Genomic DNA, 228,151 nt, shown 5'->3' with positions numbered 1-228,151 from the left:
AACACTCTGCAGACGCTCGACTGGCTCACGCAGCGGCCCGGCAGGCAGGCAGCGGCCGTTACCCAGGCCTCTGGCGTTGTCGATCAGCACCAGCTCCAGATCGCGAGCCAAACGGTAGTGCTGCAAGCCGTCGTCGGACAGGATCAGGTCCAGCGGTTCGCTGTCCAGCAGGGCCTTGACCGCCCGGCTGCGATCCGGGTCGATCATCAGGGGCACACCGCTGCGCTGCACAATCAGCAATGGCTCATCACCCGCTTGCGCGGCACTTTGCCCGGCACTCACCCGCCACGGCAATTGCGGGGGGCTGGCGCCATAGCCCCGACTCACCACACCGACCTTCAGGCCCTTACGCTGGCAATGGTCGATCAGCCACAGGATCAGAGGTGTCTTGCCGGTGCCCCCGACCGTGATGTTGCCGACGACGACCAATGGCACCGGTGCCCGATAGATATCCCCCTCGCCTGCCACAAAGCGCGCACGCTTGCGTTCGACAACACGGCGATAAAGCGACTCCAGAGGTCGTAACAACGTGAGCAACGGATGCCCGGCGTACCAGGCGCGCAACAAGCGATCGGACATGGCCATCAGGGGGTCGTCTGCGCCTCGACGGTAGTCATGCGCAAGTGGCTGAAGCCGAGTTTGCCGGCTGCATCCATTGCCGTGATGACCGCCTGGTGTGGGGTCTTGCCATCAGCCGAGATCGACAGCGCAAGCGTCGTATCGCCGCCGGACTCTTTTTGCAGCGCCTCGATCAGGCTCGCCAGATCGTTCTTCGGCAAGACCTGGTTGTTTACCGAAAACACGCCATCTGCACTGATGGCGATATCGACTTGCCTGGCATTTTGATCCTCGCTGGGAGAACCGCTGACAGCTTCAGGCAAATCGACCTGCAACTGGGTTTCACGGGTGAAGGTAGTGGTCACGACAAAAAACAGCAGCAGAATGAACACCACATCGATCAACGACGCGAGGTTGATATCGACCGTTTCCCGGGGCTTGCGGCGAAACTTCACGCTTTGCTCCCGACCATGTCGACTTCACGGTCGCCCTGCACCACTTCGACCAGCTTGATCGCTTCCTGCTCCATGCCGACTACCAGCTCATCGACACGACGTTGCAGGAAACGATGGAAAAACACCGCCGGAATACCGACCATCAGACCGGCAGCAGTCGTAATCAGCGCCTTGGAGATCCCGCCCGCGAGGACCGCTGCGTTGCTGGTCATGCCCGCGCCCATGAACGAGCTAAAGATATCGATCATGCCCAGCACCGTACCGAGCAGGCCCAGCAATGGCGCCATCGCGGCAATCGTACCCAGTGCATTGAGGTAGCGCTCCAGCTCGTGAATCACACGTGCGGCGGCTTCTTCGATGCACTCTTTCATGATCTCGCGGCCATGCCGGGAATTGGCCAGGCCGGCGGCCAGGATTTCCCCCAGCGGAGAGTCGGCGCGCAACTGCTGGAGCTTGTCCTTGTCCAGTTGTTTGTCCTTTATCCAGACCCAAACCTGACCGAGCAGGTGCGCCGGCGTCACGCGACTGGCACGCAGGGTCCACAAACGCTCGACAATAATGCCCAGCGCGGCAACAGAGCTCAGAATGATCGGCAGCATCATCCAGCCGCCGGATTTGACCAGTTCCCACACAGTGACAGTCCCCTCGAAAAAGTGCGCCACTCTACCACAGGATTGACCCTGCCCCAGAAAGCCAGTGCCTTCAGCTCCGCCAGAAACGACGCTGCTCACGCAACCCGCGGGCACCGCCGAAGGCTCCCAGACGAAACCACACCGCGCCCTGCTCGGCACTGTCCAGAACCTGCATGCCCAACGCCCGATAGCGCGCCATCACTTGTGGATGCGGGTGTCCAAAGGTATTCCCGTGACCGCGGGAGATCAACACGGTATCGGCAGACAGCGCCTTGAGAAACACCATGGACGAAGATGTACGACTGCCGTGATGCGGTGCCTGCAGCCACTGAGTGGGAACACTTAAAGGACTTTGCAGCAAGGCCCGCTCGGCCTGCACGTCGATGTCACCGGTCAACAATAACCGCTCGTCATTGGCTTCAACCTGCAGCACACACGATTTTTGATTGCTGTCCCGGGCCCCGTCCCATTGCCAGAGTGAAAACTTCACACCTTCCCACTCCCAACTTTCGCCGCTGATGCATGGATGTGCCTGCAGGGCGGCAGGCAAGCCAGCGGCGTCACCACTGAGCACTCGCGCCACGCTGAACGCTCGCTGCACGGCCAATGCCCCCCCCGCATGATCCGCGTCAGCATGGCTCAGCAGCATCAGATCCAGATCTTGAACGCCCAGGGAGCGCAGCACCGGCACCACGACCCGCTCGCCCTGATCAAGGTTTCTGACCTTGGGACCGGCGTCATACAGCAACGTGTGGTGCCGGGTGCGCAATACAAACGCCAGGCCCTGCCCGACATCCAGCTGCATCACTTCGACCTGCCCCAGGGGAACGGACTCACGAGGCATGAACACCGCCAGCAGCACCAGCGGCCAGCCCAAGGGCCGGAGCACAACACCGGCAGGCAACAACACTATAAGGGCGCCCACCGCACTCAGCGCCCAGACACTGATGGGGACCGAGCCCGGCAACCAGGGCGAAAAATACCCGGCCAATGCCGTGAGGCCGAGTATCAGCCAGTCAAGCAAGCCACCGGATACCCACAACAGGCCATCGCCCAGCCAGGGGACCGGCAGCAACGCAGCGCCCAGCAGCGCTGCAGGCAATACCAGCAGGCTGATCCAGGGTACGGCGACCAGGTTCGCCAGCGGCCCGCTCAGGCTGATGGGCAACGCGAGTATCCACAGAACGGGGAATAACCCTACGGCAATCAGGACTTGAGGACGTACCCACGCAGCTTGCCAGCTCCAGGGCCCCAAACGTGCGCCAAAGGTGAAGATCAATACCGCCACGGCAGCAAACGATAACCAGAACCCCGGCCTCAAACTCGCCAGCGGCTCAATGATCAAGACTGCGTTCAGCGCCAGCAGAAACGGCAACCACAGGCCCAAATGACGAAACCGCAGGCGCCATATCATCACCAGCCCAAGCATGACGCACGCCCGCTGAACCGGCACCTCGAACCCTGCAAGCACCCCATAGCCCAAGGCCCCCGCAAACGCCAGGCCACATGCCCACGGCAGCCAGGGCAATGCACGCGGCCATGCGCCGTACCGCGCCAGCAAGGCGATCAGCCCGTAGATCAACCCGGCAAACAACCCGATGTGCTGCCCCGAAATCACCAGCAAATGCACGGTCCCGGTCGCTTGCAGGACTTTCCAGTCCTCAGGGCTCAGACCTGAACCATCCCCCATGACCAAGGCCGCCAACCAGGGCGCCCTGCCATTGGCGTCGCTGCGTAACAGACGCTGGCGCAAACGATCACGCCAGGCATGACTCGCCGGAGTCAGTAACTGGCCATCCTTAACGGTTCCGGTAGCACCGATGCGCTGTGCCAACAACCAGGCTTCGTAATCGAAACCCTGCGGATTGAGCAACCCTCTGGGCCGCTTGAACGTGACTGCCAGCCGCCAGTGCTCGCCAGTGTTGACCCGCGGCCCGCCGTACCAGCTCAGTCGAAGGGTTTTAGGCAATGTTGCGTGGCGCGATCTGGCGCCCTGCAATTCAAAACGCACAACAGCATCAGCGTGCTGTGCCAGCCCGACCACGCGCCCTTCCACCCACAGCGTTCGACCATCCAGCGCCGCGGGCAAGCGGTCATCAAGTGCTCGCTGCCCCTGAAAACAGGCCCATGCCAACCCCAGCAGAAAAAATCCGAAGGCAAACCTGCGCCAGAACAACAGCAATAACCCCGCGCACAGCATTGGCAGTAACCAACCGACCGGTGGCAATACCGGTAAATAACGCAAGGCAATCATGCCAGACGCCAGCGCCAACATCCCTGTATGCATGCACAGCCCCAAAAAATCCTTTACCTTCGGATTAGTCGGGATCTTTTGCGTGCGCTTAAATAATTGTCACAAAGTCTGAATAGGCAATTGGCCGATTTTGGGCATACTCCGCTCTTGATTCCAGGGAGAGGCCTATGCCACGGCGTTTGTTCAGACGTTACATGCCAGACCCGGCCAGTATCAGGGAACATAAGTCCTTACGATTTCTCGGCACCCTGCTGCATGATCCCAATCTCTGGCATTTGAATCGCCACTCGGTCGCCCGCGCGATGGCGGTGGGCATCTTTGCGGCGTTTATCCCCATGCCGTTCCAGATGCTGTTGGCCGCATTCCTGGCCATTACCGTGCGCAGCAACATGCCCATCTCGGTCAGCCTGGTGTGGTTGACCAATCCGTTCACCATGCCACCGGTTTTCTACTGCACCTACCAGATGGGCGCGTGGTTGATGAATGTCCCTCCCAGGCATCTGCCCGACGAACTGACCTGGGAATGGATCAGCAGCCAGCTCTCAACCCTGTGGCAGCCTTTCTTGCTGGGTTCAGTCGTGTGCGGCGTGGTCCTGAGTGCGCTGGCGTACTGCCTGACCATGCTTTACTGGCGCTGGTGGGTCAGCCGCCAATGGAAGCGCCGACAAAAAAGACGTCCATAAAAAAACGGCCCCAATAGGGCCGTTTTTTATCACCGAGAGTCGGCTACTGGCGCATGCCTCGCCCGCTGACCAGCAAGCGTGCGCAGGCGAAATACAGCACCAGGGTCGCGACCACCATAAAGGTCAGCGCCACACTGATCTTGATGTCCGAGACACCCAGAATCCCGTAGCGGAAAGCGTTAACCATGTGCAACACCGGGTTGGCCAGCGACACGCTCTGCCAAAAAGGCGGCAACAGGGTAATGGAATAGAACACCCCGCCCAGGTAAGTCAGCGGCGTCAGGACGAATGTCGGAATAATCGAAATGTCGTCGAAGTTGCGCGCAAAAACAGCATTGATGAAACCGAGCAGCGAGAAAATCGTCGCGGTCAGAACCACCACCACGATGGTCAAGCCCAGGTGATGCACCTGCAAATGGGTAAAGAACAGTGACAACAGGGTCACGATTGCACCCACCATCAGGCCGCGCAAAATACCGCCCACAGTGAAACCGATCAGGATCGTGTGGGGCGAAACCGGCGAAACCATCAGCTCTTCAATCGAGCGCTGGAATTTGCTGCCGAAGAAACTCGACACCACGTTGCCGTAGGAGTTGGTGATCACCGACATCATGATCAGGCCCGGCACGATGTACTCCATATAGGTGAAACCACCCATATCACCGATTTGCCGACCGATCAGGTTCCCGAAGATGACGAAGTACAACACCATGGTGATCGCGGGCGGCAGCAGGGTTTGTGGCCAGATGCGCATGAAGCGGCGGAATTCGCGATAGACAATGGTGTTCAGGGCAACCAGGTTGGGGCGTAGCTCCGAGCTCATACCGCCACCTTTGCCAGATTTTTTTCGACCAGCGACACGAACAACTCCTCAAGACGATTGGTTTTGTTACGCAGGCTCACCACTTCAATGTTTTGCGTGGCCAGTTGAGTGAACAGCCCGGTAATACCCACGGCCTTGTCCACTTGTACTTCCAGGGTGTGATTGTCGAGCAACTGACTCGGGTAGCCCACCAGCTGTACCGGGGCGCTCCGGGTGTTTTTCAGATCGAGCAAGAACGTCTCGACGTGCAGTTGGCCAAGCAGTTGACGCATGCTGGTGTTTTCAACAATGGTGCCGTGATCGATGATCCCGATATTGCGGCACAGCTGCTCGGCCTCTTCCAGGTAATGCGTCGTGAGGATGATGGTCGTGCCTTGCTCATTAAGCTCGGTGAGAAACGTCCACATCGAGCGACGCAATTCAATGTCCACGCCGGCAGTCGGCTCATCGAGAATCAGCAGACGCGGCTCGTGTACAAGCGCACGGGCAATCATCAACCGGCGCTTCATGCCCCCGGACAGTGAGCGCGATGGCGTATCGCGCTTGTCCCAAAGCCCCAACTGAGTCAGGTATTTTTCAGCGCGTTCCTTGGCGATTTTCGCCGGAATGCCGTAATAACCCGCCTGGGTCACAACAATATCGAAGGTCTTTTCAAACTGGTTGAAGTTGAACTCCTGCGGCACGACGCCAATGCAGCGCTTCAGTGCAGCGGGTTCACGATCCAGGTCATGGCCAAAGACATTCACTGTGCCGCCGGTTTTATTGACCAGGGTCGAGAGAATGCCGATGGTGGTGGATTTACCGGCACCGTTGGGGCCAAGCAGGGCGAAAAAGTCACCTTCAGCAACATCCAGATCGATACCACTCAGGGCCTGGAAACCGTTGCCGTAGGTTTTGGTTAGCTGCCGTATGGACAGAGCGGAACTCATATCTGATTACGCACCAAGATGGAGGAATGGGAGATGTAGATGTGGGCAAGCCGTCCGTCATACAAGTCCAACGTGGCCTTTTCACACACAGCATGGTGCTTGGCCGCGCCGGACAAGTACAGTCGCCCGTATTAATAGTAGGTATTAAGTCAACGCGGTCATAACGCCTTTACGGTAGGCCGGACGCAGTTTCAGTCGCTCATACCAGGCACTGAGATGGGGTGCGGGCGGGCGTTCGATGGGCATTTCAAACCAGGCATACATGAACGATCCAAGCGGGATGTCGCCCATGCCGATTTCATCACCTGACAGATAAGGCTTTTCAGACAAGGCCTGATCCACGAGGACGAGCAACTCGGCACACGCTTTGATGCCGGCATTGATCTTGCCCCAGTCCTGCTCCACTACAGGCGTGCGCAAAACACCCCAGAACACATCCCTAAAGGGACCTGCGAAAGAAGCCGTGGTCCAGTCCATCCACTTGTCCGCCTGGGCGCGCACCTTGGCATCGGCTGAATACATAGAGGTATCTGAGCCGTATTGAGCCGCGAGATAACGCACGATGGCATTCGACTCCCAGAGCACGAAGCCATCATCTTCGATCATCGGCACCCGGCCATTGGGGTTCAACGCCCGGTATTCAGGGCTATCGACCACACCAAAAGCGCCGCCGGCTTCGATGCGGCTGTACGGCACTGCCAGTTCTTCGACACACCACAAGACCTTTCTTACATTCGACGAATTATTGCGACCCCACACTTTCAGCATGATCTGGCTCCTGATTGATAGACGCCGATGCAGTCTACGCCGTGAATCCGAACTCCGCCTCCGACGCGGGGTCACTATCCTTACCCCTTGATCGATAGTTGCGACTAAGCTCACACGGGGCCTGCCCTTGGGTTCATGGAGGATTGAATATGCTGTTGTTGTGGATACTGGTTCTGATTATTGGCATCGCCTGGATGGCCCATCGGCGCGTCGCGCCCCTGCCGGCCATTGCAGGAGTAGCCGTTTACCTGCTGGCCATGGGGTTGTTCAGTCATGCGTCTGGCTGGTTACTGGCCATTTTCTGGATAATGCTGGCTGCCCCGGCCGCCCTGCTGCTGTTGCCTGACCTGCGGCGCAAAATCTTTACCACTCCGCTCTTCAGCTGGTTTCAAAAAACCCTGCCTCCCATGTCGCAAACCGAACGCGATGCCATCGATGCCGGAACCGTATGGTGGGACGGCGAGCTGTTCAGCGGCCGCCCCGACTGGAACCAGCTTCTGGCCTACCCCAAGGCACAGTTGACGGAAGAGGAGCAGGCGTTCCTCGATGGACCTGCCGAAGAATTGTGCGCGATGGTCAGCGACTGGGAAATCGGCCAGGCGATGGATTTGCCGCCGCAGGCCTGGGCGCACATCAAGGAGCATGGTTTCTTCGCTCTGATCATTCCCAAGGAGTTCGGCGGCAAAGGATTCTCGGCCTATGCCCATTCGCAGGTGGCAATGAAGCTGGCGACCCGCAGTGGCGACCTGGCATCCACGGTGATGGTGCCCAACTCCCTGGGCCCGGCAGAATTGCTGCTGCATTACGGCACAGAAGCCCAACGCAACCATTACCTGCCACGCCTGGCCAGGGGTGATGACATTCCCTGCTTCGCCCTGACCGGCCCGCTGGCAGGTTCCGATGCCGGCGCCATGCCCGACACCGGAATCATCTGCAAAGGCCAATGGCAAGGCGAAGAAGTACTGGGCCTGCGACTGAACTGGGAAAAACGCTATATCACGCTCGGCCCGGTAGCGACCCTCCTTGGTTTGGCGTTCAAGGCACACGACCCCGACCACTTGCTGGGCGATAAAGAAGACCTGGGCATCAGCCTCGCCCTGATCCCCACAGAAACACCCGGCGTTGAAATCGGCCGTCGCCATCTGCCTCTGGGGGCGGCGTTCATGAATGGCCCGAACTCGGGTAAAGACGTATTCATCCCGCTGGATTACCTGATCGGCGGCCAGGAGATGCTGGGCAAGGGCTGGATGATGCTGATGAATTGCCTGTCTGTAGGGCGCTCAATTTCCCTTCCAGCTGTAGGCACCGGCGCCGCCAAGTTCACCAGCCTGGTGACCGGGCAGTACGCACAGGTGCGCGAGCAGTTCAATGTGCCACTGGCCGCCTTCGAGGGCATTCAGGAAGCCCTGGCGCGAATTGGCGGTAACGCCTGGCTGATGGACAGCGCACGCATCCTGACCGCCAACGCGGTGGATCTGGGAGAAAAACCTTCGGTGCTGTCGGCGATTCTCAAGTACCACCTCACCGAACGGGGGCGCGAGTGCATCAGTCACGCCATGGACGTCCACGGCGGCAAGGGCATCATCATGGGGCCCAATAACTACCTGGGTCGCAATTGGCAAGGTGCACCGATCTTCATCACCGTGGAAGGCGCAAATATTCTCTCGCGCAATCTGATGATCTTTGGCCAGGGCGCCATACGCTGCCACCCCTTTGTACTCAAGGAAATGGCCCTGGCTGGACGCGAAGACCGCGATCAGGCCCTGCTGGAGTTTGACGACCTGCTGCTCAGGCATATCGGGTTCGCCGTCAGCAATGCTGCCAGCACACTGGTATTGAACCTGGGCTTTGGCCGTCTTGAGAAATCCCCCGGCAATACCTTGAGCCAAGGCTATTTCCGCGCGCTGAACCGCCAGGCCGCAGCCTTTGCGATGCTGGCAGACCTGAGCATGATGCTTCTGGGGGGCACCCTTAAACGCCGCGAACGCTTGTCCGCCCGCCTGGGAGATGTACTGAGTCACATGTACCTGGCCTCGGCAGCGCTTAAGCGCTATCACGACCTCGACTCCCCCGAGCACCTCAACCCGTTGTTCAAATGGGCGATGGAAGAAAGCCTCGGTCATGCCGAGCGTGCGCTGGACGAGCTGCTGAAGAACTTCCCGAACCGTCTGCTGGGCATTTTGTTGCGGGGCGTGGTGTTTCCGTTTGGCCGTCGCCACACCGGCCCATCGGACGCACTGGATGCTGAAGTAGCAGCGGTATTGGGCCGCGCCAAGGGGGATCCAGCCCTGGAGGCCATCCTTGCCGGTTGCTACCGCCCGCAATCAGCGGAAGATGCCGTGGGAGCCCTGCAACATGCCTGCGACCTGCTGGATGCGGCGCAACCCGCCTACAAAAAACTCCATGAAGCCCTGAAAAGCGGTCAGGTAAAACCGGCTGCAGGCGAGCCGTCCATCGATTCAGCCCTGCAAGCAGGCGTGCTGCAACCTGCCGAGGCCGAGACATTACGAACCGCCGAAGCCGCGCGGCGCAAGGTGATCGACGTGGACGATTTCTCCAAGGAGGAACTCAGCCATAGCGAAGGCAAGATTCGCTAGCAGGACAGCGGGCGCTGAGAGCTTTATACTCTCGCGCCCGTTTTGCTCTAGAGGACACCCCGATGGCCACCAATGATCTCAACCATAATCTCGCCCTGCTCGATCTGCTGCGCAGCATCCTGGTTGCTGTCGGTGACGCCGAACAGATCCCCGAGGAAAGCCACGCCCTGTTTATTGAGCGCTTCGATGAAATGAAGAGCGCCCTGCCTGTCGACCCAATTGATAGTCAGTACCTGGGGCAGGACATCATGTGCCAGGTCATCGAACGCTACCCACAAATTGCCCATCTGGTCCCTCGCGACCTGCTGTGGTTCTTCGGCGGTGCGTGCTTCAACTTCCTGTCCGATGAAGAACTGGACATGTATGAGGCGCTGGAAGAGCGTCGCTACGAAGCTGAACAAAACGACGAACCGTTCGACTGGAACCAGGAAAAACAGCTGATCGCGCTGCCGACCACCCAGGACAGCACCCAGCACTGATTGCTCGCTGATTCTCAAGGCCCGCCCGGTTGAGCCCGGCGGGCCTTTTTTGTTTTGAACACCGACTGTTTTAAAGCCGTTAGGCCATGCGCACCAATAGCAACATGAGCCTCAATCCTGCGCCGACTCAATCAACTGGCGTACGGCGGCGCTGCACAAAACGGTCGACATACTCATCGGCCGGCGCCAGCAAAATTTCCTGGGGTGTACCCACCTGAATCAGTTGTCCGTCCTTGAGGATGGCAATCCGGTTGCCAATGCGCAGGGCTTCGTCCAGGTCATGGGTAATAAAGACGATGGTTTTTTTCAGCGTACGCTGCAGCTCCAGCAACTGGTCCTGCATTTCAGCCCGGATCAAGGGATCAAGCGCGCTGAAGGCTTCATCCATCAGGATGATATCGGTGTCGGTTGCCAAGGCCCGCGCCAGGCCGACACGCTGGCGCATGCCGCCGGACAGTTGATGAACGAACGCCTGTTCATAGCCCTGCAGCCCCACAACTGAAATCCAGTGCCGGGCGCGCTCATCACACTGCGACTTGCTCTCGCCACGGACTTTAAGACCGTAAGCCACGTTTTCCAGCACGTTCCGATGCGGCAGCAGACCAAAATTCTGGAACACCATACTGATTTTATGCCGGCGAAACTGGCGCAGAGCGCGCATGTCATAGCCAAGAATGTCCTCGCCATCCACCAGAATCTGGCCGCTGGTAGGATCGATCAGACGATTGAGATGGCGTACCAGCGTGGATTTTCCAGAGCCGGAAAGGCCCATGATTACAAAGACCTCACCCGGCTTGATTGTCAGGGAAAGGTCGTTGATCCCCACGACGCAGCCGGTTTCAGCCAGCACTTGCTCCTTGCTTTTACCCGCCCGGATCAACGCCAACACGTGTTTTTCATGACGGCCGAACACTTTGAATACGTGACGGACCTCAATCTTGCAGGCTGCCGCGTCACTCATGGGACTTCCTTATGCCGGGGCCGACCATACGCTTGAGTAATACGGTCGATGACGACTGCCAGGATCACGATGGCCAGTCCTGCTTCCAGCCCTTTGCCGACGTTAAGGGTCTGGATGCCCACCAGCACATCCTCGCCCAAGCCCCTGGCGCCGATCATTGAAGCTATGACCACCATCGACAACGCCATCATCGTGGTCTGATTGACTCCCGCCATGATGCTTGGCATCGCCAGCGGCAGTTGCACACCAAACAACTGCTGCCAAGGGTTGGCACCAAACGCATTGATGGCCTCCATCACTTCACGATCGACCTGACGCAGACCCAGATCGGTCAGACGGATCAACGGTGGCACGGCATAGATCACCGTGGCAAAAATCGCGGGCACTTTGCCCAGGCCGAACAGCATCAAGACCGGAATCAGATACACAAAGCTGGGCAGGGTTTGCATGATATCCAGCAAGGGCATCAACACCGTACGCAGGCGATTGCTGCGGGCCGCGAGAATCCCCAGCGGAATCCCCAGCAGGACTGAAATCACCGTCGCCACCATCATCAGCGCGAGGGTTTGCATCAGTTTGTCCCACAAGCCGACGGCACCCACTAAAAACAACAAACCCACTATCAACAGCGCGCTGAAGATCCTGCGAGTGGCATGCCAGGCAATCGCCCCCACAATCGCCAGCATTAACCACCATGGCGTCATGCGCAGCAGGCCTTCGAGGTGGATGATCACCCATAGCAGCGTGTCGGAAATGTGCCGGAACACATCCCCATAGTTGCTCACCAGCGCATCAACCCCGTCATTGACCCACGCTGCAATTGAAAATGTCAGGTTCTCAGGAAACATACCGCGCTCTTGTTCAGTGAGTCGGACGCCTTAAAGCGCCGCCTTGATCTTTTCCGCCGCTTGGGGGGTGACCCAGGCCTGCCAGACCTGCGGTTGCTCCCGCAAAAAGGCTTCTGCCGCCTTATCGGGTTCGGTGCGTTTTTCACTCATCTGAGCCAGGGCCCGGTTCAACAAATCGATAGGGAAATCGACCTTTTCAAAGAACTCAACCAACTGAGGGTGCTGCACCTTGAAAGGTGCCGAAACGCCAATTGCCAGTTTTGCCGGCAGCGATCGGGTGCCTTTTGGGTTTGGGTTCCCGGCGTCAGTCAGGGTTTTCCAGGCTTCAGCATCAAAGGGCGGCTCATCCAGCTTGATCAGTTTGTAACGACCAATCAGCGGGGTCGGCGACCAGTAGTAGAACAACACCGGTTTGCCGCGCTTGATCGAAGAACTGATTTCAGCATCCAGCGCGGCCCCGGAACCTGTGCGGAAGTTTACAAAATCGCTGTCCAGGCCATAGGCCTTGAGCTTTTGGCTATTTACGGTTTCGGATGTCCAGCCGGACGGGCTGTTCAAAAAACGCCCGCGTGTCGGGTCTTCCTGATCGCGGAACACCTCTTTGTAACGCGACAGATCCGTCACTGACTTCAAGTCCGGCGCCATCGCCTTGATCCCTTTGTCCGGATCCCCCTTGACCACATATTCAGGCACCCACCAGCCCTCACTGGCATTTTTGACAATATCGCCCAGACCAAACACCTTGCCCTCGGCCTCGGCCTGGTTCCAGACCGGGCTACGCCCTGCCCACTCCTCTGCAATCACCTGGATATCGTTTTTAGCCAGGGCGGCTTCCAGGCTGACGGTACTGCCGGGCAAAGTATCCGTTGCCACGCCATAACCCTTTTCGGTAATAAAACGCAGCACTTCGGTAATCAGACTGCCGCTTTCCCAGGTCAGGTTGCCGAAATACACCGGGGCCGGTGAGTCGTCCGCCCAAGCGGGATGGGACAAAAGTCCGAGTGTCAGCAGCAAGCTGCCGAGCCATTTTTTTAGATGTGTCATGCGGCTCTCGTGTCTAGAAGGAGATAGTCGATGCACCCATATTCCGGGCATGTCAGCAAATGTCACCTGCTAACCAGCCTAGCGCAGACTTGAGGCAACCGCAGAAACGAAAGATTCAACCCTGTTGATACGCGGCACGAACGCCATGGGCTGCAGACTATGTGTACTTCTGGAAGGGACGAAGACGCAGAAACGCAAAAAGCAGCCCTAAGGCTGCTTTTTGTGTGTTTTTTGAACGGTGCGTAGCTCCAAAAAACAAAATTTGGAGCGGGAAACGAGACTCGAACTCGCGACCCCGACCTTGGCAAGGTCGTGCTCTACCAACTGAGCTATTCCCGCAATAATGGCGTCCCCTAGGGGACTCGAACCCCTGTTACCGCCGTGAAAGGGCGGTGTCCTAGGCCACTAGACGAAGGGGACGTTGCCCGAAACATACACTGCATGTTTCAGTGCCAGCTGCATTAACCGAGGTTATCACGCTGGCTTTCACCCAACCCTGCCCTGAAGCAAAGTTGCTTGTGACACAAAAAAAATCAGCCATCGGCTGATCTTTTTCTGCTTTCTGGACTGTGCGTAGCTCCAAAAAACAAAATTTGGAGCGGGAAACGAGACTCGAACTCGCGACCCCGACCTTGGCAAGGTCGTGCTCTACCAACTGAGCTATTCCCGCAATAATGGCGTCCCCTAGGGGACTCGAACCCCTGTTACCGCCGTGAAAGGGCGGTGTCCTAGGCCACTAGACGAAGGGGACGTTGCCCGAAACATACGCTGTATGTTCCAGTGCCAACCGCATTGACCGAAGTCAGTGCCCTGGCTTTCACTCAGCCACGCCCGAAAGCGAAGCTGCTTAAAAATGGAGCGGGAAACGAGACTCGAACTCGCGACCCCGACCTTGGCAAGGTCGTGCTCTACCAACTGAGCTATTCCCGCAATGGCGTCCCCTAGGGGACTCGAACCCCTGTTACCGCCGTGAAAGGGCGGTGTCCTAGGCCACTAGACGAAGGGGACACGCTACAACTTCACTGGTTACTGCGTTTCGCTGTGTGCTTTACGCTGCAATTGGCGCGCATTCTAGGGATGGATTGGGAAGTCGTCAACCCCAATATGAAAATATATTGAAATCAATGACTTCCCTCCTCTTACAGCACTTTCATACACGGTATGAAGTCTAAACCGCTGCTTATGTATTCCAGCATCCTACAAGACGTTATGATTGACGCGCTTCAGTGATGGCAGTTTGCACCCCACTGTATTCCAGTCTCTTTTATAGAGCATGGCGCATCGACCATTCGAGGCAACCGACTCACGCCAGAGCAAGCCCTATTGGCAATCCTGCGCGCCACCGCAGGCAGACCACCCTGAAGAGGTTTTAACGTTGACTCCCTCCATGATCGCCCTGCTTGTCGTCGCCGGGATTGCACTGCTGATAGCCATCGGTTACCTGAACCATGTGGTGGAACGAAACAAACTGGAGAAATCGCGCCTCAAGGTCGAACTCAATGACCGTATACGTCGCTGCGGCGTAGTCAACGAGACCTTTCCGGGTCAGTTGATGTCATCCGCACTCAAACTTCTGCTGACCCGTCTTGAGCTCAACGCCACACAGCGCCTGTTGCTGGTGCAGAAAAACGACGCCTCGCTGAAGACACAGATAGCCGAACTAAGCGCGTTGATTGCCAAAGGAGAGTCGATCCCGGTCAACAACCCGCCGCGGCCGGTACTGACTGAAGCCATCGCTAAAGACGTGCGCTTCCAGCTCGAAACACTGCATGGGCAAATCACCCGGGCAACCAAAGATGGCTTCTTGCCAGGCAACGAAGCCAAGCAATGGCTCAAGGAAGTTCGCCACTTGCTGGTAGTGCTGCATATCGAATTTTTTAACCACCTGGGCAAAATTGCCTTGCAGCAGAACCAGCCCGGACAAGCGCGCCTGGCCTATGAAAGAGGTGTTCAATACTTGCGCTCACAACCCGTGCCAGCCATGTATGGAGCACAGTTGAAAGAGTTCGACGCCCAGCTGGCACGCGTCAACGCCCAAGTATTGGACGACCAGCAGCCCGCAACAGATGAAGTCAATGAATTGACAGAGGGCCTGAAAAGCGACGACAGCGATACCGACTGGAAGAAAAAGTCCATTTACGACTGAGCCCGGACAGGCACAGCGATTGCAGGCTTGTGCAGGCTTCGGCGCTTATCGCGGCCGATGCCCACAACCACAAACGAAACGGTTGCGAAACGCCCACGCAGTTTCATACCAGGCACCGGGTGCACAGTATTCAACTATTTAAAGGCTGTTAAGTACCCGGAACGGGTCAGAAGGGAAATACGCAAAACACATAAAGGCAGCCACACGGGCTGCCTTTATGTTTGACATCAGGCAACCGGATTGATTGGCTTTTCCGGGTACCATACGTCCATCAGCGGGCTAGCTTCAACGCTGGTCAGCTCTGGACGAGCCTTCAACCAGGCTTCAACAGCGGCACGCTGCTCTTCGCTGACCGAACCGCGCTTCTGCAGGCAAACCAGACCGTAGTCGTCGCCGCCAACATAGCCCAGACCGTTAGCTTCCATGGCTTCTTTCAAGAACGCTTCGAGGAAAGCGTCGATAGCCTCTTCCGACAGGTCTTCTTTGAAATCCAGGTTCAGCTCAAAACCCAGCTCCTGAAATTCATCAACGCACAGTTTTTTGCGCAGACGCTGGGAACGATTAGTAGCCATTGAACAATCCTCTTAAGTAATAACGGCGGCACTTTACCAGCTTCAGGCCTCGACTGCCCGGTTCCGTGTGAGCGGCTCATCGTTTTCTACGCTTAAATAAGTCATAACCGACGCCAGACCGATGCGCAACAGCAATGGCGTTGGGGCATAATGCCAACACTTTTATGACCATGAAGGCACTTTTCACCATGCCTTCTTATTTTTCCCCTCGCCTGCAGGGTTTTACTTCATATGATCAAATCTTTACGACCATTGCTCCTCGCCGGCTTTTTCCTGCCGCTCGCCTTCGGGGCCAACGCAGCCCCCATCAACACCACTCTTTCACCCAAGGTCCAGCAAGCCCTCAAGACCAATAAACTGCAGAACGAGGCGCTATCGCTGGTAATGCTGCCGCTCAACGGCCCTGGCATACCCACCGTATTCAATGCTGACGTCTCGGTGAATCCGGCATCTACCATGAAACTGGTGACCACCTTCGCGGCCCTGGAAATGCTCGGCCCTACCCACCAGTGGAAAACCGAGTTCTACACCGATGGCACCCTGAGCAATGGCATCCTGCAAGGCAACCTGTACCTCAAGGGCGGCGGCGACCCCAAGCTGAACATGGAAAAACTCTGGCTCTTGATGCGCGACCTGCGCGCCAATGGCGTACAGCAAGTCACGGGGGATCTGATCCTTGATCGCGGCTTCTTCGTACAACCGCAACTACCGACGTTTGATGACGACGGCAACGACAAAAACAAACCGTTCCTGGTCAAGCCCGACTCGCTGCTGGTCAACCTCAAAGCCCTACGCTTCATCGCACGCAATGATTCCGGCAAGGTGCTGATTTCGGTCGAACCACCGATTGCGAGCATTCGTATCGACAACCAGGTCAAGGCGGTCAACAGCAAGCAGTGCAACGGGAACGTTCGTTATAACCCGGTACCGCAGGCTGACGGCTCGGTACTGGTCACTGTAAACGGTCAATTGGGCGATGGCTGCAACTCGCAGACTTACCTGTCATTACTTGATCATGCGACCTACACCGCAGGTGCCGTGCGCGCCATCTGGAAAGAACTGGGCGGCAGCATTCAGGGCCGGGACCGCCTGGGCAGCGTGCCAAAAAGCGCCACGGTCCTGGCACGAGCCTTCTCGCCAGATCTGGCCGAAATCATTCGCGACATCAACAAATACAGCAACAACACCATGGCCCAGCAGCTGTTCCTGAGCCTCGGCGCGCAGTTCCGCAATAATGCCGATGGCGACGACGCCAAAGCCGCACAACGTGTCGTACGTCAGTGGCTGGCCAAAAAAGGCATCACAGCCCCGCACCTGGTCATGGAAAACGGCTCAGGCCTCTCACGTGCCGAACGCGTCAGTGCCCGGGAAATGGCGCAGATGCTGCAAGCTGCCTGGAAGAGCCCTTACGCCGCCGAGTTCATCAGCTCCATGCCGATTGCAGGCAAGGACGGCACCATGCGCAAACGCCTGAAGACTACTGCCATGAACGGTCAGGCACACATCAAGACAGGCACCCTGAACACCGTGCGCGCCATTGCCGGCTTTAGCCGCGACAGCAATGGCAACACATGGGCCGTGGTCGCCATTCTCAACGACCCACGTCCTTGGGGCGCCTCGGCAGTGCTCGATCAGGTTCTGCTGGACCTGTATCGCCAACCTCAATTGCCCAACAGCGCGGTGTCCATCGCACAGTAAGGGTTCTGGAACACAATAAAAAACGCCCCCGACCATAAGGCCGGGGGCGTTTTTTTATTGCCTGTCGTACATCGCGTTGATGGCGGCAGACAATTTACCGGGCGGTGATCTTCCAGGCACGGTGGATTTTGCCATTACGGGCAAAGTCCGGATCGATGGTGCTGGCAGTAATTTCCTCGACCGCATAACGGGCTTCCAGATGCTCATCGAGGATGAACTTGCGGAAGTTATTCGAGAAATACAGCACTCCGCCCGGCGCCAGACGCGCCATGGCCAAGTCCAGCAACTGCACGTGATCGCGCTGGACATCGAAAATGCCTTCCATGCGCTTGGAGTTGGAGAAAGTCGGCGGATCAATGAAGATCAGGTCGTACTCTTCTCGGCAGGCATCCAGCCACACCATCACATCGCCCTGCTCCAGACGGTTCTTGTCCGAGAAGCCGTTCAGGGACAGGTTGCGACGCGCCCAGTCCAGATACGTCTTGGACAAATCAACACTGGTAGTGCTGCGCGCGCCCCCTTTGGCAGCATGCACACTGGCGGTTGCGGTGTAGCAATACAGGTTGAGGAAGCGCTTGCCCGCGGCCTCTTTCTGGATACGCATGCGCATCGGCCGATGATCCAGGAACAGCCCGGTGTCCAGGTAGTCCGTGAGGTTGACCAGCAGCTTCACACCGCCTTCATTGACCTCAGTGAACTTGCCCTGTGCGCTCTGACGCTCGTACTGCTTGGTGCCGCTCTGGCGCTCACGACGCTTGACGATCACACGGCTCTTGTCGATGTTCAAGGCTTGGGGGATAGCCGCCAGCGCATCGAACATACGGGCCGAAGCCTTTTCTGGATCGATGGATTTTGGCGCAGCGTATTCCTGGACATGAACCCAATCGTGATACAGATCGATGGCCATGGAGTACTCAGGCATGTCCGCATCGTACACACGGTAGCAATCGATGCCTTCACGCTTGACCCACTTGCCCAGCGCCTTGAGATTCTTCTGCAGGCGGTTGGCAAACATCTGCCCGCCTTCGCTCAAGCGCGGCTGCTCGATCACTACCGGTGCCGGCTTGATCGGGTTACCGTTCTTGTTGAACTTCTCGTATTTGCCCGGAGCCTCAAGATTGGACGGCAGATCAGACTCAGCCTGTTCCCGCTCGATCTGACGCTGCTCAGGGGTGCGACGCTCGCCCGTCACGAACTGATCCGGCACAACCTTGATCAACAGCAGCTTGCACGGCAAGGCGCCGTTCCAGAACGAATACTGCTTGTGGCTGCGAATGCCCATGCGCTTGCCCAGATCCGGAGCCCCGGTAAATACCGCAGCCTCCCAATTCAAGCACGCCTGACGCAGACGCTCGCCAAGGTTCTGGTAGAGGTAGAGCAAGCTCGCCTCATCGCCCAGACGCTCACCGTACGGAGGGTTGCAGATCACCAGACCTTTCTGGTTCTGGTCTGGACGAGGCTCGAACGTCGCGACTTCACCCTGGTAAATCTTGATCCAGTGACTCAAGCCTGCCCGCTCAATGTTGTTACGCGCGGGCTGGATCAGGCGCGGGTCAGCTTCATAGCCACGAATCCACAACGGCGGCTTGGCCATGCCGACCTCTGCCCGTTCGGTTGCTTCTTCGTGAAGTTTCTTCCAGATGGCAGGCACGTGACCGAGCCAGGCATCGAAGCCCCAGTGGATACGATTCAGGTTGGGCGCCATGTCGGCAGCGATCATTGCGCCCTCGACCAGGAACGTGCCCACACCACACATCGGGTCAGCCAGGGCAGCGCCTTCAGCGGCCAGACGCGGCCAGCCGGCACGAATCAGGATCGCGGCGGCAAGGTTTTCTTTCAGCGGAGCCGCGCCTTGCTGCAGGCGATAGCCACGCTGGTGCAAGCTGCTGCCCGACAGATCGAGGGACAAAATGGCTTCGCCACGGTCCAGGCGCAAATGGATGCGCATGTCCGGGCTGATCTTGTCGATGGAAGGACGCTCGCCAGAGGGCGTGCGCAGCTTGTCGACAATGGCGTCCTTGACCTTCAAGGCACCAAAGTGAGTGTTATCGATGCCCGAGCCATGGCCGCTGAATTCAACAGCCAGCGTGCCGTCCGGGACCATATGATCCTGCCAGTCCACATCCAGAACGCCGTGGTACAGGTCTTCCGCATCTTTCATCGGGAAGCGCTTGAGTACCAGTAATACGCGGTTGGCAAGACGCGACCACAAGCACAAACGGTAGGCCGTTTCCATGCTCGCCATGCCACGGATGGCCGAAGTGTGCTCGCGGGCTTCCTCTAGACCAAGGCCGGTAGCCTCCTCAAGGAGCAGGCCTTCAAGGCCTTTGGGACAGGTAAGGAAGAGTTCGTAACGATCCGACATGGGATTCCTGAGCTTTTAGCTATCAGTGAGGAGGCAACGCATTGCCTGCTCCGTTTTCAATCAAGCGCTTTTCTTGAAGAGCGCTCGTGTGGCACGAAACTGTGCCGTTCCACCCCGACGATCATTCATGCCCGCAGGCACGAAGAGTTTAGACGCAGGGGCAGGTCATTCATCGAGAAATAAGATGTCACTCTCAGACCCTTCGTCGAATAGTCCCCGGACAAAACAGAGGGTATTCGCAGCGGAGAATGAAACGCATCAACGTTGCAAACTCTCACCCCATCAGGCTTTGGTCGAATCCGACCTTGAAGTGAGAGCCTTTCTTATGGCCTTAACACCAATATCGTTACGTCCTTATGACAAAACGATCATTCACACGCCATGACGCATTGGTTAGAACTGGACGCATGTTGTCGCCGCACAGGCGGCAACGAAAATGCTCGCCACGCCGGCAGCGAGCACCAACGGCAGAAGCATTCTGCCCCGACCTTTTTCAGGTCGACGCGATATACACAGTCAACAAGTGAGGGCAACACCCTATGAGAAGACTTAAGCGTGATCCGTTGGAAAGAGCTTTTTTACGCGGATACCAATATGGCGTTCATGGAAAATCCCGTGAGCTTTGCCCTTTTACTCTACCGTCGGTACGCCAAGCCTGGATTAACGGCTGGCGCGAAGGACGCGGCGACAACTGGGACGGTATGACAGGCACTGCGGGCATCCACAGACTCAACGAACTACGCGCCGTCGGCTAGGGCAACTCTGGGTAAACTCCGACATCATCTTGAATACGCAACGACTTAACCATGCTCGTCCCATCCGGACGGCGGGCTTCGGCCCAGGGGCTCCTTTAAGGAGCCCTTTTTTGTGCGCCGTTATCCGCGCGGTAATGCTGAAATGGCGTCAACCGACTCACGAATCAATGCCGGCCCTTTGTAGATGAAGCCTGAATAGAGCTGCACCAGACTGGCACCTGCAGTGATCTTCTCTGCCGCGTACTTGCCTTCAGTGATCCCGCCCGCTGCGATAATTGGCATGCGCCCGGCCAGTTCGGCTGCCAGCACTTTGACTGTATGGGTGCTTTTATCGCGTACCGGAGCACCGGACAGACCACCGGCCTCGTCACCATGCTCCATTCCCTCAACGCCCACACGACTTAACGTGGTGTTGGTCGCAATCACCGCATCCATACCGGTCTCAAGCAGCGCCTGAGCCACGAGAACGGTTTCCTCGTCGGTCATGTCGGGGGCAATCTTGATCGCCAGCGGTACGCGCTTACCGTGGCGCTGTGTCAGCTCGTTCTGACGCAACTGCAAGGCTTCGAGCAACTGCTTGAGCGAATCGCCGAACTGAAGAGTGCGAAGTCCGGGAGTATTCGGCGAGCTGACGTTCACGGTCACATAGCTGGCGTGGGTGTACACCTTGTCCAGGCAGATCAGGTAGTCATCCACCGCTCGCTCGACCGGGGTGTCGAAGTTCTTGCCGATATTGATTCCCAGGATGCCGCTATAGCTGGCTGCCTGAACCCGCGTCAGCAAATGATCAACGCCCAGGTTGTTAAATCCCATGCGATTGATGATGGCCTGCGCTTCTGGCAGTCGAAAAATACGTGGCTTTGGATTGCCTGGCTGAGGGCGCGGGGTCACCGTACCGATCTCAACAAAGCCGAAGCCCAACTGTGCAAAACCATCAATGGCTGCACCGTTCTTGTCCAGACCTGCGGCCAGCCCGACCGGGTTTGGAAAGTCGAGCCCCATTACCGTCACTGGCAGTTTTGCCGGTGTCTTGCACAACAAACCATTGAGCCCCAGACGGCCGCCCGCACCGATCAGGTCCAGGGACAGATCATGGGAGGTTTCAGGGGAGAGCTTGAAGAGCAACTGGCGGGCCAGGTTATACATGGGCTGAATGGACTCAAAGGGTTACTTGAAGAGGACGCGATTATAGCCGGCCATCCCCCGTGCAAGCGAGGGGCACCAGGCCAAATCGCAGACAAAGAAAAACCCGACCGAGGTCGGGTTTTTCTGAACAGCCTAGCTAAATATTACTTAGCTTCTGCTTGAACGGTCGCTTCTACACGACGGTTCAGTGCACGGCCATCAGCAGTTGCGTTGCTTGCAACTGGGTTAGCTTCGCCGTGACCGACTGCGTCTACACGGTTAGCTTCAACACCTTGGTTAACCAGGGCTGCACGAACAGCGTCAGCACGACGCTGCGACAGCTTTTGGTTGTAGGCGTCTGGACCTACGCTGTCAGTGTAACCAGCAACAGTAGTGTTGGTCGCAGGGTACTGCTTCATGAAATCAGCAACGTTGTTGATGTCAGGCATGTACTGCGATTTAACAACCGACTTGTCGAAGTCGAATTTCACGTCAAGTTCAACGCGAACTACTTCAGCGATCGGAGCTTCTGGCTCTGGCTCAGCAATCGGTGCTGGAGCAACTGGAGCAGGAGCTACTTGGCCGCCGTTGCCGCCGAAGTTCACACCCAGACCAACGGTAGGAGCGTAGTCCCACTTGCCGTTGTCCAGTTTGTAGTCAGCTTCAACGCCTGCACGAGCGAACAGGTTGTTAGTGATGTACCACTTAACACCAGCGCCTGCAGTCAGGAAAGTCGACTGATCGCGACCGTTGTGACCATTGGCCTCAACGCCGGTCATGCTCTTGTGAGCAACACCGCCGGAAACGTATGGACGCAGAGCGTCACCAACGGTGCCGAAGTGGTACTGAGCATTCAGACCAAAGTTGTCGCCTTTGATTTTCTGGTGGTCACCCTTGGAGGAACGGGTGTGGTGAGTTGCGTCGTAGGTCAGGTTCAACGAAACGTCGTCGGTCAGGAAGTAACCGATCGATGCGCCTGGGTTGTAACCGTCTTCTACGGACTTGACGCTGTCGTTGTACTGTTTTTTGTAGAACAGTTCACCCTCGACCGCGCCTTGGCCTTGTGCCAGGGCACCGAACGAAGTTGCGGCTACAAAGGAACCAATGGCAATGCCCAAGGTGTTTTTCAGTTTCATCCGTTAAATCCCCATCTGGTGATTGTAAAGCAGTCCCACATACCGGGGGACAACTCGGCGGCAAGTCTATCAGACCTTGCCTACACGTAGAGCGATTTGCGCTGAACTAAGTTTCAGCAATACCCGCAAATTTCTCACGCAATTTGTCAAGTGCACGCTTGTATCTCATTTTTGTTGCACTCAAACCCATATGCATTATGTCTGCGATTTCCTGAAATTCCAGTTCTGCGACAAAACGCAGCACTAAAATTTCCCGATCAATCGGATTCACATGCACCAGCCAGCGATCAAGTCCGCCCTTTTCCTCAGGTTTCGGCGCCTTTTCCTCAGACGCTTCCTCAAGGGGGTCAATACTCAATGCGTCCATCAAGCGACGCTTTCGCCGTTCCTTTCGATACTGTGTAATGCATTCGTTATAGGTGATGCTATATAGCCATGTCTTGAATTTCGATTTGCCCTCGAAATTTTTCAGACCGTACAAAACTTTGAGCATCACCTCCTGACAGACATCATCAGCATCACGATCGTTCCCTAAATACCTTGAACAAACGCTGAACAAAGTTCGTTGATAACGCCGCATCAACTCTTCATAAGCACGTGTGACGTGAAACAACTCATCATGCGCGCGCGCCACTAACTCCTCATCAGAGAGCTCGCGGGGGTCGTAGCGCATGGATAGCGGTTGGGCTTTATTCAAAACGAGTCGTGCCGACAGTCAGGTCAATATCCGCCACAGCCCAGGGAACAGACTTTTTTGCGGCGGCATACATTAGCAGGGTTTGCCGCATCAGCGGCTGGTCACGTGCTGCTCCAGCAAGATCCGATTTGAGATGGAGACTAGCTCACCCTCATCGGTCAGCAACGTCGTTTTAACCGTACCAATTTCTTCGATCTGCCCTTCGACCTCGCCCACACGCACTTCTTGCCCAACTTGATATAGCTCACGCACATAGATCCCGGCAAGGATCTGACCCGCAATTTCCCGACTTCCTAGCCCCATTGCCAAGGCAACGGCCAGACCAACGGTTATCAAAACAATCACGATCACATGGTTCAGCAGGTCGGTTTTGACCTCCAGCTGGCTGATCGCCACTGAAATACTGATGATGATTACCAGGCCCTGAGCGACACGTCCCAGGCCACTTGCGTAATCAAACCCGACACTCTCGCAGGCCCCACGAACCAGGCCATTCAGCAATTGTGCAACCAGCACACCCGCCAACAGCACCAGAATCGCGCCAAAGACCTTTGGCAAGTAAAGGGTGAAAATATCCAGAGTAGCCGAAACACGTTCCAGGCCAAGCGACTGAGCCGCCGAGACCAGGAAAATCAGGAGGATGAACCAATAGACAATTTTACCGATCAGGGTAGAGATCGGTACCTGGATCCCTGCGCGCCCCAGAATCTTGGTGAGGCCAGTGCCGGCCATCAGGCGATCAAGGCCCAGCTTGGCAAGCAACTTGGACAGCAGGGTATCAAGCAGTTTTGCAACCACGAAACCCAGCAGGACCACCACCAACGCACCGAAGAGGTTGGGGATGAAGTTGGCAATTTTAGTCCACAAGGCAGTCATTGCCGTGACCAGGCTCTGGGTCCAGAGATCAAGTTCCATGTTCAATCAGCCTTATCAGCAGGGCGAGCAACAGGTTTGCGTCGCGAAACGGGCGCAATATGAGCTGAACCGCTGTTCAAAGCAATCATCAGTGCTTGCATCCAGCGCCCCAGAAGACTGAAAAGATCACCCGCGCCGACCTGACGGTTCGCGGTTTTCAGTACTCTGCCCAGGCAGGCGTCGTCGTCACGATTGGACGGCGGCGCCTTGAGCATTTCACGTAACGACTGTTCAAACGGATCGTGCATAAGCACCTCTCGGTATGTCTGTTAAAGACGCGAACATCACTAGCCGGGTCACATTTCCCCAATTCAAAGCCACTGAAGCCTACGATAAAACCACCACTGCCCTACACCGATGACCAACATCAAACCGCAGGTCACCGCAAAGCCGTACGAATCATCGGCGAATGGCACGCCACCCACATTGATACCCAGCAAACCGGTAATAAACGTGATGGGCAGGAAGATTCCGGTGAGTACCCCGAAGCGATACATGATGCGGCTCATGCGTACGTTCAGGCGCCTGTCTTCAGCCTCAAGGACAAGCCCCACGCGCTCGCGGGTCAACTCAAGTTCTTCCAGGTAGCGGGTCAGGCTGTTGTTCAGCTCGTTCCAGTAATCGGCATCGTCTGTGCTGAACCAGGGTAATCGGATGCGCGTCAGTTGCCCGAAAATATCACGCTGAGGGGCCAGAAAACGACGCAGGGCAGCTGCTCGACGACGGATCTGCAGGATGGAGCCGTGCTCAGGAGTGTACCGTTCGTCGGCATCTATTTTATCTTCTTCGTTATCGACAATTTCTGACAGCTCGCCGATCAAATCCTGAACCTTTAGCGTCAGGTGCTGGGCCAGGTAGAGGATAAGTTCTGCCGGATTTTTAGGGCCTTCGCCCAGATCAAACTCGCCCAGCAGTTCATCGGTGGCGCGTAGCGGGCGCAGGCGCAAAGAAATAATGCGTTGCGCACTGCCGAATATACGCAGTGAGACCATGTCCTCAGGCTCTGCGCCGGGATTGAGATTGACCCCGCGCAAAAACAGCAGCAATTCATTGTTGGGCAAAGGCAACAAACGTGGGCGGGTATTTTCTTCAAGCAGCAAATCACAGCTGAAATCGCTCAAACCACTCGAGTGACGTAACCAGCCCTGGGTTTGCGGGTGGCTTCGATCCAGATGCATCCAGAGGCTTTCGTGGGGCTGCAGGTGCAGATCGTCCAGTTCGGCACGCGCGATTGACCGCGCACCGCCCTCACCGTCCAGCACCAATGCGTGTACCAGCCCCCACTGAGCGTTTTCTTCCTCGTACATCCGTGTTCCTTAGCGTTTAGGCGGTTATTGCGGCGGATTCAACGCAGATGGCGAAATAATCACGCCATTATTGTCGGCATAGATAAATTCGCCAGGACGGAAAGTGACACCCGCAAAAGTAACCGCCACGTTCAGCTCACCCACACCTCGTCGTGTGCTTTTCATTGGGTGGCTGGCCAGGGCCTGCACACCGAGATCGATTTGTGCAATGACATCCACATCGCGGATACAGCCGTAAACCACCAGGCCTTCCCAGCCATTTTTTGCCGCTTTCTCGGCCAGCATGTCACCCAGCAACGCACAGCGCAGGGACCCCCCGCCATCAACCACCAATACCTTGCCGTCACCTTTGAGCTCAACCTGCTGCTTGACCCACGAGTTGTCTTCAAAACACTTGATGGTCACGATCTCGCCACCAAAGGAATCGCGCCCGCCAAAATTGCTGAACATGGGCTCAACAACTTGCACCCGCTCAGGATAGGCATCGCACAGATCGGGAGTGATGTAGTGTTTCATGAATAACTCCAGTAATAGGTGGCAACTGCAGGAATGAAAGGCTCAACACTATGTTATAGACGCTCTGGCCGGGGCAGGTTTTAAACTTGCCGCGTCCATCGTGACAGGACTCACAAAAAGTGACCGCAACAGACAGAATCGTCACATAGTAGCCGTTGCCCCAGTGGCCCGATACCCCGTCTCCACATCCGTAATACTTCCCGCCTGCATGTTCGGCTAGCGGTGATCAACCAGCCACGCACAGACCTTTGGCCATACTTCCTGCTGAGCTGCCTGGCTGACGAGCATTTGCACATGGTCAAAATCAACGCTAAAGCCATGCTCGCGCCCTAAGCTCATAAAAGTGCGTTGCTGCGAACCCATCTGGTCATAAAGCTTGCGGCACGCCCACTCCGGTGTCACCCGATCACCTGCCGCAGCGACAGCCAAGAGAGGAACCTGTACCTCAGCGAGCCCGGCCCACCAATCGCGTTCGGTATCTTTGAAGCGCCCCATGAAGCCATTCCAGCGCAAGGCTTCGAGGGCAATACCGACGGGTTCGTCTTCCGGACCGCGCTTGAGCCGAGAACCTGACAGCCGAGGAAAGCGCTTCAATAACAGATAAGCCGCCCACTGTATGGGCGGAATCTTAAGTGGCCAGTAACGACGACCGACCTGACATCCAAAAAATGCCACCGACGCTACATCCCCTGCCCCCAGATACTGCCCGCCCAGCGCCGCCGCCAGGCTGATACCGCCTTGGGAGTGCCCCATCCAGTGCGGGACCTGCCCGCTCTGCTCCCGCACAAACGCAGCGATAGCCGGCAAATCATAACGGGCATAGTCCGCCACACAGTTGCTGGTCCAGCGCTGGTTACGCGAGGAAAGACCATGCCCGCGCATCTCGGGCAACCAGACATCAAAACCGGCGCGGGCCAAAAAGGCACCCAGCCCGACACCTTTGGGTGAATACCAGAAGCGTCGATTAGAAAAACTGCCATGCAATAAAATCACAGGCACACCCCTGACCTGGCTGGCACTTGCCATGCCCAGCCGGGTCACCACCAATTCCACGGAAATGTCCGGGCTATTGGCGGGTTTCAAGCGATAAACGTCTTCGCTCAGATCACCCCGACGCTCAGCGCTGATCAGGGCAACGGGAAAAAGCTGACTGCTGCTTTGCATAATGCTCTTGCACAAAAAAGGGCGAACCCTTGACGGAACTCGCCCTACCACTGCGTATAAAGAGAAGAGCCGCCGCCTGGCAGCTCCCCTCTTCTCTCAACGACTCAAGCCTGAGCTTGACCTTCAGCCAGGAAGAACCAGGTTTCCAGCACGGAGTCCGGGTTCAAGGACACACTTTCAATGCCCTGCTCCATCAGCCACAGCGCCAGGTCAGGGTGATCGGACGGGCCCTGACCACAAATACCGATGTATTTACCGGCCTTGTTGCACGCCTGAATGGCGTTGGACAGCAGCTTCTTGACCGCCGGGTTACGCTCGTCAAACAGGTGCGCGATCACACCGGAGTCACGGTCCAGGCCCAACGTCAGTTGAGTCAGGTCGTTGGAACCGATGGAGAAGCCGTCGAAGTACTCAAGGAACTCTTCCGCCAGAATCGCGTTGGACGGCAATTCGCACATCATGATGATGCGCAGGCCGTTTTCGCCACGCTTGAGGCCATTTTCAGCCAGCAGGTCAATCACCTGGCTCGCTTCGCCCAAGGTACGTACGAACGGCACCATGATCTCTACGTTGGTGAACCCCATGTCGTTGCGCACACGCTTGAGTGCACGGCATTCGAGTTCGAAGCAATCGCGGAAGTTTTCGCTGATGTAACGCGAAGCTCCACGGAAGCCCAGCATCGGGTTTTCCTCTTCAGGCTCGTAGAGCTTGCCGCCGATCAGGTTCGCGTATTCGTTGGACTTGAAGTCCGACAGGCGCACGATCACTTTCTTCGGCGTAAACGCGCCAGCCAGGGTGCTGATGCCCTCAACCAGTTTTTCAACATAGAAGCCTACTGGATCGTCATAGCCAGCGATGCGCTTGTCGACGCTGTCCTTGATTTCCTGTGGCAGGCCGTCGTAGTTCAACAGGGCCTTGGGGTGCACACCGATCATACGGTTGATGATGAACTCCAGGCGGGCGAGGCCCACGCCAGCGTTCGGCAATTGCGCAAAGTCAAAAGCGCGGTCGGGGTTGCCGACGTTCATCATGATCTTGAACGGCAGTTCCGGCATCGCATCTACCGAGTTCTTCTTGATGTCGAAGCCCAGTTCGCCTTCGAAGATAAAGCCGGTATCGCCTTCAGCACAGGAAACCGTCACGCCCTGGCCGTCTTTCAGCAGCTGGGTGGCATTGCCACAACCAACGACCGCCGGGATCCCGAGCTCACGAGCGATGATCGCCGCGTGACAGGTACGCCCGCCGCGGTTGGTCACGATGGCGCTTGCGCGCTTCATTACCGGCTCCCAGTCGGGGTCGGTCATGTCCGACACCAGCACGTCGCCCGGCTGGACCTTGTCCATCTCGGACACGTCCTTGATGATGCGAACCTTGCCTGCGCCGATGCGCTGACCAATGGCGCGACCTTCTACCAGCACGGTGCCGGTTTCTTTCAGCAGGTAGCGCTCCATGACATTGCCCGCCGAGCGGCTTTTCACGGTTTCAGGACGGGCCTGAACGATGTACAGCTTGCCGTCATCACCGTCTTTGGCCCACTCAATGTCCATCGGGCACTTGTAGTGCTTCTCGATGATCATTGCCTGTTTGGCCAGCTCGCTGACCTCGGCGTCGGTCAGGCAGAAACGGGCACGATCCGCTTGATCAACGTCGATCACCTTGACCGATTTACCGGCCTTGGCTTCGTCGCCGTAGATCATCTTGATTGCCTTGCTGCCCAGGTTGCGGCGCAGGATGGCAGGACGACCGGCTGCCAGGGTTTGTTTGTGAACGTAGAACTCGTCCGGGTTGACCGCGCCTTGTACGACGGTTTCGCCCAGGCCGTAGGCGCCGGTGATAAACACCACGTCACGGAAGCCGGATTCAGTGTCCAGGGTGAACATCACACCTGCGGTGCCGGTTTCGGAGCGCACCATGCGCTGCACGCCAGCAGACAGGGCGACCAGCTTGTGGTCGAAGCCCTGGTGCACACGGTAGGAAATCGCACGATCGTTGAACAGGGAGGCAAAAACCTCCTTGGCCGCACGAATGACGTTTTCTACACCACGGATGTTCAGGAAGGTTTCTTGCTGGCCGGCAAAAGAGGCGTCCGGCAAGTCTTCAGCGGTGGCCGAAGAGCGCACGGCCACGGCCATTTCCGGGTTGCCCTCGGACAATGTGGCGAATGCGGTGCGAATTTCAGCATTGAGCTTTTCCGGAAACTCGGCTTCCATGATCCATTGGCGGATCTGGGCACCGGTCTTGGCCAGCGCATTCACATCATCGACGTCCAGCGCATCGAGCGCCGCGTGAATCTGATCGTTCAGCCCGCTGAGTTCAAGAAAATCGCGGTAAGCCTGAGACGTCGTGGCAAAGCCACCGGGAACCGAAACACCAGCGCCTGCAAGATTACTGATCATCTCGCCGAGGGATGCGTTCTTGCCCCCCACATGCTCTACATCATGGACGCCGAGCTTATCGAGGGAAACTACGTACTCTACCAAGGTGATCTCTCCACTAACTGTGTTGGAAAAGCTCAGGGCACTGGACGCTCATCAGGTGGGCATCGCAGCGATTGTGGCCTGGACCTGGAAAATAAGTGACACTGCCTGCCATTCAGGGCGACAAAATCGCGCCTATCATATCCAAGATTTGTCACCAGCTTAAGGCCCAAGGCGCAAATGAAACGATCTGCTTTCTTTATCTCCGATGGCACCGGCATCACCGCCGAAACCCTTGGCCAAAGTCTGTTGGCACAATTCGAAAATGTGTCCTTCAGCAAATTCACACGCCCTTATATAGACAGCGCTGAAAAAGCCCGGGCAATGGTACAACAAATCAATAACGCCGCCGATAAAGACGGTTTCCGGCCAATTATCTTCGACACCATCGTCAATCAGGACATCCGCGAGATCCTCGCAACGTCCAATGGTTTCATGATTGACATCTTCTCAAGCTTCCTCGCACCGCTGGAGCAGGAGATAGGCGAACACTCTTCGTACTCGGTCGGCAAATCCCATTCGATCGGCCATAACTCCAACTATATGGAGCGTATCGAAGCCGTGAACTTCGCCCTCGACAACGACGATGGCGCCCGCACCCACAAATACGACAAGGCAGACCTGATTCTGGTCGGTGTATCGCGCTGTGGCAAAACCCCGACCTGCCTTTATATGGCCATGCAATTCGGTATCCGCGCAGCCAACTACCCGCTGACCGATGACGACATGGAAAGCCTCAAGTTGCCTGCAGCATTGCGCGAACACCGGCACAAGCTGTTCGGCCTGACGATCGACCCGGATCGCCTGACCGCCATTCGCAATGAGCGAAAACCCAACAGCCGCTACTCCAGTTATGCCCAGTGCGAGTTCGAAGTGCGTGAGGTCGAGCACCTGTTCCAGCGCGAAAACATCCCGAACATCAACTCTACGCATTTTTCGGTAGAGGAAATATCGGCCAAGATCCTGGTCGAAAAAGGCGTAGAGCGGCGATTCAAATAACCCTCACGTAACCAGGCCGTAGCCGCTGGCTACGGCTCAATCACGAACAAATCCACAAACCGGTTAACCGGTGTCGCTTCCAGTTTTGCCTGATCCTGATACAGCTCAAAAATTTCGCTGCAGCGCCGCGCCTCAAAGCGCGTTGCCAGGTTGGCCTTGAACTTCTCACCCAGCAACGGGATTCCCTCTGCACGGCGCCGACGATGGCCAATCGGGTACTCCACCTCGACTTTCCCGGTGCTCGAACCATCCTTGAAAAACACCTGAATCGCATTGGCGATCGAGCGTTTGTCGGCCTCCAGATATTCGCGGGTGTAACGCGGATCTTCAACGATCAGCATTTTTTCCCGCAGTTCATCAATGATCGGATGTTGCTCATGGAAGTCGTCTTCGTACTGCTCAGCGACCAGATTGCCAAAAGCCAGCGGTACGGCGGTCATGTATTGAATGCAGTGATCGCGATCCGCCGCATTGGCCAATTTGCCCTGTTTGGAAATGATCCGAATCGCCGATTCGTGGGTTGTTATCACGATTTTCTCAACGTCGTGCAATCGATCCTTGACCTGGGGGTGCAGGGTCACTGCGGCTTCACACGCGGTTTGGGCATGGAACTCGGCCGGAAAGCTGATTTTGAACAGCACGTTTTCCATAACGTAAGTGCCATAGGGCTGTGACAGCTTGAACTGACGCTGGTCCGCGGGCTTGAGCGCAAGGTCCTTGCTCGTGTGGCTGAACGAAACATCGTAGAACCCCCATTGCGGCGCGGTCAGCACGCCCGGGATACCCATTTCGCCCCGCAGTGCGATATCCGCCAGGCGTACACCGCGACTCGATGCATCGCCAGCCGCCCAAGATTTGCGTGACCCCGCGTTCGGCGCATGGCGATAGGTGCGCAGCGCCTGCCCATCGACAAAGGCATGGGACAACGCGGACAGTAGCTGCTCACGACTGGCCCCCATCAGCTTGGCGCAAACCGCCGTCGACGCGACTTTGACCAGCAACACATGATCAAGCCCGACGCGATTGAACGCGTTTTGCAGCGCAATCACGCCCTGAATCTCATGCGCCATGATCATGGCATCCAGCACGGTACGCACTGTCAATGGTGCTTCACCCTTGGCCACCCGTTTTTGTGACAGATGATCGGCTACCGCCAGAATCCCCCCCAGATTGTCCGAAGGATGCCCCCATTCGGCTGCCAGCCAGGTGTCGTTGTAATCCAGCCAGCGCACAATGCAGCCGATGTCCCACGCAGCCTTTACCGGATCGAGCCTGAAACCTGTGCCCGGCACCCGCGCACCAAAGGGCACCTCTGTGCCCTCGACTATCGGCCCCAGATGCTTGGCGCACTCTGCAAAGCCCAGCGCCAGCAGGCCGCAGCCCAGTGTATCGGCCAGGCAATGACGTGCAGTATTCAGGGCTTCGGGCGAGGTGATGGTGTAGGTCAGGACATAGTCGGCAATGTCCTGCAAAACCTGGTCGTAATCGGGACGGTTGTTGAGATCAACGTTGGCGCTCATGGGGCAGTCTCCAGCAGGAATTATTGAGAGTGGTCGTTCATCCTCAGGCTTATCGTTTTAATGCAGGTCTGGTGTGCCTGCTTGATGGAACCGAATCAACATTAACTGCCCTCACCCGGCCCCTTCCCGCAAGGAAGAGGACTGGAGTGAGGGCAAAGGGTTCAGGCAATCAGAAGCAATCCCCCGGCACACGCACCCAGCCTTCCATCAGCACGCGCGCACTGCGGCTCATGATGGCCTTGGTGACGGTCCACTCACCCTCGACCTGCCGCGCTTCGGCGCCCACGCGCAAAGTGCCCGATGGATGACCGAAGCGTACGGCACTGCGTTGCTCTCCGCCGGCAGCCAGGTTTACCAATGTGCCCGGGATCGCCGCCGCCGTACCGATGGCCACAGCCGCAGTGCCCATCATTGCATGGTGCAACTTACCCATCGACAATGCGCGCACCAGCAGGTCCACACCTTGCGCACTGACCGGCTTGCCGCTGGACGACAGGTAATCCGCCGGGCCGGCGACGAATGCCACTTTAGGGGTGTGCTGACGCTTGGCGGCGTCTTCGAGTTTTTCGATCAGCCCCATGCGCTGCGCGCCGTGGGCACGGATGGTTTCGAACATCGCCAGCGCTTTAGGGTCACTGTTGATGTCGTTCTGCAACTCTGTACCGGTGTAACCGATATCCCGCGCGTTAACAAAAATCGTCGGAATCCCGGCATTGATCATGGTCACCTTGAGCGTGCCGACACCCGGCACATCGAGGTCATCCACCAGGTTGCCCGTCGGAAACATCGACCCGCCAGCGCCCTCTTCGTCCGCTGCCGGGCTGAGGAACTCCAGCTGCACTTCGGCTGCCGGAAAGGTCACGCCATCCAGTTCAAAGTCACCGGTTTCCTGTACTGAACCCTCGGTAATCGGCACGTGGGCAATGATCGTCTTGCCAATATTGGCTTGCCAGATCCGCACGGTGGCGATGCCGTTGTGCGGAATACGCGCAGCATCCACCAGGCCGCTGCTGAGGGCGAACGACCCCACCGCTGCCGACAGGTTGCCGCAGTTACCGCTCCAGTCCACGAATGGCTTGTCGATGGCGACTTGACCGAACAGGTAGTCCACATCATGCCCGGCACGCTCGCTCTTGCTCACGATCACCGTCTTGCTGGTGCTGGACGTCGCCGCACCCATGCCGTCGATTTGTTTCTCGTAGGGATCCGGGCTGCCGATGACCCGCAACAACAAGGCATCGCGGGCTGCACCCGGCACCTGTGCGACCGCCGGCAGGTCGAGCAGGCTGAAAAAAACACCTTTACTGGTGCCGCCCCGCATATACGTGGCAGGGATTTTTATTTGAGCTGCATAGGCCATAAAACACAGTCCTGTTGTGGCCGGGGCACCAGGCCCCGGCGCTGTGATCAAGCGGTAGCCGATTCCAGGAAGTCCTGGGCAAAGCGCTGCAACACGCCACCCGCTTCGTAGATCGAGACTTCTTCAGCGGTGTCCAGACGGCAGGTGACCGGCACCTCAAGGCGCTCCCCGTTTTTGCGGGTAATCACCAGCGTCAGCGTGGCACGCGGTGTGCGCTCACCGATCACGTCGTAGGTTTCGCTACCATCGATCTGCAAAGTTTTACGGTCAGTACCCGGCATGAACTCCAATGGCAGTACACCCATGCCCACCAGGTTGGTGCGGTGGATCCGCTCAAAGCCTTCGGCGGCGATAGCCTCGACCCCGGCCAGACGCACGCCCTTGGCGGCCCAGTCACGAGACGAGCCCTGACCGTAGTCGGCACCGGCAATGATGATCAGCGGCTGCTTGCGATCCATGTAGGTTTCAATGGCTTCCCACATGCGCATCACTTGACCTTCAGGCTCCAGGCGGGTCAACGAACCCTGCTTGACCTTGCCATCCTCGATCACCATCTCGTTGAACAGCTTGGGGTTGGCGAACGTGGCGCGCTGAGCAGTCAAATGGTCGCCACGGTGAGTGGCGTAGGAGTTGAAATCGACTTCCGGCAGGCCCATTTTCGCCAGGTATTCACCGGCAGCGCTGTCGAGCATGATCGCGTTGGATGGCGACAGGTGATCGGTGGTGATGTTGTCCGGCAGTACCGCCAGCGGGCGCATGCCCTTGAGCGGACGAGCCCCCGCCAACGCACCTTCCCAATACGGCGGACGGCGGATGTACGTGCTCTGCGGGCGCCAGTCGTACAGCGGCTCGACTTTCGGGCCGGTGTCTTCGTGAATGGCGAACATGGGAATGTAAACCTGGCGGAACTGCTCCGGCTTGACCGAGGCTTTGACCACCGCGTCAATTTCTTCGTCGCTCGGCCAGATATCTTTCAGGCGGATTTCCTTGCCTTGGGCATCCAGGCCCAGCACGTCCTTTTCGATATCGAAACGGATGGTCCCGGCAATGGCGTAGGCGACCACCAGCGGCGGGGACGCCAGGAAGGCCTGTTTGGCGTAAGGGTGAATTCGCCCGTCAAAGTTGCGGTTGCCCGACAATACGGCGGTGGCGTAGAGGTCGCGGTCGATGATTTCCTGCTGAATGACCGGATCCAGTGCGCCCGACATGCCGTTGCAGGTGGTGCAGGCAAACGCCACTACGCCAAAACCCAACTGCTCAAGTTCATCGGTCAGTCCGGCTTCATCGAGGTACAGGGCCACGGTTTTCGAACCTGGCGCCAAGGACGACTTGACCCACGGTTTACGGCTAAGCCCCAGCTTGTTGGCATTGCGCGCCAGCAGGCCTGCGGCAATCACGTTGCGCGGGTTGCTGGTGTTGGTGCAACTGGTGATGGCGGCAATGATCACCGCCCCATCGGGCATCTGCCCCGGGACATCGTCCCATTGACCGGCAATACCTTTGCTCGCCAGATCGCTGGTGGCAACCCGGGCGTGCGGGTTACTCGGGCCCGCCATGTTGCGCACGACGGATGACAGGTCAAAGCTCAGGCTGCGCTCGTATTGCGCGCCTTTGAGGCTATCACCCCACAACCCCGTGACCTTGGCGTAGTTTTCCACCAGCTGTACTTGCTGGTCTTCACGGCCGGTCAATTTGAGGTAGTCGATGGTTTGCTGGTCGATGTAGAACATTGCCGCGGTGGCGCCGTATTCCGGGGCCATGTTGGAGATGGTGGCACGGTCGCCCAGGGTCAGCGCACCAGCGCCTTCACCGAAGAATTCGAGCCAGGCACCCACGACCTTTTGCTTGCGCAGGAATTCGGTCAACGCCAGCACCATGTCGGTGGCGGTGATGCCCGGCTGCAACTTGCCGGTCAGCTCGACGCCAACGATTTCCGGCAGGCGCATCCAGGAGGCCCGGCCGAGCATGACGCTTTCCGCTTCGAGGCCGCCAACACCAATGGCGATCACTCCCAGCGAATCGACGTGCGGGGTATGGCTGTCTGTACCGACGCAGGTGTCAGGGAAGGCAACACCGTCACGCACCTGGATCACCGGAGACATTTTCTCCAGGTTGATCTGGTGCATGATGCCGTTGCCCGGCGGGATCACATCGACGTTCTTGAAGGCCTTTTTGGTCCACTCAATAAAGTGAAAACGGTCTTCGTTGCGTCGGTCTTCGATGGCGCGGTTCTTTTCAAACGCCTCGGGGTCATTACCGCCACATTCCACGGCCAGCGAGTGGTCAACGATCAATTGGGTCGGCACCACCGGGTTCACCTGAGCCGGATCACCGCCTTGCAGGGCAATGGCATCACGCAGACCGGCGAGGTCGACCAGCGCGGTCTGACCCAGAATGTCGTGGCACACCACACGCGCCGGGAACCATGGGAAGTCCAGGTCACGCTTGCGTTCAATCAGTTGGCTCAGCGAAGCATTCAGGGTCGCCGGATCGCAACGACGCACCAGGTTCTCGGCCAGCACACGAGAGGTATACGGCAGCGTGTCGTAAGCACCGGGCTTGATCGCATCGACAGCCGCACGGGTGTCGAAATAATCCAGCCGGGTGCCCGGTAGGGTTTTACGAAATTCAGTATTCATGGCGTGGGACTCGATCACGGGATGTTCAGGGGGACAACGGCAGCCCGGACACGGGCCGCCGAGCCCCTGCTTGTCAGCGACGTTCGATTGGCACGAACTTGCGCTGTTCGACGCCGATGTACTCGGCACTTGGGCGGATGATGCGGTTATTGGCCCGCTGCTCGTAGACATGCGCGGCCCAGCCGGTCAGGCGCGAGCAGACAAAGATCGGCGTGAACAGCTTGGTCGGGATACCCATGAAGTGGTACGCCGAGGCATGGTAGAAGTCGGCATTGGGGAACAGCTTCTTTTGCTCCCACATGGTTTTGTCGATGGCTTCGGACACCGGGAACAGCACCGTGTCGCCCACTTCATCCGCCAGTTTTTTCGACCAGCCCTTGATCACCTCGTTGCGCGGATCGCTGTCTTTATAGATCGCGTGGCCAAAGCCCATGATCTTGTCTTTGCGCGCCAGCATCCCGAGGGTGCCTTCGACCGCTTCCTGTGCAGAGCCGAAACGTTCGATCATTTCCATCGCCGCTTCGTTGGCACCGCCATGCAGCGGGCCGCGCAGCGAACCAATGGCCGCGGTAATGCATGAATACAGGTCGGACAATGTCGATGCGCAGACCCGCGCTGTGAATGTCGAAGCGTTGAATTCGTGCTCGGCATACAGGATCAGCGACACGTTCATCACTTTGACGTGCAGCTCGCTCGGGGTCTTGTCATGCAGCAAGTGCAGGAAGTGACCACCAATTGACTCTTCATCGGTCACGCAGTCAATGCGCTTGCCATCGTGGCTGAAGCGATACCAGTAGCACATGATCGCCGGGAAGGCAGCCAGCAAACGGTCTGTGACATCGCGTTGACGGTCGAAGTCGAGCTCCGGTTCCAGATTACCCAGGAACGAGCATCCGGTACGCATCACGTCCATCGGGTGGGCGTCGGCCGGAATGCGCTCCAGCACCTCTTTCAATGCTTGCGGCAGGTCCCGCAGCTTTTGCAGCTTGCCCATATAGGCAGCCAGCTCGGTTTTGGTCGGCAGTTCGCCGTAAAGCAACAGATACGCCACTTCTTCAAAACGGGCTTCGGCAGCCAGCTCACGGACGTCATAACCACGATAAGTCAGACCGGCACCTTCCATGCCGACGGTCGATAGAGCCGTTTGACCGGCCACCTGGCCACGTAATCCGGCACCACTCAATACTTTTGCTTCGGCCATGGTTCTTCTCCAATTTTTGTATTTATGACTGTAAGAGCCAGCTTGCTCGTGAAGTACGCAAAGTCACCGCGTGTATCCAGGACTCCCGCGTTATCGTTGACGATTTTCGCGAGCAGGCTCGCTCCGGCAATTGAATGGATAGGGTTTATTTCTTGGCAGCAAACAATGCATCCAGCTTCTGTTCAAAGTCGTGATAGTTGATGGCGTCATACAGCTCCATACGGGTTTGCATGGTGTCGATCACGTTTTGCTGGGTGCCGTCACGACGAATGGCGGTGTAGACGTTTTCTGCCGCCTTGTTCATCGCACGGAATGCCGACAGCGGGTAGAGCACCAGCGACACGTCAGCACCGGCCAGTTGCTCGGTGGTGTACAGCGGCGTCGCGCCGAACTCGGTGATATTGGCCAGAATCGGCGCTTTCACCCGATTGGCGAACAGCTTGTACATGTCCAGCTCGGTGATGGCTTCAGGGAACACCATGTCGGCGCCCGCCTCGACACACGCCGCGGCACGTTCAAGGGCAGACTCAAGGCCTTCTACCGCCAGTGCATCGGTACGCGCCATGATCACAAAGCTGTCATCGGTACGGGCATCGACTGCCGCCTTGATGCGGTCAACCATCTCCTGCAGCGAAACGATTTCCTTGTTCGGGCGATGACCACAGCGCTTGGCTCCAACCTGGTCTTCGATGTGAATCGCCGCAGCGCCGAACTTGATCATCGATTTCACAGTGCGGGCTACGTTAAACGCCGACGAACCAAAACCGGTGTCCACGTCCACCAACAGCGGCAGATCGCACACGTCAGTGATGCGGCGCACGTCAGTCAGTACGTCGTCCAGGCCGGTAATACCCAGATCAGGAACGCCCAGGGAGCCCGCAGCGACACCTCCGCCCGACAGATAGATCGCCTTGAAGCCGGCACGCTTGGCCAGCAATGCGTGGTTGGCGTTGATCGCCCCCACGACTTGCAAAGGGTGCTCACTGGCGACTGCATCACGGAAACGCTGGCCTGGACTGTTTTTATTGCTCATGACTCACCTCGTGGAGTGGCTGTCTGCTGGGCGCTGTCTTGGTAGTGACGCGCAATATTGCGTTTCGACGCACCGATATGTCGGCGCATCAACAACTCGGCCAATTCGCCGTCGCGATCGGCAATGGCATCGAGAATCCGGTGGTGCTCGGCGAACGCCTGATGCGGGCGGTTGGGGGTCGCGGAAAACTGGATGCGGTACATGCGCACCAGTTGGTACAGCTCCCCGCAAAGCATCTGGGTCAGCGTGCGGTTGCCGCTGCCTTGAATGATTTTGTAATGAAAATCAAAGTCACCCTCTTGCTGGTAGTACCCGACACCCGCCTGAAACGCCTCATCACGCTCATGGGTTTCCAGTACGCGGCGCAGCTCGGCGATGTCTTCATCGCTCATGCGCTCGGCAGCCAACCGACAGGCCATGCCTTCGAGGGATTCGCGGATTTCATACAGCTCGATCAGTTCGGCATGACTCAACGAGACCACGCGCGCCCCCACATGGGGCACACGTACCAGCAGGCGCTGGCCTTCAAGACGGTGAATCGCTTCGCGCAAGGGGCCACGGCTGATGCCGTAAGTACGTGCCAGCTCAGGCTCGGAAATCTTGCTGCCCGGGGCAATATCGCCTTTGACAATAGCGGCCTGAATACGCCGGAAGACGTTCTCGGACAAGGTTTCCGAATCGTCCTGGGGGATCACGGCAGCTTCGAGTGCTTGCAGCATATTGTCGACACCTTGAAAATCAATAGCGCCAAAACTAGCCATTTAAGCGCTAACGGTCAAAGGATATTTAAACATTGTCGACAATCGTCTAATGAGGGCCCTTTTTAATTGATCTTTTCATATAGGCCACCGCAAACAGGTCTCAACGCTGGCGCCATAAAACCATCATGTTAGAATGCCGCCGCATCGCCCTGCCCCCTTTGTGGGCAGCCGCACGAGGAACTTGCGCTGTACTGCCAGTCGCCTTGAACTGAAGATTGCAAGAGACCGCGCTCTGATTTATGAAATTCATCCCCCTCTCTACCCTTCTTTGCCTGCTGACTTTGCCGGGCCTGAGCCATGGCAGTGAAAAAACCGTGTATGGCCTGAATGAGTACGCCGAACTGGCGGGCATTGACCTGCAAGTCGCTGCCAAACTCGACACCGGGGCCAAGACCGCCTCCCTCAGCGCGCGCGATATCAAGCGCTTCAAGCGCGATGGCGAGAGCTGGGTGCGCTTTTACCTGGCCATTGATGATGCTCACTCGCACCCTATCGAGCGCCCTCTGGCCCGTGTCAGCAAGATCAAACGCCGCTCGGGGGATTACAATCCCGAATCAGACAAGAATTACACTTCTCGCCCAGTGATTTCGCTCGAAATCTGTATGGGCAAAGCTTTACGCACAATAGAAGTGAACTTGACTGACCGAAGCGCGTTCCAATACCCGCTATTGATTGGCTCCGAAGCACTAAAACGCTTTGATGCGCTGGTCGACCCCAGTCTTAAATACGCTGCTGGCAAACCTGCCTGCGCCGCCAACGCTCAAACCGCAGAGTAATTGAAATGCGCGCTCTTACCCTTCACTTGAAAATATTGATCACCATCCTTGTGGTGCTGGGCATTTCGATCACGGCCTATCAGATTTTCGCCCTCGGCATCCCGGTGACCGAAGACGCTACCGACGATTTGTGGAACATCGACGCCAAGGTCGAATTCGTCGCCAGCTCGAAAGATCCGGTCAAGGTCCAGATGTTCGTACCCCCGCTCAACCGCGACTACGTCAGCCTGAACGAAAGCTTTATCTCCAATAACTATGGGGTGAGCGTTAACCGGGTTGACGGTAACCGCAAGGTCACGTGGTCGGCACGCCGGGTCAGCGGCAAACAAACCCTCTACTACCGCCTGGTATTGACCAAGCGTTACTCGGGCGACAAAACCAAGGTCAAAGGACCGGTATTCCGCGACAGCATCGCCGTCGAAGGCCCGGAAAAAATCGCTGCCGAAGCACTTCTGGCCCCCATTCGCCAGCACTCGGCTGACGTCGAAACCTTTATCAGCGAGACCATCAAGCGCGTCAGCAACCCGAACGATGACAACGTGAAACTGCTGCTGGCAGGCGACCCTTCGACGCCGCACAAAGCTCAGATCATCGAACTGCTGCTGTCGATTGCTCACGTACCGCTGGAAAAAGTCCACACCATCCGCCTGGTCGCCGATCAGCCGCAAAGCCCCGAACTGTGGTTGCGCAGCTTCAATGGTAATGACTGGCTGTACTTCAACCCGGAAACCGGCGAACAAGGCCTGCCTTCTGATCGCCTGCTGTGGTGGGTCGGTGATGAACCTATGGTCACCGTTGATGGCGGCAAAAAACCCGCGGTCACCTTCAGCCTGAACAACAGCGAAATGAACGCCATTCGCCTGGCCAAGCTGACGGATGAAAACACCGACGCCAGCTTCCTCGAATACTCGCTGTACGGCTTGCCACTGCAGACACAGCAAACCTTCATGATCATGGTCGTGATCCCGATTGGCGTACTGGTCATTCTGGTACTGCGCAACCTGATCGGGCTGCAGACCCTGGGGACGTTTACGCCGGTGCTGATCGCCCTGGCGTTCCGCGAAACCCAGCTGGGCTTCGGCATCATTCTGTTTACGGTGATTACCGCCCTCGGATTGACGTTACGCTCCTACCTTGAACACTTGAAACTGCAGATGCTGCCAAGGCTATCGGTCGTGCTGACATTCGTGGTGATGCTGATCGCAGCCATCAGCCTGTTCAGTCACAAGCTCGGCCTGGATCGCGGCCTGTCGGTAGCGCTGTTCCCGATGGTGATTCTGACCATGACCATCGAACGTCTGTCGATCACCTGGGAAGAACGCGGAGGTGGCCACGCGATGAAAGTCGCAGCCGGCACCCTGTTCGCCGCCTCCCTGGCGCACCTGATCATGAGCATCCCGGAACTGACCTACTTCGTGTTCACCTTCCCGGCGATTCTGCTGATCCTGGTAGGTTTCATGCTGGCCATGGGTCGCTACCGCGGCTACCGCCTGACCGAACTGGTGCGCTTCAAGGCTTTCGTGAAGGCTGATTCCTGATGTTTGGCCTGTGGAAGACCTGGAAAGCCCTGGAAGCCAGGGGCATCATGGGCATCAATCGGCGCAACGCGGATTACGTACTCAAGTACAACAAGCGCAGCTTGTACCCGATTGTGGATGACAAGATCATCACCAAGGAACGCGCCATCCAGGCCGGCATCCACGTGCCGGAAATGTATGGCGTGATTTCCACCGAGAAGGAAATCGACAAGCTCGACGAAATCATCGGTGGTCGCAGCGATTTCGTGATCAAGCCTGCGCAAGGCGCGGGCGGCGATGGCATTCTGGTGATCGCCGACCGTTTCGAAGACCGGTTCCGTACCGTCTCGGGCAAGATCATCAGCCATGAAGAAATCGAACATCAGATTTCGAGCATCCTGACCGGTCTGTACTCCCTGGGCGGTCACCGTGACCGGGCGCTGATCGAATACCGGGTAACCCCCGACCAGATCTTCAAAAGCATCAGCTACGAGGGCGTCCCGGACATCCGCATCATCGTCCTGATGGGTTACCCGGTGATGGCCATGCTGCGTCTGCCAACCCGCCAATCGGGCGGCAAGGCCAACCTGCACCAGGGCGCAATCGGTGTGGGCGTGGACCTGGCCACCGGCCTGACGCTGCGCGGCACCTGGCTGAACAACATCATCAGCAAGCACCCGGACACCACCAACGCGGTGGACGGCGTGCAACTGCCCAACTGGGACGGCTTCATGAAGCTGGCCGCCGGGTGCTATGAGCTGTGCGGCCTGGGCTATATCGGCGTAGACATGGTGCTCGACCAGGACAAGGGCCCCCTGATCCTGGAGCTGAACGCGCGTCCCGGCCTGAACATCCAGATTGCCAACGACTGCGGCCTCACACTGCGCACCCACGCCGTCGAAGCCCACATTGAAAAGCTGGCAGCCCAAGGCATCAAGGAAACAGCCGAAGAGCGCGTACGCTTTGCCCAGGAACTGTTTGGGCACATTCACACCAACGATTGACCTGTAGCCGCTGCCGCAGGCTGCGTCCGCACACGAAGCGGGCGCAGCCCCTGAGTACCGGGTTTAACCGGTACACCACAGAATCAGGCTTTACGACGACTTCGGCGCTGGATGTAGCCTGCGGCAACTGCGACGGGGACGCGATTGGCTTTGCCGCCCCCCACAAGACTACAATCAGCACCCCGCTCCCTTGGCTGATTTGCTTCGCATGTTGACCTGCACCGTTCACCCTCTGCCTTACCTACCCGATCCTGCCGGCTATTTTGCGGCGATTCGTCATGCTCCGGGCGCCGTGCTGCTGGACAGCGGCCGCCCCCGGGCAGAGCGTGGTCGTTATGACCTGATGAGCGCCTGGCCGCACACAGCGTTAAGCGTGCAACCCAACGAATCAGGGCGCGATTTCCTGCAGCGCCTGCGCGACAACCTCGATCAACTCGGTAACGCGCAATTACCCGCGCCCTACGAACTGCCATTTGCCGGCGGCCTGATCGGCTACCTGAGTTATGACTTCGGACGCCTGCTTGAGCAGCTTCCGGCTCAGTCACGGGATGATCTGCAACTGCCGGATGCGCAACTGGGTCTGTATGCCTGGGCATTGATCAGTGATCACCAGGCGGCCACTAGCCAGCTGGTATTTCACCCGAGCCTGGAAGCTGACGAACGCGAGCGCCTGATTGCGCTATTCAGCCAGCCGGCTCACTCACCCGTTGGCCGCTTCAGCCTCAAACAGCCGATGCAGCCCGACATCAGCGCCGGGCAATATCAGCAGGCACTCGAACAAATCCAGCGCTACATCCAGTCCGGCGACTGCTATCAAGTCAATTACACCCAGCGCTTCAGCGCCCGGTGCCAGGGCGATGCCTGGGCCGCCTACTGTGCATTGCGCCTGGCTTGCCCTACCCCGTTCTCGGGTTTTATGAGCCTCGCAACCGATAGCGCCATCTTGAGCCTGTCGCCTGAGCGCTTCGTGCGCGTCAGCCAGAACCAGGTCGAAACACGCCCAATCAAAGGCACCCGACCCCGAGGCAAAACTCCCGCCGAAGACGCCGCAAACGCGGCCGAGCTACTGGCCAGCCCCAAAGATCGGGCCGAAAACCTGATGATTGTCGACTTGCTGCGCAACGACCTCGGTCGCACTTGCCGCATCGGTTCCGTCACCGTCCCGCAGCTGTTCACTCTGGAAAGCTACCCCAACGTTCACCACTTGGTAAGCAGCGTGGTTGGTGAACTGGCTGCGGGTAAAGACGCGCTGGACCTGATTGGCGATAGCTTCCCCGGGGGCTCGATCACTGGAGCGCCCAAGATCCGCGCCATGCAAATCATCGATGAGCTGGAGCCTGCCCGACGCAGCATTTATTGCGGTTCGCTGCTGTATCTCGATGTACGCGGCGAAATGGACAGCTCAATCGCGATTCGCAGCCTGTTGATCAAAGATGGCGGTATCAGTTGTTGGGGCGGTGGCGGGATTGTGGCCGACTCGGACTGGCAGGCCGAATACGAAGAATCCATCACCAAAGTGAAGATTCTGCTCGATACGCTACAAACCCTGTAGCCCACGGTTTTTGCTAACATCGCGACACTAGAGAGCGCCCAGCGCCATTCACAGTAGGAAGCCGCCTGATGAGCCACCCGTTCAACGTCGCTGAACTCGCCGCGACATACGCCAGCAAATCCCCGCAAGACATCCTCAAACTCGCCTTTGAACACTTTGGCGATGAGCTATGGATCTCGTTCAGCGGCGCCGAAGACGTGGTGCTGGTGGACATGGCCTGGAAACTCAACAAAAACGTCAAAGTGTTCAGCCTCGATACCGGTCGCCTGCACCCTGAGACGTATCGTTTCATTGAGCAAGTGCGTGAGCATTACAAGATTCAGATCGAAGTGATATCGCCCGACCAGACTCGCCTTGAGCCTTTTGTTAAAGAAAAAGGCCTGTTCAGCTTTTACAAGGATGGTCACGGCGAGTGCTGCGGCATACGCAAGATCGAACCGCTGCGCCGCAAACTATCGACCGTAAAAGCCTGGGCCACTGGCCAGCGCCGCGATCAGAGCCCCGGCACCCGCAGCCAGGTCGCCGCCCTGGAAATCGACGGCGCCTTCTCCACCCCGGAACGCCCCCTGTACAAGTTCAACCCGCTGGCGCAAATGACCAGCGAAGAAGTCTGGGGCTACATCCGCATGCTCGAACTGCCTTACAACAGCCTGCATGAGCGTGGGTTTATCAGCATCGGCTGCGAGCCTTGCACCCGTCCGGTACTGCCTAACCAGCACGAGCGTGAAGGTCGCTGGTGGTGGGAAGAAGCCACACAAAAAGAATGCGGGCTACACGCCGGCAATCTGATCGCCAAAAACTGATCCCGAATCACCCTGTAGCCGCTGCCGCTGACTGCGACAGCGGCTACTCGTGCTTTAAAAAACACACGCGCACAAAAAAACCTGCACAAGGCAGGCTTTTTTGTTGATCACAAGCGTTCAAGGGGCTTGTGATCTGAATATGGCGCAGCGGACGGGACTCGAACCCGCGACCCCCGGCGTGACAGGCCGGTATTCTAACCGACTGAACTACCGCTGCGCGTAACACTGAAAGCGAATGGTGGGTGATGACGGGATCGAACCGCCGACCCTCTGCTTGTAAGGCAGATGCTCTCCCAGCTGAGCTAATCACCCTTTCACTTCACTCTCGTTGCGGGGCGCATTCTCTCACACTTTTCGTGTAAGTGGTTGTTTTTATTCAATTTTTTTCAAAATTTCTTAAAAACATCCGTTTCCGGCGCCCTGCTCTTTGATCTACCAGAAAACTGCTAGACCGAAGACAGGCAAGAAAAACCCCGCATTCTGCGGGGCTTCCCCGAACCACAAGCGTTCAAGGGGCTTGTGGTAAAAATATGGCGCAGCGGACGGGACTCGAACCCGCGACCCCCGGCGTGACAGGCCGGTATTCTAACCGACTGAACTACCGCTGCGCGTAACACTGTGAGCGAATGGTGGGTGATGACGGGATCGAACCGCCGACCCTCTGCTTGTAAGGCAGATGCTCTCCCAGCTGAGCTAATCACCCTTTCACTCTCGGTGTGGCGCGCATTCTACGGAGCGACCTGTGGTCTGGCAAGCACTTTTTAAAATAATTTTTCTAAGCCTGCCAAAGGCTTAGCGCAGGGTTGGCCTATGGCTTCATGAAGCGAATAATGCCGTCTTTGTATAAAGGAGTGATTCACCCCATGTGGTTCAAAAACCTGCTTATCTATCGCCTGACCCAAGATCTGCCTTTTGATGCGCAGGTGCTGGAAACTGCACTGGCCACCAAACCGGCCCGCTCGTGTTCAAGTCAGGAATTAGCCACCTACGGTTTCGTTGCCCCTTTCGGTAAAGGCGAAGACGCTCCTCTGGTTCACGCCAGCCAGGACTTCCTGTTGATCGCAGCCCGAAAAGAAGAACGCATCCTGCCTGGCAGCGTTGTACGCGATGCCTTGAAGGATAAAGTTGAAGAGATCGAAGCCGAGCAAATGCGCAAGGTCTACAAGAAGGAGCGTGATCAGCTCAAGGATGAAATCATCCAGACCTTCTTGCCTCGCGCCTTTATTCGTCGCTCGGCGACCTTTGCCGCCATCGCACCCAAGCAAGGCCTGATCCTGGTCAACGCTTCCAGCCCGAAGCGTGCCGAAGACTTGCTGTCTACCTTGCGAGAAGTGATCGGCTCACTGCCGGTTCGTCCGTTGGCAGTCAAGGTTGCCCCAAGCGCCACCATGACTGAATGGGTCAAGACCCAAAAAGCTGCTGACAACTTCTTCGTTCTCGACGAATGCGAGCTGCGTGATACCCATGAAGACGGCGGCATCATCCGTTGCAAACGTCAGGACCTGACCAGCGACGAAATCCAGCTGCATCTGAGCACCGGTAAAATCGTGACTCAGCTGTCGCTGGCCTGGCAAGACAAGCTGTCGTTCGTACTGGACGACAAACTGGTGGTCAAGCGCCTGAAGTTTGAGGACCTGCTGCAGGATCAGGCCGAACAGGACGGCGGTGATGATGACCTGGGCCAACAGGACGCCAGCTTCACCCTGATGATGCTGACCTTCGGCGAGTTCCTGCCTCAGTTGTTTGAAGCGTTGGGCGGTGAAGAGATTCCTCAGGGGATCTAAAGGTGCAGTATTTGTAGCCGCTGCAGCAGGCAGCGACCGGGCCGCAGGACCTTCGTCTCACAGCCGGGTCGCTGCGCCCACCCCCATCACAGCCTGCGGCAGCGGCGACAGTGTTTTGCCCGATACTCTAGATACTCTAATTACAATAAAGGACCGCCATGCGCGCACTCGCTGCTTTAAGCCGCTTCGTCGGCAACACCTTTGCTTACTGGGTACTGATTTTCGCCGTATTGGCGTTTTTCGAGCCTGGCTGGTTTGTCGGCCTTAAAGGCGCCATTGTGCCGCTTCTGGGCGTGGTGATGTTCGGCATGGGCCTGACCCTCAAGCTTGAAGACTTCGCCGAAGTCGCTCGCCACCCCTGGCGCGTGGCCTTGGGCGTAATTGCTCATTTCGTGATCATGCCCGGCGTGGCGTGGTTGCTGTGCCAAGTGTTTCACCTGCCGCCTGAAATCGCCGTTGGCGTGATTCTCGTCGGTTGCTGCCCTAGCGGCACATCATCCAATGTCATGACCTGGCTGGCACGAGGCGATCTGGCCCTGTCCGTAGCCATTGCCGCTGTCACCACCCTGCTCGCTCCGTTATTGACTCCCGCGCTTATCTGGCTGCTGGCCTCGGCCTGGCTTCCGGTATCGTTCATGGAGTTGTTCTGGTCGATTCTGCAAGTTGTGTTGCTGCCCATCGTGCTCGGCGTTCTGGCCCAGCGCCTGCTGGGCGCGCGGGTTCGCTTTGCGGTCGATGTCCTGCCGCTGGTCTCGGTGATCAGCATCGTGATCATCGTCGCTGCCGTAGTGGCTGCCAGCCAGGCACAGATTGCCGAGTCAGGCCTGCTGATCATGGCGGTGGTCATGCTGCATAACAGCTTCGGTTACTTGCTGGGCTACTTTACCGGCCGTCTGTTCAAGCTGCCGCTGGCTCAACGCAAATCCCTCGCGCTGGAGGTCGGCATGCAGAACTCCGGGCTGGGGGCCGCATTGGCCAGTGCCCACTTTTCACCGCTGGCCGCCGTACCCAGTGCGCTGTTTAGCGTGTGGCACAACATCTCGGGAGCACTGCTGTCGACGTATTTCCGCAGAATGAGCGAGAGAGAAGACCGCTTGAGCGCCACCAAACCCGCGACTGACTGAATTTTCAGGGGTTGCCTGTCAGATTAATCGTGGGCAATATACTGCGCACAGCGAGGACGACCTCGCGACTCATCGAGTGATTATTCTGGGGACGACCCCATCAATTGATGGAGGCAACCATGTCCTGGATTATTTTGTTTTTCGCTGGCCTGTTTGAAGTTGGCTGGGCCGTCGGCCTGAAATACACAGACGGCTTCACCCGCCCCCTGCCCACAGCCCTGACCATCGGCGCCATGGTGGTGAGCCTTGGCTTGCTGGGCCTGGCCATGAAAGAGCTGCCATTGGGCACGGCCTACGCGATCTGGACCGGCGTTGGCGCAGTGGGTACGGTTATCGCCGGGATCATTCTGTTTGGTGAATCCATGGCGCTGTTCCGTCTGGCCAGCGTTGCACTGATCATTGCCGGCCTGGTCGGGCTGAAGATGAGCACTTAAGCCACACGCTTGCACCCGCTGCCGCAGCCCTGAACCTAAAGGTCCTTCGGACCTTTTTGCAGCCTGCGGCAGCGGCTATTCAAAGCCCCCCTTACAGCACATCCCCTCTTAATTCCGTCACCCGCTCCCGCAATTTCTTTTGCGTAGCCTCATTGGCCGCCATTGCAGTGCCCGCTATCAATGTCACTCGCGACCATAACCGGCGAAAGACCCCCTTGTCCGGATCACGACTAAAGAAGCTTCCCCACAAACCTTGCAGCGCCATGGGAATCACCGGCACCGGCGTACACTCCAGAATCCGCGTCACCCCTGCCTTGAACTCGTTGATCTGTCCGTCGGTGGTGAGCTTGCCTTCAGGGAAGATGCACACCAATTCACCGTCATTCAGGTATTCGGCAATCCGCTTGAAAGCCTGCTCGTAAATCGCCTCATCTTCAGCGCGCCCGGCGATGGGAATCGTGCCCGCTGTGCGGAAGATAAAATTGAGCACCGGCAGGTTGTAGATTTTGTAATACATCACGAAGCGAATCGGACGACGCACTGCCCCGCCAATCAACAGCGCATCCACAAACGACACGTGATTGCACACCAGCAAGGCGGCACCCTCCTCGGGAATGGCCTCCAGCCCCTTGTGCTCAACCCGGTACATGGAATGGCCAAGCAGCCAGATCATGAAGCGCATGCTGAATTCAGGGACAATTTTGAAGATGTAAGCATTGACGGCAACGTTCATCAGCGACACCACAAGAAACAACTCGGGAATCGTCAGCTTGGCCACGCCCAGCAACACAATGGTGACGATGGCTGACACCACCATGAACAGAGCATTGAGGATGTTGTTGGCCGCAATCACCCGGGCCCGCTCGTGCTCGGCCGTACGCGACTGAATCAATGCGTACAGCGGCACAATATAAAAACCACCGAAGATGCCCAGCCCCAGAATATCCAGCAGCACCCACCATGCCTGACTGAACCCCAGCACCCCCAACCAGTCGTTGGCCTGGATGTTCTGCGGCATTTGTCCTGAATGCCACCACAGCAGCAGACCAAACAGCGTGAGTCCAAATGACCCGAACGGCACCAGGCCGATTTCGACCTTACGCCCGGACAGCTTTTCGCAAAGCATTGAGCCCAAGGCAATGCCAACCGAGAACACCGTGAGAATCAACGTGACGACCGTCTCATCGCCATAAAGCCAGTCTTTGGCGTAGGCCGGAATCTGTGTCAGGTAGATCGCGCCGACAAACCAGAACCACGAGTTACCCACGACAGAACGTGACACTGCAGGCGTCTGATTCAACCCCATGCGCAAGGTAGCCCATGATTCGCTGAAAATATTCCAGTTAAGCCGCAAGTCGGGTGTATCGGCGGGCGCCCGGGGAATTGCTCGACTGGTCAGATAACCAAGTACCGCTACTGAAACAATCACCACCGACACGACCGTCGTGTAATGACTGGTCGACAGCATGACGCCGGCGCCAATGGTGCCTGCCAGAATCGATAAAAAGGTGCCCATCTCGACCAGGCCGTTACCTCCAACCAGTTCATCCTCATGCAGGGTCTGCGGCAGGATTGAATACTTGACCGGACCAAACAGCGCCGAGTGTGTGCCCATCGCAAAGAGCGCCACCAGCATCAATGCCAGATGATCGAAGGCAAAACCCATAGCGCCCACCAGCATGATCGCGATTTCGCCCAGTTTGATCAGGCGGATCAAACGGTCCTTGGCGTACTTTTCACCGAACTGACCCGCCAGTGCCGAGAACAAAAAGAAAGGCAGGATAAAGAGCAATGCGCAGAGATTGACCCAGATCCCCCTGTCACCGTCGATGTTCAACTTATAAAGAATGGCGAGAATCAGCGACTGCTTGAACAGGTTGTCATTGAGCGCCCCCAAGGACTGGGTCACGAAAAACGGCAGGAAGCGGCGCTTCCTCAACAAACTGAACTGTGAAGGGTGGCTCATCTTCCATGTACTCACGTTGCGCCGAAGGGCTTTCTCATTGGAGTGCCGTTGTAACACTCGGGACACAACCTTACTCGGGTTCTGCACTCATTCGCGTTATGTTCAGCGATTTCATACAGAACCCAAGTACATCTCTTACCTCTTCAACCCGACGATGCAGGGTGAAACAAACAATTCGCCACGGTAGGCACCTTGCAGGGTCCGCTTGCCCACAATCAGCCACATCAGCGCGAGCCCGGCAACCAGTACGCACCCGAACACATCAAAGAATGTCAGGTTGAGAATATTCCCCAGGCGTAGCGTGGCCAGGGAATACACGCCGAGCGGAAAGGTAAAGCCCCACCAGCCCAGATTGAACGGAATGCCGGCACGCATGTAGCGAACAGTGATCAGTACCGCCATCAGCATCCACCACAAGCCAAAGCCCCACAGTGCGATCCCGCAGATCAGCCCCAACCCTTCAGCAACCTCGCCGATCCGGACAAAACCATTGGCAGCGAAGATAGCCGGCGAATCAGCCCCCAACAGTAATAACCCCAGGGCACCGGTACCAATCGGTCCCAGCGCCAGCCAGCTCGAGGCGGCCATGCTCTCGTGGGGCAATTTATGCAGCGCCATGCGCAGCATGAGAATGGTCAGGATGCTGAACGCCACCGGCACCGAGAACGCCCACAGCACATAACTGGTGATCAGTACGTGGAACTGCGCCACCGGATCAATGAGATGCGGCGCTAACAGCCCGCCACTGGCCGCAGCGACCTCTGCCGCCACCACCGGCAACAGCCAGACCGCGGTCATTTGGTCAATGCTGTGCTCCTGACGGGTAAACATCATGTAGGGAATCATCACCCCGAAGGTTAGAGACATCACCACATCCACCCACCACAACACATGTGCAACCTGCACCATATCGCTGCCCCAACGGGCGACACCGAATAGCAGAAAACCGTTGATGATGGTTGCCAGGCCCATGGGAATGGTGCCAAAGAACATCGACACGGTTGAATGCCCGAAAATACGCCGTGCCTCGTCGTAAAACATGACCCAACGTGCGCCATACAGCACGCTGAACAGGATGAACAACGCGATATTGAACAACCACAAACCTTCGGCAAAGGCATACAGGCCAGGAATCTTGACGGGCAACTGAGCCAGCGCCAGCGCCAGAACCCCCGTGCCCATGGTCGCGGCAAACCAGTTCGGGGTGAACTGGCGGATCACTTCTCGCGGATGCTGTAACTGGCTAAATGGCCGAAAACCGGCTTGAGCCTTATTTGAACAATTCATGGGTTCCTCCTGCTCCTCATATGAGGTCATATCAAGAATAGAACCAAATCGAATATCCATATAACGGGTATTTTCTCTAACTGTTATCGATTTTCTAGATAATCAACTGAATGGATGGAAGGTCAAGACCTGATCGACAAAGCCGGCAACCCCCCAAACCTGCGACACCAGGCCGCGCTCCGACCATGGTCGACACTGACGCCGCCCAAACATCGTGCGAGACTTACCCGCTGGCGCTGGATTGCTGCCGGTTAAAACACACTCAGGAGCCATCATGTCGCTGTCCAGCGGGCTTATCGCCGCCGTCGCCCTGGCCTATATGGCCATCATGTTCGCGATTGCCTTTTATGGTGATCGGCGCAGCACACCGCTGCCACCACGGGTGCGTGCATGGGTATATAGCTTGTCGCTGGCGGTGTACTGCACCAGCTGGACCTTCTTTGGCGCTGTGGGCCAGGCCGCAGAACAGCTCTGGGCGTTCTTGCCGATTTACCTGGGACCGGTCCTGCTGCTGGTGTGCGCGCCCTGGGTGCTGCAAAAAATGGTGATGATCAGCAAACAGGAAAACATCACCTCAATTGCCGACTTCATCGCGGCCCGTTATGGCAAATCCCAATCATTGGCCATTGTGGTGGCGCTGATCTGCCTGGTCGGCGTCTTGCCCTACATCGCCCTGCAACTCAAAGGCATTGTGCTCGGAGTCAATCTGCTGATCGGCGCCGGAGCAGATGCCACGGGCTCTCGGGTCCAGGACACTGCTCTGATTGTGACGTTGATTCTGGCGCTGTTTACCATTGTGTTCGGTACGCGCAACCTCGATGCCACCGAACACCACCGGGGCATGGTGCTGGCGATTGCCTTTGAATCCCTGGTCAAGCTGTTCGCCTTCCTCGCCGTCGGCGCCTTCGTCACGTATGGCCTGTATGACGGCTTCGAAGACCTGTTCAGCCAGGCAATGCTGGCCCCGCGACTTGAGGAATACTGGAAAGAAACCGTTAACTGGCCATCGATGATCGTTCAGACCGGCGTCGCGATGATGGCGATCATCTGCCTGCCCCGCCAGTTCCACGTAACGGTGGTGGAGAACATCGAGCCGCAAGACCTGCAACTGGCCAAATGGGTGTTTCCGGCCTATCTGATTCTGGCAGGCCTGTTTGTCGTGCCGATTGCACTGGCGGGGCAAATGTTGCTACCCAGTTCAGTATTGCCCGACTCGTTCGTCATCAGTTTGCCACTGGCCCAGGCGCACCCTGCCCTGGCGATGCTCGCCTTCATTGGCGGAGCCTCGGCCGCCACCGGGATGGTGATCGTCGCCAGTGTCGCGTTGTCGACCATGGTGTCCAACGACATGCTGCTGCCCTGGCTGCTGCGGCGTAAAAACGCCGAACGCCCGTTCGAGGTATTCCGCTACTGGATGCTTTCGGTGCGCCGCGTATCCATCGTGGTCATTTTGCTGCTGGCCTATGTCAGCTACCGCCTGCTGGGTTCGACCGCCAGTCTCGCCACTATTGGCCAGATTGCGTTCGCCGCCGTCACGCAACTGGCCCCGGCCATGCTGGGTGCGCTGTACTGGAAACAGGCCAACCGCCGCGGAGTATTCGCCGGCCTGGCTGCAGGTACCTTTATCTGGTTCTACACCCTGGTGCTGCCACTGATTGCCCACAGCCTGGGCTGGCACCTGAGCCACTTCCCCGGACTGGCCTGGCTGCACAGCAACCCGCTGGGGCTACCGATCACACCTCTGACCCAAGGCGTGGTGCTGTCGCTGGCAGGTAACTTCACACTGTTTGCCTGGGTCTCGGTACTGTCGCGCACCCGGGTGTCAGAGCACTGGCAAGCCGGACGCTTTATCGGCCAGGAACTCAGCAATCACCCCAGCGGGCGCTCAATGCTCGCGGTACAAATCAATGATTTGTTGACCCTCGCCGCGCGATTCGTCGGTGAAGAACGGGCCCACCAGAGCTTTATTCGCTTCGCTTACCGCCAGGGCAAGGGTTTCAACCCCAGTCAAAATGCCAATGGCGAGTGGATTGCCCATACCGAACGCCTGCTGGCAGGGGTACTGGGCGCCTCCTCGACTCGAGCGGTGGTCAAAGCCGCCATCGAAGGCCGGGAAATGCAACTTGAAGACGTCGTGCGCATTGCCGACGAAGCATCCGAGGTGCTGCAATTCAACCGTGCCCTGCTTCAAGGGGCGATTGAAAACATCACTCAAGGCATCAGCGTCGTCGACCAGTCGCTCAAACTGGTCGCCTGGAACCGACGTTATCTGGAGCTGTTCAACTACCCGGACGGGCTGATCAGTGTAGGACGTCCGATTGCCGACATCATTCGGCACAATGCAGAACGCGGCCTCTGCGGCCCCGGCGAAGCAGAAGTGCATGTCGCCCGTCGACTGCACTGGATGCGTCAAGGACGGGCTCATACCTCCGAACGCCTGTTCCCCAATGGCCGGGTGATTGAACTGATCGGCAACCCCATGCCAGGCGGCGGCTTTGTCATGAGTTTCACCGACATCACGGCATTCCGTGAAGCCGAGCAAGCACTGACCGAAGCCAATGAAGGGCTGGAGCAACGCGTAGCCGAGCGCACCTTTGAATTGTCACAGCTGAATCAGGCCCTGACCGAGGCCAAAGGTGTGGCCGAGACAGCCAACCAATCCAAAACCCGCTTTCTGGCGGCCGTCAGCCATGACCTGATGCAACCGATGAATGCCGCCCGACTGTTCTCGGCAGCCCTCTCCCATCAAGAGGACGGCCTGAGCCCTGAGGCACAAAAACTGGTGCAGCATTTAGACAGTTCCCTGCGCTCCGCTGAAGACTTGATCAGTGATCTGCTGGATATTTCCCGCCTGGAAAACGGAAAATTCACCCCTGATATCAAGCCGTTCGCAATTAGCGAGCTGTTCGACACTTTGGGCAATGAGTTCACCGCTCAGGCTCAGGAACAGGGATTAAGTTTCAGAGTGCGCGGCAGCCGCCTGCGAGTCAGCAGCGACATCAAACTGCTACGCCGGATTTTACAAAACTTCCTGACCAATGCCTTCCGCTACGCCAAGGGCCCCGTGCTACTGGGTGTACGCCGACGAGGGAGCGAGTTGTGCCTGGAGGTCTGGGATCGAGGCCCCGGCATTCCAGAAAATAAACTGCAGGTCATTTTTGAAGAGTTCAAGCGTCTGGACAGCCATCAGACCCGTGCAGAAAAAGGCCTTGGCCTTGGCCTGGCGATTGCCGATGGACTGTGTCGCGTACTAGGGCACACCTTGCAAGTCCGTTCATGGCCCGGCAAAGGCAGTGTGTTCAGCGTCAGCGTGCCACTGGCTCAAAGCCAGTCCGCGCCACGTCCCGTGGTGTCGGAACAGAACGGCCAGCCTGTCATAGGTGCTCAGGTGCTGTGCGTCGATAACGAAGACAGCATTCTGATCGGCATGCAGAGCTTGCTGACACGCTGGGGCTGCCGTGTCTGGACGGCCCGCAACCGCGAGGAATGCGCGGCCTTGCTGAATGAAGGCGTTCGTCCGCAACTGGTGCTGGTGGATTACCACCTGGATGATGGCGAGGTCGGGACAGAATTGATGGGCTGGCTGCGGGCGCAACTGGGCGAGCCCGTACCGGGCGTGGTCATCAGCGCCGATGGCCGCCCTGAAATGATCGCTGAAGTTCACGCGGCAGGCCTGGAGTACCTGCCAAAACCCGTCAAGCCGGCAGTGCTGAGAGCGCTGCTGAGCCGGCACGTGCCACTTTGATACCTCTGTAGCCGCTGCCGCTGGCTGCGATAAAAGCCAATACGCAGCCTGCGGCAGCGGCTATAAACAGCGCTCTTTTATTCCGCCGGATGCGCCACGCCATCGACGTCGGTCATGGCCCGCTCCAGCAGGTCGGGCGGCAGGCTTTTGCTGGCCCGCGCGCCCAGTAGCTTGAGTTGCTCGCTGCGACTGACCAGGTTACCGCGGCCATCGGTCAGCTTATTACGCGCCGCACTGTAAGCCTTGTCCAATTGCTGAAGGCGACTGCCCACCTCATCCAGATCCTGGATAAACAATACGAATTTGTCATACAGCCAGCCCGCCCGCTCTGCAATTTCCCGGGCATTCTGGCTCTGGCGCTCCTGCTTCCACAAGCTGTCGATCACCCGTAAGGTGGCGAGCAACGTGGTCGGGCTGACAATCACGATATTGCGATCAAACGCTTCCTGAAACAGATTGGGTTCCGCTTGCAGTGCTGCGGAAAACGCCGCCTCGATCGGGACAAACAGCAGCACAAAGTCCAGGCTGTGTAACCCTTCAAGACGCTTGTAGTCTTTGCCGGCAAGGCCCTTCACGTGGTTGCGCAACGACAGAACGTGCTGCTTCAAGGCGACTTGCCCGATGACATCGTCATCCGCTGCCACGTACTGCTGATACGCTGTCAGGCTGACCTTTGAGTCGACCACGACCTGCTTGTCTCCCGGCAACAGGATCAACACATCGGGCTGGAAGCGCTCACCGTCGGGGCCCTTGAGGCTGACCTGGGTCTGATATTCACGGCCTTTTTCAAGCCCGGCGTGCTCCAGAACCCGCTCAAGAATCAATTCCCCCCAGTTACCCTGGGTCTTCTGCCCTTTCAGGGCGCGAGTCAGATTGGTCGCCTCGTCACTCAAACGAAGGTTCAACTGCTGCAACCGCTCCAGCTCCTTGCCAAGAGAAAAGCGCTCACGGGCTTCTTGCTGATAGCTTTCTTCAACTCGCTTTTCGAAAGACTGGATGCGCTCTTTGAGGGGATCGAGCAATTGCCCGAGACGCTCATTACTGGTTTCAGCAAAACGCTGTTCACGCTCATCAAAAATCTTGCCTGCCAGCTCGGCGAACTGCGCACGCAGTTCATCACGCGAACCTTGCAAGTCGCTGAGTCGTTGCTGATGGCTATCTTGCTGCTCACGCAACTCTGCAGCCAGTGCGGCCGCATGAGCGTCCAGGCGCCGTAGCTCGGTTTCTTTCTGGCCGCGCTCAAGGCTCCAGGCGTGGGCAGCATCACGTGCGTTATCGCGCTCCACCTGCAACAGCTCGACCTCGCGGCGCAGAGCTGCAAGTTCGGCCTGTTTCGCCGCATTGGCCTGCCCAAGATCGCTGACTTCATCACGACAGGCATCAAGTTGAGCACTGAGCCCTTCCTGGGCCAACTGAGCCATATTCAGGCGCTCTTCGAGCAATGCCAAATCAGCCGGGTAAGCACTGGCGCGCCGCTGCAAATGCCATATAAATGCCAGCAACGGTACGCCGGCTAGCGCCAGGCCCAGCAAAATGCTGTTCAAGTCCAGGGCCATAGCCCCTCCGCACGAGGTAAAGGAGCAAGGTTAACCAAGCTATCCGTGTGAAGACAGCTCAGTCTTCGATCTTGCTCAGTTCTTGCTGGGCCAGACGGTCGCCCGCACGGGCAGCCTGGCGCAGGAGTTCATGACCGATTCGCTGGTCGCGGGCGCTGCCGCAGTCACGGCACATCAATTGACCCAAACGGCTTTGGGCCAGCACCACGCCTTGACGGGCAGGCTGTTTCAGCAAATGGCCGGCCACATGCTTGACGCTAGGCTTGGTGCTCAATCGAGGGTTGTCCAGCAGCCAGATCGCAACCCGCAAAGAAAAGCGCTTGGGGGCTTGAGGAGGCGTATCGGGACGAGCAACAGAGGAAGTAGGTGTGCGGAACTTCATACGACACTGTAGGGCAGAACGGAAGGCGCGCCACTCTACTCCTTTTTTCGCTCGGGTAAAGTCGAAAAAGGTCTACAAGCGCGTTCTAGAGCAAGTGCGCGGGACAATCCACAGATCCTGTGGATAACTCAGTGGACAACCCAAATTTAACCGTCGCAAACGCCCACCCTACGGGGCCTAAGGTCAAACTGACGATTTTTTCACCAATTAAAAAAAACGATGTTTTTCATTGACTTAAATTTGCCTAACAGGCTAGGAAGCGTTGTCACCTGTGCAGTTGCACTGCTTATACCGGCAATGCGCCCAGTGTGCACAAGCCCGCATTCAGTTCAAGGGGAAGAGCCAAAAAAAGAGCAAAATATGTAGGCAAGTCCCGCTGCACAACCTGCCTTTCCCGGTGATCTCCAGCGACATGCCTTGCGCCCTGCTCACTGGACTAAACGTCAGAATCGACTAGTACCAATCTTCGCGGCACGCACAGCAGAGCACCTTTACCCGCTTGCCACGGGCGAGGCACAGCCTCTTTTTTAGCTAGCATACTTGCGTTTAAATTTTCAACCGGTTAGTATCCGCAGCGTTAGTACCAAGCTGAAAGTCAATTCGGGCCGAACAAATCCCCCACAGCCAACTTCCCTTGATGAGAAGTCGCACTGAAAAACGGGATCGACCCCCTCGATGGTTTCCAGGTAAATCTTGTGTCGATACAGCCTTTGAACAAACACAAAGGGTATCGCGAAGCTCTTCTACTCTGACCGAACCAACCTGCAAATTGATCAGGATCTTCACCCGGAGCACGGAACCTTAGCTCTTGTTGTGATTGCCTGCCCTCCTAAGTACCTACCTGCCAGCCCAAGCGCTACCAATTTAATGCGCTCCAACTGGCGGCTTTGTTCCAGTCAGGTTCTTCGTCCAGCCAAAGATGGCTCGACGTCACTGGAACGTTTTAACGTTGCACGGATCAGAACCGTGTCATTTGTAGGAACACCTAATAACTATGTCTACTCAAATCCATACTCAGGATGCCATTCGCACCCTAACCAATGCCTTCGCCCCCATGAACTGCCTGATTATGGCCGCTCGCAAAGGCTGCTTTAGCTTTACCCTGGTCAACGAACATGGCATCGCACGTCACAGCGAGCGTCTGTACCCCGATCAATATTCCAGCGCAGAACCCCTGCAGGCTGTGATCGAGCGTACTCGTCAGGCACTTATTGCCTGATACTCGGTAAGCGTCCACACAAAAAGCCCTGCCTGATTAGCAGGGCTTTTTGTTGCCTGTTATTTGAGAAATATCTGGCATCGCTTAAGTACTTGCGGATATATCGCGAACAGCTCGAAGCTGTAAATGATTTAAAAACAGAACTTTACAGCAGAGATATGACACTACACTTCAACTCAAGCGGCCAAACCCGCTTCCGGCGAGCCCTCCCGACTCATTGCTGCCAAGCCCTTGGGTGTCGCCGGCCATTTTCAGGCTTCGAGGACTATATGGGTATCGCTGCCAGAGAGTTGAACCTTTATGTGATTCGCCCCACGCTTCTTTATCTGGGTCAGAACAACCCGAATGCAGAAGCATTGTTACTGGGCATTGCAGCCAGCCAGTCCAATCTGGGCTCGGCACTGCATGATCGACGCGGTCACGGTCTCTACTGCATTCGCGAACCTCGTCACGCAGCCTTGTGGGATGAATACCTTGCCCACGACCCCGATCTGGCGAGCCTGGTTCGCGGGCTGGCCAGTCAACATGCTTTTTTGTGCAGCCCGCATCTCGAACTCACCGTTAATTTGCGCTATGCCACCGCCATCGCCTGGCTGTTGATTGAAGAACAACACCTTGTCATTCCACCCGCCGACGATCTGCTGGGCATGGCCAGGATCTGGCGCCAAGCCTTTGAGCCACAAGGACGTTTGCGCGATTTCACCCACGCATGGCACACATGTGTCTCACCTCTCAACCAGGTTGCCTGAAATTCAATTGTCGGCAACACCCTGTAAAAGATCTAAAACCGGTCGGATTGTCCTACAAAACAACACTATCTTCTGCGATTTAGCCTATAGCGCTTACACAAAAATGTTGGTAGTTTTCGTCCGGTGATCAAAAGGAGTTCTAATAATGAAAAAAGTAATGCTCAAGACCACACTTAGCCTCGCCGTCACTTTGGCTTCCAGCCAGATTTTCGCAAGCGGCTTCGCCCTCAACGAACAAAGCGTAAGCGGTATGGGGACCGGTTTCGCAGGTCGTTCATCTTCTGCCGATGATGCAAGCACCGTTTTCGGTAACCCTGCCGGCATGGCCCGCCTGAAAGGCCAGCAAGTCACTGGCGGCGTCGCTGTCATCGATGCGTCCACCGACATCAAGGACGGCCAGGGCAAATACCCAGGATCCAACAAGGGTGACATGGTGCCGTTCACCGGCGTCCCGATGGGCTTCTACACCAACCAGCTAAACGACCAATGGTCTGTGGGCTTTGGTGTTTACGCGCCTTTCGGTCTGGTCACCGACTATGAAAGCGGCTTCCAGGGCCGTGCGTTTGGCAGCAAAAGCGAAGTCAAGGTTGTCACGCTGCAACCGACCGTCAGCTATGCATTCAACGATCGTGTTTCGATTGGTTTCGGTCCGACCATCAACCGTATTGCAGGTACCCTGGAATCTGACATCACGTTCAACCCGGCTTTGGGTGACAACAACGTGAAGATCGAGGGCGACGATACCGCACTGGGCTTCAACGCCGGCGTGCTGGTCCAGGCCACCGATACCACCCGTATCGGCCTGACTTACCACTCCAAGGTCAAATACAAGCTCAAAGGCCACACCGAAATCTCTGCCAGCGCCGGTTCCAGTGCTATGGGCCTGCTGAAAAACGGCCGCTATGACGCTTCGCTGAAAATCGAAACCCCAGAATCCTGGGACCTGTCGGTTACTCAGGACCTGAGTGATGCCTGGAAGCTCTACGCAGGGACTACCTGGACCCGCTGGAGCCGCCTGAAAGACATCACCGTCGAGAACGAAGGCGTTACTGGTGCCGGTGGTGCTTACGCGCCTGGCCTGTTCAGCACCATCAAGGAAGACCAGAACTGGCACGATACCTGGGCTTACGCCATCGGTACGTCGTATCAGGTGAACAAGCAGTGGGTACTGCGTACGGGCCTGACATTCGACCAGTCACCTACCAACAACGAAAATCGTTCGCCACGCATTCCTACCGGTGACCGTACGATCTTCAGCCTGGGTGCTGGCTATAACGTGACCGACGACCTGACTATCGACATGGCTTACTCCTACCTCAAGGAAGAAGCAGTCAAGGTTCACGACTCGAATGCACTTAACAACTACAGCGCCAAATACGAAAACAGTGCCAATGGTTACGCCTTGGGTGTGACATACCGCTTCTGATTCACTGCGAGGCCAACCCCCTCGCCTGCTGAATCAAAAAAGCCCCGCTCTCTTCACCGAGGCGGGGCTTTTCAATGAGTGCGATTCAAGGCCTGGAAGCAATCGCGGCCTCAATGGCTTCAATCAACTCAGGACTGTCCGGTTTGGTGAGGCTGGAGAAGCTGGCAACTACATTGCCCTTACGATCAACCACATATTTGTAGAAGTTCCACTTCGGCGCGCTGCTTTGCTGTGCCAGGACTTTAAACAAATTCGCCGCATCGGCGCCGCGAACCTTTTGCGGATCGATCATGGTGAAGGTCACGCCATAATTGACGTAACAGACTTTGGCTGTTTCCTCGCCATCCTTGGACTCTTGCTTGAAGTCATCCGACGGTACGCCAATCAGCTCCAGCCCTTGCCCCTTGTAGCGCTGATACAGCGCTTCAAGCCCCTTGAACTGTGGAGCAAAGCCGCAAAAACTGGCGGTATTGACGATTACCAGCGGCTTGCCGGCAAAGCGCTGGCACAAGTCGATCGACTCCTTGGCCCGCAACTTGGGCAGAGAGCCCTCCAGCAGCGGCGGGCAATCTGCCGCCCAGACAGAACCCGCTCCCGCGAGCAACAGTACAGGTATCGCAATCCAGCGCTTGAGCATCAGCCGTGTCCTGAGGTGATGAGAGGAATATACCGAACTTACTCGTCACAGTGCCGTGCTAGCAAGTCCCCATACCTAACTGCATCAGCGCCAGACCACCCTGATGCCAGCCCCACCAGGCCAGCGCCAGCAACAATAAACCACCGCTGGCGGCTCCCAGCCATGCCCAGGTTGTATTCATGCCATTCCCTCCTGCATCTGCAGTCGAGCGACCGGACGCTCACGTACCGGCCAGTTCAAGGCTGCCGCCAGCACACTCAATAGAATCGAAACCTGCCAGATCAGATCATAGTTGCCGGTTTGATCGTAGACCACGCCGCCAAGCCATCCGCCCAGGAATGCACCCAATTGATGGAACAGGAATACGATCCCGCCCAGCATCGACAGATTGCGAACACCAAACATTGTCGCAACCGTGCCATTAGTCAGCGGCACCGTCGACAGCCATAGAAAACCCATGGCCATGCCAAACAGGTAGGCACTGAATTGTGTCACCGGCGCCCACAGGAACAACACGATCACCACCGCACGCGCCAGGTACAAGCCCGTCAACAAACGGGGCTTGGACATGCGGCCGCCGAGCCATCCAGCAGTGTAAGTGCCAAAGATATTAAACAGGCCAATCAGCGCCAGCACCGTCGTGCCCACTGTTGCAGGCAAGTGCTGGTCCACCAGATAAGCCGGCAGATGGATGCCGATAAACACCACCTGAAACCCGCAGACAAAAAAGCCGAAGGCCAATAGCCAGAAACCGGAGTGCGTACAGGCTTCCCGTAGCGCTTCCTTGAGGCTTTGTTCGCCCCCCAGCTTGGGCAACGGGCGATCCTTGAGCATGCTCACCAGCGGTACGATCAGCGCCACCAGCAAGCCCAGCACCAACAGCGCTGCAGACCAGCCCAGCCAGCCGATCAGGCCAAGCGTGCCGGGCAGCATTGCGAATTGCCCAAAAGAGCCTGCCGCGCTGGCAATCCCCATCCCCATACTGCGCTGCTCAGGAGGCAAGGCGCGGCCCACCACGCCGAGAATGACGGAAAACGATGTACCGGACAGGCCGATGCCGATCAGCAGGCCGGCGCTGAGCGACAGTGACAACGGCGAGTCCGACAGCCCCATCAACAGCAAGCCCACGGCATAGAGCACGCCGCCGACGATCACCACTTTGGCTGCGCCGAAACGGTCGGCCAAAGCGCCGGTAAAGGGTTGAGCCAAGCCCCAGATCAGGTTCTGCAAAGCGATGGCGAAGGCAAACACTTCACGGCCCCAGCCAAACTGAGCGCTCATGGGCGGCAGAAACAGCCCGAATCCATGCCTCACCCCTAAAGACAGCGCCAAAATAAGCGCACTGCCAAGCAAGACCCAACCACTGTTTCGCCACACCGCTGTCATTGTTATTCTCCGGGAGCGGGTATATACCCATTTATAATCGAGCGACTGGCCTTCAGTCCGAACCCGCCAACTCATCCAATAATTGCAAAAGCTGCGTACGTTTCTCTTCACCCAAGCGATCCATCAAACGCTGCTGTGCAGCCTCCCAAGCGGGCAAGGCAGCCTTCAGACGCTCCACGCCCGCCGGGGTCAGGCACACCACACGATTGCGCTGATCCTCGCCTTCGGTCATTTTCACCAGACCCGCGCCCTCCAGCACCCGCAAATTGCGGCCTAACGTGCTGCGATCCAGCCCCATAGCCTCAGCCAGACTTGAAATGCTCGGCTGATCCATACGCTTGAGGTTACTGAGCAAAGAATACTGGGCAACGTTGATCCCGAAGCCATCAAGGGCGCCGTCGTAATGCCTGCTTACGCCACGTGCCGCGCGTCGCAGATTGGTGCATAAACACTGAGTCGGTAACATTTTGTATGTATATACCCGCAATAAAACACAATCAAGCATTAACTCGCTACTACGAGACACGTAACCGCTGGTCAGATAAGCGCCAGCCCTACCAGCATCCCGACTTCGAGTAATTCGAGCAACGCGCCGGCGGTGTCACCGGTAGTTCCGCCCAAGCGGCGCATCATTAACTGCCGCAGCCAGACAAACCCTGCTGCCGCCAGCCCCAGCGCCCACAACCCGGCCACACCCGCCAGCAGCACACACGCCACGGCACTGAGCCCCAACACCCACCACCCGGCCTTGCGCGGCAGGTGATCGGCCAATGCCTGGCCGAGCCCTCCGGCCCGCACGTAGGGCGTTGTCAGGAACACGCCCAGCAAGGCGCTGCGCCCTATCAGCGGTACGATCAGCAATGCCACGCTGTGCTGCTGCTCGATCAGCGCCAACAGCGCGCAAAACTTGAGGAGCAACACCAGCACCAGCGCGACCACCGCAATCGGCCCGCTGCGCGGGTCTTTCATGATGGTCAGGGTCCGTTCGCGATCACCAAAGCCGCCTAGCCAGGCGTCTGCGCTGTCGGCCAGACCATCGAGGTGCAGGCCACCACTGAGCAGCACCCAGGCGGTCAGCAACAACGCGGCATGCAACAGTGACGGCGTACCTGCCAGCAGCGCATTCAGCCCCCATAGCAGCACGCCAAACAGCAGGCCCACCAACGGGTAATACAACAGTGAGCGCCCCAGCGCCCGGGGTTGCGGCATGCCGGGCAGACTAATCGGCAAACTGCTCAAAAACTGCAGGGCGATCCAGAACGGCGATCTCACAACTCAGCCTCTTCGAGACGGCCATCCTCTGCCACCTGCAAGCCGAACAGCGCACCGTGTGCCACTGCGACCTGCAACAAGTGCTCACGGGGCAAGCCCCTGGCCTGTGCCAGCAACAGCTTGATGACCCCGCCATGACAGACCAGCAATACCCGTTCTCCCTCAAAGCGTTGCTGCAGCCGATTAACGGCCGAGAGCACGCGTGCCGAAAATGCATGCACCGGCTCACCGTCTGGCGGCGTGAACGCGTAGGGATCGTTCCAGAACAAGCCCAGTGCTTCGGCATCGGTCTCCATCAACGCCGCCGCGCTCTGCCCCTCCCATGCACCAAAGTGCAGTTCTTGCAGGTCTTTTTCGAACGACACCGGCAAATTGAGCTGCTCGCTCAGTTCGCGGGCAAACAAAGCGCAACGTTGCAGCGGCGAACTGACAATGCGGTCCCAGGGCCCTCGCCCTTGGACCGCCTCGCGCATCTGCTCCCAACCCAATGCCGTCAACGCATCATCCAGGCTACCGCGCAGGCCGCCGCCCAGTTCAGTTTCACCGTGACGCAGCAGCTCCAGATACACCGTCATACCGGACGATCTGCCACGGCGGCTTCGGCAAATGTCGCCATCTGACCATGGAGGTCGCATGCCAGACGCACCAGCGGCACTGCCAGCGCCGCGCCACTGCCTTCCCCCAGGCGCAAACCGAGGTCAAGCAACGGTTCAGCCTGCAAACTTTCCAGTACATGTTGATGGCCAAGCTCGGCACCGCGATGACTGTAGATCAGCCACTCGCTGCACGCCGGACTCAAGCGAACGGCGACCATGGCCGCGACGGTGCAGATAAACCCGTCGACCAGCGCTACGATGCCTTCCTGGGCACAGGCTACGTAAGCCCCGACCAAGGCAGCGACTTCAAAGCCACCCAAGCGAAACAGCGCCTGTAACGGGTCATCGAGATGCCCGGCATGCAACGCCAGGGCCCGCTCTATCACCCGGGCCTTGTGACTGACCTCGGTGGCGTTCAGCCCGGTGCCGGGGCCGGTCAGGCGGGATGCCGGGCAATTCAGCAACGCGCTGGCCACGGCACTGGCAGAGGCGGTGTTGCCAATGCCCATTTCGCCACCAAGAAACACTTCGCTGCCCTGCGCCTTCGCCCGCAGCACGCTGTCGCGCCCGGCCTGCAACGCTTGCAGGCCCTGCACATCAGTCATTGCCGGTCCCGTGGCAAAGTTCGCCGTGCCCGCGCCAAGCTGCAAATGGCGCACCCCTGCCAGGTTGAGCATGGGCGTGACCGTTCCAAGATCCACCACATCCAGTTGCGCGCCCAGTTGACGGGCCAAGACACTGATGGCCGCTCCGCCGCTGACAAAGTTGTGCAGCATTTGTCCAGTGACGGCTTGCGGATAGGCCGAAACCCCTTCCGCGACAATCCCGTGATCACCGGCAAAAATCGCAATCCACACGTGATCGGCCCGCGGTTTTAGCCGCCCCTGCAAGCCGGCCATCCGCACCGCAAGTCCTTCAAGCTGGCCCAGTGAGCCCGCAGGCTTGGTCAGTTGCTGCTGATGCCCGGCTGCCGCCGCCTGCATATCACGGTCCACCGGCTTGCACGGAGTCAGCCACCAAGGGGTTTTCATAGAGCAGGTCCTTTCAACGTCAGGGGCAGGCCCGCCACAGTCAACACTACCCGCTGACAGTGCGCGGCCAAGGCTTGATGCAACCAACCGGCTTCATCGACATAGCGGCGAGTCAATTCGCCCAGCGGCACGACACCCATTCCGGTTTCGTTGCTGACAAACACAATTTCACCCGGCAGTTCAGCCAGACATTCCAGCAGCGCATCGCGCTCGGCACCGAGCCGCTGGGGATCGTCCAACATCAGCAGATTGGTCATCCACAGCGTCAGGCAATCCACCAGCAGGCAGCTATCGGCACTCGCGTTGTCACGCAGCACCCGGGCCAGTTCGACCGGTTCTTCAATCAATCCCCAGTGCGCCGGACGACGTTCGCGATGATGACGCACGCGCTCGTTCATCTCGCCATCCAGCGGCTGGCTGGTCGCAATGTAGGTCACTGCGAGCCCGGATTCGCTCGCCAGTTTCTCGGCCAAGCGGCTTTTGCCAGAACGGGCACCGCCCAAAATCAGCTGCAACATGTCAGGGGTGCTCCCGGCTCAGACCACAAAGTGCTCGTAAATAAGCAGTGTCCAGGTGGTTTTCCACCAGATCGGCCAGACGCTCGATATCCCGCTCCCGCAGTGCGTGGTAATCCACCGCCTGCACGTCCTCCAGCCCGGCCCAGCGCAGCAGCGCGCTGCAAGCAGCAGGCGACTCGAACAAACCATGCAGATAGGTGCCCAGAACTTGTCCGTCCGCACTTTGCGCGCCGTCGCAACGACCGTCATCGAGGTGCACCATCGGCTGTTCAAGAGCAACGCCGGTGGTGACGCCCGCGTGAATTTCGTAACCGCTGACTTCAGCGTTTTCCAGCTGCAAATGCCCGCGCACGTTACGCAGCTGTTTTTCGGCCTCCAGCTCGGTACTGAATGCCAGCAAGCCCAGGCCGCTGCTTGAGCCCGGCGTACCTTCTAGCCCCAGCGGGTCATGGACCTGCTCGCCGAGCATCTGCAGGCCGCCGCAAATCCCCAGCACTTTTCCGCCATAGCGCAGGTGACGGTTGATTGCTGTGTCCCAGCCATTGGCCCGCAGATAGGCCAGATCGCTGCGCACGCTTTTGGAGCCCGGGAGAATGATCAGGTCGGCCGACGGAATCGCCTGCCCGGGGCCCACAAACTGCAAATCCACCTGCGGATGCAAACGTAATGGGTCGAAGTCAGTGTGATTGCTGATCCGCGGCAATACCGGCACCACGACCTTGAGCACGCGCTCGACCTTATCGGTCTGACGCTGATCGATGCCGTCTTCAGCCTCAAGGTGCAAGTCCATCACATAGGGCAGCACCCCGATCACGGGCTTGCCGGTCCTCTGTTCCAGCCAGTCAAGACCGGGCTGCAGCAACGCGATGTCACCGCGAAAACGGTTGATGATGAAACCCTTGACCCGTGCCTGTTCGGTGTCGGACAGCAGCTCGAGAGTGCCGACCAAATGAGCGAACACTCCGCCGCGATTGATATCGGCGATCAACACCACCGGGCAATCCACCGCCTCGGCAAAGCCCATATTGGCGATGTCTCCCGCCCGCAAATTGATTTCGGCCGGAGAACCCGCGCCTTCCACCATGACCACCGGATACCTGGCACTCAAACGTTGATGCGAGGCCAATACCGCCTGCATGGCGATGGCCTTGTAGTCGTGATAGGCGACAGCGTTCATGCTGGTGACGGCGCGCCCATGGATAATCACCTGGGCGCCGGTGTCGCTATTGGGCTTGAGCAGCACCGGATTCATATCGGTGTGCGGCGCCAGCCCCGCGGCTTGCGCCTGCACGGCCTGAGCCCGGCCAATCTCACCGCCCTCGGCGGTCACGGCACTGTTGAGCGCCATGTTCTGCGGTTTGAAAGGCACCACGGCCACGCCCTGGCGAGTCAACCAGCGGCACAGGGCCGTGACCAGCGTGCTTTTACCGGCATCGGACGTGGTGCCTTGCACCATTAACGTGCTCATGGGTTTTCCTTGGTACAGGCCTCGGTGTACGCGGACAAGGCCTGCTCCAGCCGCAACCAGTCAGCGTCGTCGGCAGGCAGGCCAAAACGCACGCTGCTGTTGTGGGCAAACAGGCGCAGCAGAATGCCGCGCTGCGCCATAAAGTCGTAAAGACGCTCGGCGTGGGGCGTGGCCAGCCACTGAAACAACGCGCAGCCTCCCTGGGGCGACAAGCCGTGCAGCGTCAACAGCGCCGCCAACCGTTCGCTGGCCAACTCGCTGCGTTCACGCTGGCGAGCATGGGCTTCAGTGTCGACCAGACACGCTTGGCCGACAATCCGCGTCGGCCCGCTCACTGCCCAGGGACCGACTTGCTCGGCCAACAATTTGAGCAGTTTGAGTTCAGCCAGCACAAAGCCCAATCGAACCCCCGCCAAACCAAAGAACTTGCCAAACGAACGCAACACGATCAGTCCGGCGCGGTGACTTTGCGCGGCCAGGCTCAACGCAGGTGTGTTGTCCATGAACGCTTCATCCACCACCAGCCAGCCACCCCGTTGTGCCAGCCGTGCATGCCAGGTCAGCAACTGCTCAGGCGTCAGACTCAGCCCTGTCGGGTTATTGGGATTGACGACCACCAGCACATCCAGGCTGTCGAGGTAGAAATCGACCTCTTGCTCCACCACCTCCCGCACGATGTGCCCGTTGCGACGCCAGGCTTCGGCATGCTCGGCATAACATGGCGACAACACGCCGACCTTACCGCCACGACGTAAACGGGGCAGCAACTGGATCGCGCACTGGGAGCCCGGCACCGGCAACACATTGGCGGCGCCGTAGTAGGTACAGGCCGCTTGTTCTAGCCCGTCATCGGTTTCCGGCAACCGCGCCCAGGCACGCTCGGGGATCACGGGAATCGCAAAAGGCCAAGGCGCCAGGCCGCTGGACAAGTCCAGCCATTGCGCCTCGGCGATGCCGTAGTGCAAGGACGCCTGGCGTAAACGTCCACCATGCTCAAGCATAGAATTCACTCCACATGCACAGGATCAAGAGCCACAGCCATACACCCCGCTGCACCAGTTGCCAGCCACGGCCAATCGAGTCGGCATCGGCGGGCACGCCTTCACCCAGTTGCGCACGCTCATGCAGTTCACCGTGATAAATCGCCGAACCGCCCAATTCGACGCCCAAGGCACCGGCACCGGCCGCCATGACCGGCCCCGCATTGGGGCTGTCCCACTGCGGGGCCTGTTTGCGCCAGCACTTCAAGGCCAGGCGGGTTTTACCCAGTACGGCATAAGTCAGCGCCACCAACCGTGCAGGAATGTAGTTGAGCACATCGTCGATCCGGGCGGCGGCCCAGCCAAACCGCTCAAAGCGCTCATTGCGGTACCCCCACATGGCGTCCAGCGTATTGCTCAGGCGATAGAGCACCACGCCCGGAGCACCGGCGACGACAAACCAGAAAATCGCGGCAAAGACCGCATCGCTGCCGTTTTCCAGTACGGACTCGGTCGCCGCGCGGGCGACTTCGGTGGAATCAAGCTCGCTGGTCTGACGGCTGACCAGATAACCGACCCGTGTACGTGCCTCCTCGAGATCATTGCTGCGCAAGGCTTCAGCCACGGGCTGCACATGTTCGCCCAGGCTGCGCATGCCGAGCGCGCAGTACAACGCCAGGATATCTACCAGCCAACCGATATAAGGCAGCCAGGACAGCGCGGTCGCCAAAATCGTCAGCGGAATGACCGTCAGCACCCAGGCGGTAACGCCATGACTGCGCCAGCCACGGCCACCGGAATTGAAACGCTGCTCAACGCGACTGGCCATGCGGCCGAACGCGACCAGCGGATGCCAGCGCTTGGGCTCACCGAACAGCGCATCCAGCGCCACCCCCGCCACGCACAGCAACGCCACACTCATGGACTCACTCCCCAATAATTCTCATACACCAGTTCACTTAGCGGACGCGCACGCGCCCACCCTTCCAGCACCAGCATCGGCGCCGGATAAAAGGCCTCGACCGGCCCCAGACACAATACCGCCAAGGGCTTGGCACCCGCAGGCAACCCCAGTAAATCAGCCAGCGCCCGCGGCTCGAACAATGACACCCAGCCCATGCCCAGCCCTTCGACGCGAGCGGCCAGCCACAGGTTCTGGATCGCGCAGGACAACGAGGCCATGTCCATTTCGGGCAGGGTACGGCGACCGAATATGTGTTTTTCCCGGTCATCCATCAACGCGGCCACCAAAACCTCGGCACAGTCGTTGATCCCTTCAACCTTCAGGGTCATGAACTCATCGGAACGCTCGCCCAGCGCTTCAGCAGTACGCACCCGCTCCTCCTCCACCAGGGCCTGGACCTTGTTGCGCAACTCACGGTCGGTGATGCGGATAAAGCGCCACGGCTGCATCAGCCCCACACTCGGGGCCTGATGCGCCGCCTCCAGCAGGCGCGCCAACAACTCAGGCGCTACCGTGCCACCGCTGAAGTGACGCATGTCACGCCGCTCGGCGATGGCCCGGTAAACCGCTGCACGCTCTTGGGGACTAAACGCGTTGTCGCTCATGGCACCTTCACGGCGCAGGGTGCGAACAGCGCAGCAATGGCCTGGGGGTTGGACGGAAAGTAAAAGTGCACGTAAGAAGCCGTCATCCGACCTTCGCGATAGACCGCTTCGGCCCCGCGCCCACCGTTGGGACTAAGCCCGCGGGCAATGGGTTGCAGCTGCGTCTCGGTCAGCGAGTGATGATAGGTATGACCGCGCAACAGCCCTTCGGGCATTTCCACGGCCTGCAAGGCCAACGCTGCCAGACGCTTTTGCATCGTTGCTTCGCCCGCCAGCAGCCCGACCAGCTCGGCACGCTGACCGTCGACATCGGTCAGGGCATCCAGCAGATACAGCATGCCACCGCACTCGGCCAGCAAGGGCTTGCCGGCGTCATGGTGTGCACGAATCGCGGCCAGCATCGAGCGGTTGCGTGACAGCTCAACGTGGTGCAGCTCGGGATAACCACCGGGCAAATACAGGCTGTCAGCTTCTGGCAACTGCGCGTCACGGATCGGTGAGAAAAATACCAGCTCAGCGCCCATATCCCGCAACAACGCCAGACTCGCACCGTAGGTGAAGGCAAAGGCTTCATCACGAGCCACGGCAATGCGCACGCCGGCCAGCAATGGCTCGACCACCACCGGCTCGGGGGCTGCAAACTCGACCGCAGGCGGCAGCGCTACCTCGCAGGTGCTGGCCAATGCATTGGCTGCCGCGTCGAGACGGGCATCCAGGTCATTCAACTCACTGGCCTGGACCAGCCCCAGATGCCGGCTCGGCAGCTCAATCCCGGTTTCGCGGGACAGCGCGCCGTACCAGCGCAAGCCTTCAGTCAGGCTGCCTTCCAGCAACTGCGCATGGCGCACGGTTCCCACCCGATTGGCCAGTACTCCGGCAAACGGCAGGTCCGGCTGATAACGCGCCAGGCCCAATGCCAGCGCGCCGAACGTCTGGGCCATAGCGGTGCCATCAATGACGCCCAGTACCGGAACCCCGAAATGCCGCGCCAGGTCGGCGCTGGAGGGCGTGCCATCAAACAAGCCCATCACACCTTCAATCAGAATCAGATCCGCCTCTGCGGCAGCTTCCCACAGCAAGCGACGACTTTCATCGGCACCCACCATCCACAAATCCACCTGATACACCGGGGCACCACTGGCGCGCTCCAGGATCATGGGGTCGAGAAAATCCGGGCCACATTTAAACACCCGCACCTTGCGCCCCTGATTGCGGTGCAATCGGGCCAAGGCGGCTGTAACGGTGGTCTTGCCCTGACCGGAAGCCGGCGCGGCGATCAATACCGCCGGGCAATGACGCGACTCTCTCATGCTGAAACACTCACAGTTCGATGCCTTTCTGAGCTTTGATGCCGGCCTGGAAGGCATGCTTGATCACACCCATTTCAGTCACGGTATCGGCCAGGTCAATCAATTCGGGTTTGGCGCCGCGCCCGGTGACCAGCACATGCTGCATCGGCGGACGGGCCTGCAGGTCAGCCAGCACCTGCTCAAGGTCGAGATAGCCATGCTTGAGGGCGATGTTCAGCTCATCCAGTACCACCAGGCCGATGGCGGGGTCTTGCAGCATCTCGCGGGACACTTCCCAGGCCGCTTCGGCAGCCGCGATGTCACGCTGGCGGTCCTGGGTTTCCCAGGTAAAACCTTCGCCCATCACGTGATAGCGCACCTGCTCCGGGAAACGGCGAAAGAACAGCTCTTCACCGGTGCTGTTGCGCCCCTTGATGAACTGCACCACACCACACTGCATGCCGTGGCCCATGGCCCGGGCCAACATGCCAAATGCGGAGCTGCTTTTGCCTTTGCCATTGCCGGTCAACACCAGCAGCAGCCCGCACTCGTTCGGCGAGCTGGCAATGCGCTCATCCATGACGGCTTTTTTGCGCAGCATGCGCGCCTGGTGACGTTCGTCGCGTTCGGGGGATTCGTTCATGGCAGCTCTCCGTTGGGGCTGAATTAAGCAAACGGGAGGCGGGGGGAATTCAACAACGACACACCATCGCCCGCCGCGAGTGTGCTGGATGGATCAGGCCGGTCTCCGGGCTCATAAGCGGACCATCCCCAGGGACAGCACCTGACCACGCGCCTTCCCATGTACAAGACACAGTGGCGTCCGGGGCTGGCCAGCCCATTGCGACGCGTAATGCGTGTCAATGAAATAGCGGCAGACCCTGGCGTGGCATTGACTCATTTACCGTTGCGGGGGCAGCGCCGGGATCGTGACGTTTGAACCGCTCAAACACGTCCTCACCGGCTTCCCTGTTTCACTCTGTCGACCGCTTGCCACAGAGCACCTGAAACAAGCGGCAAAGGTTAGAGGGTTGGGGGTGGAGCGTCAATTAAAGGTGCGCGGCAATACGCCTGAACACGCCCACAAACCTGAACCTTTGAGCCGCTATGCTTCTCTATAGATTTACCCCGCCCGAACCTTATGGAGATTCACATGTTCAAGTGCCAGCACGCTGTTGTCATCGCACTTGCGGCAGGATTGGCCGCCTGCGGTGAAACCTCGACCTTGCAAGTGAGCGATGGCACCGGACCTTCGCCGAAACTGCCCGAACCCAACAAGACCCTGATTCCCACCGTCAATATCGCGCCTGCGGTTGGCTGGGCGCCCGGAGCCACACCCACGGCCGCTCCCGGGACTAAAGTGGCAGCATTCGCCGAAGACCTTGACCATCCCCGCTGGCTCTATGTACTGCCCAATGGTGATGTACTGGTCGCCGAAACCAATGCCCCGCCCAAGCCGGACGACAGCAAGGGCGTTCGTGGCTGGGTCATGGAAAAGGTCATGGGCCGGGCCGGGGCTGGCGTACCCAGCGCGAATCGCATCACGCTGTTGCGAGATGCTGACCACGATGGCGTTGCGGAAACCCGCAGCGTGTTTATCCAGAATCTGCACTCCCCCTTCGGCATGACCCTGGTCGGCAATGACCTGTACGTGGCGGATGCCGACAAGTTGCTGCGTTTTCAATACCAGGCTGGCGATAACATCCTCAACACCCAACCCACCAAAGTGGTGGATTTACCGGGCGGCCCGCTTAACCACCACTGGACCAAAAACGTCATTGCCAGCCCGGATGGCAAAAAGCTGTATGTAACCGTCGGCTCGAACAGCAACGTGGGCGAAAACGGCATGGATCAAGAAGAGGGCCGTGCCGCCATCTGGGAAGTTGACCCGGCCACCGGTAGCCACCGCATTTTCGCCTCCGGCTTGCGCAATCCTAACGGCATGGCTTGGGAGCCAACGTCCGGCAAGCTCTGGACCGCTGTCAACGAACGCGACGAAATCGGCAGTGACCTGGTTCCCGACTACATCACCTCAGTGCAAGACGGTGGCTTCTATGGCTGGCCGTACAGCTATTACGGGCAGCACGTCGACGCTCGGGTCGAGCCGCAAAATCCGGCACTGGTGGCTAAAGCCATAGCGCCAGATTACGCCCTGGGCCCGCACACGGCTTCTTTGGGGTTGAGCTTCGCGCAAGGCAGCACATTGCCCAACCTTACCGAAGGCGCATTTGTGGGCCAGCACGGTTCCTGGAACCGCAAGCCGCACAGTGGCTACAAAGTGATTTTCGTGCCTTTTGCCGACGGCAAACCCACAGGCATGCCGGTTGACGTGCTGACCGGCTTTCTCAATGCCGATGAAAAAGCCATGGGCCGCCCGGTTGGCGTAGTGATCGATAAACAGGGGGACTTGCTGGTAGCCGACGATGTGGGCAACAAGATTTGGCGGGTGTCTGCACAATAAAACTGTAACCCTGTAGCCGCTGCCGCAGGCTGCGACATCGATCGCAGCTTCAGCGGCTACAGAGGTTCAGCGTTACGGCAAACGTGCCAGATGCTGCTCGTTCGGCAGTACGCGCTTGGCGTTGAGATAGGCTTTTTGCCAGTAGGCTTTGGACAGGCTGTCCAGTTTGACCGTGCCGCCCGTAGCGGGTGCATGCACGAAACGGCCTTCACCGACATAGATACCGGCATGGCTGACCTGCGACCCGCCGCTGGTGGCGAAGAACAACAGATCGCCGGTTTGCAGCTTGTCTTTGCCGACATTCGGCGCACTCATCACGATCATTTCACGTGTCGAGCGCGGCAACGAAATACCCGCCGCGTCGTTGTAGACGTACTTGATCAAACCGCTGCAGTCGAAACCCGAATCCGGTGTATTGCCGCCCCAACGATAAGGTGTACCGACCAGACCCAAGGCACGAAACAATACGTCGGCGGCAACGGGCGAGAACTGTTCTGAGGGCGGCGAATACACCCGGGGCTTTTGGGCCACTGGCGTCGGAGGGGTATGGCTTGCGCAAGCACTGAGCAGTGCTGCTAAGGTAAGAAGTGCGACTCGGGCCATGGTCGACATAAACAGAATGTTCCTGATTCTGGATACGGCAACATGGGCCGCGAACCCTGAAACCGCGCAGAGGGGATCTGCGCGGTTTCAAGAATTTAAGAATGCGACTGAATTCTAGCCCTTAGAGAGCAAACTTCAAGTAAGACTTTAACTTTACTTGCGGGTAACTACGTTTGTAGGTGCCATCGCCAAGGCCCGTTTGGCCTCCATAAAGGTCTTGCTCCAGTAGCTGTCACCCAACTTGTCAATTCGTACACCCCCGCTGCGACGGCTGCTGGAGTGAATGAACTGGTCATCGCCCAGGTAAATCCCGGCATGACTGACACGACCACGACCGTTGGTGCTGAAGAACAGCAAATCACCCGGTTTGAGGTTATTTCGTGCGACGAGCGGTGCATCAACGTTGATCATTTCCCGAGTGGATCGCGGCAATTTCATGCCGGCTTCCTCGCGGAACAGATAACCGATAAACCCGCTGCAATCGAAACCTGACTCGGAGGTGCCGCCATAACGGTAACGGGTACCGATCAAGGACATTCCGCGCTCAAGAATACTGTCAGCCAAGGCCGGCAGCGCGTAAGGCTTGCTGTTTTCGGAGAATTGAGCCAACTCTTTTTCAGTCGCCAGTTCTTCCTGATAAAGATCGGAAGCTTGGGATGGAGTCGACTTTTGCACCTGAGATTCGGTGACGTGCTGGGACACTGGAGTGTGTGCAGCGCAGCCAAACAACAGGGTAACGAGTGCGAGAGGCACGAGGGGTGCGAAGCGATTTAGCATGGGCACGACCGTGGCTTGTAGGAATAATTGCCGCGACTATGCCTTTTATGATCCTCATTTGCAAATTCAATCGATCTAAATGTGACTTGGCGGTTTCGCCGCGACATCTAAGGGCCTACACCCCTGACAATGGATTCTGCGCGCACAGCCCTCTGAGCGCGGGCTTTCTGGCGCCGAAAAATGGCCGAAACAGGTGAAAAGTCGCGCGATTTACCAGCCGAGGGTTTCTTTCAGGAAGGGGATGGTCAGCTTGCGCTGTGCCTGCAAAGACGCCTGATCGAGACGTTCAAGCAACTCGAACAACGCGCTCATGCTGCGGGTTCCGCGCGTAAGTATGAAATGCCCGACCTCGTCGGTCAGGTGCAGACCGCGACGGGATGCGCGCAACTGCAAAGCCCGCAGTTTGTCTTCGTCTGACAAGGGCCGCATCTGGAAAATCAGCGCCAGGGTCAGGCGGGACTTGAGGTCGGCCAACTTGATCGGCAACTCACGGGGCGAAGCCGAAGCGGCGATCAACAGTCGACGACCGCTGTCACGCAGGCGATTGAACAAATGGAACAGCGCCTCTTCCCAATCCGCACGCCCTGCCACCGCCTGAAGATCATCCAGGCAGACCAGTTCGTACTGCTCAAGGTTGTCGAGAATTTCGATGCCGCGATCCAGTAGCTCTGCCAGCGGCAAATAAACAGCAGGCTCGCCCATCTGTTCAAAACGCAGGCACGCCGCCTGTAGCAAGTGCGTGCGCCCGACCCCCTGTTTGCCCCAGAGGTAGATCAGGCTTTCTGTCCAGCCGGCATCGGCTTCGCACAGACGCTCGACGTAGCCGAGTGCAGCGGCATTGGCGCCTGGATAGTAATTTATGAAGGTAGCGTCATCACGCAGACGCACACCTAGGGGCAGCTGAATCGGTTTCATGCTGACTGAACAGTTCAAATGAACTGTTAGTGGCCTCTATGTGAAGTTTTAAAAGTTTATACCCGTGTAGCTGGGCGCACAATGTAACAGACCACGAGCAAAATCAAAGGTTTGCATTAATTGACCGCCTTATTTGGCGCGCGTACCGGATTCATTCTCTTGAAGCGGGCCGGGCAAGACGAAGATCCTGACCCGGCAGCCGCTCACATTCGAACCGGGGTCATCCTTACAATTCGGGCTCTTCACCTTTGTAGGCTTGTGAGTCCTTGTACAAATCATGAACGTGGCGCACCAGCACCATGATCACCGCCGCTACCGGCAACGCCAGCAATACACCGGTGAACCCGAACAGTTCGCCACCTGCCAGAATCGCAAAAATTACCGCCACCGGGTGCAGCCCGATGCGATCGCCCACCAGCAGCGGCGTCAGCACCATGCCTTCCAGCGCCTGCCCGACCATAAACACCGCCACAATGCCAATCATCGGATACAGATCACCGCCGAACTGGAACAGCCCGGCAATCAAGGCGGCGCCAATCCCGATGATGAACCCCATGTACGGCACGATGGCCGCGAGCCCGGCCATTAATCCAATCAACAACCCCAGCTCAAGCCCCAGCAACATCAGGCCAGCCGAATAGATCACCCCCAACGCCAGCATCACCAGCAGTTGCCCGCGAACGAAAGCGCCCAGCACGTCATGGCATTCTTTTGCCAGTGACACGACCTGCTCTTCATGCTCCCGCGGTAACAGGCTGCGAATCTTGGCCATCATGATGTCCCAGTCACGCAACAGGTAGAACGCCACAACCGGAATCAGTACCAGGTTGGCCAAAAAGCCGATCAGCGCCAGGCTTGAGGCCGTCGCCTGCGACAACACCACCCCGACGATGTCAGTGGTTTGCCCCATGTGCTCGGTAATGGCGGCCTTTATCTTGTCGAACTTCCAGAAACCATCGCTCAGTCCCAATTTGGCCTGAACCCATGGCATCGCCGTATGTTGCAACCAGTCCAGTATTTGCGGTGCCAACTCATAAAGCTTCAGCAACTGCTTGGCCAGCATCGGTACCAGTACCAGCAGTAACGTCATCAGGATGACGATGAACAGCGCAAATACCGTGATGACCCCCCAGGTCCTTGAGAAGCCAAACCTTTCCAGGCGGTCAACCACCGGGTCGAACATATAGGCCAGAACGATTGCGATCAGGAAAGGCGTGAGAATCGGATGCAAAAAATACACAAACAGGCATGCACCCAACGCCACGCCCCACCAAACCCATCGTCGCGAATCTGCCATGAACCATCCCATCCTTTATATAGAAAAGAAAAACCTACCAGCGAAACCGCAATTGCGGGGCCGGTGCTGCAACAACGCCAGGCGCTTGACCCACCACGGCCCCGGAAGGCGCCTCACCTGCCGGCACCTCTTGCAAGTGAGCCAGGCCCAACTGCGAACGCAACTGTTCGCTGCTACCGTTCACCTGATACACGATGCGATCACCGTCGACACGCTTGAGCTGGCCGCCAAATGGCTCCAGCAAGCGCCCCAACTGGGCATAACGCTCCAGCGTCATGCCCTGAACTTCAAGTAACTGTTCGGTTGAAACCCCGGGTTTGACCGCATAACGCGGCGCCAGTCGCTCGCTCACGGCCAGCATCACAGCATCAGCCAGCGCGGCCTGATCCGGCGCCTGAGCGCTGCCTTGCTCTTGCTGACTGTCTACCCACAAGCGCCACTGGGCACTCCACTGCCCCTCTTCTTCACGGGCATGCACCGCCAACAGGACATCCGCACCATAACGTTCGGAGGCCTCTTTCAACGGCGCGGGGTCACTGCCCTCAAGGTTCTCGGCCGTGCCGACCAGTTGTTCGCTCAAGTCTGCCAATGGCAAGCGTAGCGGCAACCCGCGATGTTGCGCCGCACGCCGCAAAGGCTCCGCAGCGGATTGGCCATCGCCTACCAGGCTCGACCCTTCTACAGAATCGCTCAACCACCAGCCCAGCAGCGCTGGCCGGTTGCTGCCCCACAGCGACAGACCGGCCTGAGACAAGGCCCGGTCAGTGCTTACCGGGTCAAAGTCCACGCGCAAGCTTTGCGGTGGACCGGCGTCATAACCGTATTGGCTGATGATTTGCTGTGGATCCTTGCGAATCGCCTCGAGCGCGGGACGCTGAATGGCCTTGGTATCGCCGGTGAGACGCAGCACCAGGGTTTCCAACGCCTTTTGCGTGGCCTGGGCGCGCTCCTCAGGCGCTTGACCGGTGACCGGTTCGTTAACCTGATACAGGCCCGTCAGGATTTCGGCGTGACTCGCCAGACTGAAAAAGGATAAGCAACCCACCGCTAACAATTGACTCAAACGCATGAAAGATTCCCGATAACAAAAACGCCTTGAAAGACTTCATAAAAGCAGGCGAGCAGAGGTTCTGACAGGACCCAGGCCAAATCATTCATACCCGTCGCGCAGTTTTCATTCAGTCATAAAAATTCAAAAGTGAACCGCTATACCTTATACAGGCCCACATGCAGACCCTAGCACGACTAAATAAGGTTTTTTTCACCGGATATAACCCTGCCCGTCGGCCCGAGGATGGCCGCTGCCTCACAAGCCTGATAAAATCGCGCGCCTTCGCAGACCGGCTATGGCCGGGCACTCTGTAAATGCTCTGTTTCACTCAATGAGCATTTGCCAGCGGGCCCCCTGAACTCGGTCGATACCCCCGAATCCCCCCTAAAGGCCTGGATTATGAGCAAGCAACCTTCCCTGAGCTACAAAGACGCCGGTGTAGACATCGACGCCGGTGAAGCATTGGTCGAACGCATCAAGAGCGTGGCCAAGCGCACTGCACGCCCGGAAGTGATGGGCGGCCTCGGCGGTTTTGGCGCCCTCTGCGAAATTCCGGCTGGCTACAAGCAGCCTGTCCTGGTGTCCGGCACCGACGGTGTAGGCACCAAACTGCGTCTGGCTCTGAACCTGAACAAGCACGACAGCATCGGCATCGACCTCGTCGCCATGTGTGTTAACGACCTGATCGTGTGCGGCGCCGAGCCACTGTTCTTCCTCGACTACTATGCCACCGGCAAGCTCAACGTAGAAACCGCGACCCAAGTGGTTACCGGTATCGGCGCTGGCTGCGAATTGTCCGGCTGCTCGCTGGTAGGCGGCGAAACAGCCGAAATGCCTGGTATGTACGAAGGCGAAGACTACGACCTGGCCGGCTTCTGCGTCGGCGTGGTTGAAAAGTCCGAAATCATCGACGGCTCCAAGGTTGCAGCCGGCGATGCCCTGCTCGCCCTGCCGTCTTCCGGCCCGCACTCCAACGGCTACTCGCTGATCCGCAAGATCATCGAAGTCTCCGGTGCCGACATCGAGAACATCGACCTCGACGGCAAGCCGCTGACCGATCTGCTGATGGCGCCGACCCGCATCTACGTCAAGCCGTTGCTCAAGCTGATCAAAGAGACCGGCGTTGTCAAAGCCATGGCCCACATCACCGGTGGTGGCCTGCTCGACAACATCCCGCGTGTGCTGCCTAAAGGCGCCCAGGCCGTGGTTGACGTGGCCAGCTGGCAGCGCCCTGCAGTCTTCGACTGGCTGCAAGAAAAAGGCAACGTGGCGGAAACCGAAATGCACCGTGTGCTGAACTGCGGCGTTGGCATGGTGATCTGCGTGGCTCAGGCCGACGTTGAAACCGCGCTGAACGTACTGCGTGAAGCCGGCGAGCAGCCATGGGTCATCGGCCAGATCGCCACGGCCGCCGAAGGCGCTCCACAAGTTGAGCTGCAAAACCTCAAGGCGCACTAATGCCTGATACCTGTGATGTAGTGGTGCTGCTTTCCGGCACCGGCAGCAACTTGCAGGCCTTGATCGACAGCAATGACGTCAAGGACAGTCCGGCCAGGATCCGCGCGGTAATCTCCAACCGCGCAGACGCCTTCGGCCTGCAACGCGCCAAAGACGCGGGTATCGATACCCGCGTGCTGGATCACAAAGCATTCGAGGGCCGCGAGGCCTTCGATGCTGCACTGATCGAAATCATCGACACCTTCAACCCGCAACTGGTGGTTCTGGCCGGATTCATGCGTATTCTCAGCGCAGACTTCGTACGCCACTATCAGGGTCGCCTGCTCAATATCCACCCTTCGCTGCTGCCTAAATACAAAGGCTTACACACGCATCAGCGCGCGCTGGAAGCAGGGGATCGCGAGCATGGCTGCAGCGTGCATTTCGTAACTGAGGAACTCGATGGCGGCCCACTGGTCGTACAGGCAGTGATACCGGTAGAGTCTGATGACTCAGCCAACAGCCTGGCGCAACGGGTTCATGCTCAGGAACACCGGATTTATCCGCTTGCAGTGCGCTGGTTTGCCGAAGGTCGCTTGTCTCTTGACGAGCAAGGCGCATTATTGGACGGTCAATTACTCGCGGCCAGCGGCCACTTGATACGAATCTAGGAGACATTATGCGTCGTGCCCTGCTCCTCGCCCTCAGCCTGCTGGCTATCCCAGCAGTGCAGGCGGCCGAACTCCATCCTTTCAAAGCCAGCTACACCGCCGACTGGAAACAGTTGCCGATGAGCGGCTCTGCAGAACGCAGCCTCAGCAAAAACGACAACGGCGTCTGGACCTTGAATTTCAAGGCCTCGATGATGATTGCCAGCCTGAACGAAGAAAGCACCCTCAAGCTGGAAAAAGATGCGCTGATCCCGCTGACCTACCACTTTGAGCGTGGCGGCCTGGGCAAGGCCAAGAAGGTTGATCTGGATTTCGACTGGTCAGCCAAGATGGTGACCGGCATCGACAACAAAGATCCGGTCAAAGTGCCACTCCTGACTGGCATGCTCGACAAGTCTACCTACCAGTTGGCGCTCCAGCGCGATGTGGCGGCAGGCAAAAAAAGCATGAGCTACCAAGTGGTCGACGGTGAAGACGTAGACACCTATGACTTCCGCGTTATCGGCCCGGAAGTGGTCGAGACCAAGGCCGGCAAAGTGGACGCCATCAAGGTCGAACGCGTGCGCGATCCGACCCAGAACAAGCGCATCACTGAAATGTGGTTCGCCAAGAACTGGGATTCATTGCTGGTCAAACTGCGTCAGGTAGAAAAAGACGGCAAGGAATACAACATCATGCTGCTGGACGGCACGGTGAATGGTCAGACGGTCAAAGGCAACTGAGTCAACGACAATCTTGACCAACAAAAAACCTCACTTCGGTGGGGTTTTTTTTGGCCTATTACCCGGCCAAAACATGAAACTTTTGTCATAAAACTATTGGTAAATTCGTCAACCTCCCCGTATTTAAAGGGCTGCAGGGGATTGCCGTTTTTAACAACATGACAGTGCGTCGACGGGGTGTTTACTTAGGAAGCTAACAGATTCTATAAAGAAGACCTGCGACGCCTTGCCGCAGGCCCTTACCAGAATTGGGAGCAAGCAGATGACTGTCAAAGTAACTGAACGCGACGATTCACATATGTCCCGCCAGCTCGTAGCCCACGGGGTGCATCTGTGGGACGTTCACCAACAGGATCTACTGGTCGGCATGTTCCACCGCGAAAGCGATGCTCAGCGCTACAAAGCCGAACTGGAAAGACTGGAAGCACAAAACAGCCAGGCCTGAACCACAGCAACTACAGTCTTGAAAAAAACAAACCCCGCCGAAGCGGGGTTTGTCACATCAGGCGTTACCACATCAGATCGTCAGGGATCTGATAAGCAGCATACGGATCGTCTTCTTCCGGTGTCTGAACCTCGCTCAGGATGTTGAGCTGAACGATTCGACGCGGGTCACGTTCCTGGATCTTGAGTGCCGCCTCACGCGGGATCACTTCGTAACCACCGGCATGCTGCACAATCGCCAGCGAACCGTTGGCCAGCTTGTTGCGCATCAGGGTATTGACCGACAGGCGCTTGACCTTCTTGTCATCAACGAAGTTGTAATAATCTTCGGTGGTCAGCTTGGGCAAACGCGAGACTTCGATCAATTGCTTGATCTGTGCGGCACGGGCCTTTTGTTCGACCTTTTCCTGCTGCTGACGGTTGAGCTCCTGATCGCGCTTGACCTTCTCGGCCTTGGCTTCAAGTGCCAGCCGCTGCTGGGTATCGTCCAGCTCGATCTGACCCTTGTGGGCCAGGCGCTGTTGCTTTTGCTTTTCTTTGCCGGCCTGCTTGGCCTGCTTCTCGTTAACCAGTCCCGCTTTGAGTAACTGGTCGCGTAGGGAAATGCTCATCTACTTACTCACTTAGGCAAACTCAGCCGCAGCTGGGCAAATTCTTTTCCTGGCGCTTGGCTTCGCCCCACAGGGCGTCCAGGTCTTCAAGGGTGCAATCTTCAATGGGACGCAGGGTATCGCGCAATGCCTGCTCGATAAACCGGAAACGTCTGTCAAATTTGCTATTGGCGCCGCGCAAGGCAGTCTCGGGGTCGACTTTGAGGTGACGCGCCAGGTTGACCACCGAAAACAGCAGGTCACCGATCTCGTCATGAATGGCTGCCGAGTCGTTGTCCGCCATGGCCTCCAGCACCTCATCCAGCTCTTCACGCACCTTGTCCAGCACCGGCAGCGCCGCAGGCCAGTCAAAGCCCACTTGGGCTGCACGCTTTTGCAACTTGGCGGCACGGGACAACGCCGGCAGCGCCACCGGCACATCATCGAGCAACGACAGCTGCTCGGGCGCACTGGATTTTTCGCTACGCTCTTCAGCCTTGATCTCATCCCAGCGGATTTTGACCTGTTCTTCACTCAAGCGCGGAATATCCACAGGTGCGTACAGATCGCCCGTGGGAAATACGTGGGGGTGGCGGCGAATCAGCTTGCGGGTGATGCTGTCGATCACCCCGGCAAATTCAAACCGGCCTTCTTCGCGAGCCAACTGGCTGTAATACACCACCTGAAACAGCAAATCGCCCAGTTCACCCTGCACATGCTCAAAGTCGCTGCGCTCAATGGCATCGGCAACTTCGTAAGCCTCTTCAAGGGTGTAGGGAACGATGGTGGCCCAGGTTTGCTTGATATCCCACGGGCATCCGTACTGCGGGTCTCGCAGACGGGCCATCAGGTTAAGCAGATCGTCGAGGTTGTACATCATTGCTCTCTTGGCAGAACGCGGTAGCCGCTGCCGCAGACTGCGATGGATTGCTGAGTGACCCTGCCCTTCAAGGTCCCTCGGCCCTTATCGCGACCTGCGGCAACGGCTACCGGTTAACGTGGCTCGCTACGCCCTATCCGGCGGGTTTCGATGATGTTCGGCAACTGCGAAATTCGCCCCAGCAAACGTCCCAATGCATCAAGACCCGGGATCTCGATGGTCAAGGTCATCAGCGCCGTGTTGTTCTCTTTGTTCGAGCGGGTGTTAACCGCCAGAACGTTGATGCGCTCGTTGAGCAGCACTTGTGAGACATCGCGTAGCAGGCCCGAACGATCATAGGCGCGGATCTCGATATCGACCGGGTAGGTCGACACCGGGATCGGCCCCCAGTTGACCTGAATCATCCGCTCGGGCTCACGGCTGCCCAATTGCAGGACCGAAGCACAGTCCTGGCGGTGAATGCTCACACCACGGCCCTGGGTGATGTAACCGACAATCGCATCGCCCGGCAACGGCTGGCAGCAGCCAGCCATTTGCGTCAACAGGTTGCCAACCCCTTCGATCTGGATATCCCCGCGCTTGCCCGGCTTGTAGCCCGTGGCCTTGCGCGGGATCAGCTCCATCTGCTCGTTGCCGCGTTCCGGCTCGACCTGTTGTTGCGCCAGGTTGATCAACTGCGCGAGACGCAGGTCGCCCGCACCGAGGGCCGCGTACATGTCCTCGGCGGTTCTCATGTTGGCCTTGTCGGCGAGCTTTTCGTAATCCACAGCAGGCAAGCCTAAACGGCTCAGCTCACGTTCAAGCAGGGTTTTACCGGCGGCAACGTTCTGGTCACGGGCCTGCAGCTTGAACCAGTGAACAATTTTGGCTCGTGCCCGCGACGTGGTGATGTAGCCCAGGTTAGGGTTCAGCCAGTCGCGACTCGGCGTGCCGTGCTTGCTGGTGATGATCTCGACTTGCTCACCGGTTTGCAGGCTGTAGTTGAGCGGCACAATGCGCCCGTTGATCTTGGCCCCACGGCAGTTATGACCGATTTCGGTGTGGACCCGGTACGCGAAGTCGAGCGGTGTCGCCCCCTTGGGCAGGTCAATTGCGTGACCGTCCGGGGTAAAGATGTAAACCCGGTCCGGCTCGATATCGACGCGCAACTGTTCAGCAAGTCCGCCGATATCACCCAGTTCTTCATGCCATTCCAGCACTTGGCGCAGCCACGAGATTTTCTCTTCGTACTGGTTGGAGCCGGCCTTGACGTCGGTGCCCTTGTAACGCCAGTGCGCGCACACGCCCAATTCGGCCTCTTCATGCATGGCGTGGGTGCGGATCTGCACCTCCAGAACCTTGCCTTCCGGGCCGATTACCGCCGTGTGCAGCGAACGGTAGCCGTTCTCCTTGGGGTTGGCGATGTAATCGTCGAACTCCTTGGGAATGTGCCGCCACAACGTATGAACGATCCCCAGCGCGGTGTAGCAATCGCGCATTTCAGGAACCAGCACGCGTACTGCGCGCACGTCATAAATCTGGCTGAAGGCCAGGCCTTTGCGCTGCATTTTGCGCCAGATGGAATAGATATGCTTGGCCCGGCCGCTGATGTCCGCGTCGACCCCGGTTGCCTCCAGCTCAGAGCGCAACTGGCCCATCACATCGCTGATGAAACGCTCACGGTCAAGACGGCGCTCATGCAGCAGGGTGGCAATCTGTTTGTACTGCTCGGGCTCAAGGTAACGGAAGGACAAGTCTTCCAGTTCCCATTTGATATGGCCGATGCCCAGACGGTGCGCCAGCGGCGCATAGATATCGAACACTTCGCGGGCGACACGGTTGCGCTTTTCATCCGGGGCATTTTTGACCGCACGAATGGCACATGTACGCTCAGCCAGCTTGATCAGTGCCACACGCACATCATCAACCATTGCCACGAGCATTTTGCGCAGGTTCTCAACCTGACCCTGAGTGCCCAGCACCAAGGACTGGCGAGGACTGAGGCTGGCGCTGATTGCCGCCATACGCAGCACGCCATCAATCAGCTTGGCCACCACCGTACCGAAACGCTGGCTGATCGCCGGAAGCTGAATCTGCCCCTCGCGTACGCCCCTGTACAGAATGGCAGCGACCAGCGAATCCTGATCCAGCTTGAGATCCGCAAGAATTTCAGCGATTTCAAGGCCGGTTCGAAAGCTCGACGTGCCCTCGGCCCACAGGTTTTTAGCCGCATTGGCTTGCTGTTCAGCCTCACGCGCGTACTCGCACGCTTCTTTCAAGGCTTCACGGTCCAGCGCCACATCGACACTCACCGCATGATCAAGCCATGCCTCGAGGTTGAGAGTGCCGTCGGTGTTGATCGGCTGGTGTGCTCTGACCTGTACCATCTTGCTTACCTTCCCTACAGCGCAGGTTAAGTGCGCTGAATACACTGACCCTAATCCCAACCCCGCACTACAGGGCCAAGTAGCGCGAAGTTGCGGGCCCGTCGAAATAAACAGACGTCCTAGTCTGCCTCAAATAACGCCATCGCCTCGACATGCGCGGTTTGCGGAAACATATCGAGGATCCCGGCACGTTTTAACCGATAACCCTGTTTCATCAACTCAACGGTGTCGCGCGCCAGCGTGGCCGGGTTGCACGACACGTACACCAAACGTTTGGCACCCAGGCCAGACAGCTTGCGCACGATTTCAAAGGCGCCATCGCGCGGCGGATCGAGGAGCACGGCACTAAAGCCTTCTTTGGCCCATGCGGCATCCACCAGCGGTTGCGACAGGTCAGCCTGTACAAACGATGCATTATGCAGCGAATTACTGACCGCGTTTTGCGCGGCGCGTTCGACCATCGTCGCAACCCCTTCGACCGCGACCACCTCGCGGACTTGCCGCGCCAGTGGCAATGCGAAGTTACCCAGCCCACAAAACAAGTCAAGAATCCGTTCGTCAGCTTGCGGCGCCAGCCACTCCAGCGCCTGCGCCACCATGGCTTCATTGACCCCGGCATTGACCTGGACAAAGTCGCCCGGGCGATACGCCAGCTCCAAATCCCACGATTGCAGACGGTAGCCCAGAGTCTGGCTCAAATCGACCGGTTGCGGCTCACTTTCACCATGCAGCCATAATTGGGCGCTATGTGTGAGGCAAAAATCCTGCAACACCTGCATGTCGGCATCGTTAAGCGGAGCCATGTGACGCAACAGCACTGCAATCGCCGAACCACTGAACAGCTCGACATGCCCCAGGGCCTGCGGCTTGCTCAACTGGCGCAGCATGGCGGGCAACCCGGTCATGATGGGTTGCAAGGCCTGTACCAGTACCAGGCAGTGGTCGATGGCCACGATGTCCTGGCTGCCGGCAGCGCGAAAGCCTACGTCCAGGCGTTTGGCCTTTGCATCCCAGCGCACCGCAATCCGCGCGCGGCGGCGGTAGCCGAACTCGGGGCCGCTCAGGGGCGCAGCCCAGGCTTCTGGCTCGACGCCAGCCACACGCATTAACTGCTCGGCCAGCATGCGCTGTTTCAAAGCAAGCTGTTCCTCGTGAGGCAAATGCTGCACGCTGCAGCCACCGCACTTTCCGGCATGGGCACAGGGTGCGGCACGGCGGATCTCACTGGCTTTGAATACGCGCTCGGCACGGGCTTCCACGATTTTGCCATGAGCGCCCAGTACCCGCGCTTCGACTTCTTCACCGGCCAATGCCCCCGAAACAAACCAGGTACGCCCTTCCAAAAAGGCAATACCCCGGCCGTCGTTGGCCAAACGCTCGATGTTCAAACGCTGTTTCTTGCCCGTAGGCACTTGCGGGGCACGCGTGCCGCCAGCGGGCTGGAAGCGCAGGCCTCTCTCTTGCTTAGCCATCAGTTGGGAGCATCGTAGATGCCGGTCGACAGATAACGGTCGCCCCGGTCACAAATGATCGCAACCATGACCGCGTTTTCGACTTCCTGCGACAGGCGCAACATGGCAGCCACTGCACCACCCGAGGACACGCCACAGAAAATGCCTTCTTCGCGAGCCAGGCGACGCATCACGTCTTCAGCCTCGGCCTGGGCCATGTCGACAATCCGGTCGACACGATCGGCTTGATAAATCTTCGGCAGGTACTCCTGCGGCCAGCGGCGGATGCCCGGAATCGCAGCACCTTCCATCGGCTGCAAACCGATGATCTGCACAGCCGGGTTTTGCTCCTTGAGGTAGCGCGAGACCCCCATGATGGTGCCGGTGGTGCCCATCGAACTGACAAAGTGGGTGATCGTGCCTTCAGTCTGGCGCCAGATTTCCGGGCCAGTGCTGGTGTAGTGCGCCTCAGGGTTGTCACCGTTGGCGAACTGATCGAGCACCTTGCCACGGCCTTCGGCCTGCAGCTTGTCGGCCAGGTCGCGAGCACCTTCCATGCCCTCTTCCTGGGTGACCAGAATCAACTCGGCGCCATAAGCGGTCATGGCCGCCTTGCGCTCGGCACTGGAGTTGTCGGGCATGATCAGGACCATCTTGTAGCCCTTGATCGCCGCAGCCATGGCCAGAGCGATACCGGTATTGCCCGAAGTCGCCTCGATCAGGGTATCGCCCGGCTGGATCTGGCCACGTGCTTCAGCACGGGCAATCATCGACAATGCCGGACGGTCCTTGACCGAGCCCGCAGGGTTATTCCCTTCGAGCTTGAGCAACAAGGTGTTGGTGGTGGCTCCGGGCAGGCGCTGCAAACGCACCAACGGAGTGTTGCCGACGCAATCGGCGATAGTGGGGTACTGCAATGTCATGGCGTATTCGCAATCCAGACTGCGGGGGCGCATATCATACCGACAAACGCAGGCAGCCCATATCACGCAAAGTACGAAGCTTATGGCTAAAGGGTATAAGGCCCTTGCTCACCCCCCGGCAGCGGCTTGTCTGGCGGGCAGGCACAGATGCACCTTCAACCCTTGCGCAGTGTTTTGTGCCCATAGCCTGCCCCCCTGCAATCGCAGCGCATTGCGGGCAATGCTCAGGCCCAGGCCGAAGCCCCCATCGCCGGGGCGAGAGCCGTCCAGCCGGGTAAACGGGGCGAAGATCCGTTCGAGTGCTTCAGGGGCCACACCACCGCCCTGATCTTCGAGCCACAAATGCCATTCGTCGCCTTCGCGCTGCCCACCGATACTGACAATGCCATCGGGCGGCGAGTGACGAATGGCGTTGCGCAAAATGTTTTCCAGCGCCTGTGCGAGGCTATTGAGGTGCCCCTGTACCCAGCAATCGGCCCCCACAAAACACGGCAAGCGCGCTTCAGGCCAGCCGCTTTCAAAACGGGCATTTTCAGTGAGCATCTCCCACAACGCCTGAATCTGTATGTCTTCCCGTGGCAAGGCCCCGCGTTCGGTGTCCAGCCATGCCAGCTGCAAGGTGTCTTCAACCAGCCGCTGCATGCCGTCGACTTCCCGGCTCAAGCGTTCCCGCAAGGCCTCGACACTCTGCTCGCTGTCGCAGGCCACGCGCAGACGACTCAAGGGGGTGCGCAGTTCGTGAGACAAGTCGCGCAACATTTGCTGCTGCAGGGAGATCGTGCTTTGCAGACGCTCGGACATCTGATCGAAGGCGCGCCCCAGCTCACCGAGTTCGTCCTGGCGGCTGGTGGTCAGGCTCGACAGGCGAACCCCCAACTGGTCGGCCCGCCATGCATTGGCCTGTTCGCGCAAATGATTCAGCGGCACGATCAGCAGGCGGTACAACCCCACGCACAACAGCAATGTGAACAGGCCGGGGATGAGGCCGTTGGTAATGACCCGCCATACCATCTGCGAACGACCCGGCATGTAGCGCTGGGGCAACTCAATCACCAGATAGCCGGCTGACAGGCCCTTGGGAAACGGCACCTTGATCCACGGCCGTGCCGTTTTGAGGTGGCTGATAGGCCAGTCCAGGCCGCGCAGAAAAGTCAGGCGCTGGCTTTCGGCGTCATTGAGCGGGTAGCTGCTCAATGCTTGCAGGTCCTGACCGATGACCCCTATCCAACCTGACTCCTTGCGCCCCATTGCCTGCAGCCAGCGATCCACTCCGGCCTGCTGCCCGGTCGCCCAGGCGTGCTCGGCCTCAGCGGCGTAGTTGAGCAGTGTGCTGCGGGCCTGTTCAGACAGATAGGCGGTGCGCTTGTCCATGTAGCGGCCCCAGGACCAGCTCAGCCAGATCATCAGCAAACAAAAGGCCACCAGCAAACACGCCAGCTTCCAGAAGACGGAGGATTTACCGGGCAGCTTATAGCGCATCGCTGGCACTCAAGACGTAACCCTTGCCCCACACCGTGCGCACTTCGCAGGCCTGGTAATCGATCGCCTTGAGTTTGCGCCGGATCTGGCTGACATGCATGTCCAGGCTACGGTCGTGGGCCGCATAGCCGCGCTGCAAGACATGCTGATAAAGAAACGGCTTGCTCAGCACTTCGTCGGCGTTGCGCCTCAACGTGTCCAGCAGGCGGTACTCGCTGCGGGTCAGGCCGGCCCAGAGCGGGCCAAAGCACACATCCGAGCGCTCATCATCGAACAACAGCTCGATCCCGGCTGACGCCTGATCCCCGGCGATGCTGACCGGCGGCAGGCGATCCAGGGCGACGCGACGCAAAATCGCCTGAATCCGCACCCGCAATTCGGCCACGCTGAAGGGTTTGGTCAAATAGTCATCGGCACCCAGATGAAAACCGCTGATGCGATCTTCTTCTGCGCCCAGTGCCGACATCAGGATGACCGGCAATGCGTGGGTCTGACGCAGTTGAGTGAGCACATGCAGGCCGTTCATGCCGGGCAGCAGAATATCCATCAGCACCACATCGAACGGCTCTGTGCGAGCACGCGACAACCCCTCCTGACCGTTCTGGCACCAAATGACGTCAAACCCGCAGCGCAGCAACTGCTCTTGCAGGTAAGCGCCCAATACAGGATCGTCTTCAATGGCCAAAAGCCGCGATGGGCTAACAGTTACGGGATTCATTAGCGTCTGCAAGTCATTCTCAATCGTCGATTATTAAAGATTGGGACGGGGGGAGCAACCGGCATGACGGGGGCTCTGCCAGACGGGATGACAAATTTTGAAAGATTTGCCCTGCCTCAAGTGGCTACACTGCGAGCTGATTCGGGTCTGAACACTCGTAGACTCATAAAAAGCTGGGCTGGAGAGTGGCGTGCTTAAAAATCTGGGTATCAAAGGCCGCGTATTGCTGCTGACGCTGTTGCCCGTGACCTTGATGGCAATGGTGCTGGGCGGCTACTTCACGTGGCTGCAACAGTCCGAGCTGCAATCGCAGCTGTTGCAGCGCGGCGAAATGATTGCCGAACAGCTGGCGCCGCTGGTAGCCCCCGCGATGGGCCGTCATGACAGCGCCTTGCTGGAACGCATCGCCACAGAGTCACTTGAGCAGCGAGACGTGCGGGCCGTGGCGTTCCTTGACGCCAATCACGAGCCCCTCGCTCATGCCGGGCCGATCATGCTCAATCAGGCGCCCTCGGGTAACAGCACACACCTGCTGCAACGGACCGATAACGATGCCACGCGCTACTTGCTGCCCGTGTTTGGTCGTCATCGCAATCTGGCCGGCGACATCATTCCCAGCGAAGCCCACCGCCTGCTGGGCTGGGTCGAGCTTGAGCTGTCCCATAACAGCATGTTGTTGCGCGGTTACCGCAGCTTGTTCGCCAGCTTGCTGCTGATTGTCACCGGGCTGATCTTGACCACCTTGCTGGCCTTGCGGTTGAGCCGCACGATCAATGCCCCTCTGGGGCACATCAAGCAAGCCGTGGCCCAGCTCAAGGACGGGCATTTGCAAACTCGCCTGCCGCCTCTGGGCAGCCATGAACTGGACGAGCTGGCCTCCGGCATCAATCGCATGGCTGAAACCTTGCAAAATGCCCAGGAAGAACTGCAGCACAGCGTCGACCAGGCCACCGAAGACGTACGGCAAAACCTCGAAACCATCGAAATCCAGAACCTGGAACTCGATCTGGCGCGCAAGGAAGCCCTGGAGGCCAGCCGCATAAAGTCAGAGTTTTTGGCCAACATGAGCCACGAAATCCGCACCCCGCTCAATGGCATTCTCGGCTTTACTCATTTGCTGCAAAAAAGCGAGCTCACGCCACGCCAGTTCGATTACCTGAATACCATCGAAAAATCGGCAGGCAACCTGCTCGGGATCATCAACGAAATTCTCGACTTTTCGAAGATCGAGGCCGGCAAACTGGTACTCGACAGCACGCCTTTCAACCTGCGCGACCTGTTGCAGGACACCCTGACCATTCTGGCGCCCTCCGCCCATGACAAAGGACTGGAACTGGTCAGCCTGGTCTATCGCGATACCCCGCTGTCACTGGTCGGCGACCCGCTGCGGCTTAAACAGATCCTGACCAATTTGGTCAACAATGCCATCAAGTTCACCCGCGAAGGCACCATCGCCGTGCGGGCCATGCTCGATGACGAGGATGAAAACAAGGTCGATGGCTGTGTGCAGTTGCGCATCAGCGTTCAGGACACCGGCATCGGCCTGACCAGCCAGGATGTCAGGGCACTGTTCCAGGCGTTCAGCCAGGCCGACAACTCATTGTCGCGCCAGCCCGGCGGTACCGGGCTGGGCCTGGTGATCTCCAAGCGCCTGATCGAGCAAATGGGCGGCGAAATCGGCGTCGAGAGCACCCCCGGCGAAGGCTCGGTTTTCTGGATCAGCGTCAGCCTGCCCAAAGCGCACGATGACGCCGAAGACTTGCCTGCTGCGCCGTTGCTGGACCGGCGCGTGGTTATTCTGGAAAAGCACGACCTTGCCCGCCAGGCCTTGCAGCATCAACTTGAAGACTGCGGGCTGGACGTCACCCCCTTCACCACCCTCGAAAATCTCACCAACTGCGTGACCAGCACCCACCAGACACCTCAGGCCATAGACCTTGCCGTGCTCGGTGTCACCGCCCTGGATACTCCCCCGGAACGCCTCAACCAGCATATCTGGGATCTCGAGCGCCTGGGTTGCAAGGTCCTGGTGCTGTGCCCGACCACCGAACTGGCACTGTTCAACACCTCGGTTCCCAACCCCCATAGCCAGCTCCAGGCCAAACCGGCCTGTACTCGCATGTTACGCCGGGCACTGACCGACTTTATCAACCCGCGACAGGTTCGCCCCGAGCCTGGCGAGTTGCTGGCCAGTCGAGCACCGCGGATTCTGTGCGTGGATGACAACCCGGCCAACCTGTTGCTGGTACAAACCCTGCTCGAGGACATGGGCGCCAAGGTCACGGCGGTCGACAGCGGCTATACAGCCATTGACGCGGTCAAGACCGTAACCTTCGACCTGGTGCTGATGGATGTACAAATGCCCGGCATGGACGGCCGTCAAACCACCGAAGCCCTGCGCCAATGGGAAAGTGGCCGCGCTTGCGCACCCTTGCCCATTGTCGCGTTGACCGCCCACGCTATGGCCAATGAAAAGCGTGCCCTGCTACAAAGCGGCATGGATGACTATCTGACCAAACCCATCAGCGAACGGCAGTTGGCCCAAGTGGTGTTGAAGTGGACCGGGCTGGCTTTGCGCAACCAGATCAGCGAAGCCCACCCGGAGCCGGCTCGCCAGCACGCCAGACTGCCAATACTCGATCATGATGAAGGCCTGCACCTGGCCGCCGGCAAAGCCGATCTGGCGGTCGATATGCTGGCCATGCTGCTGGCCTCACTGGACGCTGATCGCCAGGCGATCCTGCAAGCCCGTAATGACAATGACCATCACGCGCTGATAGAGCGCGTACATCGTTTGCACGGTGCAACACGCTACTGTGGCGTACCGCAACTGCGCGCAGCCTGCCAACGCAGCGAAACCCTGCTCAAGCAACAAAGCCCCCAAGCCAGCGAAGCTCTCGACGAGCTGGACCAGGCCATCTTTCGCCTGGCCAACGAGGCGCGCAGCATGGCCTAGTCATTTTATGCAGTCGCTGTCGCCATCACCCAAGGAAGAACCCATGCGCACTATTCTGTTCAGCAGCCAGGCTTATGACCGCGACAGCTTCACCGCGGCCCTGCAAAACGACGGTATTGAGCTGCACTTTCAGCCGGCACGGCTGAGCCTCGACACGGCCGCCCTGGCTCACGGTCACGAAGTGGTCTGCCCGTTTATCAATGACGATCTGAGCGCCCCCGTGCTGGAGCAACTGGCCGCCGGCGGCACGCGCCTGATTGCCCTGCGCTCGGCCGGCTACAACCACGTTGATTTGCCAGCCGCCAGGCAGTTGGGCTTAAGCGTCGTACGCGTGCCCGCGTACTCTCCCCATGCCGTGGCCGAACATGCCGTGGCCTTGATTCTTGCCCTGAACCGGCGCTTGCACAGGGCCTATAACCGCACCCGCGAAGGCGACTTCACCCTGCACGGGCTGACCGGCTTTGATCTGGTCGGCAAAACCGTCGGGGTGGTAGGCACGGGCCAGATTGGTTCAACCTTTGCCAAGATCATGGCCGGCTTCGGTTGCAAACTGCTGTGTTTCGATCCGTACCCGAATCCTGAACTTCAAGCCTTGGGCGCGCAGTATGTCGACCTGCCCGAGCTGCTGGCAGGCTCGCATATCATCAGCCTGCATTGCCCGCTGACCGCCCACAACAAGCACCTGATCAACAGCGCCAGCCTGGCGACCCTCAAACGCGGCGCCATGCTGATCAATACCGGGCGCGGCGCCCTGGTAGACACACCGGCACTGATCGACGCGCTTAAAAATGGTCAGTTGGGGTATCTGGGGCTGGATGTGTACGAAGAGGAAGCGCAGCTGTTCTTCGAGGATCGCTCGGATCTGCCCCTGCAGGATGATGTGCTGGCACGTTTACTGACGTTTCCCAATGTCATTATCACTGCGCATCAGGCGTTCCTCACCCATGAGGCGCTGAACGCCATTGCCAGCACCACGCTGGACAATATCGCGGCCTGGAAAAACGGCACGCCGCATAACCTGATCGACGGTTGATCACTCAAGCCTGGTGGGCTGCGTGCTAGCATAGCGGCCTATTTGGAGGACCCATGGTCGAACACGATTTCCGCTACAGCCTGCTCAACCCGCAGCACACCCTGATTGAATGCCGCGCCCTGATGCCGGGCCGCTATCAAGTCACCGGCAATGGTGGTTCGATTCAGAACGACGATGTGCTGATTGTCACCCTCAAGGGCAGCAAGGACTTGTCCATGCGCCTGACCGTCGAAAAGGTTCGTCATCTGATCAACCCGCGCGGCCAGTGGGTTGCCGTGGCCCGGGGACCGGTTTTCGGTGAGTTGGCGATTCATGAATGGCAGGTCAACTGCGATAGCTGTGCCAAAGAACTGAAATTCGAGTTCGCTGTCGACGCCAAGCTGGGCACCAAGGCGCAAAAACCTGCGGCCAGCGCGCGTATTGCCGAGTTGGGCTGGAGCACCGAAGGCAGCAAGCACCAGTGCCCGCAATGCCAGAAGGCCGCGCAATGAAACGCCTGACCCTCATGGCATTACTGGGCGCAAGCCTGGTGGGCTGTGCAGGTGATCCGGTGAAATTGCAGCAGAACCACACCTATGTACTGGAGTGGATCGGTGAACGACCGTTGATCGACAACAGTCATTTGACCGTCACCCTGGACGATGCCGGGCGGGCGTATGGCAGTGGCGGTTGCAACCATTGGTTCGCACCCTACACCCTTAACGGCCACACCCTGACCTTCGGCGGTGTGGGCAGCACTCGCAAAGCCTGCGCCCCGGCGTTGATGGAGCAAGAGCAACGGTTCTTCGAAGCGCTGCAAACCGTCGAACGCTGGGACATCTCCCCGATCGAACAAGTGCGCTTCTGGCCTGCTCAAGGCAAACCCCTGCGGTTGTGGCCTGAAGAGGGCTGACACCCTTTTGCAGGAGCGGGCGTGCTCGCTCCTGCAAGACACACGTTCTTAACCGCGCAATTCCTTAAGTTTGGCCAATACCCCTGCGGCGGTCTGCTCGCCGAGCATCTGTGCCCGTACCTTGCCTTTGTCGTCGATGATGTAGGTCACCGGCAATGCTTCACTGCGCGGCAACTCGAATTGCTCGGCCGGGTCCTGGGCCAATACGGTGAAGGTAATCCCCAGGGCCGTACTGGCGTCACTCAACTCCTTGCCCTGCAGACCATCGAAGTTCACCCCGAACACCTCGACCGATTGCCCCTGGAGTTGTTTATCCAGCGCATTGAGTTCCGGAATCTCAATCCGGCACGGTCCGCACCATTCAGCCCAGTAGTTGATGACTTTCCACTGTTTGTCCAGACGCTCGGAAGCGATCTTCTGGCCGTGCTGGTCGACCCCGTAGTCATTCCCGCAACCGGTCAGCAATAACGTGGCAGTGATGGCAGCCAGCGCCATGAGTCGCTTAAACATGTGTTGATCCTTCTCGATGAATGCATACAAAAACCATTGGACGGCGGCCATTTACCGCATTGGGTTCAGGCGCGCCCGTCAGGCAGGTAGAATAGCCGCCACCTTACGCAAGATGCGACCCGCACATGACCGATCTGACGCTTTATCACAACCCGCGCTGCTCGAAATCGCGCGGCGCACTTGAACTCCTCGAAGCCCGAGGCCTGACGCCCACCGTGGTGCGTTACCTCGACACTCCGCTGAATACCGCGCAACTGAAAACCCTGCTGGGCCAGCTGAACATCAGCGCCCGTCAGCTGCTGCGTACCGGCGAAGACGAGTACAAAGCCCTGAACCTGGCCGACAGCACCCTCAGCGACAGCCAACTGATCGAGGCCATGGCCGCGCATCCCAAGCTGATTGAGCGCCCGATTCTGGTGGCGGGCGACAAAGCCGTCATCGGCCGGCCGCCGGAAAAAATCCTGGAGATCCTGCCGTGAGCACACCCTACGTTCTGGTGCTGTATTACAGCCGCAATGGTTCGACCAGTGAAATGGCCCGTCAAATCGCTCGCGGCATCGAACAGGGCGGCCTTGAAGCCCGCCTGCGCACCGTGCCCGCTATCTCGACCGAATGCGAAGCCGTGGCCCCGGCCATTCCGGCCGAAGGTGCGATGTACGCCAGCCTTGATGACCTGAAGAACTGCTCGGGCCTCGCCCTGGGCAGCCCGACCCGTTTTGGCAACATGGCGGCGCCGCTCAAGTACTTCCTGGATGGCACCAGCAACCTGTGGCTGACCGGTGCACTGGTCGGCAAGCCCGCCGGCGTGTTCACCTCCACTGCCAGCCTGCATGGCGGCCAGGAGAGCACCTTGCTGTCGATGCTGCTGCCGTTGCTGCATCACGGCATGCTGATCACCGGCCTGCCCTACAGCGAGTCAGCCCTGCTGCACACCACCGCGGGTGGCACGCCCTATGGCCCTAGCCATCACGCCGGTGCCGACGGCAAACGCGGGCTGGACGAGCATGAAGTCAGCCTCTGCCGGGCCCTCGGTCAGCGCCTGGCCAGCATCGCCCTGAAACTGGAGAACACCCGTGGCTAAAAAGCCGAAGGTGCTGCCGTCCGTCGAATGGCTGGAGCCACGGGTGCGGCTGATGCGCATGCTGAGCCTGGTGTGCTTCTTCGGCCTGATCGGCTTGCTGTGCGTGTATTACCTGGGGTTTGCCGACCTGCACGGCGCACGTCCCTGGGTGATCCTGCTGATTGAACTGGTGCCTCTGATGTTGCTGGTGCCGGGGATGCTCAAAGGCAGCCCCCGCGGACACTCGTTCACCTGCTACGTGGTCAATCTGTATTTGCTCAAGGGCGCCCTGGCCGCCTTTGACCCCAACCGCCAGCTGTTTGGCATGCTGGAAATCGCAGCCAGCGTGGCCGTGTTCATCAGCGCCATGTTGTTCGTGCGCTGGCGTTACCAGCTGGATCGGCGGTTGGCGGGCGAAGGGACGTCGGGGGCGTCCGCTCAGTGATTGACGGTAAACGCCAGCATCTGTGACAACTGGCACATCGGCCGTCCGCTCTCGGCGTGCCATTGATTGAAAGCGTTTTGCACAATCGCCAAATCCCGCAGGCTGGTGGGCACCTTGTCCACCAGTTGCTGCGCATTCAATGCCGCGACCACGTCATAGCTCGGCACAAAAGTGTCCTTGCCGACCATGCGCAAAAAGCGCGGGGCCGACAGGCCGCCCAACTGATGACCGTGTTTGGCCAGGTACTTCCACAGCCCGACAATATCGGTGACCGGCCAATCCGCGATGAATGCCCCGAAACTGCCGTGTTCGTGAGCGATGTCGAGCACCAGTTGCGCATTGCGCGGAACGCTCTTGAGCTTGCCCAGATGGCGGATGATCCGCGCATCCTGCATCAGCCGCTCAAGGTGTTCGGCGCCCATCAGCACCACTTTCTCCGGGTCGAAGCCGAAAAACACCTCTTCAAATACCGGCCACTTGGCGTCCACCACGCTGTGTTTGAGCCCGGCACGAAAGACCCGCAAGGCCAACGTCGACAGATAGCGATCGTCGCTGATCTTGCGCAATTGCGCAGGCGTTCGCGGCACCGGCAGCTCAGCTTCCAGCGCGGCTGCCGAACCAAAGCGGTTCAAACAATATTCGTGCAGCCATTTGTAGTCGCGCATGCCCTCTCCTCTTGGCAAACATAATGTTACTTGCGGGTTCAGAGCCCTCGACAGGCCTAGAGGTTCAGCAGATTGACGAAACGCGGTGTCGCGCTTTCATCGATTTTCAGGCTGGAAAAGTCAAACAGGTTGCGGTCCGCCAACTGTGACGGGTGAACATTCTGCAGGCTGCGAAAGATACTCTCTGTGCGCCCTGGCGTCTTGCGGTCCCACTCCTGAAGCATGTCCTTGACCACCTGACGCTGCAGGTTCTCTTGTGAACCGCACAGGTTGCAGGGAATGATCGGGAACTGCTGCAGATCGGAATACGCCTGGATGTCCTTTTCGTTGCAGTACGCCAGCGGCCGGATCACCACATTGCGCCCGTCATCGGAACGCAGTTTGGGCGGCATGGCCTTGAGCGTGCCGTTGAAGAACATGTTGAGAAAGAAAGTTTCAACAATGTCATCGCGATGATGCCCCAAAGCCATCTTGGTCGCCCCGATCTCGTCGGCAAAGGTGTACAGCGTGCCACGGCGCAACCGTGAACACAGCGAGCAAGTGGTCTTGCCTTCCGGGATCAGTTCCTTGACCACCGAGTAGGTGTCTTTTTCAACGATGTGATACTCGACGCCCAGCCCCTTGAGATAGGCCGGCAAGATATCTTCAGGGAAGCCCGGCTGCTTCTGGTCCATGTTCACGGCAACGATCTCGAACTGGATCGGCGCAACCTTTTGCAGATGCAGCAACACGTCCAGCAACGTGTAGCTGTCCTTGCCACCCGACAGGCAGACCATCACCTTGTCGCCGTGCTCAATCATGTTGAAGTCGGCTACAGCCTCACCGGTCAGTCGGCGCAGGCGTTTCTGGAGTTTAATTTGAGAGACCGAGAGAGTGCCCATAACGCTTCAAATCCGTGAGTCAAAACCAAAAGCTGGCGATTTTACCGAAAAATGCTTGCTCGACGAAGCCCTTGGCCCGGCTAAAGACGCCAACGCGATTAAACCTGCGTCCATCAGCAGAAGATGCTCTAAAGCAGCAAGTACCTGGCACGCAAGGCTTCCTATACTGCGATAAAGGCCGCACATCCATCTGGCTGCTTATTGATTCTGGCTGCGCGACCTGCACGCGTCCCACTGGGGGGCGATGCGTCCATTACAGGAGCAACAGCCATGATCCATCACGTTGTGGGACTTTTCACCCACCCCGATCAAGAGTGGCGCGAGATCCGTGGCGATGCCGAAGAAAGCATCAGCCATATGTACCTGACTCACACATTGGTCCTGGCCGCGATTCCGGCCCTTTCGGCGTTTATTGGCACCACCCAGGTCGGGTGGGTGATTGGCAATCGAGCGCCGGTGATGCTGACGATGGAGAGCGCGTTGTGGATGACCCTGATGTCTTATGTGGCAATGCTGGTGGGGGTCGGTGTGATGGGCGCGTTCATCCACTGGATGGCGCGGACCTATGATGCCCAGCCGAGCATGTCCCGCTGTGTGGCTTTCGCCACTTATACCGCTACACCGCTTTTTATCGGCGGATTGGCGGCGCTCTACCCGCATATGTGGCTGGGCATGGTGGTGGGCACGGCAGCCATTTGCTACACGGTGTATTTGCTGTACGTCGGCCTCCCCACGTTCATGAGCATTGATCCGGACGAAGGCTTTCTCTTTTCAAGTTCGGTGCTTGCGGTAGGCCTTGTGGTACTGGTGGCGATCATGGCGTTTACCGTGATTGTCTGGGGCCTGGGGGTAGGCCCGATCTACACCAACTGAAAAACGCCCTTCCAGACGCTGCCGCAGACCGCGATGGCCTGCGCTGCAGCGCTTATCGCAGCCTTCGTCAGTGGCTACACCCTCTGCGCTGCAGATGACCGCTCAGCACCTTCAGGCTTCGGAACCCCTCCCGCTTGCGGCATAATTGTCCGCTCTGGAGAACCTGATCGCATGCCCGAGCAACTCAATACCCGCGTCGAAGACTGCTTCCAACAAGCCGAGGCTTTTTTCAAACGCCCCTTCAAACGCCCGGTCGTCAGCTTGAAACTGCGCGGACAAAAAGCCGGTGTCGCTCATCTGCACGAAAACCTGCTGCGTTTCAATCCACAGCTGTACCGCGAAAACAGCGACGACTTCCTCAAGCAAACCGTCGCCCATGAAGTCGCCCACCTGATTGCTCATCAATTGTTTGGCGACCGCATCACACCGCATGGCGAGGAATGGCAACTGATCATGCGCGGCGTGTACGAGTTGCCACCCAATCGCTGCCACACCTACGCCATTAACCGTCGCAGCGCCACCCGCTACATCTACCGCTGCCCTTGTCCCGACAGCGACTTCCCGTTCTCGGCCCAGCGCCACGGCCTGGTCAAGCAGGGTCGCGGCTATCTGTGCCGCCGTTGCCGCGAACCCCTGGTGTTTACCGGTCTGACCCGGGTCGAATGACACGCATAAAAAAACCCATCCGAAGATGGGTTTTTTGTGTGCCTGAACTTACTTCAGCAACGAAGGAGCCGGGCCTTCGGCTACACCCAGATCATCTTGGGGGCCAGTATTTTCCAGTGGGCGACCACCGGAGTTCAGCTCCACTTGCAGTTGGTCTTCGTCCAGTTCTTTAACCCACTTGGCAACCACCAGCGTGGCAACTGCGTTACCTATCAGGTTGGTCAGGGCACGGGCTTCAGACATGAAGCGATCGATACCCAGGATCAGCGCCAGACCGGCAACCGGCAAGTGGCCCACCGCCGACAGGGTCGCCGCCAGTACGATAAAGCCGCTGCCGGTCACGCCTGCAGCACCTTTGGAAGACAGCAGCAACACCAGCAACAGCGTGATCTGGTGCGTGATGTCCATGTGGGTATCGGTCGCTTGTGCGATGAACACGGCCGCCATGGTCAGGTAGATCGAGGTGCCGTCGAGGTTGAATGAGTAACCGGTCGGAATCACCAGCCCCACCACCGACTTCTTCGCGCCCAGACGCTCCATTTTCACCAGCATGCGTGGCAGCGCAGACTCCGAGGAGGAGGTGCCCAGTACGATCAGCAGCTCTTCACGGATGTAGCGGATCAGCTTGATCACGCTGAAACCATGGGCGCGGGCAATACCGCCCAGCACCAGCAGCACGAACAGCACGCACGTGATGTAGAAGCAGATCATCAACTGGCCCAACTGCACGAGCGAACCCACGCCGTAAGCACCGATGGTGAACGCCATGGCGCCCAGGGCACCCAATGGCGCCAGCTTCATGATCATGTTGATGATGTTGAACATCACATGGGCAAAACGATCGATGAAGTCCAGAACCGGCTTGCCGTAGGCCCCCAGGCGATGCAGGGCGAAGCCGAACATGACCGAGAACATCAGCACCTGCAGGATGTCGCCATTGGCGAACGCCCCCACGATGGTCGACGGGATCACATTGAGGATAAAGCCAACGATGCTCTGATCGGCACCGGCAGTGACGTAGGCCGCGACTTTGGAAGCGTCGAGCGTGGTCACGTCAATGTGCATGCCGGCACCCGGCTGAACCACGTTGACAACGATCAGGCCGATCAGCAGCGCGATCGTCGATACGACTTCAAAGTAGAGCAAGGCATAACCGCCGGTCTTGCCAACCGATTTCATGCTCTGCATACCGGCGATGCCGCTTACCACCGTACAGAAAATGATGGGTGCGATGACCATTTTGATCAGTTTGATGAAGCCATCGCCCAACGGTTTAAGGGCAACCCCGGTTTCCGGGTAGTAATGGCCGAGCAAAATACCGAAAGCGATCGCTACGATCACCTGTACGTACAGGGATTTGTACAGTGGCTGACGAGTCGTCATTGTCAATTTCCTCAAGTGCGTCACTGCGTCGTCATTCCATCTGAGACCGGTGACACCTAAAGCGCGAACCCTCCTGTACTTGGAGGGATTTGTTGTGTCGGGCTGCTCTGGTGGCAGACCTCTCGCACTTATTGCAAGGCACGGGCCACATTGGGCAAATGCTGCTCAATGGCCTGTAGCGCCTAACCTTGTAAGAAATTACAGATGCTTTTTGTAAGAGACATGTTGGCGGATTCCCGCCCATTCAGTGGAATGAGGGGAATGATATGGCGGATATCCGCCCCCTCAAGGCGTTTTAATCCGCCAGAAAGTGAATCCGGAACACCGCCCCGCCCAGAGGTGAATCATCCAGGGTCAGTTGCGCGTCATAGCTTTCGATAATGTCATTGACCACCGCCAGGCCAATGCCCTGCCCCGGGTGCTGGCGATCCAGACGCTCGCCGCGGCGCAGTATCCGGGCCCGCTGGTCCGGAGGAACGCCCGGGCCGTCGTCTTCGACGCAGACGTCAATCCCTTGGGGACGATGCTGCAGGCTGATGCGAACTTCCCCCAGACACAGGCGATAAGCGTTTTCGAGCAGATTGCCGAGCAGTTCGAGCAAGGCGTTTTGCTCGATAGGCACATAACTCTGGGGAGGGATGTCGTAGCTGACTTTGACCCGTTTGTCGCGATAGACCTTGTCCAGTGTGTTGCACAGGCTTTCCACAACCGGCAGCAACTCCACCTGATGACGTACCAAGCCGCTTTTACGCAGGCTGGCGCGTTGCAACTGATAGCTGATCTGCTGGTTCATGCGTTCGATCTGGGTTTGCAGCACCCAGGCCTGCTCACGCTCAGCCGGACGCTGAGCCATGCTTTCGCTGACACCCTGCAACACTGCCAGCGGTGTTTTCAGGCTGTGGGCAAGGTCGTCGAGTGAATCACGATAGCGCGCACGCTGCTCACGCTCGCTTTGCAGCAAACGGTTCAGCGAGCCGGTCAGGCGCAGTAATTCGCGGGGATGCTGTTCGCTGAGGCTCTGGCGCGCACCGGTTTCAATCTGGTCCAGTTCCTGACTCAAACGGCGCAGTGCACGCAGGCCCCAGGTCAGGCCGATCCACAGCAGGGCCAGCAATACGAACAGGGCGGCGCCAAATCCCAGGTAAAGATTCTCGCGAAGCCCGGCGAGGGTCATGTTGTATTCACGCATGGGTTGCAGCGCGACAAAGCTGAAAGCCGCACTTTTACCGCCCAGCAGTTTGACCTCCACGTCGTAGACAAAAAACTCTTCGCCGTCACTTTCGCGAATGCTCGCAAATTCGTTGCCACGTCCGTCGTAGCGCGGTTTATAGCTGATGGGCTTGTCTTGCGTGGCCCGCGAGCGCCAGACCAAATGGCCCTCGCGGTCATAGATATAGCCCAACAAACGACTGTCAGGCAGGTCGAACTGCTCATCCGGCAGCAGGACCGGCATTTTGAGATGACCTCTCTCGACCTTGGCCGCCGAAATCAGGGTGGTCACATCAGATGCCAAGCGCTGCTCAATGGCATCCTTGAGGGCCAGACTAAAGGCCCCCTGCATGGCGGGTAACAGCGCCAGCATAAACAGCACGGCCAATAGCGTGGCCGCCAGCATCAACCGAACGCGAAGCGAACGGATCATTGGCAGCGCTCAGTAAACAGATACCCCAAACCGCGTACCGTATCGATTGGCTTAAAGCCGTTTGCCCCCTCAAGCTTGCGTCGCAGGCGCCCTACCAGCACCTCGATCACATTCGGATCACGCTCCTCGTCATCCGTGTACAGCTGTTCCATCAGGCGGTCCTTGGCCACCACTTGCTGATGATGGCGCATCAGGTATTCCAGTATCCGGTACTCATAAGCGGTCAGCGCCAGCGGCTCCCCCTCCAGTACCGCTTGCTTGCGATTGATGTCCAGTACCAGCTCGCCGGCCACGATGGTCGATTGGGTGAAGCCGCTGGAGCGACGCAACAGCGCATTCAGGCGGGCCTCCAGCTCTTCGAACTGGAACGGCTTGACCACATAATCGTCGGCCCCCGCCGCCAGCCCTTCGACTTTGTCCTGCCAGTTACCCCGAGCGGTGAGGATCAGGATCGGGAAGGTCTTGCCCCGTGCGCGCAGTTGACGAATCAGCTCCAGCCCGCCCATCCCCGGTAAACCGAGGTCGATCATGGCCAGGTCATGGTTGAATTGTTCGGTCTGGTACAGCGCGTCTTGCGCATTGGCCACGGCCTCGACCACATGACCGCTTTCCCGTAGACGGGTTTGCAGGTGATGGCGCAATAAGGCTTCATCTTCAACCACCAGCAGTTTCATCACACTCTCCCCTGCCAAATCCGCGCCCTGAAGGACGTATGCCCCCTGTCGCGCCTGCACTTCTACAGCTTAGCCAGCTTAACCGGTTGGCCCTGAACACTCTCTGAACGCCTTTTTAACACCCCGGCCAATCATGACAGGCCTACTACCCAGCGTGGTTCAGAACCGGCAAAATGCCCGGCATGAATTCTCTCCCCGCCTTGCCTGCCTGCTGCACGCCACTTTGCGCCGACTGGCCGCTGCCCCATGCGTTGCCCGGCAGCGTGTGGCTCAGTACCTGTTTCAACCCGGACCACCTCGCTGCAGATGACTTTGCCCGCAGTGCAATTGACAAGCCTGCGAGTATTCAACGCTCCGTCGCCAAACGCCAGGCGGAATTCCTCGCCGGCCGCCTCTGTGCCCGGGCCGCCTTGCTGCAACTGGACGGCACCCGCGCTACCCCCGGCATCGGTGATGACCGCGCTCCCGTGTGGCCTGCGCATATCTGCGGGGCCATCACCCATAGCAACGGCCGTGCTGCCGCCCTGGTGGCTCACAAGGATCAATGGCAAGGACTGGGCATCGACCTCGAGAACCTGCTCAGCACCGAGCGTGCCCAGCGCCTGGCCGGCGAAATCCTCACCGGCCCCGAACTGCAGCGCATGAACGCCGGGCCTGCTGCCGATATCGCGCTGCTGGTGACCTTGACCTTTTCGGTCAAGGAAAGCCTGTTCAAAGCCCTGTTCCCGCGGGTGCAAAAACGCTTCTACTTCGAGCATGCCGAAGTCCTGAACTGGACTCCCCAAGGCCACGTTCGCCTGCGATTGCTGACCGATCTGTCTCCTGAATGGCATCACGGCCGAGAGCTGGACGCACAGTTTTGCCTGTTCGAAGGGCAGTTGCTGAGCCTGGTCGCGATCAGGGCTGCATCTGCGGCAGACTGAAGTCACTTCCTGAGCAGATGCGCCTGCGGTGCCGTGCTATCGTTTGCGCCCCCTACCCCCTAATCGAGCGGTTGCCCCCTATGCCCGTGACGTCTCGCTATCTGCGTGTAGCGCTCTACAGCCTGCTTATCCTGGCCGGGGCAGCTATTGCGGGAAGCTGGGCAATGCGTCAGGCCGAACAGCACGCGCTGGAAGAAAGCGCCCGCCGCGGCCCCGAGCAACTGAGTCTGTACGCCAATTCGCTGCACACCTTGATTGAACGCTACCGTGCGCTGCCTGCCGTCCTGGCGCTGGACGCAGAGCTGATCAATGCATTGAGCCAGCCCGTCACACCTGAGATACAGGCCGGGCTCAACCAAAAGCTGAAGCGGATCAATGGGGCTGCACAGTCCTCGACCCTGGAGCTGCTCGACAGCACCGGGCTGGCCGTGGCGGCCAGCAACTGGGACACACCCACCAGTTATGTGGGACATAACTATGGCTTTCGCCCCTATTTCAGCCAGACCCGCAGCCAGGGCACCGGACGCTTTTACGCGGTAGGTGTGATCAGCGGCATCCCCGGTTACTTTTTGTCCAGCGCGGTGCTCAATGCCAAGGGCCGGTTCCTGGGGGCCATGGTGGTCAAACTGGAGTTCCCGCAGCTGGAACGCGAATGGAGCCAGAGCAACGACACGCTCCTGGTCAGCGATGCGCGAGGCATCGTGTTTATTGCCAATGACCCCGCCTGGCGCTACCGCTATCTGCGTGAGTTGAGCGATAACGATCGCAGCGAAATTTCCAGCACGCGCCAATACCACAAGCAACCGCTAACCCCTATGGCTACCCGCACCTTGCGCAGCTTTGGCGACAACAGTTACCTGATGCGCGTCAGTGGCCCTCAAGGTTCCGAAGATTACGTATGGAACTCGCTGCCGCTCACGGCCGAAGGCTGGACCCTGCACCTGCTGCGTCGTCCCGTGGTGACGCCCGAAGACAGCCGCAATGCAGCGCTGGCGGCCATCGGCCTATGGCTGACGCTGGTGTTTCTGGGGCTGTTTTTGCTGCAACGCTGGCGCCTGGCGCGGATGCGCCAGCGCAATCGCGAAGAACTGGAACAACTGGTCGAAGCCCGCACCCGGGATTTGCGCACCGCCCAGGATGGGCTTGTGCAGTCGGCCAAACTCGCCGCGCTGGGTCAGATGTCAGCCGCGCTGGCCCATGAAATCAATCAACCGCTAACCGCCCAGCGCATGCAACTGGCCACCCTGCGCCTGTTGCTCGATCATGGTCGCATCGAAGAGGCGTATAAAGCGCTCACGCCGCTGGAGCAGATGCTCACGCGCATGGCCGCCCTCACCGGTCACCTCAAGACCTATGCACGACAGAGCCCCAGCGGCTTGCGTGAACGACTTGATCTGGCGCTGGTGGTCGACCAGTCCTTGCAACTGCTTGAGCCTCGACTACAGGAAGAACATATCGACCTGCACGTGAACCTGATACGTCCGGCATGGGTCCGCGGCGATGCGATCCGCCTGGAGCAAGTACTGATCAACCTGCTGCGTAATGCCCTTGATGCGCTGCACGATAAACCCCGCAAACGTCTGGAGATTCGTATCGAGGCCCGGCAACAGCACTGGAACCTGAGCGTCAGCGACAGTGGAGGCGGGATTAGCGAGGCGCATTTGGGTAAAGTGTTTGACCCGTTCTTCACCACCAAGCCCGTGGGTGACGGGCTGGGCCTTGGGCTGGCGGTGTCTTACGCCATTGTTCACGAACTCGGCGGTCGCCTGACCGTCTGCAACCATGCTGATGGGGCGCAATTCACCTTGACGCTGCCGACCGCAGAGGACCTTTGAAAACATGCTCAACTCGGTGATCGTGGTCGATGATGAGGCCAGCATTCGCAATGCGGTGGAGCAATGGCTTAGCCTCAGCGGCTTTGACGTGCAATTGCACAGCTGCGCCGAAGACTGCCTGAGCCGGCTGCCCTCGCATTTTGCCGGGGTGATCGTCAGCGACGTACGCATGCCGGGCATGGGCGGCATGGCCCTGCTCAACCGCTTGCAGCAACTGGACCCGGACCTGCCGGTCATTTTGCTGACCGGACACGGCGATGTACCAATGGCCGTCGAGGCCATGCGCGATGGCGCCTACGATTTTCTCGAAAAGCCCTTCAGCCCCGAAGCGCTGCTGAGCAGCCTGCGGCGGGCCCTGGAAAAGCGCCAACTGGTGCTGGAAAACCGCCGCTTGCATGAACAGGCCGGCCTGCGCGAGCAGATCGACGGGCGTCTGCTCGGCGTATCCCGCAGTTTGCAAACCCTGCGCCGACAGGTGCTGGATCTGGCGCCACTCCCGGTCAATGTTCTGATCCGGGGCGAAACCGGCAGCGGTAAAGAACTGGTCGCTCGCTGCCTGCATGACTTTGGCCCACGGGCCGACAAACCTTTCGTGGCGCTGAACTGTGCGGCGATCCCCGAACAACTGTTCGAGGCCGAGCTGTTTGGCCACGAAAGCGGTGCCTTCACCGGCGCCCAGGGCAAACGCATCGGCAAGCTGGAGTATGCCGACGGCGGCACGTTGTTTCTGGATGAGATCGAAAGCATGCCACTGGCCCAGCAAGCCAAATTGCTGCGGGTGTTGCAGGAGCAAAAACTGGAGCGACTCGGTTCCAACCAGAGCATCAAGGTCAACCTGCGCGTGATTGCCGCGACCAAGCCCGACTTGCTGGAAGAAGCCCGGGCCGGACGCTTTCGCGAAGACCTGGCCTATCGCCTGACCGTGGCCGAGTTGCGTCTCTCTGCACTGCGTGAACGCCGCGAAGACATTCCGGTGTTATATGAGTTTTTTTCCCGCACTGCCGCCGAGCGTCTGGGCCGTGCTGCAGCGCCATTGTCCGGTGCCCAACTGTCACGCCTGCTGAGCCACGACTGGCCGGGTAACGTCCGGGAGCTGGCCAACGTTGCCGAGCGTCAGGTGCTGGGAATGGGCGAACCGCAACTGGACGATATCGACAGCGGCCAATCACTGGCGGCCCAGCAGGAAGCCTTTGAAGCCCAATGCCTGCGTGCCGCATTGAATCGTCACAAAGGCGATATCAAGGCCGTGCTCACGGAGCTGCAACTGCCGAGGCGCACCCTCAACGAAAAAATGCAACGGCATGGCCTCGTACGTGAGGCCTTTCTGTAAAAAGCCCCCAATAGGCGGATTTCCGCCTATCGCTACCCCGCCCATCAGCGGATTCCCGCTCACCAACACCTTCATAACCCTTATAAATCAATAGCTTAGTCGTTGGCACAACTCCTGCTAATAGACTTGCAAGCTCGCGTTTCAACGCGCGATAAAAAAACAAATAAGAGAAGGATCCATTTAATGGATAGTTCAAGCACCCTGCCTGCCGGGTCTGCCTCGGCGACACCTCAAGTCAAGACCACCTCCAGCCGCATCAAATCGATTTTCAGTGGTTCCGTCGGCAACATGGTCGAATGGTACGACTGGTACGTTTACGCTGCATTCTCGCTGTATTTCGCCAAGGCATTTTTCCCTAAAGGCGACACCACCGCCCAATTGCTCAATACCGCTGCGATCTTCGCCGTGGGCTTCCTGATGCGCCCGATCGGTGGCTGGTTGATGGGCCTGTACGCCGACCGCAAAGGCCGTAAAGCCGCATTGATGGCATCGGTGTTGTTGATGTGCTTCGGCTCGCTGCTGATCGCCCTGTCACCCGGTTATGAAACCATCGGCGTCTGGGCTCCGGTCCTGCTGGTTTTCGCCCGCTTGCTGCAAGGCTTGTCGGTGGGTGGCGAATACGGCACCTCGGCCACCTACCTCAGCGAGATGGCAACCAAGGAACGCCGCGGGTTCTTCTCCAGCTTCCAGTACGTCACCCTGATCTCGGGCCAGCTCATCGCGCTGGGCGTACTGATCGTGCTGCAACAAACCCTGACTGAAGAGCAACTGTACAGCTGGGGCTGGCGCATTCCGTTCGTGATCGGCGCGCTGTGTGCCGTCGTGGCGCTGTACCTGCGACGTGGCATGGAAGAAACCGAGTCGTTCAAAAAGACCAAGGTCAAACCCAAAGAAAGCGCCATGCGCACCCTGCTGCGTCACCCTAAAGAGCTGATGACCGTTGTGGGCCTGACCATGGGCGGTACGCTGGCGTTCTACACCTACACCACGTACATGCAGAAGTACCTGGTGAATACCGTAGGGATGAGCATCTCGGACTCCACGACGATCTCGGCCGCTACGCTGTTCCTGTTCATGTGCATTCAACCCATCGTCGGCGCGTTGTCGGACAAAATTGGCCGTCGTCCGATCCTGATCGCATTTGGTGTATTGGGTACGCTGTTCACCGTGCCAATCCTCACCACCTTGCACACCATCACCACCTGGTGGGGCGCGTTCTTCCTGATCATGGCCGCACTGATCATCGTCAGCGGCTACACCTCGATCAACGCCGTCGTAAAAGCCGAGCTGTTCCCGACCGAAATCCGTGCGCTGGGTGTTGGCCTGCCGTATGCCTTGACCGTATCGATCTTCGGCGGCACCGCTGAATACATCGCGCTGTGGTTCAAAAGTGCAGGTCTGGAAACAGGCTACTACTGGTACGTAACCGCTTGCATCGCCTGCTCGCTGCTGGTGTACGTGACCATGAAGGACACCCGCAAACACTCGCGTATCGAAACTGACTAAGCGCCAGGGCTGACGCCCGAACTGCCCCGTACCTGCGGGTGCAGAGCGTTGAAGGTCTAGAAAAGCCCAGCCATTACCGGCTGGGCTTTTTCGTTTTAACACTGCCACGCCTCGCCTGATGCCTGACTGGCCTTGGATTACCCGCGCCCAGCAGGCCGAATGCCAAGCATTAACGATCCGTTAACCTGGCTCGGCCATTCTTCTCGACACAACGCCCCCTCTCAATGCCGACAGACGCCAAGGCTTGCAGCCCCCAGTGCGTGCTAAGTGCGGCGGTGGGACTACGCCTCTTAACATCAAATAAATCGATTGGTATACGCGAATTTATGCGCTTTTTAATCAGATTAATCGGCGTAACCTTAAACCCATACCGACTTCATCTCTGACTACGCAACAGGAGCACGACCATGAAAACCCAACTGATTCTTGCCGCAGCCCTCTCAGTACTGGCCTTCAACAGCTTCGCAGCCGATGGTTTTGATCGCACCCACTCTTCGAGCTTCGCTGAAGATGGCTACAGCCGCACCGGCTCCGCCACAATCGCCGCCGATGGCTATGACCGTACCGGTTCTGCGACCTTTGCTGAAGACGGCTTTGACCAGACCCATTCCGCTACCTTTGCTGAAGACGGTTTTGACCGCACCCATTCCGCGACCCTTGCTGAAGACGGCTTTGACCAGACCCATTCCGCAGCCTTTGCTGAAGATGGTTATGACCGCACCCAGGGCGCACGCTTCAGCTAATACCGAAAGCGGCACTCCAGCCCGGCCCAGGCCGGGCTTAATCTTTTTTGGCGTCAGGAAAAATCTTCACCACGAGGGGCCAGCGTCAATCTTGCTTTGTCATTCGTCCAAATGCCTTGCACTATAAAGGCCCTCTATCTCAGCCGTTTTCGGACAATCCCCATGCATGACGATATCCATTACTACGAACCTTCGCAGGGCCATGGCCTGCCTCATGATCCGTTCAACGCCATCGTCGGGCCTCGCCCCATTGGCTGGATTTCGTCACACGATGCCCAGGGTCGGCTGAATCTTGCGCCGTACAGCTTTTTCAACGCGTTCAACTACATTCCGCCGATCATTGGGTTTTGCAGTGTGGGGCGCAAAGACAGCCTCAATAACATTGAGCAAACCGGTGAGTTCGTATGGAACCTGGCAACGCGCCCATTGGCCGAGGCCATGAACCAAAGCTGTGCGATGGTCGGACCTGAAGTGGATGAGTTTGAGCTGGCCGGACTGACCACAGCGCCTTCACGCGTGATCAGCGTGCCACGTGTCGCCGAGACACCGGTGTCGTTCGAGTGCAAGGTGACGCAGATCATTCAGCTGCAGCGGGCCGATAAAGCGCTCGTGCCAAGCTGGCTGATTTTGGGGGAAGTGGTGGCGGTTCATATCGCCAGGCATCTGCTCAAGGACGGGATCTACGACACGGCAGCAGCAGAGCCGATTTTACGCGGCGGCGGCCCGGCGGATTATTTCCAGCTGGGCCCCGAAGCCTTGTTCAAAATGCATCGCCCACGATAACGCTTACCAGATCAGCTCGGCGTCTTCAGTGACCCCTTGCAGGGCCTGGAGTTGTTCGGCAGCGGCTGCATCGGCCTGGGTCGCTGTCTTGAAGGTTTGCTCCAGCAGAACTTTGTGAAAGCGCGGCGCTCCACCTTCGTACAGGGCCTTAACGGCAATCGCCGCGTGGTAAACCCCTGGTTCTACCGGGACAACGGCAGATACTGCTTCAAACTGTGCAAATTCTTTACGCGCCATGCTTCACATTCCGGCCAGTTAAAAACCGGCATTCTACCCGCTTAACTGGCACGCATCTGCAACGGAACGGGCAACGCTTTGCTGAAGGTCTGAAAATCCAGACTGTCGACGACCTGTAGCTGCAGCAGTTTGCTGTACACCTCCATCGTCGTGGAGTTGAAGTAAGCCTGCATCGATGTCTCATCTAGCCAATGCCCGACCACCTGCCACACCAATGGATCGCTGTGACCATGCTGCAAGGCAAAGTGCAGGCAACCCGGGGTGTTAAGGGTGGGTTCGATCATCTGGTTCAAGCAGGCCTGCACTTGGTCCGAGCACCCGACGCGTGCGCGAACCAGGGTCATGTGGCTGACAGCATTTGGCTGGGGCATGGTGGCCTCCACAAAGAAAAGTGGCGTGAGGGGGAGGTTCAAAGCTTAAGGCTCAACGAGTCGCATCGTTAGTCGATTCCTGCCCTTGGCTTGCACGATTCTGCAAAACCGCATTGATCCAGGGCCCAGTCCTTGGCGGCAAGCACCTCGATCACCCGCATGATTTCGAGCAATGCAGGCCTGCTGAAAGGCGCCCGGCAGCTCAGAACCCTTTGGCGCTGGCAGGATCAGGCAAGGTTGCGGCAGAAATCGGCTACCCCTGAGCCTTGCACAAACTTAAGCTATGGCTTCTTGCTGCCCTACGGGCCCACTGCCTGAATCAGGAGATGCCCCATGTCACTGCCGGAGCCTGCACGCCCTACGCTCGACCCTGAGCTTGAAGCCCGACGCGTAGAGCTGGCCGACCTCATCTACCGCCACACCGGCGAGGATGGCACCTGTGCCACGGGGGTCGAGTCGCTGTTTGTCTCGCGTTACAGCGAGTCCAACGATTTTGCCCCTAGCTTGCCGCAACCGGCACTGTGCGTTCTGGCCCAAGGGCGCAAAGAAGTGCGTCTGGCAGACGAGGATTTTGCCTACGACCCCCTCAACTACCTGGTGGTGTCAGTGTCGATGCCCATCAGTGGCCGCGTGGTGGAAATCTCCCCGGAGCGACCGGTGCTGGCCCTTCGCCTGGATATCGACCCGGTGGAGATCACCACGCTGATCAGCGAGGCGGGGCCCATCGGTGTCCCGTCACGCCCTGGCGGCCGCGGCCTGTATGTCGAGCCCATCGATCAACTGATGCTGGACGCCCTGCTGCGCCTGACCCGTTTGCTCGACACCCCCAAAGACATCGCCATGCTTGCGCCCCTGATCCGCCGCGAGATCCTGTATCGCCTGCTGCGCAGCCCCCAAGGCTACCGGCTGCATGAAATTGCCACCGAAAACAGTCAAACCCACCGTGTAAGCCGTGCGGTTGCCTGGCTCAACGGCCATTTCGCACAACCGCTGCGCATCGACAATCTGGCCCGAGAGGCCAACCTCAGCGTCTCGACCTTGCACCATCGCTTCAAGGCGATGACCGCTATGAGCCCCTTGCAATACCAAAAACAGCTGCGCCTCAACGAAGCCCGCCGGCTGATGTTGAGCGAGGGGCTGGACGCATCGGCTGCAGGCTATCGCGTGGGCTATGAAAGCCCGTCGCAATTCAGCCGCGAGTACAGCCGCCAGTTTGGCGCACCACCGGTACGGGATTTGGCGCGCCTGCGCATGCAGCTATAGCGCCAGCGATTGCTGCCACTGCTGCTCATTCACTTCGATCACGCTGGGGCCCTGACGGTCACCCGCGCTGGACAGTGCAGCACGCAATTGTGCTTCGCCCTCTACCGACTGCGCCGCACACCCCAGGGCCCTGGCCACGCCAATAAAGTCCGGGGTGTAGATGTCGACCCCCACCGGTTCGATGCCCCGGTTGAGCATGTATTTTTTGATTTCTCCGTAGCCCCGGTTATTCCAGAGCAGCACGATGATCGGCGTACGTGCTTCAACGGCGCTGGCCAGCTCGGCCAGGGTAAATTGCAAGCCGCCGTCGCCGATCAGGCATATAACCGGGCCACCCGGTTTCCCCCCGGCACACCGTCCCAACCAGGCCCCCACCGCGGCCGGCAAGGCATAACCCAAAGTGCCGTAACCGGTTGAGGAGTTAAACCAACGGCGTGGCTGTTCCGGGTTGAACGTCAGGTTGCCGGTGTACACCGGTTGGGTAGAGTCCCCCACACAGACGGCCTCTGGCAGCACCTCGAACAGCGTCTGCAAAAAGCGCGTTTGAGCACGGGTGGGCGCATCCCATTCAGCCTCCAGTTCAGCACGCAGACGCATGACCCGCGCCCCGCCCCACTCGCTTGAGGGCACAACACGGGTCTGCATGCCGAGACTGGCCAGCAACGCTTCTGTGGCCACGCGGGCATCAGCCACCAGCGCCAGCGTCGGCGGATAGTTGCGTACGGTTTGATCGGGGTCGATGTCGATACGCAGCAAGGCACCAGGAATCTCAAAGCCGCCGGCAAACGTTACGTCGTAATCGGTTTCGGCCAGCTCAGTGCCAATCGCCATCACCACATCGGCCTCAGCCACCAGTGCCCGGGTCGCTACCAATGACTGGGTAGAGCCGATCAAGAGTGGATGGTCCGATGGCAGCATGCCTTTGGCGTTGATGGTGAGTGCGACGGGGGCGCCCAGTTGCTCGGCCAGAAGGATCAATGCAGGCGCGGCCTCAATCGCGCCACCACCGGCCAGGATCAACGGACGCCGGGCCTGGGCCAGACGCCGGCTCATCTGCTCGATCGCGGCCGGGGCCGCCCCGGCGCGGGCGATGCTGACGGGCTGACTGACCAGCAGCGCGTCAGCGTTTTCCACCAGTACATCCAAGGGGATTTCGATATGCACCGGCCGCGGGCGACCGGCCTGAAATACGGCAAATGCCCGCGCCAGTACCCCCGGCAACTCGGCGGCCGACATCAAGGTATGGGAAAAAGCCGCCACACCGGCTACCAGTGCGCCCTGATTCGGCAGCTCATGCAACTTGCCGCGCCCGCCTCCGAGCTGGCTGCGGGACTGCACACTGGAGATCACCAGCATCGGGATAGAGTCGGCATAGGCCTGACCCATGGCCGTGGTGATATTGGTCATGCCCGGCCCGGTGATAATGAAGCACACACCCGGTTTGCCGCTGGTACGCGCATAGCCGTCAGCCATGAACCCGGCGCCCTGCTCATGGCGCGGCGTCACGTGGCTGATCGTCGAGTCCGCCAGCCCGCGATATAACTCAACGGTGTGCACGCCCGGGATACCGAATACCTGCTCAACCCCGTATGCCTCCAGTAACTTGACCAATACTTCGCCACACGTCGCCATCTGCACAGTCCTGTTGTTGTTCTCGTTTGAGCTATTGAAGCCGCCACGTGTGGCGCGCACAACGCAAAACTGCGCATACTAGCCATGTCCTGGACTCATGGCTGAACTGCGATGAAACGTCTACCGCCACTTCCTGCGCTGCATACTTTTGTAATCACGGCCCAATGCTGCAACTTCACCCGTGCTGCCGAGCAGTTGTACATCACCCAAGGTGCGGTAAGCCGGCAAATTGCCGGGCTTGAGGATCAACTGGGTTACCTGCTGTTCCATCGCCAGGCCCGTGGCCTGAGCCTGACCGAACAAGGCCAGGCGCTGTACCCGCGCATCGAGCAGGCGTTCGACTTGATCGGCGAGGCCATCGAGTACGCCAGCATTCGCCGCACCCCGCTGCAAATCAAAGCCCCCACCTGCATGCTGCGCTGGCTGCTGCCCAAGCTGCTGCAATGGAAAAAACTGCACCCGGACATGCCGGTAGAGCTGACCAGCAGCGTGCAGCATGGCGTCGACTTTCGCCGCGAAGCCTTCGATGCCGCCGTGGTGTACAGCCCACAGCCAGGCCCGCGGCGCGAAGGCCAGCACTTGTTCGACGAACAGCTCACCCCGGTTTGCGCCCCGGACTTGCTGGAAGGCAACCAGGCCATCAATAGCCTGAAAGACCTTGAACGACACACATTGCTGCATCCCAGTCGGGACCAACGAGACTGGACCCACTGGCTGAATGCCGCCGGGGGCGATGTGTCACTGATTCGTCAAAGTCAGTATTTCGACACTCTGGACCTGGCCATGACCGTTGCCGCCCAAGGCAATGGCGTGGCCATCGGCGATTGGGCGCTGATCGGCGACGACCTCAAGGCCGGACGCCTGGTCATGCCGTTCGACTTGAGGATACGCACCGGCGGCGCCTATTACATGGTGTGCTCACCGCGTAACGAACCCTCTCCGCCGCTGCGTGAGCTGATGGCATGGCTGCTGAAGCAGGCACAGGAACAAGCGTCGTAAACGTCAGGAGGACACGCGCGCCCGACACTGGGCGGCGTGGCCTGAACGTTCGGCAGGCAGCCGATCAATACCCCACCGTAAAACGCTGACGCGAATGCCGAGGCTGTTCAACCTCGTCCAGCATCGCGATGGCGAAGTCCGCGAAAGTGATCCAGCTTTTGCCTTCAGCGCTGACCAGCAGGTGGTCTTTACCCAAGCGGAAGGTGCCTGTGCGCGCTCCCTCTACAAACTCGGCAGACGGTGACAGAAACGTCCAGTCCAGCTCTTTTTCGGCGCGCAAGGTCTCCAGATAAACAGCACCTGCCGAAGCTTCAGCCTTATAAGCATCCGGGAAGCCCGGGCTGTCGAGGACGCGTGTGCCATCCGGCAACAACAGCGAAGCGGCGCCACCAACGAACAGCAAGCGCTTGATCCCGGCACGCTTCACCGGCTCGATGATGGCGGCGGCGGGCAAGGTCGAGAAATGAGCCGCACTGAGCACGACATCGTGGCCAGCCACGGCAAGTTGCAGGGCGTGGGCATCGTTGATGTCCACGTCTTTGCTCACGACACCGGCCCGCTCGCCCAGCCTGGAGGCATGCCGGGCGATAGCGGTGACACGATGCCCGCGACGCAGGGCTTCTTCCAGCAATTGGCTACCGGCACGACCGGTGGCTCCGAGAATGGCTATGTTGCTCATGATGTGCTCCGACAGGTTTGATTACACGGGCTCAACCCGCAAGGGTCGTACTCAAATCACCACTTCATTTCGCCCTTGGCGACTTTGGCGCTCAGTTCCAGCGAAGAGACCTCACCCAGATCCGGGTAGCGTTGTTTCATCGCGGCGATCAACTCGTCAGCGTTTTTGGCTTTGATCGTGTGTTCATCGAACGCCTTGATGTAGTCGCGGGTGAAGTGCACCGAACTCAATGAACGATCGTTCGCGCCCAGGTAATGGCCCGGCACCACGATCGAAGGTTGCAGGCTGTCGATACGCTTTAACGTTGCCAGCCATTGTTTGTGCGATTGCGGGGTTTGAGTGTCGGCCATCCACACATGAAGGTTGTCGGCCACGACCACGCCACCCACTACGGCCTTGAGTGATGGAATCCACACGAAGCTGCGGTCTGGCTGGCGGCTGTTGAGACCCACGATGTCCAGTTCCTGACCTTCAAGTTCCAGGGTATTGCCCTTCAGGACGTCGGGCACGATCAGTTTGCGGGGCACATCTGTGCCCATCTTCGGCCCCCAGAACGCCAGTTTTGCATCCTTGGTTTTGACGATGTGCTCAACGGTGGGGGCTGAAGCCACCACCCGGGCGTCCGGGAATGCCTGCGTCAGCGTATCCAGGCCGAAGTAGTAATCCGGATCGCCATGACTGATATAGATCAGGGTGAGGTGTTTGCCACTGGCGCGGATTTTGTCCACCACCTGCCCGGCCTGAGCCTTGCCGAACTGGGCATCCACCAGAATGGCGTCTTTCTCACCGCTGACCAGCACCGACGATACCGGGAAAATCGCAGTCTCTCCCGGGTTGTAGACATCCAGGGTCAAAGGCCCCGGCGCGGCCAGGGCGTGGGCGGCGAAGCTCAGGGCAATCGCGCTGAACAGGTAACGAGGGTGCATTGAAAATCCTGTCATGGTGTTTTTCCAGGTTCATGGCCCGCTGCGGGCAGTGGACAGAGCTTAGTTGCCCGATCGCCAACAAAAAATGCGATGCTTCGACATAGTTTGTTTCAGATATCGGGCAGATCATGGATCGTCTTATCGCAATGCGCGTGTTCGTCACCGTCGTGGATCTCGGCAGCCAGTCAGCTGCTGCTGACCAACTGGACCTGTCGCGGCCGGTGGTATCTCGCTACCTGGCCGAGCTGGAAGCCTGGGTTGGCGCGCGTTTGATGCACCGCACTACGCGCAAGCTGAGCCTGACGACCGCCGGCGAAGAAACCCTGCCACGCTGCCGACAAATGCTCGAGCTGGCCGATGAGCTGCAGGCCGCCGTGACCCTGCCCGGCGATGCACCGCGAGGACTATTGCGCATCAGTGTCAGCACCTCGTTCGGCCAGGCGCAATTGGCCGCCGCCGTCACCGACTATGTGCGTCTGTACCCCGAGGTCAGCGTCGACCTGCAAATGCTCGACCGCACAGTGAACCTGGTGGATGAGCGGATCGACCTGGCGATTCGTACCAGCCATGAGCTGGACCCGAGTTTGATCGCCCGCAAGCTGACGGTCTGCCGCTCTGTGCTCTGTGCCTCGCCGGCGTATCTGCGTGAGCACCCCGCTCCGCAAGAGGTCGAAGCACTCAGCCGGCACAATTGCCTCAGCCATTCCTATTACGGCAAAAGCCTGTGGCATTTCACCCGCAACGCAGAGGACGTGTCTGTTCCGGTCCAGGGCAACATCACCGCCAACGAAGCCAGTACGTTATTGAGCGCCGCCCTGGCGGGTGCAGGCATTACGCTGCTGCCCAGCTATCAGGCGGCAACCTATGTGCAACGCGGCGAACTGGTGCGCCTGCTGCCGGAAGCCGAACCCCGGGTGATGACCATTTACGCGGTGTATGCCTCGCGCAAACAGATGCCCGCCACGCTGCGCAGCATGCTCGACTTTCTCGCAAGCCGTTTCACCGACCCTCCGGAGTGGGATCAGGGTTTGTAGCGAGTAGTCCGTTTGAGGGATGAACCGGGCCGCCACCACTCGTACAACTGGCAGGGCAAGTGCGAGGGTCTGAGCTAGCCTCAACGGTGTGAAGTCTAGGTCTGACTCCGATGGTTAAGGAGAAATGAGTGCCATGACTACTAAAACAAAAACCAGATGCATGACCGTGTTTATCGTATTTGCTGTCGCAGTATTGTTTGCAGGCGCTTGCTACCGCGCCGAGCAAACACGGCAAGCCGGATTGACCGCCAGTTGTCAGGGCGGACACTGCTATTCGTTGAACGCCACGTTCAGCGCTCTGAGGTAAGGACGCCCCGGAGTATCAGGCCGGACTGATCCGTCAGTCCGGCTTGCTCAATACCCATCGCTCAAAAAAGGTATTCGGGCACTGAAAAAAAACACCTTTCAAGTACACTGCCCGGCACAGCCACCACAGGCTTGTCGCCCTGTGGCCTTGTCCTGCAGGTGCTCAGTGACCAACCTGAATCAACCCCCACAACCCAGACCCGCCATCCGCAGCATCCTCGTCGCCCTGATGCTGGCGATTTTTCTGGGTGCTCTGGATCAGACCATTGTCGCTGTCTCGATCCCGGCCATCTCTGCCCAGTTCAAGGATGTCAGCCAATTGGCGTGGGTGATTTCCGGCTACATGGTAGCGATGACCGTGGCGGTTCCGATCTACGGCAAACTCGGGGATCTGTACGGACGTCGGCGCCTGATGCTGTTTGGCATGGGCCTGTTCACCCTGGCTTCGCTATTTTGCGGACTCGCGCAGAACATGGAGCAACTGGTGCTGGCGCGGATCATCCAGGGGATTGGGGCCGGTGGAATGATTTCAGTGAGCCAGGCAATCATCGGCGATATCGTGCCGCCCCGTGAGCGCGGGCGCTATCAGGGCTATTTCAGCAGCATGTATGCGGTGGCCAGCGTGGCCGGCCCCGTGCTCGGCGGCTATATGACCGAGTACCTGTCATGGCGCTGGGTATTCTGGATCAATTTGCCATTGGGGCTGGTGTCGTGGTGGATCGCTCATCGCACCCTGGTCGGGCTGCCGATTCCCCAGCGCAAACCGGTCATCGATTATCTGGGCACGGTGCTGATGATTATCGGCCTGACATCCTTGCTGCTGGGTATCACCTTGATCGGCCAGGGCCACAGTTGGCGCGATGATCAGGTGCTGGCACTGCTGGCTGCAGCGCTGCTCGCCCTGATCCTGTTTGTCTGGCACGAACGCCGCACCCCGGAACCTCTTCTGCCCATGCACCTGTTTGCCAATCGCAATGCGGTGCTGTGCTGGTGCACGGTGTTCTTCACCAGTTTTCAGGCGATCTCACTGATCGTACTCATACCGCTGCGCTATCAAAGCATCACGGGCGCCGGGGCCGACAGCGCCGCATTGCACCTGTTGCCCTTGGCAATGGGCTTGCCCATGGGTGCTTATTTTGCCGGACGCATGACGTCGGTGACCGGCTATTACAAACCCATGATCCTCACCGGCGCACTGATGATGCCGCTGTCCATCCTCGGCATGGCCTTCAGCCCGCCGGATGCCGAACTGCTGAGCGGTGTATTCATGTTGCTCAGCGGGATCGCGGCCGGCATGCAGTTCCCGACGTCTCTGGTCGGGGCGCAGAACTCGGTAGAACAGCGCGATATCGGGGTCTCCACCAGCACCACCAACCTGTTTCGCGCCCTGGGCGGCGCCGTCGGCGTGGCCTTGATGTCGGCCTTGCTCCTCGCGCTGCTTCACGGCACGTTGCTGACCCCTGTGGCCGGGCAAGCACTACTGGGAGAAGGCAGCTCGGGCAACGTCCTGCTCGACAGCCTGAACGCGGCCCAGGGCCCCGCCCTCGAGCATTTGCGTCAAGAGCTGCAGCAGACGTTCCGCCACTTGCTGAGCATCAGCGCAATGATCTCGCTGCTCGGATTATGTGCAGCGATCGCGATGCCCAACCAGGTCTTGCGCGGACGGGAAGACAAGGCCCGGTAATCCCCGGGCTGACTAAGGGGCGCTGCGCACTATCGCAGCCTGCGGCAACAGCTAACAGAGCTTTTAGCGGGCGCTGATCTGTTTTTGCAGGTTCTGAATCTGGCTTTGCAGGGTGTTGATATTGCGTGTCACTTGACCGCGAAACGCATCGAACTCGGCGGTGCTGGCGCCCTGGGTCGGGGCCGGTCGAGTTTCCAGCTCGCTTTTGAGCACGATCAGGTCTTGCTCCAGGCGTTGAACAGCGGCCCCCGGATCGCCCTGTTTTTTCAGGGCCGTGACATCAGTGCTCAGACCTTTGATCTGAGTGTCCAGCCGGGCCTGTTCTGCAACGGCACTTTTCAGCGTGGCCAACTCGGCTTCAAGTTTGGTCTGGCTCTCTTTTTGAGCGGTCACCTGCATCAGCATTGCGGCATTGATTTGCTCAAAACGCTTGTCCAGCTCCCCTTGCTGACCCGTCACCGCAGTTTGCTGACGCTTGCCCTGTTCAAGCAGCTGCTCTTCGAGCTGCCTGATTTGCAGCTTCAGGGCTTCACTGCCGTTGTTGAGGTTCGACTCGCTCGCGACCACCTTGCCGGTGATTGCCTGCAAGCGTCCTGCGGCGTCTTCACTGATCCGCGCAAAACTTTCCTGCGTGGCCACCAGTTGCTGCTCCATCAACGAAATCTGCTGAAAACTCCACCATCCCAGGCCGGCCATCGCCAGCACCAAGGCACAGATCAATGCCCACAAAGGTCCAGTGCTCGGGCCCTTGACCTTGACCACCGGCGTGTCGCGCGAGTAGACCGCGGTGCGCTCCCGCGCCCCGGCAGTCGGCTCCAGCGGGGCGTCGTCGTCCACCGTGGCACGCAAGGTCGGCACATTATCAACGTCGTCGCGGGAATCGTTACGCATGGCAAAACCTTTTCTAAACCTGAGTAAAAGCTGAATGGCCAGAGTATAAACCGCCGACTCTTGCCCTTGATCGTCCTTGGACAGCCGATAGCCGCTTCAGTGCTGCCCCCTCAGCGGTAAGACGTTTCCTGGGCTTTCCACCAGCCGCAAAACTCGTCGAGCGCCGCCCACAGGCTGACGTTGGGCGTGTAATCGAGATAGTGCCGGGCACGACTGATATCGAGCGTGAAGTCCTTGTCCATCATCTGCGCACCCAATCGTGACAAGGATGGTTCCGGCTGGCCGGGCCACAGCTTGCAGCCGGCTTCATTGAGCGCTCCCAGACTGTAGGACAGGCCAAACCCCCGATAACGCGTAACCTGCGGCACGTTCATCTGGCGCATCACGTAATTGATCACATCCCACAGCGGAATCGGCGTGCCATTGCTGATGTTGTACGCCTTGCCCAACGCTGAACCGGTCGCCAGCAAGCTGCTCAATAACGCTTCGTTAAGATTTTGCACACTGGTGAAATCGACCTTGTTCAGGCCATTGCCGACGATGGCGACACGGCCTTTGCGCTGCAACTTCAACAAGCGCGGAAAAAGGCTCATGTCCCCGGCACCGGTGACGAAGCGCGGACGCAATGCAATCACCTCAAGCCCGAACTCCTGGGCGCCGAACACCTTTTGTTCCGCCAGGTTTTTCGTCGCGGCATACGGGTATTTGAAACGCTTGGGAAGTTGTTCTTCCGTCAATCCCACGTGCGAGCGGCCATCGAAATACAGTGACGCGCATGACAGATGCACCAAGCGGCGCACGCGCTGTTTCAGGCAGGCTTCCACCACGTTTTCAGTCACCAGCACGTTATCGCGGTGCAAATCCTGAGCGCGTCCCCACGCTCCCGCTGCCCCCGCGCAATGCACCACTGCGTCGACATCCACACACAGATCGCGCACCAGCAAACCATCAGTCATGTCACCCGGGATAAACTCAGCCCCGCGTCGCACCAAATGTTCGACACCTTCAGCCCGTGGCCCGCTGACCCGCACGTCAAAGCCTTGCTCCAAGGCAAAACGCGCAAAGCGTCCGCCAATAAAGCCGCTCGCGCCAGTGACCAGAATTTTCATCAATCGCTCCAAATGCTGTAATTCGTGTTGCCTGCTGTTTAAACGCTGGTTTTCAGGCCCAAGGCACTAACCAGCGGGACGCCGAACGGGATAAATGTTCGGTCAATTGCCCCAGCAGTTGTCCACCATTGCGCCAATGATGCCAGTACAGTGGCACGTCGATCACTTTATCTGGCAAAAGCTCAACCAGCGTGCCGCTCGCCAGTTGCTCGCGCACCTGCAACTCAGGTGCCAGCCCCCACCCCAGACCGGCCTCGGTCAGGCGGATAAAACCTTCGGACGACGGGCACAAATGGTGCTCGAATCCGCCGTCCACCCCTAACGCCGCCAGGTAACGATGCTGCAGGAAGTCGTCCGGACCAAACACCAGAGCCGGCGTCCTGGGCAATAACTCGGCACTCACCCCGGCCGGAAAATGCCGTGCGATAAACGCCGGGCTGGCCAGCGCCCGGTAACGCATGGCCCCCAGCAACACACTGCGCCCGCCCGTAACAGGCCGCTCACTGGCACACAGGCAAGCCGCCACTTCACCGGCACGCATACGCTTGAGGCCCACGGTCTGATCCTCGACCACCAGATCCAGCAACAGGTGCTGTTCGGCGCAAAAATCCCCCACCGCTTGCGCCCACCATGTCGCCAGGCTATCGGCATTCAAGGCGATACGCAGGCGCTCGGGCAAGCCTTCCTCGTCCAGCGCCGGCACAGCACTTTGCAAGTCACGCTCAAGCAGGCGGACTTGCTGCACATGGTTGAGCAGGCGCCGACCGATCTCGGTCGGCGTTGGCGGGGTTGCCCGAATCAACACCGGCTGACCGATGCGCGCTTCCAGCAACTTGATGCGTTGGGAGATGGCCGATTGGGACAAGCCCAGTACCTGAGCCGCACGTTCAAAACCGGCTTGTTCTACCACGGCGGCCAACGCAGACAGCAATTTATAGTCGAACATCAGTTTTCCTAATGAGCGATCAGCAATATTGGTTTTTCTTATACAGTCAAGGGCCGGAGAATAGCCAGCAACAAACCTCACTTACGCTGTCGTTATCGAGTAAACCTTATGTGGCAAAGCTACTTGAATGGCCTGTTGGTCGCATTCGGCCTGATCATGGCCATCGGCACCCAGAATGCATTCGTACTTGCGCAAAGCCTGCGCCGTGAACATCACCTGCCCGTGGCCGCTTTTTGCGTGGTGTGTGATGCGTTGCTGGTCGCCGCCGGCGTCTTCGGGCTGGCTACCCTTCTGGCGCAAAACCCGGTATTGCTGAGCGTGGCACGCTGGGGGGGCGCGGTGTTTTTACTGTGGTACGGCACCCAGGCGTTGCGGCGGGCCTTTTCTGCTTCCAGCCTGGAACAGTCGGCCGGTCACACGGCGCGCTCGCTCAAGGCCGTGATGCTCAGTGCACTGGCAGTGACCTTGCTCAACCCGCACGTTTACCTTGATACGGTGCTGTTGATCGGCTCCCTGGGGGCACAACAAAGCGTACCCGGAGCGTATGTGGTCGGTGCGGCCAGTGCGTCGCTGCTGTGGTTTTTCACCCTGGCACTGGGGGCTGCCTGGCTGGCGCCCTGGCTGGCACGGCCCAATACCTGGCGGCTGCTGGACCTGTTGGTTGCGGTCATGATGTTTACCGTGGCGGTGCAATTGATCGTCTCGGGTTGAACCGCTAGCCTGTCTTGAGGGCCAGGCAGGCTTGGGAAAGAACGTCAGCACGGGCGAGCATTATCCGAACAGGCATTCCGCTGACGATTCAATCTCGAGCACGTTCACGCCCACCGTGAGATCACAGCCCTTTTTATATCAATCGGGCTGGAACCTCTATTCCACACAGTTGTTGCGTGGTTAAGCCGACACCCCGGTGCTATGATCTTTGCCCTGCGCCGCAAGGAGTAAAAACTCCCCGGCGCGTGTTTGGCCGCCCGTGATCGGCCTTGCGCTCACCGCAACTGACCTGATTAGGAGAACCATCATGGCTTTCGAATTGCCGCCGCTGCCGTACGCACACGATGCCCTGCAGCCGCACATCTCCAAAGAGACCCTGGAGTATCACCACGACAAGCACCACAACACCTACGTCGTGAACCTGAACAACCTGGTGCCTGGCACCGAGTTCGAAGGCAAGACCCTGGAAGAAATCGTCAAGACTTCCTCGGGCGGCATCTTCAACAACGCCGCTCAGGTCTGGAACCACACGTTCTACTGGAACTGCATGACGCCAAACGGCGGCGGCGAGCCTACCGGCGCCCTGGCTGATGCCATCAACGCCTCGTTCGGCTCGTTCGAGAAGTTCAAGGAAGAGTTCAGCAAGACTTCCATCGGCACCTTCGGCTCCGGCTGGGGCTGGCTGGTGAAGAAAGCTGACGGTTCCCTGGCGCTGGCCAGCACCATCGGTGCCGGCAACCCGCTGACCAGCGGCGATACCCCGCTGCTGACGTGCGACGTTTGGGAACACGCTTACTACATCGACTACCGCAACGTACGTCCGAAGTATGTTGAAGCGTTCTGGAACCTCGTTAACTGGAAGTTCGTTGCCGAGCAGTTCGAAGGTAAAACCTTCACCGCTTAAGCCTGACTCCAGGTAAAAAAACCCGGCATTGGCCGGGTTTTTTTTGATCGGAATAAAAGCGCTCGAGTATTACTCTGTTCTACGATTCAAACTCAGGGAACAAAAGCCCACCCCGTAAATCGTAAGGATGCTGCGCGACGCCTTGCCCTCTAAGTCCGTACGGATTATTCAGGGGCATGGCCCATGCATTGTCGGCAAGGAACAAGGAATAGCCCTTTGAAGCGGGACCTCAAAAATAGCCTGTCGGTCACGTTATTACGAATCGTGCTGCTAGCGGCATTGGCCGTAGGCGGCGTACTGAGCTGCGCACAGATTGTTTTCGACGCATACAAGACGCGACATTCGGTCGAAGTGGACGCCGAACGCATCCTCGACATGTTTCGCGATCCATCGACGCAGGCGGTGTATAGCCTGGACCGAGAAATGGGGATGCAGGTCATTGAAGGGCTTTTCCAGGATACGGCTGTGCGTCATGCCTCTATCGGCCACCCGAACGAAACCACCCTGGCCGAAAAATCACGCCCCCTGGATGACTCGCCCAGCCGCTGGCTGACCGATTTAATCATGGGAAAGGAACGCACGTTCACAACTGCGCTGGTGAGTCGCGAACCTTTCAGCGAGTACTACGGTGACCTGAGCATTACCCTCGACACGGCCACCTACGGCCAGGCCTTTTTGCTCAATGCCCTGATCCTTTTCATCTCGGGTGTATTGCGTGCCCTGTTGATGGGGCTGGTGCTGTACCTGGTTTATCACTGGCTGCTGACACGCCCGCTGTCACACATCATTGAGCATCTGGCCAGCATCAACCCGGATCGCCCCGGTGAGCGCGTACTGCCACATATCAAGGGCCATGAGCGCAACGAATTGGGGATCTGGGTCAACACTGCCAACCAGTTGCTGGCCTCGATAGAGCGTAATACGCGGCTGCGCCATGAAGCCGAAAACTCCTTGTTGCGCATGGCTGAGTACGATTTTCTGACCGGACTGCCGAACCGCCAGCAATTGCAGACGCTGCTGGGCAAAATCCTTGTCGATGCCGGCCGGTCGCAACGCCGCGTCGCGGTGCTGTGCGTCGGGCTGGATGACTTCAAGAGTATCAATGAACAGTATGGGTATCAGGCCGGCGATCAATTGCTGCAAGCCCTGACCGATCGCATGCGCGTGCACAATGCAAGCCTGGGCGCTCTGGCGCGCCTCGGGGGCGACCAGTTCGCATTGGTGCCGGCCCACATCGAACACCCTTATGAAGCCGCCGAGCTGGCGCAAAGTATTCTGGATGACCTGGAAAACCCGTTCTGCCTGAACCCGCAAAGCATCCGCCTGCGCGCCACGATCGGTATTACCCTGTTCCCGGAAGATGGCGATACCAGTGAACAGCTGCTGCAAAGAGCCGAGCAGACCATGACGCTGGCCAAAAGCAGCTCACGCGGGCGCTACCAGTTTTATATCGCCAGCGTCGACCGTGAGATGCGCCGCATACGCGAGCTGGAAAAAGACCTGGGCGAAGCCCTGCCGCGCGATCAGCTCTATCTCGTCTACCAGCCGCAGATCCGCTACAGCGACCACCGCGTGGTCGGTGTCGAAGCCTTGTTGCGCTGGAAACACCCCGTACACGGGATGATTGCCCCCGATGTGTTCATCCCCCTGGCAGAAAAAAACGCCAGCATCATTGCCATTGGCGAGTGGGTTCTGGACCGGGCCTGTCATCAGTTGCGTGAATGGCATGTTCAGGGCCTTGGTGAACTGCGCATGGCGGTCAATCTGTCCACGGTGCAGCTCCATCACGCCGGGCTGCCACGGATGGTCAATACGCTATTGCAGCGCTACCGCCTGCCAGCCCACAGCCTTGAGCTGGAAGTCACCGAAACCAGCCTGATGGAAGACATCAATATCGCCGCTGAGCACTTGTTGAGCCTGCGGCATTGCGGGGCACTGATTGCGATCGATGACTTCGGCACGGGCTATTCATCACTGAACTACCTCAAGACCCTGCCACTCGACAAAATCAAGATCGATAAAAGCTTCGTGCAAGACCTGAATGAAGCTGACGACGATGCAACCATCGTGCGCACCATCATTCAGCTGGGTCATAACCTGGGGATGCAAGTCATTGCAGAAGGGGTCGAAACCCTTGAACAGGAAGCCTATGTCATCCGTGAAGGCTGTCATGAAGGCCAGGGTTACCTGTACAGCAAACCCTTGAATGCAGGTGAGATGAGCCTGTACCTGAAACAGGCGCAGCACTGCAATCCACTGATTGTGTAAGCAGCAATTTCTGAATTGACCAATGCGCTGGACCAGACACAAAGTAAATAAGAAATATTTACAACGCTAACCCTTTACACAAAATGCAAATCTTTCGCATCATGTGGCATGTTCTGTGTGCAGTCGCACGCTTGTCCCACCTCTCGAAGCAGGATTTTCGCCATGATTCGTATGCCTCTGGCCACCGCCAGTCTGCTGGCCATTGCTATTTCACTCGCCGGTTGTGGCGACAAGGACCAGGAAAAAGCCGCGACGGCGCCAACGCCGGCAACCGCCAGCTCCGCGACACCCGCTTCCGATGTCAGCGCAGCCAAAGTTGACGAAGCTGCTGCCAAGGCAGTTGTAGCCCATTACGCAGACATCGTTCACGCCGTGTACAGCGATGCCGAGTCCACTGCGAAAAAACTGCAAACCGCGATCGATGCCTTCCTGGCCAAGCCGAACGACGAAACCCTGAAAGCTGCCAGGGCCGCTTGGGTCGAAGCCCGCGTACCGTACCTGCAGAGCGAAGTATTCCGCTTCGGCAACACCATCATTGATGACTGGGAAGGCCAAGTGAACGCCTGGCCACTGGACGAAGGCCTGATCGACTACGTCGACTCCAGCTATGCCCACGCACTGGGTAACCCGGGAGCCAACGCCAACATCATCGCCAACACCCAGATTCAAGTCGGCGAAGACAAGGTCGACGTGACCGAAATCACGCCTGAAACCCTGGCCAGCCTGAACGAACTGGGCGGCTCTGAAGCCAACGTAGCCACCGGCTACCACGCCATTGAATTCCTGCTGTGGGGCCAGGATCTGAACGGCACCGGCCCTGGTGCGGGCAACCGCCCGGCTTCGGACTACCTTGAAGGCGAAGGCGCCACCGGTGGACACAATGATCGCCGTCGCGCCTACCTCAAGGCTGTGACTCAATTGCTGATCAACGACCTGAATGAAATGGTCGGCAACTGGGCACCGAACGTGCCTGACAACTACCGCGCCACGCTGGAAGCCGAACCGGTACAAAACGGTCTGCGCAAAATGCTGTTCGGCATGGGCAGCTTGTCGCTGGGCGAACTGGCAGGCGAGCGCATGAAAGTGTCGCTGGAAGCCAACTCCCCTGAAGACGAGCAAGACTGCTTCAGCGACAACACGCACAACTCGCACTTCTACGATGCCAAAGGCATTCGTAACGTGTACCTGGGCGAGTATGTCCGCGCTGATGGCACCACCATGACCGGCCCAAGCCTGTCGTCGCTGGTTGTGGTCATCGACCCGACCGCAGACGCCACGCTGAAATCCGATCTGGCCGACACCGAAACCAAGATCCAGGTCATGGTTGATCGCGCCAACAAGGGCGAGCATTACGACCAACTGATTGCCGCCGGTAACGAAGCGGGCAACCAGGTAGTACGTGACGCCATCGCCGCCCTCGTCAAGCAGACCGCCGCCATCGAACAGGCTGCCGGCAAGCTGGGCATCGGCGACCTGAACCCGGACAACGCCGATCACGATTTCTGATCTGCCCGGTTTGAATGAGGCGGCCTTCGGGCCGCCTTTTTTTGTGGGCCTAAAACTGCATTGCGTCGCTGCTGGCGAGGTGCGAAGGCTGAACACAGCGGTCGCAAGCGAGCGCTTCGGCGTATCAGAAAAAGTGAGTGCTGCGCTCTACGGCTGCTTCGCACCCGGTTGCAGCCTCATCCCTTGTCAACGGCTACAAAGCGGAACACCCAACTGTCAAACCAAACGCTAATTCCTCTTATTTCAATTCAGCTTCCCTGCTAAACTTTGCGCCCTCGATTTTGCTCACGGAACTGGACGCTCGATGCCTTCGCTGCCTCTTCGCGTCTCTCTGCTGCTACTGGCCCTTGGCCTTGGCGGTTGTGATGATGCCCCGCACTTTACCCAGCCCGAGCCCGGCGAAGCCCGCTCTGGCGGGGCTGCGACAGTGCGCAAAAGCGATCACAATGCGTTTTCCATGCCGTCGGCAAATCTCTCCCCGACTCGACGCCTGGACTTCAGTGTCGGCAACAGCTTCTTTCGCAGCCCTTGGGTGATGGCCCCGTCCACCACCACCGCACGTGATGGCCTGGGCCCGCTGTTCAATACCAACGGCTGCCAGAACTGCCATATCAAAGATGGCCGGGGACACCCGCCAGCACCGGGCGCCAAGAACGCCGTGTCGATGCTGGTACGTCTGTCGATCCCCAACGACCCCACTTACGCCACGCTGATCGAACAGGCCGGGATCGTGCCCGAGCCCGTTTACGGCGGCCAACTGCAAGACATGGCGGTGCCCGGCGTGGCTCCCGAAGGCAAGGTCCGGGTCGATTACGAGCCGGTCACCGTGCGTTTCACAGACGGTACCGAAGTCGAATTACGCAAGCCCACGTTGAACATCACCCAGTTGGGCTATGGCCCGATGCATCCCGACACCCGTGTTTCGGCTCGGGTTGCACCGCCGATGATCGGGCTGGGGCTGCTGGAGGCAATTGCTGACGAGGCGATTTTGGCCAACGCCAAAGCCAATAACCGCGACGGCATCAACGGACGCCCTAACCGGGTGTGGGATGACGCTCAGCAAAAAACGGTGCTGGGTCGTTTTGGCTGGAAAGCAGGTCAACCGAACCTCAATCAACAAAATGTTCACGCGTTTTCTGGTGACATGGGGCTGACCACCTCCCTGAGGCCGTTTGATGATTGCACTGCGACCCAAACCGCCTGTCTCGAGGCACCCAACGGCAATGGCCCCGACGGTGAGCCCGAGGTCAGCGACAATATTCTGCGTCTGGTTGAATTCTATACGCGCAACCTCGGGGTCCCGGCTCGACGTGATGTGGGCTCTGCGCAGGTGCTGGCCGGGAAAAACCTGTTCTATCAGACCGGCTGCACCTCGTGCCATACCCCGTCATTCACCACATCAGCCACTGCCGCTGAACCGGAACTGGCCAACCAGGTCATTCGCCCCTACAGCGACCTGCTGTTGCACGACATGGGGCCAGGCCTGGCCGACAACCGCACCGAATTTACTGCCAGTGGCCGCGACTGGCGCACGCCGCCCCTGTGGGGCATTGGTTTGACCCAGGCCGTCAGTGGCCACACCCAGTTTTTGCACGATGGCCGTGCCCGCAACCTGCTTGAAGCCGTGCTGTGGCACGGCGGCGAGGCCGAGCCGGCCAAGCAGCAGGTTTTACGCTTTAATGCCGAGCAGCGCGCTGCGTTGCTGGCGTTCCTGAACTCTCTTTAACGTCTTACAACACCGGGGACCCCGACATGTTTCGACCCAAACTGTTGTTCACCAGCCTTGCAGCCCTCGCCTTGGGCGCATGCTCGCCACAAGACCCTCAAGCCGTGACGTCGGCCGCGATCGCCAAGCAAGTGATTTTGCCCACCTACACCCGCTGGGTTGAAGCTGATCGCCAATTGGCAGTCAGCGCCCTGGCCTTTTGTCAGGGCAAGGAAACACTCGAAACTGCCAAGGCTGATTACTTGCACGCGCAAAAAGCCTGGGCCGAGTTGCAACCGCTGCTGATCGGGCCGCTGGCTGAGGGCAATCGCTCCTGGCAGGTTCAGTTCTGGCCGGACAAAAAGAACCTTGTGGGGCGTCAGGTCGAGCAACTGGTGATTGCCCAGCCGCAGATCGATGCCGCGGCACTGGCCAAGTCCAGCGTTGTGGTTCAGGGCTTGTCGGCCTATGAGTACATTCTGTTCGACAGCAAGATCGATCTCGCTGACGCTGCACAAAAAGCCCGCTACTGCCCGCTGTTGACCGCCATCGGCGAGCGTCAAAAGCTGCTGGCCGAAGAAATCCTGGCGGGCTGGAACAACACTGATGGCATGCTCGCCCAGATGAGCAAGTTCCCGAACCAGCGCTATGCCGATTCCCACGAAGCCATCGCTGACCTGCTGCGCGTACAAGTGACGGCACTGGACACCCTGAAGAAAAAACTCGGCACGCCAATGGGCCGCCAGAGCAAGGGCATCCCTCAACCGTTCCAGGCCGATGCATGGCGCAGCGAATCCTCACTGCAAAGCCTGGCAGCCAGCCTCGCAGCAGCCCAGACCGTATGGCTCGGGGTCGACAACAAAGGCCTGCGCGGCTTGCTGCCGTCTGACCAAAAACCACTGGCCGACAAAATCGATGCGGCCTACGCGGCATCGCTCAAGCTGTTCAACGACGAGCCGCGTTCGCTCAACGAGATGCTGGCTGATGACGCCGGTCGCGCCCACCTGAACGCCATCTACGACAGCCTGAACGTGGTTCACCGCCTGCACGAAGGTGAGCTGGCCAAAGCGCTCGGCATCCAGCTGGGCTTTAACGCCAACGACGGCGATTGATGAGGGAAGGTTCGATGATGCGCAGGCAAGCACTTAAGCTTGGCAGTTTGCTGCTGACTGCAGTCACGCTGGGCGGCTGGTCGTTGTTCAAGCAAAAAGGCCAGGCCTCGCTGCTATTGAGTGCCCGTGACGATGCAGACGGCAATCATTATGCCGTCGGCTATCGACTCGACGGCACCCGGGTGTTCAGTACCCGGGTCGGCCAACGCTGCCATGACATCATCAACCATCCGACACTGCCCATTGCCCTGTTCGTGGCCCGGCGCCCCGGCACCGAAAGCTACCTGATCAACCTGAATGACGGGCAGTTGCTGCAAACCGTGACGTCCCTGCCCAACCGCCATTTCTATGGCCATGCGGTGATTCACAAGGATGGTGAATGGCTGTACGCCACTGAAAATGACACCACCGACCCGGGTCGAGGGTTGCTGGGGGTTTATCGCTTTGAAGGCGAACGCCTGATCCACAGCGGCGAAATCCCGACCCACGGCGTGGGCCCGCATCAGGTGTCGTGGATGCCGGACGGCGAAACACTGGTCGTGGCCAATGGTGGTATTCGTACCGAGGCCGAAAGCCGGGTCGAGATGAACCTGAATGCGATGGAGCCCAGCCTGGTGCTAATGCAACGCGATGGCACCCTGCTGAGCAAGGAAACCCTGAGCCAGCAAATGAACAGCGTTCGGCATTTGGGCATTGCCAGCGACGGCACGGTGGTGGCGTGTCAGCAGTTCATGGGCGATGCCCACGAACTGTCCGAATTACTGGCCATCAAGCGCCCCGGGCAAGCGTTCGAAGCGTTTCCGGTAGATGAAGCACAACTGCGTGCGATGGGCCATTACACAGCCAGTGTCGCGGTTCACAGTGAGCTGCGACTGGTCGCACTCACCGCTCCGCGAGGCAATCGGTTCTTTGTCTGGGATCTGGACAGTGGCGCCTTGCGCCTGGATGCACCCTTGCCGGACTGTGCCGGGGTCGGCGCGGTGAAAGAAGGTTTTGTCGTCACATCCGGTCAAGGCCGATGCCGTTTCTACGATTGTCGTCAGATGCCCCTGACAGCCAAACCGCTGGACTTGCCGTCCGGGCTCTGGGACAACCATTTGCACGTCATGTAAACGCCACCAGGGCCGAACCGGGGGCTTGTAGCCACTGCCGAAGGCTGCGACAGGCTGTATAGCAACCCCGAGCGAAGGCCCCGGGCCCTTTTCGCAGCCTGCGGCAGAGGCTACAGGACGTATCAGCCCTGCGGTCGCAGCCCTTGGGACATTCCGAACATAAACAGCAGCAGTTGATGATCAGGTTGCGCCACCGTCGTTACTTTAGCCATTCGCGGCAACGGGCAATACGTCCCGCTGGTTGCCGAACTTAACACCTCAAGCCGGGGTTCTTCCCAGGCTGCCATCGCCACAGAAGCGATGGCCAGAGCCGCCAGCAAAAACAAACTTCGTGCTATTTCTCGCCTCATCACCGTAACCCTTTGATGGCGCTGCCAAACACCGTTTCATAAAAGTAGTTCAGTTTGTTCCAGTCGTTGGCATTCCACGACGAATGGCGACGAAGCTGTTTGAGATCGTGCGAGGCCGCCTTGTAGGGCGTGAGACGTTGACGGCTTTTTTCCAGGTCCAGCAGGGCTATATTCACCTGCGCAGTGTCACCGCTACCGATGACCCGAACGAACACATGCTTGGGATACAGGCAGCCATGTTGCCACCGCCCCAGGTGCATCCGCGCCAGGGTCTGGGCAATGGTTTCAAGCACACGGTCATGTACAGTTTCGCCGTGGCGCTCACGTTCACCGGCGGCATACCAATTATCAATTTCGACAAAACCGTCCAGGGCTGCAGTCACCAGCAATGCCCGCCATTGCTTGTCTGCGCCTTGCCGTGCGCCGCAGTACACCAGCTCTGGCACGCCCACCGCCAGACGCTGCAATGCCTGAAGGGCATCACGCTCACGCAGGACCGTGGGACGACCCAGCGGGTAACGCCAGCTGCGGTAGATATGCCCGACCTGGCGTTTGACATAGAGCAACCGCCCATTGGCATCGTGAATGCGCTGCACACCACTCTCCCCCCCACGACGCCGGTTGGGTTCCTCGACCCATTCGCCTTGCTGGTTCCAGTAGAACTCAAACAGGTCTTCGGTCACCGATGGGGAATGCTGTGCAAAATCAACGGCCATGCTCTACCTCTTGCTCAATACGTAAACCCGCCACATCGCGTAGTACGGGATAAAATCCAAATGATTCCGAATGTTGAAACCGGCCTTTTTAAACTCCGCTTCCACTGTAGCCGCTGGTAACACATAACGATTTTGGTAACTGTCCTGCTCAGGGGCATCCGCCCTCTGGCGCTCAAGACGCTTGCGTCTCCACGCCTTGAAGTTGCCATCGACCCACAAAGACACAATCACACTGTCACGGCTGACGCGATGAAACTCCCGCAATAGAGCCATTCGATGGTTTGCATCACCCACGTGGTGCAACAGGCGCATGCAAAAAATACTGTCCACCGCGTTGTCTGGCAGATTTATATCGAAAGCAGACGTCTGCAAACGCCGTACCCGTTTGACCACCTCTGCGGGTTGAGCCAGAGACGCGACCTCCAGCATGGAGGCCGAATTGTCTGCACCGATGATCTCCCGCCCGGTCTTTTCAGCCAGCAATGGCCAAAACCGTCCTGCGCCGCACGGCAGATCCAGCACGACCTGAGGATCTGCCGCCAGCTTCAAGGCACGACGCGCCAGCTGTACATCACGCGCATGCGAAACGCGACGAGCGAGTCCGTCCTGGTGTTTCAATAGATATTCAGCGGCGTGCTGCTGATCGTACTTCTCGGAAAACCTGAGCTTGATTGACGGTCCCATGACAGGCACTCCTGATGCTTATGGGCGCCATACTAAGGAGCAGCCCGTGAGCATCAGGTCATCGTCAAGTGAAAATTTCGTCTCTGGCGCCGCTAAATTTTGCAAGGTTTTACAGGGAACAGACAATGGCATAGGGCCACCACCCATTGCCTTCAGCACCGAAATACGGCCCGCAGGACGCGGGCCGTGGCAGTTCAGGCACCGTCAGGGTCAAGTTCGACGTGGAAACGGCAACCGTTGGGTTCCATCGTGGTCAACGAAACGCGCCACGCCTGGCTTTCACAGATCCGTTGCACCAGCGACAGACCCAAGCCCAATCCTTCGCCACGCTTTTCACTGCCGCGGACAAAGGGCTGGAACATGGCCAGGCGTTTTTCTTCAGGAATCCCCACGCCACTGTCTTCCACCACAAACCCCGTGGGTTCGAGGCTCAATCGAATAAAACCGGTATCGGTGTAATGCAGGGCATTGCGCAACAGATTCCCCATGACAGCATGCAGGAGCGTAGCGTTGTAACGCGTGTCCAGTGGGCTGCCCGGGTCGTAGATCAGCGCCAGGCCTTTGGCCTCGATCGGCCCCCGCCACAGGCTGATCAAGCCTTCAGCCACGGTGGTCAGGGTCACGGTCGGCGAAACGTTCGCGTCTTCATGTTGCGCCCTGGCCAGCATCAGGAACGTCTGCACCAGTTCGCGCATTTCCTCGCAGGCGCGGGAAATACGCTCCACTTGCGAGCGACTGCGCTGATCCAGCGAAGGGCTCTCCAGCAACAATTCACAAGAGCTTGCCAGCACCATCAAGGGTGTACGTAGCTCGTGACTGACATCGCTGGTAAACAGCCGCTCCCGGGTCAGTGTTTCACGCAAGCGGCCCAATGTGGCATCGAATGCCACGGCCAGTTCTCCGACTTCATCCGCCGCGTAGTCAGGCGCCAGTGGTGGCGCCAGCCCCAGCAATTGATCACGATGACGCACCTGACGTGCCAGGCGCACTACCGGCGCCATCACTCGGCGCGCCAACAGCCAGCCCAGACAAACCGCCAGCGCAAGCGCCAGAACGAAGCCGACCAGTACCACTGCAAACAGCACGCGCTCGCGCTCTTCAAAATCGCTTTGGTCCTGCAGCAACACGTAGCGCCGTCCATCTACCACTTCCACCATCGCGTGGTACGACAACTGGTCCCTGAACACCTCGTGAAAACCCGGGTCCAGATGGCGCAAGTCTTTGGGCAGGGCAAAATCACCGCGCCCGCCACTGAAGTAAAACAGTTGATCCGGCTCTGGACGATGATTCCAGTCGGACACGCTGTCCATCATCAAAAGGCGCTGCAGATCGCCCCCCAATCCAGCCGAGATCAGTTTTTCCTCGACCAGGTGCACGGTGGCAACAATGCCCATGGCGAATGTGCCCGCCACCAGCGCACTCATCAGCGCAAAGGCGATGATGATCCGCTGGGCAAGACTTTGCTTAAACTCCATCGCGCAACTCGGCGAGGCGATAGCCGACACCGTGCACCGTTTGCAGCAACGGCTTGTCGAACGGTTTGTCTATCACTTGGCGTAATTGGTGTACGTGGCTGCGCAGGCTATCGCTGTCAGGGCAATCATCGCCCCATAGCGCTTCCTCCAGCACCTCACGACGTAATACGTGCGGGCTCTTTTGCATCAGCACGGCCAACAATTTCAACCCGACCGGGTTGAGCTTGAGCGTCCGGCCTTCACGCGAGACTTCGAGGGTGTCGAGGTCATATTTCAGATCGGCCACCTGCAGCTCGCGGCGCCCTCCACCCTGGGCCCGACGCAATACCGCCTCAATACGCGCCGCCAGTTCCGACAGGGCAAAGGGTTTTAGCAGGTAGTCATCCGCGCCGGACTTGAAGCCCTGCAGGCGATCGTCCAACTGATCGCGGGCAGTCAGCATGATCACCGGGGTGTCACGGCGGGCATCTTCGCGCAGGCGCTTGCACAAGGTGTAGCCATCGATACCGGGCAGCATGATGTCGAGCACGATCAAGTCGTAATGCTCTGTGGCAGCCAGGTGCAGGCCAGACAAACCATCCTGCGCACAGTCAACGGTATAGCCTTTCATTCCCAGGTAATCCGCCAGATTGGCCAGGATGTCGCGGTTATCTTCAACCAGTAGAATTCGCATGGGCATTTTCTCCGTACACAGTTACGGCCGTCTTGGCCCGCGCAGCTTAGAGCGAAGATCCGCTGAGAGCCAGCATCGCAAGGCGCTTACACAACTTAGTTGCCGTCTTCGGGGATTTAACGGTTTTTTCACTCGAACTTCATTCTCCACAGACAATAGCCTGCTCATACTGATTTCCCCACAGGCTTACCCTCCACCCTTGCAGTTGCGCACGCCCGGGATTGCAGAGCGCTGACCCGCGATCCGGACCGGCCGATCGCTCTGCAAAACAGCCACAAAAAAGCCCCGCACGGTTACCCGTGCGGGGCTTTGGGTACAGGGGTAAGGCTGGCTTACATCATGCCGCCCATACCACCCATGCCGCCCATGTCCGGCATACCGCCGCCGCCTGCGCCTTCAGCCTTTGGCTTGTCGGCAATGGCAGCTTCGGTGGTCAGGATCAGACCACCGATGGAGGCTGCTGCCTGCAACGCGGAACGAGTCACCTTGGTAGGGTCCAGGATGCCCATTTCGATCATGTCGCCGTAGATGCCAGTCGCAGCGTTGTAACCGTAGTTACCTTTGCCGTTCTTGACTTCGTTGACCACAACGCTTGGCTCGTCGCCGGAGTTGGCAGCGATCTGGCGCAGTGGTGCTTCAACAGCGCGACGCAGTACAGCGATACCGACGTTCTGGTCAGCGTTATCGCCAGTCAGACCTGTCAGCGCTTCCAGAGCACGGATCAGCGCAACGCCACCGCCAGGTACCACGCCTTCTTCAACGGCTGCACGGGTTGCGTGCAGAGCGTCTTCAACGCGGGCTTTCTTCTCTTTCATTTCAACTTCGGAACCAGCGCCAACCTTGATCACTGCAACGCCGCCGGACAGCTTGGCCAGACGCTCTTGCAGTTTTTCACGGTCGTAGTCGGACGAAGTTTCGGCAACCTGGGCACGGATCTGGGTGATGCGAGCCTGGATATCCTGTTCTACGCCAGCACCGTCAACGATGATGGTGTTTTCTTTGGAGATGGTCACGCGCTTGGCACTGCCCAGGTTTTCCAGGGTGGCGCTTTCAAGGCTCAGGCCGATCTCTTCAGAGATAACGGTACCGCCGGTCAATACAGCGATGTCCTGCAGCATGGCCTTGCGACGGTCGCCGAAGCCTGGAGCCTTGACGGCTGCGACTTTAACGATGCCACGCATGTTGTTCACAACCAGGGTCGCCAGGGCTTCGCCTTCAACGTCTTCGGAAACGATCAGCAGTGGGCGGCCGGCTTTAGCAACGGCTTCCAGTACTGGCAGCATTTCGCGGATGTTGGAGATTTTTTTGTCAACCAGCAGGATCAGCGGGCTATCCAGCTCGGCAACCATGGTGTCCGGCTTGTTGACGAAGTACGGGGACAGGTAGCCACGGTCGAACTGCATGCCTTCTACAACCGACAGTTCGTTTTCCAGGCCAGTGCCTTCTTCAACGGTGATCACGCCTTCTTTGCCGACTTTTTCCATGGCTTCGGCAATGATGTCGCCGATGGAGCTGTCGGAGTTGGCGGAGATGGTGCCTACCTGAGCGATAGCCTTGGTGTCAGCGCATGGCTTGGACAGGTTTTTCAGCTCAGCAACGATGGCGATGGTCGCCTTGTCGATGCCGCGCTTGAGGTCCATCGGGTTCATGCCGGCAGCGACGGCTTTGTAGCCTTCGTTGACGATTGCCTGAGCCAGAACGGTGGCGGTGGTAGTACCGTCGCCCGCGTCATCGTTGGCACGGGAGGCAACGTCTTTGACCAGCTGCGCGCCCATGTTTTCGAAACGGTCTTCCAGTTCGATTTCTTTAGCGACGGAAACGCCGTCCTTGGTGATGGTCGGAGCGCCGAAGCTCTTCTCGATGATCACGTTACGGCCTTTAGGGCCCAGGGTCGCTTTTACTGCGTCAGCCAGGACGTTTACACCGGCGAGCATTTTTTTACGGGCGGAGTCGCCGAATTTAACTTCTTTAGCAGCCATGTTCGTTCTTCCTTAAATACTTTGTAGTAACGGGAAAATGAGCGGGTAATCAGCCTTCGATAACAGCGAGAATCTCGTTCTCAGCCATCACCAGCAGGTCTTCGCCGTCGACTTTCACAGTGTTGCTGCCGGAGTAAGGACCGAACACAACCTTGTCACCCACTTTAACGGCCAGTGCACGCACTTCACCGTTGTCCAGAACGCGACCGGTACCAACGGCAATGACTTCACCGCTGTTGGCTTTTTCAGCAGCCGAACCAGGCAGAACGATACCGCCAGCGGTTTTCTTTTCTTCTTCGCTGCGACGGATTACGACGCGGTCATGCAGAGGACGAAGCTTCATTGTCGATCTCTCCTAATTGTGGTGTTCATCGGCCGGTGTCAATACCGGCTGGGTTTGCAGTTCCGGAAATGCCGGGTGCGATTCGCTGAAGGGTGACTGCTGTTTCCAGCAAAACCCTGCGGTGTCCGTTACATAAGGGCGTATCCACCTATTACAAGGGCATACCCACGAATTTTTTTAGCGATTTGCAGCATTTGAAAAACAAACACGGCCCCCTGAGGTGCCGTGCTGGAGTGATGAAGTGCCTTACTTGTCGCGGTGTTCGAACTCACCTTCAATCACATTGGGTTCGCGGCCAACGGGCTGATGGGTGCCTGGGCGCGCCCGGGCTTGAAATTCGTCAGCGAAAGCACGCTGGCGAATGGCTTGTTCTTCTGCGCGCTTGCGCAGACGGTTGACCAGAAAACGGCGTACCGGCGGGAGCAGCAGCAACAGGCCGGCCACATCACTGATGAAGCCCGGAAGTACCAACAGGCCGCCACCCAGGGCCAGCATCAGGCCTTCAAGCATTTGCTGGGCTGGCAGTTCTCCGCGATTGAGACTGGCACGGGCGCTCAGGGCCGTGGCCAGGCCGGCAAGACGAACCACCAGAATACCCAGCATGGAGCCGGCAATGATCAGCAGCAACGCCGGGAAAAACCCGATAGCGGTGCTGACCTTGAAAAAAACGTACAGCTCTAGCACTGGAAACAACAGAAAGAGCAATAGAAAAGCGCGCATCAAATGATTCCTCTCCGGAAGAATATCTTCCAACCCGTCTTAGATGACGGCGCCTGGCGCTAAATTCAAGGTCAGGCGGGCTGTTTTTTAGGCCACTCATCAGCCCGAGCCAGAAAAACCAGCGCTTCGCGGGCTTGCGCCGGGGTGTTGCACGGGGTCTGGAAGCCCAGCCAGAACAGGCTATCACCAATGCGCAAATGCATACCTTCGCTGTCGATGCCCACCAGACGAGCCGGGGCTGTTTGCGGCAACCCCGCAAGCTTGACGTAATGAGCGATGGCCTCAGCGTGGTCGGCATTCATGTGCTCGACCATGCGCAGCTCGGCCTGACCGGCAAAAGGGTTGGCCAGCGTGATCTGGTCCAGCCAGTGGATCGCACCAAAACCACCGATATAACGATGCCGGACCGGGTTCAGCACCCAAAAATCGAAATCATGGGCACTGTGATAACTCTGCGACTCCGGGAAGTAGCGGTAATAACGCAAGGCCGCGGCATCGATGGCCGCAGGATCGCTCAGTTGCTCGGCTTCGGCGAGGTAAGTCAGACGGCCAACGGCTTGAATATCCTCAGCCCCGCGCTCCCCAACCATGAGCGAGCATTTGGGGTCCTTGCGCAAGTTGTGCGTGTGCTGGGCAATACGACTGATGAGGATTAGTGGCCGACCTTCTTCGTCCAGGCAATAAGGGACGACCGAGCCGAACGGAAAGCCGGGCATGGCCTTGGAGTGCGTGGACAAGGCGCCCCGGTATTCCTTGAGCAGTAATTCTCGGGCATGCTTGGAAGCTTCAACGCTCAACTTATGACTCCTTATAAAAAACCCGTCGAAACGGACAAGTTCAGGGCTGGCTGCATGAAAGGCGACCCACATGCGGTGCCGATCAGAGGTCTGGTAAGGAATCACTCTGATGAATTGCTACCGAGGGCTGACATGCAACTAAAAGACAAAGTAATCATTATCACGGGCGGTTGCCAGGGATTAGGTCGCGCCATGGCCGAGTATATGGCCGGCAAAGGCGCCAGACTGGCACTGGTGGACCTGAACCCTGAAAAACTCGAACTGGCCGTGGCCGCTTGCCAGGCAAAAGGTGTCGAGGCGCGCGCCTATCTGTGCAATGTGGCAGATGAAGAGCAAGTCATCCAGACCGTGACCCGGGTTGCCGAAGATTTCGGTGCAATCCATGGCCTGATCAACAACGCCGGCATCTTGCGCGACGGCCTGCTGTTAAAGGTCAAGGATGGCGTGATGAGCAAAATGAGCCTGGCGCAATGGCAGGCGGTGATCGACGTCAACCTGACCGGTGTTTTCCTGTGCACCCGAGAGGTGGCAGCAAAAATGGTCGAGTTGAACAATCAGGGCGCGATTATCAATATCTCGTCGATTTCCCGTGCAGGCAACGTCGGGCAAACCAACTACTCGGCAGCCAAGGCTGGTGTAGCCGCCGCGACCGTGACCTGGGCCAAAGAACTGGCGCGCTACGGCATCCGTGTTGCCGGGATCGCTCCCGGGTTTATCGAGACTGAAATGACCCTGGGCATGAAGCCCGAAGCCCTTGAGAAAATGACCTCGGGCATTCCACTCAAACGCATGGGCAAAGTCGAAGAGATCGCCCACTCCGCTGCTTACATTCTTGAGAACGACTACTACAGCGGACGGATTCTTGAACTGGACGGTGGCTTGCGGATCTGAGTCCTCCCGACACATGGCGCGGACGCTCACACCTGCAGGATGCCGCTACTGCTGCAGGGATGAGCGTGCTAACGATGCAGCGGTGATTACCAGCTCACCCCAAAGCCTGCGGTATAGCGGGTTTTGTTGAGGTTGCCGTCGCTGCCATTGCCACTGCCAATCAGGTCTTTTTCAGCCTTCAGGTTGAGCGAGGCCCATTCAGTCACTTTGTAGCGCAAACCGATTTCGGCATCGAGGCTGTAGTCCGCAGCGTTGCCCAGCGGTTTACCGACTTCGCCATTGGTAAAGAGGGATACCGTCTTGCCCAGCAGGAAGCGGTTGTAGTCCCACTTCATGGCAAGCGAGTAAAAGTTGTCTTTATGGCCGTCTGAATACTGGTAATCAGTGCGGTTCAGCAATGAGCCCAGCGAGAATGCGCCCAGCTCATCATCCCAAAACTGGTAGCCCGGGCCGGTACCCACGGTGCGCTGGCGGGAAATGTCTTCCACCTTGTCGCGCTTATAGGTCAGTCGGCCCTGCCAATACCACTTCTCGTCAATAAAGTGGTCCAGCGCATATTCGGCGCTCCAATTGTCGGTGGTCACCACATCGTCCTGGAACTCACGGTTGTATTCGCCTTCGGCGTTATGACGCCAGGCCCCGTGGCGAGCCGTGGTCTTGAAATCAATGTCGTAATCATCGGTGTCTTTATCTGCACGCTTGTAGTCCAGAGCGACATCAACGTTGCCTTTCCAGGCCAAGTCTTCGATGAGCGGCTTGGGCTTGAGAATCTGCTGAATGCTCGCCAGCTCCACCGTCTTCGGCGCTTCGCCGTTGGCCAAAATCACTTTGCCTTCTTCAGCGGCCTGCAGCGATTTGGCCTTCTCACCGGTGTATGCATCTTGCTTGACCAGTAATTCCTGGTCGCTTTCCAGCGTCTTGACCTGTCGCCAGTCAATCGGCACAGACCCGGCATATTCAGTCTGGATGAGTAGCTTGCCGCCATCGAAGACCCGGATCTTGCCGGTCAGGCGGTCACCGTTTTTCAACCAGACCGTATCGGCAAACAAAGGCGTAGACACACTCAAGACAGCAAGGCATAACAGATTTCTGGACAACATAAGCAGATGAGAAACTCGGATTTGCGAAAGAATGCCGGCATTATCCAGATGGATACGCCTCTGACCAAGAAAGACCGGCCACTTGTGTTGTAGTTCCTTCATTAGTCCAATTGACAGAAATGTCTTCTAGCCATGAACGAGAAGAATCCCCAGATCAAAACAGCCGACGAAGCCCCCCAAACACCCGCGGAGATTCGTCGAGTGGCGCTGTATTCAACCTTAATGATGGTGCCTTCCGGACATGTCGTGACCTATGGTCAACTGGCTGAGCTGGCCGGCCTGGGCCGTGCTGCGCGCTGGGTGGGGCGCACGCTCTCGCAACTGCCTGAAGGCACTCGCCTGCCATGGCACCGGGTGCTCGCAGCAGGAGGACGTCTCAGTCTGCCAGCAGGCAGTGCGTCCGGTGATGAGCAACGGGCTCGCCTGCGCGATGAGGGCTTGAGCATTGTGAATAATCGCGTGGATATACAGCGTCATGGCTGGCGCCCGATAGAGCACTGCGGTTAGAGTGCGCCCTTTGTTTCCGTAATCTGAGGCAGACTCCAGCCCATGCCCCGTAAAACCTGGCGCGCCGCGCTCGCTGCCTATGCCAGCCCCTCGACTCTTGTGCTGTTGCTGCTCGGTTTTGCCGCCGGCTTGCCGTACATGCTGGTGTTCTCAACGCTCTCCGTGTGGTTGCGCGAAGCTGGCGTGGCTCGCGAAACGATTGGCTATGCAAGCCTGATCGGACTGGCCTACGCCTTTAAATGGGTGTGGTCACCGCTGCTCGATCAGTGGCGCCTGCCGCTGCTGGGTAAACTCGGCAGGCGCCGTTCATGGCTGGTGCTTTCTCAGTCGCTGGTGATCCTGGGCCTGGTCGGCATGGGCTTTTGCGACCCGCAACAACACCTTTCGTGGCTGATCGCCATTGCTGTGGTCGTGTCGTTCGCTTCGGCGACCCAGGACATTGCGGTGGATGCCTACCGCCTGGAAATTGCCGAGGACAGCCGCCAGGCTGCGCTCGCCGCCAGCTACATGTCCGGGTACCGGGTAGCCGCCCTGCTGGCCACCGCCGGCGCCCTGTTCTTTGCCGAGGGGTTCGGCTCGACCGGTTTCAATTACAAGCACTCCGCCTGGACCGGCACCTACGTGCTGTTCGGTCTGCTGATGGTCCCGGCCCTGCTCACGAGCTTTTTCATGCGTGAGCCACCGGTGCCGTTACGCACTCAATTGTCGGCCGGCCGTTACAGCTTTGGTCATCAACTGGCGTCCGTGTTTGTACTGATCGTGCTGCTGGTTTCAGTCCCGGCCATGTTCACCCAGCTCTATAACACCGACTTTGCCGGCGTGCTGTTCGAGGGCATCAGCCCGATGAATCTGGTGCTGGAGGACCGGGCCTTTTTACGGGCCATCCTGTACACCCTGCTCACGGTACTGTGTTTGTCGTCCATCGGACGACGCGGCCTGGCACCGGTGCTGACCCCGGTAAACGATTTTATCCTGCGCTACCGCTGGCAGGCTTTGCTGCTGCTCGGCCTGATCGCGACCTATCGCATGTCTGACACGGTCATGGGCGTCATGGCCAACGTGTTTTATATCGACCAAGGGTTCACCAAGGACCAGATCGCGGGCGTCAGCAAGATATTCGGCCTGATCATGACCCTGGTGGGGGCTGGCATGGGCGGCTTGCTGATCGTGCGGTTCGGTATTCTGCCCATTTTGCTGATTGGCGGCGCAGCGTCTGCAGGCACCAACCTCATGTTCATGCTGCTGGCCGACATGGGCCCCAATCTGCAAATGCTGGTGGTCACGATCTCACTCGACAACTTCAGTTCCGGGCTTGCGACCTCTGCTTTTGTGGCTTACCTGTCCAGCCTGACCAACCTCAAGTTCTCCGCGACCCAATACGCCCTGCTCAGCTCAATCATGCTGCTGCTCCCGCGCTTGATGGGCGGTTACTCAGGCGTACTGGTCGAGAAGTTTGGCTATCACAACTTCTTTATCATTACCGCCCTGATGGGGATTCCGACACTGCTGCTGATCAGCCTGCACTGGTTCCAGGAGAACCGCCGGGCACGCCTGAACCCGCCGGTCAGCCTCGAAAAAACCTCGTAAAGACCCGGGGGAGCCGCTCTCCCCCGCCTGCCCTGTACGCAAGCACGTCTCACCCGTACAATGCCCAGTCATTTCTAGTCATCAGCAACGGCAACGGCTAACCATGCGCACCAGTCAATATTTGCTCGCCACACAGAAAGAAACGCCTTCAGACGCGGTCGTTATCAGCCACCAGCTGATGCTGCGCGCCGGCATGATCCGTAAACTGGCTTCCGGCCTGTACACCTGGCTGCCCATGGGCCTGCGGATCATGCGCAAGGCAGAAGCCATTGTTCGCGAAGAAATGAACGCTGCCGGCGCTCTGGAAGTGCTGATGCCGAGCATCCAGCCCGCTGAGTTGTGGCAAGAGTCCGGTCGCTGGGAAGAGTATGGCCCGGAGCTGCTGCGCCTCAAGGATCGCCACGGCCGTGAATTCTGCGTTGGGCCAACCCACGAAGAAGTCATCACTGACCTGTGCCGCAACGAGTTGAACAGCTATAAACAGCTGCCGATCAACCTGTACCAGATCCAGACCAAATTCCGTGACGAAATCCGCCCGCGCTTCGGTTTGATGCGTGGCCGTGAATTCATCATGAAGGACGCCTACTCGTTCCATGCTGACCAGGCATCGCTGCAGGTCACGTACGACCGCATGCACCAGGCCTACTGCAACGTGTTCACCCGTCTGGGCCTGAACTTCCGTCCAGTTGAAGCCGACAACGGTTCCATTGGCGGTGCCGGCTCTCACGAGTTCCACGTTCTGGCCGAGTCCGGCGAAGATGACATCGTGTTCAGCAATGGTTCCGACTACGCGGCCAACATCGAGAAGGCCGAAGCCGTTCCTGCCGAAACCTCGCGCCCTGCAGCCACTGAAGAGCTGCGCCTGGTCGATACCCCGAACGCCAAGACCATTGCTCAATTGGTAGAAGGCTACAACCTGCCAATCGAAAAAACCGTCAAGACGCTGATCGTTCATGCCGCCGAAGCAGGCAAGCTGATCGCTCTGGTGATCCGCGGCGATCACGAGCTCAACGAAATCAAGGCCGCCAACCACCCGCTGGTAGCCAGCCCGCTGACCATGGCTACAGACGCAGAACTGTTCGCCGCCATCGGCGCCGGTGCCGGCTCCCTGGGCCCGCTGAACCTGCCATTGCCGTGCATCATTGACCGTTCGGTTGAACTGATGAGCGACTTCGGCGTGGGTGCCAACATCGACGACAAGCACTACTTCGGCGTGAACTGGGAACGCGACCTTCCTGTACCGACCGTTGCCGACCTGCGTAACGTTGTCACCGGCGACCCTAGCCCGGACGGCAAAGGCACGCTGGAAATCAAGCGCGGCATCGAAGTGGGCCATATTTTCCAGCTGGGCACCAAGTACAGCGAAGCCATGAAGTGCCAGGTTCTGGGCGAAAACGGCAAGCCTGTCACCTTGGCGATGGGCTGCTATGGCATCGGTGTCTCCCGTGTCGTCGCCGCTGCCATCGAGCAGAACAACGACGCCAACGGTATTATCTGGAGCGACGCCCTGGCACCGTTCCAGGTTGCACTGGTGCCCCTGCGTTACGAAACCGAAGCCGTACGTGAAGCCACTGACAACCTCTACGCCCAACTGACGGCCGCCGGTTTTGAAGTGCTGCTGGACGATCGCGACAAGAAAACCAGCCCGGGTAACAAGTTCGCAGACATGGAACTGATCGGCATCCCGCACCGGATCGTGGTCAGTGACCGCGGTCTCGCCGAAGGCAACCTCGAATACAAGAGCCGCACCGAAGCAGACGCTCAAGCGTTGCCCGTTGCCGATGTGCTTGCGTTCCTCCAGGCCCGTATCCGTCGCTGAATCCAGATAGAGACGTCATGTTCAAGCGAAGTACCTTAACCCTCGGGGGCGCCGCCATGTGCGGCGCCCTGCTACTGAGCGGCTGTGCCAATCACATGTCGCAACGCAGCGAGCACGAGGAGCGCATCGAGCGAAAACTGCTCGCGCACAGCCTCCAGATCGACGTTGGATCACCCTCGGTGCTTGAGCTGCCGCAACGACGTGTGCGCATCAATGAACAAAAGACCTTTGAGGTCACTGAGTTCGATGTCACACGCCATTACGATCGCTACACCCCATATCAACCCTGGCGCGAAGTCTATGAGATTCCGCTGGGCGCAGTTGCGGTGGTCGCGGGGGTCGGTGCCAATGTGCTTAACGTCTTTATGTTCGGGCAATTGCCGGACAGCGTGACCAAGGATTGGGTACGTTATGGCTTCGCCGGCCTTAACCCGGCCATGAACGTGCAATCTCACGGCCGTGCCGAGCAGAATCTGGCGGGAATTGATGATATTCAGCGCGACAAGCGCCTGGAATACTCAAGCCTGCCGTGGGCCGAGCGTCCGGTCATGGTCAAGGCTGGCAAGCAAAGCCATGAGCTCACCACCGACCGGCATGGCATCTTGCGTCTCAACTTGCTGGACAGCCCGTTTGCCGAGCAAGACCTGAATCGCATCGGTAAGCTGACCATTACCGTTGAAGATGCCCAGGACGAAACGCACTCTGATTCAACCCTGTCGATCAGCAGCAACCTTCGGGGCAAACTGCTGGAAGCGCACAACCTGATCTACGACGACCTGGAAGGCGACGACGTCAGCCAGTGGGTTCATCGGGTCAAGCGTCTGTCGGAGCTGGGGCTTGAAGAAGAAGCCAGCGAACTGGAACAAAGCCTGATCGAACTCACGCGTAACGATCCTGAGTTACAGCATGAATTCCTTCAGTCCCTGACCAAAAATGCCGGACGCCTGGTGGCTGACCCCGGGGTTGGCTGAAGCAATGCCTACAACGGTGGATTGCCTAGCGCTTGAACAGCTCCAGCTGTTCATGCCCACCGCTTAAATCCTGTAAACGCACGCCCAGCCCCAGTAACCGAACGGGCCGGGCGCCGCGCGCAAACGCCTGACTCAGCAACCCTTGATAACTCTCAAGATCCCGCCCGGCACCGGACTGCTCCAGCGTGGTCTGGGTAAAGTCATGGAACTTCACTTTGACGAACGGCTTGCCTGGGCGATAGCTGCTGTCGATACGCGCAATGCGTCCATTCAGAGTGGCCAACAGCTCGGGCAACTTTTCCAGACAACTGGCCAGATCCGGCAAATCCGTGTCGTAAGTGTTTTCAACACTCACAGACTGACGCCGGCTGTCACTCTGCACCAACCGCTCATCAATCCCGCGCGCCAAACCCCAGAGCCGCTCACCGAAACTGCCAAATTCACGCACCAGCGCCAGCTTGTTCCACTCGCGTAACTGAAGACAGGTTTCGATACCCAAGCGCCCGAGCTTTTCTGCGGTCACCTTGCCCACGCCATGCAACTTATTGACCGGCAGCGCCGACACAAAGTCATCCACCTGATCTGGAGTAATCACAAACAGGCCGTTAGGCTTCTTCCAGTCACTGGCGATTTTGGCCAAAAACTTGTTGGGCGCCACACCTGCGGAGACGGTGATGTGCAACTGATTGGAAACCCGGCGCCGGATATCCTGGGCAATACGCGTGGCGCTGCCGGCAAAATGCGGGCTATCGGAAACATCCAGATAAGCCTCATCCAATGACAGCGGCTCAATCAGCTCGGTGTAATCGCGCAAGATGCCATGAATCTCTCGGGACGCTTCTTTATAGGCATCCATTCGGCCATTAACGATAATCAGATCCGGACACAACTTGAGTGCATGCCGGGAAGCCATCGCCGAACGTATGCCGTACGCCCGCGCTTCGTAATTACAGGTAGAAATCACGCCGCGATGATCCGCAGAGCCACCCACCGCCATCGGCTTGTTCGCCAGGCTCGGGTCATCACGCATCTCAATAGCGGCATAGAAACAGTCACAGTCGACGTGGATGATTTTGCGCTGCGTCATGTAAGGCAGTGTTCTTCAAGAGAGTAGGCAATGCAGAGCATCAGTATGTCATCGTGAACTGTATATAGCACCAGTAGTCTTGGTTACCCCCGACAAGCGTAGGAAAAATCCACGTTGAATATATTTAACTAATCGAACATCTGCCTCTGATAGAGCCAAACCCATAGCGCACAGGGCCGGCAGCCCCCTCCACTTGCACAGTTATTATCTAACCGATTGAACCAGAACAGTTTTTTCTAAATTAACGTTTGACACCCCAGCGTATCGCTGTAGAATCCACCCCACAGACGCGGGATGGAGCAGTCTGGTAGCTCGTCGGGCTCATAACCCGAAGGTCGTCGGTTCAAATCCGGCTCCCGCAACCAAACATCGAAAAAGGCTACTCGAAAGAGTGGCCTTTTTTGTGCGCGTCTATTTTTCGAATAAACCCGGCAGCACACAAAACGACCGCCACGGCCTTATTTGCTGCATTTATGCATTAAAGGTTGACTCATCCCCACATCACTGTAGAGTGCGCACCACAGACGCGGGATGGAGCAGTCTGGTAGCTCGTCGGGCTCATAACCCGAAGGTCGTCGGTTCAAATCCGGCTCCCGCAACCAAACATTAAAAGGCTGCTCGAAAGAGTGGCCTTTTTTGTGCCCGCCTGTTTTTCGCCCTCCCCGCCAAGGTCAGGGCCCCAGATTAAAGCCGGGCTTTTCAACCGCTTACGCGATTAAAGGTTGACACTTCGGCGTTCCTCTGTAGAATGCGCCCACACAGACGCGGGATGGAGCAGTCTGGTAGCTCGTCGGGCTCATAACCCGAAGGTCGTCGGTTCAAATCCGGCTCCCGCAACCAAACATCAAAAAAGGCTACTCGAAAGAGTGGCCTTTTTTGTGCGTGCTCGAAATGTGCCTCCAGCATGAATATCCATACCCCGCCCTATCCCATGAACGAAGACCGTCTACGCTTGCTTCATGCTTTGCCCTCTGTTTAACGCCTCGAACCTGAACAAAAGGCAAACAGCTTAAAATATTTCAAGATATTTCAAGTTGGGGGATTGGTTACTTGAGCCCTTGCCCCCATCCTGTCGCGCACGATCCACGAGGTGATTGATGCCCGATAACTCGCCAGAACCCAAAAAAACCGTGACTGCCGCCCACCCGATTACAGCCAGGCGTTTGCACCTGCTGGATGTGCTGAGCAAGTATCGCCAGCCCATTGGGCTCGCGCTGACGCTGTTGCTGTTTACGGTCGCGCTGATTGCCTGTCGCCATCTGCTCAGCGAACTCGACTTGTATGCCTTGCACGACTCCATTCTGGAAGTGCCCAAGCCCGCCCTCCTCGGTGCCTTGGCCGCAACGGCGGTGGGGTTTCTGATACTGCTCGGATACGAGTGGTCAGCCAGTCGCTACGCCAACGTCAAACTGCCCTGCAGAATCCTGGCCCTGGGTGGATTCACAGCCTTTGCCGTAGGAAACGCCATTGGCCTGTCACTGCTCTCCGGCGGCTCCGTGCGTTACCGCTTATATGCGCGGTTCGGACTGGGGGCGTCTGAAGTTGCGCACATGACGCTATTTGCCAGCCTGGCCCTGGGCTGCGCGTTGCCGCCACTGGCCGCCCTGGCAACATTGAGCAACTTGCCTGCTGCCTCTGCAGCGCTACACATTCCGCCCCTTCTATTGGGCGCAATCGCCTTCGCCGTTCTGGCGCTCTCGGCATTGCTGGCACTGGGCATTTATCGCCGCCGTCTGCCCGAACAGCCGATCCCGGACAATCTGCTGGTCAGGGCCGGGCGGCGCACCCTACGTTTGCCCAGCGTGCGCCTGTCATTGCTTCAACTGCTGATCACCGCGCTGGATGTCGCCGCAGCGGCCACCGTGCTGTATTTGTTGCTGCCAGAAGCCCCGCCCTTCGCGCCATTTCTGCTGGTGTATCTGCTGGCACTGGCCGCCGGCGTACTGAGCCATGTTCCGGGCGGGGTCGGGGTGTTCGAGGCTATTTTGCTTGCAGCCTTTGCTGACAAGCTGGGGGCCGCGCCTTTGGCTGCCGCGTTGCTGCTGTACCGGATGATCTATGTGATCCTGCCGCTGCTGGTGGCCTGCCTGATGCTGCTGATCACCGAAGCACAGCGCCTGATTCAGACCCGGCAAAGCCTGCGGGTGGCCTCCGGCCTTGCAGCGCCGGTGCTGGCGGTGCTGGTGTTTATATCCGGCGTGGTTTTGCTGTTTTCCGGGGCTACCCCGGAAATCGATACGCGCCTTGAGCACATCGGCTTCCTGATCCCCCATCGACTGATTGACGCCTCGCACTTTGGCGCCAGCTTGATCGGTGTGCTGTGCCTGTTACTGGCTCAAGGCTTGCGTCGACGCTTGTCTGCCGCCTGGATGCTGACCATGGTTTTGCTGCTGGTGGGCGCCGTACTCTCTCTGCTCAAAGGCTTTGACTGGGAGGAAGCCACTATCCTGGCGTTGACCGCCAGCCTGCTGGCACTGTTTCGGCGCTCGTTCTATCGCCCCAGTCGCCTGACCGAATTGCCTTTTTCGCCGCTGTACGTGGTGGCCAGTGTGTGCGTGCTGGGGGCCTCTATCTGGCTGCTGCTGTTCGCCTACCAGGACGTCCCTTACAGCCATGAGCTGTGGTGGCAGTTCACCCTGGATGCCGACGCCCCGCGCGGCTTGCGCTCCTTGCTGGGGGCCGCAGTGCTCCTGGTGATCGTCTCCCTGACCTGGCTACTGCGTACCGAACGCCCGGTGATTCACCTGCCCGACGCAGCAGAACTGGAGAAAGCCGAAAAAATCCTGCTCGCCTCCGATCAACCGGATGGCGGACTGGCCCTGACCGGCGACAAGGCGCTGCTGTTCCATCCGGACGACAACGCCTTCCTGATGTACGCCCGCCGTGGCCGCAGCCTGGTAGCACTGTACGACCCCATAGGGCCCAACCAGCAACGCGCCGAACTGATCTGGCAGTTTCGCGACCTCTGCGACACGCACCACGCACGCCCCGTGTTCTATCAAGTGCGCGCGGAGAACCTGCCGTTTTATATGGACATCGGCCTGACCGCGATCAAGCTCGGAGAGGAAGCCCGGGTCGACTTGCATCGCTTTGATCTCGACGCCAAGGGCAAAGAGATGAAAGACCTGCGCTACACCTGGAACCGTGGCTCCCGTGATGGCCTGTCACTGGAGATTCATGAGCCGGGCGAGGCACCGCTGGATGAACTCAAGGTCATTTCCGATGCCTGGCTGACCGGCAAGAACGTACGCGAAAAAGGCTTCTCGTTGGGACGCTTCAGCCCGGACTACATCAAGCACTTCCGGGTCGCGATCATTCGCTTTGAAGGCAAGCCGGTGGCCTTTGCCAACCTGCTGGAGACCCACAGTCATGAACTGTCGAGCCTGGACCTGATGCGCGCCCACCCGCAGGCGCCAAAACTGACCATGGAATTCATGATGGTCGGCCTGATCCAGCATTACAAAAAGCAGGGCTACGCCCGTTTCAGCCTGGGGATGGTGCCGCTGTCCGGCCTCCAGCCACGTCGCGGCGCTCCCTTGACCCAGCGTTTGGGATCAATGGTGTTCCAGCGCGGCGAGCAGCTGTACAACTTCCAGGGCTTGCGCCGCTTCAAAGACAAATTCCAGCCCGACTGGGAACCTCGTTATATGGCCGTGCCTGCCGGGCTTGATCCGCTGGTTGCACTGGCTGATACCGCCGCCCTGATTGCGGGCGGCTTGACTGGATTGGTGAAACGTTAATGAAACATCGTTCCTGGCGGTTTTTGCTGGCAACCCTCATGGTACTGGTCGCGCTTGCTGCAGGCGGCTACTGGTTCTGGAATCGTCCCGCCCCCGAACCCACCCTTGAACACCTGAGCCAGGCCGATGGCTCAACCCTGACCCGGGTGACCCCGGGGCAATCGGCTCACGCCAGGGTGGTCATCGCGACTCCGGCCGAAGAGGCGCTCAACGACAAGCAGTTGCTGGCCTTGAGCCGTAGCGGCGACGCGCAGTTGGTGCAGGTCATCCTGCCCAAGGATGATTGCACCTTGCAGCAGCAAGCCCTGCAAGGCGCCCTGCAGCAACTTAAAGGCAGCGCCACGCTGGTCAGCGGCATAGGCCCGGGCGCGAGCCTGGCCTGGCGCTGGCTGGCCGGGCAGACCAGCGACAAGGCTCAAGCCGTGTCGGTGGGCTTCACGCTCGAAGCACCCGGTTGCACCCTGCCTCTGCCAAAAACAGCCGCGCACGGTAACTGGCTGGTAGCCTGGAACGACAACCCGGACGACCCCAGTGCCGCGTTCGTACGCGATCAGCCCCGGGCGCAAACCAGCATCAGCGACTATGACATTCACCTGCCACAGGTGCTGAGCAATGAACTGCGCAAGATACTGGTGGGCAATGAAAATGGCGGTCTGAACATACCCGTCGTCGAAGTGCCCGCAGGCCAGCAGAACAGCACCGTCACCCTGTTCCTCTCCGGTGATGGTGGATGGCGCGACCTGGACCGCGACGTCGCCGGCGAAATGGCCAAGATCGGCTACCCGGTCGTCGGCATCGACACACTGCGCTATTACTGGCAGCACAAAACGCCGGAACAAAGCGCCAGCGACCTCACCGAACTGATGCAGCATTACCGGCAAAAATGGGGCACCCAGCGCTTTGTGCTGGTGGGTTACTCGTTCGGTGCAGACGTATTGCCCGCCACCTATAACCGCTTGCCGCCTGCCGAGCAAAACCGGGTAGACGCCATCATCATGCTGGCCTTCGCACGCAGCGGCAGCTTTGAAATCCACGTCGACGGCTGGCTGGGTAAAGCAGGCGCAGAAGCTGACACCGGCGAAGAAATGTCAAAACTGCCAGCGGCCAAGGTGGTGTGCATTTATGGCGAAGAGGAAGTCGATGAAAGTGGCTGCACGGCCAGGACAGCCGTGGGCGAAGGCATGAAACTGCCAGGTGGGCACCACTTTGATGAGAATTACCCGGCACTGGCTCAACGACTGGTAGACGCAATCAAACAGCGCCAGGGGGCTGAGCAGTAAACCCGATAGCCTCGAACGGCTACGAGCATCCTGTCGCCGCTGCCGCAGGCGGCGATGGGTTGCGAAGCGACCCTGTTTTTGAAGGTCTTTCGGCCCGTATCGCAGCGTGCGGCAGGTCGGCTATTACATTTCGACCTGGGTTCCCAGCTCAATAACCCGGTTGACCGGCAACTTGAAGAACCGCAGGTTGCCGTTGGCGTTTTTGAGCATGAAGGCAAACAAGGCCTCGCGCCAACGCGCCATGCCCACCGGCTTGGTCGCAATCACCGTTTCCCGGCTGAGGAAGTAAGTGGTGCGCATCGGGTTGAAGTCCAGATCATCGAGATGGCACAGCTTCAGCGCTTCAGGCACGTCCGGCTCATCCATGAAACCAAAATGCAGGATGACCCGGAAGAAGCCCTCACCGTAGGTATCCACCTCAAAGCGCCGATCCGCCGGAACCCGCGGCGAGTCTTCGTTGACCACTGTCAGCAGCACCACTTGTTCGTGCAGCACCTGGTTATGCAGCAGATTGTGCAATAACGCATGGGGGACCGCATCCGGACGCGCCGTTAGAAACACCGCTGTGCCCTGCACACGATGCGGCGGTTGCACACGAATACTGCTGATAAACAGCGGCAGCGGCAGCGCGCTTTCGTCCAACCGCCCCACCAACAGCTGTTTACCCCGGCGCCAGGTGGTCATGAGCACAAACAACACGATCCCCGCCAGCACCGGAAAGGCACCGCCCTGCACAATCTTCGGCACGTTGGCCGCGAAAAACAGCCCGTCCACCAAGAGAAAGCCGATCAACACTGGCACTGCCAGTACCGGTGGCCATTTCCACAGCAGCAGCATGACCGCCGTCACCAGGATGCTGGTGATCAGCATGGTCCCGGTCACCGCCACCCCATAAGCTGAAGCCAGCGCCCCTGAAGACTCAAAACCCAGCACCAGCAAAATAACGCCCACCATCAACGACCAGTTCACGGCACCGATGTAGATCTGGCCTTGCTCATCACTGGAGGTATGCTGGATATGCATGCGCGGGATATAACCCAGCTGAATGGCCTGACGGGTCAAAGAGAAGGCCCCGGAAATAACAGCCTGGGACGCAATGACTGTCGCCAGCGTGGACAGCCCGACCAAGGGAATCAGCGCCCAATCGGGCGCCAGCAGGTAGAACGGGTTACGGGCTGCAGCCGGGTTTTCCAGCAACAAGGCACCCTGACCGAAATAGTTAAGCACCAGCGCGGGCAGCACCAGAAGGAACCAGGCGCGAGCGATCGGTTTGCGGCCAAAATGGCCCATATCGGCATACAGCGCTTCGGCGCCGGTCAGCGCCAGCACCACCGCGCCCAAAATGGCCACGCCCATTCCGGGATGAGACACAAAGAAGCGTACTCCCCAGATCGGATTGAGGGCATTAAGCACTTCTGGATGCTGGTAGATGCCATGGATGCCGAGCACCGCCAGCACCACAAACCACAGCACCATGATCGGACCAAACAGCTTGCCCAGCGTGGCCGTACCGCGACGTTGAATCAAAAACAACGCCACCAGCACGATCAGCGCCAACGGCACGACCCACCGTTCGAGCCCGCTGAAGGCCAGCTCAAGCCCTTCAACCGCGGACAACACCGAGATCGCCGGGGTGATCATGCTGTCGCCATAAAACAGCGACGCGCCGATCAGCCCCAGAATCACCAGCAGCGAGCGCAACCGCGGGTAAGGTGACGCGGCCCGTCGTGCCAGCGCCGTCAAGGCCATGATCCCGCCCTCGCCCTGATTGTCGGCGCGCAGGATAAACAGCACGTACTTGATCGATACCACCCAAATCAGCGACCACAGGATCAGCGCCAAAATACCGAAGACGCCATCATGGTTGACCTGCACACCATACCCACCGGAAAACACCTCTTTGAGGGTGTAAAGCGGGCTGGTGCCAATATCGCCGTACACCACACCTACCGCAGCTACCAGCATGCCGATAGGCTTTGCTGCTGAGTGGCCGCGCTCTGCTGCCTGACTACTTGCCTGCCCCATCAATCACTCCCGCACTCAAGACTGGAACTCATATAAACAGTACGCCGCACTCGCTGGAACCCAGCTGCCCCGGCCTAAGCCATACCCCACATCTCCGGCCCCCTGCGAGGAGGGAGAGACGCAATACCCGGCGCGGGAAAACCTGCACAGCATGCGCTGCTTTACTTCCAGTTACAGATGTTTTCTTGACCTGATGACCCTGCCAATATCCGGCGGCGCGAAGCATAGCGCAGCACTCGTCGCAAATCCCCGTTTAACGCTGGTCAACTGCGTTGACCATAGCTAAAATTGCGCACTTTTTTTGATTAGAGGCGCACCAAGCGCCCGTTCGTCGTGCAGCCTTTACGGGCATGTAACGTCACTACATACCGAGGTTCGCCATGTCCACCGTTACCACGCCAGCCAACCCAAAGGTCGGCTTCGTCTCACTGGGTTGCCCAAAAGCACTGGTCGACTCCGAGCGCATCCTTACGCAGCTGCGTATGGAAGGCTACGATGTCGTCTCCACCTATCAGGACGCCGACGTCGTGGTGGTTAACACCTGCGGCTTTATCGACAGCGCCAAAGCTGAATCGCTGGAAGTCATCGGTGAAGCCATCAAGGAAAACGGCAAGGTCATCGTCACAGGCTGCATGGGTGTCGAAGAAGGCAACATCCGCGACGTGCATCCAAGCGTGCTTGCGGTTACCGGCCCGCAGCAGTACGAACAAGTGGTCAACGCAGTGCACCAGGTCGTGCCGCCTCGCCAGGATCACAACCCGCTGATCGATCTGGTGCCGCCGCAAGGTATCAAGCTGACGCCGCGTCATTACGCCTACCTGAAGATTTCCGAAGGCTGCAATCACAGCTGCAGCTTCTGCATCATCCCGTCGATGCGCGGCAAACTGGTCAGCCGCCCGGTCGGCGACGTGCTCGACGAGGCCCAGCGCCTGGTCAAGGCCGGGGTGAAAGAGCTTCTGGTGATTTCCCAGGACACCAGCGCCTATGGCGTCGATGTGAAATACCGCACCGGCTTCTGGAACGGTGCCCCGGTCAAAACCCGCATGACCGAACTGTGTGAAGCCCTGAGCACCCTGGGTGTCTGGGTACGCCTGCACTACGTTTACCCGTACCCGCACGTTGACGAGCTGATCCCGCTGATGGCCGCCGGCAAGATCCTGCCGTACCTGGACATCCCGTTCCAGCACGCCAGCCCGAAAGTACTCAAGGCCATGAAACGCCCGGCCTTTGAAGACAAGACCCTGGCACGGATCAAGAACTGGCGCGTAATCTGCCCGGACCTGATCATTCGCTCGACCTTCATTGTCGGCTTCCCGGGTGAAACCGAAGAAGACTTCCAGTACTTGCTCGACTGGCTGACTGAAGCCCAGCTCGATCGCGTTGGCTGCTTCCAGTACTCGCCGGTAGAGGGCGCCCCTGCCAACCTGCTGGACGCCGCCATCGTGCCGGATGAAGTCAAGCAGGATCGCTGGGAGCGTTTCATGGCCCACCAGCAAGCCATCAGCGCCGCCCGCCTGCAGATGAAAATCGGCAAGGAAATCGAAGTCCTGATCGACGAAGTCGATGAGCAAGGCGCCGTTGGCCGCTGCTTCTTCGATGCTCCGGAAATCGACGGCAATGTCTTTATCGCCACCGAAAAAGACATCAAGCCCGGCGACAAGATCATGTGCCGAGTGACAGACGCCGACGAATATGACCTGTGGGCTGAAGCACTTTAAGTCCCGGGCATAACCCGTTCAAAAAGCCCTGACGCTTCTGCGTCAGGGCTTTTTTTTGCAGCTATGGTTAACCCATCGCCTAATTACTCGCCTCAGGAGACACGCTGGATGAGTCAAGCATGGGTCGTTCACACGCCGCGTCTTACAGACTTCAATGAGTTAACTGACGTATGGGAAGCATCCGTTCGCGCTACCCATGACTTCTTGCCAGACAGCTATGTTCAATTACTGCGCGACCTGGTGAAAGACCAATACCTGAACGCCGTGATGCTGGTCTGCTGCAAGAATCCGCTTACCCAGCGCATTGCGGGTTTTGCCGGCGTAGCCTCCGGCAAAGTTGAAATGCTGTTTATACATCCCGATTACCGCGGCCAAGGCATTGGAAAACGCCTGCTAATGTTCGCCATCAACGAACTGAACGCCGAACGCCTCGACGTCAACGAGCAAAACACTCAAGCGATCGGCTTTTACTTCAAGCAGGGCTTTGAAGCCGTCGGACGCAGCGAAAAAGACGGCCTCGGGCAGCCATATCCTCTATTGCACCTGCGGTATAAACGCTCAACCCGTGCATAAGGCAAATGTTGCCGGGCTTAACCGGCGCCAGGCGGGTACAATAGCCGCCCAATTCCATTACGGCCCCTGTCATGTCTGAACCGATACGTCTCTCCAAACGCCTCATCGAACTCGTCGGCTGCTCCCGCCGTGAGGCCGAACTGTTCATTGAAGGTGGCTGGGTCACGGTAGATGGCGAAGTCATCGACGAACCACAATTCAAGGTCGACAACCAAAAAGTCGAGCTGGACCCGGAAGCCAAGGCTACCGCGCCCGAGCCTGTGACCATTTTGCTGAATGCGCCTGCAGGCCTGGATACCGACAGCGCCCTGGCGTTGATTGGCCCGCAAACCCTGAGCGAAGAACACCGCTACGGCAAGCGTCCGCTCAAGGGACACTTTCTGCGTCTGACCGTTGGCAACGAGTTGCAAGCCAACGCCAGTGGCCTGCTGGTGTTCACCCAGGACTGGAAAATCGTGCGCAAGCTGACCGCCGATGCCAACAAGATCGAACAGGAATACGTGGTCGAAGTCTCCGGCGAAATGGCTCCCCACGGTTTGAACCGCCTCAATCACGGCATGACCTACAAGGGTCGGGAATTGCCGGCCGTCAAAGCCAGCTGGCAGAGTGAAAATCGCCTACGCTTTGCGATGAAGAATCCGCAGCCAGGGGTTATTGCACTGTTCTGTCAGGCCGTCGGCCTTACCGTCGTTTCCATCCGCCGTATTCGTATTGGCGGCGTATCGATGGGCAAGCTTCCCGTCGGTCAATGGCGCTATATGTCGGCCAAAGAAAAGTTCTAAGCACCGCCCTACCCCGCACATTTAGACACCGCAGCACAGCCTGCGGTGCTCACTGCTGAATATCAGGATTGCCCACATGATTCATAATGACGTACTGCGCAGCGTGCGCTACATGCTCGACATCAGCGACAACAAGGTTGTCGACATCATCAAGCTTGGTGGCCTGGAAGTGACCAAGGAAGACGTCCTGACCTACCTGAAAAAAGATGAAGAAGAAGGTTTCGTCCGTTGCCCGGACGACGTGATGGCGCATTTTCTGGATGGCCTGGTGATTTTCAAGCGCGGTAAGGATGAAAGCCGTCCACCACAGCCGGTGGAACTGCCCGTCACCAACAACATCATCCTGAAGAAATTGCGCGTAGCCTTCGAACTCAAGGAAGACGACATGCACGCCATCCTCAAGGCCGCCGAGTTCCCGGTGTCCAAGCCTGAGCTGAGCGCACTGTTCCGCAAATTTGGTCACACCAACTACCGCACCTGTGGCGACCAGCTGCTGCGCAACTTTCTCAAGGGCCTGACCCTGCGCGTTCGCGCCTGATCCAACGTTGTACCGACAAAGCCTTTGTAGCCGCTGCCGCAGGCTGCGATAAGATCAAAAAGATCTTCGAGGCCTATATACCGGGGCCGCAGCGCTGCCCATCGCAGCCTGCGGCAGCGGCCACAAGGTTTATTGCCCATGCCCTACACCGTCTCCCCCATCGGCTTTGTACGCTCCTGCTTCAAGGAGAAGTTCGCCATTCCACGCCAACCGCAACTGGCCCCGGCGGCCCGCGGCGTGCTGGAATTGGTCGCACCGTTCGATCAGGGTGATGCCGTGCAAGGCCTGGAACAGGTCAGTCATGTCTGGCTGCTATTCGTGTTCCACCAGGCACTGGAAGACAAACCACGCCTCAAGGTGCGTCCCCCACGGTTGGGTGGCAATAAATCAATGGGGGTGTTCGCCACCCGTGCGACCCACCGTCCAAATGGCATCGGCCAGTCAGTGGTGAAGCTGGACAAGGTTGAGGCCGATCGGCTGTACATCTCGGGTATTGACCTGCTTGATGGCACGCCGATTCTCGACATCAAGCCTTATGTGCCCTACGCCGACATCATCGACAGCGCCAGCAATAGCATGGCCAGCGCCGCCCCCGGACTCATCCCCGTGCAATGGACAGATGCCGCCTTGCAACAGGCCCACAGCCAGGCGCTGCGCCTTCAGGAGCCCCTGGTTGAGCTGATTGAACAGTGTCTGGCCCAGGACCCGCGACCCGCCTACCAAACGCCCACGGCGGAACGCGAATACGGTGCGCAATTCTGGGATCTGGACGTACGCTGGCATTACCCTGAACCCGGTGTTATCCGTGTGCTCGAGGTGATTGCGGCTACTTGACCCTTGCCCGGCTAACGCCAGACAACAAAAAGCCCGTGGGATCCTGGGATCACACGGGCTTTTTGGTCTGCGGGCTTACTTCTCGACGAAGGCGCGTTCGATCAAGTAGTCGCCCGGCTCGCGCATACGCGGCGAAACGGTCAGGCCGAAGCTGTTGAGGACTTCGCTGGTTTCATCGAGCATGCTCGGACTGCCGCACAACATGGCACGGTCATCCTGCGGGTTGATCGGTGGCAGACCAATGTCGCTGAACAGCTTGCCACTGCGCATCAGGTCAGTCAGGCGGCCTTCATTTTCAAAGGGCTCGCGGGTCACAGTCGGGTAGTAGATCAACTTCTCACGCAGCGCTTCACCGAAGAACTCGTTCTGCGGCAAGTGCTCAGTGATGAATTCGCGATAAGCGACTTCATTGACGTACCGCACGCCGTGGCACAGGATCACTTTTTCGAAACGCTCGTAGGTTTCCGGGTCCTGGATCACGCTCATGAATGGCGCCAGACCCGTACCCGTGCTCAGCAGATACAAATGCTTGCCCGGCTTCAAATCGTCAAGCACCAGAGTGCCTGTCGGTTTTTTGCTGATGATGATCTCGTCGCCTTCCTTCAAGTGCTGCAACTGCGAAGTCAGCGGGCCATCCGGCACCTTGATGCTGAAGAACTCCAAATGCTCTTCCCAGTTAGGGCTGGCAATCGAATAGGCACGCATAAGCGGACGGCCATTGGGCTGTTGCAGGCCGATCATCACGAACTGACCGTTCTCAAAGCGCAGACCCGGATCGCGGGTGCACTTGAAGCTGAACAGGGTGTCGTTCCAGTGATGAACACTGAGGACACGTTCGTGGTTCATGTTGCTCATGTACGGGGCTCCTAAATTCGCCAGCGCTGACTAAGGGCGCGATTGCATAGCATTCTAATGGCGAGGACAATATCTGTTAACTGAATTATTAAGATAAGGGTTATCGGTTATATCGATATGCGATTTACTCTCAGACAACTCCAAGTGTTCGTCACTGTCGCCCAACAAGAGAGCGTGTCACGCGCTGCCGGCTTGTTGGCCCTTTCTCAATCAGCAGCCAGCACGTCGATCACCGAACTGGAACGCCAAACCAGCTGCCAACTGTTCGATCGCGCGGGCAAACGCTTGAGCCTGAATGCCCTTGGCCGCCAACTGCTGCCCCAGGCCGTCGCGCTTCTGGATCAGGCCAAGGAAATCGAAGACCTGCTCAATGGCAAATCCGGTTTTGGCTCGCTGACCGTGGGCGCGACGCTCACCATTGGCAACTACCTGGCTACCTTGCTGATCGGCAGCTTTATGCAAGCCCACCCTGAAAGCCAGGTCAAACTGATCGTTCAAAACACAGCGCATATTGTGCAACAGGTCGCCCATTATGAAATTGACCTGGGTCTGATTGAAGGCGACTGCACTCACCCGGACATCGAAGTCCAGAGCTGGGTCGAAGATGAACTCGTGGTGTTTTGTGCACCCCGGCATCCGCTTGCCACTCGCGGTCATGCCACCCTCGAAGAACTCACTCATGAAGCGTGGATCTTGCGTGAGCAAGGCTCCGGTACCCGCCTGACGTTCGACCAAGCCATGCGCCATCATCAAAGTTCGCTCAACATCCGCCTCGAGCTGGAACACACCGAAGCGATCAAGCGCGCCGTCGAATCAGGCCTCGGCATTGGTTGTATTTCGCGACTGGCATTACGTGACGCCTTCAGACGCGGCAGCCTGGTCGCTGTGGAAACCCCCGACCTGGATCTGTCCCGGCAGTTTTACTTCATCTGGCACAAGAAGAAGTACCAGACATCTGCCATGCGCGAATTTCTGGAACTGTGCCGCGCCTTTACCGCAGGGGTTCAGCGCAGCGACGAAATCGTATTGCCGACGATTGCTTAAAGCAGAATCACCGCCCACACCACAGCAATCATGCTCAGCACCACAAACTGGGCAGCGCTGCCCATGTCCTTGGCGTTTTTCGACAGCGGGTGCAAATCGAGGGAGATGCGATCAATCGCCGCCTCAATCGCCGAGTTCAGCAGCTCAACGATCAGCGCCAACAGGCATACCGCAATCAACAACGCGCGCTCTACCCGACTGACGTTCAGGAAAAAGCTCAGCGGAATCAAGATCACATTAAGCAAGACCAACTGCCGAAATGCAGCTTCGCCCGTAAAGGCAGCGCGCAAACCGTCCAGCGAATAGCCGCCAGCATTCAAAATCCGTTTAAATCCGGTTTTACCTTTAAAAGGCGACATAGATAGGCAACTGCACAAAAAATGAGAGGGAACGCTAGTTTACAGCGCGTCAAAAAAGCGTGAAACACAGCGGTTAATGACTTGAGATTGACTCAAGTTGCTGCAACAGCAGCGCTGCCTGAGTCCGGGTGCGGACTCCAAGCTTGCGGAAAATAGCCGTGACATGAGCCTTGATGGTCGCTTCGGACACACCCAGCTCATACGCAATCTGCTTGTTCAGCAAACCTTCGCATACCATGGTCAATACTCGGAACTGTTGGGGCGTGAGGCTGGCCAGCCCCTCACTGGCAGCCTTGGCTTCAGCAGACACCTGAACCTCTTCAAAGGCCTGAGGTGGCCAGCTGACATCGCCCTCCAGCACTGCGCGTACTGCCTTTTGAATCTCTGCCAGCGAACTGGACTTGGGAATGAAGCCACTGGCACCGAACTCACGGGAACGCACCATGACCGAGGCTTCTTCCTGGGCCGAAACCATCACCACCGGAATTTGCGGGTATTGGCCCCGCAACAACACCAGCCCGGAAAAGCCATAGGCCCCCGGCATGTTCAAATCAAGCAGTACCAGATCCCAATCAGCCTTGACTGCCAGTTGCGTCTCAAGCTCAGCAATACTGGCGACTTCAACCAACCGAACATCAGAGCCCAGTCCCAGCGTCACGGCCTGGTGCAAGGCACTGCGAAACAGCGGATGGTCGTCGGCAATCAGGACTTCGTATGTGGCCATTTTTTAAATGATCCTGTTTCAGGCAAGCCCTGAGGAATTCCAGAACTCGCTAAGGCAACTTAAGCAACAGCGCAGAGACTGTGGCGTAAAGGAGGCGATTTACGCTAAACGTCAGTAAATAAAAGCGTTTGAGCTGCAGCCGGAGCCGAACGGGCGCCAAGCATGCCCAGCACAACGGAGAGGGTCAAGTTGAAAACCTGAAGCCCTGGACCCGTTTTTCGGCTTGGCCCCCCGTATTGCAAATCAACACGGGTGCCTGCTGCATCGTCCTGAAAATTGTAGCGCTACTTCTTTAGTCTATTGAGCCCGATTATGGGGAAGGTCTTTTACAAAAACGCCCAGTTCCTGATGCGCCACGCTGGATTCATTGATCGGCAATTGATTCTTGGCATCCAGGTAATGCTGACTGAACACATCAAAATATGCATCCAGGGCGCTCGAGGCTTCGCTGTCTCCGGCAAGTTCCAGGCATAAGCTCGCCACTTCCGCCGTGCACAAATGCTCACTGCGTGTGGACCTGCGCAAGCGATAGCGCGAGAGTTTCTCGGGCAACAGGCTCAAAATTGGCAACGCGTCAAAGTACGGGCTTTTACGAAAGATCTTGCGCGCTTCGGTCCAGGTTGCATCGAGCAGAATAAACAAAGGCCGCTTGCTACTGGCGATCTCTACCGTGTGTGTAACGCGCTCTGGCGCAACATATTCACCGGGAAACACCAGATACGGCTGCCACTGCGGGTCAGACAATAACGCGAGCAAGCCATCGTCAGTTTCGGTACGCGACCAAATGAATGCAAAGTTGTCGCTGACCACATCAGCGATCAGCCAACCCGTGTTACTGGGCTTGAACACTTCCTTTTTGGTCATGATCAGGCATACACCCGAACGCGCACTCACCTTGGGCCTCCAACTGCACAGGCAGTGACTTTCAATCACACGGCAAGTATGGCAACGCGGCGCACGTGAGCCACGCGCCAAATAAGGCTTGGTACTCTCCTCTTCACGCTCGTCTCGTAAACGGGCTACTGCATTCGGGGAAAAGGTCATCGAGGTCATGTTTTTTACTTAAAGGCGCCGACCGTCCGCTCGCCAAGGGTTGGCGCAGGAACGGGCTCACAAGAGAAAGGCCTCAAGTTTAACAGAGGCGCAGTACCGGGACGTTAATCCATATGCTTTGGCATTTCCTGCATGCTCATGCTGACCTATACTTGCGCGCCAGTGAACGCACACCTATGTGGCCGGTCAAACCTGCATCACTGAATCAGGAGAGTTTCATGTTGCGCTATATCATTCCGACCGTCGCTCTTGTGCTCGCGCTACCCTTGAGCGTACAAGCAGCCTCTCTTAAAGACTATGAACTGAACAAAACACTGCAAAAAGTTGCCGCAAAAAGCAACGAAGGCAAACCTCGCGCCATCAATGCCGACCTTCTGGACAAAGGGTTTACGGTTGACGGGACTGTGCTGATCAACAACCTGGAAGCCAGCCCGACATTGGCCGCCCAGATGCGCTCCAACCCTGAAGAGACGGTTCCGCAATTAGGCCGCAGCGTTTGCAGCAACGCAGGCTTTCGGACCCTGATGAACCAGGGCGCTACATTGCGCTACAGCTTCAAGGAATATAAAAACAACAAGCCTGTGATGACCCAGGATTTTCGGGCCGAGAACTGCCAGCGTAAAAAGTAGCTTCCCGCCCTTAGCCGCACGCCGCCATTCTCTGCGGCGTGCAAGCTGCAACACTCCTGCCATGCCCCTCCCTGCATTCGATAATTCTTCATCGGTATCAGGCAATTAGCTATTGCCAGTCAAGACACGGCAGGACCATCATCAGGCCATCATCCTTGACACTTTGTGTCGCTGCGCCCAGCACTTTGCGGCGCGCCCAAGGATGTTGTACAGAAGGAGAAGTACATGCCCGACCAACCCAATGACCTGCAGCTGCACTTCGAAAGCCAAGGCCTGAACCTTGTTGAAAAGATCGACCTGCAACTTCAACAGGTGGCTGCCGGCAGCCCGAATCTTGCGCTCTACCGTGAAATGATGCTGACCGTTTTGCGCATGGCCCATGACGATTTCGATCGCTGGAATGCCAAGATCACCCTGCAGGCAATACGCGAACTCGAGAAAACCTTTCGCGTGCTTGAACAATTCAAGGGACAACGCAAAGTCACTGTTTTCGGCTCGGCAAGAACCCCCATCGAGCATCCACTGTATGCACTGGCCCGAGAAGTGGGCGCGGAGCTGGCCAAATCAGACATGATGGTCATTACCGGCGGCGGTGCCGGGATCATGGCCGCCGCCCATGAAGGCGCAGGTCTGCAACACAGCCTGGGATTCAATATCACCCTGCCGTTCGAACAACATGCCAATCCCACCATCCACGGCTCGGACAACTTGCTGTCGTTTCACTTCTTTTTTACCCGAAAGCTTTTTTTCATTAAAGAAGCGGACGCGCTGGTGATGTGCCCTGGCGGCTTCGGCACACTGGATGAAGTGCTGGAAGTCATGACACTGATGCAAACCGGTAAAACGCCGTTAGTGCCCTTGGTGTTGCTGGATATGCCGGGCGGCACATTTTGGCAAAGCGCGCTGGATTTCATTCGTGGCCAATTGCAAGCCAATCAGTACATCTTGCCCAATGACTTGAAATTGTTGCGCCTGGTGCACAGCGCAGAAGAGGCGGTGGCTGAGATCAATCAGTTTTACGCCAACTTCCATTCAACCCGCTGGGTGAACAAAACCTTTGTGATGCGCATCAAGCGCCCTCTCAGCGCCCAGGCGCTGGAGCAGGTCCAGCAGACATTTGCCGATATTTGCCTGAGTGAGGGCTTCCAGCAACAAGGTTATGACAGCCAGGATTTCGATGACCCGAAACTCGGCCACCTCACCCGCTTGACCTTTGCTTTCAGCGGTCGTAACCAGGGACGCCTGCGTGAGCTGATCAACTTTATCAACCTGCCGCATAACTGGGCCTCCGTCGAGGATGCCGACGCCGTGGTCACGCGCGAGCCAATGACAGAGTAATAAAGGAAGGGGGGCTTGCGTGAAGATTGACGAGCATTTCGTCATTGAGCGCAGCCTTTGATAACGGCTACGCGGCGACACCCATTTCAATCATCAAACTCTCGGCCGCTTAACAAGCGGCCGATCATTTCAAGTGAGTACCCGCGATAACTGAGAAAGCGGCCCTGACGCGCGCGCTCTTTCGCATCTTCCGGTAACTGCGCGGAAAACTTGCGACGCCAGGTGTCCTCCAACTGCTCTTGCCAGTTAAAGCCACACTCGCGTAACGCCTCCTCAATATCCCCACGCGACAAGCCGCGCTGACTGAGCTCTTCGCGAATACGCAAAGGGCCATAGCCAGCGCGGGCACGGTAGTTGATAAAGCTTTCGAGGTAACGCGACTCCGACAACAGCCCTTCTTCCGTCAGGCGGTCAAGGGCGATGTCGATCATCTCCGGGCAAGCGCCGCGCTGACGCAGTTTGCGCGTCAGCTCGACTCTACCGTGCTCGCGTCGCGCGAGCAGGTCCATTGCAGTTCGTCTTACCGCGACGAGGGTATCCAGAACGACCGTCATGATGTCTATCAGTTATCGTTTTCGGCAGCGTTTTCCAGTTCCATTTCTGCCGCTTCATTCTCTGCCGCAGCAGCCTTGGCCGCTTTGCTCATTTTTGGCATCGACTTCATGTCTGCCAGCTCACTTTCGCTCTTCGGGCCCAGCAGCTTTTCGCGCAGCTGCTTCTCAAGAGCATCCTTGATCTCAGGGTTATCATCCAGGAACTTGGCCGAATTGGCCTTGCCCTGACCGATTTTGCTGCCCTGGTAGCTGTACCAGGCACCGGCTTTCTCAACGAAGCCATGCAGTACGCCCAAGTCGATCATCTCGCCATTGAGATAGATGCCTTTGCCGTAAAGAATCTGGAATTCGGCCTGACGGAATGGCGGAGCAACCTTGTTCTTGACCACTTTGACGCGGGTTTCACTGCCGACGACCACATCACCTTCTTTCACGGCACCGGTGCGACGGATATCCAGACGTACCGATGAGTAGAACTTCAGTGCGTTACCACCGGTGGTGGTTTCCGGGCTGCCGAACATGACACCGATCTTCATCCGGATCTGGTTGATGAAGATCACCAGGCAGTTGGCGTTCTTGATGTTGCCGGTAATTTTGCGCAGGGCCTGGGACATCAGACGCGCTTGCAGGCCAACATGCATGTCGCCCATGTCGCCTTCGATTTCGGCCTTGGGCGTGAGTGCAGCAACGGAGTCGATGATGATGACGTCTACGGCGTTGGAGCGCACCAGCATGTCGGTGATTTCCAGAGCCTGCTCGCCCGTGTCTGGCTGGGAAACCAGCAGATCGTCGACGTTTACGCCCAGCTTGGCCGCATATTCAGGATCAAGGGCATGCTCGGCATCTACGAAGGCGCAGGTTGCACCGACCTTTTGTGCCTGCGCAATGACAGACAGCGTAAGGGTGGTTTTACCCGAGGACTCCGGGCCGTAGATTTCAACAATACGGCCTTTAGGCAGGCCGCCAATGCCCAGCGCGATGTCCAGACCCAGCGAACCGGTAGAGATTGCCGGCACAGCCTGGCGTTCCTGATCGCCCATCAGCATCACGGCGCCCTTGCCGAATTGACGTTCGATCTGACCCAGGGCCGCAGCCAAGGCTTTCTTCTTGTTGTCGTCCATTAAAGTCCTCTCGTAATCAATAAGGCCTGACGGCCGATAACTGTATAAGTAGCCAGTATTATTCCACAGCGCTAAACGATCGCCTACCCCTGATTTTTTATTTCTCGTACCGTTCGGCGTATTAAGCCTTCCAGAGCCGCCACCACGGTTTGTCGGCGGACCTCATCGCGATCGCCGGAAAAATGCCGGCACTCGGCCGACACCGTATCGCCGGCGACCCATGCCAGCCAGACGGTACCAACCGGTTTGTCCGGCGAACCACCGCCGGGCCCGGCCACCCCGCTCACCGCGACGGAAAAATACGCCCCGCTCTGCTTCTGGGCGCCAAGCGCCATCGCCTCAACCACCTCGCGACTCACGGCACCGACACGGGAAAACAAGGATTCGGGAACCTCCAGCTGCTTGGTCTTTTGTTGATTGGAGTAGGTCACAAAGCCTGCCTCGAACCAGGCAGAGCTTCCGGCAATTCGGGTAATTGCCTCAGCTATCCCGCCACCGGTGCAGGATTCGGCCGTTGTCACCTGAAGCTTCAGAGCCAGCAAGTGCTTCCCAAGTTCAGCAGCGAGTTTCGATAGCGGGTCCATGATCGATCTCCTGAGGGGCAGATAAACGCCATAACCTACACGAGCAGGTCGCTGTTGCAAGACAGCATGATCGTCAAGGGCGTTCTCCTGCTCTAGGGTTCGACCTCCGAGTCCGCAACACCCAGCCGCTTGGCTGCCCAGCGCTGGTACAGGCTTATCGCCGCGTCTGCACCCGCCAGGGCCGTGAGACAACCAAAGGCACCCGCAGCCAGGACAGACATCCCGGCTGCGTACAGCAACATAAAAGTGGAGACGCCGCACACCATGCACGCTCCCGAGCGTAGCGCCAGGCGTCGAACCAGAGACCACCCGCTCGCGCCGTCCTTGCCCGCCCGCCACATCTCACCGAAGACCCCGCCTACCAGAGCGAGAAGGATGACCAGTAAAACCGGCATATCCAGCAATACTTGTGGTTCATTCATCTTGTCATCACTCCTGAGTCCTTATTGATAAGCGCCAGTTCCGGCATGAGCACAGCAAGCGCCCAGTACGACGCCGCCTCCCTGCTTGAATGCGATTACGGGCCGTCATGCAGCCAAGACTAAGCCTGTATGTATATACAGTCAATGCATCAATGCATATATTTCCCCGCGCCTTTTGGCAAGCAATCTCAGAGGGCGCGAATCGTAGTCCTGGTCTTTCAAGAGGCAAAAAAAAGCCCACAATCATGTGGGCTTTTTCCTGAAGTCGACCTCTAGCGTGCGTACATTCCCCACCAGAAAACATGGCCGAGGATCACAAGCTGTTCGTCCTCCAACTCGCTGTAGACGTAGTCCTCGTCGGGGTACTCGTCGCGGTTGAAACTGCGCAAACGGAGACCGCTTGCCAAGCGATAAAGCTGTTTCACCCGTAACTGACCATTGTGATTGATCGCATACAGATCTCCGTCGATGACCTCGTCGAGGGTGCGTTTACCGGCATTGACCCCCACCGTTGCTCCATCCCGCAGTACAGGCAACATGCTGTCACCGCGAACCGTCACGCACTTCGCCTGGTCGAATTGCACACCATTGTGGCGCAGGCTGCGCTTGCCAAAACGCAGCCGCGCGCGCTCGCTCTCCTCAATGACAAAGCGCCCGGAGCCTGCCGCCAGTTCAACCTGACGCAGGAACGGTATGGACACTTCATCATCCGCGACCGGCGTGTCGTCATCCCACAGGCAGATGTCCCGCAACTCCGGGTGCAGGGGTTCAGACGGGGGCAGCGCTCGCGGCTCATCACGACCGCGCAGCCGGTCGGTGCTGATATTGAAGTACTCGGCAATCCTGGAGATATGCCGATCGGAGGGATCGACAATCTTGCCACTCAAGATGCGCGACAGCGTGGACTGCGGTACGCCCGTGCTCCGATGCAGCGTCATCGCGCTGATCTGGTGCCGGATGAGCAGTTCTTTAAGGACAGTGGAAACAGTTCGTTTAGACATGGATAGAGATAGTGCTGAGCGTGATTACCGATGGCAAATGATATTTCTTCTATTTATAGAGCAACCGCCGAATACCTGCTGCCCGCGTCCCTGTAGATGCAGGGGGCTGACATGTTAACCTTGCGCCCATTGCGAAACCCTCAGGCCACGCGCCTGCTTTTCCCCACTTATGAACGAATCCGCCTAAGCCCAGATGAGTAAAAATACCTCCGACCTGTCCTCACACACGCCGATGATGCAGCAATACTGGCGCCTGAAGAACCAGCACCCCGACCAGCTGATGTTCTATCGCATGGGCGACTTCTACGAAATCTTTTATGAAGATGCGAAGAAGGCTGCCAAATTGCTGGATATCACGCTGACGGCGCGTGGGCAGTCTGCCGGGCAAGCAATCCCGATGTGCGGGATTCCTTACCACGCGGCCGAAGGTTATCTGGCCAAGCTGGTAAAGCTCGGCGAGTCCGTGGTCATTTGCGAGCAGGTCGGTGATCCGGCCACGAGCAAGGGGCCCGTAGACCGCCAGGTGGTGCGCATCATCACGCCGGGTACCGTCAGCGACGAGGCGTTGCTGGATGAGCGTCGCGACAACCTGATTGCAGCGGTACTCGGCGATGAGCGTTTGTTTGGCCTTGCGGTACTGGACATCACCAGTGGCAACTTTTCGGTACTGGAGATCAAGGGCTGGGAAAACCTGCTGGCCGAGCTGGAGCGCATCAATCCGGTTGAGCTGATGATCCCGGATGACTGGCCACAAGGCCTGCCCGCCGAAAAGCGCCGTGGCGTGCGACGCCGTGCGCCCTGGGACTTTGAGCGCGACTCTGCTCTGAAAAGCCTGTGCCAGCAGTTCTCGACCCAGGACCTTAAAGGTTTCGGCTGCGAGAACCTGACCCTGGCCATCGGTGCAGCCGGTTGCTTGCTCAGCTACGCCAAAGAGACACAACGTACCGCCTTGCCCCACTTGCGTAGCTTGCGCCATGAACGGCTCGACGACACCGTGGTGCTCGACGGCGCCAGCCGGCGCAACCTGGAGCTGGACACCAACCTGGCCGGCGGCCGCGACAATACCTTGCAGTCCGTGGTCGATCGCTGCCAGACCTCAATGGGCAGCCGTTTGCTGACCCGGTGGCTGAACCGGCCCTTGCGCGACTTGAATGTGCTACTGGCCCGTCAAAGCTCGATCACCTGCCTGCTGGATGGTTACCGCTTCGAAAAACTGCAGCCTCAGCTCAAAGAAATTGGCGACCTGGAACGTATCCTGGCCCGTATCGGCCTGCGCAATGCGCGCCCGCGGGACTTGGCGCGCTTGCGCGATGCATTGGGCGCCCTGCCAGAGCTGCAAGATGCCATGCTGGGCCTCGAAGCACCGCATCTGCAGCAACTGGCCGTCACCACCAGCACCTATCCCGAGCTGGCAGCCTTGCTGGAGAGAGCCGTCATCGACAACCCGCCCGCGGTCATTCGCGATGGCGGCGTATTAAAAACCGGGTATGACGCCGAGCTGGATGAGCTGCAGTCGCTTAGTGAAAATGCCGGTCAGTTCCTGATCGATCTGGAAGCCCGTGAAAAAGCCCGTACCGGCTTGGCCAATCTCAAGGTCGGCTACAACCGGGTGCATGGCTATTTCATCGAGCTGCCAAGCAAGCAGGCAGAACAGGCACCGGCCGACTACATCCGCCGTCAAACCCTGAAAGGTGCAGAACGCTTTATCACCCCGGAGCTGAAAGCCTTCGAAGATAAAGCCCTGTCGGCCAAAAGCCGTGCCCTGGCCCGCGAGAAAATGCTTTACGAAGCCCTGCTCGAAACGCTGATCGGGCACTTGCCGCCACTGCAGGACACCGCCGCGGCCCTGGCCGAACTGGATGTGCTGAGCAACCTGGCCGAACGAGCCCTGAACCTCGACTTGAACTGCCCGCGTTTTGTCGATGAACCGTGCATGCGCATCAGCCAGGGCCGACACCCCGTGGTCGAACAAGTACTGACAACGCCGTTCGTGGCCAACGACCTGGGGCTGGATGACAACACCCGCATGCTGGTGATCACCGGCCCGAACATGGGCGGTAAGTCGACCTATATGCGCCAGACCGCGTTGATCGTGCTGTTGGCACACATTGGCAGCTTTGTACCGGCGGCCAGCTGCGAGCTGTCTCTGGTGGACCGGATCTTTACCCGGATCGGCTCCAGCGACGACCTGGCCGGTGGGCGTTCAACCTTCATGGTGGAAATGAGCGAAACCGCAAATATTCTGCACAATGCCACTGAGCGCAGCCTGGTATTGATGGATGAAGTGGGTCGCGGCACCAGCACCTTCGACGGTCTGTCGCTGGCCTGGGCGGCGGCCGAACGGCTGGCCCAACTGCGCGCTTACACGTTGTTCGCCACCCATTATTTTGAACTGACAGTACTGCCTGAAAACGAGCCATTGGTCGCCAACGTGCATTTGAGCGCCACCGAACACAATGAGCGTATCGTATTCCTGCACCACGTGTTGCCGGGGCCGGCCAGTCAGAGTTATGGTTTGGCGGTAGCGCAACTGGCCGGGGTTCCAACGGCCGTTATCACCCGCGCCCGCGAGCATCTGAGCCGGCTGGAGACCACCAGCCTGCCCCATGAAGCACCGCGTCCGACGCCCGGCAAGAAGCCCGCGCCGCTACAAAGCGATATGTTTGCCAGCCTGCCTCACCCGGTACTGGATGACCTGTCCAAGCTGGATCTGGACAACATGACGCCGCGTAAAGCACTGGATTTGCTCTACACACTAAAGACACGCCTTTAAAAGCTGCTAGAATCGCGCGCGGTTCGGGATGCTACTGGCCTATTAGCCTGTTCAGTAGATATCACTCCCGAGCCCGGCGAACCCGAACTGGAAGGGCTTCGCTGCCGCCGCCTGAGGAGAAAATTAGAAATGACCTTCGTCGTCACCGACAACTGCATCAAGTGCAAGTACACCGACTGCGTAGAAGTCTGTCCGGTGGACTGCTTTTACGAAGGCCCGAACTTCCTGGTGATTCACCCGGATGAGTGCATTGACTGCGCGCTTTGTGAGCCTGAATGCCCTGCACAAGCGATCTTCTCTGAAGATGAAGTGCCTGCAGACATGCAAGAGTTTATTCAGTTGAATGTTGAGCTGGCTGAAATCTGGCCCAACATCACCGAGAGAAAAGATGCCCTTCCGGACGCGGAAGAGTTTGATGGCGTGAAAGGCAAGATCAAAGATCTGGAACGCTGATTCACGTTGCAGCAAAAAGCCCCGGTTCCTGCGAGCCGGGGCTTTTTTGCGTTTGGGGCGCAGGCATTCACGCCTGTCGCCAGGCCTAGGCCTTGATGTCGCAGCCAGTCGCCGCTTGCAGTTGCTCCAGCGTAACGCCTGAAGCCAGCTCAACCAGCTTGAGCCCTTGCTCGGTCACATCGAGTACGCCCAGGTCGGTAATGATCCGATCGACCACCCCCACGCCTGTCAGCGGCAAATCGCATTGTTTGAGCAGTTTGTGGGTGCCGCCCTTGGCAGTGTGCTCCATTAGCACCACCACGCGCTTGACCCCTGCCACCAGGTCCATAGCGCCCCCCATGCCTTTGACCATCTTGCCCGGAATCATCCAGTTGGCCAGGTCACCCTTCTCGGAAACTTGCATCGCCCCCAGAATGGAGAGATTGATGTGCCCTCCGCGAATCATTGCGAATGAGTCAGCGCTGTTGAAAAAACTGCTGCCGGGCAACGTGGTGATTGTTTGTTTGCCAGCATTGATCAGGTCGGCGTTCACTTCGTCTTCAAGCGGGAACGGGCCAATACCAAGCAGACCGTTTTCACTTTGCAGCCAGACATCCATCCCCTCGGGAATGTAATTGGCCACGAGCGTTGGCAGACCAATACCCAGGTTGACGTAAAAACCGTCCTGCAGTTCTTGGGCGGCGCGTTGCGCCATTTCTTCACGAGTCCAGGCCATGGTCAGGCGCTCCGCACAGTGCGTTGTTCGATGCGTTTTTCCGGGCTGGCATTCAGTATCAGCCGCTGTACGTAAATCCCGGGCAAATGGACCTGATCTGGCTCAATCTCGCCGACTTCAACGATTTCTTCCACTTCAACCACACACACCTTGGCTGCCATCGCCGCCAACGGGTTGAAGTTGCGGGCCGTTTTATTGAACAACAGGTTGCCGGATTTATCGGCTTTCCAGGCTTTGACCAGTGCCACATCGGCGCGTAACGAACGCTCCATGACGTACCACTCACCGTCGAATTCGCGGGTTTCCTTGCCTTCTGCCACCAACGTACCGTAACCGGTCCTGGTGTAAAACGCCGGAATCCCGGCCCCGCCAGCCCGCAACTTCTCGGCCAGGGTCCCCTGCGGAGTGAACTCCAACTCAAGTTCGCCCGCCAGGTACTGACGTTCGAACTCTTTGTTTTCGCCTACATACGAAGAAATCATCTTGCGGATCTGGCGCGTTGCCAGCAATTGGCCCAGACCGAATCCATCCACGCCGGCGTTATTGCTGATCACGGTCAGCTCACGCTTGCCGGTGTCACGCAAGGCAGCAATCAGTGCCTCAGGAATGCCACACAGTCCAAAACCGCCCACAGCCAGAGTCATGCCGTCTTCGACAAGCCCCTGCAAGGCGGATTCAGCACTCGAGTAAATCTTGTTCAATTGTTATTCCTCGAATTCACCGCGACACAGAGCACTCTCGCGGTCTGTTTGCTTTAGTCGATAACGGACAAAAACTTCATGGCAGTCGCCCGCTCCCCGATTTAGCGGCTCCGACCCAAGGCCAGAGCGTTCTTCGAGTGTAGGGGAAGCCAACGCGGGAACTCCAGAGGTGCTCTCAATTAGTTTCAGCTCTGCGCACGCTGATTGAGGATGCCTGGAGTCGCAGGATGATCACGTAAGAAAAACCGGGAAACTGCCTGGGGCCTTTAGCGTTAAAACCCCGAAGCATGAAGGTCAATCCGCCCATAGCTGTCAGGCCTTAACCGCCACGTAACAATTAACCTACAAATTACATAGCTCGCTAACTTTAAACCCGCGAGCCAGACGTATATAAAGGCATTTTGTTTTCCAATGCCTCGTAGGAAGAATCTTCCCTAGCCTTATCGCTTGATCGAACTAGACTGATGTCAAACTCAATCTCGGTGTCGTAAGGCCGGACTCAGGCGCAGCATCTCAATGCCGATGTCTACCCACGATTCAGCTTCATTGTGAAGCGCAAAACTGTCGGGAACCAGCAGCCATTGCCCGAGTATTCCGTCGATATAGGCATGCAAGGAGATTGCAGCACGGCGTGTATCCAGCGTTGCAGGGAGCTGCTCCCGATGAACGGCATTATTCAGGGCCACTTCGATTCTGCTGTTGCAGTCGACACTGGCCACTTGGCGTTGCCGACGCAAATCACACATTTCGTCAGTAAATTCACACTTATGAAACAAGATTTCATTGATACGCCGGGTCTTGGGATCAATGGCCACCTGGCGAAACAAATGCACCAGCAGCTTGCGCATGCAGCCGAGCGGATCAAGCTCGTCCTGGTTTTCGCTGGCTTTGGCCAGTTCATCCAGCGGCTCATGCAAAGTATCGAGCATCGCCTGGACCAAGTCGGCCTTGTTACTGAAGTGCCAGTAAATCGCTCCCCGGGTGACCCCCGCCAGTGCCGCGATATCGGCCAGGGTCGTACGCGCAACACCCCGTTCGTAAAAGGCCTGCTCGGCCGCTTCGAGGATTTTGCTCCGGGTTTCCAGAGCTTCTTCTTTGGTACGACGCACCATGACAATCAAAACCTCAATCAGGGGGGGCCGGACAATGCTGAGCACTTGTCCAAACCAGCATCGGGTGGCGTTTGTTCTGCCTTATCCCGGCCTACTTCATGCTTCAAAAAAGGCACTGCAGCGTCTGTAACGACACGTTGCCGCTATTTACAAACAGACACGAATGTAAGTATATTCCTTAGCAAGCTACTTATCCACCCGGAACAGCTTTCTTTACCCTTCCACTATTCTTGTGCGCTTTCGCGTGCCTGACCCGAGGATCTTCATGCAATTTAAGCCAGCTGTTACCGCTCTGGTTGCTGCCATCGCCCTAGCTTCGCTGATCAGCGGATGTAAAAAGGAAGAAGCAGCACCTGCCCAGCAAATCCCTCAGGTCGGCGTCGTGACGCTGAAAACCCAGCCATTTACTTTGACCAGTGACCTGCCGGGTCGGACAACGTCCTACCGCTCTGCAGAAGTTCGCCCTCAAGTAAACGGGATTATTCTCAAACGCTTCTTCAAGGAAGGCAGCGACGTCAAAGCCGGCCAACAGCTGTATCAAATCGATCCGGCTATCTACGAAAGCAACGTACTCAGCGCCAAGGCCACTCTACAATCCGCCAAATCGCTGGCTAATCGCTACAAGCAATTGGTCGCAGAACAAGCGGTGAGCCGTCAGGAATATGACAACGCCGAATCTGCGCGTCTTGAAGCAGAAGCGGCACTCAATACCGCCCTGGTCAACTTGCGCTACACCAAAGTGCTGGCGCCCCTGTCTGGCCGCATTGGTCGTTCGTTGTTCACTGAAGGTGCACTGGTGACCAGTGGCCAGGCGAATGCCCTCGCCGTCATCACTCAACTGGACCCAATCTATGTTGATGTGACGCAATCTTCGGTCGAAATGCTTGAGCTGCGTCGTGACCTGGCCGATGGCCGCCTGAAGAGCGCTGGCGCCAACGCCGCCAAGGTCAAGCTGACCCTGCCCGATGGCAGCGAATACCCGGAAGAAGGCCGGCTCGAGTTCAGCGAAGTGTCGGTTGACGAAGCAACCGGCTCCGTAACCTTGCGTGCCGTGTTCCCGAACCCGAATGACACGCTGTTGCCAGGCATGTTTGTACACGCGCAACTGGAAGCAGGGGTCGACAGCAATGCGATCCTCGCGCCTCAGATCGGCGTGACACACAACCTCAAGGGCCAACCGACCGCGATGATCGTCAATCAGGACAACAAGGTTGAACAGCGCGTGCTTCAAGCAACCCGTACCGTAGGCAGCGACTGGCTGGTTGAAAAAGGCCTTAACGCAGGTGATCGCCTGATTACAGACGGCCTGCAGTACATCAAGCCAGGTGCCGAAGTAAAAATCATGGAAAAACCACAAGGCGCAACCCCGGCATCTGCCCCGGCAACAGAAAAAGCTGCAGGCAGTAAAGGGGAGTAAACCATGTCGAAATTTTTTATCGACCGTCCGATTTTTGCCTGGGTAATTGCCCTGGTCATCATGCTGGTCGGGGCTTTATCTATCCTGAGACTGCCGATCAACCAATACCCGAGCATCGCGCCACCGGCCATCTCGATTGCAGTGAACTACCCGGGCGCTTCGGCGCAAACCGTGCAGGACACCGTGGTTCAGGTAATCGAGCAGCAGCTCAACGGGATTGACCACCTGCGTTATGTGTCTTCGGAAAGTAACTCCGACGGCAGCATGAGCATCACGGCTACGTTCGACCAGGGTACTGACCCGGATACCGCTCAGGTTCAGGTACAGAACAAACTCAACCTGGCCACCCCTCTGCTGCCCCAAGAAGTTCAGCAGCAGGGTATCCGTGTGACCAAGGCAGTGAAAAACTTCCTGATGGTCATCGGCGTGGTGTCTGAAAACGGCAGCATGAACAAGGACGACCTGTCGAACTACATCGTCTCCAACATGCAGGACCCGATTTCCCGTACCGCAGGTGTGGGCGACTTCCAGGTCTTCGGTGCTCAGTACGCCATGCGTATCTGGCTCGACCCGGCCAAGCTGAACAAATTCAACCTGACCCCGGTGGACGTCAAGTCAGCCATCAGCGCACAGAACGTACAGGTGTCCTCCGGACAACTGGGCGGCATGCCTGCGGTAAAAGGTCAGGAGCTGAACGCGACCATCATTGGTAAAACCCGTCTGCAAACCGCTGAACAGTTCGAAAAAATCCTGCTCAAGGTCAACACCGACGGTTCTCAGGTACGCCTGAAAGATGTCGCCGAGGTTGGCCTGGGTGGTGAGAACTACAGCATCAGCGCGCAGTACAACGGCATGCCGTCGTCAGGTCTTGCGATCAAGCTGGCTCCGGGCTCCAACGCCCTGGACACCGCCAAGGCACTGCGCGCAACCATCGCAGACCTGGAACCCTTCTTTCCTGAAGGCATGAAAGTCGTTTACCCGTATGACACCACTCCAGTGGTTTCCGCATCGATCGAAGGCGTACTTGAAACCCTGGTCGAAGCTGTCGCGCTGGTGTTCCTGGTCATGTTCCTGTTCCTGCAGAACTTCCGCGCCACCATCATCACCACGATGACGGTACCCGTGGTTTTGCTCGGTACTTTCGGGATTCTGGCCGCTGCCGGCTTCAGCATTAACACCTTGACCATGTTCGGCATGGTACTGGCCATCGGCTTGCTGGTGGACGATGCGATCGTCGTGGTTGAAAACGTCGAGCGGGTCATGTCAGAGGAAGGACTGCCGCCCAAGGAAGCCACCAAGAAATCCATGGAGCAGATCCAGGGTGCCCTGGTCGGTATTGCCCTGGTGCTGTCGGCAGTTCTGCTGCCAATGGCCTTCTTCAGCGGCTCGACCGGTGTGATTTACAAACAGTTCTCGATCACTATCGTTTCGGCGATGGCCCTGTCGGTACTGGTTGCCCTGATCTTCACCCCTGCCCTGTGCGCCACCATGCTCAAACCTATCGCCAAAGGCGATCATGGCGAGAACAAACGCGGCTTCTTCGGCTGGTTCAACCGCACCTTCGACAGCGGCGTAAAACGCTATGAAAAAGGTGTTGGCAGCATCCTGCGCCATAAGGTCCCTTACTTCCTGGCCTATGTCCTGATCGTGGTCGGCATGGTGTTCCTGTTCACGCGTATCCCGACCTCCTTCCTTCCGGAAGAAGATCAGGGCGTACTGTTTGCCCAGGTGCAAACACCGGCAGGCACGACCGCAGAGCGTACCCAGAACGTCATCGACCGGATGCGTGAGTACCTGTTGACCGATGAGTCAGCAGCCGTGTCTTCCGTATTTACCGTAAACGGCTTTAACTTCGCCGGTCGCGGCCAAAGCTCCGGCATGGCGTTCATCATGCTCAAACCCTGGGGCGAGCGTGATGCCGACAACAGCGTATTTGCGCTGGCTGGACGGGCTCAGGCGCACTTCTCAACGTTCCGCGATGCCATGGTGTTCGCTTTCGCACCACCGGCAGTGATGGAGCTGGGTAACGCCACCGGTTTTGACGTTTACCTGCAAGACCGCTCAGGTATTGGTCACGAGAAGCTGATGGAGGCCCGCAACCAGTTCCTGGGGATGGCCGCTCAAAGCAAGATCCTGGCCGGTGTACGCCCGAACGGCCTGAACGATGAGCCGCAGTACCAGCTCGAAATTGACGACGAAGCGGCCCGCGCCCTGGGCGTTGAACTGAGCGACATCAACAGCACCCTGTCGATCGGGCTGGGTGCCAGCTACGTCAACGACTTCATCGACCACGGCCGCGTGAAAAAGGTTTACCTGCAAGGTAAAGCCGAGTCGCGGATGAACCCGGAAGACTTGAAGAAGTGGTACGTACGCAATGGTGAAGGAACCATGGTGCCGTTCTCGGCCTTCGCCAAGGGCAAGTGGATCTACGGTCCGCCCAAGCTCTCGCGTTACAACGGCGTAGAAGCCATGGAAGTTCTGGGTGCTCCGGCACCGGGCTACAGCAGTGGCCAGGCTATGGCTGAAGTGGAAGCGCTGGCCAAGAAACTGCCGGACGGCGTGGGGATTTCCTGGACGGGGCTGTCATACGAGGAGCGCCTGTCAGGTTCGCAAGCCCCTGCCCTGTACGCTATCTCGTTGCTGATGGTATTCCTGTGCCTTGCTGCACTGTACGAAAGCTGGTCGATCCCGATTGCGGTCATGTTGGTTGTGCCACTGGGGATCATCGGTGCGTTGATGGCCACAAGCCTTCGCGGGCTGTCCAACGACGTGTACTTCCAGGTGGGCTTGCTCACGACCATCGGTCTGGCTTCGAAAAACGCCATTCTGATCGTCGAGTTTGCCAAAGAGCTGCATGAACAAGGGCGTACCCTGACGGAGGCTGCGATTGAAGCGTGCCGCATGCGTCTGCGTCCGATCATCATGACCTCGCTGGCGTTCGTACTCGGCGTAATCCCGCTGGCTATCTCCTCGGGCGCAGGCTCGGGCAGCCAGCATGCTATCGGTACCGGCGTTATCGGCGGCATGATCACCGCTACGGTACTGGCCGTATTCTGGGTGCCGCTGTTCTTTGTCGCCGTATCGTCCTTTGGCAGCAAAAAAGATTCAGAGAAAAAAGTGGACCTGACTAAAACTCCAAACAACGAGGCTGGCCAATGAGCAAGTCCCTTCTAGCCCTCGCTGTCGCCGCATTTACCCTGGGCGGCTGCTCGCTGATCCCGGATTACCAGCGCCCTGAAGCGCCGGTAGCGGCTCAGTACCCGCAAGGCCCGGCGTACTCGCCAACCGAGGCGGCCAATCAGGCCGCCGCGGAACAAGGCTGGCGTCAGTTTTTCCATGACCCGGCCCTGCAACAACTGATTCAGACGGCTCTGGTCAACAACCGCGACCTCCGGGTCGCTGCGTTGAACATCGACGCCTATGCCGCGCAATACCGTATCCAGCGTGCAGACCTGTTCCCGGCGGTTTCGGCCAATGGCAGCGGTAGCCGTCAACGTACACCGGCAAACATGTCGCAAACCGGAGAGTCGGGTATCAGCAGCACCTACTCGGCGACGCTTGGGGTCAGCGCGTATGAACTCGACTTGTTCGGCCGGGTGCGCAGCCTGAGCGATCAAGCCTTGCAGAACTACTTCGCTACTGAAGAAGCCCGCCGCTCGACTCAGATCAGTCTGGTCGCCAGCGTCGCGAATGCCTACTTGACCTGGCAGGCAGACAAAGAACTGCTCAAGCTCACTCAAGACACGCTGAAAAACTACGACGAGAGCTACAAGCTCACCTTGCGCAGCAATGAAGTCGGAGTGGCCTCGGCCCTTGATCTGAGCCAGGCACGCACCTCGGTTGAAAACGCCAAAGTGCAGCTGGCGAAATACACGCGCCAGGTCGCGCAGGACCAGAACAGCCTGGCCCTGCTGCTGGGCACGACCCTTCCGGATAACCTGCCGGCAAGCAAACCGCTGGCGGCAGATCTGTTGACCGAAGTGCCGGCTGGTTTGCCATCCGACTTGCTGCAACGCCGTCCGGACATCCTCGAAGCCGAGCACAAGTTGTTGGCCGCTAACGCCAATATCGGTGCGGCGCGGGCTGCATTCTTCCCGAGCATCAGCCTCACCGCCAATGCCGGGACCTTGAGCCCTGACCTGTCGGGGCTGTTCAAGGGTGGCTCGGGGACGTGGCTGTTTTCGCCGCAAATCAACCTGCCGATCTTCAACGCAGGGGCTTTGCGCGCCAGCCTCGACTATTCGAAAATCCAGAAGGAAATCACCGTTTCTCAGTACGAGAAGGCGATCCAGACGGCATTCCAGGAAGTCTCCGACGGTCTTGCAGCACGCCAGACTTACAATCAGCAATTGCAGGCGCAAACCGATTTCGTCGAAGCCAACCAGAACTACTACCGGTTGGCCGAACGTCGCTATCGGATTGGTATCGACAGCAACCTGACCTTCCTCGACGCTCAGCGCTCGCTGTTCAGCGCACAGCAATCGCTGATCACCGACCGTTTGTCGCAGTTGACCAGCGAGGTCAATCTGTACAAAGCGCTAGGGGGTGGCTGGTTTGAACAAACCGGGCAAAGCCGCCCTGTTTCGGACAAGCCGCCCAAGGCTTGATCGGTACTGAATAAACAATAAACCCGCCAATAGGCGGGTTTATTGTGTCTGGGCGGATAAAGGTCAAACCCGCGATTCAACGCCCAGCTCATCCCACACCGACTCTGCCAGGTGGAATGTCGCATTGGCTGCCGGAATGCCGCAGTAGATCGCGCTTTGCATCAGTACTTCCTTGATCTCTGCACGGGTGACACCGTTACTCGCCGCCGCACGCAAATGCAGCTTGAGCTCTTCATTACGGTTCATCCCGATCAGCATCGCGATCGTGATCAGGCTGCGGGTATGTCGCGGCAGGCCCGGACGCGTCCAGATGTCGCCCCAGGCATGACGGGTGATCATTTCCTGGAACTCACTGTTGAACTCAGTCAAGGCGTTCAAGCTGCGATCGACATGAGCATCACCGAGCACGGCGCGACGTACACTCAGGCCTTCGTCATAACGTTGTTTTTCGTCCATAGCCGTTCCTTAAACCCCTTTATCTGCCAACAAAAAATCCAGCACGCACTGACTGAACGCGTCACCGGCCTGAACGTTGGACAGGTGGGCAGCATAGAACTCTGCGTAGTGTGCGCCCGGTACACGCGCCTGGATAAAGTGGCCACCCGACGGCGGTGTGACCGCATCTTGTGTACCGGCAATCACCAGCATAGGCACTTTGATCCAACCCAGTTGATCGCGGAAATCCGCATCACGCACCGCCGCACAGTTGGCCGCGTACCCTTGAGGCGAAGTGGCCGCAAGCATGTCGGTGATGCGCTTGGCCTGCTCCGGATGCGCCTCGGCATAGTCCGGGGTGAACCAGCGGGCAATCGATGCATCGCGCAATGCGACCATCGCCGCCGCACCTTCACGCAACACGGTTTCAATACGCGGGTTCCACACCGAAGGCTCGCCAATCTTGGCGGCCGTGTTGCACACCACCAATTTGTTCAACCGCTCACCGGCATTGATCCCCAGCCATTGGCCGATCAAACCGCCCATCGACAGCCCGCAAAAATGTGCGCGCTCAATCTGCAGAGCATCCAGCAGCGCCAGCACATCACGTCCCAACTGCTCGATGCTGTACGGGCCCTCAGTCACCAGCGACTGGCCATGACCCCGGGTGTCGTAACGCAACACCTGGAAGTACTTGGCGAACGCAGCCACCTGCGTGTCCCACATTCCCAGATCAGTGCCCAGCGAGTTGGACAACACCAGCACCGGGGCACCTGGCGGGCCATCGATCTGGTAGTTGAGTTCACCATCAGCGAGTTGTACACGTTTCACCAGTTTCTCCTTTTGCGGCGCCAATTCAATGCGCCAACGAAAAATGTTCAGCCACTGCACGCTCGACCCATGTCGTCGCCTGGCCGAGGTAATGGGCCGGATCGAGCAAGCGATCCAGTTCGGCTGCACTCAGGTGTGCGGTCACGCCAGCGTCATCACCCAGCACCGCCCGTAAATGGCGTTGCTCGGACACGGCACGCTTGCAGCACTGTTCCAGCAGATGGTGTGAAGCCTCTCGGCCCACACGCTGAGCCAGCACGATGCTGACGGCTTCGGCCAGCACCAGGCCATGGGTCAGGTCGAGGTTGTGCGCCATGCGCTCGGCATCCACCTCCAGCCCCTGGGTCATATTCAGTGCCTGAGCCAGCGCCCCGGACACCAGGCAGCAGATTTCAGGCAAGGTTTCCCATTCGGCATGCCATAAACCCAGGCTGCGCTCGTGCTCCTGAGGCATGGCGCTGAACAGGATGCTCAACAAACCCGGCACCCGCGTCGCGGCACTGATCAAGACTGCCGAGCCCACCGGGTTGCGCTTGTGCGGCATGGTCGATGAACCGCCCTTGCCCGGCGCCGCCGGCTCAAACACCTCGGCGGCTTCGGTCTGCATCAGCAGGCTGATATCACGTCCTACCTTGCCCAGGCTCCCGGCGATCAGGCCCAACACCGCGCCAAACTCCACCAGTCGATCACGCTGGGTGTGCCAGGGCTGGTCGGGCATCTGTAAATCAAGCTCATCCGCCAGCGCCCGGGCTACAGGCAGGGCCTGATCCCCCAAGGCCGCCAAGGTGCCCGACGCACCACCAAACTGCAGGCACAGCAGGCGCGGTTTCAATTCCAGCAATCGTTGACGGTTACGGGTAACGGCTCCCAGCCAACTGGCGAGTTTCATGCCCAACGTGACAGGGGTGGCCTGTTGCAGCCAGGTGCGGCCTGCCAGCGGGGTCGCGGCATAACGCCGGGCTTGCCGAGCGAGGACCTCACCGAGACGCGCCAGATCAGCCTCGATCAATCCCAGAGCGGCACGCAATTGCAGTACCAGACCGCTGTCCATTACATCCTGGCTGGTCGCCCCCAAGTGCACATAGCGTTCGGCTTCAGGGGCCACTGCGGCAATCTGCTGACCCAAGGCCTTGACCAGCGGAATGGCCGAATTACCGGCGACGGCAATGGCCTGCCCCAAGGCATCGAAGTCGTAGAGTTCGGCCTTGCACGCGGCGCGGATCGGTTCAACCGCTGACTGAGGAATCAGGCCGACCCTGGCTTGCGCCCGGGCCAGAGCCGCTTCAAAGTCGAGCATGGCCTGTACACGGCCATGGTCACAAAACACCTCGCCCATGGCCTTGGCCGTGAAATAAGCCTCAAACAGTTGATTACTCGTTCGGTCACGCATAACTCATCCTCTCGAGGCGCGCGCCACACTCGGCACGCGCAAGCACATCAGAGATCGTGGTGCAGGTATTTGGGCTGTCTGGGCAAACGGAAGCTGAACAGAAAAGCAATCGCCATCATCGCCGTCACGTACCAATAGAAGGTGTTTTCCATGCCCATGGACTTGAGACCCAAGGCAACGTATTCCGCCGAACCGCCAAAGATAGCGTTCGCGACAGCGTAGGCCAGGCCAACCCCCAAAGCCCGCACCTGCGGCGGAAACATTTCGGCTTTAACCAGCCCGCTGATCGAGGTGTAAAAGCTGACAATTGCCAACGCCAGCGTGATCAGCACAAACGCCAAAAACGGGCTGGTGATGGTTTTCAGACTCAGCAAGATCGGCACTGTGCACAGCGTGCCCAAGGCGCCAAACCAGAGCATCGAGTTACGGCGACCGATCTTGTCTGCCAGCATGCCGAATATCGGCTGCATGCACATATAAAGGAAGAGCGCACCGGTCATGATGTAACTGGCGGTCTTGGCATGCATGCCAGCCGTGTTCACCAAATACTTCTGCATGTAAGTGGTGAACGTGTAGAAAATCAGCGAGCCGCCTGCTGTGTAACCCAGCACGGTAATGAACGCAGCTTTGTGGTCACGGAACAAAGCAGCCACGCTGCCTGCATCCTTGTCCTGACGGGTTTCGGCGCTGGTCGTTTCTTTCAGGCTGCGACGCAGCAGCAGCGAAATCAGTGCCGCAAGAGCTCCGATGACAAACGGGATGCGCCAGCCCCAGGCCCGCAGCTCGTCTTCGGACAAAAACTGTTGAAGAATGACCACGACCAGCACCGCCAGCAATTGGCCGCCGATCAAGGTCACGTACTGAAACGACGCAAAGAAACCGCGCTGGCCCTTAAGCGCCACCTCACTCATGTAGGTCGCGGTAGTGCCGTATTCGCCCCCCACCGACAACCCCTGGAACAACCGCGCCATCAATAGCAAAGCGGGGGCCCAGGCGCCAATGGCGTCGTAAGTCGGCAAAAAGGCAATCACCAATGACCCGGCGCACATCATGAGCACCGAGATCATCATTGAGTTCTTGCGTCCGTGCTTGTCAGCCACTCGGCCAAACAGCCAGCCACCAATCGGTCGCATCAAGAAGCCAGCCGCAAACACCCCGGCCGTGTTCAACAGCTGAACGGTAGGGTCATCAGAGGGGAAAAAAGCGGGGGCGAAGTAGATTGCACAAAAGGCGTACACATAGAAATCGAACCATTCGACCAGGTTGCCCGAGGAGGCGCCCACAATCGCAAAGATCCTTTTCCTGCGTTCCTCTCCTGTGTAGTGAGTATCTGTTGTCATGTTTTTAGACTCATTCAGGGCTAGTTGCATCTAGAAATATCTTGCAACACTCAGGACCGCAACCACAATTTGTCTGAGCGACAGAGACCTCTGCCACTCAGACAAGTGTTGATTCCAATGCTTGCAGCTCGCCTCAGACCCGCTCTATGGCCAGCGCCAAACCTTGGCCGACGCCCACACACATCGTCGCCAGGCCTTTCTTGCCCCCGGTTTTTTCCAGCTGATGCAACGCCGTCATGACGATGCGAGCACCGCTCATGCCCAATGGATGACCCAGCGCAATCGCTCCGCCATTCGGATTGACCTGGGGGGCGTCATCCGCCAGCCCCAACTCGCGCAACACCGCCAAGCCCTGGCTGGCGAACGCTTCGTTAAGCTCAATCACGTCAAAATCGCTGACCGCCAACCCCAGGCGTTCAACCAGCTTGCGTACGGCAGGCACCGGGCCGATCCCCATAACCCGGGGTGCTACACCGGCGCTGGCCATGCCCAGTACCCGCGCACGCGCTGTCAGGCCGTGCCGTTTTACCGCATCGGCCGACGCCAGGATCAGCGCCGCAGCGCCGTCGTTAACACCCGAGGCATTGCCCGCGGTGACGGTTTTATCAGGACCGTTGACCGGTTTGAGTTTGCTCAAGGTCTCAAGGCTGGTGTCCGCACGCGGATGCTCATCGCGATCGACCACGGTTTCGCCTTTTTTATGGGCGATACGTACCGCCACAATCTCTTCTGCAAAGTAGCCTGCCGCCTGAGCCGCCGCGGTACGTTGCTGGCTGCGCAAGGCGAAAGCATCCTGGTCTGCGCGTGAGATCCGGTAATCGTCGGCCACGTTATCCGCAGTTTGCGGCATCGGATCGACGCCGTATTGAGCGCTCATCAGCGGGTTGATAAATCGCCAGCCAATGGTGGTGTCTTCAAGCTTCATGTTGCGCGAATACGCCGCGTCAGCCTTGCCCATGACAAACGGCGCGCGCGACATCGACTCGACGCCCCCAGCAATGGCCAGCTCCATTTCGCCGCTGGCAATCGCCCGGAATGCCGTACCGATTGCGTCCATGCCCGAGGCACACAAACGGTTCAAGGTTACGCCCGGAATGGTCTGCGGCAACCCGGCCAGCAATGCCGCCATCCGTGCGACATTACGGTTGTCTTCGCCCGCCTGGTTGGCGCAGCCGAAAAACACCTCATCAACTTCGTCCCACTTCACGCCCGGGTTGCGCTCCATCAGTGCCTTGATCGGCGTTGCAGCCAGATCATCAGCGCGCACGGCAGCCAGGCCACCGCCAAAACGGCCAATCGGCGTACGAATTGCGTCACAGATAAATACTTCGCGCATCATGCTTCTCCTGGCGCTTGACCGTGGGCCAGCGCGGTGCGCGTCTCCAGATCACGCAAGGCGCTGAGTTCAACCTCGGTCGGCTCGGCAGTCAGTTCCACGTTGTCGGCAAAACGGATGGCCCAACCGGTAGCTGCAGTGACTTGCTCACGGGTTACACCCGGGTGCAAGGCCGTGACCACAAACTCATTGGTTTGCGCTTCAGGCTCCATGATGCACAGGTCGGTGATGATCCCAACCGGGCCATCCCCCGGCAGCCCGAGGCGTTTGCGGGAATCGCCGCCTTCGCCGTGACCGACCGATGTGATGAAGTCCAGCTTGTCGACGAACGAACGGGCGGACTGCTTGAGAATGATCAGCACACTTTTCGCCGAACCGGCGATTTCAGGTGCGCCACCGGCACCCGGCAAACGGACTTTAGGCTGGTGGTAATCGCCCACCACCGTAGTGTTGATATTGCCGAAGCGGTCAACTTGAGCAGCGCCCAGGAACCCCACATCAACCCGGCCACCTTGCAGCCAGTAACGGAAAATTTCGCTGGTAGAAACGACGGTATCGGCGGTTTCGGCCAGTTCACCATCGCCGATCGACAGCGGCAGCACGTCGGGCTTGGCACCAATCGGGCCGGACTCGTAAATCAGTACCACGTCAGGCGACGACGTCAGTCGCGCCAGGTTGGCAGCTTTGGAAGGCAGGCCGATACCGACAAAACACACCGAACCGTTTTTCAAACGGCGAGCGGCAGCTACGGTCATCATTTCATTGGTGGAGTAAGCCATTATTTTGCCTCCGAAGCGCTGGCCAACTTGGCCTGGAACTCACTGAAATTGGCAGTGCCGAGGATGTATTCATTGATCCAGGCAGTAAAAGTCTCACGGTCGCGGGCAATCGGGTCCCACGCCTGATAGAAGCGGTTATCACGTTCTGTGTAACCGTGAGCGTAAGACGGATGCGCCCCGCCCGGCACATGGCACACCGCACTCAATGCCCAGGTCGGCAGGACGCACGCGTTCATCGGGGCTTGCAGATCGTCGACGATTTCTTCAACCGTAACGATGCAGCGCTTGGCCGCCAGTGCAGCCTCTTTCTGCACGCCGAGGATGCCCCAGAGCAAGACATTGCCTTTGCGGTCGGCTTTTTGCGCATGAATGACAGTGACATCGGGGCGTACCGAAGGGACGGCGGCCAGTACTTCGCCTGTAAACGGACAGGTCACGGTTTTAATCAGCGGGTTAACCTTGGGCAGATCCGATCCTGCGTAGGCTCGCAGCACCGCGAATGGAAGGCCCGAAGCCCCCGCCACGTAGGCATTGGCCAGGTCGGCGTGGCTGTGTTCTTCGATTTCCAATGGCTGCGGCCACTGCTTTTCAACGGCATCACGCAGACGGTGCAGCGAACCCACACCAGGGTTGCCACCCCAGGAGAAAATCAACTTGCGTGCACAACCGGCACCAATCAACTGATCGTAGACCAGGTCAGGGGTCATCCGTACCAGTGTCAGGTCTTTCTTGCCCTGGCGGATGATTTCATGGCCCGCAGCCGTCGGGATCAGATGGGTGAAACCTTCGAGCGCAACGGTGTCGCCATCGCTCACAAACTGTTTCACGGCGTCGTGTAACGAAATGATATCTGCCATCTGGGGTAGCTCCCGATTCTTGTTGGCCACTGCAGTAAGAAGAAGGTGTGCCAGGGCGACACCGTATGCCTTGCAGGTTAAGCCGCCGTCACGGGCCAAAACAATCCGATAATCGACTATGTGTTCGTTTATCGAACACATAGTTAGCTTGCTGGGTAATATCAGATTGAAGCGGCGGGGAGCTATGACGCCATCATGTAAACAGCTGAGCACTCAACTCACGGCTGGAACTGAGCATGATCGGCAGGAAGCGCTGCTCCAGCTCTGTACGTGTCACCCGAGCGGCGTGGGTGCTGACGTTCAAGGCCGCCAACACTTGCCCGGAAGCGTCGTATACCGGTACGGCAATGGAGCGCAGCCCTTGCTCCAGTTCCTGATCGACCACACACCAGCCCTGCTCGCGCACTTGCTGCAAACACTCAAGCAATGCCTCAGGCGTGTGCAGGGTGCGGCTGGTCTTGGCTTGAAAGTCACCGTGCGCCAGGTATTCGTTTAGCGTCACGTCGTCCAGGGCAGCCAACAGAATGCGGCCCATGGACGTGCAGTACGCAGGCAGCCGGCCACCCACGGACAAGTCCACCGAAATTAATCGCTGGGTCGTTGCCGAGCGGGCAATGTAAAGAATGTCATCACCTTCAAGCGTCGCCATGTTGCAAGCCTCGTGCAATTGCTCGCTCATGCGATCCAGATACGGTTGGGCGGAAACCGCCAGAGGGGTCGATGACAAATAGGCATGCCCCAGGGTCAAGACCTTGGGCAACAGGGAGTAAGTGCGGCCATCGGTGGTGGCATATCCGAGCTTGATCAACGTATACAAGCAACGGCGCACCGCCGCTCGCGGAATTTCAGTGCGATGGCTGATCTGGGCAATGGTCAGGTGCCGTTTGCGTTCCTGGAACGCCTGCACCACGGCCAGGCCACGGGCCAGCGAGGCCATGAAATCAGGATCGCCGGTAAACGCCTGAATACGTTTCGCAGGCGAAGCCACAATCGGTGGCGCGATACTGGCAGCGGCATTGCGCAATTGATCACTCATTCACTGTCTCCGGCTGAAGCTCGTTTTTGTTATTACATCCTGCCCGCGGCACAGAGCACTCTCGGCGCACATGACCCGGGCGATTATCGAACCACTGACCGATAATCGCAATCCGATCCTGCCTCCAGAGAACTCATGAACCTTCCCCGGGCTACTTTCTTGCGGCACATGACGTCACCCGTGTTAATTCAAGTCGCCCTGACTAACAACCGGATAACAGGATAGAGCGCCTCGGTTATATATCGCTCAGCATTTAAACTCAGCCACTGTGTTGAGTAACTTTCAGGGCAATTAGCTGCGGCCTTTATTAGATCAAGCACCGGGTTAATCCCGGTAACTTTTCCTCTTCAGAAACAGGCCCCTCAATAGAACATTGACGTGCCTAAAGGGCTTCGGCGATAGTAGCGGTATCACTCAGGCATTCTGTCCCTCCGTTATTGAATGCACCGGATCAAGCGACCGCTGCGCAGTGAACACTCTTGTACCGTCTGCTCATCACTACGCCCCCGCGGTTAAACATCCCGGTGCACCGCGAGTTACCTCCCCGGACGGTGAGTACTTAACTGCCGCGACGCTCATGCACTATGAATGAGCGCAGGGTGTACAGAGAAAGCAGTGCATTAAATCCGGCGCAGCCCAAAACCATCGGCTCCGTGCAGAACACCGACATCAAATGAATTGGCCATTCACGCATGATGGCCCACCCGATTAAATCCTTACTCAATTAGGTATGACTGTGACGAAAGACGAACTGCGCGCAGAACTTGAGCGTCAGGAACAACGTTACAAGGATGTATACGGCGGTGAAGTGACCACCTACGCCGCTCAACCCGAGCCTGAGCGTAAACCGTGGCGTAAACGCGCCAGCCTGCTCGACCAGGCGTTCACCCAGGAAATTCAAAAAATCGAAAAAGAGCTCAAGCCCGAAGAGCCCTGAGCTCGCCGGCTGAAAACCGGGCATAACGACAGACCTTAAAACCCCGTGCCCTCCTGAACGCCTCATTCATGCGCTCGATACAGGTCATGACAGAGGGTTTAAGCGGCTCTTCAGGATGGCTTATACCCTTTGAAATCAGGGGCCTGTAGAGGTTTTCTGACGCCAAGGAACGGACGCGTCTTACAAGCTTTTTCATTTACAGATGTTACCAACGTGCAGCTAATGCATCGAAAGCCGCGGTTTTCTGGCATAATCCGGCCCCCTTTATGACCGTGTCAGAAAACCTTCATGATCGATCTATTAAGCGGATTGGACGCCTGGGTTCTTATCAGCCTCTTCTTCGCCCTAGCCTTTGTTCTCGCGTTTGAGTTCATCAACGGCTTTCATGACACCGCGAACGCGGTAGCGACTGTCATCTACACCAAAGCCATGCCGCCTCATCTGGCGGTGTTCTTTTCCGGTGTGTTCAATTTTCTCGGGGTTCTGCTGGGCGGGGTCGGCGTGGCATATGCCATCGTTCACCTGCTGCCGGTAGAGCTTCTGGTAAATGTAAACACCGGACATGGCCTGGCCATGGTGTTCTCACTGCTTGCTGCAGCCATCACCTGGAACCTGGGTACCTGGTACTTCGGGATTCCGGCGTCGAGCTCGCATACCCTGATCGGCTCGATTCTGGGCGTCGGCCTGGCCAACGCCCTGATCAGCGGAATTCCGGTGAGCGACGGGGTTAACTGGCAAAAGGCTATCGACATTGGTGCCTCGCTGGTGTTCTCGCCAATGGCCGGTTTCCTGGTTGCCGGTCTGGTGCTGGTCGCCCTGAAGTGGTGGCGTCCGGGGTCCAAGATGCACAAGACCCCAGAGCAACGCCGCAAGCTGGATGACAAGAAGCATCCGCCGTTCTGGAACCGTCTGGTTCTGGTGATTTCGGCCATGGCAGTGAGCTTCGTTCACGGTTCCAACGATGGCCAGAAAGGCATCGGCCTGATCATGCTGGTACTGATCGGCATCGTGCCAAGCGCATTCGTTCTGGATCTGAACAGCACGACCTATCAGATCGAACGTACTCGCGACGCCACCCTGCACCTGAACCAGTTCTATCAGCGCAACAACGCTTCGCTGACCGAATTCCTGGCTCTGGGCAAAAGCATCAAAGGCGATCTGCCGGATCAGTTCAGCTGCAACCCGCAGCAAACCGAACCGACCATTGACGCGCTGCTTGGCTCGTTGAAAGGCGTGTCCGACTACCACTCGATCCCGGCTGAAAAGCGTATCGAGATCCGTCGCTACCTGCTTTGCCTGGACGACACCGCAAAGAAAGTCAGCAAATTGCCAGTGCTTGATTCCCGCGAAAAAGCGGACCTCGAGAAACTGCGCAAAGACCTGACCGCCACCACTGAATACGCCCCGTTCTGGGTGATTCTGGCGGTAGCACTGGCTTTGGGCCTGGGCACCATGGTTGGCTGGAAGCGCGTGGTTAAAACCATCGGCGAGAAGATCGGCAAACAGGGCATGACCTATGCCCAGGGCATGGCGGCCCAGATCACCACTGCTTTCGCCATCGGCATGGCCAACATCTTCTCCCTGCCGGTATCGACGACGCACATTCTGTCGTCGGGTGTAGCGGGTACCATGGTCGCCAACAAGAGCGGCCTGCAAGGCGGTACGATCAAGACCATCCTGATGGCATGGGTGCTGACCTTACCGGCCACCATCGCATTGTCTGCAACGCTGTTCTGGCTGGCATCCAAAGTCCTCGCCTGATCCGCGCTGTACAAAAAAGGTACGCCCCTCACGGGTCGTACCTTTTTTTATGCCCTGAATCCGTCCGGAATACGGGTTACATCTTCTGATCTCTTTTCGCCGGACAAAAAAATAGGCGACCGAAGTCGCCCAAAATGCCTTGCGTGCTCATTCCCTGGTGGATTCAGCGCTGCTTGCGCTTTTGCATGTCCTTCCAGATAAAAATGCCTAGACCGGCGAAAAACAAAAGCATGAGGCCGACGGTCAGTACTCCGGCGATAACCACATTATCGAGAAACATGACGACCTCCTGCGTTTTGCCCCTGTATCCAGGGCGTGTCCGTATGTGTTGAAGCCAGATTAACCGGACGCGCAGGCGAGAACTTGACCGGGATCAATAGTGATCCACGGCCACGCAGCATTAAGAGGGGATTGTTGATACAGATCATCTAAAACGCCGCGGCTCAGCGTTTTTTAGGTTTGCTCTTCGGCTTTTTCTTGGTTTTAACCAAAGGCATTGCCTGCTCGAAGGCCTGCCGCACTTCATTCAATCGCTTTTCATTCAGGTCATGCACGCGCTTTGCACGCTCGGCCCCCAGGTCAACCAGCTTGTTGTCTTGGCTCATAGCGCAATAAGGTCACTGTCAGTGTGTTCAAGTCGGAGGACTGAGGCCATAACAGCCCCAGTCAATGAGCCAATAATGCGACGCCCCTGCCTCGCTGACCAGAAAAAATCTGGCTCACACTTCAATATCGACCCATAAACCCTGACGCTGGGCGACATCGGCCAAAGGAGAAGACGGTACAGCGCCGTCCGCATTCAGCGCTCCACCGGGGTCAACCTCACCCTCCTCCGCCTGCTCCTGAGCCTCACGGCGGCGCTTGTCGTGCTGGCGCTGCTGCTCCTCACGCAACAGCAAAGCCGCCTGATCCGTATCGTGGTGCTTGAGATCAATTGCATTTTCACCTGTGCCGGCTTGCGTAGCTGTCACAGGAGGAATGTCTGGCCGCTGACGGGCCGGGTCTTGCGAGGAGGTCACCGGAACAACGCTGAGCGGTAGGATCGGCGGCAACATAGTGATCGTGCTCCTGTTTGAAGGTGTCGGTAGCGAGTCGATCGACGTGGGCCGCTCGTCGAAAATCAACACCGGTCCGATTCAAGCCGCGTAGCTTTTTATGAGAGTGCTTTGGACTGAAGCCCATGATCCGTTAATATACTCGGCTTTTTCGAAGCGGGAGTCAGGCAGCATGGCGCAGCAGTATCAACCGGGGCAACGCTGGATTAGTGACAGCGAAGCTGAGCTAGGTTTGGGCACCGTTCTGGCACAGGACGGTCGCTTGTTGACCGTGCTCTATCCGGCCACTGGCGAAACCCGTCAATATTCGCTGCGCAATGCACCGCTCACGCGTGTACGTTTCTCGCCGGGTGACACGATCATCCACTTCGAAGGCTGGAAGATGACCGTGCGCGAAGTCGAAGATATCGACGGCATCATGGTCTACCACGGGCTCAACGAGCAAAACGAAGCCGTCACCCTGCCGGAAACCCAGCTCTCGAACTTTATCCAGTTCCGCCTGGCCAGTGACCGCTTGTTTGCCGGCCAGATCGACCCGCTGTCCTGGTTTTCCTTGCGCTACCACACCCTCGAACACACCAGCCGCCAGTTGCAATCGCCGCTGTGGGGCCTGGGTGGCGTACGGGCGCAACCGATTGCCCACCAATTACACATTGCCCGTGAAGTGGCAGACCGTATCGCACCCCGTGTACTGCTGGCTGACGAAGTGGGTCTGGGTAAAACCATCGAAGCCGGTCTGGTCATCCATCGCCAACTGCTCAGTGGCCGTGCCAGCCGCGTGCTGATCGTCGTGCCGGAAAACCTGCAGCATCAGTGGCTGGTTGAGATGCGCCGTCGTTTCAACCTCGAAGTGGCGTTGTTCGATGAAGAACGTTTCATTGAAAGCGATGCCAGCAACCCGTTTGAAGACTGCCAGCTCGCGTTGGTAGCGCTGGAATGGCTGGTAGACGACCCCAAGGCCCAGGACGCCCTGTTTGCAGCCGGCTGGGACCTGCTGGTGGTCGACGAAGCGCACCACCTGGTATGGCATGAAGATCAGGTCAGCCCCGAGTATGACCTGGTGGAACAACTTGCCGGAGTGATCCCGGGCGTGTTGCTGCTGACCGCAACCCCGGAACAACTGGGCCAGGACAGCCACTTCGCCCGTTTGCGCCTGCTCGACCCGAACCGTTTCCACGATTTGGCGGCCTTCCGCGCCGAAAGCGACAACTATCGCCCTGTGGCCCAGGCGGTTCAGGAACTGCTGGATAAAGGCCGTCTGTCACCAGAAGCCCATCAAACCATTCATGGTTTCCTGGGTGCCGAAGGGGACAGCTTGCTGGCTGCCGTCAACGAAGGCGACGCCGAAGCCAGCGCTCGCCTGGTGCGCGAATTGCTGGACCGTCACGGCACTGGCCGTGTCCTGTTCCGAAATACCCGCGCCGCGATTCAAGGATTTCCTGAGCGCAAACTGCACGCTTACCCGCTGCCGTGCCCGGACGAATACCTGGAGCTACCGCTGGGTGAACACGCCGAACTGTATCCGGAAGTCAGCTTCCAGGCCCAGCCGGACGCCAGCGAAGAAGAACGCTGGTGGCGTTTCGACCCTCGGGTTGAGTGGCTGACCGACACGCTGAAGATGCTCAAGCGCACCAAAGTGCTGGTGATCTGTGCTCACGCGGAAACCGCAATGGATCTGGAGGACGCCCTGCGCGTGCGCTCCGGCATTCCAGCAACGGTCTTCCACGAAGGCATGAACATTCTTGAGCGTGACCGTGCAGCAGCCTACTTCGCAGACGAGGAGTTCGGCGCCCAGGTGCTGATCTGCTCCGAAATCGGCAGTGAAGGCCGTAACTTCCAGTTTGCGCACCATCTGGTGCTGTTCGACATGCCGTCCCACCCGGATCTTCTGGAACAGCGTATTGGTCGTCTGGACCGAATCGGCCAGAAGCACGTCATCGAACTGCATGTGCCGTACCTTGAAACCAGCCCGCAACAGCGCCTGTTCCAGTGGTACCACGAAGCGCTGAATGCCTTCCTCAATACCTGTCCTACCGGCAACGCCCTGCAACACCGGTTCGGCCCACGCCTGCTGCCGTTGCTTGAAGCCGCAGACGATGAAGAGTGGCAGGCCCTGATCGATGAAGCGCGGGCCGAGCGCGAGCGCCTCGAACAAGAACTGCACACCGGTCGCGACCGCCTGCTGGAGCTTAATTCCGGTGGTTCAGGCGAGGGTGAGGCCCTGGTTGAAGCGATCCTTGAGCAAGATGATCAATTCACCTTGCCGATCTACATGGAAACCCTGTTCAACGCTTTTGGCATCGACAGCGAAGACCATTCCGAAAACGCCTTGATCCTCAAGCCCAGCGAAAAAATGCTCGACGCCAGCTTCCCGCTGGGAGACGACGAAGGTGTCACCATCACCTACGATCGCAACCAGGCGCTGTCGCGTGAAGACATGCAGTTCATCACCTGGGAACACCCTATGGTGCAGGGCGGCATGGATCTCGTGCTCTCCGGCTCGATGGGCAACACGGCGGTAGCGCTGATCAAGAACAAGGCACTGAAACCCGGGACAGTCCTGCTTGAGCTGATTTACGTCAGTGAAGTGGTCGCACCCCGCGCCTTGCAGCTGGGTCGTTACCTGCCGCCGGCTGCCCTGCGCTGCCTGCTGGATGCCAATGGCAACGACCTGTCGTCCCGGGTAGCCTTCGACACCCTGAACGAACAACTGGAAAGCGTACCCCGTGCCAGTGCCAACAAGTTCGTTCAAGCCCAGCGTGACAGCCTCACGCCGAAGATCAACGCCGGCGAAGCCAAAATCGCACCGCGTCACGCGGAACGCGTTGCCGAGGCCCAGCGTCGCCTGGCAGCCGACACCGAAGAAGAGCTGGCACGCCTGACCGCCCTGCAGGCGGTTAACCCGAGCGTGCGCGACAGCGAACTGGTTGCCTTGCGCAAACAGCGCGAGCAAAGCCTGGCCATGCTTGAAAAAGCCGCCCTGCGCCTTGAAGCAATTCGCGTTCTGGTTGCAGGCTAACAGTGGTGTTTAACACCGTGTAACCGCGACCGCAGGCTGTGATGGGGCATCGTTGAAGCCCTGTCGCAGCCTTCGGCAACGGCTACAACGCCCATTCCGGGCTGTTTCTTCCCCCTCCCGCATCCGGCCGCTTAGCACGACGGCCTGCCGTTCATGCCCGCTCATACCGCCGGACAGACACAAAAAAACGCCACAGCAGCAACTGTGACGTTTCTCTACGGCAATTTGCCACTACCCAGTTTCGAGTTACCGGCCTACACACTTAAGGTGTGTGAATCCCGGCAAATAATCGCCCTGATTTAGTGCGCTGAATTATTTTTGTGCCCTTTCCTGGATCATTATCCAGGGCGTGACCACCACTGCCCATAGCTCAGGGTCGCGCTCAACGAAGTCCAGAGCCTGCGATGCAGACACTTTGCTTAAAGATCCCGAGGCCATCCAGGCCGCGACTTTCTCTGCCTCATCCTGGCTCATTGCCTGCGCCGCTTCGATCAAGTCGAGCTCGGGTGCGATCCACAACACTTCGCCCTTGGCGAAGAATTTCTCCAAGGCCTTCCATTCGATAGTTGAGGTCTCGCCAAGCAGCTTGGCATAGAGGGTGCTAGGTTCTTGGTTCATGGGTTTCACCAGGTAAAAAAATCGACGCAATGATAGCGCCGCATACCCGGTAGAAAAACCCGGTTTCAGGTAAAGGCGCGAGGAAAGAACAGAGAGTCTTGGCAGCAGCGTTGAGATAGCAACATTCTGATAAATATCATCAGCCTGATTCGCCGCCATTCTGTCTCTTTCTTTCGTTTAAGCGACATTTCCTGTTTTTTCCCCTGGCAGCCTGCTATTCAAGCGTTGAACCGGCGCTCTACACTGTACCGGTACAGTTGCAAGGGGGAATGACCGGGAATTTCGCTCAAAGAAGACCCGGTCCGGCTGCCTTGGCTTCCAGGACTATAAAAATTACAACAGAAGAGTGGAGCACCAATAAAGATGGCTAAGAAGCAGATTACTAAACTGTTTGCCGCGATGGTTCTGGCCGGTGTTGCCAGCCATTCGTTTGCGGCGGATACCATCAAGATCGGTATCGCGGGCGCCCGGACAGGCCCAGTCACTCAGTATGGCGACATGCAGGTTGCCGGCGCCGAAATGGCCGTCGAGCAAATCAACGCCAAGGGTGGCGTTAACGGGAAAATGCTTGAGGCCAAGGTTTACGACGACGCTTGCGATCCAAAACAAGCCGTTGCCGTCGCCAACAAAATCGTCAATGACGGCGTCAAGTTTGTGGTCGGTCACCTGTGCTCCAGCTCCACTCAGCCTGCTTCGGACATCTACGAAGACGAAGGCATCATCATGATTACCCCGGCAGCCACGGCTCCGGAAATCACCGCACGCGGTTACAAGCTGGTGTTCCGTACCATCGGCCTCGACAGTGCCCAGGGTCCAGCGGCCGGCAACTACATCGCCGATCACGTCAAACCGAAAACCGTTGCCGTCCTGCACGACAAGCAACAATACGGTGAAGGCATCGCCACTGCCGTTAAAAAGACCCTGGAAGACAAAGGCGTCAAAGTTGCTGTCTTTGAAGGCGTCAACGCTGGCGATAAAGACTTCGCGGCCATCATCTCCAAGCTCAAGCAAGCAAACGTCGACTTCGTCTACTACGGCGGTTACCACCCTGAGCTGGGGCTGATCCTGCGCCAGGCCAAGGAAAAAGGCCTGAACGCCAAGTTCATGGGCCCAGAAGGCGTGGGCAACGATTCCATCTCGCAAATTGCCCAGGGCGCATCCGAAGGCCTGCTGGTCACCCTGCCGCAGGCATTCGACCAACTGCCGGAAAACAAGGCACTGGCTGATGCATTCCAGGCCAAGAAGCAGGACCCGACCGGCCCATTCGTGTTCCCGGCCTACTCCGCAGTTGAAGTCATCGCCAAGGCCATCGAGCAGACCAAAAGCGAAGACACCGACAAAGTTGCCAAGGCCATCCATGAGGGTACTTTCAAGACCCCAATGGGCGACCTGAGCTTCGATGAGAAAGGCGACCTGAAGAACTTCAAGTTCGTCATCTACGAATGGCACTTCGGCAAACCTAAAACCGAGGCAAATCCTCAGTAAGGTCCGGTTCTTGGTCTGACAATGAAGCCCACTGCATGCGCGGTGGGCTTCGTTTTATGGAATATGGGCCGCGCTTTCGTGATCCGGAAGTCTCCCCACCTGAAAATCTTTAAAACCGTCACCAGCGGTTCGCTGGCAGAAGACCTGCGCTCAAAGTGGGTGAAACCCCCTACCGCCCAGGCCGGAAAATGACTCCACCAGTGAAATGCGTCTCAGGTTTTTAGGAGCTTTGTAATGCCTGACATCTATCACTTCTTCCAAATGCTGGTTAACGGCCTCAACGTTGGCAGCACCTATGCCCTGATCGCCATCGGCTATACGATGGTTTACGGCATTATTGGAATGATCAACTTCGCCCACGGCGAGGTGTACATGATTGGTTCCTACATCGCGTTCATCGCGATTGCAGGCCTCACCATGATGGGTCTGGACAGCGTGCCGCTGTTGATGACCGTAGCGTTCCTCGCCACCATCGTGGTCACCAGTGCTTACGGTTACAGCATCGAACGGGTGGCCTATCGTCCCCTGCGCGGCAGTAATCGTCTGATCCCTTTGATTTCTGCCATTGGTATGTCGATCTTCCTGCAAAACATGGTGTTGTTGTCCCAGGACTCAAAAGACAAGTCGATTCCCAACCTGATCCCGGGCGGTTTCAGCTTTGGTCCGGGCGGGGCTCAGGAAGTCATCATCTCCTACATGCAAATCGTGGTCTTCGTGGTCACCGTGCTGGCCATGCTCGGCCTGACCCTGTTCATCTCCCGCTCCCGCATGGGCCGCGCCTGTCGTGCCTGCGCCGAAGACATGAAGATGGCCAACCTGCTCGGCATCAATACCAACAACGTGATCGCCCTGACATTCGTCATCGGTGCCGCCCTGGCAGCCGTGGCTGCAGTGCTCATCAGTGTGCAATACGGCGTGATCAACCCTAACGCGGGTTTTCTGGTAGGCCTCAAGGCCTTTACCGCTGCGGTACTGGGCGGAATCGGCAGTATCCCCGGCGCGATGCTCGGTGGCCTGGTATTGGGTGTAGCTGAAGCCTTTGGTGCCGATATTTTCGGTGACCAGTACAAAGACGTTGTGGCTTTTGGCTTGCTGGTACTGGTGCTGCTGTTCCGTCCGACCGGCATCCTGGGGCGTCCGGAGATTGAAAAAGTATGACTAGGAATCTTAAATCGGCGTTTTTCAGCGCCTTGTTGGTCTGGGCCGTCGCCTACCCGGTACTCGGCTTGAAACTGACTATCGTCGGGATCAACATCGAAGTTCACAACACCAGCACCTTTACCTTGAGCGTGATTGCGATCTGCTCCCTGCTGATGTTTGTGCGCGTCTTGTTCAACCAGCAATTGAGCGCCGCCTGGAAAGCCTCGCCCAGCCTGCCAAAAGTCCCCGCCAAAGCGGCCAGCTTCATGACCCTGCCCAGCACTCAGCGCTGGATCATTCTCGGTCTGGTGGTGGTGGCATTGATCTGGCCCTTCTATGGCTCACGCGGTGCAGTGGACATTGCCACGCTGATCCTGATCTACGTCATGCTTGGGCTCGGCCTGAACATCGTGGTCGGTCTGGCCGGGCTGCTTGACCTGGGCTATGTGGGCTTCTATGCCGTGGGCGCCTACACCTACGCCCTGCTCTCGCATTACTTTGGGCTGAGCTTCTGGGTCTGCCTGCCATTGGCCGGCATGATGGCCGCCACCTTTGGTTTCTTGCTCGGGTTCCCGGTACTGCGCCTGCGCGGCGACTACCTGGCTATTGTTACCCTGGGTTTTGGCGAAATCATTCGTCTGTTCCTGCGTAACCTGACGGACCTCACCGGCGGACCAAACGGCATCAGCAACATCCCGAAACCCACGCTCTTCGGCCTGAGCTTCGACAGAACGGCAGCAGAAGGCATGCAGACGTTCCATGAATACTTCGGCATCGCCTACAACTCGATCAACAAGGTCATTTTCCTGTACCTGATCGCGCTGGTCCTGGTACTGGTCGTGCTATTCGTGATCAACCGCTTGCTGCGCATGCCCATTGGCCGGGCATGGGAAGCCTTGCGCGAAGATGAAATTGCCTGCCGTGCGCTGGGCTTGAATCCGACCATCATCAAACTGTCCGCCTTTACCCTCGGCGCCAGCTTTGCCGGTTTTGCGGGCAGCTTCTTTGCCGCGCGCCAGGGCCTGGTCACTCCAGAGTCGTTTACCTTCCTTGAGTCGGCGATCATTCTGGCGATCGTGGTACTGGGCGGCATGGGCTCGCAACTGGGCGTGATCCTGGCTGCCGTGGTCATGATTCTGCTGCCGGAAATGATGCGAGAGTTCAGTGAGTACCGGATGCTTCTGTTCGGCGCCTTGATGGTGCTGATGATGATCTGGCGCCCGCAAGGTCTGCTGCCAATGCAACGTCCTCACCTGGAGCTGCGAAAATGAGCCGCGAGATTCTGAAAGTCAGCGGCCTGAGCATGCGCTTTGGCGGCTTGTTGGCGGTCAATGGCGTCGCCTTGACCGTCAAGGAAAAACAGGTGGTGTCCATGATCGGCCCTAACGGCGCCGGCAAGACTACCGTGTTCAACTGCCTGACCGGGTTCTACAAACCGTCGGCTGGCAGCATCCTGCTGGATGGCGAAGCCATTGAAGGGTTGGCGGGTCATGAAATCGCCCGCAAGGGCGTGGTGCGGACCTTCCAGAACGTACGCCTGTTCAAGGACATGACCGCCGTTGAGAACCTGCTGATTGCCCAGCACCGTCACCTCAACACCAACTTCCTGGCCGGTCTGTTCAAAACCCCCGGGTTCCGCAAAAGCGAACGTGAGGCAATGGAATATGCCGCGTACTGGCTGGACAAGGTCAACCTGACCGAATTCGCCAACCGACCGGCCGGCACCTTGGCCTATGGTCAGCAACGCCGCCTGGAAATTGCCCGGTGCATGATGACGCGCCCGCGCATCCTGATGCTCGACGAACCGGCGGCGGGCCTGAACCCCAAGGAAACCGAGGACCTCAAGGCGCTGATCAGCGTTTTGCGCAACGAGCACAACGCCACAGTGCTGTTGATTGAGCACGACATGAAACTGGTCATGAGCATTTCCGACCATATCGTGGTGATCAATCAGGGCACGCCTTTGGCGGACGGGACTCCGGAACAGATCCGTGACAACCCTGAAGTGATCAAAGCCTATTTGGGGGAAGCGTAAATGCTGCAATTTGAAAACGTTTCAACCTTCTACGGCAAGATCCAGGCACTGCACAGCGTCAATGTTGAGGTCCGCCAAGGCGAAATCGTGACCCTGATCGGGGCCAACGGTGCCGGTAAATCGACCCTGATGATGACACTCTGCGGTTCACCGCAAGCCCACAGTGGCAGCATTCGCTATCTGGGCGAAGAACTGGTGGGCCTGACCTCGGCGCAAATCATGCGTAAAAGCATCGCCGTTGTGCCCGAAGGTCGTCGGGTGTTTGCTCGTTTGACTGTCGAAGAAAACCTCGCCATGGGCGGTTTTTTCACCGACAAGAGCGACTATCAGGAACAGATGGACAAGGTCCTGCATCTTTTCCCGCGCCTGAAGGAACGCTTTACTCAACGCGGTGGCACCATGTCCGGTGGTGAGCAGCAAATGCTCGCCATTGGCCGGGCGCTGATGAGCAAGCCCAAACTGTTGTTGCTCGATGAACCGTCACTGGGGCTCGCACCGATCATCATTCAGCAGATTTTCGACATCATCGAACAACTGCGCAGTGAGGGTGTGACGGTGTTTCTGGTGGAACAAAACGCCAACCAGGCATTGAAAATTGCAGACCGTGCCTATGTGCTGGAAAACGGCCGGGTTGTAATGCAGGGCACCGGTGAACAATTGCTGAATGATCCAAAAGTACGTGACGCGTACCTCGGCGGATAGCCTGGAATGTGTTGCGAAACGGCCCTTCGGGGCCGTTTTTTATGGGAGGTGAAAACACACGACTGGATCAAATCCCGGGTTTAAAACTCACCAGCGCCTGGTCATTGCGCTGGAACCAGCCCACCAGATAATCCACCAGCACCTGCGTGCGCTTGGGCAGGCCGCCTTGATAAGGGTGCACCAAGTACATTGGATTGCTGCGCGTCTGATAGTCGCGCAACACCGCACGCAAACGTCCGTCCGCCAGCTCGGCGTGAAGCATGTACGACGGCAGCCGGGCGATACCGGCACCAATCACCGCGGCTTTTTTCAGCAGGCTGTAGTGGTTACTGGCAAACACGCCCGAAACCCGGACACGATGCAGTTCATGCTGCTGATGGTAATGCCACTCCTCGCGACCACTGTAATGACTGTTCAACAGACAGCGGTGCTCGAGCAAACGCTGCGGTGTGTCCGGCTCGCCAAACTGATCAAGATACGTCGGGCTGGCGCAGGTAATTTCATGCCAATCGAGCACGGGCCGGGCGACCAGACGCTCGTCATTTCCCACGTGCGAACGGATCGCCAGATCAAACCCCTCTCGCGCCAGATCGCGGTAATTGTTATTGAGCTCAAGTTCAATCTGCACCTGCGGGTATTCCCGTGAGAACTCCAGCAACAAGGCATCGAAGAACGTTTCTCCCAGCGACACAGGCACCGTCATGCGTACCGGCCCGGCAATGTCGTCCTTAAGTCTGGCCAGCGCCTGACGCGCTCGTTCTACTTGCACCACCAGCGCCTGGGCCTGGGGCAACAACGCCGCACCGGCGGCCGTCAGGCTCAAGCGCCGGGTCGTACGGTGCAGCAACACCAGAGAGAACTGTGCCTCCAGGTGGCTGATGCGCTTGGACAACTGTCCCTTGCTACACCCCAGTTGCTGGGCGGCCACAGTAAAACTCCCCGCGTCGATCAGTACCGCGAATGCCGCCAAGTCATCCATTTCACTCATGGACTGTTTCCATATGAAAACCAAAGGTTGCTTATTAGTGCGCTTATCGAGATAAAAAACCAGCTCTAAACTGGGCCTACTCCCAGCCACTCAAGGAACACCCCCCATGAAAATCCTGTTGATCGGTGCTAACGGCACTATTGGTTCGGCCATTGATCGTGAACTGTCACCACGGCATGAAATCGTGCGCATTGGCCGCAAAAGCGGCGATTTTCACGTCGATATCAGCGACAGTACCTCAATCCGCAAATTGTTCGAGCGCACGGGGCCTTTTGACGCCTTGATCTGCGCAGCCGGCAACGTCAACTTCGTTCCACTGGCCGACATGAGCGAAACTGACTTCGCCCTTGGCCTGCAGGACAAATTGATGGGCCAGGTCAATTTACTGCTGATTGGCCGCGAGTTCGCCAATGACGGGGCTTCGTTCACCTTCACCAGCGGCGTGCTGAACCGCGAGCCGATTCGCACCGCAAGTTCAGCCGCAATGGTCAACGCCGCTCTGGACGGATTCGTCAAAGCCGCGGCGATCGAACTGCCACGCGGGCTGCGGGTGAACTCGGTCAGCCCGACGGTACTGGAAGAGGCCATGGCAAAATATGCGCCCTACTTTCGAGGCTTCAAGCCCGTCAGCGCTGCCGATGTAGCATTGGCCTACGCCCGAAGCGTCGAGGGTCTGCAGACCGGGCAAACCTATCAAGTGGGCTAAACACTTGTGATGCACCCCGTGCCTAAGTAACGTGGCGGCATTAGCCAGGAGTCCCAACGATGCGTGCTGCCCGTTCCCTTATTCTGTTCGCCTTGTTGCCCGTGTTCGCGGGCTGCCAACTGTTCAACAGCCAACCCGTCGACACCGGTACCAGCCTGACCCGCTTGCAAGGTGAGCTGGTCCCGGCCAATGGCCAGTTGGTGTTCCAGCCGTGTGTTGGCCAACAGCGTTATGTTGTGCGCGACAGTGCCGACACCACACTCGTGCAAGACGCTGCCGACATGCCTGACCAGTCCGGGCCTTTGTTTGCCGACATCCGCGGTAACTTCATTGCAAGCAAGACCCCGGGCACCGATGGCGAAGTCCAGCTCCAGCAGCTCTACCGCCTGGAGCGTAGCAGCACGGCCTGCAAGGATCCGAACTTCAAACAGCTGACGGTGTACGCCAACGGCAATGGCCCGGCGTGGAATATCAAAGCCGGGGCCAAGGGCCTGATCCTGCAGCGTGAAGGCCAGCCGCAACTGGCGCTGCCGTATGTTGAGGAACAGGCTGGCGACGGGCGGTTTTCCTTGTCGACTGAAGCCAACAATCAGCGGATCGAGCTGTGGGTAGCCCCGCAACGCTGTACCGACACTGCCACCGGCAGCGTGCAGCACCTGGGCGCCGAACTGCGGATCAACGGCCAAGTGCAGCGGGGTTGTGGCTATTTTGGCGGCGCCCGCAACGACTAAACGACGACTGTTCGTGCGTATTGTCGTTTTAGCCTGACCCCGGGGCCACGAAGCCGCTTATAATCGCCGGTTCGCATAAGGCTGCCGGGGTACACCTGGCCCCGATACTGGACACTGTCATGTTACGAATCACCGAACTCAAGTTGCCGATCGATCATCCTGAAGAAGACCTGCGCTCTGCCATCGTGCAGCGTTTGGGCGTTGCCAGCGATGACCTGCTCGATTTCACCTTGTTCAAGCGCAGCTACGATGCGCGTAAAAAAACGTCCGAATTGTGCTTCATCTACACCATCGACCTGAGCGTGCGTGATGAAGCGCCCCTGCTGCTGAAGTTCGCAGAGGACCGCAATATCAATCCCGCGCCGGACGTCAGCTACAAAGTCGTCGGTCGGGCACCGCAAGACCTGGCCGAGCGCCCGATCGTGGTCGGTTTTGGTCCGTGCGGTATTTTCGCCGGGCTGCTGCTGGCACAGATGGGCTTCAAGCCGATCATTCTCGAGCGCGGCACCGAAGTGCGCCAACGCACCAAAGACACATGGGGTCTGTGGCGTAAAAACGTACTGAACCCTGAGTCCAACGTGCAGTTTGGTGAGGGTGGCGCGGGGACGTTCTCCGACGGCAAGCTCTACAGCCAGATCAAGGACCCGAAACACCACGGCCGCAAAGTCTTGCACGAGTTTGTCAAAGCCGGTGCACCGGACGAAATCCTCTACGTCAGCAAGCCGCACATCGGGACCTTCCGCCTGACCGGCGTGGTCGAAAACATGCGTCATCAGATCGAAGCGCTGGGAGGCGAAGTCCGTTTTCAACAGCGCGTCACTGACGTCCTGATCGACAACGGCCAACTGACCGGTGTGGTACTCGCCGATGGCGAGCAGCTGAATTCGCGTCACGTCATCATGGCTCTGGGTCACAGTGCACGTGACACCTTCCGCATGCTCCACGACCGTGGCGTGTACATGGAAGCCAAGCCGTTTTCGGTGGGTTTCCGGATCGAACACCCGCAGTCGTTGATCGACAGCGCGCGCCTGGGCAAATATGCCGGCCACCCGAAACTGGGAGCTGCCGACTACAAGCTGGTGCATCACGCCAAGAACGGGCGTTCGGTCTACAGTTTCTGCATGTGCCCGGGCGGTACGGTGGTCGCTGCTACCAGCGAACCGGGACGTGTGGTCACCAACGGCATGAGCCAGTACTCGCGTAACGAGCGCAACGCCAACTCGGGCATCGTCGTCGGCATTACGCCAGAAGACTACCCGGGCGGGCCATTGGCCGGCATCGAGCTGCAAGAACGCCTCGAAGCCCACGCCTATGTCCTGGGGGGCAGCAACTACGAAGCCCCGGCGCAACTGGTCGGCGACTTTATTGCGGGCAAACCGTCTACGGCTCTGGGCAGTGTTGAGCCGTCCTACAAACCGGGTGTGTCTTTGGGTGATTTGGCGCTGGCCTTGCCGGACTTCGCCATTGAAGCCATTCGCGAAGCCTTGCCGGCGTTCGAGAAGCAGATCAAGGGCTTTTCGATGCATGACGCGATCTTGACCGGGATCGAAACCCGCACCTCGTCGCCCCTGCGCATGACCCGCGATGCCTCGATGCAAAGCCTTAACGTCAAAGGGCTGTTCCCGGCGGGTGAAGGTGCAGGCTATGCCGGCGGTATTCTGTCCGCAGGCGTGGACGGTATCCGCATTGCCGAAGCCGTGGCCCGCGAGATCCTCGGTATCGAAGCGTAAGTTTCGACCGTGCAAAAGCTTGCCCGCGATCGTATCGCGGGCAAGCTCAGGCCTGAAGCCGAAAAACCCCGGTCGTCATTTAAATCCCCGCCCTCAGTACCCCCGGCGGCAATGCCGTGCCCTGCTCCGCACAGGCCTTGACCGCAGCAATCAAACCTTCCAGCTCATAACCCTGTGCCTTGAGCCAGTTGTCATCGTAGTAGGTGGTTGCATAACGATCGCCGCCATCACACAAAATCGCCACGATAGATCCACTCTCGCCACTCCCGCTCATCTGTTGTGCGGCAATCAACGCCCCCACCAGATTGGTCCCGCTGGAACCACCCACTCGTCGTCCCAAGCGTTGAGCCAGGTAATGCATGGCCGCCAGCGACAAGGCATCAGGCACCTTGACCATTGCATCGATCACCCGCGGTAAAAACGAGGCCTCGACCCGAGGACGGCCAATGCCTTCGATTCGCGACCCGCAGTCCAGGCGCAGATCGGCATCGCCGGTCTGGTAAAAATCGAAGAACACCGAACGTTCCGCATCGGCGCAAAGCACACGAGTACCGTGCTGGCGATAACGCACATAACGCCCCAGCGTCGCCGTGGTGCCCCCGGTGCCAGGGCTTGAAATCAACCAGCTCGGTTCGGGGTGCCGCTCAAAACGCATCTGCTGAAAGATCGACTCGGCAATGTTGTTGTTAGCCCGCCAGTCTGTGGCCCGCTCGGCATAGGTGAACTGATCCATGAAATGGCCTCCGGTTTCCCGGGCCAGGCGTTCGGACTCTTGCTGAATCTGCGTCGGATCTTCGACCAAATGGCTTTGCCCACCATAAAAGGCAATTTGCTCGATCTTGGCAGGCGATGTACTGGCGGGCATCACGGCAATAAAGGGTAGCCCCAGCAAGCGAGCAAAATAAGCTTCTGACACCGCCGTCGAGCCACTGGACGCCTCAATCACTGCAGCATCCGCCTTCAGCCAGCCATTACACAGGGCATACAGAAACAGCGATCGGGCCAAGCGATGCTTGAGACTGCCCGTGGGGTGGCTCGACTCATCCTTGAAGTACAGCTCGATCCCCGGGAAACCCGGTAACGTCAGTGGAATGAGGTGAGTATCAGCACAACGTTGAAAATCGGCTTCGATTGTCCGTATCGCTTCGCGGGCCCATTGGCGGTCTTGGTTCATGGTGGATTGGCTCATATAGGCAGCATCCCGGCGTTGCCCGGAAGGGAACGTGCAGCGTGCACGCAGTACACATAATAGTTAATCCTAAGATATTTCCTGTAGCGCACACAGGCACAATCACGACTCAATTTGACACATAACTGCTAGGCTTTTAGCCGATGCAAAAGCAGACCATCGCTTATAACAAAAAAGAATATAGTTTTTGTTTTAACAACTAACAGTACAGGTTAGGGTGTTGCACCCTATACCTATTCGATGGAGAGCCACCTTGCCTCTGCGTAGCACTTTCACTCGTTTCTTTCAGTTGGAAGCTGCCAGCGGTCTGTTGTTGATTGCTGCAGCAGCTCTGGCTTTGATCATCAATAACTCGCCACTGTCCCACTATTACGCGGCCTTTCTGGACGTGCCGGTAGCCGTCCAGGTCGGTGCCCTGCAAATCGCCAAACCTTCGCTGCTATGGATCAACGATGGCCTGATGGCCTTGTTCTTCCTGTTGATCGGCCTGGAGGTCAAACGCGAGTTGCTTGACGGCCACTTGTCCAAACCTTCGCAAGTGATACTGCCCGGCGCAGCAGCGATTGGCGGTATGGTGGTGCCAGCACTGATCTACTGGTTCCTTAACAAGGACAACCCGGCAGCCCTCGGCGGCTGGGCCATTCCGATGGCCACTGACATTGCATTCGCACTCGGCGTGCTGGCCTTGCTCGGCAAGCGCGTCCCGGTATCACTGAAGCTGTTTCTCATGACCCTGGCAATCATTGATGACCTGGGTGCGATCATCGTGATTGCCGTGTTCTATTCCAGCGAACTGTCCGGCCTGTCATTGATCCTGGCGGCAGCCTGCCTGATAGCCTTGATCGTGATGAACCGAATGGGCGTCGTGAAAATTGCGCCGTACATGATAATCGGCCTGATTCTCTGGGTCTGCGTGCTCAAGAGCGGTGTACACGCCACACTTGCCGGCGTGACCCTGGCCTTCTGCATTCCATTGCGCACTAAAAACTCCGAGCCGTCGCCTTTGCTGACCATCGAGCATGCCCTGCATCCGTGGGTGGCTTTCGGGATTCTGCCGTTGTTCGCGTTCGCCAATGCCGGTGTCTCACTGGCAGGCGTCAACCTGCACAGCTTCACCCACCACGTACCGATGGGGATTGCGGCAGGCTTGCTGATCGGGAAAACCGTGGGTGTGTTTGGCCTGACCTGGCTCGCGATCAAAACCGGCCTTGCAGCATTGCCGGCAGGCGCAAATTGGGGGCAGGTGTTTGGCGTTGCGATTCTGTGCGGGATCGGCTTCACCATGAGCCTGTTCGTCGGTTCGCTGGCATTTGTCGCGGGCAGCAGCGAGTACGTGGGCATGGACCGCATGGGTATCCTCACCGGCTCGATCCTGGCAGCCTTGATTGGCTATGCGGTAACGGCGTTCTTCAGCCGTAAGCAGCAAACCGCTTAACCGCAACAACGGCCTGCGAGCTGCGGGCTACTGAAAAACAAGAACCCCGGCCAGTGAACACTGGCCGGGGTTTTGTTTTTACAGCAAGGTTTAGTGTGTAACGCGGCTGGTTCCATCAACGGTCATGATGCGAACACGCTCACCCGTACGGAACACTTGATTCGGCTCAACCTGTTGCACATAGGCGCGGGTGCTGCCGTCATCTTCACGTACAGTGATTTCTACGCCCTGGGTCTTGGTCAGACCCGATTCGGCTGCCGAACCCAGCAGACCACCCGCAACCGCGCCGATCACGGCTGTCACGATGCTGCCGCGGCCGCCACCGATTGCACTGCCGCCTACACCGCCAACAATGGCGCCGGTTGCTGCACCGATCGGGGTCTTGGTGCCTTCAATCTGCACCGGACGCAACGAAACGATAGTGCCCATACGAACCGTCTGTACACGACGCGCTTCATCTCGTGAGTAAGTATCGCCGGTCAGGCTGGAGGCACAACCGCCCAACAAGACTGTCATGGTGGAAAAAGCAGCAATTAACAGTACAGATTTACGCATAGGATCAACTCCAAAAGATCAGGTGTTCATTAGACGCCGCCACCGGATGCCTGTCACGATACGGCGCGGATAAATGTCGTCTATTCAGCGCCCGTACAGCTGATTCGAGCTAGACAACCATTTCGAAATTACACAAAGGGTAGCGCGTAAAAGCTGCATGCGCCTCACCCGGTACAGGAATGTCATGGACTATTTCATTATTTTTATCACCACAGCCGCAGGCTTGTATTTTCACGGGTGGCTTTATGTGCGCATCAAGCGCTGGATGGACCGCGACCTGGCGCTGTCATTGGCAGGAAACGATCCTGAGAAGAAAGTCTTTATGCTGCAGCGTCTGGCATTGGCCCGTGCGCACAAAGTAAAACGCCGCGACTTGCAGACTGTGCTGCAAGCCGCGGCGAATGATTATGAGCTCAAGGCGCCAATCGCTCGAGAGCCCAGTCAGTCCCCTCACGTCGATAGTTAAGGCGATCATGCAGGCGACTCGGCCGCCCCTGCCAAAACTCGATCCGGTCGGGTAACAACCGGTAACCGCCCCAATGCTCAGGGCAGTGCGGTTGAGTGTCACTGAAACGCGCTTGAGTGGCTTCTAGCAACTCGGCGAGCTCTTCCCGATCGGCAATCACCTGGCTTTGCGGCGAAGCCCAGGCGCCAATCCGGCTGCCCAAGGGGCGCACCTGGTAGTAAGCATCGGACTCCTGAGGCGTCACCTTGACCACTCGACCTTCGATACGCACCTGGCGCTCGAGCGCAGGCCAGAAAAAGGTCATGGCGGCAAAAGGACGTGCTGCCAATTGTTGCCCTTTGGCGCTGGTGTAGTTGGTGAAAAAGGTAAAACCCTGCTCATCCAGCCCTTTGAGCAAAAGCACCCGGCAATGCGGGCGCCCTTCTGCATCGACCGTCGCCAGGGTCATGGCATTGGCTTCAACAGGCGGTTGTTCGGTTTTGACCGCTTCCTCAAACCACTGACGGAACAGCGCAAAAGGCTCGGCCGGGGCCTGAGCCTCGACCAGCCCGTCACGGGTGTAATCACGGCGCATATCTGCCAGCGCTTGACTCATGACGCAATCCTTCCCTGAATCACTCAGTTCTTGGTCTTGTCGTTAGCAGCGACTTTCTTGCTGGTGTCCGCTTTAGCGACCACTGGCTTTTTAGCGGCTGGCTTGGCGGCCTTTTTGGCAGGCGCTGCTTTTTTGGCAGCAACGGCTTTTTTCTTGGCCGGCGCTTGCTTCTTGGCAATCGTCGGGGCAACAACAGCCGGCTGCACTGCTGCCAGCTCTGCAGGCGACAAAGCCGGCTGGCTGTACCTGCTGACCAACGCCAGCATGGTCGCTTGAGGGGTCATCAGGATTTCGACCCGACGGTTCAGCGCTCGCCCTTCATTACTGTCGTTAGCCGCCCGCGGCATAACAGAACCCATACCACGCAGAGTCAGTCGGTTACTTTGCAAGCCGCTCATGCGGAAAATCGCAGCGACTGATCTGGCACGATCCAGGCTCAGTTTGGTGTTGCCGGCCATGGCGCCCGAAGCGTCGGCATGTCCCAGTACCAGTACGGCGGTTTTCGGATCGCCTTCAACCACTTTAGCCACGCGAGTGAACGGGCCAAGCATGGATGGCATCAACAAATCCGGGCGAGTGGATTTAAACGAACTGTCGGCAGCGGCCACAATCACCAGCAAGCTTTCACGGCGCTCCAGCTGCAAGTTCGTGCCTTTGATCGCCGCACGCAGCCGTGGCTCGTACTCGTCCAGCCAGGCTTGAGTGATTTTTGGATCGGGCATCGGCACGACTTTGGATGCAGTGCTCTTCGAGCCCTTGGCATCGCTACCGAAAGGCCACCACCAGTTTTTCTCAGAGGTTGCACCCGTCGAAGATGCGGCAACGGCGTTGGCGTTCTCAGCCGGGGCATCTTTCTTGGCGCTGTCCGCACCAAAAGGCCACCAGTTAAAGCCGCTGTCCTGGCCTTTGTCTTCTGTAGCCGTGGCTTTAGCCACTGACTCGGTTACGTCTTTATCCTTCGCCGTGGCAGCCGCTTTAGCCACAGGTTTGGTCACTTCCTTATCCTGCACATTGGCCGCCGCTGCAGCGACCTTTTTATCCGCGGGAGTAGACGCCTCGTCAGAGGAGCCCAACTGCCACCATTTGTGGCCGCCCTCGGCGTCATTCTGCGGAGTTTGTGCGCAGCCGGTAATGGCCAGGCATAGAGCCAAAGCGAGGGTCTTATTAGATGACATTGAATATCCACACAATGAATTAAGAATAAAAAGGCACAACGCCCACTAAAAAAGCGTATTGAACGCATAAAAGCTACATGGTTCCGACCTACGGACTACAAATGCCCTGTTAAAGACACTCCGCCAGGCACTTCACCAGTTTTTGCGCACGCGGATCCATTAACACATAAGGACCCAAGGTATTCGTGACGAAACCAAACGCCACGTCGCGCTCAGGGTCAGCAAATCCCACAGAGCCTCCCGCACCCGGGTGACCAAACGCTTTTGCCCCCAAACCGAACGTCGCATTGGGAACATCCGGTTGATCCAGCATGCAGCCTAGCCCATGTCGGGTTTGTGTCAGCAAGGTCTTATCCTGGCCAACACTGTGCTCACGGGTCAGTTGCTCCAGCATTTCGGCCTCGAGTAAACGACCGTCCAGCAAACCGCTATAGAAACCGGCCAGGCTCCGGGCATTGCCATGACCATTGGCTGCCGGCTGCTCCATGCGTCGCCACTCCGGTTTGTTGGTACTGGTCATGATAGACGGCGGGTTGGTAAATGCCCGAGTGCTCATGGCTGCAGGCTCATGCATCATCGTCTTTAACAACCGCTGCGCCGCTGCATCCCCCATGTTGCCTTTGCTGCGGGCAATATGAGCGACCCGGTAAAACTCCTCGTCCGCCAGCCCGACGTGAAAGTCCAGCCCCAGCGGCATGGCGGTGCGCGCCACAATCGACTGCCCTGCACTGCGGCCATCGGCCCGGCGAATCAATTCACCCACCAGCCAGCCATACGTGATCGCGGCATATCCATGCCCCTGCCCCGGCGTCCACCAGGGGGCCTCTGCTGCCAGCGCATCGACCATGGTTTGCCAGTCGTACAACGCAGCAGGCGGCATCAGTTCTCGTAACGCAGGCAAGCCCGCCCGATGGCTCAGCAATTGACGCAGCGTGATGGATTCCTTGCCTGCCGCACCGAACTCAGGCCAATAGCGGGTTACCGGTACATCCAGTTCCAGCTTGCCCTCTTCGACCAACTGCAACGCCGTCACCGCGGTGAAGGTTTTCGTACACGAAAACAGATTGGCAATCGTGTCAGTGTGCCAGGGTTGCTCACCGTCCTTGTCTGCAGTTCCTGCCCAGAGGTCGAGCACCGTTTCGCCGCCAATCTGAATGCACAGAGCCGCACCCCGCTCTTGCGGATCATTGAACAGATCAGCAAATGCCTCGCGTACAGCTTCGAACCTGAGGTCGTGAAAACCCTGAATCTGCACCCCAACCTCCTGGATCAAGCATGGCTTTACAAGGCGTGCATTGTTCCAGTACCTGTAAGATTTTGAAACAGCACAAACAGCACGTTGCGAACATTTTTGCTCTTTGGCCGCGCGCATAGAGACTACCGGCGCAGCCGTCCATTTTTTGTGAAAAGACCAGACTCGACAGCCCCCTTCAAAATCGCCCTCCCCGGATAGGGAAGGGCCCCGCTTAAAGGCGGTGGGTCTACCCGCGAGGATCGGTCGTTCGCCTGGAGGCATTGGAGGGATTGGTCAACGCCTGCGTTGCTACGTGTTAAGGCTCATCCAGCATGACGACGCGCGGCGCAAGTCTTGCGCACAGGAATCCCCTATGCGCCCTTGCGCCCGTTCGAAACTCGCAATGCGATGAAATCCTGCGCTTGCACCCCAAGGCGCACATCCAGCCATAGGGGGTGGCGCCATACCCCAGATCGGCTCCGGGATCCCACCACAACGGCTCAAATGCCACGACCTCGATCATGGCATCCTGGTCGTACATGATCGGCAGCCGGCTTGGCAGGCGCAGCGCAGGAATACCGGCGGTGTGGGCTAACACCTGACAGCGATGAAATGCATCACCGCTGATCGGGGCTTTGTATCAGTGACCTTTGCCCGAGTGTCCACCTGCATGCCCCTGCCCAGAGCGGTCATTGCCGCCCTCGGCAGGAGTGTGACGCGGCGCTTTAAGTGCGCTTTCGGCAGCAATCCGGGCTTTGGCCGCTTCTTGGCTCAATTGGTCAATGGCCTGCAAGTTAGCTTTGCGTACGCTGTCGACAAAGCCGGTGAAAGGCAGGTCAGTGATACCGATCATGCCGAAGTGGCCGTTCTCGCCATCCAGCAAACGCCCGGTCACCGGCTGATCGAGATACTGGAACCAGTGCACGCCGACAATCGAGGGCTGCGCCACCGCCTGCTTCAGGAACTTGGCATAAGCCGGCCCGCGAGCCTCTTCGCTGGCCACTTCGGTTACGCCGCCCCAAAACGGGCCACGGTCGCGGGAGCCAAAGTTGAACTCAGTAATCATCACGGGCTTGTCCAGCTCGCGCAGCTTGGCGAAGTCATAGCCATCCTGCGGCTGCAGGGTATAGAAGTTGAAACTCAGCACATCGCAATATTGTGCGCACGACGCCACCGCTTCCGGGGTACTGACAGCAAAGCGCCCGCCCAACAGCAAATGATTCGGGGCGTGCCATTTCAATGAGTCGAAAATGGTCTTGAAGTAAGCATCGGCAAACACCTTTTGGAAATGCTGATAGTCCGCTTCGATTTCCGGGTGTTCAGGGTTGGGCAATGGCGCTTCGAACCCTGGGTCCTCCATCAGCTCCCAGGCGGGAATATCGACACCCCAGGCCTTGGACAGACCTTGCTGGTTACGGTACTTGTCGCGCAGTTGCTTAAGAAAGGCACGCTTTGCCGGTACATCGGTGGTCATGCGCAACGTGCCATAGGCCAGTGCATAGCGTGATTTCGGATCGTTGCCCGGACCGGCCCATGCCAATTCGTTATCGGCAAAATAGCCGATCAGCCAAGGGTCATCCCGATGATCACGGGCGGCAATTGCCACCGCACGCTCGGTGGCCATGGCAAAGCGCGGGTCGAACGGGTCAGGCATGCCCCCCCACCAATCGGTACCGGTGCTGATGCTGGCGTAATCGCCGACAATCGATAGCGGCAAGGTGTATGGCACGCGGTCATTGAGACCCAGCCCAGGATCGCTCCAGTTGCCGATGGTATTGAAACCCCAGGCTTGCAAGCGATCCAGGGTATGGGTTTGCCAGCGCTTGGCATCAAACGCTTCAGCCGCGCACGGAATACCGGGGGTTGCCCCTTCTGCCGAGCCAGCCGCAGGGCAGGGTTGTCCATAGATGCGCTGCAGGTTTGCACCGTAGAAGTTGTACCAGCGCCCGGCGTTAAAACCTCGACCTTGCGAGGCGCCGTTACCGTTGTTGTGGTCCGATGTACCGTAGTAACCGGCCAGCGGGGCGCCCTCTTTGGGCAAGTCAGTGAACATCCATTCGCGGCCGCCGACGTAGGTCTGGCTGTCGAGGGCCGTCACCGCATTCAGGCCCAGGGAGTAAAACGGGTGACCTTCAGGCGTGACCAGGTTCCAGCGCCCGTTGCGCTTTTCGGTGCGAAAAAAACCGGTGGCATCAAATGCCGGCCCTTTGAGCGATCCACCATAAGTGTCTTGCTCCGCGCGCTTGGCCAGCCAGGCGCTGAGTTGCTTTTGTTCCTGGGCTGCCGCCGCCTTGAGCTGTGCGTCGCTGGAGACCCGCTCGGGCCATTTGGCCCGCGTCGACTGACCGTAACCATCGACGATCGATCCGTATACGGCGTTGATCACGCCCTCACCGTCCTGTACCCCAAAACGTTCCAGCAAAATGCTCTGGGCTGCCGCGGGTTGCGGGATCGACAAGGTCACGGATACCACCTGACTGCGATCGATCTCTCCCTCGCTACCCGCCAGCAGGATGCGCTGACCCTCGACCGTCATGGGCATTGGAGGGCCGGCACGCATGCCCTGTGTACGGGCCGAATTCGCCTGGAGTGGCAGCAACAGCGTTTGCGCCGGCCCTGCGGGCAGGTCGACACGGCTGGTGAGGGTCTTGCCGTCATTGCTTTGCACCGTCACATCAAGCGTGAGCGCCCAGTTCATGGCGTTTTGCAGACGCAGGGTCATCATTCCCGATTGCGACCAGTCCCACACACCGGTCTGCGGGGTTAAACGCAAGCTGGGCGCCGCTGCCGGGTTGAAAGTCACGCGACGCAAAACTTCGCCTTCCGCTGTTTGCTCCGCATTGTATTGCGGCAAGAACGCATCCACCGTCGCCACTTGCACCACATCGGCAGGGCGTACGAAGTTGAACAGCGTTTGTTGACCGGCTGGCCCCGCAAAAACAGGGCTCACGATCATCAATGCAAAAACGGCGGACAAAGAACGGCGAATCATATGGATCTGGTTCTCCCTGACGGCCGATGACGGCCTGTGAGGTGGTAATTGAGAGCTTAGACAGCAAAGCCGGCGCTAACGCCGACTTGCCTCAAGAAATTTCGCGACGGAAAGGCGGCAAGGCATTCAGGATTGCCTTGCCATAGCGCTGGGTGACCAGCCTGCGATCCAGCAGCGTGATCGTGCCGCGGTCCTGCTCGGTGCGCAGCAGACGACCGCAGGCCTGAACCAGCTTAAGCGAAGCATCGGGGACCGAGATTTCCATGAACGGATTACCGCCCCGGGCTTCGATCCATTCAGCCAGCGCCGCTTCGACCGGATCATCAGGGACTGAAAATGGAATCTTGGCGATCACCACGTGCTCACAATAAGCACCGGGCAAGTCCACGCCTTCGGCAAAACTGGCCAGGCCGAACAGCACGCTGGAGTCACCACCATCGACCCGCGCCTTGTGCTTGTTCAGGGTTTCCTGTTTGGACAGGTTGCCCTGGATAAACACTTGCTTGCGCCAGTCACGCTCAAGGCCGTCGAACACGTCCTGCATTTGTTTGCGTGACGAGAACAGCACCAATGTGCCGCGAGATCCTTCTACCAACCCGGGAAGATCACGGATGATGGCCGCGGTGTGAGCCATCGCATCCCGCGGATCGGCCTTGAGGTCAGGCACTCGCAACACGCCGGCGTCGGCGTGATGGAACGGGCTGGGTACAACTGCCGTAACCGCTTTTTTCGGCAGACCTGCACGCATGCGAAAGCGGTCAAACGTCCCGAGGGCGGTTAATGTGGCCGACGTGACCAGCGCGCCGTAGGCCACGTTCCACAAGTTGCGGCGTAACATTTCAGCGGCCAGGATCGGGCTGGCATTGACCTCGATGTCAAACAGCGAGCCGCTTTCGGCCAGTGTCAGCCAGCGGGCCATCGGCGGGTTGTCTTCAGGGTCTTCGACGGTAAAGGCGGTCCACAACTCCCAGTTGCCCTGGGCCCGGGACAACAAGCTGCCAAACAGCGGGTACCATTCTTCAGCCTGATTGCTGGTAATGCCGATATTGACCTCGCCATCCATGCCGTCCTTGAGGATTTCGGTCAGGCGTGTAAACAGATCGGTCAGGCGCGAGAAGCCCTTTTTCAGCTCGGTGCCCATTTCACGCAAGTGATCGGGAATCAACCCGCCGACAAATCGATGGCGCGGGCGTTCACGGCCCTCAGGCTCCTCGCCGACCTTGAAGTCGGCAATTTGCTCACAGGCGCTGAACATGAACTGTTGCTGTGCCTTGATCTCTTTCGCCAACTCCGGCACTTGTTCCAGCAAACGCCCCAGATCTCCCGGCAGCGGGTGCTGTGCCAGCAACTTCGTGAGGTTTTTGGCGGTTTGTTCCAGCCAGTCGGCCGTCGAACGCAAGCGCGTGTAGTGGGCGAAGTGGCCAATAGCTTTGTCGGGCAAATGATGCCCTTCGTCGAACACATACAACGTGTCGCGCGGATCCGGCAGCACGGCTCCGCCTCCCAGCGCCAGATCAGCCAGTACCATGTCGTGGTTGGTGACGATCACGTCCACCTTGCTCATGCCTTCGCGGGCCTTGTAGAAGGCACACTGGCCGAAGTTCGGGCAATGACGGTTGGTGCACTGGCTATGATCCGTCGTCAGACGTGCCCAGTCCTGGTCTTCAAGCGCCTGGGGCCAGCTGTCGCGGTCGCCGTCCCATTTATTGCCGGCCAGCTTCTCGATCATGCTGGTAAACAGTTTTTGGCTGGCTTCATCGACTTCAATCTTGAAGCCTTCCTCCTCGAACAGCTGCGCCGTCGCGGTTTGCGCGTGGCCTTCTTGCAGCAGCATGTCGAGTTTGGACAGGCACATATAACGCCCGCGACCCTTTGCCAGCGCAAAGCTGAAGTTCAGCCCGCTGTTACGCATCAGGTCAGGGAGGTCCTTGTAGACGATTTGTTCCTGCAGCGCGACAGTCGCGGTGGCAATCACCAGGCGCTTGCCCGCGGCTTTTGCCGTTGGAATGGCCGCCAGACTGTAAGCCACCGTTTTACCGGTACCGGTGCCTGCCTCAACGGCGACCACAGCCGGCTCGCCACTGCGATGGCCTTCTTCGTCGGTGTCGATATCGCCCAGCACTTTGGCGACTTCGGCAATCATCAACCGTTGGCCGTAACGCGGCTTGAGGCTCTTGGCTTCGAGAAAACGCGTGTATGCGCCCTGGATCTGGGATTTGAGTTCGTTACTAATCATGGTTCTTCGGGCGCAAGAAACGCTGGATAAATTTTCAGTGGTTCGAATGGCCGCTATCATACCCCGCTAATTCATCCCGCGCCGAACGGAGTACCCCAATGACCGCCTTTGCCCTTACCTACAGCCTGCATGTATTGGCCGCCCTGATCTGGGTGGGGGGTATGTTCTTCGCCTGGATGGTCCTGCGACCCGCCGCCATGACAGCCCTCGAAGGCCCGCAACGCCTCAAGCTATGGGTGGAAGTCTTCAAGCGATTTTTTGTCTGGGTATGGATCGCCGTCGTGATTTTACCGATCAGCGGTGTCGGCCTGCTGCAGTTGCGCTTCAATGGTTTTGAGACCGCCCCGCGCTACGTGCAGATCATGATGGGGTTGTACATCGTGATGGTGGCGCTGTTTATCCGGATTCACTCGCTGCAACTGCCCGAGCTGCGCAAGGCCGTGGAAGCCGGGCAATGGTCAGAAGGTGCTGCGGCCCTGGGCCGGATTCGCCGACTGGTCGGGATCAATTTGATTGTCGGCCTGGTGCTGGTGGCGATTGCCTCGGCACGACCTATGTTTTGATGGCAGCCCTGCCGGGGAATGTCGTAGCGGTATCTGAGCGCCACGACATCTCCAGCACCGATTACAGTCGCTGAATCGTCACTGCGCCCGGCGTACCAGCCTCACCCTGCTGGCCCGCCAGACCAGAGCGCCCGGATTTACCGCCGTCGGCACGGTAAACGATGCAGCCTTTGGATTTGCCGCCGCTCCCTGGGCGACCGGCCGGGCCAGGTTTTCCGCCCGCGCCCCCGTCAACCAGGACAAGAATTTGTTCGGCCGGGTAATCGCGAGGCAGTTCGATCCGGACATGCCCCCCTGCTGCGCCCGTCTGCCCATTACCGCCATCATCACCATCGGCACCTTCACCGGCAGCGCCCCAGGTGCAGCCCGGAGCAACACCGTTGCCGCCATCCAGCCCGGCAAAACCCGGCGCTCCCGTGCCACCACGGGCATCGACGGACAGCTGCGGGGCTTGCAACGACTCGATCCGCAAGCTTAGATCGCGAGCAGGCCGGGCAGCTTTTTCGAAGGTTCCCGGAGCCCCGCGAGCGTTGATCTGACTGCCGTCTTCGAGTTGCGCACGGGCCACCCGCACTTCAATTCCACGCTCGGCAGGCACGATCGTGATACGGGCTTCGTGGCCCAGGTGCAGTTGATCGATGTCGAGCCGGGTCACCCCGGCCGGTATCAACAGCGTGCCATAGTCTGCCACTTCGAGACTTTCCAGCTGCAGGGCACCGGTATTGCCGGGCAAGCGCATCAACGAGTTGGCTTCAACTTTCACGACGTCTGCATGAGCAAACGGACTGCACAGAACAGCGAGCAAACATAACTTACGCATGGTGGATGTCTCGCTCGCGGGAAGTACGAAGGGTTTGTACATGGAACATTCCAAACAAAAGAATGTACAAGCGGTCACGCCAGGGATGCGGGCGGCCTCGCAGGCTGCCATTGAACAGCATGAGCTCAAGCAAATGAGTCAGCGCCAGCAAACATCCAGCCAGGTTAATCAACAAATCGAACGGATTGATCAGCGGTTTGAGCAGATTGGTCAGTACCACGGCCCAGAACAACAGCGTCAGAAGCTTCCCCAGCCCCCAAAAAAACTTCATGCAGCGGCCCCTTTATGTTTTTTCTTTGAGCGCACATTAACGGCTCGCATGACGGGGACGCCAGCGGCCATTAGAAAAATAGCCGCTACCGCACCTCGTCAAAAAAACCAGCGCCTCCCTGGGCGCTGGCAGCATTCACTGTTACAGCGGATTCAACGAATGATTTGAATCTCGGTCCGGCGGTTCTGCGCGCGTCCCTCAGGCGTCTGGTTACTGGCAACCGGGTTCGATTCGCCGCCCCCAGCCACGGAGGCGAATTGACTGCGCGACAGGCCACTGTCGATCAAGTATTCAACCACTGACTGCGCGCGCTCTTTGGACAGTTTCACGTTGTAAGCCTCGCTGCCCACGCTATCGGTATAGCCGGTCACCTTGAGCTGAGCATTGGCCGCGTCTTTTTTCAGACGTGCCGCAATCACATTGAGCTTGTCCTTGTCGGCGGCGGTCAATCTGGCTGAGTTGAACTCAAAGTGCACATCACGCACCACGATGGTTTCTTCCTGAACCACCACGACCTCTTCCGTCACGACCACCGCAACAATCGGGCAGCCCACCGCGTCAACTTTAAGGCCTTTGGGGGTGTCAGGGCACTTGTCGCCGCTGTCCGGGACGCCATCTCCATCCGCATCGCCATCACCATGAACCCAGCAATAGGCCGCTGCCATGCCGGCCCCGAACAATGCCCCGCCGCCTGCCCAGGCAGAGCTTTTTATCGCGCCTAACGCCGCACCTCCTACACCACCGACCGCGGCACAGGTAGGCCAGTCGGTTTTTTGCAAACCGGCACAGCCCGTTAATACGCTCGTAAGAACAACCAAAGGTACCGCTGTTCTGATGATGCTCATAAGGGGATCACTCCTGAGGGTCGGCCGTTGGCCGATGCCATGAAAGTAAAGACGCCCAGAGGGGGATGCGCCAGAAAGCAGCCCTTCGCGTTTGCCCTCTATACAGACAGAACTAGGCTGTCGGGCCGCAGCACGCTAGTCTGGACGCTCTGATTGAGGACTTTCGATGACGCCCGGTATTTCCACACGTACGCCACAACACGCACTGGCTGCACTGCTTGAGCTGTATGCTCCCCAGCGCCTGCTGGTAGTCGGCGCCAGCCACTTTCCTGCACTGGCGGCGTTTCAGAGCGCTCATCCCGATGCGTTGATCGCCCGCACTCCGCCCGGCGTGCTGCCAGCCGATCTGGCGGCGCAACGGTTTGACCTCGCGCTGGTGGTGGACTGCCTGGAACACCTCCCCAAGCGCGCAGGGCTTGAACTGCTGGGCGGGATCCGTAATCTGAATGCCAGCCGCATCGCGGTACTCGCAGATCTGGCCGCTTGCGATTGGAAAGAAACCGACTTTTTCGCACTGGCGCTGCAGAGCAATGAACGCTTTCAGCGCGACGAACAGGTTTTGACCCTGTTCACTTATGATCTGCGGGAGTACAAACAAGTACCCGACTGGTTGAATGCCAGGTTTTGGGCCAATCCGGAAAACTTTGGCAAGTATTGGTGGTAAGCCGATGAGCACATCCATTTGCCCGTGTGGCAGCGGCAATTTGCTGGACGCCTGTTGCGGGCATTATCACGCCGGGCATCCGGCTCCCGGCGCTGAAACGCTGATGCGCTCACGGTACAGCGCATATGTACTGGGCCTGACTGACTATCTGGTTGCAACCACGCTTCCCGTCCAGCAACCGGGCCTGGACCGCCAGTCCATTGCAGACTGGAGCGCTCAAAGCACCTGGCTGGGACTTGAGGTCGAAAGCAGCGAAGTGTTCGGAGGGCAACCCGAACATGCATTTGTGACCTTTACTGCACGCTGGCACGACACCACGGGTGAACACAGCCACCGTGAACGCTCCTCCTTTGTACAAAGCGCAGGACGCTGGTACTTCATCGACCCGACGGTACCGCTTAAAGTCGGACGTAATGATGCCTGCCCGTGTGCCAGCGGTCTTAAATTCAAAAAATGCTGCGCCGGTTTTTTTGGCCAATGAGCCCGATACTCAACGCAACCGTGCAAGCGTGGCCCACGCGCAGCCCCGGCCGCTGGCAGTTTTTTCAGGCCTGGCCTGGTTGGGAGTAAATCATGGATTATCGGGTTCAAATCAGAACAGCCTTCACCCTTGTGACGCTTCTGGCCCTGTCGGGCTGCACATCGTGGTTCTACTCGGCGGACAAAGATCCTGAAGTACACCTTGAGCAGGTCGAACTGATCCGGGCCAAATTGCTGGAACAACGCTTCAAGCTGCACCTGAGGGTCGATAACCCGAACGATTCAACACTCACCGTACGTGGCCTCACCTACAAGGTTTACCTTGGGCCTGTGCAATTGACTGAAGGTGAGTACCACGAATGGTTCAGCGTTGAGCCCAACAACCATGCCGAGTTTGTGGTGCCGATTCGCACCAACCTCTGGCAACACGTGCGACCGCTGGTGAAATTGCTGGAAAGCCCTGACCAGCCCATCCCTTATCGACTCGAAGGAACACTGGAAACCGGCTTGTTCTTCGGTTACGACGTGCACCTGATGCGCAAAGGCGAGATAATCCCCGGCGATTTTATTCCAGAGTGATTGAGTAATGACCCAACAACCCCACGTTCATGGCCCCGACTGCAACCACGATCATGATCATCATGCTCACACCCATGACCACGACAACGGCCACGTGCATGGCCCACATTGTGGCCACGCGCCTCAAGAGCCTGTGCGCAATGAACTGAAAGACGTCGGCCGCAACGATCCTTGCCCGTGCGGCAGCAGCAAAAAATTCAAGAAGTGCCACGGCGCCTGATCCCTCAGCACGCCCCACCTGCGCCGCACCCGCCTCAAGGCAGGTGCGGCGCAGCTGTTTCAGCCTCACGAAATTACCCGCGTACCCCGTACCGGGCCTTTCAGCCGACCTGCCATTGGGAGTAAAACTGACAGCCCGTAAACTGCTACCTTTGATGGCATCCGTAACTGCATGAACATTCCCTTCTGGAGCCCTTCATGATCGATCTTTATTACTGGACCACTCCCAACGGCCATAAAATCCCGCTGTTCCTTGAAGAAGCCGGCCTGCCTTACACCGTGCACCCGGTGAACATCAGTAAAAATGAACAGTTCGAACCTGCGTTCTTGAAGATCGCCCCCAACAACCGTATCCCGGCCATTGTCGACCAGGCGCCTGCTGACGGCGGCGGCCCCCTGTCGCTGTTCGAATCCGGTGCCATCTTGCTGTACCTCGCAGAAAAAACCGGACAGTTTCTGCCCAAAGACCTGCGCGGCCGGCAAATGGCCCTGCAATGGCTGTTCTGGCAAATGGGCGGACTGGGGCCTATGGCCGGGCAAAACCACCACTTCAACCGCTTCGCGCCCGAAAAAATCCCGTATGCCATGAAGCGCTATGTGGATGAAACCGCCCGACTGTACGGCGTACTGAACAAACAACTGGAAGGTCGCCAGTTTGTGGCGGGCGACGAATACAGCATCGCTGACATGGCGATTTACCCCTGGATCGTGCCCCATGAATGGCAAGGTCAGAACCTCGATGATTTCCCTGCACTGAAGGCATGGTTCCAGCGTATCGAGAACCGTCCGGCGACAAAACGGGCCTATGCACTGGCGGCAAAAATCAATCCGCCAAAGTAAGCCGCAAACCGATGCTACAGCCGCCACAGGCGGCTGGCATCAGGTTGCCGGGGGCCGGATAACGTCGCGGCCTCGCGCAACCTGCGACAGCGATAGCAGGGTTTGAGGGATGTACCTGTGACAGGCCCAAGATAGCGCTTGCACGGCGTCAGCGGCCTCACTAACGTAGCGCCTTTTGATGCCCACCCCCGCAGGAGCTTTGCCATGGCCTCGCCAGCCCTCATTCATGTTCTACCCCGGTTCGGCGTTGCCGCGGCAATGGTCAGCCTGCTGGGCTTGACCGGTTGCCAGATAAACAATCACGCCACAGAAAGCCTGGTACCCACCTCCGGTGTACAGCAGCTGAAAGGGTTGGCGCAGAACGTATCGGTTCGCCGTAACAGCCAGGGCATGCCGTTGATCGAAAGCAGCAGCTTTCACGATGCACTGTTCACTTTGGGTTACGTACACGCCAGCGACCGTATCAGTCAGATGGTGCGCTTGCGCTTGCTGGCCCAGGGCCGGCTGGCCGAGCTTGATGGTAGCGAGGCACTGGATACTGACCGGCTGATGCGCAGCGTCAACCTGAAAAAGAACGCCGCCGAACTCTATAAAAGTGCATCACCCCGCCTTCAGAAGTTTTTCGAGGTATACGCCCGCGGCGTCAACGCCTACCTCTTCCGCTATCGCGACAAGCTTCCTGCGGATCTGGCCCAGGCCGGTTACAAAGCCGAGTACTGGAAACCTGAAGACAGCGCGCTGATTTTCAGCCTGTTGAATTTCGGGATGTCGGTCAATCTGCAGGAAGAACTCAACTCATTGCTGCTGGCGCAAAAAGTCGGCACCGATAAATTGCCCTGGCTGACGCCGACCTACCCCAATGAAACCTTGCCAAGCAGCGAGGCCGACAAGCTCAAAGGACTGGACCTGAGCAACCAGCTCTCGGGATTGAGCACGGTTACCCAAGCCGTTGAACACGTGACCCGTCTGAGCCTGCCGGGTGTTACGGCATCCAGTAACTGGGCAATTGGCCCGCAACGCAGCCGTCACGGCAAAAGCCTGCTGGCCAATGATATCCATCAGCCGATCGGCGTACCTTCGGCCTGGAGCTACGTGCAAATCCGGGCGCCCAAATATCAGGCCGCCGGGGCTTCGATCGCGGGTTTGCCAACGCTGTTTGCCGGGTTTAACGGCAAGGTGGCCTGGGGCGTGAGCATGGCCATGGGAGATAACCAGGATGTGTTCGTGGAGAAACTCAAACGCCAGGGCAACAAGCTGTACTACCTGGCCGATGGGAAATGGCTGCCCGCAACGGCGCGCACCGAAACGTTTTTCGTCAAAGGTCAGCACCCGGTTCGTGAAACCATTTACGAAACACGTCACGGAGCACTGCTTAACAGCCTGCTCGGCGAGCCAGGCGCCCTGGACAGCAACCTGGGCCTGGCCCTGCAAACGCCGGCGCTGAAAGGCGACAAAACCCTGGATGCCTTTTTTGACTTGTCCCGCGCCCAAAACAGCGAAAAAGCTTCGGATGCCAGCCGGGAAATCCGCGCTGTAGCCTTGAACCTTGTATACGCGGATGCCAGTCACACCGGCTGGCAAGTCACCGGTTTGTACCCTAATCGCCGTGAGGGCCTCGGGCTGTTCCCTTCACCGGGCTGGGACAGCCGTTACGACTGGGATGGTTACGCCGATCCAATGCTGCACCCCTACGATCAGGACCCGGCGCAAGGCTGGCTGGGTACGGCCAACCAGCGCACCGCAGCCTTTGGTTACGGCATGCAGCTGTCCAATTCCTGGCTATCGCCGGAACGCAGCGAACGCCTCGCACAGCTGGCGGGCAGCGGCAAACACGACGCGCGCAGCATGATCGCGATGCAGTACGACCAGACCACACTGTTTGCGGCCAAGCTGAAAACCATGTTCACCGCGCCGGGAATGGCACAACCTCTCAAGCAGGCCATTGCGACCTTGCCACCTTCGGACAGAGCCAATGCCAATGCGGCACTGAGCCGTTTGATGGCCTTTGACGGCAAACTGAGTGCCACATCCGCCGATGCGGCACTGTATGAGCTGTTTCTGCAAGAAAGCACCCGGCTCATTTTTCTCGACGAGCTGGGGCCACAGAACAGCCCGGCCTGGAAGGCCTTCTCGGCCAACGCCAGCCTGTCTTACTCAGCCAATGCCGATCACCTGCTGGGACGCGAAGACAGCCCGTTCTGGGACGACATCCAGACCTCGCAAAAAGAAGACAAGCCGACCATTCTGGCGCGCACCCTCGCGGCAACCATTAGCACCGGCGATACCTTGCTGGGCAGTGACCGCAAGGCGTGGCAGTGGGGCAAGCTGCATCATTACCTGTGGCGCAATGCCAGCGGCCAGACCGTCCGTGGCCCGATTGCAGCAGGCGGGGATCACACTACGTTGAATATCGCGGGCTACAACCCGGGCGACAACAACTTCGAGGCCACCCTGATTCCCGCAATGCGCATGATCGTTGATTTCGGACAAGTCGAACCGATGATGGGCCAGAACAGCAGCGGGCAATCCAGTAACCCGGCCAGCCCGCACTACACCGACGGTATCGAGCCCTGGCTCAAGGGCCAATACATCAGCATCCCGATGCAGCCGCAGAACATCAACACAATCTACGGCAACACGCGCCTTACGCTCGTTCCGGGCAAATAAACAACGATCCCCACAGAAACGACGACGTTTTTGTGGGGCCTTGATCGGCTGTTTGCGCTGTCCAGATCATTGTCCGATGACGCCCTGAGCTCATCTGCTCACGCTCACGGGGCACATCTCTCAGGCCACAGGCGCAGGTGGTGGCTCGTCAGGCACCGTCGGTACGCCTGGTTCAGTCGGTTGGGGGGTATCGGGGTCAGGCTGGCCGGGGATGCCACCTGCGTTCATCTGAGGCTGGGCAAGTAATGACCATGCCAGCATTCCAACTTGATTCGGCTCCAGGCGTGCAAGCTGGGCGCGGATACTCGGATCGATCTTCATAAGGGCACTCCTGAGCGATGATCCGGCTCGCTGGGTGCGTAACCGGAAATCAATACACTCAATAGAGTGCCTTATCGCTCAGGAATTCCCGCTGTTCGTCAGGTGCGTGGCAAGGTCACGCCGCGCTGGCCCTGATACTTGCCGCCACGATCCTTGTAAGACACTTCACACTCTTCGTCCGACTCGAAGAACAGCATCTGGGCGACGCCTTCGTTCGCGTAGATCTTTGCAGGCAAGGTGGTGGTGTTGGAGAACTCCAGCGTTACGTGGCCTTCCCACTCAGGCTCAAGGGGCGTCACGTTAACGATGATCCCGCAACGGGCGTACGTGCTTTTACCAAGGCAGATCGTCAGCACATTGCGTGGAATACGGAAGTACTCAACGGTACGTGCCAGGGCGAAAGAGTTGGGCGGGATGATGCAAACATCGCTGGTGACATCAACGAAGCTGCCCTCATCGAAGTTCTTTGGATCAACGGTTGCCGAATTGATATTGGTGAATACCTTGAATTCATTCGCGCAACGAACGTCGTAGCCGTAACTCGACACACCGTAGGAAATCAAACGGTTTTCGCCTTCGCCACGCACCTGACGCTCGACGAAAGGTTCAATCATGCCGTGCTCTTGCGCCATGCGGCGAATCCACTTGTCTGGTTTGATGCTCATGGCGGGTGTCCTGAATAGCGAGGTAGAAAAATTCTGTTGGGCATCTTACCGGGGCTGCGGCCCCGGTTCAAAAGGCTGGGGCAAATTTATCGAAAATAGCTGTAGAGACCGTGAATACAGGCTCTAAGGGCAACCGTCAGTCACGTTTTTAGATAAACCTTCGCAAAGACCCTTTGCACGTTCGGAAAAAAGCGTTAAGGTGGCGCCACTGTGCTGCTTGTGTCACTGAGAATCTCTACACGATATGTTGAATTTCGATCCAACCATCTCCAAGAATTTTTCCTGCTCTTTGCACTCAGTCTCGGCCAGGGCTTTTCCTGCGTCGCAGTTATCTTTGTTCAAGGAGTTACACCATGTCTAATCGCCAAACTGGTACCGTTAAGTGGTTCAACGATGAAAAAGGCTTCGGCTTCATCACTCCACAATCCGGTGACGACCTGTTTGTTCACTTCAAAGCAATCCAGTCCGACGGCTTCAAAAGCCTGAAAGAAGGCCAACAGGTTTCTTTCATCGCTACTCGCGGTCAGAAAGGCATGCAAGCTGAGGAAGTTCAAGTTATCTAACTTGTACTGATCCAGTAAAAAACCCCGCCCTTAAAGCGGGGTTTTTTTATGTCCGCAATAATGTAGCTGCTGACGATGTACGTGGCGGCGACAATCAAACCCATCACAGCCTCGCACCTCGACAGCGGCTACAGATAACGCCACAGCCGCAATCTTTACGTATCAGTCGTCGCTAGTGGTAATCGTCGGCATGGCCTGTGAAGCCGCTTCGTGCATGACAATACGCGCTCCCACCTGACGGGCCAGTTCCTGATAGATCAACGCAATCGGACTGTCGGGATCAGCAACCGCTGTTGGCTTGCCATTATCGGCCTGCTCGCGGATTTCCATCGACAGCGGCAACGAAGCCAGTACTTCAACGCCGTATTGCGTCGCCAGCTTCTCGCCACCGCCCTCGCCAAACAGATGCTCGGCGTGCCCGCAATTTGAGCAAATGTGTACCGCCATGTTTTCTACAACACCCAACACCGGAATGTTCACCTTGCGGAACATCTCGACACCCTTGCGCGCATCCAGCAATGCCAGATCCTGTGGCGTGGTGACGATCACCGAACCGGTTACCGGAACTTTTTGCGCAAGTGTGAGCTGAATGTCACCCGTGCCAGGCGGCATATCGATGATCAGATAGTCCAGATCATTCCAGGCCGTTTGCGTCACCAGCTGCAAAAGCGCCCCAGACACCATCGGGCCGCGCCAGACCATCGGCGTATTATCGTCCGTCAAAAATGCCATCGACATGACTTCAACG

General features: G+C 58.3%; 212 protein-coding genes, 13 tRNA genes and 1 riboswitch (2 of these 226 only partly in view). Of the genes, 94 read left to right on the top strand and 131 right to left on the bottom strand.

Features of this window, described 5'->3' with window-relative positions:
- The 4 genes from lpxK to AWM69_RS15655 all read right to left on the bottom strand — a co-directional run.
- A protein-coding gene (gene lpxK, locus AWM69_RS15670) for a tetraacyldisaccharide 4'-kinase (protein ID WP_218727445.1) crosses the window boundary here: on the bottom strand, positions 1-585 show its 5' portion. 426 nt of this gene lie to the left of the window's left edge; 585 of the gene's 1,011 nt are visible here — the first part of the coding sequence; the start codon lies at positions 583-585; its stop codon lies off the left edge, out of view.
- Positions 585-1,013, bottom strand: a complete 429-nt coding sequence (locus tag AWM69_RS15665; RefSeq protein WP_218727443.1) for a biopolymer transporter ExbD — start codon at positions 1,011-1,013, stop codon at positions 585-587. The genes lpxK and AWM69_RS15665 overlap by 1 nt, the downstream gene beginning before the upstream one ends.
- A complete protein-coding gene (locus AWM69_RS15660) occupies positions 1,010-1,645 on the bottom strand; it encodes a MotA/TolQ/ExbB proton channel family protein (protein WP_048378438.1) in 636 nt (211 codons plus the stop codon). The genes AWM69_RS15665 and AWM69_RS15660 overlap by 4 nt, the downstream gene beginning before the upstream one ends.
- A gap of 70 nt (positions 1,646-1,715) precedes the next feature.
- Positions 1,716-3,932, bottom strand: coding sequence for a DNA internalization-related competence protein ComEC/Rec2 (locus AWM69_RS15655; protein ID WP_256930357.1), 2,217 nt, complete (start codon positions 3,930-3,932; stop codon positions 1,716-1,718).
- A 134-nt stretch (positions 3,933-4,066) separates the two neighbouring features.
- Between AWM69_RS15655 and AWM69_RS15650 the strand changes: the two genes are divergently transcribed.
- Positions 4,067-4,582: a DUF2062 domain-containing protein gene (locus AWM69_RS15650; RefSeq protein ID WP_218727441.1), complete on the top strand. Its 516-nt coding sequence runs from the start codon at positions 4,067-4,069 to the stop codon at positions 4,580-4,582.
- Between the two features lie 43 nt (positions 4,583-4,625).
- Here AWM69_RS15650 and AWM69_RS15645 read toward each other — a convergent pair whose 3' ends face one another.
- From AWM69_RS15645 to AWM69_RS15635, 3 genes are all read right to left on the bottom strand, one after another.
- The gene (locus tag AWM69_RS15645; protein ID WP_131652458.1) at positions 4,626-5,405 is read right to left on the bottom strand and encodes an ABC transporter permease; all 780 of its coding nucleotides are present in this window, start codon (positions 5,403-5,405) and stop codon (positions 4,626-4,628) included.
- A complete protein-coding gene (locus AWM69_RS15640) occupies positions 5,402-6,334 on the bottom strand; it encodes an ABC transporter ATP-binding protein (RefSeq protein ID WP_218727439.1) in 933 nt (310 codons plus the stop codon). The genes AWM69_RS15645 and AWM69_RS15640 overlap by 4 nt, the downstream gene beginning before the upstream one ends.
- Positions 6,335-6,478: 144 nt before the next feature.
- Positions 6,479-7,102: a glutathione S-transferase family protein gene (locus tag AWM69_RS15635; RefSeq protein ID WP_218727438.1), complete on the bottom strand. Its 624-nt coding sequence runs from the start codon at positions 7,100-7,102 to the stop codon at positions 6,479-6,481.
- Positions 7,103-7,251: 149 nt separating this feature from the next.
- On the opposite strand from AWM69_RS15635, the gene AWM69_RS15630 reads away from it, so the two are divergent.
- Together AWM69_RS15630 and AWM69_RS15625 are read left to right on the top strand one after the other, a co-directional pair.
- The gene (locus tag AWM69_RS15630; RefSeq protein WP_218727436.1) at positions 7,252-9,699 is read left to right on the top strand and encodes an acyl-CoA dehydrogenase; all 2,448 of its coding nucleotides are present in this window, start codon (positions 7,252-7,254) and stop codon (positions 9,697-9,699) included.
- A 62-nt stretch (positions 9,700-9,761) separates the two neighbouring features.
- Positions 9,762-10,178, top strand: coding sequence for a PA2817 family protein (locus AWM69_RS15625; protein ID WP_048377840.1), 417 nt, complete (start codon positions 9,762-9,764; stop codon positions 10,176-10,178).
- A 127-nt stretch (positions 10,179-10,305) separates the two neighbouring features.
- On the opposite strand, the gene AWM69_RS15620 is transcribed toward AWM69_RS15625, so the two are convergent.
- The 9 genes from AWM69_RS15620 to AWM69_RS15580 form a co-directional block, all read right to left on the bottom strand.
- Positions 10,306-11,139 (bottom strand): glycine betaine/L-proline ABC transporter ATP-binding protein, encoded by an 834-nt coding sequence (locus AWM69_RS15620; protein ID WP_218727434.1) that lies wholly within the window; start codon positions 11,137-11,139, stop codon positions 10,306-10,308.
- Positions 11,136-11,987 (bottom strand): proline/glycine betaine ABC transporter permease, encoded by an 852-nt coding sequence (locus AWM69_RS15615; RefSeq protein WP_048377841.1) that lies wholly within the window; start codon positions 11,985-11,987, stop codon positions 11,136-11,138. Before AWM69_RS15615 ends, AWM69_RS15620 begins: the two co-directional genes overlap by 4 nt.
- 30 nt (positions 11,988-12,017) lie before the next feature.
- Entirely contained in the window at positions 12,018-13,031 is a 1,014-nt protein-coding gene (locus tag AWM69_RS15610; protein WP_218727433.1) for an ABC transporter substrate-binding protein, read from the bottom strand.
- A 263-nt stretch (positions 13,032-13,294) separates the two neighbouring features.
- Positions 13,295-13,370, bottom strand: a tRNA-Gly gene (locus AWM69_RS15605).
- Between the two features lie 5 nt (positions 13,371-13,375).
- Positions 13,376-13,451: transfer RNA gene (locus AWM69_RS15600), tRNA-Glu, on the bottom strand.
- A gap of 174 nt (positions 13,452-13,625) precedes the next feature.
- Positions 13,626-13,701: transfer RNA gene (locus tag AWM69_RS15595), tRNA-Gly, on the bottom strand.
- 5 nt (positions 13,702-13,706) lie between these two features.
- Positions 13,707-13,782, bottom strand: a tRNA-Glu gene (locus AWM69_RS15590).
- 103 nt (positions 13,783-13,885) lie between these two features.
- Positions 13,886-13,961, bottom strand: a tRNA-Gly gene (locus AWM69_RS15585).
- A gap of 2 nt (positions 13,962-13,963) precedes the next feature.
- Positions 13,964-14,039, bottom strand: a tRNA-Glu gene (locus AWM69_RS15580).
- Between the two features lie 379 nt (positions 14,040-14,418).
- Here AWM69_RS15580 and AWM69_RS15575 point away from each other — a divergent pair.
- The gene (locus tag AWM69_RS15575) at positions 14,419-15,177 is read left to right on the top strand and encodes a hypothetical protein (protein ID WP_218727431.1); all 759 of its coding nucleotides are present in this window, start codon (positions 14,419-14,421) and stop codon (positions 15,175-15,177) included.
- 227 nt (positions 15,178-15,404) lie between these two features.
- Here the strand turns inward: AWM69_RS15575 and AWM69_RS15570 are convergent, their stop codons facing one another.
- Positions 15,405-15,749, bottom strand: coding sequence for a YggL family protein (locus AWM69_RS15570; protein WP_048377843.1), 345 nt, complete (start codon positions 15,747-15,749; stop codon positions 15,405-15,407).
- Between the two features lie 231 nt (positions 15,750-15,980).
- On the opposite strand from AWM69_RS15570, the gene dacB reads away from it, so the two are divergent.
- Positions 15,981-17,447, top strand: coding sequence for a D-alanyl-D-alanine carboxypeptidase/D-alanyl-D-alanine-endopeptidase (gene dacB, locus AWM69_RS15565; protein WP_218727430.1), 1,467 nt, complete (start codon positions 15,981-15,983; stop codon positions 17,445-17,447).
- A 94-nt stretch (positions 17,448-17,541) separates the two neighbouring features.
- On the opposite strand, the gene rlmKL is transcribed toward dacB, so the two are convergent.
- Positions 17,542-19,812 carry a bifunctional 23S rRNA (guanine(2069)-N(7))-methyltransferase RlmK/23S rRNA (guanine(2445)-N(2))-methyltransferase RlmL gene (gene rlmKL / locus AWM69_RS15560; protein WP_218727428.1) on the bottom strand — a complete coding sequence of 757 codons (2,271 nt, stop codon included), beginning with the start codon at positions 19,810-19,812 and terminating at the stop codon, positions 17,542-17,544.
- A gap of 539 nt (positions 19,813-20,351) precedes the next feature.
- Here rlmKL and rmf point away from each other — a divergent pair.
- A complete protein-coding gene (rmf, locus tag AWM69_RS15555; protein ID WP_074702867.1) occupies positions 20,352-20,567 on the top strand; it encodes a ribosome modulation factor in 216 nt (71 codons plus the stop codon).
- A 120-nt stretch (positions 20,568-20,687) separates the two neighbouring features.
- Here the strand turns inward: rmf and AWM69_RS15550 are convergent, their stop codons facing one another.
- The 9 genes from AWM69_RS15550 to ppsA all read right to left on the bottom strand — a co-directional run bounded on the left by AWM69_RS15550 (position 20,688) and on the right by ppsA (position 29,907).
- Positions 20,688-21,713 carry a quinone-dependent dihydroorotate dehydrogenase gene (locus tag AWM69_RS15550; RefSeq protein WP_131652451.1) on the bottom strand — a complete coding sequence of 342 codons (1,026 nt, stop codon included), beginning with the start codon at positions 21,711-21,713 and terminating at the stop codon, positions 20,688-20,690.
- A 143-nt stretch (positions 21,714-21,856) separates the two neighbouring features.
- Complete coding sequence (locus AWM69_RS15545; RefSeq protein WP_131652450.1) at positions 21,857-22,828, bottom strand: OmpA family protein; 972 nt, start codon at positions 22,826-22,828, stop codon at positions 21,857-21,859.
- A 106-nt stretch (positions 22,829-22,934) separates the two neighbouring features.
- On the bottom strand, positions 22,935-23,525 hold the full coding sequence (gene sigX / locus AWM69_RS15540; RefSeq protein ID WP_088499998.1) for an RNA polymerase sigma factor SigX: 591 nt from the start codon (positions 23,523-23,525) through the stop codon (positions 22,935-22,937).
- 90 nt (positions 23,526-23,615) lie between these two features.
- A complete protein-coding gene (locus tag AWM69_RS15535; protein WP_048377848.1) occupies positions 23,616-24,440 on the bottom strand; it encodes a mechanosensitive ion channel domain-containing protein in 825 nt (274 codons plus the stop codon).
- Between the two features lie 2 nt (positions 24,441-24,442).
- Positions 24,443-24,688: a CrfX protein gene (locus AWM69_RS15530; protein WP_131652449.1), complete on the bottom strand. Its 246-nt coding sequence runs from the start codon at positions 24,686-24,688 to the stop codon at positions 24,443-24,445.
- 63 nt (positions 24,689-24,751) lie between these two features.
- Complete coding sequence (locus AWM69_RS15525; RefSeq protein ID WP_131652448.1) at positions 24,752-25,747, bottom strand: CorA family divalent cation transporter; 996 nt, start codon at positions 25,745-25,747, stop codon at positions 24,752-24,754.
- 24 nt (positions 25,748-25,771) lie between these two features.
- Positions 25,772-26,263 carry a ribonuclease E activity regulator RraA gene (gene rraA / locus AWM69_RS15520; protein ID WP_218727426.1) on the bottom strand — a complete coding sequence of 164 codons (492 nt, stop codon included), beginning with the start codon at positions 26,261-26,263 and terminating at the stop codon, positions 25,772-25,774.
- 216 nt (positions 26,264-26,479) lie between these two features.
- On the bottom strand, positions 26,480-27,427 hold the full coding sequence (locus AWM69_RS15515; RefSeq protein WP_218727425.1) for an alpha/beta fold hydrolase: 948 nt from the start codon (positions 27,425-27,427) through the stop codon (positions 26,480-26,482).
- Between the two features lie 104 nt (positions 27,428-27,531).
- Positions 27,532-29,907: a phosphoenolpyruvate synthase gene (gene ppsA, locus AWM69_RS15510; protein ID WP_131652445.1), complete on the bottom strand. Its 2,376-nt coding sequence runs from the start codon at positions 29,905-29,907 to the stop codon at positions 27,532-27,534.
- Positions 29,908-30,084: 177 nt separating this feature from the next.
- Between ppsA and AWM69_RS15505 the strand changes: the two genes are divergently transcribed.
- A complete protein-coding gene (locus tag AWM69_RS15505) occupies positions 30,085-30,903 on the top strand; it encodes a pyruvate, water dikinase regulatory protein (protein WP_048377854.1) in 819 nt (272 codons plus the stop codon).
- 29 nt (positions 30,904-30,932) lie between these two features.
- Here AWM69_RS15505 and prpD read toward each other — a convergent pair whose 3' ends face one another.
- The 6 genes from prpD to AWM69_RS15475 form a co-directional block, all read right to left on the bottom strand.
- Positions 30,933-32,423 (bottom strand): 2-methylcitrate dehydratase, encoded by a 1,491-nt coding sequence (gene prpD / locus AWM69_RS15500; RefSeq protein ID WP_218727423.1) that lies wholly within the window; start codon positions 32,421-32,423, stop codon positions 30,933-30,935.
- Between the two features lie 169 nt (positions 32,424-32,592).
- Entirely contained in the window at positions 32,593-33,783 is a 1,191-nt protein-coding gene (prpF, locus tag AWM69_RS15495; RefSeq protein ID WP_131652443.1) for a 2-methylaconitate cis-trans isomerase PrpF, read from the bottom strand.
- A gap of 47 nt (positions 33,784-33,830) precedes the next feature.
- Positions 33,831-36,422, bottom strand: a complete 2,592-nt coding sequence (acnD, locus tag AWM69_RS15490; RefSeq protein ID WP_218727422.1) for a Fe/S-dependent 2-methylisocitrate dehydratase AcnD — start codon at positions 36,420-36,422, stop codon at positions 33,831-33,833.
- Between the two features lie 73 nt (positions 36,423-36,495).
- Positions 36,496-37,623 carry a 2-methylcitrate synthase gene (gene prpC, locus AWM69_RS15485; protein ID WP_131652442.1) on the bottom strand — a complete coding sequence of 376 codons (1,128 nt, stop codon included), beginning with the start codon at positions 37,621-37,623 and terminating at the stop codon, positions 36,496-36,498.
- Between the two features lie 145 nt (positions 37,624-37,768).
- Positions 37,769-38,656, bottom strand: coding sequence for a methylisocitrate lyase (gene prpB / locus AWM69_RS15480; protein ID WP_131652441.1), 888 nt, complete (start codon positions 38,654-38,656; stop codon positions 37,769-37,771).
- Positions 38,653-39,375: a GntR family transcriptional regulator gene (locus AWM69_RS15475; protein WP_131652440.1), complete on the bottom strand. Its 723-nt coding sequence runs from the start codon at positions 39,373-39,375 to the stop codon at positions 38,653-38,655. The genes prpB and AWM69_RS15475 overlap by 4 nt, the downstream gene beginning before the upstream one ends.
- A gap of 281 nt (positions 39,376-39,656) precedes the next feature.
- On the opposite strand from AWM69_RS15475, the gene AWM69_RS15470 reads away from it, so the two are divergent.
- The 5 genes from AWM69_RS15470 (at position 39,657) to AWM69_RS15450 (ending at position 45,069) form a co-directional block, all read left to right on the top strand.
- Positions 39,657-40,193, top strand: coding sequence for an ATP-dependent zinc protease (locus tag AWM69_RS15470; protein WP_131652439.1), 537 nt, complete (start codon positions 39,657-39,659; stop codon positions 40,191-40,193).
- A gap of 5 nt (positions 40,194-40,198) precedes the next feature.
- On the top strand, positions 40,199-41,731 hold the full coding sequence (locus tag AWM69_RS15465) for an inactive transglutaminase family protein (RefSeq protein ID WP_131652438.1): 1,533 nt from the start codon (positions 40,199-40,201) through the stop codon (positions 41,729-41,731).
- Positions 41,731-42,714 carry an alpha-L-glutamate ligase-like protein gene (locus tag AWM69_RS15460; protein ID WP_131652437.1) on the top strand — a complete coding sequence of 328 codons (984 nt, stop codon included), beginning with the start codon at positions 41,731-41,733 and terminating at the stop codon, positions 42,712-42,714. Before AWM69_RS15465 ends, AWM69_RS15460 begins: the two co-directional genes overlap by 1 nt.
- A gap of 208 nt (positions 42,715-42,922) precedes the next feature.
- Positions 42,923-44,266, top strand: coding sequence for an aminodeoxychorismate synthase component I (gene pabB, locus AWM69_RS15455; protein ID WP_131652488.1), 1,344 nt, complete (start codon positions 42,923-42,925; stop codon positions 44,264-44,266).
- Between the two features lie 68 nt (positions 44,267-44,334).
- Entirely contained in the window at positions 44,335-45,069 is a 735-nt protein-coding gene (locus AWM69_RS15450) for a phosphoadenylyl-sulfate reductase (protein WP_048377865.1), read from the top strand.
- Between the two features lie 140 nt (positions 45,070-45,209).
- On the opposite strand, the gene AWM69_RS15445 is transcribed toward AWM69_RS15450, so the two are convergent.
- The 4 genes from AWM69_RS15445 to AWM69_RS15430 form a co-directional block, all read right to left on the bottom strand.
- A tRNA-Asp gene (locus AWM69_RS15445) sits at positions 45,210-45,286 on the bottom strand.
- 19 nt (positions 45,287-45,305) lie between these two features.
- Positions 45,306-45,381: transfer RNA gene (locus AWM69_RS15440), tRNA-Val, on the bottom strand.
- A 219-nt stretch (positions 45,382-45,600) separates the two neighbouring features.
- Positions 45,601-45,677: transfer RNA gene (locus AWM69_RS15435), tRNA-Asp, on the bottom strand.
- Positions 45,678-45,696: 19 nt separating this feature from the next.
- A tRNA-Val gene (locus AWM69_RS15430) sits at positions 45,697-45,772 on the bottom strand.
- A 160-nt stretch (positions 45,773-45,932) separates the two neighbouring features.
- Here AWM69_RS15430 and rdgC point away from each other — a divergent pair.
- From rdgC to sugE, 3 genes are all read left to right on the top strand, one after another.
- Positions 45,933-46,853 carry a recombination-associated protein RdgC gene (rdgC, locus tag AWM69_RS15425; RefSeq protein ID WP_218727420.1) on the top strand — a complete coding sequence of 307 codons (921 nt, stop codon included), beginning with the start codon at positions 45,933-45,935 and terminating at the stop codon, positions 46,851-46,853.
- A 158-nt stretch (positions 46,854-47,011) separates the two neighbouring features.
- Positions 47,012-47,977 carry a bile acid:sodium symporter family protein gene (locus AWM69_RS15420; RefSeq protein WP_131652436.1) on the top strand — a complete coding sequence of 322 codons (966 nt, stop codon included), beginning with the start codon at positions 47,012-47,014 and terminating at the stop codon, positions 47,975-47,977.
- A 119-nt stretch (positions 47,978-48,096) separates the two neighbouring features.
- Entirely contained in the window at positions 48,097-48,411 is a 315-nt protein-coding gene (sugE, locus tag AWM69_RS15415; protein ID WP_048377868.1) for a quaternary ammonium compound efflux SMR transporter SugE, read from the top strand.
- A gap of 91 nt (positions 48,412-48,502) precedes the next feature.
- On the opposite strand, the gene AWM69_RS15410 is transcribed toward sugE, so the two are convergent.
- Positions 48,503-50,377, bottom strand: a complete 1,875-nt coding sequence (locus AWM69_RS15410; protein WP_218727418.1) for an MFS transporter — start codon at positions 50,375-50,377, stop codon at positions 48,503-48,505.
- Between the two features lie 135 nt (positions 50,378-50,512).
- A complete protein-coding gene (locus tag AWM69_RS15405) occupies positions 50,513-51,664 on the bottom strand; it encodes a TDT family transporter (protein ID WP_218727417.1) in 1,152 nt (383 codons plus the stop codon).
- Positions 51,665-51,938: 274 nt separating this feature from the next.
- Here AWM69_RS15405 and AWM69_RS15400 point away from each other — a divergent pair, with 274 nt between their 5' ends.
- On the top strand, positions 51,939-55,409 hold the full coding sequence (locus AWM69_RS15400) for a PAS domain-containing hybrid sensor histidine kinase/response regulator (protein WP_218727416.1): 3,471 nt from the start codon (positions 51,939-51,941) through the stop codon (positions 55,407-55,409).
- 77 nt (positions 55,410-55,486) lie between these two features.
- Here the strand turns inward: AWM69_RS15400 and rmuC are convergent, their stop codons facing one another.
- On the bottom strand, positions 55,487-56,851 hold the full coding sequence (gene rmuC, locus AWM69_RS15395; protein WP_218727469.1) for a DNA recombination protein RmuC: 1,365 nt from the start codon (positions 56,849-56,851) through the stop codon (positions 55,487-55,489).
- A gap of 172 nt (positions 56,852-57,023) precedes the next feature.
- Complete coding sequence (locus tag AWM69_RS15390; RefSeq protein ID WP_131652431.1) at positions 57,024-57,347, bottom strand: sel1 repeat family protein; 324 nt, start codon at positions 57,345-57,347, stop codon at positions 57,024-57,026.
- Between the two features lie 994 nt (positions 57,348-58,341).
- On the opposite strand from AWM69_RS15390, the gene AWM69_RS15385 reads away from it, so the two are divergent.
- The 3 genes from AWM69_RS15385 to AWM69_RS15375 all read left to right on the top strand — a co-directional run bounded on the left by AWM69_RS15385 (position 58,342) and on the right by AWM69_RS15375 (position 60,741).
- On the top strand, positions 58,342-58,566 hold the full coding sequence (locus tag AWM69_RS15385; protein ID WP_019407963.1) for a hypothetical protein: 225 nt from the start codon (positions 58,342-58,344) through the stop codon (positions 58,564-58,566).
- 269 nt (positions 58,567-58,835) lie between these two features.
- Positions 58,836-59,315, top strand: coding sequence for a hypothetical protein (locus AWM69_RS15380; protein WP_131652430.1), 480 nt, complete (start codon positions 58,836-58,838; stop codon positions 59,313-59,315).
- Positions 59,316-59,460: 145 nt separating this feature from the next.
- Complete coding sequence (locus AWM69_RS15375; protein WP_218727415.1) at positions 59,461-60,741, top strand: OmpP1/FadL family transporter; 1,281 nt, start codon at positions 59,461-59,463, stop codon at positions 60,739-60,741.
- A gap of 85 nt (positions 60,742-60,826) precedes the next feature.
- Here AWM69_RS15375 and AWM69_RS15370 read toward each other — a convergent pair whose 3' ends face one another.
- The 14 genes from AWM69_RS15370 to cobO form a co-directional block, all read right to left on the bottom strand.
- A complete protein-coding gene (locus AWM69_RS15370) occupies positions 60,827-61,378 on the bottom strand; it encodes a glutathione peroxidase (protein ID WP_131652428.1) in 552 nt (183 codons plus the stop codon).
- Positions 61,379-61,436: 58 nt separating this feature from the next.
- Positions 61,437-61,559, bottom strand: coding sequence for a hypothetical protein (locus tag AWM69_RS22905; protein ID WP_256930356.1), 123 nt, complete (start codon positions 61,557-61,559; stop codon positions 61,437-61,439).
- Complete coding sequence (locus AWM69_RS15365; protein WP_256930355.1) at positions 61,556-62,764, bottom strand: MFS transporter; 1,209 nt, start codon at positions 62,762-62,764, stop codon at positions 61,556-61,558. The genes AWM69_RS22905 and AWM69_RS15365 overlap by 4 nt, the downstream gene beginning before the upstream one ends.
- 52 nt (positions 62,765-62,816) lie before the next feature.
- Positions 62,817-63,230 (bottom strand): MarR family winged helix-turn-helix transcriptional regulator, encoded by a 414-nt coding sequence (locus AWM69_RS15360; protein ID WP_131652426.1) that lies wholly within the window; start codon positions 63,228-63,230, stop codon positions 62,817-62,819.
- A gap of 71 nt (positions 63,231-63,301) precedes the next feature.
- A complete protein-coding gene (locus tag AWM69_RS15355; protein ID WP_218727414.1) occupies positions 63,302-64,036 on the bottom strand; it encodes an adenosylcobinamide-GDP ribazoletransferase in 735 nt (244 codons plus the stop codon).
- Entirely contained in the window at positions 64,033-64,611 is a 579-nt protein-coding gene (gene cobC, locus AWM69_RS15350; protein WP_218727413.1) for an alpha-ribazole phosphatase family protein, read from the bottom strand. The genes AWM69_RS15355 and cobC overlap by 4 nt, the downstream gene beginning before the upstream one ends.
- Positions 64,608-65,663 carry a nicotinate-nucleotide--dimethylbenzimidazole phosphoribosyltransferase gene (cobT, locus tag AWM69_RS15345; protein ID WP_218727412.1) on the bottom strand — a complete coding sequence of 352 codons (1,056 nt, stop codon included), beginning with the start codon at positions 65,661-65,663 and terminating at the stop codon, positions 64,608-64,610. Before cobT ends, cobC begins: the two co-directional genes overlap by 4 nt.
- Positions 65,660-66,181 (bottom strand): bifunctional adenosylcobinamide kinase/adenosylcobinamide-phosphate guanylyltransferase, encoded by a 522-nt coding sequence (gene cobU, locus AWM69_RS15340; protein WP_218727411.1) that lies wholly within the window; start codon positions 66,179-66,181, stop codon positions 65,660-65,662. Before cobU ends, cobT begins: the two co-directional genes overlap by 4 nt.
- 1 nt (position 66,182) lies before the next feature.
- Positions 66,183-67,649 (bottom strand): cobyric acid synthase, encoded by a 1,467-nt coding sequence (locus AWM69_RS15335; protein ID WP_218727410.1) that lies wholly within the window; start codon positions 67,647-67,649, stop codon positions 66,183-66,185.
- The gene (gene cobD, locus AWM69_RS15330) at positions 67,646-68,650 is read right to left on the bottom strand and encodes a threonine-phosphate decarboxylase CobD (protein WP_131652420.1); all 1,005 of its coding nucleotides are present in this window, start codon (positions 68,648-68,650) and stop codon (positions 67,646-67,648) included. The genes AWM69_RS15335 and cobD overlap by 4 nt, the downstream gene beginning before the upstream one ends.
- A complete protein-coding gene (cbiB, locus tag AWM69_RS15325; RefSeq protein ID WP_131652419.1) occupies positions 68,643-69,551 on the bottom strand; it encodes an adenosylcobinamide-phosphate synthase CbiB in 909 nt (302 codons plus the stop codon). The genes cobD and cbiB overlap by 8 nt, the downstream gene beginning before the upstream one ends.
- On the bottom strand, positions 69,548-70,198 hold the full coding sequence (gene bluB / locus AWM69_RS15320; RefSeq protein ID WP_218727409.1) for a 5,6-dimethylbenzimidazole synthase: 651 nt from the start codon (positions 70,196-70,198) through the stop codon (positions 69,548-69,550). The genes cbiB and bluB overlap by 4 nt, the downstream gene beginning before the upstream one ends.
- Positions 70,195-71,508 carry a cobyrinate a,c-diamide synthase gene (locus tag AWM69_RS15315; protein WP_218727408.1) on the bottom strand — a complete coding sequence of 438 codons (1,314 nt, stop codon included), beginning with the start codon at positions 71,506-71,508 and terminating at the stop codon, positions 70,195-70,197. The genes bluB and AWM69_RS15315 overlap by 4 nt, the downstream gene beginning before the upstream one ends.
- Positions 71,509-71,518: 10 nt before the next feature.
- Positions 71,519-72,130: a cob(I)yrinic acid a,c-diamide adenosyltransferase gene (cobO, locus tag AWM69_RS15310; RefSeq protein ID WP_131652417.1), complete on the bottom strand. Its 612-nt coding sequence runs from the start codon at positions 72,128-72,130 to the stop codon at positions 71,519-71,521.
- Between the two features lie 78 nt (positions 72,131-72,208).
- A riboswitch (cobalamin riboswitch) is annotated at positions 72,209-72,510 on the bottom strand.
- Between the two features lie 130 nt (positions 72,511-72,640).
- On the opposite strand from cobO, the gene AWM69_RS15305 reads away from it, so the two are divergent.
- A complete protein-coding gene (locus AWM69_RS15305) occupies positions 72,641-73,948 on the top strand; it encodes a sorbosone dehydrogenase family protein (RefSeq protein ID WP_218727407.1) in 1,308 nt (435 codons plus the stop codon).
- A 72-nt stretch (positions 73,949-74,020) separates the two neighbouring features.
- On the opposite strand, the gene AWM69_RS15300 is transcribed toward AWM69_RS15305, so the two are convergent.
- The 5 genes from AWM69_RS15300 to AWM69_RS15280 form a co-directional block, all read right to left on the bottom strand.
- Positions 74,021-74,560, bottom strand: coding sequence for a C40 family peptidase (locus tag AWM69_RS15300; protein ID WP_218727406.1), 540 nt, complete (start codon positions 74,558-74,560; stop codon positions 74,021-74,023).
- 144 nt (positions 74,561-74,704) lie between these two features.
- A complete protein-coding gene (locus AWM69_RS15295; RefSeq protein WP_218727404.1) occupies positions 74,705-75,328 on the bottom strand; it encodes a C40 family peptidase in 624 nt (207 codons plus the stop codon).
- Positions 75,329-75,538: 210 nt separating this feature from the next.
- Entirely contained in the window at positions 75,539-76,243 is a 705-nt protein-coding gene (gene hda / locus AWM69_RS15290; RefSeq protein WP_019410803.1) for a DnaA regulatory inactivator Hda, read from the bottom strand.
- 226 nt (positions 76,244-76,469) lie between these two features.
- Positions 76,470-77,540: an AI-2E family transporter gene (locus AWM69_RS15285; RefSeq protein ID WP_131652414.1), complete on the bottom strand. Its 1,071-nt coding sequence runs from the start codon at positions 77,538-77,540 to the stop codon at positions 76,470-76,472.
- 34 nt (positions 77,541-77,574) lie between these two features.
- Positions 77,575-78,609: a DUF2066 domain-containing protein gene (locus AWM69_RS15280; RefSeq protein WP_131652413.1), complete on the bottom strand. Its 1,035-nt coding sequence runs from the start codon at positions 78,607-78,609 to the stop codon at positions 77,575-77,577.
- Between the two features lie 381 nt (positions 78,610-78,990).
- Between AWM69_RS15280 and purM the strand changes: the two genes are divergently transcribed.
- The 4 genes from purM to AWM69_RS15260 all read left to right on the top strand — a co-directional run bounded on the left by purM (position 78,991) and on the right by AWM69_RS15260 (position 81,866).
- Entirely contained in the window at positions 78,991-80,049 is a 1,059-nt protein-coding gene (gene purM / locus AWM69_RS15275) for a phosphoribosylformylglycinamidine cyclo-ligase (protein ID WP_048377893.1), read from the top strand.
- On the top strand, positions 80,049-80,699 hold the full coding sequence (gene purN / locus AWM69_RS15270; protein ID WP_131652412.1) for a phosphoribosylglycinamide formyltransferase: 651 nt from the start codon (positions 80,049-80,051) through the stop codon (positions 80,697-80,699). Before purM ends, purN begins: the two co-directional genes overlap by 1 nt.
- A gap of 8 nt (positions 80,700-80,707) precedes the next feature.
- A complete protein-coding gene (locus AWM69_RS15265; protein ID WP_131652411.1) occupies positions 80,708-81,421 on the top strand; it encodes a DUF3108 domain-containing protein in 714 nt (237 codons plus the stop codon).
- 262 nt (positions 81,422-81,683) lie between these two features.
- On the top strand, positions 81,684-81,866 hold the full coding sequence (locus AWM69_RS15260) for a hypothetical protein (RefSeq protein ID WP_131652410.1): 183 nt from the start codon (positions 81,684-81,686) through the stop codon (positions 81,864-81,866).
- 64 nt (positions 81,867-81,930) lie between these two features.
- On the opposite strand, the gene AWM69_RS15255 is transcribed toward AWM69_RS15260, so the two are convergent.
- The 7 genes from AWM69_RS15255 to AWM69_RS15225 form a co-directional block, all read right to left on the bottom strand.
- A complete protein-coding gene (locus tag AWM69_RS15255; protein WP_048377897.1) occupies positions 81,931-82,476 on the bottom strand; it encodes a DUF2058 domain-containing protein in 546 nt (181 codons plus the stop codon).
- Between the two features lie 22 nt (positions 82,477-82,498).
- The gene (gene mazG, locus AWM69_RS15250) at positions 82,499-83,332 is read right to left on the bottom strand and encodes a nucleoside triphosphate pyrophosphohydrolase (RefSeq protein WP_218727403.1); all 834 of its coding nucleotides are present in this window, start codon (positions 83,330-83,332) and stop codon (positions 82,499-82,501) included.
- Positions 83,333-83,448: 116 nt separating this feature from the next.
- Positions 83,449-85,701: a GTP diphosphokinase gene (gene relA, locus AWM69_RS15245; RefSeq protein WP_131652409.1), complete on the bottom strand. Its 2,253-nt coding sequence runs from the start codon at positions 85,699-85,701 to the stop codon at positions 83,449-83,451.
- 119 nt (positions 85,702-85,820) lie between these two features.
- On the bottom strand, positions 85,821-87,173 hold the full coding sequence (rlmD, locus tag AWM69_RS15240; protein WP_131652408.1) for a 23S rRNA (uracil(1939)-C(5))-methyltransferase RlmD: 1,353 nt from the start codon (positions 87,171-87,173) through the stop codon (positions 85,821-85,823).
- Positions 87,173-88,075 (bottom strand): cysteine synthase CysM, encoded by a 903-nt coding sequence (gene cysM, locus AWM69_RS15235; RefSeq protein ID WP_218727467.1) that lies wholly within the window; start codon positions 88,073-88,075, stop codon positions 87,173-87,175. The genes rlmD and cysM overlap by 1 nt, the downstream gene beginning before the upstream one ends.
- 108 nt (positions 88,076-88,183) lie before the next feature.
- On the bottom strand, positions 88,184-89,554 hold the full coding sequence (locus AWM69_RS15230; RefSeq protein ID WP_218727401.1) for a sensor histidine kinase: 1,371 nt from the start codon (positions 89,552-89,554) through the stop codon (positions 88,184-88,186).
- Positions 89,544-90,272 carry a response regulator transcription factor gene (locus AWM69_RS15225; protein WP_218727400.1) on the bottom strand — a complete coding sequence of 243 codons (729 nt, stop codon included), beginning with the start codon at positions 90,270-90,272 and terminating at the stop codon, positions 89,544-89,546. The genes AWM69_RS15230 and AWM69_RS15225 overlap by 11 nt, the downstream gene beginning before the upstream one ends.
- A gap of 190 nt (positions 90,273-90,462) precedes the next feature.
- Between AWM69_RS15225 and AWM69_RS15220 the strand changes: the two genes are divergently transcribed.
- Genes AWM69_RS15220 through AWM69_RS15205 form a run of 4 tightly spaced genes read left to right on the top strand, consistent with a single transcriptional unit; the run spans position 90,463 to position 95,153 of the window.
- On the top strand, positions 90,463-93,228 hold the full coding sequence (locus AWM69_RS15220) for a response regulator (protein WP_218727398.1): 2,766 nt from the start codon (positions 90,463-90,465) through the stop codon (positions 93,226-93,228).
- 43 nt (positions 93,229-93,271) lie between these two features.
- Positions 93,272-94,261, top strand: coding sequence for a 2-hydroxyacid dehydrogenase (locus AWM69_RS15215; protein WP_218727396.1), 990 nt, complete (start codon positions 93,272-93,274; stop codon positions 94,259-94,261).
- A gap of 53 nt (positions 94,262-94,314) precedes the next feature.
- Positions 94,315-94,752 carry a hypothetical protein gene (locus AWM69_RS15210; RefSeq protein WP_048377906.1) on the top strand — a complete coding sequence of 146 codons (438 nt, stop codon included), beginning with the start codon at positions 94,315-94,317 and terminating at the stop codon, positions 94,750-94,752.
- Positions 94,749-95,153: an META domain-containing protein gene (locus tag AWM69_RS15205; RefSeq protein ID WP_218727395.1), complete on the top strand. Its 405-nt coding sequence runs from the start codon at positions 94,749-94,751 to the stop codon at positions 95,151-95,153. Before AWM69_RS15210 ends, AWM69_RS15205 begins: the two co-directional genes overlap by 4 nt.
- A gap of 48 nt (positions 95,154-95,201) precedes the next feature.
- Here AWM69_RS15205 and AWM69_RS15200 read toward each other — a convergent pair whose 3' ends face one another.
- A complete protein-coding gene (locus AWM69_RS15200) occupies positions 95,202-95,663 on the bottom strand; it encodes a TlpA disulfide reductase family protein (protein WP_048378443.1) in 462 nt (153 codons plus the stop codon).
- Positions 95,664-95,788: 125 nt separating this feature from the next.
- On the opposite strand from AWM69_RS15200, the gene arsC reads away from it, so the two are divergent.
- From arsC to AWM69_RS15185, 3 genes are read left to right on the top strand one after another with little or no spacing between them, the layout of a single operon-like run.
- Positions 95,789-96,142 (top strand): arsenate reductase (glutaredoxin), encoded by a 354-nt coding sequence (gene arsC / locus AWM69_RS15195; protein WP_131652403.1) that lies wholly within the window; start codon positions 95,789-95,791, stop codon positions 96,140-96,142.
- Positions 96,139-96,744, top strand: coding sequence for an NAD(P)H:quinone oxidoreductase (wrbA, locus tag AWM69_RS15190; RefSeq protein WP_218727393.1), 606 nt, complete (start codon positions 96,139-96,141; stop codon positions 96,742-96,744). The genes arsC and wrbA overlap by 4 nt, the downstream gene beginning before the upstream one ends.
- Positions 96,737-97,168, top strand: a complete 432-nt coding sequence (locus AWM69_RS15185; protein ID WP_218727392.1) for a DUF2069 domain-containing protein — start codon at positions 96,737-96,739, stop codon at positions 97,166-97,168. The genes wrbA and AWM69_RS15185 overlap by 8 nt, the downstream gene beginning before the upstream one ends.
- Here AWM69_RS15185 and AWM69_RS15180 read toward each other — a convergent pair.
- Positions 97,162-97,833 (bottom strand): DNA-3-methyladenine glycosylase I, encoded by a 672-nt coding sequence (locus tag AWM69_RS15180; RefSeq protein ID WP_131652400.1) that lies wholly within the window; start codon positions 97,831-97,833, stop codon positions 97,162-97,164. The genes AWM69_RS15185 and AWM69_RS15180 overlap by 7 nt on opposite strands.
- A 56-nt stretch (positions 97,834-97,889) precedes the next feature.
- The gene (gene ttcA, locus AWM69_RS15175; protein WP_131652399.1) at positions 97,890-98,714 is read right to left on the bottom strand and encodes a tRNA 2-thiocytidine(32) synthetase TtcA; all 825 of its coding nucleotides are present in this window, start codon (positions 98,712-98,714) and stop codon (positions 97,890-97,892) included.
- Positions 98,715-98,984: 270 nt separating this feature from the next.
- Here ttcA and AWM69_RS15170 point away from each other — a divergent pair, with 270 nt between their 5' ends.
- A complete protein-coding gene (locus AWM69_RS15170; RefSeq protein WP_131652398.1) occupies positions 98,985-99,587 on the top strand; it encodes a Yip1 family protein in 603 nt (200 codons plus the stop codon).
- 171 nt (positions 99,588-99,758) lie between these two features.
- Entirely contained in the window at positions 99,759-100,253 is a 495-nt protein-coding gene (locus AWM69_RS15165; protein ID WP_048377914.1) for a SprT family zinc-dependent metalloprotease, read from the top strand.
- 48 nt (positions 100,254-100,301) lie between these two features.
- Here the strand turns inward: AWM69_RS15165 and AWM69_RS15160 are convergent, their stop codons facing one another.
- The 3 genes from AWM69_RS15160 to AWM69_RS15150 all read right to left on the bottom strand — a co-directional run bounded on the left by AWM69_RS15160 (position 100,302) and on the right by AWM69_RS15150 (position 103,952).
- On the bottom strand, positions 100,302-101,636 hold the full coding sequence (locus tag AWM69_RS15160) for a dicarboxylate/amino acid:cation symporter (RefSeq protein ID WP_131652397.1): 1,335 nt from the start codon (positions 101,634-101,636) through the stop codon (positions 100,302-100,304).
- Between the two features lie 295 nt (positions 101,637-101,931).
- Positions 101,932-103,278, bottom strand: a complete 1,347-nt coding sequence (locus AWM69_RS15155; protein WP_218727390.1) for an ATP-binding protein — start codon at positions 103,276-103,278, stop codon at positions 101,932-101,934.
- A complete protein-coding gene (locus AWM69_RS15150) occupies positions 103,275-103,952 on the bottom strand; it encodes a response regulator (RefSeq protein ID WP_131652395.1) in 678 nt (225 codons plus the stop codon). The genes AWM69_RS15155 and AWM69_RS15150 overlap by 4 nt, the downstream gene beginning before the upstream one ends.
- Before the next feature lie 182 nt (positions 103,953-104,134).
- On the opposite strand from AWM69_RS15150, the gene AWM69_RS15145 reads away from it, so the two are divergent.
- The 6 genes from AWM69_RS15145 to AWM69_RS15120 all read left to right on the top strand — a co-directional run bounded on the left by AWM69_RS15145 (position 104,135) and on the right by AWM69_RS15120 (position 111,072).
- Positions 104,135-104,875 (top strand): 4'-phosphopantetheinyl transferase, encoded by a 741-nt coding sequence (locus AWM69_RS15145; RefSeq protein ID WP_218727388.1) that lies wholly within the window; start codon positions 104,135-104,137, stop codon positions 104,873-104,875.
- 80 nt (positions 104,876-104,955) lie between these two features.
- Positions 104,956-106,710: an ATP-binding protein gene (locus tag AWM69_RS15140; RefSeq protein ID WP_218727387.1), complete on the top strand. Its 1,755-nt coding sequence runs from the start codon at positions 104,956-104,958 to the stop codon at positions 106,708-106,710.
- Between the two features lie 4 nt (positions 106,711-106,714).
- The gene (locus AWM69_RS15135; RefSeq protein ID WP_218727385.1) at positions 106,715-108,040 is read left to right on the top strand and encodes a sigma-54 dependent transcriptional regulator; all 1,326 of its coding nucleotides are present in this window, start codon (positions 106,715-106,717) and stop codon (positions 108,038-108,040) included.
- 183 nt (positions 108,041-108,223) lie between these two features.
- Positions 108,224-109,546, top strand: a complete 1,323-nt coding sequence (locus tag AWM69_RS15130) for an MFS transporter (RefSeq protein WP_131652391.1) — start codon at positions 108,224-108,226, stop codon at positions 109,544-109,546.
- A 407-nt stretch (positions 109,547-109,953) separates the two neighbouring features.
- A complete protein-coding gene (locus AWM69_RS15125) occupies positions 109,954-110,289 on the top strand; it encodes a hypothetical protein (protein WP_131652390.1) in 336 nt (111 codons plus the stop codon).
- 162 nt (positions 110,290-110,451) lie between these two features.
- Positions 110,452-111,072: a flavin reductase family protein gene (locus AWM69_RS15120; RefSeq protein ID WP_048377922.1), complete on the top strand. Its 621-nt coding sequence runs from the start codon at positions 110,452-110,454 to the stop codon at positions 111,070-111,072.
- A 3-nt stretch (positions 111,073-111,075) separates the two neighbouring features.
- Here the strand turns inward: AWM69_RS15120 and AWM69_RS15115 are convergent, their stop codons facing one another.
- Positions 111,076-111,309, bottom strand: a complete 234-nt coding sequence (locus tag AWM69_RS15115) for a hypothetical protein (protein WP_218727384.1) — start codon at positions 111,307-111,309, stop codon at positions 111,076-111,078.
- A 41-nt stretch (positions 111,310-111,350) separates the two neighbouring features.
- A complete protein-coding gene (locus AWM69_RS15110) occupies positions 111,351-111,680 on the bottom strand; it encodes a putative quinol monooxygenase (protein WP_131652389.1) in 330 nt (109 codons plus the stop codon).
- A gap of 333 nt (positions 111,681-112,013) precedes the next feature.
- On the opposite strand from AWM69_RS15110, the gene AWM69_RS15105 reads away from it, so the two are divergent.
- Positions 112,014-112,943: an AraC family transcriptional regulator gene (locus tag AWM69_RS15105; protein ID WP_218727382.1), complete on the top strand. Its 930-nt coding sequence runs from the start codon at positions 112,014-112,016 to the stop codon at positions 112,941-112,943.
- Here AWM69_RS15105 and AWM69_RS15100 read toward each other — a convergent pair.
- Complete coding sequence (locus tag AWM69_RS15100; protein WP_218727380.1) at positions 112,938-114,575, bottom strand: 5-guanidino-2-oxopentanoate decarboxylase; 1,638 nt, start codon at positions 114,573-114,575, stop codon at positions 112,938-112,940. The two genes, AWM69_RS15105 and AWM69_RS15100, sit on opposite strands and share 6 nt — an antisense overlap.
- A 111-nt stretch (positions 114,576-114,686) precedes the next feature.
- Between AWM69_RS15100 and AWM69_RS15095 the strand changes: the two genes are divergently transcribed.
- On the top strand, positions 114,687-115,574 hold the full coding sequence (locus AWM69_RS15095; RefSeq protein ID WP_218727378.1) for a LysR substrate-binding domain-containing protein: 888 nt from the start codon (positions 114,687-114,689) through the stop codon (positions 115,572-115,574).
- Positions 115,575-115,638: 64 nt separating this feature from the next.
- Here AWM69_RS15095 and AWM69_RS15090 read toward each other — a convergent pair whose 3' ends face one another.
- Both AWM69_RS15090 and AWM69_RS15085 read right to left on the bottom strand, forming a co-directional pair.
- Complete coding sequence (locus AWM69_RS15090) at positions 115,639-116,253, bottom strand: NAD(P)-dependent oxidoreductase (RefSeq protein ID WP_218727376.1); 615 nt, start codon at positions 116,251-116,253, stop codon at positions 115,639-115,641.
- Between the two features lie 56 nt (positions 116,254-116,309).
- Positions 116,310-117,194, bottom strand: a complete 885-nt coding sequence (locus AWM69_RS15085) for an MBL fold metallo-hydrolase (protein ID WP_218727374.1) — start codon at positions 117,192-117,194, stop codon at positions 116,310-116,312.
- A gap of 113 nt (positions 117,195-117,307) precedes the next feature.
- Between AWM69_RS15085 and AWM69_RS15080 the strand changes: the two genes are divergently transcribed.
- Positions 117,308-118,213 (top strand): LysR family transcriptional regulator, encoded by a 906-nt coding sequence (locus AWM69_RS15080; protein WP_131652384.1) that lies wholly within the window; start codon positions 117,308-117,310, stop codon positions 118,211-118,213.
- Between the two features lie 472 nt (positions 118,214-118,685).
- Positions 118,686-120,203: an MDR family MFS transporter gene (locus AWM69_RS15075; protein ID WP_218727373.1), complete on the top strand. Its 1,518-nt coding sequence runs from the start codon at positions 118,686-118,688 to the stop codon at positions 120,201-120,203.
- Positions 120,204-120,266: 63 nt separating this feature from the next.
- Here the strand turns inward: AWM69_RS15075 and AWM69_RS15070 are convergent, their stop codons facing one another.
- The 3 genes from AWM69_RS15070 to AWM69_RS15060 all read right to left on the bottom strand — a co-directional run bounded on the left by AWM69_RS15070 (position 120,267) and on the right by AWM69_RS15060 (position 123,149).
- Positions 120,267-121,094 carry an ATPase gene (locus AWM69_RS15070; protein ID WP_218727371.1) on the bottom strand — a complete coding sequence of 276 codons (828 nt, stop codon included), beginning with the start codon at positions 121,092-121,094 and terminating at the stop codon, positions 120,267-120,269.
- A 110-nt stretch (positions 121,095-121,204) separates the two neighbouring features.
- A complete protein-coding gene (locus AWM69_RS15065) occupies positions 121,205-122,203 on the bottom strand; it encodes an NAD(P)-dependent oxidoreductase (RefSeq protein ID WP_131652381.1) in 999 nt (332 codons plus the stop codon).
- A 52-nt stretch (positions 122,204-122,255) separates the two neighbouring features.
- Complete coding sequence (locus AWM69_RS15060; protein WP_131652380.1) at positions 122,256-123,149, bottom strand: LysR family transcriptional regulator ArgP; 894 nt, start codon at positions 123,147-123,149, stop codon at positions 122,256-122,258.
- Between the two features lie 108 nt (positions 123,150-123,257).
- On the opposite strand from AWM69_RS15060, the gene AWM69_RS15055 reads away from it, so the two are divergent.
- The 7 genes from AWM69_RS15055 (at position 123,258) to AWM69_RS15025 (ending at position 132,467) form a co-directional block, all read left to right on the top strand.
- Positions 123,258-123,860, top strand: a complete 603-nt coding sequence (locus tag AWM69_RS15055; protein WP_048377935.1) for a LysE/ArgO family amino acid transporter — start codon at positions 123,258-123,260, stop codon at positions 123,858-123,860.
- 307 nt (positions 123,861-124,167) lie between these two features.
- Positions 124,168-124,764: a superoxide dismutase gene (locus AWM69_RS15050; RefSeq protein WP_218727369.1), complete on the top strand. Its 597-nt coding sequence runs from the start codon at positions 124,168-124,170 to the stop codon at positions 124,762-124,764.
- Between the two features lie 183 nt (positions 124,765-124,947).
- On the top strand, positions 124,948-127,032 hold the full coding sequence (locus AWM69_RS15045; protein ID WP_373274328.1) for a putative bifunctional diguanylate cyclase/phosphodiesterase: 2,085 nt from the start codon (positions 124,948-124,950) through the stop codon (positions 127,030-127,032).
- Between the two features lie 162 nt (positions 127,033-127,194).
- Positions 127,195-128,538 (top strand): imelysin family protein, encoded by a 1,344-nt coding sequence (locus AWM69_RS15040; RefSeq protein ID WP_218727366.1) that lies wholly within the window; start codon positions 127,195-127,197, stop codon positions 128,536-128,538.
- Between the two features lie 304 nt (positions 128,539-128,842).
- Positions 128,843-130,264 (top strand): di-heme oxidoredictase family protein, encoded by a 1,422-nt coding sequence (locus tag AWM69_RS15035; protein ID WP_131652375.1) that lies wholly within the window; start codon positions 128,843-128,845, stop codon positions 130,262-130,264.
- Between the two features lie 26 nt (positions 130,265-130,290).
- Positions 130,291-131,355, top strand: coding sequence for an imelysin family protein (locus AWM69_RS15030; protein WP_218727365.1), 1,065 nt, complete (start codon positions 130,291-130,293; stop codon positions 131,353-131,355).
- Positions 131,356-131,369: 14 nt separating this feature from the next.
- Positions 131,370-132,467 carry a DUF1513 domain-containing protein gene (locus AWM69_RS15025; RefSeq protein ID WP_218727363.1) on the top strand — a complete coding sequence of 366 codons (1,098 nt, stop codon included), beginning with the start codon at positions 131,370-131,372 and terminating at the stop codon, positions 132,465-132,467.
- A gap of 122 nt (positions 132,468-132,589) precedes the next feature.
- Here AWM69_RS15025 and AWM69_RS15020 read toward each other — a convergent pair whose 3' ends face one another.
- The 9 genes from AWM69_RS15020 to AWM69_RS14980 form a co-directional block, all read right to left on the bottom strand.
- Positions 132,590-132,817: a hypothetical protein gene (locus AWM69_RS15020; protein ID WP_131652372.1), complete on the bottom strand. Its 228-nt coding sequence runs from the start codon at positions 132,815-132,817 to the stop codon at positions 132,590-132,592.
- Complete coding sequence (locus AWM69_RS15015) at positions 132,817-133,533, bottom strand: lipopolysaccharide kinase InaA family protein (protein WP_131652371.1); 717 nt, start codon at positions 133,531-133,533, stop codon at positions 132,817-132,819. The genes AWM69_RS15020 and AWM69_RS15015 overlap by 1 nt, the downstream gene beginning before the upstream one ends.
- Before the next feature lie 3 nt (positions 133,534-133,536).
- Positions 133,537-134,217 carry a class I SAM-dependent methyltransferase gene (locus tag AWM69_RS15010; protein WP_218727362.1) on the bottom strand — a complete coding sequence of 227 codons (681 nt, stop codon included), beginning with the start codon at positions 134,215-134,217 and terminating at the stop codon, positions 133,537-133,539.
- Positions 134,218-134,411: 194 nt separating this feature from the next.
- Entirely contained in the window at positions 134,412-135,692 is a 1,281-nt protein-coding gene (locus AWM69_RS15005; protein ID WP_218727360.1) for a HAMP domain-containing sensor histidine kinase, read from the bottom strand.
- Positions 135,682-136,365 (bottom strand): two-component system response regulator ColR, encoded by a 684-nt coding sequence (gene colR / locus AWM69_RS15000; protein WP_048377946.1) that lies wholly within the window; start codon positions 136,363-136,365, stop codon positions 135,682-135,684. Before colR ends, AWM69_RS15005 begins: the two co-directional genes overlap by 11 nt.
- 332 nt (positions 136,366-136,697) lie before the next feature.
- On the bottom strand, positions 136,698-138,344 hold the full coding sequence (gene groL, locus AWM69_RS14995) for a chaperonin GroEL (protein ID WP_131652369.1): 1,647 nt from the start codon (positions 138,342-138,344) through the stop codon (positions 136,698-136,700).
- Between the two features lie 49 nt (positions 138,345-138,393).
- Positions 138,394-138,687 carry a co-chaperone GroES gene (locus AWM69_RS14990; protein ID WP_016779794.1) on the bottom strand — a complete coding sequence of 98 codons (294 nt, stop codon included), beginning with the start codon at positions 138,685-138,687 and terminating at the stop codon, positions 138,394-138,396.
- A 246-nt stretch (positions 138,688-138,933) separates the two neighbouring features.
- The gene (locus tag AWM69_RS14985) at positions 138,934-139,407 is read right to left on the bottom strand and encodes an FxsA family protein (protein ID WP_131652368.1); all 474 of its coding nucleotides are present in this window, start codon (positions 139,405-139,407) and stop codon (positions 138,934-138,936) included.
- 71 nt (positions 139,408-139,478) lie between these two features.
- Entirely contained in the window at positions 139,479-140,204 is a 726-nt protein-coding gene (locus tag AWM69_RS14980; protein WP_218727359.1) for a HugZ family protein, read from the bottom strand.
- Positions 140,205-140,336: 132 nt separating this feature from the next.
- Between AWM69_RS14980 and AWM69_RS14975 the strand changes: the two genes are divergently transcribed.
- The gene (locus tag AWM69_RS14975; RefSeq protein WP_131652366.1) at positions 140,337-141,095 is read left to right on the top strand and encodes an SDR family oxidoreductase; all 759 of its coding nucleotides are present in this window, start codon (positions 140,337-140,339) and stop codon (positions 141,093-141,095) included.
- An 86-nt stretch (positions 141,096-141,181) separates the two neighbouring features.
- Here the strand turns inward: AWM69_RS14975 and AWM69_RS14970 are convergent, their stop codons facing one another.
- Positions 141,182-142,195: a DUF481 domain-containing protein gene (locus AWM69_RS14970; protein ID WP_131652365.1), complete on the bottom strand. Its 1,014-nt coding sequence runs from the start codon at positions 142,193-142,195 to the stop codon at positions 141,182-141,184.
- Positions 142,196-142,327: 132 nt separating this feature from the next.
- Here AWM69_RS14970 and AWM69_RS14965 point away from each other — a divergent pair, with 132 nt between their 5' ends.
- From AWM69_RS14965 to AWM69_RS14950, 4 genes are all read left to right on the top strand, one after another.
- On the top strand, positions 142,328-142,702 hold the full coding sequence (locus AWM69_RS14965) for an MGMT family protein (protein ID WP_131652364.1): 375 nt from the start codon (positions 142,328-142,330) through the stop codon (positions 142,700-142,702).
- 42 nt (positions 142,703-142,744) lie between these two features.
- The gene (locus AWM69_RS14960; protein ID WP_048377953.1) at positions 142,745-144,289 is read left to right on the top strand and encodes an AmpG family muropeptide MFS transporter; all 1,545 of its coding nucleotides are present in this window, start codon (positions 142,745-142,747) and stop codon (positions 144,287-144,289) included.
- Between the two features lie 103 nt (positions 144,290-144,392).
- Complete coding sequence (locus AWM69_RS14955) at positions 144,393-146,108, top strand: proline--tRNA ligase (RefSeq protein WP_131652362.1); 1,716 nt, start codon at positions 144,393-144,395, stop codon at positions 146,106-146,108.
- 17 nt (positions 146,109-146,125) lie between these two features.
- The gene (locus AWM69_RS14950; protein WP_131652361.1) at positions 146,126-147,079 is read left to right on the top strand and encodes a hypothetical protein; all 954 of its coding nucleotides are present in this window, start codon (positions 146,126-146,128) and stop codon (positions 147,077-147,079) included.
- 25 nt (positions 147,080-147,104) lie between these two features.
- Here the strand turns inward: AWM69_RS14950 and dinB are convergent, their stop codons facing one another.
- Positions 147,105-148,166, bottom strand: coding sequence for a DNA polymerase IV (dinB, locus tag AWM69_RS14945; RefSeq protein WP_131652360.1), 1,062 nt, complete (start codon positions 148,164-148,166; stop codon positions 147,105-147,107).
- Positions 148,167-148,454: 288 nt separating this feature from the next.
- Here dinB and AWM69_RS14940 point away from each other — a divergent pair.
- From AWM69_RS14940 to AWM69_RS14920, 5 genes are all read left to right on the top strand, one after another.
- Positions 148,455-148,531: transfer RNA gene (locus tag AWM69_RS14940), tRNA-Met, on the top strand.
- 160 nt (positions 148,532-148,691) lie between these two features.
- Positions 148,692-148,768, top strand: a tRNA-Met gene (locus AWM69_RS14935).
- Positions 148,769-148,929: 161 nt separating this feature from the next.
- A tRNA-Met gene (locus tag AWM69_RS14930) sits at positions 148,930-149,006 on the top strand.
- A 257-nt stretch (positions 149,007-149,263) separates the two neighbouring features.
- A complete protein-coding gene (mprF, locus tag AWM69_RS14925; protein WP_218727357.1) occupies positions 149,264-151,906 on the top strand; it encodes a bifunctional lysylphosphatidylglycerol flippase/synthetase MprF in 2,643 nt (880 codons plus the stop codon).
- On the top strand, positions 151,906-153,186 hold the full coding sequence (locus AWM69_RS14920; RefSeq protein ID WP_218727355.1) for a virulence factor family protein: 1,281 nt from the start codon (positions 151,906-151,908) through the stop codon (positions 153,184-153,186). The genes mprF and AWM69_RS14920 overlap by 1 nt, the downstream gene beginning before the upstream one ends.
- A 123-nt stretch (positions 153,187-153,309) precedes the next feature.
- Here AWM69_RS14920 and AWM69_RS14915 read toward each other — a convergent pair whose 3' ends face one another.
- A complete protein-coding gene (locus AWM69_RS14915) occupies positions 153,310-155,211 on the bottom strand; it encodes a potassium transporter Kup (RefSeq protein ID WP_218727353.1) in 1,902 nt (633 codons plus the stop codon).
- Between the two features lie 380 nt (positions 155,212-155,591).
- Here AWM69_RS14915 and rimO point away from each other — a divergent pair, with 380 nt between their 5' ends.
- From rimO to tsaA, 5 genes are all read left to right on the top strand, one after another.
- A complete protein-coding gene (gene rimO, locus AWM69_RS14910; RefSeq protein WP_048377960.1) occupies positions 155,592-156,929 on the top strand; it encodes a 30S ribosomal protein S12 methylthiotransferase RimO in 1,338 nt (445 codons plus the stop codon).
- A 108-nt stretch (positions 156,930-157,037) separates the two neighbouring features.
- Complete coding sequence (locus AWM69_RS14905; protein ID WP_131652356.1) at positions 157,038-157,502, top strand: GNAT family N-acetyltransferase; 465 nt, start codon at positions 157,038-157,040, stop codon at positions 157,500-157,502.
- Positions 157,503-157,573: 71 nt separating this feature from the next.
- Positions 157,574-158,284, top strand: a complete 711-nt coding sequence (locus AWM69_RS14900; protein ID WP_218727351.1) for an rRNA pseudouridine synthase — start codon at positions 157,574-157,576, stop codon at positions 158,282-158,284.
- A gap of 76 nt (positions 158,285-158,360) precedes the next feature.
- Complete coding sequence (locus AWM69_RS14895) at positions 158,361-158,822, top strand: DUF1456 family protein (RefSeq protein WP_048377963.1); 462 nt, start codon at positions 158,361-158,363, stop codon at positions 158,820-158,822.
- Positions 158,823-158,960: 138 nt separating this feature from the next.
- A complete protein-coding gene (tsaA, locus tag AWM69_RS14890; protein ID WP_131652355.1) occupies positions 158,961-159,656 on the top strand; it encodes a tRNA (N6-threonylcarbamoyladenosine(37)-N6)-methyltransferase TrmO in 696 nt (231 codons plus the stop codon).
- A gap of 75 nt (positions 159,657-159,731) precedes the next feature.
- On the opposite strand, the gene fpr is transcribed toward tsaA, so the two are convergent.
- Positions 159,732-160,511 (bottom strand): ferredoxin-NADP reductase, encoded by a 780-nt coding sequence (gene fpr / locus AWM69_RS14885; RefSeq protein WP_007923929.1) that lies wholly within the window; start codon positions 160,509-160,511, stop codon positions 159,732-159,734.
- A gap of 117 nt (positions 160,512-160,628) precedes the next feature.
- Here fpr and AWM69_RS14880 point away from each other — a divergent pair, with 117 nt between their 5' ends.
- On the top strand, positions 160,629-161,555 hold the full coding sequence (locus tag AWM69_RS14880; RefSeq protein ID WP_131652354.1) for a LysR family transcriptional regulator: 927 nt from the start codon (positions 160,629-160,631) through the stop codon (positions 161,553-161,555).
- Here AWM69_RS14880 and AWM69_RS14875 read toward each other — a convergent pair.
- The 3 genes from AWM69_RS14875 to AWM69_RS14865 form a co-directional block, all read right to left on the bottom strand.
- Positions 161,552-161,914 carry a diacylglycerol kinase gene (locus AWM69_RS14875; protein WP_048377966.1) on the bottom strand — a complete coding sequence of 121 codons (363 nt, stop codon included), beginning with the start codon at positions 161,912-161,914 and terminating at the stop codon, positions 161,552-161,554. The two genes, AWM69_RS14880 and AWM69_RS14875, sit on opposite strands and share 4 nt — an antisense overlap.
- Before the next feature lie 73 nt (positions 161,915-161,987).
- A complete protein-coding gene (gene erdR, locus AWM69_RS14870) occupies positions 161,988-162,638 on the bottom strand; it encodes a response regulator transcription factor ErdR (protein ID WP_131652353.1) in 651 nt (216 codons plus the stop codon).
- A 297-nt stretch (positions 162,639-162,935) separates the two neighbouring features.
- Positions 162,936-163,682, bottom strand: a complete 747-nt coding sequence (locus AWM69_RS14865) for a tRNA-uridine aminocarboxypropyltransferase (RefSeq protein ID WP_218727466.1) — start codon at positions 163,680-163,682, stop codon at positions 162,936-162,938.
- A 227-nt stretch (positions 163,683-163,909) separates the two neighbouring features.
- Between AWM69_RS14865 and AWM69_RS14860 the strand changes: the two genes are divergently transcribed.
- Together AWM69_RS14860 and AWM69_RS14855 are read left to right on the top strand one after the other, a co-directional pair.
- Positions 163,910-164,320, top strand: coding sequence for a PA3611 family quorum-sensing-regulated virulence factor (locus tag AWM69_RS14860; RefSeq protein WP_131652352.1), 411 nt, complete (start codon positions 163,910-163,912; stop codon positions 164,318-164,320).
- Positions 164,321-164,545: 225 nt separating this feature from the next.
- Positions 164,546-165,658 (top strand): TIGR00730 family Rossman fold protein, encoded by a 1,113-nt coding sequence (locus tag AWM69_RS14855; protein ID WP_131652351.1) that lies wholly within the window; start codon positions 164,546-164,548, stop codon positions 165,656-165,658.
- 86 nt (positions 165,659-165,744) lie between these two features.
- Here AWM69_RS14855 and recX read toward each other — a convergent pair whose 3' ends face one another.
- The 5 genes from recX to AWM69_RS14830 form a co-directional block, all read right to left on the bottom strand.
- Positions 165,745-166,212: a recombination regulator RecX gene (gene recX / locus AWM69_RS14850; protein ID WP_218727349.1), complete on the bottom strand. Its 468-nt coding sequence runs from the start codon at positions 166,210-166,212 to the stop codon at positions 165,745-165,747.
- A gap of 8 nt (positions 166,213-166,220) precedes the next feature.
- Positions 166,221-167,333, bottom strand: coding sequence for a recombinase RecA (gene recA / locus AWM69_RS14845; RefSeq protein WP_048377972.1), 1,113 nt, complete (start codon positions 167,331-167,333; stop codon positions 166,221-166,223).
- A gap of 83 nt (positions 167,334-167,416) precedes the next feature.
- The gene (locus AWM69_RS14840; protein ID WP_131652349.1) at positions 167,417-167,917 is read right to left on the bottom strand and encodes a CinA family protein; all 501 of its coding nucleotides are present in this window, start codon (positions 167,915-167,917) and stop codon (positions 167,417-167,419) included.
- A gap of 92 nt (positions 167,918-168,009) precedes the next feature.
- Entirely contained in the window at positions 168,010-168,339 is a 330-nt protein-coding gene (locus AWM69_RS14835; protein WP_218727347.1) for a phage holin family protein, read from the bottom strand.
- A 272-nt stretch (positions 168,340-168,611) separates the two neighbouring features.
- The gene (locus AWM69_RS14830) at positions 168,612-169,340 is read right to left on the bottom strand and encodes an XRE family transcriptional regulator (RefSeq protein WP_074702862.1); all 729 of its coding nucleotides are present in this window, start codon (positions 169,338-169,340) and stop codon (positions 168,612-168,614) included.
- A gap of 193 nt (positions 169,341-169,533) precedes the next feature.
- Between AWM69_RS14830 and mutS the strand changes: the two genes are divergently transcribed.
- Both mutS and fdxA read left to right on the top strand, forming a co-directional pair.
- Positions 169,534-172,113 (top strand): DNA mismatch repair protein MutS, encoded by a 2,580-nt coding sequence (gene mutS, locus AWM69_RS14825; protein WP_131652347.1) that lies wholly within the window; start codon positions 169,534-169,536, stop codon positions 172,111-172,113.
- Positions 172,114-172,242: 129 nt separating this feature from the next.
- Positions 172,243-172,566 (top strand): ferredoxin FdxA, encoded by a 324-nt coding sequence (gene fdxA, locus AWM69_RS14820; RefSeq protein ID WP_048377977.1) that lies wholly within the window; start codon positions 172,243-172,245, stop codon positions 172,564-172,566.
- A gap of 85 nt (positions 172,567-172,651) precedes the next feature.
- Here fdxA and AWM69_RS14815 read toward each other — a convergent pair whose 3' ends face one another.
- The 3 genes from AWM69_RS14815 to AWM69_RS14805 all read right to left on the bottom strand — a co-directional run bounded on the left by AWM69_RS14815 (position 172,652) and on the right by AWM69_RS14805 (position 175,094).
- The gene (locus AWM69_RS14815; RefSeq protein ID WP_048377978.1) at positions 172,652-173,281 is read right to left on the bottom strand and encodes a CoA transferase subunit B; all 630 of its coding nucleotides are present in this window, start codon (positions 173,279-173,281) and stop codon (positions 172,652-172,654) included.
- A gap of 2 nt (positions 173,282-173,283) precedes the next feature.
- Complete coding sequence (locus AWM69_RS14810) at positions 173,284-173,982, bottom strand: CoA transferase subunit A (RefSeq protein ID WP_131652346.1); 699 nt, start codon at positions 173,980-173,982, stop codon at positions 173,284-173,286.
- 473 nt (positions 173,983-174,455) lie between these two features.
- Complete coding sequence (locus AWM69_RS14805; protein ID WP_218727346.1) at positions 174,456-175,094, bottom strand: TetR family transcriptional regulator; 639 nt, start codon at positions 175,092-175,094, stop codon at positions 174,456-174,458.
- Positions 175,095-175,359: 265 nt separating this feature from the next.
- Here AWM69_RS14805 and AWM69_RS14800 point away from each other — a divergent pair, with 265 nt between their 5' ends.
- The 3 genes from AWM69_RS14800 to AWM69_RS14790 are packed head-to-tail and all read left to right on the top strand — an operon-like array spanning position 175,360 to position 181,118.
- A complete protein-coding gene (locus AWM69_RS14800) occupies positions 175,360-176,511 on the top strand; it encodes an efflux RND transporter periplasmic adaptor subunit (RefSeq protein WP_218727344.1) in 1,152 nt (383 codons plus the stop codon).
- Positions 176,512-176,514: 3 nt separating this feature from the next.
- Positions 176,515-179,670, top strand: coding sequence for an efflux RND transporter permease subunit (locus AWM69_RS14795; protein WP_218727342.1), 3,156 nt, complete (start codon positions 176,515-176,517; stop codon positions 179,668-179,670).
- Positions 179,667-181,118, top strand: a complete 1,452-nt coding sequence (locus AWM69_RS14790; RefSeq protein WP_218727340.1) for an AdeC/AdeK/OprM family multidrug efflux complex outer membrane factor — start codon at positions 179,667-179,669, stop codon at positions 181,116-181,118. The genes AWM69_RS14795 and AWM69_RS14790 overlap by 4 nt, the downstream gene beginning before the upstream one ends.
- A gap of 63 nt (positions 181,119-181,181) precedes the next feature.
- On the opposite strand, the gene pcaC is transcribed toward AWM69_RS14790, so the two are convergent.
- The 8 genes from pcaC to pcaR form a co-directional block, all read right to left on the bottom strand.
- On the bottom strand, positions 181,182-181,574 hold the full coding sequence (gene pcaC, locus AWM69_RS14785) for a 4-carboxymuconolactone decarboxylase (protein WP_131652341.1): 393 nt from the start codon (positions 181,572-181,574) through the stop codon (positions 181,182-181,184).
- 9 nt (positions 181,575-181,583) lie between these two features.
- Entirely contained in the window at positions 181,584-182,384 is an 801-nt protein-coding gene (gene pcaD / locus AWM69_RS14780) for a 3-oxoadipate enol-lactonase (protein WP_218727339.1), read from the bottom strand.
- A 25-nt stretch (positions 182,385-182,409) separates the two neighbouring features.
- A complete protein-coding gene (locus AWM69_RS14775) occupies positions 182,410-183,774 on the bottom strand; it encodes a 3-carboxy-cis,cis-muconate cycloisomerase (protein ID WP_218727337.1) in 1,365 nt (454 codons plus the stop codon).
- 47 nt (positions 183,775-183,821) lie between these two features.
- Complete coding sequence (locus tag AWM69_RS14770; RefSeq protein WP_131652338.1) at positions 183,822-185,114, bottom strand: MFS family transporter; 1,293 nt, start codon at positions 185,112-185,114, stop codon at positions 183,822-183,824.
- Positions 185,115-185,247: 133 nt separating this feature from the next.
- Positions 185,248-186,453, bottom strand: coding sequence for a 3-oxoadipyl-CoA thiolase (pcaF, locus tag AWM69_RS14765; protein ID WP_218727335.1), 1,206 nt, complete (start codon positions 186,451-186,453; stop codon positions 185,248-185,250).
- Positions 186,450-187,232 (bottom strand): CoA-transferase subunit beta, encoded by a 783-nt coding sequence (locus tag AWM69_RS14760; RefSeq protein WP_218727465.1) that lies wholly within the window; start codon positions 187,230-187,232, stop codon positions 186,450-186,452. The genes pcaF and AWM69_RS14760 overlap by 4 nt, the downstream gene beginning before the upstream one ends.
- Positions 187,229-188,086 carry a CoA transferase subunit A gene (locus AWM69_RS14755; RefSeq protein ID WP_048377988.1) on the bottom strand — a complete coding sequence of 286 codons (858 nt, stop codon included), beginning with the start codon at positions 188,084-188,086 and terminating at the stop codon, positions 187,229-187,231. Before AWM69_RS14755 ends, AWM69_RS14760 begins: the two co-directional genes overlap by 4 nt.
- Positions 188,087-188,279: 193 nt before the next feature.
- The gene (gene pcaR, locus AWM69_RS14750) at positions 188,280-189,122 is read right to left on the bottom strand and encodes a pca regulon transcriptional regulator PcaR (protein WP_131652336.1); all 843 of its coding nucleotides are present in this window, start codon (positions 189,120-189,122) and stop codon (positions 188,280-188,282) included.
- A gap of 736 nt (positions 189,123-189,858) precedes the next feature.
- Here pcaR and AWM69_RS14745 point away from each other — a divergent pair.
- Both AWM69_RS14745 and AWM69_RS14740 read left to right on the top strand, forming a co-directional pair.
- Positions 189,859-190,059 carry a hypothetical protein gene (locus tag AWM69_RS14745; protein WP_131652483.1) on the top strand — a complete coding sequence of 67 codons (201 nt, stop codon included), beginning with the start codon at positions 189,859-189,861 and terminating at the stop codon, positions 190,057-190,059.
- A 288-nt stretch (positions 190,060-190,347) separates the two neighbouring features.
- On the top strand, positions 190,348-191,820 hold the full coding sequence (locus AWM69_RS14740) for an inorganic phosphate transporter (protein WP_048377990.1): 1,473 nt from the start codon (positions 190,348-190,350) through the stop codon (positions 191,818-191,820).
- Between the two features lie 163 nt (positions 191,821-191,983).
- Here AWM69_RS14740 and ccoM read toward each other — a convergent pair whose 3' ends face one another.
- The 3 genes from ccoM to AWM69_RS14730 form a co-directional block, all read right to left on the bottom strand.
- Positions 191,984-192,100 carry a cytochrome c oxidase subunit CcoM gene (gene ccoM, locus AWM69_RS23040; RefSeq protein WP_048377991.1) on the bottom strand — a complete coding sequence of 39 codons (117 nt, stop codon included), beginning with the start codon at positions 192,098-192,100 and terminating at the stop codon, positions 191,984-191,986.
- 163 nt (positions 192,101-192,263) lie between these two features.
- Complete coding sequence (locus AWM69_RS14735; protein WP_218727334.1) at positions 192,264-192,425, bottom strand: hypothetical protein; 162 nt, start codon at positions 192,423-192,425, stop codon at positions 192,264-192,266.
- A 114-nt stretch (positions 192,426-192,539) separates the two neighbouring features.
- Complete coding sequence (locus tag AWM69_RS14730) at positions 192,540-192,875, bottom strand: aspartate-semialdehyde dehydrogenase (RefSeq protein WP_218727332.1); 336 nt, start codon at positions 192,873-192,875, stop codon at positions 192,540-192,542.
- A gap of 172 nt (positions 192,876-193,047) precedes the next feature.
- Here AWM69_RS14730 and rapA point away from each other — a divergent pair, with 172 nt between their 5' ends.
- Positions 193,048-195,894: an RNA polymerase-associated protein RapA gene (rapA, locus tag AWM69_RS14725; protein WP_131652334.1), complete on the top strand. Its 2,847-nt coding sequence runs from the start codon at positions 193,048-193,050 to the stop codon at positions 195,892-195,894.
- 312 nt (positions 195,895-196,206) lie between these two features.
- On the opposite strand, the gene AWM69_RS14720 is transcribed toward rapA, so the two are convergent.
- Positions 196,207-196,512 (bottom strand): DUF2288 domain-containing protein, encoded by a 306-nt coding sequence (locus tag AWM69_RS14720; protein ID WP_048377994.1) that lies wholly within the window; start codon positions 196,510-196,512, stop codon positions 196,207-196,209.
- A gap of 357 nt (positions 196,513-196,869) precedes the next feature.
- On the opposite strand from AWM69_RS14720, the gene AWM69_RS14715 reads away from it, so the two are divergent.
- The 5 genes from AWM69_RS14715 to AWM69_RS14695 all read left to right on the top strand — a co-directional run bounded on the left by AWM69_RS14715 (position 196,870) and on the right by AWM69_RS14695 (position 201,874).
- Positions 196,870-197,997, top strand: a complete 1,128-nt coding sequence (locus tag AWM69_RS14715) for a branched-chain amino acid ABC transporter substrate-binding protein (protein WP_172601047.1) — start codon at positions 196,870-196,872, stop codon at positions 197,995-197,997.
- Between the two features lie 234 nt (positions 197,998-198,231).
- Positions 198,232-199,155, top strand: a complete 924-nt coding sequence (gene livH, locus AWM69_RS14710; RefSeq protein ID WP_048377996.1) for a high-affinity branched-chain amino acid ABC transporter permease LivH — start codon at positions 198,232-198,234, stop codon at positions 199,153-199,155.
- On the top strand, positions 199,152-200,408 hold the full coding sequence (locus AWM69_RS14705; RefSeq protein ID WP_131652333.1) for a high-affinity branched-chain amino acid ABC transporter permease LivM: 1,257 nt from the start codon (positions 199,152-199,154) through the stop codon (positions 200,406-200,408). The genes livH and AWM69_RS14705 overlap by 4 nt, the downstream gene beginning before the upstream one ends.
- Positions 200,405-201,172, top strand: coding sequence for a high-affinity branched-chain amino acid ABC transporter ATP-binding protein LivG (gene livG / locus AWM69_RS14700; protein ID WP_048377998.1), 768 nt, complete (start codon positions 200,405-200,407; stop codon positions 201,170-201,172). The genes AWM69_RS14705 and livG overlap by 4 nt, the downstream gene beginning before the upstream one ends.
- Positions 201,173-201,874 (top strand): ABC transporter ATP-binding protein, encoded by a 702-nt coding sequence (locus AWM69_RS14695; protein WP_131652332.1) that lies wholly within the window; start codon positions 201,173-201,175, stop codon positions 201,872-201,874.
- A gap of 67 nt (positions 201,875-201,941) precedes the next feature.
- Here the strand turns inward: AWM69_RS14695 and AWM69_RS14690 are convergent, their stop codons facing one another.
- Positions 201,942-202,862, bottom strand: coding sequence for a LysR family transcriptional regulator (locus tag AWM69_RS14690; RefSeq protein WP_218727331.1), 921 nt, complete (start codon positions 202,860-202,862; stop codon positions 201,942-201,944).
- 106 nt (positions 202,863-202,968) lie between these two features.
- Here AWM69_RS14690 and AWM69_RS14685 point away from each other — a divergent pair, with 106 nt between their 5' ends.
- The 3 genes from AWM69_RS14685 to AWM69_RS14675 all read left to right on the top strand — a co-directional run bounded on the left by AWM69_RS14685 (position 202,969) and on the right by AWM69_RS14675 (position 206,029).
- Positions 202,969-203,568, top strand: a complete 600-nt coding sequence (locus AWM69_RS14685; protein WP_048378001.1) for a short chain dehydrogenase — start codon at positions 202,969-202,971, stop codon at positions 203,566-203,568.
- Positions 203,569-203,627: 59 nt separating this feature from the next.
- A complete protein-coding gene (locus tag AWM69_RS14680) occupies positions 203,628-204,299 on the top strand; it encodes a COG3650 family protein (RefSeq protein WP_048378002.1) in 672 nt (223 codons plus the stop codon).
- 119 nt (positions 204,300-204,418) lie between these two features.
- Complete coding sequence (locus AWM69_RS14675) at positions 204,419-206,029, top strand: NAD(P)/FAD-dependent oxidoreductase (protein ID WP_218727330.1); 1,611 nt, start codon at positions 204,419-204,421, stop codon at positions 206,027-206,029.
- Between the two features lie 79 nt (positions 206,030-206,108).
- Here AWM69_RS14675 and AWM69_RS14670 read toward each other — a convergent pair whose 3' ends face one another.
- The gene (locus tag AWM69_RS14670) at positions 206,109-207,203 is read right to left on the bottom strand and encodes a PLP-dependent cysteine synthase family protein (protein ID WP_048378004.1); all 1,095 of its coding nucleotides are present in this window, start codon (positions 207,201-207,203) and stop codon (positions 206,109-206,111) included.
- A 268-nt stretch (positions 207,204-207,471) separates the two neighbouring features.
- Between AWM69_RS14670 and nhaA the strand changes: the two genes are divergently transcribed.
- On the top strand, positions 207,472-208,653 hold the full coding sequence (gene nhaA, locus AWM69_RS14665) for a Na+/H+ antiporter NhaA (protein WP_048378005.1): 1,182 nt from the start codon (positions 207,472-207,474) through the stop codon (positions 208,651-208,653).
- Positions 208,654-208,743: 90 nt separating this feature from the next.
- On the opposite strand, the gene AWM69_RS14660 is transcribed toward nhaA, so the two are convergent.
- Entirely contained in the window at positions 208,744-209,208 is a 465-nt protein-coding gene (locus tag AWM69_RS14660; RefSeq protein WP_131652328.1) for a glycine zipper 2TM domain-containing protein, read from the bottom strand.
- 184 nt (positions 209,209-209,392) lie between these two features.
- On the opposite strand from AWM69_RS14660, the gene AWM69_RS14655 reads away from it, so the two are divergent.
- Positions 209,393-209,674, top strand: a complete 282-nt coding sequence (locus AWM69_RS14655) for a hypothetical protein (protein WP_131652327.1) — start codon at positions 209,393-209,395, stop codon at positions 209,672-209,674.
- Here the strand turns inward: AWM69_RS14655 and pdxH are convergent.
- The 5 genes from pdxH to dinG form a co-directional block, all read right to left on the bottom strand.
- Positions 209,622-210,269: a pyridoxamine 5'-phosphate oxidase gene (gene pdxH / locus AWM69_RS14650; protein WP_218727329.1), complete on the bottom strand. Its 648-nt coding sequence runs from the start codon at positions 210,267-210,269 to the stop codon at positions 209,622-209,624. The genes AWM69_RS14655 and pdxH overlap by 53 nt on opposite strands.
- Before the next feature lie 23 nt (positions 210,270-210,292).
- Positions 210,293-211,444 (bottom strand): OmpA family protein, encoded by a 1,152-nt coding sequence (locus AWM69_RS14645; protein WP_131652325.1) that lies wholly within the window; start codon positions 211,442-211,444, stop codon positions 210,293-210,295.
- Positions 211,445-211,553: 109 nt separating this feature from the next.
- Positions 211,554-212,699, bottom strand: coding sequence for a serine hydrolase domain-containing protein (locus tag AWM69_RS14640; RefSeq protein ID WP_218727328.1), 1,146 nt, complete (start codon positions 212,697-212,699; stop codon positions 211,554-211,556).
- 619 nt (positions 212,700-213,318) lie between these two features.
- Positions 213,319-215,670 carry a beta-galactosidase gene (locus AWM69_RS14630; protein ID WP_218727327.1) on the bottom strand — a complete coding sequence of 784 codons (2,352 nt, stop codon included), beginning with the start codon at positions 215,668-215,670 and terminating at the stop codon, positions 213,319-213,321.
- 91 nt (positions 215,671-215,761) lie between these two features.
- On the bottom strand, positions 215,762-217,906 hold the full coding sequence (dinG, locus tag AWM69_RS14625) for an ATP-dependent DNA helicase DinG (RefSeq protein ID WP_048378013.1): 2,145 nt from the start codon (positions 217,904-217,906) through the stop codon (positions 215,762-215,764).
- A 98-nt stretch (positions 217,907-218,004) separates the two neighbouring features.
- On the opposite strand from dinG, the gene AWM69_RS14620 reads away from it, so the two are divergent.
- A complete protein-coding gene (locus AWM69_RS14620; RefSeq protein ID WP_131652322.1) occupies positions 218,005-218,469 on the top strand; it encodes a CopD family protein in 465 nt (154 codons plus the stop codon).
- A gap of 61 nt (positions 218,470-218,530) precedes the next feature.
- Here AWM69_RS14620 and AWM69_RS14615 read toward each other — a convergent pair whose 3' ends face one another.
- The 3 genes from AWM69_RS14615 to AWM69_RS14605 form a co-directional block, all read right to left on the bottom strand.
- Positions 218,531-219,289, bottom strand: coding sequence for a collagen-like protein (locus AWM69_RS14615; RefSeq protein ID WP_218727326.1), 759 nt, complete (start codon positions 219,287-219,289; stop codon positions 218,531-218,533).
- Positions 219,282-219,560: a DUF1145 domain-containing protein gene (locus AWM69_RS14610; protein WP_131652321.1), complete on the bottom strand. Its 279-nt coding sequence runs from the start codon at positions 219,558-219,560 to the stop codon at positions 219,282-219,284. The genes AWM69_RS14615 and AWM69_RS14610 overlap by 8 nt, the downstream gene beginning before the upstream one ends.
- A 152-nt stretch (positions 219,561-219,712) precedes the next feature.
- Positions 219,713-220,405, bottom strand: coding sequence for an OmpA family protein (locus AWM69_RS14605; RefSeq protein ID WP_131652320.1), 693 nt, complete (start codon positions 220,403-220,405; stop codon positions 219,713-219,715).
- Between the two features lie 166 nt (positions 220,406-220,571).
- Between AWM69_RS14605 and AWM69_RS14600 the strand changes: the two genes are divergently transcribed.
- The 6 genes from AWM69_RS14600 to AWM69_RS14575 all read left to right on the top strand — a co-directional run bounded on the left by AWM69_RS14600 (position 220,572) and on the right by AWM69_RS14575 (position 225,854).
- Positions 220,572-221,069 carry a DUF6231 family protein gene (locus AWM69_RS14600; RefSeq protein WP_218727325.1) on the top strand — a complete coding sequence of 166 codons (498 nt, stop codon included), beginning with the start codon at positions 220,572-220,574 and terminating at the stop codon, positions 221,067-221,069.
- A 4-nt stretch (positions 221,070-221,073) separates the two neighbouring features.
- Entirely contained in the window at positions 221,074-221,550 is a 477-nt protein-coding gene (locus tag AWM69_RS14595; RefSeq protein ID WP_218727324.1) for a YchJ family protein, read from the top strand.
- 92 nt (positions 221,551-221,642) lie between these two features.
- Positions 221,643-222,128, top strand: a complete 486-nt coding sequence (locus AWM69_RS14590; RefSeq protein WP_218727323.1) for an LEA type 2 family protein — start codon at positions 221,643-221,645, stop codon at positions 222,126-222,128.
- Positions 222,129-222,135: 7 nt separating this feature from the next.
- Positions 222,136-222,348 carry an SEC-C metal-binding domain-containing protein gene (locus AWM69_RS14585; protein ID WP_074702860.1) on the top strand — a complete coding sequence of 71 codons (213 nt, stop codon included), beginning with the start codon at positions 222,136-222,138 and terminating at the stop codon, positions 222,346-222,348.
- A gap of 197 nt (positions 222,349-222,545) precedes the next feature.
- Positions 222,546-223,187: a glutathione binding-like protein gene (locus AWM69_RS14580; RefSeq protein WP_131652317.1), complete on the top strand. Its 642-nt coding sequence runs from the start codon at positions 222,546-222,548 to the stop codon at positions 223,185-223,187.
- A gap of 204 nt (positions 223,188-223,391) precedes the next feature.
- Positions 223,392-225,854, top strand: coding sequence for a penicillin acylase family protein (locus AWM69_RS14575; protein ID WP_218727322.1), 2,463 nt, complete (start codon positions 223,392-223,394; stop codon positions 225,852-225,854).
- A gap of 120 nt (positions 225,855-225,974) precedes the next feature.
- Here the strand turns inward: AWM69_RS14575 and AWM69_RS14570 are convergent, their stop codons facing one another.
- Complete coding sequence (locus tag AWM69_RS14570) at positions 225,975-226,175, bottom strand: hypothetical protein (protein ID WP_131652315.1); 201 nt, start codon at positions 226,173-226,175, stop codon at positions 225,975-225,977.
- Positions 226,176-226,273: 98 nt separating this feature from the next.
- Positions 226,274-226,840 carry a dCTP deaminase gene (gene dcd, locus AWM69_RS14565; RefSeq protein WP_003443164.1) on the bottom strand — a complete coding sequence of 189 codons (567 nt, stop codon included), beginning with the start codon at positions 226,838-226,840 and terminating at the stop codon, positions 226,274-226,276.
- A gap of 353 nt (positions 226,841-227,193) precedes the next feature.
- On the opposite strand from dcd, the gene AWM69_RS14560 reads away from it, so the two are divergent.
- Entirely contained in the window at positions 227,194-227,403 is a 210-nt protein-coding gene (locus AWM69_RS14560; RefSeq protein ID WP_002554837.1) for a cold-shock protein, read from the top strand.
- A 162-nt stretch (positions 227,404-227,565) separates the two neighbouring features.
- Here AWM69_RS14560 and apbC read toward each other — a convergent pair whose 3' ends face one another.
- Positions 227,566-228,151, bottom strand: partial view of an iron-sulfur cluster carrier protein ApbC gene (apbC, locus tag AWM69_RS14555; RefSeq protein WP_218727320.1) — the 3' portion only. The gene runs 509 nt beyond the window's last position; 586 of the gene's 1,095 nt are visible here — the last part of the coding sequence; the start codon falls outside the window, past its right edge; its stop codon occupies positions 227,566-227,568.

It is taken from the genome of Pseudomonas sp. D1HM, from assembly GCF_019266105.1.
GTDB lineage: Bacteria > Pseudomonadota > Gammaproteobacteria > Pseudomonadales > Pseudomonadaceae > Aquipseudomonas > Aquipseudomonas taetrolens.
This window is presented reverse-complemented; position numbering and strand designations above follow the sequence as displayed.

What these genes read in the sequence shown, in the direction of transcription:
- AWM69_RS15655 (WP_256930357.1), bottom strand. Translation starts at nt 3,932, where the DNA reads ATGCATACAGGGATGTTGGCGCTGGCGTCTGGCATGATTGCCTTGCGT.
- AWM69_RS15650 (WP_218727441.1), top strand. Translation starts at nt 4,067, where the DNA reads ATGCCACGGCGTTTGTTCAGACGTTACATGCCAGACCCGGCCAGTATC.
- AWM69_RS15645 (WP_131652458.1), bottom strand. Translation starts at nt 5,405, where the DNA reads ATGAGCTCGGAGCTACGCCCCAACCTGGTTGCCCTGAACACCATTGTC.
- AWM69_RS15640 (WP_218727439.1), bottom strand. Translation starts at nt 6,334, where the DNA reads ATGAGTTCCGCTCTGTCCATACGGCAGCTAACCAAAACCTACGGCAAC.
- AWM69_RS15635 (WP_218727438.1), bottom strand. Translation starts at nt 7,102, where the DNA reads ATGCTGAAAGTGTGGGGTCGCAATAATTCGTCGAATGTAAGAAAGGTC.
- AWM69_RS15630 (WP_218727436.1), top strand. Translation starts at nt 7,252, where the DNA reads ATGCTGTTGTTGTGGATACTGGTTCTGATTATTGGCATCGCCTGGATG.
- AWM69_RS15625 (WP_048377840.1), top strand. Translation starts at nt 9,762, where the DNA reads ATGGCCACCAATGATCTCAACCATAATCTCGCCCTGCTCGATCTGCTG.
- AWM69_RS15620 (WP_218727434.1), bottom strand. Translation starts at nt 11,139, where the DNA reads ATGAGTGACGCGGCAGCCTGCAAGATTGAGGTCCGTCACGTATTCAAA.
- AWM69_RS15615 (WP_048377841.1), bottom strand. Translation starts at nt 11,987, where the DNA reads ATGTTTCCTGAGAACCTGACATTTTCAATTGCAGCGTGGGTCAATGAC.
- AWM69_RS15610 (WP_218727433.1), bottom strand. Translation starts at nt 13,031, where the DNA reads ATGACACATCTAAAAAAATGGCTCGGCAGCTTGCTGCTGACACTCGGA.
- AWM69_RS15575 (WP_218727431.1), top strand. Translation starts at nt 14,419, where the DNA reads ATGATCGCCCTGCTTGTCGTCGCCGGGATTGCACTGCTGATAGCCATC.
- AWM69_RS15570 (WP_048377843.1), bottom strand. Translation starts at nt 15,749, where the DNA reads ATGGCTACTAATCGTTCCCAGCGTCTGCGCAAAAAACTGTGCGTTGAT.
- dacB (WP_218727430.1), top strand. Translation starts at nt 15,981, where the DNA reads ATGATCAAATCTTTACGACCATTGCTCCTCGCCGGCTTTTTCCTGCCG.
- rlmKL (WP_218727428.1), bottom strand. Translation starts at nt 19,812, where the DNA reads ATGTCGGATCGTTACGAACTCTTCCTTACCTGTCCCAAAGGCCTTGAA.
- rmf (WP_074702867.1), top strand. Translation starts at nt 20,352, where the DNA reads ATGAGAAGACTTAAGCGTGATCCGTTGGAAAGAGCTTTTTTACGCGGA.
- AWM69_RS15550 (WP_131652451.1), bottom strand. Translation starts at nt 21,713, where the DNA reads ATGTATAACCTGGCCCGCCAGTTGCTCTTCAAGCTCTCCCCTGAAACC.
- AWM69_RS15545 (WP_131652450.1), bottom strand. Translation starts at nt 22,828, where the DNA reads ATGAAACTGAAAAACACCTTGGGCATTGCCATTGGTTCCTTTGTAGCC.
- AWM69_RS15535 (WP_048377848.1), bottom strand. Translation starts at nt 24,440, where the DNA reads ATGGAACTTGATCTCTGGACCCAGAGCCTGGTCACGGCAATGACTGCC.
- AWM69_RS15530 (WP_131652449.1), bottom strand. Translation starts at nt 24,688, where the DNA reads ATGCACGATCCGTTTGAACAGTCGTTACGTGAAATGCTCAAGGCGCCG.
- AWM69_RS15525 (WP_131652448.1), bottom strand. Translation starts at nt 25,747, where the DNA reads ATGTACGAGGAAGAAAACGCTCAGTGGGGGCTGGTACACGCATTGGTG.
- rraA (WP_218727426.1), bottom strand. Translation starts at nt 26,263, where the DNA reads ATGAAACACTACATCACTCCCGATCTGTGCGATGCCTATCCTGAGCGG.
- AWM69_RS15515 (WP_218727425.1), bottom strand. Translation starts at nt 27,427, where the DNA reads ATGCAAAGCAGCAGTCAGCTTTTTCCCGTTGCCCTGATCAGCGCTGAG.
- AWM69_RS15505 (WP_048377854.1), top strand. Translation starts at nt 30,085, where the DNA reads ATGAAACGATCTGCTTTCTTTATCTCCGATGGCACCGGCATCACCGCC.
- prpD (WP_218727423.1), bottom strand. Translation starts at nt 32,423, where the DNA reads ATGAGCGCCAACGTTGATCTCAACAACCGTCCCGATTACGACCAGGTT.
- prpF (WP_131652443.1), bottom strand. Translation starts at nt 33,783, where the DNA reads ATGGCCTATGCAGCTCAAATAAAAATCCCTGCCACGTATATGCGGGGC.
- acnD (WP_218727422.1), bottom strand. Translation starts at nt 36,422, where the DNA reads ATGAATACTGAATTTCGTAAAACCCTACCGGGCACCCGGCTGGATTAT.
- prpC (WP_131652442.1), bottom strand. Translation starts at nt 37,623, where the DNA reads ATGGCCGAAGCAAAAGTATTGAGTGGTGCCGGATTACGTGGCCAGGTG.
- prpB (WP_131652441.1), bottom strand. Translation starts at nt 38,656, where the DNA reads ATGAGCAATAAAAACAGTCCAGGCCAGCGTTTCCGTGATGCAGTCGCC.
- AWM69_RS15475 (WP_131652440.1), bottom strand. Translation starts at nt 39,375, where the DNA reads ATGCTGCAAGCACTCGAAGCTGCCGTGATCCCCCAGGACGATTCGGAA.
- AWM69_RS15470 (WP_131652439.1), top strand. Translation starts at nt 39,657, where the DNA reads ATGAAATTCATCCCCCTCTCTACCCTTCTTTGCCTGCTGACTTTGCCG.
- AWM69_RS15465 (WP_131652438.1), top strand. Translation starts at nt 40,199, where the DNA reads ATGCGCGCTCTTACCCTTCACTTGAAAATATTGATCACCATCCTTGTG.
- AWM69_RS15460 (WP_131652437.1), top strand. Translation starts at nt 41,731, where the DNA reads ATGTTTGGCCTGTGGAAGACCTGGAAAGCCCTGGAAGCCAGGGGCATC.
- pabB (WP_131652488.1), top strand. Translation starts at nt 42,923, where the DNA reads ATGTTGACCTGCACCGTTCACCCTCTGCCTTACCTACCCGATCCTGCC.
- AWM69_RS15450 (WP_048377865.1), top strand. Translation starts at nt 44,335, where the DNA reads ATGAGCCACCCGTTCAACGTCGCTGAACTCGCCGCGACATACGCCAGC.
- rdgC (WP_218727420.1), top strand. Translation starts at nt 45,933, where the DNA reads ATGTGGTTCAAAAACCTGCTTATCTATCGCCTGACCCAAGATCTGCCT.
- AWM69_RS15420 (WP_131652436.1), top strand. Translation starts at nt 47,012, where the DNA reads ATGCGCGCACTCGCTGCTTTAAGCCGCTTCGTCGGCAACACCTTTGCT.
- sugE (WP_048377868.1), top strand. Translation starts at nt 48,097, where the DNA reads ATGTCCTGGATTATTTTGTTTTTCGCTGGCCTGTTTGAAGTTGGCTGG.
- AWM69_RS15410 (WP_218727418.1), bottom strand. Translation starts at nt 50,377, where the DNA reads ATGAGCCACCCTTCACAGTTCAGTTTGTTGAGGAAGCGCCGCTTCCTG.
- AWM69_RS15405 (WP_218727417.1), bottom strand. Translation starts at nt 51,664, where the DNA reads ATGAATTGTTCAAATAAGGCTCAAGCCGGTTTTCGGCCATTTAGCCAG.
- AWM69_RS15400 (WP_218727416.1), top strand. Translation starts at nt 51,939, where the DNA reads ATGTCGCTGTCCAGCGGGCTTATCGCCGCCGTCGCCCTGGCCTATATG.
- AWM69_RS15390 (WP_131652431.1), bottom strand. Translation starts at nt 57,347, where the DNA reads ATGAAGTTCCGCACACCTACTTCCTCTGTTGCTCGTCCCGATACGCCT.
- AWM69_RS15385 (WP_019407963.1), top strand. Translation starts at nt 58,342, where the DNA reads ATGTCTACTCAAATCCATACTCAGGATGCCATTCGCACCCTAACCAAT.
- AWM69_RS15380 (WP_131652430.1), top strand. Translation starts at nt 58,836, where the DNA reads ATGGGTATCGCTGCCAGAGAGTTGAACCTTTATGTGATTCGCCCCACG.
- AWM69_RS15375 (WP_218727415.1), top strand. Translation starts at nt 59,461, where the DNA reads ATGAAAAAAGTAATGCTCAAGACCACACTTAGCCTCGCCGTCACTTTG.
- AWM69_RS15370 (WP_131652428.1), bottom strand. Translation starts at nt 61,378, where the DNA reads ATGCTCAAGCGCTGGATTGCGATACCTGTACTGTTGCTCGCGGGAGCG.
- AWM69_RS22905 (WP_256930356.1), bottom strand. Translation starts at nt 61,559, where the DNA reads ATGAATACAACCTGGGCATGGCTGGGAGCCGCCAGCGGTGGTTTATTG.
- AWM69_RS15365 (WP_256930355.1), bottom strand. Translation starts at nt 62,764, where the DNA reads ATGACAGCGGTGTGGCGAAACAGTGGTTGGGTCTTGCTTGGCAGTGCG.
- AWM69_RS15360 (WP_131652426.1), bottom strand. Translation starts at nt 63,230, where the DNA reads ATGTTACCGACTCAGTGTTTATGCACCAATCTGCGACGCGCGGCACGT.
- cobC (WP_218727413.1), bottom strand. Translation starts at nt 64,611, where the DNA reads ATGACGGTGTATCTGGAGCTGCTGCGTCACGGTGAAACTGAACTGGGC.
- cobT (WP_218727412.1), bottom strand. Translation starts at nt 65,663, where the DNA reads ATGAAAACCCCTTGGTGGCTGACTCCGTGCAAGCCGGTGGACCGTGAT.
- cobU (WP_218727411.1), bottom strand. Translation starts at nt 66,181, where the DNA reads ATGTTGCAGCTGATTTTGGGCGGTGCCCGTTCTGGCAAAAGCCGCTTG.
- AWM69_RS15335 (WP_218727410.1), bottom strand. Translation starts at nt 67,649, where the DNA reads ATGAGCACGTTAATGGTGCAAGGCACCACGTCCGATGCCGGTAAAAGC.
- cobD (WP_131652420.1), bottom strand. Translation starts at nt 68,650, where the DNA reads ATGCTTGAGCATGGTGGACGTTTACGCCAGGCGTCCTTGCACTACGGC.
- cbiB (WP_131652419.1), bottom strand. Translation starts at nt 69,551, where the DNA reads ATGAGTGTGGCGTTGCTGTGCGTGGCGGGGGTGGCGCTGGATGCGCTG.
- bluB (WP_218727409.1), bottom strand. Translation starts at nt 70,198, where the DNA reads ATGAGCGACAACGCGTTTAGTCCCCAAGAGCGTGCAGCGGTTTACCGG.
- AWM69_RS15315 (WP_218727408.1), bottom strand. Translation starts at nt 71,508, where the DNA reads ATGAGAGAGTCGCGTCATTGCCCGGCGGTATTGATCGCCGCGCCGGCT.
- cobO (WP_131652417.1), bottom strand. Translation starts at nt 72,130, where the DNA reads ATGAACGAATCCCCCGAACGCGACGAACGTCACCAGGCGCGCATGCTG.
- AWM69_RS15305 (WP_218727407.1), top strand. Translation starts at nt 72,641, where the DNA reads ATGTTCAAGTGCCAGCACGCTGTTGTCATCGCACTTGCGGCAGGATTG.
- AWM69_RS15300 (WP_218727406.1), bottom strand. Translation starts at nt 74,560, where the DNA reads ATGTCGACCATGGCCCGAGTCGCACTTCTTACCTTAGCAGCACTGCTC.
- AWM69_RS15295 (WP_218727404.1), bottom strand. Translation starts at nt 75,328, where the DNA reads ATGCTAAATCGCTTCGCACCCCTCGTGCCTCTCGCACTCGTTACCCTG.
- hda (WP_019410803.1), bottom strand. Translation starts at nt 76,243, where the DNA reads ATGAAACCGATTCAGCTGCCCCTAGGTGTGCGTCTGCGTGATGACGCT.
- AWM69_RS15285 (WP_131652414.1), bottom strand. Translation starts at nt 77,540, where the DNA reads ATGGCAGATTCGCGACGATGGGTTTGGTGGGGCGTGGCGTTGGGTGCA.
- AWM69_RS15280 (WP_131652413.1), bottom strand. Translation starts at nt 78,609, where the DNA reads ATGCGTTTGAGTCAATTGTTAGCGGTGGGTTGCTTATCCTTTTTCAGT.
- purM (WP_048377893.1), top strand. Translation starts at nt 78,991, where the DNA reads ATGAGCAAGCAACCTTCCCTGAGCTACAAAGACGCCGGTGTAGACATC.
- purN (WP_131652412.1), top strand. Translation starts at nt 80,049, where the DNA reads ATGCCTGATACCTGTGATGTAGTGGTGCTGCTTTCCGGCACCGGCAGC.
- AWM69_RS15265 (WP_131652411.1), top strand. Translation starts at nt 80,708, where the DNA reads ATGCGTCGTGCCCTGCTCCTCGCCCTCAGCCTGCTGGCTATCCCAGCA.
- AWM69_RS15260 (WP_131652410.1), top strand. Translation starts at nt 81,684, where the DNA reads ATGACTGTCAAAGTAACTGAACGCGACGATTCACATATGTCCCGCCAG.
- AWM69_RS15255 (WP_048377897.1), bottom strand. Translation starts at nt 82,476, where the DNA reads ATGAGCATTTCCCTACGCGACCAGTTACTCAAAGCGGGACTGGTTAAC.
- mazG (WP_218727403.1), bottom strand. Translation starts at nt 83,332, where the DNA reads ATGTACAACCTCGACGATCTGCTTAACCTGATGGCCCGTCTGCGAGAC.
- relA (WP_131652409.1), bottom strand. Translation starts at nt 85,701, where the DNA reads ATGGTACAGGTCAGAGCACACCAGCCGATCAACACCGACGGCACTCTC.
- rlmD (WP_131652408.1), bottom strand. Translation starts at nt 87,173, where the DNA reads ATGGCTAAGCAAGAGAGAGGCCTGCGCTTCCAGCCCGCTGGCGGCACG.
- cysM (WP_218727467.1), bottom strand. Translation starts at nt 88,075, where the DNA reads ATGACATTGCAGTACCCCACTATCGCCGATTGCGTCGGCAACACTCCG.
- AWM69_RS15230 (WP_218727401.1), bottom strand. Translation starts at nt 89,554, where the DNA reads ATGCGCTATAAGCTGCCCGGTAAATCCTCCGTCTTCTGGAAGCTGGCG.
- AWM69_RS15225 (WP_218727400.1), bottom strand. Translation starts at nt 90,272, where the DNA reads ATGAATCCCGTAACTGTTAGCCCATCGCGGCTTTTGGCCATTGAAGAC.
- AWM69_RS15215 (WP_218727396.1), top strand. Translation starts at nt 93,272, where the DNA reads ATGCGCACTATTCTGTTCAGCAGCCAGGCTTATGACCGCGACAGCTTC.
- AWM69_RS15210 (WP_048377906.1), top strand. Translation starts at nt 94,315, where the DNA reads ATGGTCGAACACGATTTCCGCTACAGCCTGCTCAACCCGCAGCACACC.
- AWM69_RS15205 (WP_218727395.1), top strand. Translation starts at nt 94,749, where the DNA reads ATGAAACGCCTGACCCTCATGGCATTACTGGGCGCAAGCCTGGTGGGC.
- AWM69_RS15200 (WP_048378443.1), bottom strand. Translation starts at nt 95,663, where the DNA reads ATGTTTAAGCGACTCATGGCGCTGGCTGCCATCACTGCCACGTTATTG.
- arsC (WP_131652403.1), top strand. Translation starts at nt 95,789, where the DNA reads ATGACCGATCTGACGCTTTATCACAACCCGCGCTGCTCGAAATCGCGC.
- AWM69_RS15180 (WP_131652400.1), bottom strand. Translation starts at nt 97,833, where the DNA reads ATGCGCGACTACAAATGGCTGCACGAATATTGTTTGAACCGCTTTGGT.
- ttcA (WP_131652399.1), bottom strand. Translation starts at nt 98,714, where the DNA reads ATGGGCACTCTCTCGGTCTCTCAAATTAAACTCCAGAAACGCCTGCGC.
- AWM69_RS15170 (WP_131652398.1), top strand. Translation starts at nt 98,985, where the DNA reads ATGATCCATCACGTTGTGGGACTTTTCACCCACCCCGATCAAGAGTGG.
- AWM69_RS15165 (WP_048377914.1), top strand. Translation starts at nt 99,759, where the DNA reads ATGCCCGAGCAACTCAATACCCGCGTCGAAGACTGCTTCCAACAAGCC.
- AWM69_RS15160 (WP_131652397.1), bottom strand. Translation starts at nt 101,636, where the DNA reads ATGACGACTCGTCAGCCACTGTACAAATCCCTGTACGTACAGGTGATC.
- AWM69_RS15155 (WP_218727390.1), bottom strand. Translation starts at nt 103,278, where the DNA reads ATGATCCGTTCGCTTCGCGTTCGGTTGATGCTGGCGGCCACGCTATTG.
- AWM69_RS15150 (WP_131652395.1), bottom strand. Translation starts at nt 103,952, where the DNA reads ATGAAACTGCTGGTGGTTGAAGATGAAGCCTTATTGCGCCATCACCTG.
- AWM69_RS15145 (WP_218727388.1), top strand. Translation starts at nt 104,135, where the DNA reads ATGAATTCTCTCCCCGCCTTGCCTGCCTGCTGCACGCCACTTTGCGCC.
- AWM69_RS15140 (WP_218727387.1), top strand. Translation starts at nt 104,956, where the DNA reads ATGCCCGTGACGTCTCGCTATCTGCGTGTAGCGCTCTACAGCCTGCTT.
- AWM69_RS15135 (WP_218727385.1), top strand. Translation starts at nt 106,715, where the DNA reads ATGCTCAACTCGGTGATCGTGGTCGATGATGAGGCCAGCATTCGCAAT.
- AWM69_RS15130 (WP_131652391.1), top strand. Translation starts at nt 108,224, where the DNA reads ATGGATAGTTCAAGCACCCTGCCTGCCGGGTCTGCCTCGGCGACACCT.
- AWM69_RS15125 (WP_131652390.1), top strand. Translation starts at nt 109,954, where the DNA reads ATGAAAACCCAACTGATTCTTGCCGCAGCCCTCTCAGTACTGGCCTTC.
- AWM69_RS15120 (WP_048377922.1), top strand. Translation starts at nt 110,452, where the DNA reads ATGCATGACGATATCCATTACTACGAACCTTCGCAGGGCCATGGCCTG.
- AWM69_RS15115 (WP_218727384.1), bottom strand. Translation starts at nt 111,309, where the DNA reads ATGGCGCGTAAAGAATTTGCACAGTTTGAAGCAGTATCTGCCGTTGTC.
- AWM69_RS15110 (WP_131652389.1), bottom strand. Translation starts at nt 111,680, where the DNA reads ATGCCCCAGCCAAATGCTGTCAGCCACATGACCCTGGTTCGCGCACGC.
- AWM69_RS15105 (WP_218727382.1), top strand. Translation starts at nt 112,014, where the DNA reads ATGTCACTGCCGGAGCCTGCACGCCCTACGCTCGACCCTGAGCTTGAA.
- AWM69_RS15100 (WP_218727380.1), bottom strand. Translation starts at nt 114,575, where the DNA reads ATGGCGACGTGTGGCGAAGTATTGGTCAAGTTACTGGAGGCATACGGG.
- AWM69_RS15095 (WP_218727378.1), top strand. Translation starts at nt 114,687, where the DNA reads ATGAAACGTCTACCGCCACTTCCTGCGCTGCATACTTTTGTAATCACG.
- AWM69_RS15090 (WP_218727376.1), bottom strand. Translation starts at nt 116,253, where the DNA reads ATGAGCAACATAGCCATTCTCGGAGCCACCGGTCGTGCCGGTAGCCAA.
- AWM69_RS15085 (WP_218727374.1), bottom strand. Translation starts at nt 117,194, where the DNA reads ATGACAGGATTTTCAATGCACCCTCGTTACCTGTTCAGCGCGATTGCC.
- AWM69_RS15080 (WP_131652384.1), top strand. Translation starts at nt 117,308, where the DNA reads ATGGATCGTCTTATCGCAATGCGCGTGTTCGTCACCGTCGTGGATCTC.
- AWM69_RS15070 (WP_218727371.1), bottom strand. Translation starts at nt 121,094, where the DNA reads ATGCGTAACGATTCCCGCGACGACGTTGATAATGTGCCGACCTTGCGT.
- AWM69_RS15065 (WP_131652381.1), bottom strand. Translation starts at nt 122,203, where the DNA reads ATGAAAATTCTGGTCACTGGCGCGAGCGGCTTTATTGGCGGACGCTTT.
- AWM69_RS15060 (WP_131652380.1), bottom strand. Translation starts at nt 123,149, where the DNA reads ATGTTCGACTATAAATTGCTGTCTGCGTTGGCCGCCGTGGTAGAACAA.
- AWM69_RS15055 (WP_048377935.1), top strand. Translation starts at nt 123,258, where the DNA reads ATGTGGCAAAGCTACTTGAATGGCCTGTTGGTCGCATTCGGCCTGATC.
- AWM69_RS15050 (WP_218727369.1), top strand. Translation starts at nt 124,168, where the DNA reads ATGGCTTTCGAATTGCCGCCGCTGCCGTACGCACACGATGCCCTGCAG.
- AWM69_RS15045 (WP_373274328.1), top strand. Translation starts at nt 124,948, where the DNA reads ATGCATTGTCGGCAAGGAACAAGGAATAGCCCTTTGAAGCGGGACCTC.
- AWM69_RS15040 (WP_218727366.1), top strand. Translation starts at nt 127,195, where the DNA reads ATGATTCGTATGCCTCTGGCCACCGCCAGTCTGCTGGCCATTGCTATT.
- AWM69_RS15035 (WP_131652375.1), top strand. Translation starts at nt 128,843, where the DNA reads ATGCCTTCGCTGCCTCTTCGCGTCTCTCTGCTGCTACTGGCCCTTGGC.
- AWM69_RS15030 (WP_218727365.1), top strand. Translation starts at nt 130,291, where the DNA reads ATGTTTCGACCCAAACTGTTGTTCACCAGCCTTGCAGCCCTCGCCTTG.
- AWM69_RS15025 (WP_218727363.1), top strand. Translation starts at nt 131,370, where the DNA reads ATGATGCGCAGGCAAGCACTTAAGCTTGGCAGTTTGCTGCTGACTGCA.
- AWM69_RS15020 (WP_131652372.1), bottom strand. Translation starts at nt 132,817, where the DNA reads ATGAGGCGAGAAATAGCACGAAGTTTGTTTTTGCTGGCGGCTCTGGCC.
- AWM69_RS15015 (WP_131652371.1), bottom strand. Translation starts at nt 133,533, where the DNA reads ATGGCCGTTGATTTTGCACAGCATTCCCCATCGGTGACCGAAGACCTG.
- AWM69_RS15010 (WP_218727362.1), bottom strand. Translation starts at nt 134,217, where the DNA reads ATGGGACCGTCAATCAAGCTCAGGTTTTCCGAGAAGTACGATCAGCAG.
- AWM69_RS15005 (WP_218727360.1), bottom strand. Translation starts at nt 135,692, where the DNA reads ATGGAGTTTAAGCAAAGTCTTGCCCAGCGGATCATCATCGCCTTTGCG.
- colR (WP_048377946.1), bottom strand. Translation starts at nt 136,365, where the DNA reads ATGCGAATTCTACTGGTTGAAGATAACCGCGACATCCTGGCCAATCTG.
- groL (WP_131652369.1), bottom strand. Translation starts at nt 138,344, where the DNA reads ATGGCTGCTAAAGAAGTTAAATTCGGCGACTCCGCCCGTAAAAAAATG.
- AWM69_RS14990 (WP_016779794.1), bottom strand. Translation starts at nt 138,687, where the DNA reads ATGAAGCTTCGTCCTCTGCATGACCGCGTCGTAATCCGTCGCAGCGAA.
- AWM69_RS14985 (WP_131652368.1), bottom strand. Translation starts at nt 139,407, where the DNA reads ATGCGCGCTTTTCTATTGCTCTTTCTGTTGTTTCCAGTGCTAGAGCTG.
- AWM69_RS14975 (WP_131652366.1), top strand. Translation starts at nt 140,337, where the DNA reads ATGCAACTAAAAGACAAAGTAATCATTATCACGGGCGGTTGCCAGGGA.
- AWM69_RS14970 (WP_131652365.1), bottom strand. Translation starts at nt 142,195, where the DNA reads ATGTTGTCCAGAAATCTGTTATGCCTTGCTGTCTTGAGTGTGTCTACG.
- AWM69_RS14965 (WP_131652364.1), top strand. Translation starts at nt 142,328, where the DNA reads ATGAACGAGAAGAATCCCCAGATCAAAACAGCCGACGAAGCCCCCCAA.
- AWM69_RS14960 (WP_048377953.1), top strand. Translation starts at nt 142,745, where the DNA reads ATGCCCCGTAAAACCTGGCGCGCCGCGCTCGCTGCCTATGCCAGCCCC.
- AWM69_RS14955 (WP_131652362.1), top strand. Translation starts at nt 144,393, where the DNA reads ATGCGCACCAGTCAATATTTGCTCGCCACACAGAAAGAAACGCCTTCA.
- AWM69_RS14950 (WP_131652361.1), top strand. Translation starts at nt 146,126, where the DNA reads ATGTTCAAGCGAAGTACCTTAACCCTCGGGGGCGCCGCCATGTGCGGC.
- dinB (WP_131652360.1), bottom strand. Translation starts at nt 148,166, where the DNA reads ATGACGCAGCGCAAAATCATCCACGTCGACTGTGACTGTTTCTATGCC.
- mprF (WP_218727357.1), top strand. Translation starts at nt 149,264, where the DNA reads ATGCCCGATAACTCGCCAGAACCCAAAAAAACCGTGACTGCCGCCCAC.
- AWM69_RS14920 (WP_218727355.1), top strand. Translation starts at nt 151,906, where the DNA reads ATGAAACATCGTTCCTGGCGGTTTTTGCTGGCAACCCTCATGGTACTG.
- AWM69_RS14915 (WP_218727353.1), bottom strand. Translation starts at nt 155,211, where the DNA reads ATGGGGCAGGCAAGTAGTCAGGCAGCAGAGCGCGGCCACTCAGCAGCA.
- rimO (WP_048377960.1), top strand. Translation starts at nt 155,592, where the DNA reads ATGTCCACCGTTACCACGCCAGCCAACCCAAAGGTCGGCTTCGTCTCA.
- AWM69_RS14905 (WP_131652356.1), top strand. Translation starts at nt 157,038, where the DNA reads ATGAGTCAAGCATGGGTCGTTCACACGCCGCGTCTTACAGACTTCAAT.
- AWM69_RS14900 (WP_218727351.1), top strand. Translation starts at nt 157,574, where the DNA reads ATGTCTGAACCGATACGTCTCTCCAAACGCCTCATCGAACTCGTCGGC.
- AWM69_RS14895 (WP_048377963.1), top strand. Translation starts at nt 158,361, where the DNA reads ATGATTCATAATGACGTACTGCGCAGCGTGCGCTACATGCTCGACATC.
- tsaA (WP_131652355.1), top strand. Translation starts at nt 158,961, where the DNA reads ATGCCCTACACCGTCTCCCCCATCGGCTTTGTACGCTCCTGCTTCAAG.
- fpr (WP_007923929.1), bottom strand. Translation starts at nt 160,511, where the DNA reads ATGAGCAACATGAACCACGAACGTGTCCTCAGTGTTCATCACTGGAAC.
- AWM69_RS14880 (WP_131652354.1), top strand. Translation starts at nt 160,629, where the DNA reads ATGCGATTTACTCTCAGACAACTCCAAGTGTTCGTCACTGTCGCCCAA.
- AWM69_RS14875 (WP_048377966.1), bottom strand. Translation starts at nt 161,914, where the DNA reads ATGTCGCCTTTTAAAGGTAAAACCGGATTTAAACGGATTTTGAATGCT.
- erdR (WP_131652353.1), bottom strand. Translation starts at nt 162,638, where the DNA reads ATGGCCACATACGAAGTCCTGATTGCCGACGACCATCCGCTGTTTCGC.
- AWM69_RS14865 (WP_218727466.1), bottom strand. Translation starts at nt 163,682, where the DNA reads ATGACCTTTTCCCCGAATGCAGTAGCCCGTTTACGAGACGAGCGTGAA.
- AWM69_RS14860 (WP_131652352.1), top strand. Translation starts at nt 163,910, where the DNA reads ATGTTGCGCTATATCATTCCGACCGTCGCTCTTGTGCTCGCGCTACCC.
- AWM69_RS14855 (WP_131652351.1), top strand. Translation starts at nt 164,546, where the DNA reads ATGCCCGACCAACCCAATGACCTGCAGCTGCACTTCGAAAGCCAAGGC.
- recX (WP_218727349.1), bottom strand. Translation starts at nt 166,212, where the DNA reads ATGACGGTCGTTCTGGATACCCTCGTCGCGGTAAGACGAACTGCAATG.
- recA (WP_048377972.1), bottom strand. Translation starts at nt 167,333, where the DNA reads ATGGACGACAACAAGAAGAAAGCCTTGGCTGCGGCCCTGGGTCAGATC.
- AWM69_RS14840 (WP_131652349.1), bottom strand. Translation starts at nt 167,917, where the DNA reads ATGGACCCGCTATCGAAACTCGCTGCTGAACTTGGGAAGCACTTGCTG.
- AWM69_RS14835 (WP_218727347.1), bottom strand. Translation starts at nt 168,339, where the DNA reads ATGAATGAACCACAAGTATTGCTGGATATGCCGGTTTTACTGGTCATC.
- AWM69_RS14830 (WP_074702862.1), bottom strand. Translation starts at nt 169,340, where the DNA reads ATGTCTAAACGAACTGTTTCCACTGTCCTTAAAGAACTGCTCATCCGG.
- mutS (WP_131652347.1), top strand. Translation starts at nt 169,534, where the DNA reads ATGAGTAAAAATACCTCCGACCTGTCCTCACACACGCCGATGATGCAG.
- fdxA (WP_048377977.1), top strand. Translation starts at nt 172,243, where the DNA reads ATGACCTTCGTCGTCACCGACAACTGCATCAAGTGCAAGTACACCGAC.
- AWM69_RS14815 (WP_048377978.1), bottom strand. Translation starts at nt 173,281, where the DNA reads ATGGCCTGGACTCGTGAAGAAATGGCGCAACGCGCCGCCCAAGAACTG.
- AWM69_RS14805 (WP_218727346.1), bottom strand. Translation starts at nt 175,094, where the DNA reads ATGGTGCGTCGTACCAAAGAAGAAGCTCTGGAAACCCGGAGCAAAATC.
- AWM69_RS14800 (WP_218727344.1), top strand. Translation starts at nt 175,360, where the DNA reads ATGCAATTTAAGCCAGCTGTTACCGCTCTGGTTGCTGCCATCGCCCTA.
- AWM69_RS14795 (WP_218727342.1), top strand. Translation starts at nt 176,515, where the DNA reads ATGTCGAAATTTTTTATCGACCGTCCGATTTTTGCCTGGGTAATTGCC.
- AWM69_RS14790 (WP_218727340.1), top strand. Translation starts at nt 179,667, where the DNA reads ATGAGCAAGTCCCTTCTAGCCCTCGCTGTCGCCGCATTTACCCTGGGC.
- pcaC (WP_131652341.1), bottom strand. Translation starts at nt 181,574, where the DNA reads ATGGACGAAAAACAACGTTATGACGAAGGCCTGAGTGTACGTCGCGCC.
- AWM69_RS14775 (WP_218727337.1), bottom strand. Translation starts at nt 183,774, where the DNA reads ATGCGTGACCGAACGAGTAATCAACTGTTTGAGGCTTATTTCACGGCC.
- AWM69_RS14770 (WP_131652338.1), bottom strand. Translation starts at nt 185,114, where the DNA reads ATGACAACAGATACTCACTACACAGGAGAGGAACGCAGGAAAAGGATC.
- pcaF (WP_218727335.1), bottom strand. Translation starts at nt 186,453, where the DNA reads ATGATGCGCGAAGTATTTATCTGTGACGCAATTCGTACGCCGATTGGC.
- AWM69_RS14755 (WP_048377988.1), bottom strand. Translation starts at nt 188,086, where the DNA reads ATGGCAGATATCATTTCGTTACACGACGCCGTGAAACAGTTTGTGAGC.
- pcaR (WP_131652336.1), bottom strand. Translation starts at nt 189,122, where the DNA reads ATGAGTGATCAATTGCGCAATGCCGCTGCCAGTATCGCGCCACCGATT.
- AWM69_RS14740 (WP_048377990.1), top strand. Translation starts at nt 190,348, where the DNA reads ATGATCGATCTATTAAGCGGATTGGACGCCTGGGTTCTTATCAGCCTC.
- ccoM (WP_048377991.1), bottom strand. Translation starts at nt 192,100, where the DNA reads ATGTTTCTCGATAATGTGGTTATCGCCGGAGTACTGACCGTCGGCCTC.
- AWM69_RS14735 (WP_218727334.1), bottom strand. Translation starts at nt 192,425, where the DNA reads ATGAGCCAAGACAACAAGCTGGTTGACCTGGGGGCCGAGCGTGCAAAG.
- AWM69_RS14730 (WP_218727332.1), bottom strand. Translation starts at nt 192,875, where the DNA reads ATGTTGCCGCCGATCCTACCGCTCAGCGTTGTTCCGGTGACCTCCTCG.
- rapA (WP_131652334.1), top strand. Translation starts at nt 193,048, where the DNA reads ATGGCGCAGCAGTATCAACCGGGGCAACGCTGGATTAGTGACAGCGAA.
- AWM69_RS14720 (WP_048377994.1), bottom strand. Translation starts at nt 196,512, where the DNA reads ATGAACCAAGAACCTAGCACCCTCTATGCCAAGCTGCTTGGCGAGACC.
- livH (WP_048377996.1), top strand. Translation starts at nt 198,232, where the DNA reads ATGCCTGACATCTATCACTTCTTCCAAATGCTGGTTAACGGCCTCAAC.
- AWM69_RS14705 (WP_131652333.1), top strand. Translation starts at nt 199,152, where the DNA reads ATGACTAGGAATCTTAAATCGGCGTTTTTCAGCGCCTTGTTGGTCTGG.
- livG (WP_048377998.1), top strand. Translation starts at nt 200,405, where the DNA reads ATGAGCCGCGAGATTCTGAAAGTCAGCGGCCTGAGCATGCGCTTTGGC.
- AWM69_RS14695 (WP_131652332.1), top strand. Translation starts at nt 201,173, where the DNA reads ATGCTGCAATTTGAAAACGTTTCAACCTTCTACGGCAAGATCCAGGCA.
- AWM69_RS14690 (WP_218727331.1), bottom strand. Translation starts at nt 202,862, where the DNA reads ATGAGTGAAATGGATGACTTGGCGGCATTCGCGGTACTGATCGACGCG.
- AWM69_RS14685 (WP_048378001.1), top strand. Translation starts at nt 202,969, where the DNA reads ATGAAAATCCTGTTGATCGGTGCTAACGGCACTATTGGTTCGGCCATT.
- AWM69_RS14680 (WP_048378002.1), top strand. Translation starts at nt 203,628, where the DNA reads ATGCGTGCTGCCCGTTCCCTTATTCTGTTCGCCTTGTTGCCCGTGTTC.
- AWM69_RS14675 (WP_218727330.1), top strand. Translation starts at nt 204,419, where the DNA reads ATGTTACGAATCACCGAACTCAAGTTGCCGATCGATCATCCTGAAGAA.
- AWM69_RS14670 (WP_048378004.1), bottom strand. Translation starts at nt 207,203, where the DNA reads ATGAACCAAGACCGCCAATGGGCCCGCGAAGCGATACGGACAATCGAA.
- AWM69_RS14660 (WP_131652328.1), bottom strand. Translation starts at nt 209,208, where the DNA reads ATGCGTAAATCTGTACTGTTAATTGCTGCTTTTTCCACCATGACAGTC.
- AWM69_RS14655 (WP_131652327.1), top strand. Translation starts at nt 209,393, where the DNA reads ATGGACTATTTCATTATTTTTATCACCACAGCCGCAGGCTTGTATTTT.
- pdxH (WP_218727329.1), bottom strand. Translation starts at nt 210,269, where the DNA reads ATGAGTCAAGCGCTGGCAGATATGCGCCGTGATTACACCCGTGACGGG.
- AWM69_RS14645 (WP_131652325.1), bottom strand. Translation starts at nt 211,444, where the DNA reads ATGTCATCTAATAAGACCCTCGCTTTGGCTCTATGCCTGGCCATTACC.
- AWM69_RS14630 (WP_218727327.1), bottom strand. Translation starts at nt 215,670, where the DNA reads ATGATTCGCCGTTCTTTGTCCGCCGTTTTTGCATTGATGATCGTGAGC.
- dinG (WP_048378013.1), bottom strand. Translation starts at nt 217,906, where the DNA reads ATGATTAGTAACGAACTCAAATCCCAGATCCAGGGCGCATACACGCGT.
- AWM69_RS14620 (WP_131652322.1), top strand. Translation starts at nt 218,005, where the DNA reads ATGACCGCCTTTGCCCTTACCTACAGCCTGCATGTATTGGCCGCCCTG.
- AWM69_RS14615 (WP_218727326.1), bottom strand. Translation starts at nt 219,289, where the DNA reads ATGCGTAAGTTATGTTTGCTCGCTGTTCTGTGCAGTCCGTTTGCTCAT.
- AWM69_RS14610 (WP_131652321.1), bottom strand. Translation starts at nt 219,560, where the DNA reads ATGAAGTTTTTTTGGGGGCTGGGGAAGCTTCTGACGCTGTTGTTCTGG.
- AWM69_RS14605 (WP_131652320.1), bottom strand. Translation starts at nt 220,405, where the DNA reads ATGAGCATCATCAGAACAGCGGTACCTTTGGTTGTTCTTACGAGCGTA.
- AWM69_RS14600 (WP_218727325.1), top strand. Translation starts at nt 220,572, where the DNA reads ATGACGCCCGGTATTTCCACACGTACGCCACAACACGCACTGGCTGCA.
- AWM69_RS14595 (WP_218727324.1), top strand. Translation starts at nt 221,074, where the DNA reads ATGAGCACATCCATTTGCCCGTGTGGCAGCGGCAATTTGCTGGACGCC.
- AWM69_RS14590 (WP_218727323.1), top strand. Translation starts at nt 221,643, where the DNA reads ATGGATTATCGGGTTCAAATCAGAACAGCCTTCACCCTTGTGACGCTT.
- AWM69_RS14585 (WP_074702860.1), top strand. Translation starts at nt 222,136, where the DNA reads ATGACCCAACAACCCCACGTTCATGGCCCCGACTGCAACCACGATCAT.
- AWM69_RS14580 (WP_131652317.1), top strand. Translation starts at nt 222,546, where the DNA reads ATGATCGATCTTTATTACTGGACCACTCCCAACGGCCATAAAATCCCG.
- AWM69_RS14575 (WP_218727322.1), top strand. Translation starts at nt 223,392, where the DNA reads ATGGCCTCGCCAGCCCTCATTCATGTTCTACCCCGGTTCGGCGTTGCC.
- AWM69_RS14570 (WP_131652315.1), bottom strand. Translation starts at nt 226,175, where the DNA reads ATGAAGATCGATCCGAGTATCCGCGCCCAGCTTGCACGCCTGGAGCCG.
- dcd (WP_003443164.1), bottom strand. Translation starts at nt 226,840, where the DNA reads ATGAGCATCAAACCAGACAAGTGGATTCGCCGCATGGCGCAAGAGCAC.
- AWM69_RS14560 (WP_002554837.1), top strand. Translation starts at nt 227,194, where the DNA reads ATGTCTAATCGCCAAACTGGTACCGTTAAGTGGTTCAACGATGAAAAA.